Below are 230,686 nucleotides of genomic sequence, written 5' to 3'. Positions count from 1 at the left end.
TTGTTGCAGCAGTAACCGTTCGTATTCTGGTCACCAGAAGACCGGTAACGTCGGCAATGACTTGGCTGCTAATTATTTATATCCTGCCTTTAGTGGGAATTATCGCGTATGCCGCTTTTGGGGAGTTACACCTAGGACGACGTCGCATTGATAAAGCTCACCAAATGTGGCCTTCTGTCGCCACATGGCTCGAAAACTTGCGTCATTCCAAACATATTTTTGCCAATGATAATAGCCCCGTTGCCGAGCCATTATTCCAGCTATGTGAGAAACGCCAAGGAATTGCCGGAGTAAAAGGTAATCGTATCCAGCTATTGACCACCAGCGAAGATTCATTAAAAGCAATTGCTAATGATATCAATAATGCACAGAACTCCATCGAAATGGTGTTTTATATTTGGCAACCAGGCGGGTTAGTCGATGAAGTGACTGAAGCCTTATTGAATGCTGCTAAACGCGGAGTTAAATGCCGTATTATGGTTGACTCTGCTGGTAGCTGGCATTTTTTCCGCAGTGATTATCCAGACAAAATGCGGGCGGCAGGTATAGAGTTTGTTGAATCATTAAAAGTTAATCTGATGCGTTTTTTCTTACGCCGTATGGATTTACGTCAACACCGTAAAATTGTGATCATCGATAACTATATCTCTTATACCGGCAGTATGAACATGGTGGATCCTCGCTATTTTAAGCAAGACTCCGGTGTTGGAGAATGGATAGATATTTTAGTGAGAATGGAAGGTCCCGTCAGTACTACGCTGGGTATTGTGTATGCTTTTGACTGGGAAATGGAAACCGGAAAGCGTCTGCTCCCTCCTCCACCTGATTCCAATGTTATGCCATTTGAGCAGGACAACGGTCACACCACCCAAATGATTGCATCGGGTCCCGGTTTCCCAGATGATTTAATCCAACAATCATTAATGACCGCCATGTTTTCCGCGCGTAAGCAGCTGATCATGACTACCCCGTACTTTGTTCCTAGCGACGACTTGCTGCATGCTATCTGTACCGCAGCAATGCGAGGTGTTGATGTCAGTATAATTATGCCTCGCCACAATGATTCATTCCTCGTTCGCTGGGCAAGCCGCTCTTTCTACACCGAGTTACTGGAAGCTGGCGTTAAAATTTATCAATTTGAAGATGGTTTACTCCATACCAAGAGTGTATCCGTAGATGGTGAACTCAGTTTAGTCGGTTCAGTAAACCTTGATATGCGCAGCCTATGGCTAAATTTTGAAATTACAGTGGTCATCGATGATAAAAGTTTTGGTAGCGATCTGACGCTGGTTCAGTATGATTATATGGCGCGCTCTACCCGCTTAGAGATTGAAGAATGGGAACAACGTCCTTTCTGGAACCGTGTTGTTGAGCGCCTCTGTTACTTCTTTAGTCCATTATTGTAGTTTTGCTTTTTAGGGAAAAGTCATGAGCCACACACCCAATATCAATCTGATCGATGAAGATGAAATCATCGAAATTGCCTATGACCTTTTCCTTGAAGGCGCAATGGACAATCTTGAGCCCGCTGATCAAGTTATTTTTGCTTTACAATTTGAAGAATGTGGTGCAGCTGAAGTCGTGCCTTTCAGTCAAAACTGGCATATCCTTGCGACTCAAGGCTTACCTTTAGAGCAAATGAGTGAAATCATCATTGGACTAGCCAAAAGTCCTGAAGATGATATTGAAGATATTTTTGCACGTATTCTGATCAGCCGAAATCCTCAACATCCTTTCCAGCATATTGAATGGAAACAGTAAAAATCACCTTGCTGTTCTAAACGAGAAAAAGGACCTGCATAGGTCCTTTTTCCATTTCTACAGATTAAAAATTATAAAGGATCAATTTTTAAGCAAGAAACCCCATGCTTGAAGCTTCCCTCCAACAATGGCCGGGTTCTTCCACACTCTTCATCTGCAATTGGGCAACGAGTACGAAATACACAACCTGATGGTGGATTGATCGGTGAAGGTAATTCCCCTTCCAATAACTCAATTTGCTTATTTTTTTCTTTATCAGGATCGGGAACAGGAACAGCTGACATCAGTGCTCGTGTATAAGGATGTAGCGGATTGTTATACACCTCATCATAAGTACCTAACTCAACTGCATGCCCCAAATACATGACTAACACGCGGTCAGAGATATGCTTAACAACCGCAAGGTCATGGGCAATAAAAATCAGCGATAACTTCATTTCCCGCTGTAATTCTTGTAGTAAATTCACAACTTGCGCCTGAATTGATACATCCAAGGCTGAAACTGGCTCATCGCATATCACCAACTTAGGTTCCAAAATTAATGCACGAGCAATCCCAATTCGCTGACATTGTCCCCCCGAAAACTCATGAGGATAACGGTTGATCAAGTTTGGCAGTAATCCTACCTTCATCATCATGTTTTTCACTTTTTCAGTGATTTGTTTCTGGGGCATTTTGGGATGATAGGTTTTGAGTGGCTCGGCAATAATATCGCCAATCGTCATGCGTGGGTTTAACGATGCAAGCGGATCTTGAAATATCATCTGAATATCATTGCGTACATTGCGCCACTGCTTATCATTCATCGATAATAGATCTTGCCCCAACCAAGTCACCGTACCACCAGTGGCTTTGACTAATCCAATAATTGCTCTCGCAAACGTCGATTTACCGCACCCAGATTCCCCGACTACGCCCAAGGTTTCCCCTTCATATAAACGAAGCGTTACCCCGTCGACGGCTTTGAGGCTTTTATCTGGTTGCCAAAACCATTGTTTTTTATCTCGTATTGAAAAGTGAACTTTTAAATCATTCACTTCTAGCAGAACCTGCCTATTTTTTTGATCGGTCATACTAACTCCTCCACAGGCTTAAAGCAGGCACGCAAACGAGATTGAGCAAACGCAGATAATTGCGGCTCCTGATCCATACAAGTTTGATTGGCATATTGGCAACGAGGTGAGAATGGACAGCCTTTAGGTAATCTTAATAAATTAGGGGGATTACCTGGAATCGTCGCCAAGTTATCATCATCCCCATCCAACCGAGGCACAGCCGCAAGTAACCCTAATGAATACGGATGAGATGGCCGATAGAAAATATCTCGGGCACTCCCATATTCCATCGTTCGGCCGGCATACATCACCAACACCTTGTCACAAACACCCGCAACAACTCCCAAGTCATGGGTGATTAAGATAATTGCCGTATCAAATTCTCGTTTCAGTTCATTAAGTAACGTCATAATCTGCGCTTGAACCGTCACATCTAACGCGGTTGTTGGTTCATCGGCGATCAATAATTTAGGCTGGCATAATAACGCCATTGCAATCATAACTCTTTGGCGCATTCCTCCTGAAAATTCATGAGGGTACATATTCATCCGATTACGGGCTTCTGGCATTTTTACCGCATCAAGCATACGTACTGATTCATCAAAAGCCTGTTTTCTGCTCATCCCTTTGTGTAGCATTAACACTTCAGAAAGCTGAATACCAATTTTTAAGTATGGATTGAGCGACGTCATTGGATCCTGAAAAATCATGGCGATTTCTTCAGCACGCATCCGATTAAGGGCTTTTTCCTTTAAATTTAAAATTTCACGGCCATTAAAGACAGCGGAACCGCCGATCCGTCCATTTTTTGCCAATAATCCCATCAATGCAAAAGCAGTTTGTGATTTTCCTGAACCCGATTCCCCAACAATCCCCAAGGTTTCCCCAGCACTAAGTTCAAAATTGAGTTTATTTACTGCGGTTACATCACCATCTTGGGTCGTAAAACTGACATTTAAGTCTTTGACCGATAACAGAGGGCTACTGAATGTTGAATTTTGCATATTTCATCCCTCTAGCGGTCTTTCGGGTCGAGGGCATCACGTAAGCCATCGCCGATAAAGTTAAAACAAAACAGTGTCACCACTAAGAATCCTGCGGGTATTAACAGCAGCCATGGTGTCACTTCCATTGAGTTAGCACCATCGCTAAGTAATGCTCCCCAGCTACTCAGAGGCTCTTGAGTTCCTAGTCCCAAAAAGCTTAAGAATGATTCAAATAAGATCATGCTAGGCACTAATAACGATGCATAAACCACGACGACACCTAATACGTTGGGAACAATATGACGTAAAATAATATGTCGTGTACTTACACCACACACTAATGCCGCTTCAATAAATTCTTTACGCTTTAAACCTAGTGTCTGACCCCGAACGATACGCGCCATATCGAGCCATGACACCATCCCAATTGCGACGAAAATGAGTAGAATATTGGTTCCGAACAGTGTCACTAATAAAATGACAAAGAACATAAATGGGAAGGAATTTAAGATCTCCAGTAATCGCATCATAATGGAGTCAACTTTCCCGCCTACATAACCAGCCAGCGAGCCATATAATGTTCCTACCACGACCGCCACCAATGCTGCCGCCACACCGACCATCAATGAGATCCGTCCACCAATCGCAACACGGACTAGCAAATCTCGACCCGAGGCATCGGTACCAAAATAATGCCCCGTCGCCATATCTGGTGGCATGGACATCATTTCCCAATCCGTATCGTCATACAAAAATGGCGATAACATGGGAGCAAAAATAACGAATAATGTAATGCAAAATAGCAGGCATAAACTAAAAATTGCAGCTCGGTTATGGATAAACCGGCGTCTCGCATCTTGCCAGAGGCTACGTCCTTCAATATCCAATTGCTCAGAAAAGTTTTCCAGAGCTTCACTATTTTTTTTATTTAATAACATAGTGCTCCTCCGGTTTAATAACGAATTTTAGGATCAATAACGGCATACAACACATCCACAATCGCATTAAAAGCAATCGTCAGTACGCCCACTAAAATGGTTAAGCTCAATACTAATGAATAGTCACGATTAAGCGCACCATTGACAAAGAGCTGTCCAATACCCGGTAATCCAAAAATTGTTTCAATCACCATTGAACCAGTAATGATCCCGACAAATGCAGGTCCCATGTACGATAAAACAGGTAATAATGCAGGCTTCAAAGCATGGCGTAAAATGATAGTGCGTAGCGGTAAACCTTTCGCTCTCGCCGTACGGATAAAGTTAGAGTGCATAACTTCAATCATTGAACCACGCGTAATACGGGAGATACTGGCGATATAAGCGAGCGACAATGCCACCATCGGCAAAATCATATGCGTTAAATTACCGCCATCCCAACCTCCACCGGGGAGCCATTTCAAATGAATAGCAAAAATCAGCACCAATAACGGTGCAACAACAAAGCTTGGGATGACAACCCCCGTCATGGCAAATCCCATGACTGTAAAATCCCATTTCGTATTTTGATTTAATGCCGCAATCACCCCTGCAGAAACCCCAAAGAGCACAGCGACGACAAATGCTGTGGCACCAAGTTTTGCTGATACAGGGAAGGCTTTTGCAACTAACTCATTGACACTATAATCTTTATATTTAAAAGAGGGACCAAAATCCCCTTTAGAAAGCTGAACCAAATAGTTGAAATATTGCTTATACATTGGGTCATTCAGGTGATATTTCGCCTCAATGTTCGCCATGACTTCAGGAGGCAGTTTTCGTTCTCCTGTGAAAGGGCTTCCCGGTGCTAATCTCATCATAAAAAATGAGATAGTGATAAGAATCAACAGGGTCGGAATTGCCTCAAGCAAACGACGCACAATAAATTTAAACATTGCCCTTTCCTACTTCATACGCCAAGTTGGCAAATGGCGGGCTAGCATTCAGCCCGCCTGTTGTAATTAATGTTTGAAGATATACAGATCTTTTGTATGCAAGTTATCTAATGGATCTTTACCCGTGTATCCACCCACATATGGCTTCACTAAGCGGGTATTTACATAGTAATAAAGAGGAACGATACCGGAATCTTTATCTAAGATTTTTTCTGCTTGTTGATACAGTGCAGCACGTTCTTCATCCGTTTTGACCTGTAAGGTTTTTTTCATGGCGGCATCGAAGTCTTTATTTTTATAATGCACGGTATTATTACTGCTATAAGACAACAACATATTTAAGAATGAGGATGGTTCATTATAATCCGCACACCAGCCTGCTCGCGCAACATCATAAGCACCTTGGTGACGGCTATCTAAGAAAGTTTTCCATTCTTGGTTTTCCAATTTAACTTCAGCGCCAATATTTTTCTTCCACATGGAGGACGCCGCGATAGCAATGCGTTTATGCAAATCGGATGTATTATATAATAAGTTAAATTTCAATGGATTAGATTTGTTATAGCCCGCTTCTTCTAATAATTTCTTTGCCTTTTCGTTACGTTGTTCTTGGGTCATATTGGCATACCAATCCGGTTTTTCTGCTTTCATGCCGCTCGTAAATGGCGGAGTGAAACCATAAGCGGGAATATCTCCCTGCGCTTTAACTTTATAGGTAATGGTATCTCTATCCATAGAAAGCTTTAATGCTTCTCTGACTCTTGGGTCATTAAATGGCGGTTTTTCGTTATTAATTTCATAGTAGTACGTACATAAGTATGGGCTGACTTTCAGCTCTTTTGGCATGTTTTGTTGTAAGCTTTTAAACTGCTCAATCGGTAAATTACTATAAGTCATGTCAATTTCACCGCTACGATAACGGTTAACATCCGTCACCTCTGATGAAATTGGCAAGAATGTCACTTGTTCGATAATTGTATTTCCATTGTCCCAATATGTTGGGCTGCGCTCTAATACAATACGTTCATTCACCGTCCAATCTTTCAGCTTATATGCACCATTACCCACAAAATTTGCGGGCTGAGTCCATTTAGCGCCATGTTGCTCAATGGCTTTTTTATTGACTGGGGACATCGATGAGTGAGCTAATAATTTTGGAATGTAAGGGACGGCTTCACTCAATGTAATCACGAGCGTTTTGTCATCTAGCGCTTTTACACCTAATTCTTCAGGCTTCTTTTTGCCTGCAATAACGTCATCAACATTTTTAATATGAGCATATTGTAAATAGCTCGCATACGGAGATGCTGTATCTGGAGAAGCTAAGCGTTGCCAGCTATACACAAAATCTTGAGCAGTAACGGGATCACCATTAGACCATTTGGCACCATCGCGAATTTTAAATGTCCATTCCGTAAAATCTTTGTTATCCCAACTCACTGCGGATCCCGGTAAAATCTCCCCATTAGGTCCAATAATCGTAATCCCTTCCAAAAGATCTCTTGCGAGTGCAGATTCAGGAACCCCTTCAATTTTATGAGGATCAAGGGATTGAGGCTCAGAACCATTATTTCTTACTAGCATTTGTTTATTAGACAGTTCAACCCCAGCAGGAACAACCGCGGCATAACTGGTTGCCATCGTTGTCGCGAGCAATCCAGCGGCAACGCTTAAAGCAACAAAGGATTTATTCAATAATTTGCTCATTATTTTGGTTACTCCCATACTCTTGTTTTGGTTGTGTTGTGGATATTTCTGTTTACTTTGTAAGTAAACAGTTATTGTGTTTATTTAGATATTATTAATTAGTTGTGCTTATATATAACCGCTTAATATCCATATGATCAAGGGGGTCATTTCCTTTAAATCCTGCGATTGTGGGTTTGATCATTCTTGCACTCACTCGATAATAAACAGGCACTATCGCAGAGTCTTGATCTAATAAGGATTCAGCTTGTTGGTAAATTTTTTGGCGTTCAGCATCATTAGGCGCGGTTAAAGCTTCGAGTAGTAATTTATCGAAAGCTTTGTTTTGATAAAAACCGGTATTATTACTGTTTTCCGATAGCATCATATTTAAGAAGGAAGACGGTTCATTATAGTCTGCACACCATGTAGCTCTCGCCACTTGATAGTTTCCTTCATGACGATTTTGTAGCGTCGTTTTCCATTCTTGATTCTGTAGAGTGACCTCTGCGCCGATATTTTTTTTCCACATAGATGCGGCAACAATAGCTTGCTGTTTATTTTGATCAGAAGTGTTGTATAACAAATTAAATTTTAATGGATTCTGTGGTGTGTATCCTGCATCAGCGAGTAATTGTTTTGCACGCTGGTAACGTTGTTGCGCCGATAATTTTGTCCACTCGGGTAGAGCAAAATTACCATTATTAATAAAAGTAGGTGTAAAGCCATACGCGACTGTTTGTCCCTGATTGATGATTTTATGAGTAATTGTTTCACGGTCTAAACCCAATTTAATCGCTTCTCTAACTCGAGGATCGGTAAACGGCGCTTTTTGGTTATTAATTTCATAATAGAAAGTACAAAGATATGGGCGAACATAGAGCTCTTTCGGTTTCTCAGCGAGCATTTTTTGATATAAATTAGGCGGAATAGCAGAATTACTAATATCAATTTCACCACTACGATAACGGTTATTATCGCTGACTTCCGATGTTATCGCTAAAAAGGTCGCATGATCAATTTGAGTCTGTTGATTATTCCAATAGAGAGGATTGCGCTTTACAACGATTCTTTCATTCACAGTCCACTCATCCAATATATACGCGCCATTGCCAACAAAATTTCCGGGTTGAGTCCATTTATCGCCATATTTTTCAATGCATTTTCGATTAACTGGCTTCATCGATGTATGAGACAGCATATCGATAAAATAAGGTACCGGATGACTAAGAGTAACCTGTAACGTCTGATTATTTAGCGCTTTCACGCCTAAGGACTCTTTTGGTTTGTTACCTTTTAAAATCTCATCCGCGTTTTCAATATAAGCATTTTGTAGATAACTCGAGTACGGAGAGCCTGTTTTGGGGTCAGCTAACCTTTGCCAGCTATATACAAAATCCTCTGCAACGACCGGAGTTCCATCACTCCATTTCGCTCCATTTCTTAATTTAAATGTCCATACCGTATAATTTTGATGTTCCCAACTCGTTGCCATTCCCGCGACAGGCTGGCCATTTATATCGTCATATACCAGCCCCTCTAACAAATTTAAAATAATATTCCCTTCAGGAACACCTTCTACTTTATGGGGATCAAGAGAAGTTACTTCAGAGCCATTATTGATGGTGATGGACTGTAGCGTTTTATCAACTTTTAAAGTTTCGGCTGCGTGAGCTGAGGTGAGAAATGAAATGGCTAAATAAGAAAGTAGACTGAATTTTGTGGTTAACTTCATCGTAGCTCCTTTCTGGGATAAGGGGATAGCTGTCTCACTTTATTACAGGCGATGAAAAACTCATAAACAGAACTTCATGGTCAGAACATAGACAATTCAACGCCCCATTCCGCTATGAGCTCCCGTGAACAACCAATAAAAAACATACAATTTATTAACATTTTTTGATTTATTTGTTTATTTTTTAAAAGTAAATTGAGGTTAAAATTTATTTTTATTTTAATAAAACAATTGGATAGAGTTTTTATTATAAAATACAGATAATCAGCTCAATCTTCATAATCCAAACATATCATTAACAATCAGTGATGAGAATAGTGAATAAATTTACGCAGCTCACAATTCCTTACTTTTTTCGCCTAATTTTGTAAATTATGCGACATATAATCACAAAAAAAATTCATCCCAATAGTGAACTATTTGGGCTATGTACTTTGGTTTAATAGGTGGAAGATTTTATAACGTCGAGAAGAGGATGGTTTATTGAAGCAAAGAAGAAAAGCAGCCGCATAAAGATAGCGGCTTACTTCAATCGATTATAAAAGGCCTGGGAATATCGCTTTCACGCCAGTCACTGCAATTTCAATACCTAGGGACATTAATAGCAAGCCCATAATACGAGTAATAACGTTAATGCCTGTTTGCCCCAGATAACGCACCAACAGTGAGGCAGAACGGAACAATAACCAGCAACAAAAAGCGAATAAAATACTGGTTAATGCTAGTCCAAGAAAATTTTGCCAGCCAGTCCATCTAGAAGACCAAACAATACAGGAACTGATCGCACCAGGTCCAGCCATCAATGGGAGTGCTAATGGGACAACACCAATACTGTCTCTTATTGCTGTTTCTGTTTTTTCTTGTTTATTTTGTTTATCTTCCCCAATCTTACCGCTAATCATCGATAACGCGATGGTCACAATCAAGATTCCGCCCGCAATCCGGAATGAATCAATTGAAATACCAAAAAGTTGCAATATAGAGTCACCAACAAGTAGTGAAGTACATAAAATAATCGCCACTGAGGTATTAGCGATGGTATTGGTTCTATTGCGACTCGCATTCGTTTGATAGTTCGTCATACTAATAAACACAGGCAAGATGCCAACTGGGTTTACCAACGCAAATAGACCAATAAAAAATTTAATATAGCCTGATAAATCAAGTAATGTTGCGCTCACCCATTAATATCCTCATAAAATGCTTAAATACGACATGGTCATCCCTTCTTATTTTATCACTGAACCAATTAAATTCCTTAGAGAAAGAATCATTTTGTGCGTGTTACTGACATTATTTATTTCAACTGCACACAATCGATAAAAATTAGTTATTTCTTCACCATTTTTTATCGATAAATTAATCAATTTTTCATAAATCTCTCAATACAGAAAAATAGGCATGCTGAATGGTGTCAGCATGCAATATTTGTGATTTAGATCACTTTATAAAATTCCTTTTTTGCTAATCTACACTTAAGAAATCGATAAGTTAGTTTATCCGTGCTTTTACTTTTAGAGCTATTTAGTTGAGATTTATAAGCCAATCGGCAGTGAAGTAAGGACTTATTGCTAAGTTTATCTATACTTTTGTTTTGGGTGGTCTTATTACAATAGTTTTTTATAGATAATTTGCTCATTGGCTTAAAAATTTTAACTTTATCAGGAGTAATCTATGTCCGTAACTAATGTTACTGAACTCAATGAACTTGTTGCTCGAGTCAAAAAAGCACAACGTGAATTTGCCAACTTTTCTCAAGAGAAAGTGGATAGAATCTTCCGTGCCGCTGCACTAGCAGCTGCCGATGCGCGTATTCCATTAGCAAAACTGGCTGTTGAAGAGTCTGGAATGGGAATTGTGGAAGATAAAGTGATTAAAAACCACTTTGCTTCGGAATATATTTATAACGCTTATAAGGATGAAAAAACCTGCGGTATACTTTCTGAAGATCCAACTTTTGGTACAATTACCATCGCCGAACCTATCGGGATTATTTGTGGTATCGTGCCAACAACTAACCCAACCTCAACGGCTATCTTTAAGTCATTAATTAGCTTAAAAACACGTAACGCAATTATTTTCTCTCCGCATCCTCGTGCAAAAATTGCCACCAACCGTGCCGCTGAAATTGTCTTGAATGCCGCGATTGCCGCTGGTGCGCCAAAAGATATTATCGGCTGGATTGATTCCCCTTCAGTGGAGTTATCCAATGCCCTGATGCACCATCCTGACATTAATCTGATTTTAGCCACTGGTGGACCGGGTATGGTAAAAGCTGCCTACAGTTCAGGTAAACCGGCTATTGGCGTGGGTGCAGGTAATACCCCTGTTGTTATCGATGAAACTGCTGATATTAAACGTGCTGTTGCATCAATCTTAATGTCAAAAACTTTCGATAACGGTGTAATTTGCGCATCTGAACAATCAGTTGTCGTCGTTGATGCTGTTTATGACCAAGTTCGTGAACGTTTCTCTAACCACGGTGGCTATCTGCTACAAGGCAAAGAACTTAAAGCCGTACAAAATATCATCCTTAAAGATGGTAATTTAAATGCTGCTATTGTTGGCCAACCTGCATTTAAAATTGCAGAAATGGCAGGTGTTATCGTTCCCGAGACAACCAAAATCCTGATTGGTGAAGTCAAAGCCATCGATGAATCAGAACCTTTTGCTCATGAAAAACTGTCTCCATTGTTAGCAATGTACCGCGCAAAAAACTTTGAAGATGCAGTTGAAAAAGCTGAACAACTCGTTGAAATGGGTGGTATTGGTCATACGTCTTGCCTATATACCGACCAAGATAACCAACATGAACGCGTCAGCTATTTCGGCGAAAAAATGAAAACCGCCCGTATATTGATTAATACTCCAGCATCTCAAGGGGGTATCGGTGACCTCTATAACTTTAAACTGGCACCATCGTTAACCCTCGGTTGTGGTTCTTGGGGTGGTAACTCCATCTCTGAAAACGTAGGACCAAAACATTTAATCAATAAGAAAACGGTCGCGAAAAGAGCTGAAAATATGTTATGGCATAAACTTCCTAACTCAATCTATTTCCGCCGTGGATGCCTCCCTATTGCGTTAGAGGAAATTGCCACTGACGGAGCAAAACGAGTCTTTATCGTTACTGATAGCTATTTATTCAATAATGGTTATGTCGATGAAATTGTCGATGTTCTGAAAAAACATCACATTGAAACTGACGTATTCTTTGAAGTTGAAGCGGATCCAACATTATCGGTTGTCCGTAAAGGTGCAGCTCAGATGCAAGCTTTCCAACCTGATGTCATTATCGCATTAGGTGGTGGCTCTCCAATGGATGCAGCAAAAATCATGTGGGTTATGTATGAACATCCAGAAACCCACTTTGAAGAATTAGCGTTACGCTTTATGGATATTCGTAAACGTATTCATAAATTCCCGAAAATGGGCGTAAAAGCGAAGTTAGTTGCTGTCACCACGACATCGGGTACAGGTTCTGAAGTTACACCATTTGCGGTTGTAACCGATGATAAAACAGGCCAAAAATATCCATTAGCTGATTATGCATTAACGCCAAACATGGCAATTGTTGATGCTAACTTAGTCATGAATATGCCAAAATCTTTAACCGCCTTTGGTGGTTTGGATGCTGTCACCCATGCACTAGAATCTTATGTTTCTGTACTAGCAAATGAATTCTCTGATGGACAAGCGCTGAAGGCACTAAGTTTACTGAAAGACTTCCTGCCAGCTAGCTATCATGAAGGTGCTAAAAATCCAGTTGCCAGAGAGCGCGTGCATAATGCGGCAACCTTAGCAGGTATTGCGTTTGCGAACGCCTTCTTGGGTGTATGCCACTCGATGGCTCATAAATTAGGTTCTGAGTTCCACATTCCACACGGTTTAGCAAATGCGTTATTAATCTGTAACGTTATCCGCTTTAATGCGAATGATAACCCAACTAAGCAAACTGCATTTAGCCAATATGACCGCCCTCAAGCGCGCCGCCAATATGCTGAAATTGCAGATCATCTTGGTCTATCAAAAGCAGGCGACCGTACTGGTGCTAAAATTGAGCGTCTCTTGGAGTGGTTAGAAAGTATGAAAGCAGATTTAGGTATTCCTAAATCTATCCGTGAAGCGGGTGTTGCCGAAGCAGACTTCCTAGCACGTTTAGACAAGTTATCTGAAGATGCGTTCGATGACCAATGTACTGGTGCAAACCCTCGTTATCCACTGATTTCAGAAATTAAACAGCTGTTACTGGATTCTTACTACGGTCGCGAATTTTCTGAGCCAAGCGTTGCTTCAACAGCACCAAAAGCAGAAAAGAAAGTCACTAAAAAATAAACTGGTATTTCTTGGTGATTTAGCCAACTAACCCGTTATAAGGCTTCAATAGTGTTGGATCTTTTTCCAATGTCTATTGGAGCCTTTTTATTAATAATTAGCCACTAATCCTTATCTGATCCTCATTTATCAATAAGGATCAAATAGATAATTCAATTTATACTGATGTCAGGACTATCAAACTTTCTTTATCAATGAGAAGAGGTAGTATGAAAAAACTGACTCAACTTATCTTCACTATACCGCTCCTAGCTGCTAACTTTGCTGCCCATAGTGCGGGCTTACATTTAGAACAGACACGGTTAATCATTAATAACGCCAATCCTGATACAACTTTTACTGTCGTCAATGACGATAGCTTTCCCTATTTAATTCAAGCTACTGTAACGAATACTATTGAGGGTGAAAAATCCTCGCAGGTTGAAGTCAATCCACCTTTATTTGGGCTGGATGCAAACAGTAAATTTAGTCCTCAAGTATTATTAAAAGAAAAGAATAAACTACCTGCGGATACTGAATCACTATTTTTTCTCAGTACTCGTGCGATACCCGCTCATAAGCGCTCCAACGACCGTAGTAAGAATAACAAGCAGACAATTACCATGAATATCATTATTAAGGTAATCTACCGCCCAAGCCACTTAGCGGTTCCTAATAACCAAATATTCCAGAAAGTGACACTAAGTAAGAAAGATGCTCAGTGGCAATTCGATAACCCTACTCCCTATTATGTCACGTTGGTAAAAATTAAATTAAACCAGCATGACTACGGAAATAGTTTAATTTTGCCCCCTTTGAGTAGAATGCCCCTCTCAGAGGCTCCTCGTAATATCACCCATGCAAGTTGGCAAGTAGTCAATGACTATGGGGGGCTATCTAAAGTTTTGACATATCCGGTATCTGCTGGAAACAATCAATAAGATATAACCTAATCCTCATAGATTATTCTTTAATCTCACTAAAAAATGAATGAGTGAAATAAAACCGAATAGCTTCATATCACTATTATTTGTTAGAAAAACTCATGAACTAAAGATAAATACACCTTTATAAAGAAAAAGTAAGCGAACTCATAAAAAGAAAACCCCATGTTAAAGGCATGGGGTTTATCATAAATTGATGTCACCATTATTCTAGTATTTAACACTGTTCGACTATCTAGTGCGACAAATCAAGTTTTTAATTTAAATCATTAATTTACTTTTTCTGACAAAATCACCCATATTGCGTGATATTAGCATTAGTAAATTATTTGGTTTATTAATATTAATCAGCCATTAATTGAAATTGATGGGCTTTTTTTGAATAATGCCACTATTCATTAACTGTGCTTGTTTTATGGCATCAGAGTAATGTTTTCGGCAAACTGAAATATACTTTTCATTACCGCCGATATCGACCTGCGCTCCTTCATACATTGGGATCCCATCACTACCAATACGTAAAACTTTATTCGCCTTACGCCCACAATAGCAGACCGTTTTAAGCTCAACGAGCTTATCAGCCCATGCTAATAAATACTGACTTCCAGCAAATAGCTCTCCGGAAAAATCTGTACGTAGCCCATAACATAAGATAGGAATATCGACATTATCGACGACATCACATAACTGCTCCACCTGTAATTTGGTAAGAAATTGACACTCATCAATTAACACACAATTCACTTTTTGCGCGCTGTTTTCTTTTTTGATAATGTCAGCCATATCCGTTGTAGGCGAAAATAATAACGCATCTGCTGATAAGCCAATTCGAGAAGAGACTTTTCCATGACTAAAGCGATTGTCAATTTCTGCAGTAAAAATAAGTGTGCGCATACCACGTTCATGGTAGTTATATGAAGACTGCAATAATGCTGTTGACTTACCTGCGTTCATCGCAGAATAATAAAAATATAGCTGTGCCATCTGGCTATTCCCTAAAAATAATATTCGTAAATACTTTATCATAAAGGCATTTTAAGATTAACCCTAACTCTGCATTTACAGTCAATCATACAAAACTGTTCTCCACTACTATGTTAAATTAGACGATAAATTTAACGCAATCTATGAGTTAAATACAATAAATTCCTATTTGATATTATCCTCAGTAGGTATAATCCGTAGCACGTATTGCTAATTAACTGTATCAAAAAAAGAAAATTTAAGTTAAAGGTTTCTCTTTTATTCCTCTGCATCCAAAAGTGAAACTGTTTGTTATGTGTATTAATATAAAAGCTAGAGGGTGTTTCTAATTACCTTTTTCCATTAATTCTGTTATTGATAATAGAGCTATTTATAATAGTGAAAATTTTTATATTTCCCTTGTAAAAAAATTGCATTCGTTAAAGATAACTTTTAAACTAAGAAGGTAATTTAGCTATTGCAGAATTTAAAATAGCACTCTATTATTACTGTACACATGCCAACATATAAAATTGAGACCAGGAAAATGAGCGAATCATTAAAAGCATTAAATAACATCCGTACTCTTCGTGCTCAAGCTCGCGAAGTTACTTTAGAGTCATTGGAAGAAATGCTAGAAAAATTAACTGTCGTTGTTGAAGAACGCAGAGAAGAAGAAAGCCAAGCTCGTGCTGAAGTTGAAGAACGTAACCGTAAATTGGAAAAAGTTCGTGAAATGATTTTAGAGCAAGGTGTAGATTTAAATGACCTTCTGCAAACAATGGATTCAGTTAAAGGGACTAGCACCAGAGCTAAACGCGCTGCACGCCCTGCTAAATATAAATACGTTGATGAAAATGGCGAAACTAAAACTTGGACAGGCCAAGGCCGTACTCCAGCCGTCATCAAAGTAGCAATCGAAGAACAAGGTAAATCTTTAGATGATTTCTTAATCTAATAACCAAATTCTCCTTTATTAAAAACACCCTTTTCATAAGGGTGTTTTTTTATATATATCATAATAATCCTGACTGACTTCACATTCTTTTATTCAGTTATCCCTTTACTACCTCTTCAGTTAAAAAATAACTATATGAAATAAAATTTCAGTTAAAGTAAAGTTACGTATTTAATCTCGTCAAGACTCATTACTTATTTTTGCATTTAATTTACACGTCATGCATGTAATAGTATATATATGTACATCATCATTAATTGACGCTTAAAAAATGAGTATATGGTTTTATTTCTAGACATAAAAAAAGCTAACCTATTGGCTAGCTTTTAATAATTAACAACTAACTGGTTGGATTATTTCGTTGTTTCTGATGCTGCTAATTTAGCCGCAAACTCTTTAACCCATAACGAAAAATCTTTTCCTAAAGTATCATGTTGAATACCATATTCTACAAATGCTTTCATATAGCCTAATTTATTTCCACAGTCATGGCTTTTACCGCATAAATGGTAAGCTTCAACAGGTTCATCATTTTCCATCATAAGAGCAATAGCATCAGTTAATTGAATTTCATCACCAGCGCCTGGTGCAGTTCTTGCTAATGCATCCCAAATTTTTTCGGATAACACATAACGACCCACAATCGATAAATTGGAAGGAGCCTCTTCTTTAGTTGGTTTTTCGACCATCCGCGAAACAGGCTTACTGTCTCCAGGATTCAGCGTAATGCCATTGCAGTCAACAATACCGTAGTTAGAGACTTCTTCTTCTGGTACAGGCTCAACTAAAATTTGGCTAGCCCCAGTTTCCTCAAAGTGTTCGAGCATTTCTCTGAGATTAAACTTCGTTAAATCAGTACTGTAACGGTCTAAAATTACATCAGGGAGAATAACAGCAAAAGGCTCATTCCCCACTAATGGCTTAGCACATAAAATAGCGTGACCTAGCCCTTTTGCAATCCCTTGGCGCGTTTGCATAATAGTGACATGGCTTGGACAAATTGACTTTACTTCATCAAGGAGCTGACGTTTCACTCGCGCTTCTAAGATAGCTTCAAGCTCGAAGCTAGTATCAAAGTGGTTTTCAATGGAGTTCTTAGATGAGTGAGTCACTAAAACAATTTCATTAATACCTGCTGCAATACACTCATTAACCACATACTGAATCAGAGGTTTATCAACGATTGGTAGCATTTCTTTCGGGATCGCTTTTGTTGCTGGAAGCATACGCGTTCCTAGACCCGCTACTGGGATTACAGCTTTACGCACCTTGCGTTTAATCATTTTTATAACTCCAGAATTTTTCTAAGCACCCTTCACTATTATTCAATGATATACCATGGTGCATTTTTAGTGCGCGCAAGTATATCAGGAATCAAAACTGAATAAATAGTAATGAGTCTAATTGATGATATCTGAAGTTATTTTTAATAATCGATTTACAGCTCACTGTCAGGATTAAACATCAGCTTAATTCGCTGATCATTATTCCGAATAAGGCATTTCCATTGAGCGCCATGAAAATCTAAACGATTTGAATGGTAGGACTTCAAGGTACCTAAAGGAATATTACGATCTAAATGATAGTGATGGTTTTCAGTCGTTATTTCAGCTTCCAGCCCTGCACTCGCCAATATTACATTTTTCGTTTTGGTATTGAAGTAGCCGAGTAAAAGCGGAAACTGCCCTGAAAAACCAGACTCTTCAAGAAGATGATTTATTTGGTGAATAATACGATCGATGTTAGGTAATTTTTTATCTGGGTGACTCACTGCACTCTTTAATAAATCATTAAAAACGACTCTAATCAAAAAAGCAGCCATGATCCCTTCTTGTGGAGAGCGTTCTGTATCTATGCAATAAAAACCAACCTGCTCTTCAGATATCGCTGCAATATCCAGTAATAGTCCAAATCGATTTGCTTCATTTAATTGCCTATAGTTTATTCTATAGCCATTAATAATCTGACTAACCGGTGGTTGTAATTGCTTTAGAATAGCCAACATATCCAATTTATCACTATGAAGGATATTCGACATATTTTGGATCTCATGCTCCATAACACTTTCTGTATCGTACTTCTCAGGATACAAAGCTGAGTGAATAGTCATCTTTACTTCATCTAAATTTTTAATCGGTTTCAGTAGGGCATCTTTTGCCCCTAAACGGAACATCCTGTCTAACTGGGTAAAATCGGTAGTTGCTGAAATGACAATAACAGGAATATGAATATTCCGGCCCACCAGCTCGGCCATAAATGTTTCACCATTCATCACTGGCATATTTAAATCACACAAGATAACATCGGGTGTAAGGTATTTTTCTGTAATTAGATCCAATGCCAACGCGCCATTGTCTGCGATATAGACTTCAGTTTCCAAGCTTTCTAGGTACTCACGAAGAATAGTGCAAAAAATTTTTTCATCTTCAACTATGAGTATTTTTCTATTTTTCATATCATACCTACCACTACCATACTTAGTTTTATTAATAATTTGTTGTGCCAACAATAGTCATATTACAAAATCATTAGAGACTATATTTTTTAAGTATAGTTATTTTATCGAGAAAAGAATGAGCCAATCTTTAAAAAATAATTGTAGCTGCGGTAATCCTAAACCGTTTGACCATTGCTGCTCTCCCTTCATTCAAGAGCAAACTATCCCAGAAACAGCGGAACAATTAATGCGCTCCAGATATAGTGCTTACGTTCACAAGGATGCGGATTACTTGATTAAAACATGGCACCCAGATTGCCATGCTGACGAATGGCGTGACGAGATCATCAAAAGCTTTGAGCACACTCAATGGCAGGGATTGCGAGTCATTAGTTCTTCTCATGCCAAAAATCCTGATGAGGCTTATGTCGAATTTTCGGCTTGCTTTATTGATGAAAAAGTCGATCATAAACAACTTATTCATGAACGCTCCCGTTTTCTTCGCATTAATACGCGTTGGTATTATATCGATGGAATAACACCAAAAGTTGGGCGTAATGATGACTGTCCATGCGGCTCAGGTAAAAAATTTAAAAAGTGCTGCAATAGTTATTAATTCTATGAATATCAAATCGTGTCAATTGCACAATTATTCTTAGTCCAAATAGTTGGACTTTTGTTAGTTAAGGATTAGACAGTTCCATGCAACACAAAAATGTACAGAAAAAAATTCTCAGAACAATTTGTCCTGACGCTAAGGGATTAATCGCTAAAATCACCAATATTTGTTATAAGCATCAGCTCAATATTATCCAAAATAATGAGTTTGTTGATCACCGTACTGGTCGTTTTTTTATGAGAACGGAACTTGAAGGGATCTTTAATGATGAAACCCTCCTTGCAGACTTAGATGATGCACTTCCTGAAGGCTCTAAGCGCGAACTGAATTCTGCGGGTCGTCGACGCATTGTAATTTTAGTGACAAAAGAAGCTCACTGCTTAGGTGACTTACTCATGAAAAGTGCTTATGACGGCTTAGATGTTGAGATTGCAGCTGTCATTGGTAACCACGACACACTAAAACACCTCGTAGAGCAGTTTGGTATTCCGTTCCATCATATTAGTCATGAAGGCTTAACCCGCGAACAACATGATGAAAAACTCACGGCGCAAATTGACCAATACCAGCCTGATTACGTAGTTCTTGCTAAATACATGCGGGTACTTACCCCTGCATTTGTTCAGCATTATCCAAATCAAATTATCAATATCCACCACTCCTTCTTACCAGCATTTATTGGTGCACGTCCTTACCACCAAGCTTATGAACGCGGAGTGAAAATTATTGGGGCAACAGCTCACTTTGTGAATGATAATTTGGATGAAGGGCCAATCATTACTCAAAATGTTATTAATGTGGACCATACCTTCACTGCTGACGATATGATGCGAGCAGGTCGTGATGTTGAAAAAAATGTTCTAAGCCATGCATTATATTGGGTCTTAGCACAACGGGTATTTGTATACGGCAACCGTACAATTATTCTATAAGTATAGTAATTTGCTGATTTATCACGCATTAAGATTAAAAAAACCGCATTCGAACATTTTTTTAAAATTAATGCTTTACAGGGGCGCGTCATTTGATATGATGCCGCCCGCTGTGAACGATTACAGCAATTCAAAATCTGGTGGGATACCCAAGCGGCCAAAGGGAGCAGACTGTAAATCTGCCGTCACAGACTTCGAAGGTTCGAATCCTTCTCCCACCACCATCTAGATGTTTTCGACTCCTAGTTTGTCTACAACTCCCATAAATCGATTTAAAACACTAGAATGTGATTTAGATTTATAAATATAACAATCGCTTCTCTCTAAAAGCCCATTAAGCGATACATAGATCAGAGACTTATCCACCAATTCATCTTCTGGATAGTGGTCGATAATCCCAATAAAATCCCCATCCTGAATAAAACTCTGGCAACAACCAATATTGTCCATCTGTCGGATACTGGATTTACTGTTTATCGCTTCTACTTTCGTAAGCAAATCACTCATTAATGTACTTTTATAAAATGATGGGTCACATAACCATGTACTCTGTTGCAGTAATGTCTTCACATCATGATTAAATTTTTCATATAATTCTTTTCTACAATAAATACCCAATGGTGAGTTTTCGATTTTTTTTTGTAATGAAAATCTCTCACTGATGACTAATTCAGAACTTAAAATTAAAGTATTACCATCATAGTCAACAATTTCATCTACTTCATCATAGTTAAACCTTAATATATTAACTTGTACATTATTTTTATGTGCTGCTTGATATAAATTTATTAAATGATTTTCCTTACCCCAGTCATAATAAATATTCGCCTCATTAACAATATAACCAGAGAAATGTTTTTTCGTTATTTCTTTCTCCTGCAAGTAGAGATCCCTGAGATCATTATAAAGTTCCTGACCATCTTTAGTTAATGTCATTCCAAATTTTTCTCTCTTAAAAAGTCGCTTACCCAGACTAGTTTCAAAGTCTTTTATCGATTTTGCGATGGGAGGTGTCGTGCGGTTCATCACCCTTGCAGCCTTGCTTAACGAGCCATTCTCAACAACTGCCATAAACGCCTCTAATTTTCTTGAAAAGAACATATCTATGACCCCATTCTATTTATTGAAACGTAAACCATCATGATTATTTTTAAGTAATAACATGTTGATTGACCCATAATCTCTAACATCAAATAAAAATTAAATGCGTTTTTTTCATTTGATGAGTAACAATATTTCATAAAAGTATTTTTATAATTTCCTACATAGCAAAGCAATATATTATACTGTTTCATTTAATTATTTTTTATTGCTCTACCATTAAATCATATTAAAATATAAATAACCAATTGACTTTAAATTAAATTAAAGCATTACAATTATAATTTAAACAATTATTTTTTAATTAAGAACCATTAATTTATTAATTAGATAATTTAAAACAGACTAATAAATTATAATCAAAATATATTTAATAGTTACACTATAGGTAGCATCTGATAGAATCACTTCAGTTATGTCTAATCAATGGGTGATAAATAACCATGAAATTTATTTCGTTCAATATTAATGGACTGCGAGCTCGTCCTCATCAACTGGCAGCTATCATTGAAAAGCACCAACCTGAAGTCATTGGACTACAGGAAACTAAAGTGCACGATGATATGTTCCCGTACGATGAAGTGAGTAAATTAGGCTACCATGTTTTTTATCACGGACAGAAAGCTCACTATGGTGTGGCATTGTTACTTAAAAATGAACCTATTGCTGTTAGAAAAGGTTTTCCTAACGATGACGAAGATGCACAACGTCGAATCATTATGGCGGACATCCAAACCAACCAAGGGCTATTAACTGTCGTAAATGGCTACTTCCCTCAAGGAGAAAGCCGAGATCACCCAACAAAATTTCCTGCAAAACAAAAATTTTACCAAGATTTGCAAGACTATGTGACATCGACTCAAACTCCAGAGTCACAACTGCTAATTATGGGTGACATGAATATCAGCCCAACAGATCTGGATATTGGTATTGGTGAAGTCAACCGTAAGCGCTGGTTAAAAACAGGAAAATGTTCTTTCTTACCTGAAGAGCGTGAATGGCTAGCGAGATTACTTGATTGGGGTTTGGTCGATACATACCGTGAACAACATCCTGACACGACTGACAGCTATTCATGGTTTGACTATCGATCTAAAGGCTTTGATGACAATCGTGGTCTGCGTATTGACTTGTTACTCGCTTCTAAGAAATTAGCAAGCCGGTGCACGGCTACTGGAATCGATCTTGAAATTCGCGGGATGGAGAAACCCTCTGACCACGCCCCTGTTTGGGCTGAATTTGATTTAACAAAAGCCTAAATTATTCATTATTTATACTTAAATTGAGCAGGAGCTAATCATTAGCTCCTTTTTATATATTCAGGTCGCTGACTGGTTCGATTTTTTTGTTTTCCCTGCACTAACTGATTTTTTCGTCCCTTTTTTAGCGCCTTTAGCGTTTGGTGCTGGCGGTAGTTCTCTGAATGCACGCAAGTTAGTATACTGTCGAGCCTGATGGATTAGCTCCACTAAAGTTTGGCTTAATGGCTGCATAAAATCATCGTAGCGTGTCTGCTTTTCACTAATTTGAGTCAACCGAGATTCCCAGTGAGCGGTCATATCGGGTAATGTTGCCATATCAGGTAAAACGTGAATAAGTGCTCGCCCAGCGGGAGAAGCGTGAATATAACGCCCTTTCTTAAAGAGAAATTGTCGCTTAAATAAGAGATCGATAATCCCTGCTCTTGTCGCTTCAGTGCCTAATCCATCCGTTTCACGCAATACTTTTTTTAATGCTTTATCTTGGACAAATCTGGCAATTCCTGTCATCGCTGATAATAAGGTTGCATCTGTGAATGGACGCGGAGGTTGAGTTTGTCTTTCAATCACTTCCCCCTTTTCACATAACAGCTCATCCCCCTTTTTGACGACAGGTAGTGGCATACCGTCGTTTTCGGCATCACGTTCTTTGCCCCCTAAAACCACACGCCAACCAGCCTCTGCAAGGAATCGAGCCTTCGCATTAAACTTACCGTTCTCAATATCTAAATCAATAGTGCATTTACGATAAACAGCATCAGCCATAAATTGAATAATATATTGGCGAGCAACCAACTGATAAACGTTACTTTCATTCTCTGTAAGACGAACAGAGCTGGATTTAGCCGTGGGAATGATGGCATGGTGCGCATCCACCTTTTTATCATCCCAGCATCGATTTTTCTTATCTAATTCAGGTAACTCAAATTCAGTGAGCTCTGGTTGGTGAACTGCAATCGCATTTAATACTGCGTGACGACCGGCAAAGTGTTCATCAGGTAGATAGCGGCTATCCGAACGGGGATAGGTAATGAGCTTATGGGTTTCATAGAGTTTTTGGCAGATATCTAAAACTTCTTGAGCGCTCAAACCATATTTTTTGGCTGCCTCAATTTGAAGTGCGGATAATGAAAATGGCAATGGCGCCACTTCAGATTCACGTTTATCTTGGTATTGAGTGACTAATGCTGGTTTCCCAGTGATCCGGGAAACCACATGCTCAGCGAGAGGACGATGAATTAAGCGTCCTTCCTCATCTTGAAAATCTATACAGGATTCACTCGGCTGCCATGTTGCTACAAAGTGCTCATCTTGCGGAGTAACAATATGAGCTTTCACTTCAAAATAATCTTTCGCAACAAAGTGTTCTATCTCTTCATCGCGCCTAACCACCAACCCTAATACTGGCGTTTGTACTCGCCCTACAGAAAGAACCCCTTGGTAACCGCCTCGTTGCCCTAATAAAGTATAGGCGCGGGTCATATTAATACCATATAACCAATCAGCGCGAGCTCGTGCCAACGCCGAAACACAAAGCGGAATAAACTCACGATTCTCACGTAAGCGCTCGATCGCACGCTCAACGGCCTGCGGATTTAAATCGTTAATTAAACAACGCTTTACATTCTTACGTTTATCAGAAGGAAGATTAAAGTAATCCAAGACCTCATCCACCAGCAGCTGCCCTTCTCTATCGGGGTCTCCTGCGTGAACAACTTCAGAGGCTTGTTTTAGTAACGTATCAATCGTTTTCAATTGTTTGGTTACTGCGGAGCGCGGCTTTAGCTGCCATTTTTCGGGAATAATAGGCAAATCTTGCAGATTCCAACGCGCATAACGCGGATCATAAGCATCCGGTTCAGCTTGTTCTAATAGATGTCCAATGCACCAAGTCACCATTTGGTCATCACCACATTGAATAAAGCCATCCCCCCGACGATGAGGTTTTGGCAGTACATCCGCAATTGCCCGCGCGAGGCTGGGCTTTTCCGCAATAAACAAACGCATAGATTAATCTATCACTTCAATTAAAGGCACATTGTCCTGTGGAGGTAATAATTTACCGACAGACTGTAACAAAACACCTTGCTGCTGTGCAATGTCTTTAATTTTAGAGACTTCCGTTGGTTTTACGGCAATCAGTAGTCCACCTGAGGTTTGAGGATCACACAGTAACTTACGTTGCATATCTGTCATTGGTGCGATGAGATGCCCGTAGCTATCAAAATTACGTTGTGTCCCACCGGGTACACAACCTGCTTCAATATACTTTTCAACATCCGCAAGTTTAGGGATTTGACTGAAGGAAATCTCAGCGCGTACACCGGATCCTTCACAGATCTCACTTAAGTGACCTAAAAGACCAAATCCAGTCACATCAGTCATTGCTGTAACGCCATCAAGAGGGGCAACAACCGCACCCAACTTATTCATTTGGCACATGATTTCTGCGGCAAGATGTTGATGCTCAGGCAGTAAAAGGCCTTTTTTCTCCGCTGTTGTTAATACACCAATGCCCAGTGGTTTGGTTAAAAACAGTTCGCAGCCTGCGGTTGCAGCACTATTTTTCTTCACAAAATCGGTATTGACTACTCCGGTAACCGCCAGACCAAAAATAGGTTCTAGTGTATCGATGGAGTGTCCTCCTGCTAATGATATTCCTGCATCAGCACAGGCGGCTCGTCCACCCTCAATGACTTCACGTGCAACTTCAGGCGGCAATTTAGCAATTGGCCAGCCTAAAATAGCAATCGCCATAATCGGCTTTCCGCCCATAGCAAAAATATCGCTGATCGCATTAGTCGCGGCAATACGCCCAAATTCAAATGGGTCATCAACAATTGGCATAAAAAAATCAGTCGTACTGATGATACCAATACCATTACCAAGATCATAAACCGCGGCATCATCTTTGGTTTCATTTCCCACTAACAAGTGCGGGTCATGGAATTTAGCGAGTTCTGAATGCAGGATTTGCTCTAACACTTTTGGCGCGATTTTACATCCACAGCCGGCACCATGGCTGTATTGGGTCAATCTAATTTTTTCTGTCATGTTGTATCTCTTTAGAAATGCGTCACAAATCCATTCATGTCTGGTAACTGAACTTTAGATGGCGCTTTTAATTCAGGAGTTCCCAGATAAAGGAAGCCAACAATGTGGTCATTTTCTTCGCAGCCAAGCCCTTCACGAACCACGGCATCTTCAGTCCAAGAGCCTGAACGCCAGATACCACCAAATCCTTGAGCTACCGCGGCCATTTGCATAGCTTGTACTGTACAGCTTGCTGCGACAATTTGTTCCCATTGAGGAACTTTAGGATGGTCAGTAACTTTGGCGATAACGGTGATAATCAACGGGGCACGGAAAGGCGCATTACGTGCTTTTTCTTCAACTTCTTCACCAAGCTTACCTTCAATTGCCGCTTTCTCAAGTAATTGACTAAAACGCTTGATTCCTTCACCCTGCATGACGATAAAATGCCATGGTTTCAGAGCCCCATGGTCAGGTGCTCGCATCCCTGCCGCTAAAATATTATCTAATTGCTCACCTTGCGGTGCTGGGGTAGTCAGCCTTGAAGCTGAACGGCGGTTCAACAAAAGCGTTAAAGCATCCATATTGGTCTCCGATTAAGAGTAAGCTGATGTAGCAATCAGCAGAACAGAATTATTATCCATTTAAATGATTACTTTTGTTGATGATATGAAATCGAACTTAGCGTACTAATCATATTTATTAATCAACAGAGTATGGCTCATTAGTAGGATTAATTCATTGAATTATATCATTTCCAACGAGTGAAAAATATCATTCACCCATTGTACCTCGCTCATAACGGTTTTGTTATGAATAATCCTGTATTACATTAGTGAACAATTGTATAGGAATGAATCTATTGGTTAATTTAAGTATTAATCAGTAATTAATTAGATGATATTCTAAATTATTCGTGTGTCATACCGATGATGCAAACTATGATGAATATCCTTCAACTGGAGATAAAATGCGACAACTCTGGGACATCTTCGCCACTATATTTAAATTTAGCTGGCGAGCGATCAACTTTATTCGGGAACTGATTTTTAATGTCATTTTCTTTGTATTGGTATTTGTAGTTATTGGTTCCTACTCCCTACTTCAATCTGAGGATAAACCAGAAAAAAATTATTTTGGTGCTCTTGTTGTCGACCTTCAAGGAGTTGTGGTTGATCAGGTTTCCTCTCCAGATCCTTTTGGTCGCATGAGCCGTGAGCTACTTGGTACATCCAACAACCTCATGCAGGAGAATTCTCTATTTGATATTGTGGATACGATCCGTACCGCTGCAGATGATGACCGCATCACTGGCATGGTACTGCGCTTAGATAACCTTGCTGGCGCAGATCAGCCGTCAATTGCTTATATTGGAAAAGCAATTGAACAGTTTAAAGCCTCTGGTAAACCCGTCTATGCCGTCGGTGATAGTTATAGCCAATCACAATATTATCTTGCTAGTTTTGCTGATGATGTTTTCATTGCACCACACGGTAATGTCGGTGTGTATGGTTTCTCTACGAATACACTGTATTACAAATCCTTATTAGAAAAGTTAAAAGTCAGTAGCCATGTGTTCCGCGTGGGAACTTATAAATCAGCCGTAGAACCCATGATGCGCGATAATATGTCACCAGAAGCGCGTGAAGCCAACCTTCTTTGGCTAAATACTCTTTGGGATAATTATTTAAAAGCCCTTGCGGATAACCGCCAAACTAAGCCCGTCCAAATTTTCCCGGGTGCAGAACAGTTGATCACTCAGCTTCGTGCCGTTAAGGGAGACAGCGCACAATATGCTTTACAGCAGAAACTCGTGGATAAAATCTATACACGTGAACAGTCTGAAGATATTTTGTCTAAGCATTTTGGATGGAACAAAGAAGATAAAACGTTTAACAGCATCAGCATCTATGACTACTCAAGTAAAATTGCCGAAACCAGTAATGCTGCAGGAAATATTGCTGTCATCGTGGTTCAAGGGGCAATTATGGATGGCCCTCAAACTCCGGGAATTGCTGGGGGAGAAACCATCGCAGCTCAAATTCGTGATGCACGATTAAACGACGATATCAAAGCCATCGTATTGCGGGTCAATAGTCCTGGAGGAAGCGTTAGCGCTTCAGATCTGATCCGTAATGAACTGGCAGCCGCCAAAGCTTCAGGTAAGCCTGTGGTAGTTTCCATGGGCGGTATGGCGGCATCAGGTGGTTATTGGATCTCGACACCTGCAGACTACATCATTGCAAGTCCAAGCACGTTAACGGGTTCTATCGGCATCTTCGGAGTTATTAATACCTTTGAGAATTCACTAGAATCTATTGGTGTATATACGGATGGTGTTTCAACATCACCCTTAGCCGATATTTCTCTCACCAAAGGGATCAGTCCAGAATTCGCTGATATGATGCAAATTACCATCGAAAATGGTTATGAAACATTCATTGGCTTAGTTGCTAAGTCCCGCAATAAGACACCAGCAGAAATTGATAAAATTGCTCAAGGCCGTGTATGGACGGGTCAAGATGCATTAAACATTGGCTTAGTTGATAAACTTGGTGATTTTGACGATGCCGTAAATAAAGCCGCTGAACTGGCTAAAGTTGATTCCATTGAACTGGACTGGATGCAACCTGAGCTCTCATTTATGGACCAATTAATTCTTGAATTGTCCAATAATGTTCAAGTGATGATGCCGGATGTACTGCAAAGTTTCTTACCACCGGCTGTTGCGACTGACATTCGCCAGCAAGCACAATTTTTCTTAAAAATGAATGATCCTCAAAATCGTTACGCATTTTGCCTAAACTGCGCCGATATTAACTGATCACCGTTCCCCTCTAATCTCGAATTAGAGGGGAATTCCACTCATGTAAATCCCTCTTGCCACAACATCAATCTGCAAAATATTGTTTTAGCCATAGATTATCACCTTCAAATAGGCCAAAATCCTTATAATCCAAATTATTAATACACAGAACTTCATCTGTCATCATTAGGTAAAGCAATGCAGAAGAAATCGATTTATGTCGTCTATACTGGAGGCACCATTGGGATGCGCCACTCGCCACAAGGCTATATCCCCGTTTCTGGTCACTTACAGGCTCAATTGGCACAAATGCCAGAATTCCATCGCCCAGAAATGCCGACATTCACCATCCGTGAGCACCATCCCTTAATCGACTCTTCTGATATTACGCCTGAAGATTGGCAAAATATTGCCAATGATATCAGCGAAAATTACCATCAATATGATGGGTTTGTGATCTTACATGGTACCGATACCATGGCGTTTACTGCGTCAGCACTCTCTTTCATGTTTGAAAATCTGAAGAAACCCATCATTGTGACAGGGTCACAAATACCCTTAGAAGCTTTACGTTCCGATGGGCAAACCAATCTGCTGAATGCGCTCTATTTAGCTGCAAATTACCCGATTAATGAAGTTGGCTTATTTTTCAATAACAAACTGTACCGTGGCAATCGTACCGTTAAAGCTCATGCAGATGGTTTTGAAGCCTTCACTTCACCAAACTGCCCTCCACTCATGGAGGCTGGGATTCATATACGTACGTTCAACACCTGTCCTGCACCGATTGGCATCGGTGAGCTAATCACGCATCAAATTACACCTCAACCTATTGGGGTGGTCACGTTATATCCAGGCTTATCTATTGAGATCGTTAGAAATATCTTACAGCAACCCGTTAAGGCGCTAATTCTACGTTCTTATGGCGTCGGAAATGCTCCTCAGCAACCTGAATTATTACGTATCCTCCGCGAAGCCACTTCCCGAGGCATTATTGTTGTCAATCTAACCCAATGTATTTCTGGACGGGTTAATATGGAAGGCTATGCAACGGGTCATGCTTTAGCCGAAGCGGGTGTTATCAGTGGCTACGACATGACATTTGAAGCCGCTTTAAGTAAATTACATTATTTACTCAGCCAAGATTACACTTCTGAGCACATTCGTGAGTTAATGCAAAATAATCTTCGTGGTGAACTGAGCTATACAGATGAATAGCCAGATAAATAAATTGAGGAAATAATGAAATCCGCCTTACTATTAGTCGATTTACAGAATGATTTTTGTACTGGTGGCGCACTGGCTGTCAAACAGAGTGAACATGTGATTCACATTGCCAACCAAGTAATTGATATCTGTCAGCAAGAAGATATTGTCGTGATCGCCAGTCAAGATTGGCATCCAGTTGATCATTTAAGCTTTGCCAGTAATTCTGGTCAGCCCGTCGGAACCCTTGGGCAGCTAAATGGGCACCCTCAAGTCTGGTGGCCTGTCCACTGTGTTCAAGGTACCCATGGTGCAGATTTTCATGCTGAGCTCAATATCAATGCTATCCAAGCGGTATTCACCAAAGGGGAAAATCCGCAGGTCGATAGTTACAGTGCTTTTTTTGACAATGACCATGTGAGCCAAACTCAGCTACATGATTGGCTACAGCAACAACAGATTGACCATTTAATTATTCTTGGGATTGCAACGGACTATTGCGTTAAATTTACGGTGTTGGATGCATTAAAACTTGGCTATCGAGTAGATGTACTCGCTGAGGGTTGCCGCGGCGTCAATTTAGATGCTGAGGATAGCGATAATGCACTAGCTGAAATGCAAACTGCAGGTGCAAAGCTTATCAATATCAATGCACTATAAGATGGTTCATCCCCGCTAAATCAGCGGGGAAAATGGAGAACTTAATCATTTTCTTGTGGTTTGAGTGTTGCGAGTCTATCTCCCTGGAATAGGGATTTTAATTCTTGCTTGCTCTTCATGGTGATTTGACCATCAGTACCGACGGTCATATGCTCTGGATCATGGTTATGACGAGATTGCCATAACATCACCATCTGCAATGTGTTTTCTTTCTGTTCCGGAGTAAGTACCACTCCATCAGGCCATTTACCTAATTCCACTGCAGTGACTAAACGCTGATAAATTTCAGTGGTCATGACAGACAGTAAGTGCTCTATTTGTTGTTCATCCATTTCTACGCTCACGTTAACGCCTCACAAAATCAATTAAACAAAATAATGATCATTCTTTTTATTCTGAATAGATAAACCAATACCTTGGCTGAATCGTTTTTATAAACAGTATATTTTTATTCAGCAAACTTCAGCACCCTATCCATCAGTCTTCTCGCCAGTTTCATCATCGGTAAAGCTTAACGATGCTGAATTAATACAGTAACGCTGACCGGTTGGTTGTGGCCCATCGGGAAATACATGCCCTAAATGCGCATTACAGTGTTCACAACGGACTTCAATTCGATGCATTCCATGAGAAAAATCTTCGATAAATTTTATCGAGTTTTCTGTAATAGGTTCATAAAAACTTGGCCAGCCGCAACCCGCATCAAATTTAGTATCAGAGAGAAATAAGGGGGTACCACAACATAGGCATTCGTACACACCCTCTTTACGGTTATGCAATAATTGACCACTAAAAGGAGGTTCCGTACCGGCCTGCTGTGTAACATGCAGTTGGATTTGGTTAAGCTTTGACAAATCAATAGTTTGTTTATTTTTACTAGACATTGATTACCTATACTTTTTTGAACAAGATTCCTACTAAAGCCATAATACGCCAATTTCAAGCAACAAAAACTTAACAACACTTTGAGGAAAACTATTCTAGACTATTAAGGTTAGAACTTTACGTTTTGATTTGTGACATTCCTCACATATATCACTGATGGATGGTTTCATTATGCTGAACAATCCCGATAATACGTGCGACTAGATTTGCTGCTGAAGTGTCTGACAAATATGCAGATAGTGGTTTCAGAATTGATTTTTTTCAATAATTGACACGATTCCGCTTGACGGCTGGCAAGGTTTTGGTAACTTTAACTACAACTTAATTCACGAATAAATAGCTGGTGGAAATACTATGACTATCAAAGTAGGTATTAATGGTTTTGGTCGTATTGGCCGTATCGTTTTCCGTGCTGCACAAGAGCGTTCTGACATCGAAATCGTTGCTATCAACGACCTGCTCGACGCAGAATACATGGCTTACATGCTGAAATATGACTCAACTCACGGTCGTTTCAACGGTACTGTTGAAGTTAAAGATGGTCACTTGGTTGTTAACGGTAAAAAAATCCGTGTTACAGCAGAAAGAGATCCTGCAAACCTGAAGTGGAACGAAGTCGGTGTTGATGTTGTTGCTGAAGCAACAGGTATCTTCCTAACTGACGAAACTGCTCGTAAACACATCGAAGCAGGCGCGAAAAAAGTTGTATTAACTGGTCCTTCTAAAGATGACACCCCAATGTTCGTTATGGGTGTTAACCATAAAGCTTACGCAGGTCAAGAAATCGTTTCTAACGCATCTTGCACAACTAACTGCTTGGCTCCACTGGCTAAAGTTATCAACGACAAATTCGGTATTGTTGAAGGTCTGATGACAACAGTTCACGCAACGACAGCTACTCAAAAAACTGTTGATGGTCCTTCTCACAAAGACTGGCGTGGTGGTCGTGGTGCTTCTCAAAACATCATCCCATCTTCAACTGGTGCGGCTAAAGCAGTTGGTAAAGTTATCCCTGAGCTGAACGGTAAATTGACTGGTATGTCTTTCCGTGTTCCAACTCCAAACGTTTCTGTTGTTGACCTGACTGTACGTCTGGCTAAACCAGCAACTTACGCACAAATCTGTGATTCTATTAAAGAAGCAGCTGAAGGCGAACTGAAAGGCGTTCTGGGCTACACTGAAGATGATGTTGTATCTACCGATTTCAACGGCGAAAAACTGACTTCAGTATTCGATGCTAAAGCAGGTATCGCGCTGAACGACAACTTTGTTAAACTGGTTTCTTGGTATGACAACGAAACTGGTTATTCTAACAAAGTTCTTGACCTGATTGCTCACATCTCTAAATAAGAAATGTTAAGCTATTAGTGTGACTGAGCCGCCTTTTGGCGGCTCTTTTGTATCCATTGAAGTCTGACTCAACATACTCCAAGATGCGTGTAGAGCTTCAATTGTATGCAACTTGCAGTATCGTGAGTTTGTTATATTGTTATCTCTAGCCACTGAGCTATCGCCATGACTACAGACCAATTACTACAGGCGCAAGACTATGCATGATAAAATTTTTGCTTTACCTGTCATTAAGCAACTTTCTCCTTACATTACCCAACGCCAACTTGGGGAATTACCCCTTATTGTTATTTCTCATCCGAAAGTACGCGGCGCTGTCAGCTTGCAAGGAGCTCAATTAATTGATTGGCAACCTTCAGGTCAAAAACCGTGCCTTTGGCTAAGCCCAGAAAGTGCCTTTCAAGAAGGTATTGCAATTCGAGGCGGGATCCCAATTTGCTGGCCATGGTTTGGTCCTGTAAGTAGCCCTAGCCATGGCTTTGCTCGAATTTCACCTTGGCAGTTCACCGCTCATAATGAACATGACTGTGGCGTGATCCTCACCTTTACGCTATCTGATAGCGAGTCGACTCGTAAGCTGTGGCCTCATGCATTTACGTTAATTTTACGCATGAAGCTCGGGGAAACTTGTGAATTAGAGTTAGAAAGCCATGGTGACTTTGAAGCGACAGCAGCTTTACACAGTTATTTCAATATTAGTGATATTCAAAAAGCGACTGTGTATGGCTTAGGTGGGCACTATATTGATAAAGTTGCTGACAGAGAAATTTATGCTTCAGAGCCACTAAAATTCAATAAGCATGTAGACCGTATCTATACTGAACCTGAGGAATACAGCTTATTACGCGATGATGGCTGGGAAAGAACGATTGAACTCCACCATTATCATCATAGTGATGTCGTTTGCTGGAATCCATGGGCGGAACTCTCTTGCAGTATGCAAGATATGCCAAATAATGGCTATAAACAGATGGTATGCGTAGAAACTGCCCGCATCCACAATCCCATGAAATCAGAAGATCAAAATCCGGCACGTTTATCTTTAGTGATGGTTTGTCGCGAAAATAGACCCCAAGACTAAAAACAAAACCCCAAAATGAAAAATCATATTGGGGTTTATTTTAAGAAACGTTGTTAAACGTAACTTAGAAAGTGTAAGTCACACCACTCCACAAAATTGCAGAATATGATTTGTTAACCATTGGGCTATCTTTCACTTCGTTTGATAATTTATCAACACGCCCCATCGCAAATAATGTCCAATTATCAGCAAAACGGTAGTTACCTGATAACTCAACATATGGAGTCCAACTAGAGCCCGGCTGATAGCGTGCTAAACCGCTATTTCTCGATTCTTTAGAACTAACTCCGTATTCATAACGGTTTTGCTTTTCGCTATCCCATTTAATACCAATACCTGGGGTTAATGCCCAACCATTGCTTTTGAATGAATATAAATAAGCGGCTTCACCACGTAAACCTTTACTGACGCCAAGCATATCACCAGAACCAATAAATCTTAATGTACCCCAGTCCGCATTGTGCTTATAGGTAAATCCACCCATCACCGTATCACGACGGCGATCCAGTTTACGCATGGATTCGTTATCATTTTCTTTTGGTTTGAAGAATTGAGGGTAATAATAAGCATCGATAGAAATTTGATCGACTTTGTCGTTCCATAAATAGTATCCAACCGCTAAGGTACGAAAGTAAAAATCCTCACTTTCATAGTTAACCATCGGAACTGGCGTTAAATAATCGCTGGACTTAATTCCTTTATACGGCGTTGCTTGTGCTAATACAGATGCACCAACAGACCAAGTTCCTGCCATAGCAGCACTAGACATTGCACTCAGAACAAGAGCAAGTGTGGTTACTTTAATTGTTTTGGACATATTAAATTAAGCCTAAAAATTTTAGATGGTTTGACAAAAATTATGTGTTACGCGGAAAGCTTACCGCAAATTCGCTGTATACATCACATTTAAAGCTAAATTCAGTGAATTGTCTATCTTTCTCATTAATGATTACAAATTAATAACCCATCTATATAATAAATTATGATTAAAAATCAATGGGGACGCGCCTTGCAAGAGCGCATAATAATTCGTAACCGATTGTACCTGCTGCTTCAGCTACGTCATCTACAGGGATATTTTGTCCCCATAATTCAACGAGAGAGCCTAATTTAGCATCCGGGCAATCACTGATATCAATGGTTAACATATCCATAGAAACAGCCCCTAATAATGAACAACGCATTCCATTGCACCATACGGGTGTACCTGATGGGGCATGTCGTGGATAACCATCCGCATAACCACAGGCTACTGTTGCGATATGCATCGGTTTAGTCGTAGTAAACTTACTACCGTAGCCTATTGACTCACCAGCTTGAATTTCATGAATAGCAATAATTTCTGATTGCAAAGACATTGCAGCTTGTAAATTATACTTTTCAATATCCGACCATTTACCGCTAGGTGAAGCACCATACAGCACTATTCCAGCTCTGACCCAATCATAATGCGTATTTTTGTGCCATAAAACAGCACCTGAGTTAGCGATACACGTATTCAAATGCAAGCCATCAAATTGCATAATTTTCTGCAATGGTTGATCTATTCCAGAAGGTATATCTGAGTTAGCAAAGTGGCTCATTAACGTCACATTTTTGACATTCGCCATACTTTGTAATTTGGATACAACGCTCACATATTCTTCCGTAGTAAATCCTAAACGATTCATCCCACTATTTAGCTTAATATAAACGGATAATGGCTGATGGAGAGTCGCTTGCTCAATCGCAGTTAATTGCCAGTGACTATGAACGCTCGTTGTCAGCTGATACTGGTCAATAACCTGCAAATCTTCCTGTTGGAAAAAACCTTCCAGCAACAATATAGGACCTTCCCACCCTTCTTCACGTAATAAAATAGCTTCATGTAAATCGAGAACAGCAAATCCATCCGTATTTTTCAGCCCACGCCAAACCCGATGAATGCCATGCCCATAAGCATCTGCTTTAAGTACTGACCAAATCTTTGCTGCCCCAATATTCTGTCGAATCACGGATAGATTATGTTCTAAACTTTGTAAATGAATAACCGCACGAATTGGGCGAGGCATCGCTCTTCCTTACTATTTAATTATTTTCAACCGCTCAATTAACGCGCTGGCGATAAATGATTATTTGTTACCAATTGAGTATTAAAACCATCGATATATCTAAAAATAGATAGATCATCAGCAGCAATATCTGGGGTGTTTCCAGAGATTAAATCGGCAAGCAGTTTCCCTGAACCACACGCCATAGTCCACCCTAATGTCCCATGCCCTGTATTTAAATATAGATTGCTATAGGCAGTCGGGCCGACGATAGGTGTACCATCCGGCGTCATAGGGCGTAATCCTGTCCAAAACTGAGCCTGACTGATATCTCCGCCGCCATGATACAAATCTTGTACCACCATTTTTAAGGTATCACAGCGTTTTTTCAATATATCAAGATTAAAACCAACGACTTCAGCCATTCCACCAACACGGATACGATCGTCAAATCGCGTCACCGCTATTTTATAAGTTTCATCAAGAACGGTAGAAACTGGCGCATGTGCTTCGTCAACAATTGGCATGGTGAGTGAATAGCCTTTAAGGGGATAAACGGGGATTTTTACTAATGACTGTAGGATTGCGGTAGAGTATGAGCCCATCGCAACAACGTAGCGGTCTGCGACTAAGATTTCTCCATCGATTTGAATACCGCTGATACGTTTATTATCCGTTAAAATATTTTCCACATGACAGCCAAACCTAAATTTAACCCCCGCTAATTGCGCCATTTTAGCGAGTTTTTTCGTAAATTGCTGACAATCTCCGGTTTCATCATTAGGTAAACGCAATCCTCCTGTCAGTTTATGCTGTACAAACTTTAATGCAGGCTCTGCTGTCACTAATTGTTCCGCGGAGAGTAACTCATAAGGAACACCTTCTTGCTGAAGTATTGCGATATCATTTGCAGCATTATCAAACTGCTTGGTAGTTCTAAACAGTTGTAACGTTCCACCTTCCCGTCCTTCATAACTGATCCCAGTATCCGCCCTAAGATGCCTAATACAATCACGGCTATACTCAGCAATTCTCACCATTCGGCTCTTGTTCATGGTGTAATGCTGCATATCGCAATTTTTCAGCATTTGCCACATCCAACGAAGCTGAAATAGACTACCATCAGGCTTTATCGCTAGAGGAGCATGCTTTTCAAACATCCATTTGACTGCTTTTAACGGAATGCCTGGAGCCCCCCATGGAGTTGCATAGCCTGGAGATATTTGCCCTGCGTTACCCGCACTGGTTTCTTCCGCAACATCCATTTGTCTATCAACCACTAGCACTTCATGACCTTCTTGCGCTAAATACCATGCTGTCGTGACACCAATAACACCCGCACCTAAAATGAGAACTTTCATAGAGCCTCTCTAGAACCAAATGTATTTAATGATTAGAATAATATTCTAGTTTTTATTTTCCAATACAGTTGATTAACATTTTTAACAAAAAAGTTAAATAACCCACAAAAATTCCATTCTCATTCGTCTTTCGCTATTTTATTCCAATCAAAAAATAGCCTAATCTTTTCATGTGCCTTATATATCAATTGGTTACTTTTAATTTTCTTTTTATTGTTATACGTGTGATATAAATTAAACAGAGTTTTATATTTAAAATTCAATAGAATATCCTGAATAACTTTTTTATCGCCAAATATCGAAAGCCAACACAGTGAAGAATTAACATCCAAAAATAATTAAAATTACAATATTTAAAACCAAAAAATACCATATGGATGATTTAAGCCAATCATAATAATAAAAAAGCCAGTGCTTATTTAGCACTGGCTTACAAAAAGAACGGATAACTATTATTCGGTTTAGATATTTTTAGCTAGGTCTGATGGCATAGCACTTTGCATATTATGCCAAATTGCCCCACTATCCTTACCATAATTTCTAACGCAGTCCATAATGCGGTCATAAGCTTGCTCACGGCATAAATTGCTCAGCTGCTGGTAAAAGCTAAGGGCTAAACGACGGGCTTCTGGATTAGAAAAATAGTAACGCCCAACACGGGTATATAAGCCTCTCAGACCATTAATGATCAGCCCATAGATAGGGTTACCTGATGCAAATGCTAGACCACGGAAAATATTGTAATCTAAGTCACTAAACGCATCTGAATTATCTTCTACTTTATCCTTACCCGCTAACACTTCTAATGACTCTTCTGGGTTATTACGAAATGCAGTACGGATAAAAATCGCGGCAATATTGGTACGAACCGCCAGTAAATTATCAATTAATTGAGGTACTCTGTCATGGTCGAGTTTGGCAAGTGTTTCAAGAATATTTAATCCTGAAGTCTCCCAATAGTTATTCACTTTAGTCGGTTTACCATGCTGGATAGTTAGCCACCCATCACGAGCTAAACGCTGTAAAACTTCTCGCAACGTCGTTCGTGTAACACCGATTAGCTCAGATAGCTCGCGCTCAGCCGGTAAAATTGATCCTGGTGGAAAGCGGTTGTTCCAGATACTTTCAATAATATACTCTTCCGCGAAACCTGCCGGACTTTGAGCTTTAATAACCATATTTTTATTATTCCAAACATTTTTAGACGGGCTGTGAGAAATCATATCAGATTGTCACTATCTGAGATAGTTAGCTTTCCAATAAACCATTGGCTAATCGTAAAAACCTCATATAATTAATGCATTATCTATTAGCGAATAAGCTTAATTTATGTAAAAGATAAGAGTAGTATGTAACGTGTAGTCACACAACACCAGTAAAAGAGGTTCATAAATCATAATGGATTTTAGTCTAAAAAGAGCATTTTTGAAAAATTTCTTAGGAAACTCTCCTGATTGGTTCAAACTTGTTATCATATTGTTTTTAATAATAAACCCAATTGTATTTTATTTTATTAACCCATTTATTGCCGGTTGGTTGTTAGTCGTTGAATTCATATTCACATTAGCCATGGCTTTAAAATGCTATCCGCTTCAACCTGGTGGTTTATTAGCCATTGAAGCTGTACTGATTGGCATGACCACCCCAAAGCAAATTTCTCATGAAATTAGTAATAATCTTGAAGTTATCTTGCTATTGATCTTCATGGTGGCAGGTATCTATTTCATGAAACAGCTTTTGCTGTTTGTATTCACAAAACTACTGATAAACGTACGTTCTAAACGAATTCTCTCGCTATCATTTTGCTTAGCAAGTGCGTTTTTATCTGCATTTTTAGATGCATTAACGGTCATTGCAGTGGTAATTAGCGTTTCAATTGGTTTTTATTCCATCTATCATCAATATGCGTCTCGTCAGCACAGTAATACTGATTTGCAAAATGACAGCTTCATTGATACCGCTGAGAAAAAACAAACTTTAGAGCAATTTAGAGCCTTTTTACGTAGCCTCATGATGCATGCAGGGATCGGTACGGCTCTGGGTGGAGTCATGACCATGGTGGGAGAACCTCAAAACCTCATCATAGCTAAGCATGTAGATTGGGATTTTATTACTTTTTATCTGCGTATGGCTCCCGTCACTATCCCTGTCTTTTTCTGTGGCTTAATAGTCTGTTTCTTAGTCGAAAAATTTAAGCTGTTCGGTTATGGGGCTGAATTACCCGAAACCGTTCGCCAAGTACTCACTGAGCATGATAAAAAAATGAGTGCTAAGCGCACAAAAAAAGAGCAGGCTCAACTTATCATTCAAGGGATAATTGGTATCTGGCTTATTGTCGCTTTAGCATTCCATTTGGCGGATGTAGGCTTGATTGGTCTTTCTGTCATTATTATGGCTACCGCTTTTTGCGGGATCACCGAAGAACATGCTTTAGGTAAAGCATTTGAAGAAGCGCTACCATTTACCGCGCTACTTACTGTCTTTTTCAGCGTTGTCGCCGTGATCATTGATCAGCAGCTTTTCACGCCATTTATCCAGTTTGTACTTCAATCCTCAGAGTCATCACAGCTTTCATTATTTTATCTATTTAACGGATTATTATCCGCTGTATCTGATAACGTCTTCGTAGGAACGGTGTATATTACTGAAGCGATGAAAGCGGCTAATGAAGGCTTAGTCTCGATGGAGCAATATCAACATCTTGCGGTAGCAATCAATACAGGAACCAACTTACCTTCTGTAGCGACACCAAATGGTCAAGCGGCATTCTTGTTCCTATTAACTTCAGCATTAGCGCCATTGATTCGCTTATCTTATGGGCGGATGGTATGGATGGCTTTGCCATATACCATCGTGATGACCATTGCAGGTTTATTAGGTGTAGAACTTTGGTTAATTCCAGCTACTGACTGGATGGAAAGTATAGGGCTAATCACCATACCACGCTAATAGTACCTATCTACTCATCTATTTTAAGCCGCATGATAATGAAATGCCCCCCCATAGTTGGACAACCAATTACTGGGGGGCTCTTTATAATGCGGCTTTTTTGTAATAAAACGTAAAATTTAATCTATTATTATTTTATTCTCATTTTGTCGCTTTTTTTATCATTCAGATAAAGGCAAAATGGAGCATCACTGATTAAGGGATTTTATTTATGTTCAGATTTTTTAATTACTGTTCACAGGGACGATCTGCTTGGCTACTCATGGCATTTACTGCCTTTATGCTTGAGTGTGCAGCCCTGTATTTTCAGCATATTATGAAGTTACAACCTTGTGTTATGTGTATTTATGAACGCGTTGCATTGATGGGTATTATTGCGGCAGGCTTAATTGGTGCAATTGCACCTAAAAATACACTCGTTAAAGTGATTGCTATCGGTATATGGTTGTATGCTGCATGGAGAGGCTTAGAGCTTTCATGGGAACATACCATGCTACAGCTGTACCCATCACCATTTGCTTCTTGTGATTTTTTTGTCAACTTCCCTGATTGGCTACCTCTTCAAGAGTGGGTTCCATCGGTATTTGAAGCGACCGGTGATTGTGCTGTAAGACAATGGGCATTTTTAGGTTTAGATATGCCACAGTGGCTAATTGGTATTTTTGCAGCTTACTTACTCGTGGGTATTATTGTCACTATTAGTCTATTTTTCCCTACCAAAAAATAACACTTAATAAATAGTCCATCGTTTCATTAATTGATGGACTATTTATCACTGATTTATATGCAAGCTCCACTACGGATCGCCGTCACCGCACAACGTCGACCATTGGCAAATTGGCAGACTGGCGTTTTCTCACCATTCAACTCTAAGTTTAATGAAGGCAAACCACCCGCAGAAACACAAGCTTCTTGAGCTTCTGGTCCTAAATTTACGACTTGCTGCGCATAACGAGCACCTGAATTTTCAGCCCGTGTCATTTTTTGCGATTCTGAGTTACTACACGCGGTCAATAAAATCGCCATCATTGTAGTCGCTCCCACCGTAATCACCGTTTTTAACAGAGTGTGATTTTTCCTTTTCATTCTTTTCTCCAATAATATCAAACTCTGTTTTGCCTCATTAGTGAGTACCACTTTTTGAAAACAGATTGATGATTAAAACGCCGACGATAATTAATAGCATACCAATAATTGCTGGTAAATCGAGTTTTTGGTTATAAATATAGATCGCAGCCACAGAAACCAAGACAATCCCTAATCCTGACCAGATAGCATACGCAATCCCTAATGGCATCACTTTAACAACTTGTGATAATCCCCAAAACGAAATAGCGTAACCAATAACCACAATTAATGAGGGCCAGAATCGACTAAAACCGTCGGAGGCTTTTAATGTAGTAGTGGCAATCACTTCCGCAACAATAGACATTAATAAGAATCCTAGTCCTTTCATTATTCACCTTTATTTATTCATCAATCTAAAATTTTGCAGAAATTTAACACAATAAAAAGCACCCTACTAACGTTTAATTAATACAGTGCAAAATGAATTAAATAGACTTAATGATCGGTGACTAACACTTGTTTGCCACTAAATACCGTCCTATAACGGATATAGATAAACAAACACCAAGTGAGAGCCAAGATACTGATGACCGCCCCCACATAACCAATGTTAGTCATACCCATATGTGTAATAACTTGATTGCCTAATAACGCGCCCGCACCAATACCTATATTGAATAATCCAGAGAAAATAGACATAGCCACATCCGTCGCATCAGGCGCCAAATCAAGAACCTTGACTTGAATACCCAGACTAATGCACATAATGGCAATCCCCCAAAAAATAGAAATACCGACAATGGTCCAAACGTTGCCACTTAATGGCATAAATAGCGCTAAACAAATCGTGAGTAAGACAATCGATGCAGGTAAGAATGTGAGCGTAAAACGGCTACTGTAGCGACTAAATAACACACTACCAAAAATACCCGCGCCACCAAAAATCAATAATAGTAGAGTGGCAAAGTTTTGACTCTGTAAAGCGACATCACGAATAAAAGGCTCAATATAACTGTACGCCGTAAAATGTGCCGTAATAACTACTGTAATCAATACAAATACACCGATTAATGCAGGACGTTTAAAAATAATAGGTAAGCTTTTTAAGGAGCCAGAATGTTCGCTTGGCAAGCGTGGTAAAAAACGTAAGAGTACAATCATGGTAAATAAAGCAAGCACACCAATGCACAAGAATGTGACTCGCCATCCCATCCATTGCCCTATCACTCGGCCTAGAGGTAACCCCAATACCGTAGCAAGTGCCGTTCCCGTCGCTAATAAGCCCAATGCTTGAGCCTTCTTACCCGATGGTGCAACACGGATTGCTAATGAAGCGGTAATGGACCAAAAAATAGCATGTGATAATGCAATGCCAACACGAGCGATAATCAATACTTCAAAGCTCCATGCTATCCCGCACAGAATATGACTGAGGATAAATATAATAAATAGGATCCCCAATAACTTTCGCCTCTCAAACTTGCCCGTCAATAACATTAAAGGTAAGGACATAACGGCAACAACCCATGCATAGATGGTGATCATCAACCCTGTGTGGGCAACCGTCATGTGGAAGCTTTCTGCAATATCACTGAGTAATGCTACAGGAACAAATTCGGTAGTATTAAAGACAAAAGCAGCAACGGAAAGTGCTAATACACGTATCCACGCTGTGGTTATGGAAACCTGGGACATGGTTTACTACACCCTATTGATGATAATTAAGGCCAATAATAGCCTTTAGTTCATTTTTGTGAATAATATCACACTAGTCATTCATCTTTAAAGGATTGAAAATCCTCATAATCACTCAATGCCCACATAGCAGGATAATTCATTTACCTTCCTATATCCCCCTAGTTTGAAAAGCGACAGATTTGTTTCTTCTATGCTACAATCTGCAAATTACTTTTTATCCTTACAGGAATTCATAAATGAAAACCCATTTTCCAACAGAGCCAGACGTAAATACCTTAGCTGATGAAGTGACTTGTTTAAAAAATTTAGTAACTCACATGCTTAAAGCTATTGGTCAAGCCGATGCAGGTAAAATCCTGATCAAAATGCAACGTGAAGTGGCTTCAATGGAAGACGATAAGCAGGCAGAGACATACAAAAATATCTTAGAACAAATTAAAGCGGGTTATCGTCAATAAGATATTTAACGATAAATGCGATTTTGGATTATTGTAGGTAAAACGCATTTCAAACTGCACAAAAACCTAAGTATCAATATCTAAAATCCTTTATCTTTGATCTCGAATTAAACCATTCTTTATTCATTTAGCTCCCCCTTCAGATCCCTATGAAGGGGGCTTTTTTTTGCCTAAAATTCTATTCTTAGCTTGATACCCACAGATTAAAAAAGGGAAACACACTGTATTTCCCTTTCGTTGTATCTCAATTTTTATTAGCGCGGTGACTATTTCAGGTATTGACCTGAACGTAGTGCTTCAATACGTTTGTCTAATGGTGGGTGCGATAAAAATAATTCACTAAATGCTTTACCTCGGCCATTAATGCAAAATGCCATCAGACGCCCTTCTTCCTGTGGCTCATAACTGGTTTTTAAGCGCTGTAAGGCAGCAATCATTTTCTCTTTACCCACTAATTTCGCAGAACCAGCATCCGCATGGAACTCACGATGACGAGAGAACCACATGGTAATAATGCTCGCTAAGATACCAAATACAATCTCCAGCACCATGGATACGGCAAAGTAAACCATTGGATTACCATTGCTACTTTCACTTTCGTTGTCATTATTATTCGACATAAAACCAGCAGCGACTTGAGCCAGAATACGCGAAATAAAGATAACAAAGGTATTTACCACGCCTTGTAATAAGGTCATAGTCACCATGTCACCATTTGCGATATGGCTAACTTCATGAGCAATAACCGCCTCAGCTTCATCACGGCTCATGTTTTCCAATAATCCAGTGCTTACCGCAACCAAAGAAGCATCACGACGCGCACCCGTTGCAAATGCGTTAATATCTGGGGCATGGTAAATAGCAACTTGAGGCATCTGAATACCTACCTGTTGAGCTTGGCGGCTAACGGTATTCACCAACCACCGTTCCATCTCATTACGTGGTTGTTCGATAACTTCACCACCCACTGACTTTAATGCCATCCATTTAGACATCAGCAATGAGATAAATGCCCCACCGAAGCCAAATAATGCAGCCATAATCAGCAGACCTTGTGCGCTACTTCCACGTATCCCGGTTAAACTTAAAATAATCCCGAACACAAACATAACAGCTAAGTTTGTGAGCAAGAATAAAGCAATTCTCATCATTTTTTATAGTTCCCTTAGTAAAAACCAATACCACGACAAATTTACTTTATAAATAAGGTTTTTTCACACTATTTCAAGCCCATTAACAGGAAAAAACCATAAAACAACATATCTTTACACACACAAATAAAAAATGCCGTCTTAATAGACGGCATCTAGGTGATATACAACATTTTGCTCATACAACTCCCAGCAAAAATATCAAGTTAGTTTAGCTCGTTTTAGTCTTCGCTTTACCGGCTTTGTCTTTAGAGACTTTAGCTGTAGTTTTTGCTGAAGATTTAGCTTTGTCCGCTTTGGCTTTATCGGCTTTGGCTTTATCAGCTTTAGCTTTGTCTGCTTTAGCTTTGTCTGCTTTAGCTTTGTCTGCTTTGGCTTTATCGGCTTTGGCTTTGTCGGCTTTCGCTTTGTCGGCTTTCGCTTTATCCGCCTTATCCTTCACAGCTTTAGAGGTTTCTTTCTCTTTAGCCTTGGCTTTATCTGCTTTATCCTTAGTTACTTTGGAGGCTTCCTTCTCTTTAGCTTTAGCCTTATCAGCCGAGCCTTTTACTGCTTTAGAGGTTTCCTTCTCCGTATCTTTTGCTTTACTACTTGCCTTTGATGCCTTTTCTTTTGCAGTTTTACTCATGTTATCACCCGTCTCTTTGATAGAATCTACCGCAGATGGTTTGCTCGCCTGCTTTGCTACACCCGCCCCAATACCTGTACTAATGCCTGCACTTTTGTTAATTGAGTTTTTCAATTCAGTTGTACAAACTTGTTCTGAACGGCTAGTACTGCCGTCCTTACAAATAAATTGCCCATTATCACAATGGCTAATTCCACCTTTGGCTCCAGAGCAAGGATAATTTCTTGCACTTGCGGTACCAATAGATGAAATCAAACAAGCCACTACAGCGAATAAGCCAACCAGCGTTTTACTCATTGTTTTGCCTCATTAATAAGGAACATTCAACTGAAGTGTAGGATATATTTAAAAAAGAGAAAGAAAACCAACCACTTTTTTTGCATAAAAGCCAAGGTATCATCATTGGAAGAATATCTAATAAAAGCAATGCGTTATATATCAATAAATTAAAAAATAAGGCCAGCATATGCTGGCCTTATTTATTTCGAACTTATTTTTATTATTTTGTACCTGAAAGCATCTTAGTGTTTTGATTAGAAAGGTCTATTGCCATTTTAACTGTTTCATCTAAGTATGGATCTGGCCCTTCATAGTCTTTAGGTAAATCATCAATAGATTTTAATAACGGCTTACCTTGCTTCACATTACGTTCATTAATGCGCTTTAACTTGGTGGCTTCTATTTCATTATCTTCTTTCAAACGCTGAGCATAATTAAGAGAAATCAAGTTTTTAGTTTCTTTCAACGTTTTATAACGAGCAATGTCTTCATCAATATACTTAAATTCAGGGTCAACGTTAATACGCGCTAAATGTTTAGTTTTGATGGCTGACAAATCTGGCGCTATATCTCCAGCTTTCGTGTAATTTGCTGGAGGAATGCTATCCCAAGGTAATGCATTGTCTTCAAAGCTTTCCCCTGTTTCAGCAGGGTCTTGTCCTGTAGGCATCACAACATCAGGAGTAACACCTTCTCGCTGAGTACTACCACCATTAACACGATAGAATTTTTGGATGGTATATTGCACTGAACCTAAAGATGGCCATTCTGGCTTCAACATTTGGTCATAGACACGACTTATGCTTCTGTGTTGTTGAACGGTTCCTTTACCAAAGGTTGGCTCTCCCACAATTAATGCTCGACCGTAATCCTGCATGGCCGCAGCAAAAATTTCAGAAGCTGAAGCACTAAAGCGATCAACTAAAACGACTAATGGCCCTTTGTAGTAAATAACATCATCATCATCCGCATCTTGACGCACTTGACCATTGTTATCACGAACTTGAACAATAGGACCTTTATTAATAAATAAACCAGATAATGCCACTGCTTCCGTTAATGCTCCGCCACCATTGCCCCGCAAGTCAATAATTAGAGCCGAGACATTTTCTTTCGCCATTTTTTGGAGTTCAGCTTTTACATCATTCGTTAAACCGACGTAGAAACCTGGAATATCTAATACACCAACTTTCTCTTTGCCTTGCTGCTTGATTGTCAGTTTTACGGCTCTATCTTCGAGTCGAATCTGCTCCCTCACTATGGTGACTATGCGTGGCTTCGCCCCCTTAGTATCAGAAACAACCTCCAGACGAACTTGGCTACCTTTCGGTCCCTTAATTAATGCAACAACATCATCCAAACGCCAACCGACAACATCCACAATCGGTTTACCGACTTGACCAACACCAATAATTTTATCCCCTACTTTCAACTCTTTACTCTTAGCTGCTGGACCTCCTGCCACTAAGGAATTGATCGTAGTGTTATCATCATCCTGTTGTAAAACCGCACCAATACCCTCAAGAGATAAACTCATTTCTGAATTGAATTGTTCAGTACTGCGCGGAGATAAATAGCTTGTATGCGGGTCAATTTCTCTGGCAAACGCATTGATAATTAACTGGAATACATCTTCACTTTGCGCTTGTGTCAATCGTTTTAAAGCAAATTTATAGCGCTTAGTTAATTTTTCTTTAATTTCCTTGTCATCTTTACCTGACAACTTCAAGCTTAACCAGTCATAACGGACCTTTTGATCCCACAAACGGTCTAGCTCTTGCTTATCTTTAGGCCAAGGCGACTTAGAGCGATCAACTTCAATAGAATCGTGCGCATTTAGATCCATCGGTTGGTCTAAACGCGCAAGCGCATATTGAAAACGTTCAAATCGACGTTGCTGAGAAAGGTTATACAGGTCATAAAACTTATCTAACTTGCCATCTTCAAGCCATTCACCCACTTGCGCTTTATCTTTCGCATATTGGTCGATGTCAGATTGAAGTAAAACATTATGCCCGAAATCTAACATGTTCAGATAACGGTCAAATATTTTCCCAGAAAACTCCTTGTCTAAGTCGAATTGACGATAATGTGAGCGAGTGAAACGTGATGTTACCCTTTCGCTAACAGTACCATGCTGTGTATTCTGCTTTAAAACAGGCAACTGGGCAGCAGTGACCGGAGCCACTGCTTGAGTATTAGCTATTGCAGTGCCGAAAGTTGCGAGACTAACGACAAAAGCAATTTTAAGTAATTTGTTCATGACCTGAGTGACCTCCGTATCAGAACTTTAAATGTTCCGCGCGCACAATCATTGCCAAACCAGACGGCAATTGAACCCTAACACCATCTTTGGCAATTTCCAGTACAGAGGCATCCATCATGCTGGAACCAACTTTAACTTTTAGCGCCTGACCGACGTTAAGTGTGTTGATATCAGTCACTGACTTCAAATTCTGTTCAGCTTCATTGCTACGAGATTTTGTCGGAGCTGTATTTTGTGGGCGTTCTTTTTTGTCTGATGGACGGCGACGAGAAGAGTTCTCTTTATTCGCATCAGTATTGCGTGCAGCTTTATCACTCGGTTTTTTTGCAGCTGGACGCTTTTGCGTTTTTTGCTGCTCCGCGCGCTGAGCTTGAACTCTTGCTTTGGCTTCAGCTAACTGTTGACGAGCATGGGCAATGTGTTCTGCATCTAATTCACCGCAGTCATCTCCATTTAAGTCAACACGCTTTGCTCCCTCTTTAACACCGTAGAGATAACGCCAGCTAGATGTGTACATCCGTAACGCAGAACGTAATTGCGTTTTGCTAATACCATCTTCTTCGGTCAAACTTCCTACGATATCTTGAAAAATTCCGACTTTAAGCGGACGTGCTTCGCCTTCAGCGATAAAACAGCGTGGAAAACGCTCTGCCAAAAATGCGATAACTTCTTTACTACTATTCAACTTAGGTTGATTTTCCATGAAATTTCCTGATAACAACGATTTTGCCAACCTCACGGGCATGAACAAGCCGACATTATAATCGTGTTGCTGACAATTGCCACGTTCCTATTAATTTTACATACTAATATTTAGTAATATTTTGGCATAGAACACATAGCCAAGTGTTGGCACAACTGGTCTGTAAGGTATTGAAGCCCTTCTTCATCTTCTTGATTGAATTGACCAATATTTGGGCTATCTATATCTAAAACCCCTATAATTTGGTCATTTACCCTTAGAGGAAAAACGATTTCAGCGTTACTTGCTGCATCACACGCGATATGACCGGGGAATGCATGCACATCTTCCACTCGTTGAGTTTGGTTGTGGGTAAATGCCAATCCACAAACTCCCTTATCGAATGGAATGCGTACGCAGGCAACTTTTCCTTGGAATGGACCAAGAACCAATTCTTGTCCATTATTCAAGTAAAAGCCAACCCAGTTAACACCTGATAGGCGTTCAAATAATAATGCACTGGTATTTGCTAAACTGGCAATTAAATCATACTCTCCAGCAAGTAGTGCAGACAAACTATCTGAAAGTTCGAGATAATACTTCTTTTTATCCATATATTTTTTGTAATACGTAAATAAGTAAAAACATTAGTAAGCGTAGACCCAAGGTTAGCAAGTTGTCACTTTTGCGTAAATTTTTTTACACTAGATTACATGCAAGTTAATTAATACAATGAGCACATATGAACCACATTAATCATACTGCCATGATTTTGCAACGATGTTGCTATTGCAACCAAAAAATAATGACTCCCCCCTTTCAATCAAGACAAGTCATTGTTTGTCCTAAATGTTCTAGTCAATTAAACGATGGCCGTTCTTGGTCACTACGTCGACTATCACTATTATCTATTACTTTATTGATGCTCGCGCCTATTGCTTTTTGGCAACCGCTCATCTCAATTCATCTTTTTGGTACACAAATAAATGCCAATGTATTGGAAGGAATTAGGTTAATTAGCCAGCAAGGTGACCCTTTTACCGCCAGCATAGTCGCTTTTTGTGCTATCGCCGCCCCGCTATTATTGCCCATTTCTATCTTATACTTAGTATTAGCTCGCTACTTAGGCATGAATATGCGGCCTGTTTTATTAGTGATGAAACATTTAAAAGAGTGGGTGATGCTAGATGTATATCTCGTTGGATTAGGAATTGCTGCAATCAAAATGCAGGATTATGCCACTGTGGATATTGGCCATGGCCTTATAGCCTTCACTACAATGACCATATTGAGTTTACTTATCTTGATTCACATTAATCTTGATGAATTGTGGCGGCGACTTTATCCGATGAAAGAGCAGGCTAATGCGCCTCATGCATTAGTCTGTACCGCTTGTCACTTTACCGGATCTCCTAATAAAAAAGGGAAATGTCAGCGATGCCATCGACCACTTCACTATCGTGAACCATTAAGTTTACAAAAAACCTGGGCAGCGTTGATCGCCGCCATGGTGCTATTGTTTCCTGCTAATCTTCTGCCAATTTCAATTTTTTATTTGAATGGGCAACGGATGGAAGACACCATTTATTCTGGGGTTGTTTCGTTGATTGACTCTGGAAATTGGCCGATTGCAATGATTGTGTTTATTGCCAGTATTTTGGTGCCATTTGTAAAAATAATCATCATGATACTGTTACTATTTTCGATTCAATTAAACAGTCATACTGACCCTGTTTTACGCATGAAATTACTTAAATTTGTTTCATGGATTGGGCGTTGGTCAATGTTAGATTTATTTGTTATTGCACTCATGATGACACTCGTCAACCGCGATCTATTGATGTCATTTACAATGGGACCTGCGGCCTTATATTTTGGTACCGCTGTTATTTTAACTATCCTTGCCGTTGAGTGGTTAGACAGTCGATTAATTTGGGATTCTTATGGAAAATCAAAAGCAAAAAAGTGAACCTAATGAAGAGGTTCCAGAAGCTATCACGCGTAAAAGAGTGAGAATATCACCCTTTTGGCTTCTACCGATTATTGCCATTCTGATCGCGGGCTGGCTACTATTCCAACAATGGGTCGAACGTGGTACCGAAATCACCATTCAATTTTCATCGGCATCGGGAGTCGTTGCTGGCCGAACCCCTATTCGTTACCAGGGTGTTGAAGTCGGCATGGTGCAAACCGTGACTATCAGTGATGATATGAAAAGCATCATAGTCACTGCCAGAATTAATAAAGATATGCGTTCAGCACTGACAACTGGCACTCGCTTCTGGCTCATAACGCCAAAAGCATCGCTAGCTGGCGTATCTGGCTTAGATGCATTAGTTGGAGGCAACTATATTGGGATGCAGCCTGGCACAGGCTCCCCCAAAGAACGGTTTGTTGCTTTAGATGCTCAGCCCCAGCGCAATATTAATGAAGGTGAATTACTCATTTACCTGACCGCAAGTGACCTCGGCTCTATCAATGAAAATTCTGCAATTTATTATCGTAAGGTTCCTGTAGGCTATATTTCTGATTATTCACTTCTACCGGATAATGGAGGCGTATCAATCGCCGCTATTATCAAAAAACGCTATGTCAATTTGGTTCGCCAAGATAGCCAGTTTTGGAATGCCTCTGGTATTGAAGGTGGCTTTAATCTCAATTCTGGCGCTAATATTAAAATGGAAAGTCTCTCCGCGGTAATTAATGGCGCAATCTCTTTTGACTCTCCCGCAAATAGTCTTCCGGCTCAAGAGGGGCAGCATTATGTTTTGCAAAACAGTAAAGATGCCATTATTCCCTTAGACCAAAAGGGAAAAGAAGACTTGCAGCTTAAGCTTACCGCGTTAGATACATTTGGGGTTGATGTTGGACAACCCGTCATTTATCGTGGCATTAAAGTCGGCCAAGTGTTACAGCGTCACTTATCCAATGACAATGTCGAATTCCAAATTACCGTTTTTGATGAATTTAAGCACCTAGTTAAACATGATAGTAAATTTGTTGCGAATAGCCGAGTGGATGTACAGCTTGGTATGACTGGTGTGCAATTCCAAGGAGCTACCCCCCAGGAATGGCTTGATGGAGGGCTACATATCATCCCAGGTAAAGGTAAAGATGACCTACCCGTAGCCTTTCCTCTATACCGTACAGATGACAATGCTAAAGCGGGAATTTTAGGTGCAGCACCCCCTACTACTATTACTTTAAATACTTCAACATTACCCGATATTCAACAAGGTTCAGTTGTCCTTTATCGCCAATTTGAAGTTGGTAAAATTGTTTCGATTAAACCTAATAATGATGGGTTTGCCGTCAACATCTATATATCTGGTCAATATCGTCATTTACTCACGCCGCAGAGTGTATTTTGGGCTGAGGGTGGTGCAAAAGTACAATTAAATGCAAATGGGTTAACGGTACAAGCCTCACCATTGAGCCGAGCATTTAGTGGTGCAATTAGTTTTGATAATATCCAAGTCGGCACACCTGACTCTTCTCGTCAGCATACTCTTTATCCTTCAGAAACAGCTGCGAAAGCGATTGGTAGCGCAGTGATACTCACCACTTTCGATGCATCTAAATTATCTGAAGGAATGCCAATTCGTTACTTGGGTATCAATATTGGGCAAATCGAATCATTAAAACTGTCTGCCGATAATCGCGAAGTCCGAGCTAAGGCTATTTTATATCCTGAATATGTCGCAAACTTCACAAAAATAGGTACACGTTTCGCGATTGTGACGCCTGAGTTGTCACCATCAGGCTTCAATAACCTCGACACACTACTCCAACCTTATATCAGTGCCGAGCCAGGACGGAGTAATAAGAGTCGTTTCCAATTTGAGCTGCAAACTGCAAATATCACTGATTCTCGTTATTTAGATGGCTTAACTATCTTCCTTGATGCCTCTGAGGCGGGATCAATCCAAGTTGGGACACCAATTTTATTCAGAGGCTTAGAAATTGGTACAGTCACAGGGTTATATTTGGGAGAGCTTTCCGATCGTGTTTATGTTGCAACGCGTATTGGCAAAGAATACCAATACCTAATCCGTGATAATACTCAATTCTGGTTATCTTCTGGCTATAATCTCGCATTTGGCTTGACAGGCGGCGTGGTAAAAAGTGGTACCTTTAAACAGTTTGTCCGTGGTGGCATTTCATTGGCAACACCACCAACAGTACCTTTAGCGCCTCGCGCCAAAGCAGATCAGCATTTCATTCTGAAATTAGAACCTCCTGCTGATTGGTTAGACTGGGGAACCCCTATTCCTAAAAAATAATCGCTATCTGGCGTAATGTTTTCAGCATTACGCCATTCCCGCCCCAGCCCTCATAAAAAAATATTTTGGAAATAGATTCCATTTATACTATGCTTAATTCCGTTGGGCAGGTTTTTTATTGTAAAAATAACAAGTAAAGAGGAATTATTATGTGCATAGTTAAATTGAAAATATCTTCCTATGAAATCAATGATGCGGTTATGCCTGAAAAATATCATGATACCCTCAGTATCCCTTGCGATTCTGATTCCGAGTTTTGTATGCAATTAGATGGCTGGGATGAACATACCAGTATCCCTGCAACAATTGATGAAAAACCGGTACTCCTTTATCGTCAACGTTACGATAAAGAAAATCATCATTGGGTGATGAGAGTTGCCTAATGAAGCTGATGTTTACTCGTGTAATGCAGATGGTAAGCAACGTTGCTCTTGAAGAGATGATTCGATGGGAAATGATATGCAAAAAAAGAGGCCTGGTAGATTCCGATTACCGGGCCTTGGGAAATGGCTCTGGCAGAGCCGTGCGCTAAAATTGCCATTGAGACGTAACAAAGTACAATCTAATACTAGCTTCCAAAGCACGTTCTTACCACTTTAATTATCAATTTATTTACATATTTTTAACACAAATTATTGTTTGATTCTCTAAAGTTTAGCTCTTTGCATGATAAGTTAAACCGATCCGAACAATCACTAAAATTGTTCAAAAATCATTCCCTTGATATCACTGACGAAATGCTAGTAGCTTGAAATTATTTAAGTTACAGATTAATACCATCGATTAATCTAATTACAGATTAAAATTAAAAATATCAGATAAGTATTAAACTATTGTTTACTCACATAATTTTTGTGCTGCTTGTTTTAATGGTAAGATACGCTCTTCAGTGGTTTTTTTCGAATCTGATGGTGCAAGTAATACATCAATGGGTTGAGCTTGGATCTGTTTTTTTTCCATTAAGTCCTGTGCGATATCGTTCAAAGGGTACTGCATCAATGTTGATGGATTGATAACTATTAGTGCACCATTACTCCGACACTCCAGCATCACCTCCTCACGCTTTAATGGCCAGTCTGCACCAAACTGTTTTTTACTTACAGACGTTAATGGCGCAGCAAAAGCTGAACTAACTGTACAGCCGAGTAATAACGAACAAACGATTAATGTGTGTTTCATCAAAATAACCTTTGAATACAAGAAGAAATAGATATTAGCCTAGACTATATAGGCTGATAAGAGGCAAAAATAGCTACCGCTAAAATAGCCATAGTTCCTAGTAATAATTCGGCCCAACTATTCATAATTAAATAGTTTAAGCGGCCTTTACGTTGTAAGTTTGGTACAACTACATAGCGATTAATAAGTGCCAAAAGAACCATTAAGCCAACCAAACTGATTTTAAACCATAACCAAGTTTGATATTCCGATGTCATCTGCGTTAATGGCCAGTCAGGTACCAAAAGTACACTATTGACAATACCGGTCACTAAGACGCAAATAACAGCAAAATGCCCAACTTGTGAATATCGCTTCATCGTCACCGTAATTTGCTGCTCTAATCCTGATTTTAAGTGTTTTTTACTACGGATAAATTGGATACAAATCAAAAATGGCCATAATCCACCAAACCAATAAGCGCCACTGATAAGGTGTATAAACTGATTAACTCGATGGAAAACACCAACACTTCCCTCATACATAGCTGCATGCCCAATAAATGCATGAAGCCCTAATATGATAATAGAAAGGAAGAGGATTAAATGAAGTTTTACTTTAATTGAACGAATAAACAACACGCCGAATAAACCAACAGCACAGATCAATTCCCAACGCCATATATGACCAAAATTAGTCTCAAAAACGTCCTGCCAAATTTCGATATTTAACGCATCATCCCAGCCATCTCCCATCAAACCTGCTTGGGAAACCATCCAACAAAAAGTACTAATCGTGGTAATAATGGCACTAAATACAATGCCTTTTTTCAAATAGCCACGAAGTAGATCGCCAAATTGCCCACGGCTGAGCATCACCGCGAATATTGACATGCCACACATCAACATCGCAGCAATAAAATGGACAAAGCGGGTTAAGGTATAAAAGGCTTCCAGTGACATGTTACTTCACAGTAAAGCTATAGTTTCCTTTGGTTTTATGACCATCAACAGAAACAACACTCCATTGCACATCATACTTACCCGTGCTTAACTTAGTTTCTACTGGGATGATCACGCGCGTATTATTGCTTGGATCTAACGATGCTTTGCCTGTCTTAACCGCTTGGTTATTTGGGCCTATTACATTCACTTTAGTGAAGTTAACTTCAATGCCTTCAGAGAAATTTAAAGTGATCGATTCTGGTGCCTGTTCTATTGCCGCACCTTCTGCCGGAAGCTGATCTTTTAGATGGGCATGAGCAAAAGCTTGCTGAAGTGACATTCCTAAAAACAGAACCGCGACAGCGCTCAGTTTACGCCAAGAAGACTTTATATGTTTGATAGGCATAGTAACCCCTTAATTTTCAGGTGAATTTACTTTAAAGACCAATCATTATACGGAAAAATTTCTATTTATCCGCTGAAAAAAACGTTTAATTTCCTAGCTTGTGAGTTTTCACACAAAATGCGAATAAAACTCACTCTCAAAAAATAAAGCTCCATTCATTACTGATATGGAGCTTTATATTTAAAATCATCATTAAATTAAATATGAGAAGCTGTCGCCATTCCTTTCAGCTCTTTATCTAACAAGAATAAAGATTTACCTGATTCGCCGACCATTCCCAATTTATCCAGAACAGATTTAAACAGTTTTTCTTCTTCATGCTGTTCTGAAACATACCATTGCAGGAAGTTGAATGTTGAATAGTCTTGAGTCGTCATCGCTAAATGAGCAAGTTTGTTAATTTCAGAAGTAATTAATTGTTCATGTTCATAAGTTTGGCTAAAAACATCAGCAATAGATTTAAAATCTTCCGGTGGTGCAGAAATCTGGCCTAAACGAGGTAATGCACCAGTATCGCTAAGATAATTAAATAAACGCTGCATGTGTTCCATTTCTTCTTGTGAGTGTGCTTTCAAAAATGCTGCCGCACCTTCATAGCCTTTATCACTACACCATGCACTCATCTGTAAATATAAATTCGCAGAGAAAAACTCAAGATTCAATTGTTTATTTAACGCGTCAATCATGTCAGCTTTTAACATATTTTTACCTTATTAATGATTTATTCATGAGGTTATTTAAGCACAGTAACATAATAAATGACTTAGGAAAACATACCTGAAACAAAAATTAATTTATTGATAATCAATAATATTTTGTAAAAATAACGCGAATCACTCTTATTTATCTTTGATATAAAGATTCAAGATCAATTAAAGCCAATTAATCCCATTTCAGATTTTTTGATAAGAATATTTAAAGGTTAAATCCATCAAGATTTTTTTAGTCGCAGTTGCTACAATTCAACTTATTGATATTAACCGTTAGGATTTGAAATGAGTTACAATCTTGCCTCGCTACCTAAAGACGAGATGGACAAAATCAACATCGATTTGCTTGCTTCCGGCGTCGCATTCAAAGAACGTTATAATATTCCTATTATTCCAGAAGTGGTTGAACGGGAGCAACCTGAACATCTCAGGGAGTATTTTAGAGAACGATTAGTACACTATCGTAAACTATCTATGAACTTCGCTCGACTACCTTATGAGCCAAAAAGTCGCTAGCTAACTAATAGATTGATAACCTTATTTTATATTGATAGACGAAAAAGGAGAATTATCTTCTCCTTTTAAAATGCTATAAAACTTAAATGTTACTATTATTTACTGGTGTTATAAGTCACTGTATTATTTTTTACAATTTACTGCAACACGGTAATGGAGATCAGATTTTGAACCTCTGACAACCAGGGGGACAATATAGCCATCATCCGTTTTGGTCACTTCACTATCATTGACCCAAGCTACTGCTTTTTTACCGACCGCAGCCTTCTCTTCTGTCCAACGCGGTAAACGGTTATTCATAAAATCACTTTTTACTTGCGCGGCAACTTGCGGCTCAGTTAAATTTCCACAGCTAACAAATGGAGCCGCTTTACCTTCGTCCGTGTTAACACTGAATGCAAAAGAACTAAATACTAAAGCGCAACTTCCTAAAACTACTGCCATCTTTTTATTAACACTCATACCATCCTCCGGTGCCTATTCGATGTAGGCTAAATTTAGATCCGTTTTAGTTGCCATAACTGAAATATATCGATTAATACTGCAACTTTGAGTTTAGTTACAAAATAATACTTATCAGCAAAATGACTTAACTAATACTAAATTTATCAGAATTACATTTGAATGTTAATAGTATGTTTATATTTTATTAATTTTCGTCATCGAAACGCGCAATAATTTGCTCTTTACCTTGATGTTTTTCTCTAATTTCTTGTGCTACCAATGCGATTGCTTGTCCACTGCTCATACCTTCAGACATTAGCTGATGAATTTTCTCAACCGCTTCTTGTTGTTCTTCATGGGAAAGTGCTGGCATACCAGAAAACATAATTAACCTCTTTTAGTCATTGACTCATTTTTATACATTAAGATTTTTCGGTAAATTTTAACAGCTCTTACCTTAATAAGGTAAGATTATATGGTAATCTGGCATTATTCACTTGAAGAACTCTATTTTTACTTATTGATATGATTATTAATAAAATACAATTACCTTACTGCCCTGATGCAGCCTTAAACTATTTTGCCCCTCTTGCACACCAGCCATGGGCAATGTTGCTTCATTCTGGCAACGCTGAACATTCACATAACCGATACGATATAATTGTTGCAGACCCTATTGCAACGCTGTTAACTCGTGATCTAAACACTGTGATTCAAGAATTAGGCCAACAAGAGCAAGTATCGCAGCAAGATCCTTTTGCTTTACTACAACAACTTATAGATAAATACAAAACTACCGAATTAACCGATAATTCTCTGCCTTTTAATGGTGGGGCTATGGGAATTTGGAGTTATGATTTAGGTCGTCGAATTGAAAAACTTCCTGCGATAGCAACATCTGAACTGCAATTTCCTGATATGGCCGTTGGTATATATTTATGGGCATTAATTGTCGACCACCAAGCCCAAACCGTGACATTATTCAGCTATGATGATGTTGAACAACGTCTAGCGTGGCTACAATCACAAAAAATACCGCGGAAAAATCAATTTGAGCTAACGTCTTCGTGGAATTCCAACATGACTGAAGCCCTATATCATGAAAATATCGCCCATATTCATCAATATCTCCGTGATGGCGATTGTTATCAAATCAATCTAGCACAGCGGTTTAAAGCTAAATATAAAGGAAATGAGTGGAATGCCTTTTTAACGCTTAATCAAAGCAACCGTGCACCATTTTCCTCTTTTATTCGCTTACCCGAAAATACCATCATCAGTGTTTCTCCTGAACGCTTTATTTTATTGGATAAAGGTGAAATTCAGACTCGCCCAATTAAAGGAACCTTGCCACGTTTGGACGATCCTGAAGAAGATAAAATTCAAGCAGAAAAATTGGCCAATTCACCTAAAGATCGTGCCGAAAACTTGATGATTGTCGACTTATTACGTAACGATATTGGGCGCGTTGCAAAACCTGGCACAGTGAAAGTTCCTGAGCTATTTAAAGTTGAGCAATTCCCTGCTGTACATCATTTAGTCAGTACCATTACAGCAACATTAGCTGAACAATACTGTGCAACCGATTTGCTTCGTGCCTGTTTCCCAGGAGGCTCAATCACAGGAGCACCAAAAATACGCGCGATGCAAATCATTGAAGAGCTGGAGCCTCATCGCCGACATGGATATTGTGGTGCAATAGGCTATATTAGTTTCAATGGGAATATGGATACCAATATCACAATCCGCACCCTACTGACTTATAAAAAGCAGATTTATTGCTGGGCAGGCGGTGGAATTGTTGCAGATAGTCAAGCAGATAAAGAGTATCAAGAGACGTTTGATAAATTACGCCTGATTTTACCAAAACTAGGAAAAATGGATAACGATGACCGAACTGAATAGCTTTATTAGTCGTTTTCAGTTTACATTACCTCAGTCCCGTCAACCCGCTACTAAGGCGGGTAAAGCGGCGGCAGTCCTATTGCCAATAATTGATAAACCCAATCCAACCTTATTACTCACACAGCGTTCTCCGCTTTTACGTTCCCATGCAGGCCAAGTAGCATTTCCGGGAGGTTCTCGCGATCCAGAAGATAAAACATTAATTGCAACAGCATTGCGGGAAGCATACGAAGAAGTCGCCATTCCACCTGAAAAAGTGCAAGTATTAGGTCAACTCACGCCATTAAGCAGTATTGGGGGTTATCAAGTCACGCCAATTATTGGTTTAGTCCCCGATAATATTCATTACCATGCGAACCCCAGTGAGGTTTCATCAATTTTCGAGATCCCGCTATTTGATGCACTTGCTCTTCATAAACATAAATATGTTGATATCAAACGTACTGGTCGAGAAAATCGCGTTTTTTTCTATTGGTATAACAATTACTTAGTCTGGGGACTGACTGCATCTATTCTTCATCAACTAGCATTACAATTGGACTAATTTATGAAGATCCCCCATCGATAGTGTAATATTTTTAAAATACGTAATATTCAGTAGAATAAGCCAAGCAATTTTCCAATTATCGATTATCTTCAACAGAGAATAGTTCTTTTCTTAAATCACTTTGTGAGACTCTGAAATACAATTAGTGCTATTTCTGAGCAATACACCTTATGTAACTACCTTATTTTAAAAAATACTTTAAACTTACTGGTTAACACTACGAAATAACAGTAAAGTAGCGCCCTTTAAAATAAATCACTATATCTACATCTTTTCTTTAAGGAGTCCTGCGTGATAAGCGTTTTCGACATGTTTAAAGTGGGCATTGGCCCTTCAAGCTCTCATACAGTCGGACCAATGAAGGCTGGGAAAGAATTTGTCGATGATTTGGTCAATAAACAATTATTACCAACCGTCACTCGTGTTGCCGTTGACGTTTATGGCTCTTTATCCTTAACAGGTAAAGGTCACCATACCGATATCGCCATTATTATGGGGCTTGCGGGTAACCTGCCAGCCACTGTTGACATCGAATCTATTCCATCCTTTATCAAGAATGTGGAAGAAACCGAGAAGCTACCATTAGCAAATGGTACGCATATTGTTGACTTCCCTAAAGAGGGTGGCATGAATTTCCGTCAGGATAACCTACCGTTACATGAAAATGGTATGACTATCCATGCCTTCACAGGTGACAAGGAAATTTATACCAAAACTTACTACTCTATCGGCGGTGGTTTTATCGTTGATGAAGAGCATTTTGGTCAAACTGCAACAGATAGCAAACCAGTTTCTTATCCATTTAACTCTGCTGAAGAGTTATTACTAAAATGCAAAGAATCCGGCTTATCAATCTCAAGCCTCATGATGAAAAATGAGCTAGATCTGCACACTCGTGACGAAGTCTATGCTTACTTTGCTGACGTATGGCACACCATGCAAGCTTGTATTGAACGCGGTTTAAATACTGAAGGCGTGTTACCCGGTCCACTACGTGTACCTCGCCGTGCCCCAGCACTTAATCGCTTAGTCACATCATCCAGCAAACTCTCCAACGACCCAATGAACGTGATTGACTTGATCAATATGTATGCATTAGCGGTCAATGAAGAGAATGCCGCAGGTGGACGAGTTGTAACAGCACCAACAAACGGAGCTTGTGGTATCGTTCCTGCCGTATTGGCGTACTACAACCATTGTGTTGAACCTGTAACCCCTGAACTTTACCTGCGCTATTTCTTAGCATCTGGTGCAATTGGCATTTTATATAAAATGAATGCCTCGATTTCAGGTGCTGAAGTAGGTTGCCAAGGTGAAGTTGGTGTAGCTTGTTCAATGGCTGCGGCAGGTTTGACTGAGTTATTTGGTGGAAGCCCTGAGCAAGTCTGTATTGCCGCTGAAATCGGCATGGAACATAACTTAGGTCTTACCTGTGACCCTGTAGCTGGACAAGTCCAAGTTCCTTGTATTGAACGTAATGCTATTGCTTCTGTGAAAGCCATCAATGCGGCACGTATGGCGCTTCGTCGAACCAGTGAACCTCGTGTATCTCTTGATAAAGTTATTGAGACCATGTATGAGACAGGCAAAGACATGAATGCTAAATACCGTGAAACTTCTCGCGGTGGCTTAGCAATTAAAGTCCAATGTGATTAATTAGTTCTGAATATCTAGCCGTTCCCTTAGAGCCCTTTCACTTACCAATATGCGGTGTGAAAGGGTTTTATTTTTTTATCATAATGTTCTCTTTTCCCTCATACTTATTAAATTATTTAAAATAAGTTATTTATTGGCATATACGCTCTATTTTCGACGATTTACATTTAACAGCTTTGCTCGTTTCAGCTTTCGATTTTTATCGTTTATGGTCGTTTTATCAACGCTATCTTTATTGATTTTTCATATCTTTTTATTCTCTTTCTCTCACTATTTATTGCTATAAATTCTATTCCCTCCATCAAAAATCGCTTATTTTTCATCCCACACACTAATTTGAATATAAAACGCCCACCTTTTCTGTTACCGATAACAGAGCTTATATCCATTATTTTATTATTTTTTAGATTATAATTTTAATAATATCGCAAAGAAAAAAATTAAAGATTTATTTATCGGTAATATTTGGATCTATTTTTATTTTTCTGACGCGAAACAAGTTTTTTAGATTAATCCTAATGTTATGATCACTCAGTCAATCCGCTAATAATTGTACTTATTAAATTATTAGCTAACCACTTAGTTTGAATTTATTCAGCTACTATTATGGTGCAGGGAAACTAATACAGAGGAATCCAAGTTTTAAGCTTCAATACAATCCGCAAATTACGTTTCGATTTATCTGTTAAGAGGGAAAAATAGTGAGTATAGCTATTATGATTGGAACCCACGGAGTCGCTGCTGAACAGCTTCTCCGAACCACCGAGATGTTAATAGGCGAGCAAGAAAATGTTTCGTTTATTGATTTTGTCCCTGGTGAAAATGCTGACACCCTATTTGATAAATACACCCAAAAATTGACTGAGCTTGATACCTCAGCAGGTGTGTTGTTCCTAGTTGATACTTGGGGTGGTAGCCCATTCAATGCCGCTACACGCATTGTGAACGAGCATGACAACTATGAAATCATTACTGGCGTCAATGTTCCTATGCTTGTAGAGACCTTCATGTGCCGCGATGATAACCCATCTATGGATGAGTTAATTACAGTAGCACTAGAAACTGGTCGTGGCGGTATCCGTCCATTCAAATTTAAAGAGTCCGTTACAGAAACCCCAGCACCAGTAGTCAAGAATGAACCCGCTCCTCAAGCAGTTATTGCCGGTCCGGGTGAGCACATGGTTATTGCACTAGCTCGTATCGACGACCGTCTAATTCATGGGCAAGTTGCGACTCGCTGGACCAAAGAAATGCGTGTTAAGCGTATTATCGTGGTAAGTGATGAAGTAGCAAAAGATCATGTTCGTTCTACTCTACTAAAACAAGTGGCGCCACCTGGTGTAACTGCCCATGTTATTGACGTAGACAAATGTGTTCGAGTTTATAACAACCCGAAATATGCAGGTGAGCGTGTCATGCTACTGTTCACCAATCCAACTGATGTTCAGCGAATTGTTGAGCAAGGTGTTGAGATTGACTCAATCAACATTGGCGGCATGGCATATACCGAAGGTAAAACGATGGTAACCAATGCGGTTTCTATCAACCAAAAAGATATTGATGCATTTAATTATCTGAACGACAAAAAGATTGAGCTAGAAGTTCGTAAAGTCGCTTCAGACAGTAAAGTCCGCATGATGGATTTGATTAATAAACTTAAAAAATAATTATTTTAGAAATTCGTTCATATTGAACCGTTACTCAAAAACAGTCTTAGACACTTGTTGGTTACAGGAGATTAAACAATGGAACTTACCGTTGTTCAAATAGTAATGGTATTCATCGTGGCTTGTATCGCCGGTATGGGATCGATCCTTGATGAATTCCAATTCCACCGCCCTCTCGTTGCCTGTACGCTTATTGGTATCGTTCTGGGTGATATGAAAACCGGTATTATCATCGGTGGTACACTTGAGATGATAGCCTTAGGCTGGATGAACATTGGTGCGGCAGTTGCCCCTGATGCAGCATTGGCATCTATCATTTCAACCATCTTGGTTATCGCCGGTGGACAAAGCATCGGTGCTGGTATTGCGATTGCAATTCCGCTAGCCGCTGCAGGTCAAGTTCTGACTATTATTGTTCGTACCATTACCGTTGCATTCCAACATGCAGCAGACCGGGCCGCGCTTAAGGGTAACTTATCCGCCATTAGCTTGATTCACATTTCAGCTCTGCTACTTCAAGCTATGCGTATCGCAATTCCTGCTCTCGTTGTCGCTGTTTCGGTGGGTACATCAGAAGTCCAACAAATGCTTGATTCTATACCTCAAGTCGTGACTGATGGTCTGAATATTGCGGGTGGTATGATTGTTGTTGTTGGTTACGCAATGGTGATCAATATGATGCGTGCTGGCTACCTGATGCCGTTCTTCTATTTAGGTTTTGTCACTGCCGCATTTACCGACTTTAACCTTGTTGCACTTGGTGTCATTGGTACTGTGATGGCTATCCTATACATCCAGCTCAGTCCTAAATACAACAAATCACAAACTGTTGTAGTACAAAGCAGCAATAACAATCTCGACAACGAGCTAGACTAGGAGGAGCGTAATCATGGTAGACACAACAAAACCAACAGCGAAAAAGCTAACTCAAAGCGATATTCGCGGCGTATTTTTACGCTCTAACTTGTTGCAAGGCTCTTGGAACTTCGAGCGTATGCAAGCATTGGGTTTCTGCTACTCAATGGTTCCTGTGATTCGTCGTCTTTATCCAGACAATAATGACGACCGTAAACAAGCCATTAAGCGCCACCTTGAGTTCTTCAACACCCATCCATATGTCGCAGCACCAATTTTGGGTGTTACCATGGCGATGGAAGAGGAGCGCGCTAATGGTGCAGCCATTGATGATGGTGCGATTAACGGTATTAAAGTCGGTTTAATGGGACCGTTGGCTGGTGTAGGTGACCCAATATTCTGGGGTACTGTACGCCCTGTATTTGCCGCTCTCGGTGCGGGTATAGCGATGACCGGCAGCCTGCTTGGTCCATTGCTGTTCTTCGTTCTCTTTAACTTAGTTCGTTTACTCACTCTGTACTATGGTGTTTCCTACGGCTATAAAAAAGGGATTGATATCGTTCAAGATATTGGCGGCGGATTCCTTCAAAAGCTGACAGAAGGTGCGTCAATTTTAGGTCTATTTGTCATGGGGGCTTTGGTTAACAAATGGACCCACGTCAATATTCCTCTTGAGGTCTCACGGATTAAGAACCAAACAACAGGGGTAGAAGATATTACCACTGTTCAAATGATCCTTGACCAACTGATGCCGGGCTTAGTTCCTCTTCTGCTGACCTTTGCCTGTATGTGGCTGCTACGTCGTAAAGTTAACGCTTTATGGATCATTATCGGCTTCTTCGGCTTAGGTATTCTGGGTGCGTGGTTAAACTTCTTAGCACCATAGAAATCATTAAATAGTTAACAAGGGAGGTTGCAGCCTCCCTTTTTTAATTTTAAGCTCTACTGCTCGTTCACTTAGTCATGGGTACTCAAATGACCTTAAATGATTCAATCCTTGTCATTATCATTTTGATCATGCTTGTATACGCAATCTATGATGAATTCATTCAGGGGTTACTGAAAGGCAAAACTCTGCTAAAGGTAAATTTAAAACGCAAACACCGAGCAGATGCCATTATATTCATTGTTCTAATTTGTATTGTGATTTATACAAATATTGTTCGACATGGTAATTTATTAACCACTTATTTATTAATGATTACTATTTTCATGGCGATATATTTGGCATTCATTAGAACACCAAAAGTATTTTTTAAACAAAATGGTTTCTATTTCGCCAATGCTTTTATTTTATATAATAGAATTAAAACAATGAATTTATCAGAAAACGGTATTTTAATTGTTGGATTAGAAAAAAGTAAAATTCACATTCAAGTCAAGCATCTTGATGATTTACAAAAGATTTATGATTTTTTTATTAATCATAAATAACCACATTATATATTGGCATAAACATTAAGGTTAATTAACTGATTAATTAACCTTAATTTTATTAATATTGAAAATGACAATTATTCTCATATGGATATGGCATTATTAATAATTTAAATTTTGCCTTTATTAAAAATTGTGATATCTTTCATCCCACGTCATTGGGGAGTAGCCTGTTCTGGAAATATATTGATTCCAGAAAATCCGTATCAACATACTCGTTTGTTTTTAAACGTGGTGCGGATGCCATTAAGTTGGTTGGCAAGACCATAGACACATAAATACGCCTTTTGGTTGGGGGTAATTTATGTGTATATGGAAATACCCAACCGAGATTGTTTCTATGAGTCTTTACGCTACTATCATCCTAGCCCTCGCACTATCCATGGACGCATTTGCTGTCGCCATTTGCAAAGGTGCTGTTCTTCATAAACCGCGCTTTCGCGAAATCCTCCGCACTGGTTTTATCTTTGGCTTTATTGAAGCCATTACCCCAATTATTGGTTGGGGAATTGGTATTTTAGCTAGCCAATATGTTATTCGTTGGGATCATTGGATCGCTTTTGCCCTACTCTTTATTCTGGGTGGCCGTATGATTTGGCAAAGTGTCACAACCAAAGATGAAGAGTGCTGCTCCAAAGCATCAAGCCACAGCGCAGGGAATCTTGTTCTCGCAGCGATTGCCACCAGCCTTGATGCCATGGCAATCGGTTTAGGCCTAGCATTCCTGCAAGTTGATATAGTTCATACCGCAATGACTATCGGTGTAACTACCATGATTATGGCAACAATTGGTATGATGATTGGTCGCTATGTCGGACCATTATTAGGTAAAAAAGCGGAAATTCTTGGCGGTTTTGTGTTGATTGGAATTGGTTTTAATATCTTATTTGAGCATCTCGAATTATTTATGTACGCCCCATAATAGATTTTTTCCCCCTGAACTATTCAGGGGGAGCCATCACGTTTTATTCGCTATATTGATATACACGAATTAAAAAGTCAGCCGTATATTGCTTATTTTTAGATTGTTGAAGCTCAAGTTTCACCTCTTCTGAAGCCCGCCATGCAAACGGCGTCATTTCTAATAATGCAAAAGCTTCTGTACCCACTAAATCCATAGCGTATTTTAAACGTGTTTCATCCATCAATTTGAAGCCCGGTAGTTCTTCATCTTTCACTGGATGTAATTTCACTTCATCATAGATCAATGCTTTTAATTCTTGCAGATGTTCTGCTGCCGGCGTCACTGTAATTAAGATTCCTCCAGACGTTAATACGCGGCTAAGTTCTTCAGCCTTACAAGGCGCATAAATACGAATGATGGCGGAAATACTCGACTCGGAAAAAGGTAAACGATGGCTTGATGCCACGCAAAAATTCACCAATTTATAACGCTTAGCAGCAAAACGAATCGCCACTTTTGAAACATCTAACCCATACATTTTTATTGCTGAGGATTTAGCGATGAGCGTCTGTAAAAAATAATCGGTGTAATACCCTTCTCCACAGCCAATATCTAACACATTTTTCGAGTCTACTGGCAAATACTGCATCAATTTTTCTGCCACAGCATCGCGCATTGGTTGGTAATGCCCCGCATCCAAAAATTGGCGACGAGAGATCATCATCTCTGCACTATCCCCAGGATCTTTTGAACGTTTATGTTGAACGGGTAACAAATTAACGTAACCTTCTTTAGCGCAATCAAATTGATGATTAGCGTCACAACGATAACTGTTATTGGTTAAATTTAGGGGACTAAAACACAGGGGGCATTGATAATTCATATTGATACACTAATTTAAAAATAATGCGCAGTATACCATACAACCGGATCAGCAGCGCCATGGAATTATACCCCATGGCACCGTGACGTAATCTAGAGGGGTTTAGCGAAATTACTTACTGGCTTTAGCCGCTACAGGTGCTACTAATTCACCCGGTTTTTTAGCCTCACTTTTTTTAAATTCTTTCTTACCATGTTCCATCTTAGTCACTTGATGAGTTTTAGCTCCATGGTTGACATGCTCAACTTTTGCTGTGGTATTTGCAAATGCAGCACCAGAAACAGCTAATGACAATACTGTGGTAATTGCTAATAACTTTTTCATACTATGTACCTTAAAATTTATTAAGCAAGAATGTTCTTGCCACGCTAATAAATCACGACTGGAGGTCACCACACAAGAGGAGAATATTAAAGATTCTTAAGTTTTTTATAGGTTATTTTAGGAAGGGAATATTTGAATTTTGTTGATATTTTATTTAATTTTAAAAGTATATTCCCACTATCGAAAGTGAGAAATTCAAAAAAATTTATCTATAAATATCAATGAAATAAAAAATACACGTATTAATGTTAATTTTTTTATTTTAAATACTTACTTCATTCCAATTTATTTGAATTATAAATTTAATTTACTTGGCCTCTAAATTCACTCATCCGTTTAAGGTTCATTTAATTATAATATTGAAAATCATGTTTGACCATCTATTAAATAAAAAAGCCATTCATATTGAATGGCTAATTAACTACATTATGTATTTTTAAAAATCCATAAATTCTGGGATTGGCTTTCGCCCATGGGACTCTAAAAAGTCTAAAACACGACGAGGTGTCGTATTCAAAATTTGTGATTCTGGGAAATCGATAGATTCCAACATCTTAATCACCTCATCAAAACGCCCTAAATAACTGACATGGTGAGAATCTGAACCTAAAGAGACCCAACCGCCAGCTGCCTTAACAGCTTTTGCAATTTCAATACAATTCATCTTACTGCCTGCCCTTGAGTGCAAAAAGGAAGAATTATTCATTTCTAACGCGACATTACACTCTTTGGCAGCTTGAGCAACTGCTTTAATATCAATAGGATATTTTGGATTTCCTGGGTGAGTGATAATCTGAACTTTACCACTACGAATAGTCGCAATCATTGCCTCAGTGTTGTCTTCCAGACTTTGAGGCTCCAGCACTGGCTCATGAAATCCGGCTAGAATAATATCCAAATGGCGCGCAATCTTTTCATTACAGTCAGTCTCACCTAACTTATTCTTAATGTTCGCCTCAATTCCATACAGCAAACCAACACCATTAACCATACGTGGCAATATCGGCATATTACCAAAATGCCATTCATGGGGAGCATCTTGCATCTCTGGACCATGATCAGTAATGGCAAACAGCTTCATTCCCCGAGCAGCTGCTTCTGCAAAATATTCGTTAACGGTACTAAATGCGTGGGTGCTAGCGATGGTATGTGCATGTAAATCAACTTGATACATAAAAGACATCCCTCTAATTCTACTATTTATTGTCTGATATTATTCAGATTGAAAAGATAATCCCAAGCTAACATATTGACACAAAGGATTCGATAACAATTCGGTTAAACAGCACTTATCGGATATCGATATAAATGACAATTTATCTGACGCCATACACAACAAAAAACCCGCTACAAGAGCGGGCTAATATTCAACGTAAAATGGATTAGTCTACTAAAATCCGCTTATTAGTCGCACCCCATAAAATGGACATTTCGGTAAATAGCGCCCCACTGATATCTTCGACCTCTTCAGCAGTTATTTCACCAACACCTTGCTTTCCGAAAAAGACGACTTCATCTCCCGGCTGAACATTTTTAATATCAGTCACATCAATCACTACCGTGTTCATTGATGTTTTTCCTAAGACAGGCACTCGCTGCCCATTAATCAGCACATGCCCTGCATTACTAAATACACGACGATAGCCATCAGCATAACCTACCGGAATATTCGCTAATACAGAGTCTCGTTTTAATGTATAGGTTCTGTCATAACCTACTGTATTACCTTTTGGATAGTGATTAACTGCCGCTATATTTGATTTAAACGTCATTACTCGTTTGTAGTCTTTAGTTGCAACGGTATCTCCGTAAAATATCCCACCGACGCGAACCATATCCAGCCACGACTCAGGTACGGTTAAAGTTGCATAAGTATTCGCCACATGCAGTGTCACATCCTCACGCTTTAATCCCGTGATATCGAGTACTTGCTGAGATTGTTTTTTAAATTTCACCAAATCTTTTCGAATTTGAGCAGCATCTTCTTCAGGGTAGTGGGACATAATCCCAACTATTTTTAAGTTTGGAAGTTCTGAAATTAATTTAGCTTGTTGTAATCCTGTAGACGTTCCAACCTCTAACCCATTACGGGACATTCCCGCTGAATTCAAGGCTAAATGAATCGGTATAATTTTCCCCTGCTTCACAGCAATTGCATTCAAACGCTGCGCCATTTCAAGATTACCAATCAGCTCTTCTACATTAAACTCTGTTGCCTGAGCCATCTCTTTTTCTGTGGCGTTACGCACACGCATTAAACGACCATTGAAACCTAAATCACGAACTTGCTTCAATTCTGAATTACTTGTTAGCCCAATGCACTGAACGTTATTTTCGATCATTACAGGAGTCACTAGCGTCAGATCATGCCCATAAGCATCTCCTTTTAAAACGGCGCACATTCCCGTTTTATCGCCTAATAATGCTTGTACTTTCTTGATATTGTAATCCAATGCACTGTGCGAGATTTCTATCCACGAGTTATTAACTACCGCAGGTTGAATTTGTGCAGATGACGTTTCAATGATGTTGGTTTTAACTGGTTGTTGGCATGCTGTTGCGACCAGCAGAGGCAGAAAAGCAAGATATCTAAGACGAAATGACACGTTTTTATCCTTAGCCGTGGATCAGTGAGTTTCCCCTCACCTTTATTATTATGATTACGGGGAGTGAACATATACTTTCTATGTATATAGGCTATTGATAATAACAATCTGAATTAATTGAACAAGCAATAATTGGAATTTTTTTGAATAAAAAACCACATTTAATGAATTTATAACCAACCTTTATTCTAGGATTTCTTTTCTCATATATTATTTACCGCAATACAAGTACCTCTAAACTGTCCCAATAATGTTTTTACGAGGCTGCTCTCATAATCGTTTTTTCTGCTTTAAATTACCTTGTTCGGGGTATGTTTTTATTTTTTGGAAATTATTATTCTGGGTGCGTTTGTGCTGGAGTGCTTGCGGTTTAATCCCTTTGTTTTAGTAACAACGCCTTGTTAGCTATTTAACGATCACTGCTTTTAACAAAAAGTGAGGAAAACTATGAATTGGATAATTCAAAAGATAATGAATCCTCTTACAGGAGGAGTTGGTTCAGCCCTAGCACTCAATGGTGCTATATCGCTTATCGTTCCATCACTGATTTTAACGACCACTAATATTTATATTCTAGCGGCTATACTCAGCGTTATTTTTATCTATATCTCGATAAAATATGATTGAGTTTTTCCATCCACAAACAACACAAGCACTCAGCATATTTTACTTTACACTTATTCTTACTTATTTAGTGATTCACCTTATTTGGGAGCATTTTGATAAGTTTGCTGAGGATTTTCCGTTAATTCGTTTACCTCAAAAGGTGGCTGTTATCTACACCGCTGCCACCTTCGCGAGTAATTTATTTTTAATCGTTATTATGTTTAACCTAGATAATCCACTAAAAAATGATAGTGTCATGATTTTACCGTTAAGCCTCGCTGGGTTAACAGGACTATGTTATTCATTAGGGGCCATTGTTCCTAGAAAAAAGTTTTCCCATATTTAACGCCCATTAATATAGACTTTAAGCTATTAATCCATGTTTATATCCATCATAGGGGACATAAAGTACCTAACATTATCAGTCACTCCTAAAAACAAAAAGGCACCAGTAATTTACTGATGCCTTTAGGCTTATCGACAACTAAAAACTGTTATCAACAATAACTAGTTTATTCCCACTCGATGGTCGCTGGTGGCTTGCCGCTGATGTCATAGACTACGCGGGAAATACCACTAACTTCATTGATAATACGGTTAGAAACACGGCCTAAGAAGTCATATGGCAAATGCGCCCAATGAGCAGTCATAAAGTCGATAGTTTCAACGGCACGTAGGGAAACAACCCAGTCGTATTTACGACCATCGCCCATCACACCGACGGAACGAACTGGTAAGAATACGGTGAACGCTTGGCTCACTTTATTGTATAGGTCGGCTTTATGCAGTTCTTCGATAAAGATAGCATCAGCGCGACGTAACAAGTCACAGTACTCTTTCTTCACTTCACCCAGTACACGAACACCTAAACCTGGACCTGGGAATGGATGGCGATACAGCATGTCGTATGGCAGACCTAATTCCAGACCAATTTTACGGACTTCGTCTTTAAACAGCTCTTTTAATGGTTCAACTAGACCCAGCTTCATATCATCAGGTAAACCACCTACGTTATGGTGAGATTTGATGACGTGTGCTTTACCCGTTGCAGAAGCGGCTGATTCGATAATATCTGGGTAGATAGTCCCTTGAGCTAACCACTTAATATTAGGCAGCTTAGATGACTCTTCATCGAAGACTTCGATAAATACATGGCCGATTTTCTTGCGTTTCTCTTCTGGATCACTAATACCCGCTAATGCGTTCATAAAGCGGTCTTGCGCTTTAGCATGGATAATATTCAGGTCAAATTTACCTGCAAACATTTCCATTACTTGCTCTGCTTCATTCAAACGCAGTAAGCCGTTGTCGACAAACACACAAGTCAAACGTTTACCGATAGCACGGTGTAACAACAGAGCCGTTACAGAGGAGTCAACACCACCAGACAGCGCTAATAGAACATGGTCATCACCAATTTGTTCTTTTAAACGTGCAACGGTATCTTCGATAATCGCCGCTGAAGTCCACAGAGCTTCACACTGACAAATATCCAGAACAAAACGTTTTAAGATATTTAAGCCTTGATGGGTATGGGTCACTTCTGGGTGGAACTGAACACCGTAGAAACGTTTTTCTTCATTTGCCATGATGGCATATGGGCAGCTTGGGGTGCTTGCAATGGTTTTGAAGCTAGATGGGATCGCAGTGACTTTATCACCGTGGCTCATCCATACATCTAACACTGGTTTACCTTCAGCATTAATCGCATCTTGAATATCGCGGAACAGTTCGCACTGCTCAGTAATTTCGACATTCGCGTAGCCAAACTCACGCTCACCAGAAACTTCAACCGCACCACCTAATTGCATAGACATGGTTTGCATGCCATAGCAAATACCTAATACAGGAACGCCAGCATTGAATACATAGTCAGGTGCGCGTGGGCTGTCTGATTCAGTGGTACTTTCTGGACCACCAGAAAGGATAATTCCGTTAGGATTAAACTCTTTGATTTGCTCTTCGGTAACGTCCCATGCCCACAGTTCACAGTAAACGCCAATTTCGCGGACGCGACGGGCGATCAGCTGAGTATATTGCGAGCCGAAATCAAGAATAAGAATGCGATGTTTATGAATATTTGTAGTCATTTGAGGAGAATTCCAGAAATTCAAGTCAAAAAATAAAATGCGGTGACCCTATCCGCAGATAGAGCCACCCTGAAATCAGTCTGTTACTGTCCTAAACGGTAGTTAGGAGACTCTTTCGTGATAGTCACATCATGAACGTGACTTTCTTGGATGCCCGCACCACTGATACGCACAAATTCTGCTTTTGTTCTTAACGTATCGATTGTTGCACAGCCAGTCAGACCCATGCATGAACGTAAGCCACCCATTTGTTGGTGAATGATTTCTTTTAAGCGACCTTTGTAAGCAACACGACCTTCGATACCTTCAGGAACCAGCTTGTCTGCGGCATTATCAGATTGGAAATAACGGTCTGAAGACCCTTTGGACATCGCTCCTAAAGAACCCATTCCGCGATATGCTTTATAGGTACGACCTTGGAACAGAATAGTTTCACCCGGTGATTCTTCCGTTCCTGCAAACATGGAGCCGACCATCACACACGCAGCACCTGCAGCAATAGCTTTAGAAATATCCCCAGAGAAACGAATACCACCATCAGCGATAACAGGAATACCAGTACCTTCTAATGCTTCGGCCGCTTCAGCAATCGCTGTAATTTGAGGAACACCGACGCCAGTTACGATACGAGTTGTACAGATTGAACCTGGACCAATGCCGACTTTCACTGCGCTAACGCCAGCATCCGCTAACGCTTTCGCACCTTCAGCAGTAGCTACGTTACCACCAATGATTTGTAAATCAGGATATTTTTGGCGAGTTTCACGAATACGTTGTAATACGCCTTCGGAATGACCATGTGAAGAGTCAATCAGCAGAACATCAACACCCGCGGCAACTAATGCGTCAACACGCTCTTCATTACCAGGACCTGCTCCCACAGCCGCACCCACACGCAGACGACCTTGCTCATCTTTACACGCATTAGGTTTACGCTCTGCTTTTTGGAAATCTTTTACCGTGATCATTCCTAACAGGTGGAAGTTGTCATCGATCACTAAGGCTTTTTCGACACGATGCTCATGCATTTTCTGTAAAACGACTTCACGTGCTTCACCTTCTTTCACAGTAACAAGACGCTCTTTCGGTGTCATAACCGCAGTGACCGGTTGGTCAGGGTCTGTGACGAAACGAACGTCACGTCCAGTGATGATCCCTACTAAAGAATTATCTTTAGTAACCACAGGATAACCAGCAAAACCATTTCGCTGAGCCATCTCTTGAACTTCACGAATGGTCGTATCTGGCGTGACTGTCACAGGGTCAGTGACAACACCACTTTCATGTTTTTTCACACGGCGAACTTCTTCAGCTTGGCGCTCAATAGACATGTTTTTATGGATAAAACCAATACCACCTTCTTGAGCCAGTGCGATGGCCAGATCAGATTCGGTGACAGTGTCCATTGCTGCAGAGAGCATAGGAATATTCAGGCGGATTTTTGCGGTCAGTTGAGTTGACAGATCTGCCGTATTTGGCAGTACAGTTGAATGTGCAGGAACGAGTAAAACATCGTCGAAAGTTAGTGCTTCTTTTTTAATGCGTAACATAGGCAATATCCCACCAGGCAGCGTTATGAAAGGTATAAAATATTGCCGCGGCATTATACACACCGTAATCGGTTGCTTCCAGCATTTTTTTCAAAAAAAACTTGATAAGTCCGTCGGCTACGTTAGTATCAGTCAATTAAGTCATTGTTTTAGAATTTGATCTAGCTCACATGTCGACTCAACAAAATAGCGCAATTTACTCTGTCAGTAAGCTCAACCAAACGGTAAGAGAATTACTCGATACCCAAATGGGACGAATTTGGTTAACCGCCGAAATATCGAATTTTTCGCAACCGAGTTCTGGGCACTGGTACTTAACCCTTAAAGACGATCGAGCACAAGTTCGCGCGGCAATGTTTCGTGGGCAAAATACACGGGTTGCTTTTCGTCCCCAAAATGGGCAACAGGTATTAGTCCGTGCCACAGTCACTCTGTATGAGCCTAGGGGCGATTATCAGTTAATCATTGAGAGTATGCAGCCTGCCGGTGAAGGATTGCTACAGCAGCGTTTTGAGCTACTTAAACAGGCATTGAATGCTCAAGGGTTATTCGACGTCATTCATAAGCAAGCTTTACCCTCTCCGGCAAAATGTGTGGGTGTAATAACGTCAGCAACCGGCGCAGCTCTGCATGATATTTTAAATATCTTACGTCGACGAGATCCTTCACTCCCGGTGATTATTTATCCTACTGCCGTTCAAGGTGAATTAGCCCCTGCACAAATCACTCGCGCCATTGAGCTTGCTAATTTACGTAACGAATGTGATGTACTCATTGTCGGGCGTGGTGGCGGTTCATTAGAAGATTTATGGGCATTTAATGAGGAAATCGTCGCTAGAGCAATTTTTAATAGTCGATTACCAATTATTAGCGCCGTTGGGCATGAAACCGATGTCACTATTGCAGATTATGTCGCGGATGTTCGCGCTCCAACCCCCTCCGCAGCAGCAGAGTTAGTTAGCCGTAATCAGACTGAGATGTTACGCCAGCTCAAATCCAGCCAGCAGCATCTTGAAATGGCGCTGGATTATTACTTAGCGGGGCAGCAACAGCGTTTTGCTCGTTTACAGCATCGGTTACAACAGCAACACCCTCAATTGCGCCTTGCACGGCAACAGAATCAATTAAATGGCTTACAACAAAAATTGAATCTCGCCATAAACCGTCAATTGCAATCTGCCACATGGCGTTTTGAGAAAAATAAACAACGCTTAGTCCAAAATGACTTGCGCCCAAAATTACAGCACCAACAACGTCAATTGCAGCAGACTCAGTATCATTTACAAAATATGTTAACCCGTCTAGTGACTGACTATCGCCAGCGTTTCGCCGTTGCCTGTTCTAAAATGGAAGCAGTTAGCCCCCTAGCTACCTTAGCTCGTGGTTTTAGTATCAGTGAAACCTCACAAGGCGCCGTGTTGAAAAAAACCAGCCAAGTAAAACTGGGGCAACAACTGAAAACACGCCTGAATGATGGCTGGGTTGAAAGCCAAGTAACTAGCATTCAGAAGATTAAAGTAAAAAAAGTCACGAAGTGATTATTTATCTCACTTATCTAGCTGGATTTTGGCTAGATAAGTGAGAATTAATTTATTTATTGATTAAAAACGCACCTGCCCACCAAGCATATAACTGCGCCCTCTTCCTGTCTCATTATTTCGACCACGCTCCTCCATGATGGCACCTGAATTTGCACGATTTAAAACATCCGTATAATTTTCGTTTGTCAGGTTATTAATGGTCATCATTAACTTAAAGTTTTTATTAATTTCATAGTCTGCGTACAGATCGACAATAGTGGGTTGTTTCTCATATTTTTCCGTCATTGCATCCCCATTCATATCTCCATCAGGTATCGGGCTAATGCGCTTAGAAGGCCCCGTCCATGTAATTGCAGAACCTATTGTGAGCTTCTCATCAAATAAACGTACGCCAGTATCTAAAGTGACATAATATTCAGGAAGTTGAGTAAAATCGCCTGCACTAAACACCGAGGTACTATTGATAGAAACTGGTTGCTTTCCTGATTCCTGAGTATAGGAAACCATCGAATAAAATACCCCTGCATCATAGTTAGCTTGCAGCTCATAACCTCGTAAATTAACATCACGAGGATCGTTCACGTACATGTCTGCACGTTGAAAAATATCAGGATTTTCTTTATTCCAAACATCATCATTAATTAAACACCAATCAAATTCTTCCTGTGAAGTTGCACGACACAGCATAAATGATTTGCTGGTAATGTAATCCTTAATATGTGTATGGAACCATAGAGCTTTCAGATTAAATTGATCCCCTTCCACTATGAAATCAGGCTTAAAACTATTAAAACCAATTTGCCAAGTTTTCGATTTTTCCCCTTTTAGGAACGGATTCATACTCTGCCCTCCATTTTGTGAAAAAAAGACTTCTTGGGAATTAGGTGCACGCATCGAATGAGCATAACTCACGAAAGGCTGAAACTCCGGAATAATTTGAGCTGAAATCAATATCCCAGGATTAATACCACTTTCTCGTAGATCTAATGTACTTGCCTCTTGTGGGAAGCATTTTTCCGTTGCATCACAAGCTGGCTTATAACCTTTAACTCTGTAATTAAGGTAATTGAGGTCAAAAGTCGCCGTATAAATATCGTACTTCGCCTCAAATTGGGTATACAGACTCGCAATATCTTGTGTGCCACTAGGTGAAAAAGGGTTATAGATAATCGTATTTGGATCTTCAACTGGTTGTGTAATTTTTTGGTACTTGGTTTTCATGAGTTTCGAACCCAATTGCCATTTAAAATCTGCATCTCCATAAGAAAAATGGCTAGTATTGGAGAGATTAATACTGTCTGATTTATTTTCAGACTCTGCATTCTTTAGCGCTCCACCAATGGGATCACCTTGGAATTTTTGCGTGTTATATCCATGGCTCGCTAACAGCTCTACATCAATAAGTTCGTTTATTGGCGTATATTTGTATTTAAGATAATAATCTTCACTATTAATTTTTCGGCTAGTTAATTTATTCTGTAAAAAACGACCACTAAATTCTAATTCATGGCTGTCATTTGGCTTATATTTTAATTTTGCTAGTTGGGATTGAGGTTTCTGTTTAAATGTTGGATCGGTAGCAAACTCATCCGTATCAAAACCATCACCATTCTTATAGCTTCCAGGAATATTATGCCCACTAACAGCAATTAATCCGCCTAAATAACCATCATCTTCATTTAATAATGTTTTCCCTGCAACGGAAACCATCCCATTATAACCAAGACCATTATCTCCCCAGCTTCCTTTGCTCCGTAACCCCCAAAGATTATTTTTAAAAATAACATCATCAATGCCGATAGTTCTAAAATTTGAACTTCCTGCTAATGCGTTAATACTATTGCTACCATTTAATTGCCCCTTTTCAACTTCAACTTCAACAATAAAGTTAGGGTCAATTAATGATCCAAAATCATTACTTGGCTGCATTCCATGAGTATATTTACTGGGTGATATTCCGTAATAGCTCTGGGTAACGCCATCCACCATCATATTGACGCGCCCAAAACCACTAAGTCCACGAATATTGACGTTAATCGTGCCTTGGCTTGCATCCATTTGGGTATAGGTTCCCGGCATGGAACGAATAATTTTATCCATAGATTGGAGTTTATTTTCGGTTCCAACCGCACTAAACGCCCCCGGTTTTTCCAATGCCTTCACTAATGGAGTCTGTTTTTGTGCGCCAGACACTTTCAATTGACTAAAATTAACCACATCATCTTGCTGCTTATTTTGTGGCTGAGTATTTTCAGCCAAAGCGATACCGTGATAGCTAGTGGAAATAACACCCGCTACCATAATTATTATTTTATTGTTCATAAACCATTCCTGTAAACGTACTGATTAAACAGTCGCTCACACTGCCAACACAGAATAAATAAATTTCTGTGAAAAAGGCCAGCAACAATATGCGATAAATAATGTTACTGACCTTTAATTACCTTATGGGTAAATTATTATTTTAAATTTGGGAAATACTTTGGCTTATCTTCAAGCATAAGAATAAAACTGTACTCTCTTGCAATATCATCCAATGCATTAAAACGACCTGATTTTCCACCATGCCCTGCATTCATATTGGTTTCCAACAACAGTAATGAATTACCCTGTTTGACATCTCTTAATTTAGCTACCCATTTTGCGGGCTCCCAATATTGCACTTGGGAATCATGTAAACCGGTAGTCACTAATATATGAGGATATTGCTGAGCTTTAATATTGTCATACGGACTATAGGCCTTAATTCGCCAATAATCGGCTTCATTTTCAGGATTACCCCACTCATCATATTCCCCCGTGGTTAACGGAATTGATGGGTCTAACATTGTAGTCACCACATCTACAAATGGCACAGCAGAGACAACACCTTCATATAGCTCTGGGGCCATATTAACCACGGCACCCATTAATAAACCACCGGCACTTCCGCCCATCGCATAGACATGGCCTTGCTCACCATAACCTTGAGATAACAATGCCTTGGTTGCATCAATAAAATCAGTGAACGTGTTCATCTTATGAACTGTTTTGCCCTGTATATACCAGTTTTTGCCTAAATCGCCACCACCACGAATATGCGCGATAGCGTAAACAAATCCACGATCCAGTAAAGATAAACGAGAAGAGCTAAATGAGGGATCGATACCATAACCGTAAGCGCCATATCCATAGATTAATAATGGATTTTTACCTGCTTTAAACAAATCTTTACGATAAACCAGTGAAACTGGAACTTTTACTCCATCTTGAGCTTCCACCCAAATGCGTTCACTTTGATAATTGGCTTTATCAAAATTTTTCACTTCTTCTTGCTTTAAGAGAGTACGTTCTTGAGTCAGCATATTAATTTCATACACTGAAGACGGTGTTGTCATGGATGAATAACCATAACGTAATGTGTCAGTATCTGGCTCTGGATTGTTGCTAATCCATGCCATATACGTTGGGTCATCAAAAGTGACTGAGTTTTCTTTGTGGGTTAGCCAGCTAATTTGACGAATATTGACCAACCCATTTTGGCGTTCTTCGACAACTAACCAGTTATTAAATAATGAAAAATCTTCTAAATCCACTTCATCACGCGGGGCAATAAAGCTCACCCATGGTGCCGTTTCGCTATCAGCGATGTATAACCCGAATAATGGATGCTGGTGATTAGAACGAATATAAAACTTGCCATTAAAATGGTCTGGATAATATTCCACACCCACTTGACGTGTTTGTAAAATTTTAGCCTCAAGATTAGGTTTATTGGCATCAATTAAACGATATTCCGACGTTTCCGTACTGGTGATCCCAATCAGAATATAATCTTTTGACGTCGATTTAGCTAAGCTGACGTAAAAAGTATCATCTTTCTCTTCATACACGACAGTATCGTCAGATTGCTTAGTCTCATATTGGTGCTTAACAACTTGATAAGGCAGTAATGTCTGTTTGTCTTTATTCACATAAAACAGCGTACGATTATCATTCGCCCAAACAATATTGCCGGAAGTATTCACCAGCACATTTTCTTGCCATTGTGGGGCATCAATCTTACGGAAAGAAACGCCATAATCATTGCGTCCTTGTCGGTCCTCTGCAATGGCTAACGTTGTATTGTCTGGCGAAATAGCCAACGCCCCCATACGATAATATTCCACACCTTCTGCACGCTGGTTACCATCAACCAATACCGTCCATTCTTCTTGGCTGTCAATTGGACGCCGTTCATAAATTGGATAATTTTTACCCGACACCACTCTTGAACGGTAGGTATAACCATTAAAATTATAAGGAACCGATTCATCATCCTGCTTTACTCGAGAAAATAGCTCGTCATAAATTTCTTTTTTTAGTGGTTCACCTAATGCGAGTTGTTGCTCGGTATAGGCATTTTCTTGATTTAGATATTCAATAATCTCAGGGGACTCACGTTTATCATCCCTTAGCCAGTAATAATTATCGACACGAACATCCCCATGGGTTGTGATCGTGTAAGGCTGTTTTTTTGCTATTGGAGCTGGCATTCTATCCTCCGCAGCGCTCATGGCTGCATATAAACCCAAAAGTGTAATTACACAAAATTTTGCGATTTTGTTACGCATAGTTTATCCAATCTATTTTTCATTAAGAGTAAAATCAATAGGCATTCTGACCGTCACCCGACCATTTTTTAATATTTCTGACGGTGGAAGTGGTAATGGCGCCGCTCTTGATAAAACTTGCTGTGCTTCCCTATCTAAAGAACGTGTTCCTGAAGATGTCATTAACTCGCTATCGAGTAATATTCCTTGAGGATCGACCGTAAAAATAACCACGGGTTTACCCACTCGACTTCGACGTCCCGCATCTTCTGGGTAGCGCTTATATTTATTCAATTTTCCCAGCACCTGTGCTTCCCACTGTTTCCTTGCATCATCTTCAGATTGAGATTGGCTATTAAATTCCGCAGCAATTTGATGACTCTGTAAAGGCGCTGCTGCATCACTCGTTACAGGTGCATCATGAGCTTTCGAATCTGTCGTTTGTACCTTTTCTTCTGTCGGTTGCTGTTCACGCTTTTGTTTTTTAACCTCAGGTTTTGGTTTTTTATTGACCGTCTGCGTCACCAAAACTTCTGCTTGGTCATTCTTCGGTAATGCCGGGAGATCCACCTCTTCCGCTTGGGCTTGATGGGATTCACTCGCAACGGAAAGCTCCTGAACTTGCCCGATATTCACTTCGGTTAATTTTTCAGCCTGTGCTTCGATAGAGAGCTCCATTACCACCGATGGCGCAGGTAATGATTCGTCCCAGCGCACATTGTGAGTGTTCCAAATAAATAAGCCCACAATGGCAATGTGCAAAGCTATTGCCAATATGAGCCATATTCCCACTCTGGTGGCTCGATTCACATATCCACTTTCAAACGTTATTGTGCTCATGTTTATCTTACGTATATTCACAAAAATGCAAATGATAATTAATAACGAATGCGAATGGAAATTATTTATTAATAATTATGCCAATTACTTCACAAAATTAACCTTTTTAAAATCATTGAATTAATGAGGGACCTCAATTATTTAGGTGTGTACCACACATAATCAGCATGTAAATGGTCAATTTCCTCTCCTTCTTCAGAAATAATCAATACCTTCAAAGGCTCATTAGGTGCTAAATCTTGCACATGCAGAGGGACACCAATAGCCCTTGTGGCATGATATCCACCAGCAAATAAGAGCGCAGGTTCAGGTGCATTTAATAAACTTTGCGCCATGGCTCTATCACGTAATTGCTGGATCACTTTCATTTTATTAGCTTGGTCATCATCGACTTCTCCCCCATGGGAGCGCTTAATGGTGGCAAGGATCAGTTCTTGGACAATTGGCTGAGTTGAATGATTACCACTGAGTGTTGGTGGATTATTGTACGCTGTCTTAATTTCATCTGGGTTGAGGTTTGCCGCTAAGACAGGATAAGGCTGGGTGAGCAAATATTTAACTAACTCTCCGTATTGCTCCCATGGCCAACCACTATTCCAATGCAATACTTCTTGTAATTTTTCATCTCGAATATATGGGTTACCCTGCATCTGCTTTTGTACATTGCTCACTTTTGCTTGTTGATTTGGAGTGAACATCTCTAACAATACCGCACCTTGAGGGCGAACCTTGGGTAACTCTTGAGCAAGCCATTGTTCTATGTGGTGATGGTGAATATTGTCGTGTTTCTCACCAACCACGACCCGAGATGATTCGGCAAGTTGCTGTATCAGTTGCTGAGGTGTTATTGGCTGCCCTGATGCTAAATCAATAATTTTACCCGTCTGAGTCAGTTCCGGAGCCAATTGAAATGCAGATTTTGGTTTAGCCGCTGTACATCCTAGCTGTGTGAAACTGAAAAGAAGTAACATTCCCAAACCAAGAAATGAAGACTTTTTACTGAATAAATTCAAAGAACTTGCTGATATCATTATCTTTTCCATATTTTTAATTTTGAAGTCATTAAAAATACAGATAATGAGAATCATTTTCAAATAAAAAAGACTCCCATTACGAATAATGGAAGCCTTTATATTATGATTTGATTATTAATCAATCATTAAAGTGGATTTGTTTGCGCCTCAATTGCCGCTAACGCAACCATGTTAACTATACGACGAACAGAAGCGATTGGAGTCAGAATATGAACAGGTTTTGAAACACCCATAAGTACTGGACCAACCGTCACACCATCAGAGCTGGTGACTCGCAATAAGTTATAGCTAATACGTGCAGCTTCCATATTTGGCATGATCAACAAGTTTGCCGAACCTTTCAGTGGGCTATCAGGCATCACATCTTTACGGATTGATTCAATCAATGCCGCATCCGCATGCATTTCACCATCAATTTCTAGATTAGGCTCACGAGCCTTCACTAACGCTAAAGTATCACGCATTTTTTGTGCTGAGCTGCAATCGGAAGAGCCAAAGCTAGAACGAGATAGTAATGCGACTTTTGGTTCGATACCAAAACGACGAACAGTATCAGCAGCCATAATCGTGATTTCAGCTAACTCTTCTGGCGTTGGATCTTCATTCACATACGTATCGGCAATAAATGTATTTCCGGTTGGTAATAACAGCGCATTCATTGCCCCTGCCGCATGTACACCCTCGCGGAAACCGAACAAGTCTTTGACGATATTATAGTGCTCACTATAGCTGCCGACAGAGCCACAGATCATACCATCCGCTTCACCGCGCAGTACCATGATCCCACCGATAATGGTTGGATTACCAATGACGGCACGACGAGCCATTTCTTGAGATACGCCACGGCGCTTCATCACTTGGTAATACTCTTGCCAATACTCTTTGAAACGTGGGTCATTTTCGTTATTGACGACTTCAAAGTCTTTTCCTAACTCAATGTGTAAGCCCAGTTTCTGAATACGCATTTCGATAACGCTTGGACGACCAATCAAAATTGGGAATGCTAAACCGAGAGAAACTAATTCTTGAGTCGCATGCAGTACGCGCTCTTCTTCCCCTTCGGCTAATACAATGCGTTTCACTTCTTTTTTTGCTTGGGAGAAGATTGGCTTCATGAATAAGTTTGTTTTATGAACAAACTGGTTCAGTTTTTCTACATAAGCATCTAAATCTGCGATTGGGCGTGTTGCCACACCTGAATCCATTGCCGCTTTCGCAACAGCAGGGGCAATTTTAACAATTAGGCGAGGGTCAAACGGCTTAGGAATAATATATTCAGGACCAAAGAATAGGTCTTGGTTACCGTAAGCGGAAGCAACTTCTTCACTTTGCTCTGCAAGTGCTAAATCAGCGATCGCGTACACACACGCAAGCTTCATCTCCTCGTTAATCGTTGTTGCACCGACATCTAATGCACCGCGGAAAATGAACGGGAAGCACAGCACGTTATTCACTTGGTTTGGATAATCTGAACGACCGGTACAAATTATCGCGTCTGGACGCACTTCTTTTGCTAACGGCGGTAATATTTCTGGTTCTGGGTTCGCTAAAGCTAAAATTAATGGATCTTTCGCCATGGTTTTCACCATTTCTGGCGTTAAAAGGCGAGGTCCCGAGCAACCAAGGAAAATATCAGCATCAGGGATGGCATCCGCTAATGTACGTTGGCCATTATCGTCAATCGCATAAGCCGCTTTTGTCGCATCCATTTTTTCATCGCGACCTTTGTAAATAACCCCTTTGGAGTCACATACCGTGATATTTTCGCGTTTCAGACCTAATGCAACTAATAAATTCATGCAAGCAATTGAAGCTGCGCCTGCACCTGATACCACTAAGCGCACATCGCCAATATCTTTTTTAACAATACGCAATCCGTTAATTACTGCGGCGGTACAAATAATTGCAGTGCCATGTTGGTCATCATGGAAAACGGGAATATTCATCCGCTCACGCAATTTTTGCTCAATATAAAAACACTCGGGTGCTTTTATATCTTCTAAGTTAATCCCGCCAAACGTTGGCTCAAGTGAAGCAATAATATCAATTAATTTGTCAGGGTCAGTTTCATCAACTTCGATATCGAAAACATCAATGCCAGAGAACTTTTTAAACAATACCCCTTTTCCTTCCATGACCGGTTTACCAGCCAAGGCACCGATATTCCCTAAACCAAGAACAGCCGTTCCATTGGAGATAACCCCTACAAGGTTACCTTTCGCTGTATAACGGTATGCTTTCAGTGGATCTTCCGCTATTTCAAGGCAAGGCACAGCAACACCCGGTGAATAAGCGAGTGCGAGATCGCGCTGAGTGGTTAAAGGTTTAGTGGGGACTACAGTAATTTTCCCAGGATGTGGAAACTCATGAAAATCGAGAGCACTTTGTTTTAACTTATCATCCATCATCAAGTCCTTTCAAAATTGGTAAGGTAACAGCCATCACAGTATAAACACATCTTGTTAGCAAATCATGATCATGCCTATGATTTCCAGAAAAATCTCTCAATTACAATGAACTCTATACATTTTTCTTAAAAAATTTAAAGTAAAAACCCTATACGGATGCTGGAATGCTATTAATATTTATTAATAGCATTCCTAAAAGGCAATTTATTTTTCTCTATCTTAGTTATTATTCTTTCGAAATTAATGTATTATTAAAACGCTCTAAACATCCATTAATCATTAAAAATACTTGAACTTATAAAATCCATTCATTTATTTATGATAATACAAAAATAATTAACATCTGAATTAAGACTTTAGAAACTCATAGAATTTAAATTAATTGAATTTAAACTAGATTAACAATTGTTAATCTAAAAAATATCAAGACATAAAAAAGGAACCCTCTATGTCTAATCACACCGTTATGATCATTGATGAACACCCTATAATTAGGTTTGGACTATCCCAACTGATAAATACTGCAACTGATTTTCACGTCACTGATGAAGTCTGTAATTGTAAAGAAGCTTTAAATATAGCCACTACAAAACAGCCTAAAATGATTCTGATAGATACCATAATCCATGGTAATAAAACCTTTGAAACAATTAGGTTACTACGCAAGCATTGCACTAACAGTTACCTATTAGTCTTGTCTCTGTCTACAATGAAAACCGATATCTACTCCGCAATAGACGCCGGTGCTCAAGGCTATTTATTAAAAAATAGTGAACTCGACATGCTGATTAATAGTATGAAAAAAGCCATCGAAGGGCATCACGTCTTTAGTGAAAAAGTATATCAACATTTAATTACTCGACATCAATCAAAAGATCCACTCTCAACATTAACTCGAAGAGAATGTGAAATATTACACGAGATGGCTGCTGGATTAAAAAACAGAGAAATCTCTCAGCTACTTTTTATTTCAGAGGAAACAGTCAAAGTCCATATTCGAAATGTTTTAAAAAAATTACGTGTTCGTTCAAGGTTAGAGGCTAGCTTAATATACATGCGATCAAAATAATCATATTAAATAATATATTTTTTAATATAATCGCCATTAATAATATTTAATCATCCATATAGTATTATGAATATTAACGTCTCAATATTAATTATTATATCAATTAGTTTTTTAATTAATCTTTTCTATTCAAAGGGGTAGACCATATTTGTATTTTCCAGCATTATGTATGGCACACATTGTTAGCCATCAGAGGAAAATGACATGTCCAACACCCCTGTTTCTCCTTATGTTATGTACGGGATTAAAAACTGCGATACCATAAAAAAAGCCCGTCGCTATCTAGAAGATAACGGTATCCATTACCAATTTCATGACTATCGTGTTGATGGCATCAGTGATGAACTGCTTTCCACCTTTTTACAGCATATTGACTGGGATATATTAGTCAATAAAAGAGGCACTACGTGGCGTAAACTGAGTGATACTGAAAAAAATGCGGTTGTTGATGCAGCTAGCGCAAAAAAAGTGTTACTGGCAGAACCAGCGATGATCAAACGTCCAATCTTAATATCCGCAGATAACCGCTATTTAGTGGGATTTTCTGTCGATGATTATCAAAAATTCACACAATAGAAGGTGATAGAATGGATTGCCCTGTTATTCAACTTGCCAAAGAATTAATTTCTCGCCCATCTATCAGTCCTGATGATCAAGGTTGCCAAGACTTATTAATAGAACGCTTAAATAACGTCGGGTTTATTGTTGAAAAAATGCCATTTGGCGATACGCTTAATTTTTGGGCTTATCGTGGTCAAGATGGAAAAACATTAGCATTTGCAGGCCACACTGATGTCGTACCTGCCGGAGACCCCAACAAATGGAAGACAGAACCATTTACTCCGGTCATTATCAATCAACATCTTCATGGCCGTGGCGCAGCCGATATGAAAGGTTCAATTGCTGCCATGGTCGTTGCTGCTGAACGTTTTGTTGCAAAACATCCTAATCATACCGGGCGCCTTGCATTTTTAATTACATCAGATGAAGAAGCCAAAGCAACTCACGGTACAGTCAAAGTTGTGGAAGCCTTAATGGCACGTCATGAACCTGTCGATTACTGCTTAGTGGGTGAACCATCAAGTCAATCTGCACTTGGGGATATAGTTAAAAATGGACGCCGTGGTTCCATAACAGCCAATTTAACCATTATTGGAATACAGGGGCACGTTGCCTATCCACATCTTGCCGATAACCCTGTGCATAGAGCAACTCACTTTTTACAAGAATTAGTCACCACAACGTGGGATGAAGGTAACCAATATTTCCCAGCCACGAGCATGCAGATTGCAAATATTCAGGCAGGCACTGGGGCGAATAATGTGATCCCTGGTGAACTTAACGTTCAATTTAATTTTCGTTTCAGTACTGAACTTACAGATACCATCATTAAAGAACGCGTTACCGAAATGCTCGACCGTCATGGGTTGAATTACCATTTAGACTGGGTCTTATCTGGGCAGCCATTCTTAACCGGTGAAAGTAAATTGGTCAGTGCCACTGTACAAGCGATTCAAGAATTGACGGGGCGCACCACATCACTGTCCACCAGTGGTGGAACCTCCGATGGTCGCTTTATTGCCCAGATGGGAACGCACGTTATTGAACTAGGCCCACTAAATGCCACTATCCATAAAGTGGATGAGTGTGTCAGTGTTGATGACCTACAAAAATTAGCACTGGTTTATGAACGCATCATGGAGTTACTGATCTTATGATCACAATCGACATGCTAACAGGCCGTTGCACCGACCATTTAGTGACATTAGGTGGTAACCACATGTTACAATTTAATGCGACTAAAGCCTTTCTAGCCATGCAACAAGCGGCTGCAAGAGCGGGTTTTAAATTACAGTCAGCAAGCGCATTTCGAGATTTCTCCCGTCAACAGTTAATTTGGAATGAGAAATTCACAGGTAAGCGCCCTGTTCTTGATGCCCATAGTCAACCTTTAGATATTTCCACTCTGACTGAAGGTGAGCGCTGTGAAGCTATTTTACATTGGTCAGCTTTACCGGGAGCAAGCCGCCATCATTGGGGAACCGAAATTGATGTTTATGACCCTTTGCGTATTCCAGCAGGGCAAACACTGCAATTAGAGCCTTGGGAATACGAAGCTGGCGGTTATTTAGCAGAACTCAATGAGTGGCTGAGTGAAAATATGGCAACCTTTGATTTTTATCGCCCTTTTACCGCGAAAGATGGCGGAGTGGCTTACGAACCTTGGCATATTAGTTACTGGCCTTTATCGCATCAGGCAGAGCAGTTGTTAACACCTGAAGTAATTAGACAAGTGCTTATCGAAGAGGATATTTATGGAAAAAGCTGGTTATTAGCTAATTTAGACTCTGTTTTTAACCGCTATATAAAAATTCCTGAATAAACCTGTTTTCATTTCACTCAGCGTTATGCTGCTGAGTGAAATTTAATTCCGTCACGGTGCGGTTTTATCCTGATCTGACGAGGGAACATCAACCACTGGTAACCGGTACATAAAGATCAGTAACCAACACATTCCTATAAATAATCCAATCTTTAGCCACCAAAACCCGACGACCCAAATTGAAAATGTAAAAGTTATCGTGATCAATGCCATCGCTTTCGGTTTTACACCTTTAGGTAAAGCGCGATAGGTTTGCCAATGACGTAAATAACCACCAAACCATGAGCGATATAGTAGCCAATTATGAAATCGTGGTGAAGAACGCGAAAAGCACCATGCCGCTAACAATAAAAAACAGGTTGTTGGCATGACGGGTAAAATAACTCCCAAAAAAGCCAAACCGACAGCAAGCCATCCTACGGTAATGAATATGATTTTTTTTATATTCATCCCAGCTCTCCCGTAAAAACACAAAACATGGTTAAATGGCTCCACTAACATTATTGTAAACTCACCTTTCGGCTGTTCTACACAGTATTATGATTAATATAAGAAGGCAAATATGCAATGGCTCGCAGATTACTGGTGGATCATTTTACTTTTACTCGTCGGTATTATCTGGAATTCAGTAAAAGAAATGATGCGACTAGATCCTAAAAAATATTTAGAAGACAAACCTGAAATTCCACCTCACCAAGACAATAACCACTTGTGGGATGATGAGGATGAGGACTGGCCTAAAGACAAAAAGCGTTAACTTTCTGCTTAAGAGCTTGAAGCTGATCAGGTTGATATTCTGCCAGCCACTGCCCAACTTCTGCTCTTGCTTGCTTTAACCATTGCTTTTGCCCTGTCAGTTTTAATGTTTGAACAATCTGTTCAATTGATAAACCTTGTATAAAATGAAGACTCAGGACAGAAGTCGATAGTGCATGTTGCTGCCCCTGAAGCCATTTTAAATATCGCTGTATCGCCGCTGAACTCGCGGAAACAGAACGGTGATAGTCACTAAAACCTATCAATTCTAGCCAATCTTCCTCTATTAAGCGTTGGTCAGCGGATATTTTCAGACTAAATTCATTCAAATCAGTGCGCCAGAAATTATCTCTTTGCAATAAATACTGCCCTTTATTGCAAAGTTCACCAGCAACTGCGGATAAAGGCAGTACCGCCATTGCAGTAAAACAGCCACTACTAGCTTCAATATGGCTACCAATACGCACCAGATGGAAACCCGCAGATTGCCAAAATGCCAGTAATTCTGGCGTTAAACCAAAGCTAACCGACAAGAAATCTACCCCATCAGCATTTGCCTGCTCAATCTGTTGCTGAAGTAATTGGTACCCGATTTTCTTACGACGATATAAAGATGCTACTGCGATACGCATAACCCGCCGAGAAATTAGTTGTGGCGCAGTAGGAAAATAACTATGAGCCGCAAGTGATTGAGCGACTAAGTTACCTCGAGGTCGACGCTGCCCAGCCCAAATTTGCCAACTCAATGACGTATCTAATCCGCCCTCATCCACCATCCACAGTGCGCCTATATGAGCTTGCTGCTGCCCATTTTGCACACTCGCAATGGCAAAGTGTTGCTGTTGAGCATCCAATAAACGCCGTAGATCTAACGGGGATGTTCGGTAATGAGCTCCAGTCAGTAATCCGTAAAACCCTTGAAGCTGATTTAGATTATGAGTGAGTTGCTGTTGATTAATAGAATAGACTCTCACCGGAGCATCAACCCAAGGAATTGGCGTTGGCTCGCAAAGTAACAAACCTTGATTAATCACATTTTCTAGAGGGTCATGGGGTGCAAAGCGGATTGGTTCACTCAATTCTAGTGAGGTAAAATTATCTACGCTATCACAGAATTTCACCATAAAACCCCGCCCCGTACCTTCATAACCATCAACCGTGGTTGTCATTAACACTCGAGGAAAATAAGTAATGAGCTGGCGCAATATATGAGTTGGGATCGTAGCGGCTTCATCAATAATTAGCCAGTCTGCATCAATAGGCTGACCTGATTGGCAATATTTTAATAGTGCGTCAGGCGCCCAAAAATTTAAGGCTTTTTTAGCGAAAGATTCCAATGTGCCTATCGTCACTTTAGCTGGAGCACAGCACCAACACTCGCCTTGCCATTGATTTATCAGCATTCCAGCAACGGTCGATTTTCCTCTTCCTCGGGCAGCAATAATACCCCAAACGCCCTGTTGCGCAGATAATAATTGATGGAGTATTTGCTGTTGTTGAACTGTTGGTTCCCCCGTCGGAGGATGCCATTCTGGGCTATCAGGTAATGAACGATAGGAAAACCCAACATTTTGTTGGTAAAGCAGCACATCAGGGGACGATAACACTGTTCGTTGAAGATGGCGTACAAAATTCGGTGTTGGAATAATGCCTAATTGCTCATTCCAACGCAGGCTATCTGTATCATTTTTCTGAGCCCAATGCTGTTGAGCTGGCGTGCATAGCACCAATAAACTACCTGCTTTCAACGTTCCCGCAAGCATAGCAAGTGCTTCAGAATGTAACCCTGATCGGGCATCAAAAATGGCGTGAGTAAATTCTCGCCCCAACAGTAAATGTGCTTTTTCAGGTAAAATACTGTCAGGTAAATCCGCAGATACACACAACCAGTCACCACGTAATTGCTGTCTGAATTGTACCAGCTGTGATTCTACCCAATCACTTTCTCCTGACAGCACCAATAAACGGCGGTATCCGCTGCGTTGTAGTTGCTGAACAATTGCGTCTAATGGTATATCCATCGGTAATCTATGACTTACCAATCAAGAGAGAGAGTATCCCTGCTGCGATCAATGGCCCAACAGGAACCCCACGAAATAGTGCAACACCAATAACCGTTCCTACCAATAAACCAGCTACTGTTGAGGGTTGATGTCCCATTAATGCCACACCTCGGCTACCTAGCCAAGAAACCGCTATACCGATGACAATCGCCAATAACGACTTCCAGTTTAAAAAGGAGTTAAAGACATCGTGAGCTGATATTTTGCCACTCGCAATCGGAGCCATGACACCAATAGTTAAGATCAAAATCCCGATCGTTAGACCATATTTTTCAACCCATGGGAAAAAATGATTAAGCGGAGTGATCCGCACAACCAAGAGAAATAGCATTGCGAGTGTCACTGTCATGTTATGGCTGATAATGCCCAGCCCCGCAAGAACCAATAAAATGATCAGTGTTGGGTCAACTTGACTCATGGGTACCCCTGTAAAATTAGTGCTCAGCTTTCACTCAGTACAAATAATGTAGATAGGACAAATTTGCTGTGTATGTTATTGATCTGATTTTAAAGAAGCAAATTTTACCAACTTAAATAGCAATATTTGCAGTTTATCCTAAAACTAACTTATTTTTATGCTTTAAATCACCCTGCACATAGCAACTTAAGTTAAATAATTAGGATATAGAACACTCTAGATTCTATTCATAGTGACCTTAACCATTTTTTTAGTCGATATTTTTCAAGCTATAGCTATTTAAGCTAAAAAGACTCGAAAAAAAATTACTCTCCAGACAGCCTTAATGCAATTCGTATAATAGATTATGGAAACCTATAAACCTATTAGCTAGGATTGCAGCTATGTCACAACCTTTAGCGCACCATTCAAACGCCCGCTTTATTGCGCTTCGTTTGTGTCCCGGAGAGGACGTCGTTCTCACCTTGCGACAAAAAATTAAGCAACATCAACTTTATGCCGCATTTATTGCTGGCTGTGTCGGAAGCTTAACCGATGTCGCATTACGCTTTGCAGGACAAGAAAATACCCACTTCACCTCGGGTAAATATGAAATTGTTTCTTTAATTGGCACCCTAGATGCCGAAGGGGAACATCTTCATCTCGCTGTTTCCGATGAAAATGGACACATGAGTGGCGGTCATATGATGCCCGGCTGTACTGTCAGAACCACGCTTGAATTAGTTATCGGTGAATTAGAGAACGTTCAGTTTACCCGAGAGCATTGCCCACTTTCTGGGTATGAAGAGTTGGTGATTACTGAACGTTAATTTTCATTATTGGGTTTAATTTTTATTTCTAAGGGATCAATCTATCATGGCAAATTCGTCCATTATTTCTAGCCGTACCTTGGCTCTCATCGTATTTTCTATTGCAATCAATATGATTGCTGGGCAATTAAGCTCAATGCTAAAACTGCCTATTTTTCTTGATTCAATTGGTACGCTCATTTGTGCCTTACTTGCGGGCCCTTGGGTCGCTGTATTCAGTGGATTACTCACTAACTTGCTTTGGGGATTAATCAGCAGTCCGATCGCCGCCGCATTCGCACCCGTGGCGATGATGATTGGTCTTAGTGCAGGATTGTTGGCTCGTGCAGGAGGATTTCGAACTTTGCCCCGCGTGATCTTATCGGCAATTATTATTACCTTAGCACTCATGATTGTTGCCGTTCCTATCAGAACTTATCTATTTTCGGGTACCACTGGCAGCGGCGCTGACTTCTTTGTAGCCTATCTGTATGCCATCGGTGATGGTTTACTCGAATCCGTTGCTATTACCGTATTAGGTGCAAATATTGCTGACAAAATTATTTCTGCCATCATCGCGTGGCTGTTAGTGCGCCGCTTACCTGAACGCGTCCAACGCGGCTTCCCCAATATGGCCAAGGTTCGCTAGGGGTTCGTCATGCACCCTTTTACATCATTAACACTCTGGTTCTGGTTTAGTGCCAGCACACTCATGTTGCCCCTAGGCTGGGCACTCATCTTGATTGCTTTCGGTGCATTTGCCGCAGTGATTTTACGCTCAGCCTCGTTCTACCGCTGGAAATTTATTGCCTGGATTATGCTACCGATGGCTGCGGGACTATGGCTGATTCATGGGGGTTGGTTAAGTGAACTATTGACAGGTTCACCGCCGCCAATCACCCAGCAACAAAAAGCGATGGCACTATGGTTTCGTTTGTTAGCTATCATTAGTGCATCCCAATTGTGGCTACAATATGTTCCCACTGAACGCTTTATCCGTGCATTATTTGCCAGTCGACTTCCCGCTAGCTTCGCATACTTATTGGCGGGTCCTCTATTATTAGTGGAGCAATTGCGCCAGCAACTTTCCAGTATTCGTGAAGCTCAGTTAGCCCGTGGCGTTCCTCTAGATGGCAATTTTTGGCAAAGATTAACCTCATTGCCCACCCTTTTATTACCTTTGGCAAGTAATGCCTTATCTGAACTCACTGTTCGTAGTGCGGCTCTAGATATGCGAGCTTTCCGCTACACGAAAAATAGAACCACGTTAAATCCGCCAGTAGACAGCCTTTTTCAAAAAAGGCTTCGTATTGGAATGTTCTTCCTCCTTTTTATTGAAGGAGGTTTGGCGATATGGTTATAAATATTAAACAAATGACCTTTACACCTAAAGGCTCTGAAACACCTTTGCTTGGCCCCTTAGACCTACAATTAGCGCAAGGAGATTGGCTGTGTATTCTGGGTGGTAATGGGAGTGGAAAAAGTACCCTCGCTCAGCTATTAGCAGGCTGGTATCCTGACCAACTAAGCGGACTTTTATCTGGCACGTCGTTAGTACTTTCACAAGAAATTGGCCAAGGGACTCTCGTTAACTTAGCCGCAAACCGACAATGGGTCCAACAATCCCCTCAACTACAGTTGTCGGGTTGCACTTTTTCTGTTGAACAAGAAGTTGCATTTGGACCAGAAAACCTCGGGCTATCACCTGAAGAGATTCAGCAACGGGTCGAACATGCTTTAGAATTAACCTTCTGTGATTGTTTACGTACCCGCCATCCTGCAACGCTTTCTGGCGGTGAGGCTCAACGCGTTGTCTTAGCCTGTGCCATTGCCATGCGTCCTCAACTCCTTCTGTTAGATGAAGCATTTAGTCGCCTAACACCTGCGGCAACCGAGCGCCTGCTATCTCAACTAAAGCAATATTCTCAATTGACTGGCTGTTGTATCGTTCTATTTGAACGCCATTTACTTCCAGCTCTCCACTTTTGCAATAATTTCATGCTATTAGAGCAAGGAAAATCTGTCGCTATAGGCGATATTGAGCAGGTTTTTCTTCCTGCACAACGTACCATTAATATGCCTGATGCATGGCGAGTTATTGGCTATCTCATTCAAAGCGGGGTTTGGGATCAGGGAATTCCTCGTAATGAGCAACAACTATTACAAAGAATGAGAGCGTACTATGCTACAAATTAATGACCTTAGTTTTCGCTGGACGCCGAACGCAGAGGACGCAATCAGCCAATTATCATTGATGGTTAAATCGGGAGAATGGTTGGCTTTAGTTGGCGATAATGGTGCGGGAAAATCAACACTTTTGCGCTTAATCGCGGGATTGTTATCTCCCACAAAGGGAGACGTTAATTTCGAACATCAATCTGTCAGCCACTACCGCGCGGTAGAACGAGCCCAACAGATTGGCATCTTATTTCAAGAGGCCGAAAAACAGATATTTCACAGCAGCGTTAAAGAAGAAATCCGTTTTGGCTTACGCCGGTTAAAACTATCCCATACAGAAAGCCAACGGCGTCTTCAACAGGCCCTCGATATTTGTCATCTTACCGAGGTTTCTGATAAGCACCCTCTAGATTTACATTCAGCGCAGCGTCGTATGGTCGCTGTAGCCTGTTTAACAGCGGTAGCACCAAAGCTTCTACTTCTTGATGAACCCAGTCGCGATTTTGATGCTCATTGGCTAGGCTGTTTTGAAAATTGGCTACAGCTTCAACGTAAACAAGGCACTACAGTCATTGCCATCAGCCATGATTTGGATTTTGTGGCTAGGAATTTTCAGCGCGCAGTGCATTTATCTAAAGGTTGCTTAATTGCTGATGGCGCTGTTGCTGATGTTTTATACCATCCAGAGTTACAACCCGATTCACGACTTCCTGCCCCCACATTGCAGGCACTAAGCCGACACCTACAATTACCTATTGAGAATAATGCCAAGTCATGGAGTGACGCTTTTTTAGCTCGGCATCACATCTCATGACAAAAAAATAGCCTGCATAGCAGGCTATCTTGTCACTGTTTTCGTGAACTTAATCAAGTTTTACGCCAATGCGACGAGCAACTTCTTCATACGCTTCAATCAGCCCACCAAGGCTTTGACGGAAACGGTCTTTATCCATTTTATTTAGCGTTTCTTTGTCCCATAAACGGCTACCATCTGGAGAGAATTCATCGCCTAGAACTACCTCACCGTTGAATAGGCCAAACTCAAGTTTGAAATCGACTAAGATCAGACCTGCATCAGCAAAAATTTTGCTCAATACCTCGTTAGCTTTGTAGCTTAATTCACGCATTTTCGCTAAATTTTCTTTACTTACCCAACCGAAAGTTTCGCAATAAGATTCATTGACCATTGGGTCATGTTTAGCATCATCTTTTAGGAATAAATCAAATAAAGGTGGATTTAATACCATTCCTTCTTCAACGCCAAGACGCTTGACTAAGGAGCCTGCTGCACGGTTACGAATAACGCATTCTACGGGTACCATATCTAATTTTTTAACTAAAGCTTCAGTATCAGATAACAGCGCTTCCATCTGTGTTGGAATGCCTGCTTCTTCTAGCTTAGTCATAATGAAATGGTTAAATTTGTTATTGACCATTCCCTTGCGGTCAAATTGCTCGATACGCTCCCCATCGAGTGCTGATGTATCATTACGGAACTCCAAAATTAATAAATTCGGATCCTCTGTGGTATAGACAGTTTTTGCCTTGCCACGATACAACTCAGCTTTCTTTTGCATCTTACACACTCCAGAGATGTGATTAAACTAAATAGAAACCAACCTGCACAGCAGATTCAGATAAGTAACAGTAGAATTAAACCTGTAAAAAAACCGTCTTCATTGTTAATTTTCTGCTCTGATTCAGTCAGTTATCGATAAACTTACACCTTAAGCCTAACTTACTGATATTCAATATTTTATAATTAACTACCAATTATGATAATAAAATTTACGTGCGGACGCAAACGATTACTTAGCCGTGAATACTGATTTTTTGTCCATTGGTTTGTCGTGAGAATTTTTAGGTGATTAAAATGAAATAGTACGAAACTACAGTAATGGATGTTTACTAATTACCACCAACTTATGAGTATAAACGTCAATATCCGTGCCCCACAGCTGGTTTACCCATTGAGAGAAAAACTCTGCTTCGTTTTGAATTTGAGTTAATGGTCTGTCTTCAATGGTTCCATCTGAAGCATAAATATAATAGTCTTGATGGAATGCCCATGAAATCATAATTTCCCAAAAACGTTGCCCATCACGAGTGTGTTCTTCATCCGTAACCATAATGCTATGACTATCCAACAAATGGATGAAGAATATACGAGGCAAATCTCCAATATTAGTTTGATGTAGATGAGATACCGTACGCCAAACTTTAATTTGGGTACATGTCGTTTCCCCAAATATGATATCTGTGCGGAATCTCAATTCAAGTAAATAAACTGTTTCAGGGATCCCATCAGTTGATAACAATCTATATTGTTCTTTTTTAAGTGATTTAACTAGCCGATACCCTTTCGGAATAACATAACCTGGTAAATCAACATTCACGACACCATCCCGAATAAAACTTTCGGTATGAGCCTGATTATTCTGAGGATCCCTAAGTTTATAATTAAACTCAGCCCCTGATATTTGTCTTGGCATCGAACTATTATCTCTATCTGTCGTTAGTTTTGATGCGTTATTATCCACGACTCTATCCTCTTTGTTCACCCATATTGACTGAAGTATATCCGAAAAATAGCGTTGGATACATTAACCGTTAGAGTGATAATTAAACGATTTTATTACATTTAGCTCACTTTATTTGAGCGTTTGAGTAAAAAAAAACGCCACCCAATCGGATAGCGTTTCTTTATGAACCAATAAGCTAAATAAACTTATTTTTTAGTTGGAGCTTTACTAAAAGCGGCTTTCAGCGCAGCAACCATCTCATCATTTTGTTTCTGAGTTAATGGCACACCTTTAGTATTGATAAACTGTAAGCTACTACGGTTATTCAAGTCACCCACTTGGACTTTATAGTCATCTTCTGGCACCGAAGGATCATCAATTCCCAACGCTTGCCATTCAGAGCTACTCAGCCCTTTGTAAGTCACCATCACAGAACCCGCTGAGCGGCTACGATCACCCACTTTCATGCCAACACTTTCTAATGCATGTGGTAAACGCTCCCAAACTGCATCGTATGGTGCGCGTACGATAACAACTGGTAATCCCGTGTCATTACTGCCGGTCTGCACATCAATAATGCCATACGCGCTTTGTAGGCTATTTTTACTTGAGGTGTCACGTAAGGCATAAAGAGCATCAGTTAAATCGTTTAATAACAATTTATTATAGCGTTGAACTTCAACTGCATCAGTCACTGACTCATTACCTTGGCGTAGACCTAAATTGGTCACAGTTAAGGCAATCATGCCACCTTCCGGTTGAACAGTCACTTTATGTCGACTTTCTAATGGCACGTTTTCATCCGCACGATCCCACTTAATCCAGTCAGTTTCGATAAAACGAGAACCATCATTTTTACTGGATACTGGAATACCGCGTTGCTCTAAAATCATCGCAACTTGTGACCATAACGCACTATTTTCAGGTGTATTTTCTAGCAACAAACGACTTGCTTCAGCGCTATTCTCAGTACGAGAGCCGGATAATTGTGAAATCGTCAATACAGGAGGACGAATATCAAGTGCCTTACCTACTGCGCCAGTGGATGTAGTCTTAGGAAGATCATATTCACCATTCGCCGCAGGTAATGTAATTCCTTGAGGCACATTCAATGCTTTCAATGGCGCAGCACTAAGATATTCTTCATCACCACTGACCTGACGTTTATAGCGCTGATCGCTGGAACAGGCTGCCAGTAACACGACAAGTGACAGGCCAGCAACCTTCATAACCTTCGATTTTTGCAATAATGTTGCCATTAAAATTCCCTAAATTTTACAGTAAGCCAGCGAGCTTCATGGCATCCTCAACCTTTTGCTGCCCTGATACTGTTAGCGGTGTCATTGGTAACCGTAACGTATCATCAGCGATGAGGTTAAGACGATGGCATGCCCATTTCGCTGGTATTGGATTTGGCTCAACAAATAACTGATGATGAAGCCCCATCAGTCGTTTATTCAATTCACGGGCTTCAGTATATTTGCCCTCAAGCGCTAAGTCACACATTTTTACCATCAGCGCAGCAGCCACATTGGAAGTGACGGAAATTACCCCTTGACCACCAAGTTGCATAAAATCAAGTGCTGTTGCATCGTCACCAGATAGCAGGACAAAATTTTCATCAACCAGCTCTTTGATTTGGTGAACCCTTGCTAAGTTCCCTGTTGCTTCTTTAATTGCAACAATATTCGCCAATTTCGCCAAGCGCCCCACAGTTTCTGGTAATAAATCACAACCAGTACGTGATGGTACATTATAGAGAATTTGTGGCAAGCTGGTGTTTTCTGATATCGCTTTAAAGTGTTGGTATAAACCTTCTTGTGACGGTCTATTATAATAAGGAGTTACCGTCAGGCAAGCAACTACGCCACTGTGTTCAAACTCTTGAGTTAACGAAATTGCTTCTGCTGTTGCGTTGGCGCCAGTGCCCGCAATAATAGGAATGCGCCCATCTGCTAGCTCAAGGGTTGCTTTAACGACATCCACATGTTCTTTATGGTTAAGTGTTGCCGACTCCCCGGTAGTTCCTACAGAAACAATGGCTGTAGTTTTGTTTTCTACATGATAATCCACCAGCTTTTTCAAGCTTGCTCTATCAACGTTTCCAGCTGAGTCCATTGGTGTAATAACGGCAACAATACTTCCCGTTAAAAAATCTTTGTAGTGTGCGTTTTGATTTGCCATCACGATATCCCCTAAATAGATGAGTTCCCATGTTACTTTTTCATTTCAAAGAATAAAACCACCCAAACGCAAGATTTTAATGAATTTTGTTAATGCCAATGACATTAACTTAAATAGAAGTAATAATTCAGCAGTATTTGTCGCAAGAGTGAATCACTTTACTTGGCAGACTCACAATTTTATGGTTTCCTTAGCTTCATCTAGGGTCAACACCATTCTGACCATAATTTAGTCAAATAAGGAACAAACTTTGCCTAAGACTGAACCGCAATTTCTTGTTATTACTGCGCTGGGAACAGATCGTTCGGGCATCGTGAATACGATTACACGTCTTGTCAGCGAGTGTGATTGTAATATTGAGGATAGCCGACTCGCTATGTTTGGCGAGGAATTTACATTTATCATGATGTTATCAGGGAGTTGGAACGCTATCACATTGTTAGAAGCGATCTTACCCACCAAAGGTGCTGAGCTTGATCTGCTGATTGTGATGAAAAGAACGCACAGCGTGAAAAAAACCTACTATCCTTCAACTGTAACGATCAATGTTGTTGTAGATGATGCTCCTCGCATCGTCGAACAGTTCACAAATTTACTCACCACGCAACACTGTAATATTGCTGAACTAGTATCAAAAACACAGCCTGCTAATGAAAATATGCCCGCTCAATTAGAAATCCAAATTACAGCCCATGATCCTCTGGATGATAATGGCATAATTATAAAGAATAAATTTCAACAACTATGTACAATGCTAAGTGCCAAAGGCAACATCAGTATTGTTAACAATCCCAAAATGCAGAGTTAACGGAGATATATGCAATGAACCCATTGAAAGCCGGTGATAAGGCGCCTCAATTTAGCCTTCCTGACCAAGATGGTGAGATCATCAATCTTTCTGATTATCAGGGGCAACGCGTATTAGCTTATTTTTATCCTAAAGCAATGACCCCAGGTTGTACTGTTCAGGCTTGTGGCCTGCGTGATGAGATGGATACACTAAAATCAAAAGGTGTCGAGGTTTTAGGTATTAGTACAGATAAACCAGAAAAATTGGCTCGTTTCGCTGAAAAAGAGTTATTAAACTTCACTCTGTTATCCGATGAAGATCATCAAGTTTGTGAGCAATTCGGTGTTTGGGGTGAAAAACAATTTATGGGGAAAACCTACGATGGGATTCACCGTATTAGTTTTCTTATTGATGCAAACGGCACCATTGAACATGTTTTTGACGATTTTAAAACCAGTAATCACCATGAAATCGTTCTAGCGTATATCAACGCTCACGCCTAATTAAACAAAAAGGTTGCCGAATATTTTAGGCAACCTTTTTCTTTTCTGCTTACTTTTGACTTCTATGATAAGTTTTTATCTGGTGTTTCAACATCATTCACATCTTGAGGCCACGCGTTAATGACTGCTTTAATCAATGTCGCTAACGGAATAGCAAAGAACACGCCCCAAAAGCCCCATAATCCACCAAAAATCACCACGGATAAAATGATGACTAATGGATGCAAATTCACAGCTTCTGAATAGAGTAATGGCACCACAATATTACTGTCCAAGCCTTGAATAACCAGATAGACAATCAATAACGACCAAAATTCACTACCCACTCCCCACTGGAATAACGCCACGAGCACGACAGGAATTGTCGCCGCTACAGCACCGATATAAGGAATCAAGACAGAAACCCCAACCAACACAGATAAAAGTACTGAATAGCGCAAATCAAAATAAGCAAACCCAATATAGGTACAGACCCCAACAATAACCATTTCCGTGACTTTACCACGTAAATAATTGGTGATTTGTTGATTCATTTCTAGCCATACTTTGCTGACTAATAAACGATTTCGAGGTAATAGTTTTAGAAAGCTTTTCGAAATTCTTTCTTTATCTTTCAATAAGAAAAATATCATCAATGGAACCAGAACCAAATAAATTGCAAGAGTGAAAATACCAATCAATGAAGCAACTGACGCTTTAACCACTGAGTCCGCAACATTTGACAACCTGCTACGAATATTATCTGCCATCATATCGATGATCCCGGCATCAACGAGAGCGGGATATTGCTCCGGCAGTTTTTGTGCAAATTCACTAAAACGAGTGACCATGTTTGGTAAATCTGCAACCAAATTCATCCCTTGTTGCCATGCTGTAGGTGCAATAATTAGGATCACCATGGCACTAATTCCCGCAAATAAGGTCAAAATGATGCTAACCGATAAAACACGGGAAAGACCGATACGTTGAAGCAAATGAGTTGGCCATTCAAGTAAATACGCAAAGACAATTGCGACTAATAATGGAGCCAGTATACTGCTGAAGAAAAATATGACCAAAAAGCCAATGACTAGCAGACTAAACAATGCAACTGCTTGCGGGTCAGCAAAACGCCGACGGTACCATTGTAAAAACATCTCTAACATTTATTGGCTCCTGGGAAGGTCAAACAAGGACAGTTCCTAAATTGAAGAAAATTATACCGAATAACAGATTTTACGATAGCTTTTGCTATCATATCTCCTAATTAATTCGCGTTTTCTGTAGGTGATAAGTGAAGATATGCACCATGACTAAAAAATTGAAATATCCATTACTGGCTGTATTCATGTCTGCGCTGATCCATGGCGCTATATTACCTGCATATAGTTCCGTCGAAGATACCTTACCAGATATTGGTACCACAGCTGGCGGTACACTGAGCATCAACCAAGAAATCATAATGGGCGATGCAATTACTCGCCAAATTCGAGGCAGTACGCCTTTAATTTATGATCCGCTGCTTACCCAATATATTAACAAGCTTGGGCAACGTTTAGTGACCAATGCGGATTCAGTTAAAACTCCATTTAAGTTCTATTTAGTCAATAACCCAAATATTAACGCCTATGCCTATTTTGGTGGTAACGTCGTATTGCACTCCGCCCTATTCCGCTATAGCCAAAATGAAAGCCAGCTAGCATCTGTTATGGCGCATGAAATATCTCACGTGACTCAGCGCCATTTGGCGCGAATGATGGAAGACCAAAAAGCCACTACGCCACTGGCTATTGCAGGAACCATTGGCTCATTGCTACTCGTAATGGCAAACCCACAAGCTGGTTTTGCCGCCTTAACAGGGACCATGGCAGGTATGCAACAAGGGATGATCAGCTTCACTCAAGCGAATGAGCAAGAAGCCGACCGTATCGGTTTACAGACCTTACGCCGCTCTGGTTTTGACCCACATGCGATGGCTGATTTTATGCAAATAATGTCAGACCAAACGCGCTATATGTCAAAGCCACCTGAAATCCTACTTACTCACCCTTTGCCTGATAGCCGTTTAGCGGATGCACGCAACCGTTCTAACCAATATCCAAAAGTTAGCGCGCCATCCTCTCTCGATTTTATGTTGGCTCGAGTACGTATCTTGTCCATGTATAGCGCCGACCAAAAAATTGCACTAGACCAAATCTTGGATAATTACAGTAAAGGCAATGCCCAAGAACAACTGGCCGCCAAATATGGTCAAGCTTTACAATTATCACAAGATAAAAAATATGCCGAAGCAGGCGCTATCCTGTCAGAATTATTGGCCAAACAATCAGATAACCCATGGTTTATTGACTCAATGACAGATATAGACATTGAACAAAAGCAGGTTGGAAAAGCAGTAACCCGCCTACAAAACGCCCTGAAAAAATCACCAAAAAATACGGTATTTATTGTTAACTTAGCCAATGCGTACGTGAATAGCGGTCAATATCAAGATGCCAGCAAGCTATTAAATAAATATACGTTTGATTACCCAGATGACCCGATAGGATGGGATTTGTTGGCAGAAGCATCGGCTAAACAAGGGGATCGCAATGCGGAACTTGCCGCCTATGCAGAAGGTATGGCACTACGTGGTAACTATGACACTGCCATTAATTATTTGAGTGAAGCTAGCCGTAGAAGCCGTTTAGGTAGCTACGATCAGCTACGATTTGATGCGCGCATTGATGAGCTAACAAAGCTGAAAGAACGTGATAGTAATGCAAAACCGTAAGGACCAATAATCATGACAGATTCAATTAAAATTTATCATAACCCACGCTGCTCAAAGAGCCGTGAAACCTTGGGTTTATTGCAAGACAAAGGTATTACGCCGACGGTGGTTGAATATTTAACAACACCGCCCTCAGTTGCAGAAATTGAAAACCTATTGAAAATGCTAGGATTCAGTGATGCACGCCAACTAATGCGCACCAAAGAAGAGTTATATAAAGAGTTGAAATTAGCAGATACAACCTTAACTCAAGCGCAACTCATTAAAGCCATGCATGATAATCCAAAATTAATTGAGCGCCCTATTGTTGTTAAAGGCAAAAAAGCGAAATTAGGTCGCCCACCGGAGCAAGTACTAGAGATTTTATAAGTGAAATATTTGGCAGTCGATTGGCTGCCAAACTTTTATAACTTTAGGATATTTTTTACGAAGGGAATGGTCATCTTACGCTGCGCAACAATAGAAGCATGATCAAGCTTATTCAAAATATCAAATAGCGTCCCCATTTTTCTATCTAGCCGTTTTAAAACAAAACGACAGACATCTTCAGGTAATTCAAACCCACGAATACTAGCACGCAACTGTAATGCATGGATTTTATCTTCATCACTCAGCGGATGAAGTTTATAAATTTGCCCCCAATCTAAACGAGAGGCTAAATCAGGAAGTTTTAAATCAATTTGACGAGGAGGTCTATCCCCTGTAATCAGCAAACAGGTTCGCCCAATCTCTAATATGCGGTTATATAAATTGAAAATGGCCATTTCCCACTCTTCATCACCTGCAATGCACTGGATATTGTCAATGCAGACAAGGGATAAGTGTTCCATACCCTCTAAAACTTCAGGTACGAAATAGGCCCGTTTATCGAGAGGAACATAACCGACGGCAATACCTTGCTCTGAAAGTTCAGCACAAGCCGCATGTAGTAAATGGCTTTTACCGCCGCCTTCTCGAGACCAGTAATAAATATAACTGCCATGAGGTTGGTTAATCGCTGTTTTAAGCGCTGACAGCAACCCTTCATTCTCCCCCGCATAGAAACTTGCAAAGGTTTCATCATCCGGAAGATAGAGTGGTAGTGATAGCTGAGATGGTGTGTTCAGAAGCGCCTCTGATTGTACAATTCAATTAACGCCGATAAGTTTATCATAAATACCAAGGATAGATGAACACTCAGAACGTTAATTGCCGGAGCTTTAGCCACTCCGGCAATTTATTTTGTATTACCGCTTATTTATTTTTCTTTTCTTCCACAACATCCACTTCTGAAGTAATGAACTGTTTTTCTGGGCGTACGAAGGTAATAAAACGGAATAATAATGCCATCAAGATACCCACGATAGTCGCCAGTGCCATACCTTTCAGTTCAGCTTGACCAATATGGATCACTGCACCACTAACGCCGATGATTAGAATCACCGAAGTTAAAATCAGGTTTTGCGGTTTGTTATAATCCACTTTAGAGTCGATCAATACACGAATACCCGATGCACCAATAACCCCATACAGTAACAAGGAGACACCGCCCATGACTGGAACGGGTACTAACTGAATAGCCGCCGCAAGTTTACCGATACAGGACAGTAAGATAGCAATTATCGCCGCACCGCCAATAACCCAAGTGCTATAGACCTTAGTGATCGCCATGACCCCGATGTTTTCACCGTAAGTGGTATTTGGTGTTGAACCAAAGAAACCCGATAATACAGTAGAAATCCCATTAGCAAACATCGAACGGTGTAAACCTGGGTTTTTCATCAAATCACGTTCTACAATATTCGCAGTGACGACTAAATGTCCGACGTGTTCAGCAATAACCACTAATGCCGCAGGTAAAATAGTCAGGATAGCAAACCATTCAAAACGTGGCGTATAGAACGTTGGAATCGCAAACCAAGGTGCTTCAATCACCGGAGTGAAATCGACAATCCCCATAAAATACGACAGTGCATAACCAGAAAGGAAACCAATTAAAATTGGGATAATCGACAGGAAACCACGGAATACCACTGCACATAAAATCGTCACAGACAACGTGGTAAGTGAGATGATTAATGTCGATGAGTCAACGGGTGCGCCTTCTTTTGGCAATAATCCTGCCATTCCCGCTGCCGTTTGAGCCAATTCCAGACCAATAACTGCAACAATTGCCCCCATTGCCGCAGGAGGGAACATAACGTTGATCCAACCGCGACCGGCCACTTTGACAATGAGTGCCACAAGACAAAACAGCGCCCCACAGATAATAAACCCACCAAGAGCGAGCTCATAACCTAAAGGTAATAAAATTAAAACTGGTGAAATAAAGGCAAAACTAGAGCCCAAATACGCTGGGATTTTTCCTTTACAAATAAACAGGTATAACAGTGTACCAATCCCGTTAAACAGTAAGATAGTTGCAGGGTTAACCCCGAATAAAATAGGTACAATTACCGTCGCCCCAAACATGGCGAACAAATGTTGAAAGCTTAATGGGATGGTTTGTAATAAAGGTGGTCTTTCTTCAACACTTATCGTGCGGCGTGTCATCTCTCTTTATCCTCTTATCATGGTAGTGAGTATTATTTTTTTATCAAAAAAAAGCCGACTATCAAGTCGGCTTAATTATTTATTTAGTACCAAATATCTTATCGCCCGCGTCTCCGAGACCCGGAACGATGTAACCATCTTTATTTAAATATTGATCAATCGAAGCGGTATACAGTTCAACATCAGGGTGAGCAGCTTCTAATGCAGCAATACCTTCCGGAGCAGCAACAAGAACTAATATTTTAATTGAATTACAGCCGGATTTTTTCAATAGGTCGATAGTTGCAATCATCGAACCACCTGTTGCTAACATTGGGTCAACAACCAGAGCCATACGCTCATCGATGTTTGAAACTAATTTTTGGAAATATGGGACAGGTTGCAATGTTTCTTCATCACGGTAAACACCCACTACGCTGATACGTGCACTTGGAACACTTTCCAGAACGCCGTTCATCATGCCAATACCAGCACGTAAAATTGGGACTACCGTAATTTTCTTACCTTTAATTTGTTCAATTTCTACCGGACCACACCAACCATCAATGGTAACTTTTTCAGTTTCTAGGTCTGCGGTTGCTTCATAAGTTAGTAGGCTACCAACCTCTGAGGCCAGTTCACGAAAACGCTTAGTGCTTATATCGTGATCTCGCATCAGGCCGAGTTTATGTTTAACGAGAGGGTGTTTTACCTCAACGATCTTCATGGGTTTCTCCTACCTTTTTAAACGTCACCGGACAAAAAAATCGCCGGATTATACCTCTTTTTTTATTATATGCCACTAGGAACCTATTGATTTAGGTCAAAGTCTAATCAAACAAACTTTCTTTGTTCGAATAGTATACACCAAATATTTTTTGTTATAGGTTCTCCATAAATTAGTGGGCGATCTATCACTGGATATCCCTTTATTCTGACAAACATTTCACTCAGAAAGCTATCGCAAACGTTTGCGGAGCCTGATAGAATATCTGCAAATGATGTTATTTTTTCCAAAATGCAATTGCCTTGGGGGCCGTAGTGACTGATAAAACCTCTCTCAGCTATAAAGATGCCGGTGTCGATATTGATGCGGGTAACGCATTGGTTGAACGTATCAAAGGTGTGGTGAAAGAAACTCGCCGTCCAGAAGTTATGGGAGGACTGGGGGGATTTGGCGCATTATGTTCCCTTCCGCAGAAATATCGTGAACCTGTTTTAGTTTCAGGCACTGATGGCGTAGGCACTAAATTGCGTCTTGCTATGGATCTGAAACGCCATGACTCCATCGGTATCGACCTCGTCGCTATGTGTGTGAACGACTTAATCGTACAAGGTGCAGAGCCACTATTTTTCCTCGATTATTATGCTACGGGGAAATTAGATGTGGATACCGCAGCTAGCGTCATTACAGGCATAGCCGAAGGTTGTAAGCAATCAGGTTGCGCATTAGTTGGCGGCGAAACCGCTGAAATGCCAGGAATGTACCACGGTGAAGATTATGATGTTGCAGGCTTCTGTGTTGGTGTTGTTGAGCGTTCTGAAATCATCGATGGCTCAAAAGTCAGCGCTGGCGATGCATTAATTGCCTTAGGATCAAGTGGCCCACATTCTAACGGCTATTCATTAGTCCGAAAAATTTTGGAAGTGAGCAAAACCAATCCAGAAACTACCCAATTAGCAGGAAAATCTCTCGCTGATCATCTCCTTGAGCCAACCCGAATTTATGTGAAAAATGTACTGGAACTCATCGCCAAAAATGATATCCATGCCATTGCGCATATTACAGGTGGCGGTTTCTGGGAAAATATTCCTCGCGTATTACCGGATAATACCCAAGCAATTATTGATGGTAACAGTTGGCAGTGGCCTGCTGTATTTGAATGGTTACAACAGGCAGGCGATGTCACCACTCACGAAATGTACCGTACATTCAACTGTGGCGTCGGTATCATCATCGCCCTGCCACAAACTGAAGTTGAATCTGCCCTAAATTTACTGACCTCTTTAGGGGAAAATGCGTGGCAAATCGGTACTATTGGCGCATTGCCAGCCGGTGAAGAGCAGGTTGTTATTCGCTAATGAAAAACATCGTGGTATTGATTTCGGGCAGCGGCAGTAATTTACAATCAATGATTGATGCTTGCCAATGTGGTGAAATCAGCGGGCAAATCGTTGCTGTGATTAGCAACAAAAATGATGCTTACGGTTTACAGCGAGCACAAAAGGCGGGTATTCCCGCCATTTGTGTGGACTCCAAACAATTTGCCGATCGCCAAGCCTACGATACTGCATTGTTAGACACCATTGAACGGTACCAACCTGATTTAGTCATTTTGGCTGGATTTATGCGCATTCTCTCCCCCGAATTTGTTAAACATTTCACTGGGAAAATGCTCAATATCCACCCTTCTTTATTACCAAAATATCCGGGGCTACATACTCATCGAAGGGCCTTAGAAAATGGCGATAAAGAACACGGTACATCCGTGCATTTTGTCACGGAAGAACTCGATGGCGGTCCGATTATTTTGCAAGGTCGCATACCGGTTTATTCAACAGATACCGAGGATGATTTGGTCGAACGAGTCAAACTACAAGAGCACATTATTTATCCTCAAGTGGTCGAGTGGTTTATTGCTAATCGACTAGTCATGGGGGATGGTAAAGCCTTTTTAGATGGTAAAGCGATACCAATCACAGGGTTAATTGCCGAATAGCAGCCTAGAAAGTGCAATATTAAGGGTGGAGAAAAAATCTCCGCCCTTTTTATTTACATATGTTTATCAGAAAGAACTCATTGTTCGATATACAGAAGCGATTACGCTGTAATTAAGTGAACTAATATTCACCAATAAGAATAACACCCTGCTTTCTGTCATTATTTTATTGTAAATAAGTGGTATTCTAAATATAAGGATGGTCAATTGACTTAGTGATTGATGTTTTATCCTTAACGAGTTCTAAAATTAACAATAAACTGAGGTGTTTTATGACGACCGGGCAAGCTCATCTGTTCAGATTGCGCCCACTTGAGCGTGAAGATTTAGCATTTATCCATCAAATCGATAATAACGCCAATATCATGCGTTATTGGTTCGAAGAGCCATATGAAGCATTTGTGGAGTTAAGTGATCTTTACGATAAACATATTCATGACCAATCTGAACGACGCTTTATCGTAGAATGCGATAGTGAAAAAGTCGGTTTAGTCGAATTGGTTGAAATTGATTATGTTCACCGTCGTTCCGAATTTCAAATTATTATCGCACCGCGTTATCAAGGTAAAGGTTATGCGAGCCGAGCAGCAAAACTCGCAATGGACTACGCCTTTTCGGTGCTCAATTTATACAAGCTGTATCTGATAGTCGATAAAGAAAATATCAAAGCTATTCATATCTATAATAAGCTCGGTTTCCATACTGAAGGCGAGCTTATTGATGAGTTCTTTGTGAATGGTCGTTATCATACTGCAATCCGTATGTGCATATTTCAGCATCAATATTTTGCAATGAAGCAGCAAGCTACAAATGAGTAATATGCCACAGTCTTACGGCAAGTAAGTGACAGGTGATAATCAGTCTCTACACGCATTAACCTATATTATCAGTCGAATACGGAGCAACAATGTCCCAAGAACGCCTCTATCATGAAAAAGAGCTCAGCTGGCTCTCTTTTAACGAACGAGTTCTTCAAGAAGCCGCTGACAAGCGTAACCCTTTGATTGAACGAATGCGTTTTTTGGGCATTTATTCCAATAACTTAGACGAATTCTATAAAGTCCGTTTTGCCGACGTAAAACGCCGTATTTTAATTAATGAAGAGCGAGGCTCCGCTAGCGGGGCTCGCCATCTACTCAAGCGCATCCAATCCAAAGTCGCAAAACAAGAGCAAGAATTCGATATTTTATATAACGACTTGCTACTAGAAATGGCGCGTAATCAGATTTTTTTAATCAATGAACGTCAAATTTCTCCACGCCAACAGATTTGGTTGCGTCAATATTTTCGACAAAATCTGCGTCAGCACATTACCCCCATTTTAATTAACCGAGATACCAACTTAGTTGAGTTCTTAAAAGACGACTACACCTATCTTGCGGTTGAAATTATTAATGGTGCCAATGTGCAATATGCACTGCTAGAGATCCCATCGGATAAGGTTCCACGTTTTGTTAATCTGCCACCAGAAATGCCAAAACGTCGCAAATCTATGATTTTGATTGATAATATATTACGTTACACCCTTGATGAGATTTTTAAAGGCTTCTTCGATTATGACAAACTCAATGCCTATTCGATGAAGATGACCCGAGATGCGGAATATGACATTGCCACCGAAATGGAGTCCAGCTTGCTGGAAATAATGTCATCCACATTAAAACAGCGCCTCACCGCGGAGCCCGTACGTTTTGTATATCAACGAGATATGCCGGACGAGATGGTCGCCCTTTTACGAGAAAAATTGGGCTTATCCAGTGATGATTCAGTTATTGCAGGTGGACGCTACCATAACTTTAAAGATTTCATTAACTTCCCAAATGAAGGGAATAAAAATCTACTGAATAAACCTTTGCCGCGTTTACGTCACCGCTGGTTTGACAATTTCCGTAACGGCTTTGATGCCATTCGTGAACGTGATGTGTTGCTGTACTACCCTTATTACACTTTTGAACACACTTTAGAATTACTTCGTCAGGCTTCTTTTGACCCTAATGTTCTGTCGATTAAAATTAATATTTATCGTGTGGCTAAAGATTCCCGCATTATTGATTCCGTGATCCACGCCGCTCATAATGGCAAAAAAGTGACCGTCGTGGTGGAGTTACAAGCTCGTTTCGATGAAGCAGCCAATATCCACTGGGCAAAACGCCTGACTGAAGCCGGTGTTCACGTTATCTTCTCTGCACCGGGACTTAAAATTCACGCCAAGCTGTTTATTATTTCCCGCATGGAAGAGGGGCAAATTGTCCGCTATGCCCATATCGGAACTGGTAACTTTAACGAAAAAACAGCGCGCTTATATACCGACTATTCACTACTGACCTGTGACGAACAAATCACTAATGAAGTTCGCCGCGTCTTTAGCTTTATTGAAAACCCATATCGCCCAGTGACCTTTGATAACTTAATGGTATCGCCACAAAATACACGGACCAAAATTACGGAGCTAATCGATCAAGAAATTGCCAATGCCAATGCTGGGCTGCCTAGTGGTATCACACTGAAAATTAACAACTTAGTTGATAGAGAATTAACCGACAAACTGTATGATGCCTCAAATGCGGGTGTGAAAATTCGCTTATTAGTCCGAGGAATGTGCTCATTAGTTGCAGGGCAACAAGGCTATAGCGAAAATATTCACGTGACGAGTGTGGTCGATCGTTTCCTTGAACACGATCGGGTCTACGTATTCACCAATGCCGGGGATGAAAAAGTCTTTATCTCCTCCGCCGATTGGATGACTCGCAATATTGACTATCGCATTGAGGTGGCCGTTCGTTTGGTTGACCCGCGCTTGAAACAACTCGTTTTAGATATCCTCGAACTCCAATTCAGCGATACTGTCAAAGCACGTTTTGTTGATAAAGAACTGAGTAATAATTATGTCCCTCGCGGCAATAAGCGCAAAATACGCGCTCAATTAGCTGTTTATGAATTTTTAAAAGCGCTTGAAATGCCAGAAACTCGAGTTTGATATTATGCCAATAACCTCTTCATCTACCCCAAGACCGCAAGAAATTGCTGCGATTGACTTGGGTTCAAATAGTTTTCACATGGTCATTGCGCGTATCGTCAATGGGGCATTACAAGTACTTACCCGTTTAAAGAAACGGGTGCACCTTGCTGATGGTCTCAGTGATACCAATGAATTAAGCGAAGAAGCCATGGAGCGAGGGTTATCTTGTCTTGCTCTGTTTGCTGAGCGCTTACAGGGTTTTACCCCTGAAAATGTCTGTATTGTGGGCACCCACTCGTTACGGGTTGCGACAAACGTTGAAGAATTTTTACGTCGTGCTAAAGCCATCATCCCCTACCCAATCGAGATTATTTCAGGTCAAGAAGAAGCCCGTTTAATTTTCATGGGTGTCGAACATACCCAGCCAGAAAAAGGTCGCAAACTGGTTATTGATATTGGTGGTGGATCCACCGAATTAGTGATTGGTGAAAAATTTGAGCCATTGCTGATTGAAAGCCGTCGAATGGGGTGTGTCAGTTTTGCACGCAACTATTTTCCTAACGAAATCATTTCACCTGAAAATTTTAATCGCGCTTATCTTGCAGCTTGTTTAAAATTAGAAAGCACGGCTATTCAATTTAAAAAACAGCAGTGGGATGTGGCAATGGGGGCATCAGGAACCATCAAGGCAGCCCATGCCGTGATCGTTGAAATGGGTGATAGAGACGGCCTCATTACGCGAGAACGTTTGGAAGCAATTAAGCAATTAACGCTAAAATATAAGACCTTTAAATCGTTGGATCTTCCAGGATTATCTGCGGAACGCAAGTATGTATTTGCACCGGGGTTAGCAATCCTAATCGCCGTTTTTGATTCCTTAGAAATTAAAGAGCTACGGCTTTCTGATGGCGCCTTACGTGAAGGGGTATTATATGAAATGGAAGGCCGTTTCCGTCATCAAGATATTCGCCAACGTACAGCGTTAAGTCTTGCTGAACACTATAATATCGACCGTGAACAAGCCAAGCGGGTTCTAAAAACCATGGAGGAACTCTATTATCAATGGAGCCAACAGAACCCTAAGCAGGCCAATCCACAATTAGAATCTATTTTAATTTGGGCGGTAATGCTTCACGAAGTGGGATTAAGTATTAATCACAGCGGTATGCACCGTCACTCCGCTTATATCCTGCAAAATACTAATTTACCCGGATTTAGCCAAGAGCAACAGTTACTACTGGCTACCTTGGTACGAAATCATCGTCGTGGGATTAAATACGATGAGATACCAAAGTTTAACCTGTTTAAACGTAAACAATTTATGCCGTTGATTCAAATTTTGCGCTTATCCGTACTTTTAAATAACCAGCGCCAATCAACGACAACACCAACGTCATTGCGAATTGAAACAGACGAAGGTCATTGGACTCTCTTTTTACCTGCTCAATATCTCGCGCAGAATGCATTAATGCTGCTCGACCTTGAGAAAGAGAGTTCCTATTGGGAAGATGTTCCGGGCTGGAAATTAAGCATTTGCGCGGAAAATATGCAGTAGCATGAAACATGATTATTTGCGGTCAGTATCGCTTTGAGCTTCCTATTCGGAATATGAACAGATTTGATATTTCTGAGGGATCAGCGACAATACTGGGAAGAAGTTTCGTCCGCTCGCAGACGAATTAATTAAAAGCGCCATACGCGCCGAATGCTTTAAGGATTAAAATGTCACAAACTGCTTTTTCAACTGATGCGGCAACTACGGTCAATCCGCACTCACAGAAGTTGGCGTATATCCGCCAGCAAATCCTGACGCTTTTTATGGACGACGAGGAATTCGTCCATGCTCTCGTTGAAAATGATCAACACGTCGGTATTGATGACAAAGCATTTCGTGAAAAAATCAATGCTGTAAAAGAGTTATTAGTCGACCTCCACACCGCCGATATCGCGGATATACTTGAGATGCTCCCCTATGATGAACGTCTCGCATTATGGCGACTGATTGACAATAACGAACGCGGTGAAGTACTCGTTGAAGCATCTGTTTCAGTCTGGGATAGCCTGATTAAAGATATGTCTGACAGAGAATTGCTGCGCGCTGTCGCTGGGCTGCACGTTGATGAACAAGCCTACATCGCTGAGCACTTACCTCGCGATACAATGCGCCGATTACTCACCTATTTAGATCCCAGCTTAAGAAGTCGTATCCGCGAAGTCTTACAGTACGCAAAAGATAGCGTCGGTCAAATGATGGACTTTGAGTTCGTGACTGTGCGTTCTAATGTGACCCTGAAAACCGTTCAACGCTATCTACGCCAACGCGGGAAGATCCCTGAGGCGACAGATAAGATCTTTGTGGTTGATAAATACAACAACCTACAAGGTGAATTACCGCTAACCACCATATTAACCCAAGCTCCCGAAAAAATTGTCGCGGATGTTATGAAAACGGACACCGTCACCTTCTTACCTGATGAAAAAGGTGAAGATGCGGCAAGTGCGTTCGAACGTTATGACTTAATTTCTGCCGCAGTCGTCGATAACAATGGTTTATTGATGGGGCGTTTAACCGTTGAAGATATCGTTGATAATATCAGCGAAGAAAATGATAACAGCATCCGTCGTATGGGGGGGTTAAGCCCTGAAGAAGACGTATTTGCTCCTGTTGGACAGGCAGTGAAAACTCGTTGGACTTGGTTGGCACTTAACCTATGTACCGCATTTGTCGCTTCCCGTGTTATCGGTGTGTTTGAAGATACCATTTCCCAATTAGTCGCCTTAGCGACTCTAATGCCAATTGTTGCAGGTATCGGTGGGAATACCGGTAACCAAACCATTACGATGATTGTGCGTGCTCTTGCCCTGCACCAAATCCAAAATGGAAGCTTCTCCTTCCTCTTATTTAGAGAGCTAGGTGTCGCCTTCATTAACGGCGTCGTCTGGGGGGGGATTATGGGGGTTGTTACCTATTTACTCTATGGGGACATCGCCATGGGTGCCGTAATGACTTTAGCCATGATACTGAACTTGCTGATGGCTGCTATTATGGGTGTTTTAATCCCATTATTAATGATCAAACTGGGTAAAGATCCCGCTATCGGCTCTAGCGTTATGATTACAGCAATCACGGATACTGGTGGTTTCTTTATTTTCCTTGGCTTAGCTACCCTATTCTTAGTTTAATTTCTATCATCTGCATACTTAGCACGCTGTTAAGTATGCAGATTTATAAAACCCCGCTATTTATAAATAAACCTCCGAAACATTCCAAAGCAGATAGCGTAAACAGTTCAAATATACGAGTATTATTTATTTAAATAGCCATATTTACTGTTTATTTTAATTTACCCTTAGAAAATGCCCGTACTATTTTTTATTTTTCATCTATTTAATTATCGTCAAAATTAACTATTTCTTTTGAATTCACACCATATTTAGGCCATCTAAATATAGGATCTTCTGCAAAAGCTTTATTATTAACATCATATCATGGCATTCAACCATCAATCAGCGACTAAATCCAACTAAAAATAACTGATAGGAATATTATGCTTGTTTTAAAGGTGACGGTTTACAGAATATGAAACTTTCTGCTATAAATGAGGCAGCATTAAAGATACAGAGTGTTAACAAGGTTTATTCCTCCCATGTTTTATCTCTCATATTCTTTTCAAATTAATATTAACAACTGCATTATTTAAAGTACCTATTATTAATATTAAAAAAACTATCGCGCTAATAATTAAACGCTGTGTATTTTAGAAGGACAGTATTATGACATCGCAAACAACCAGTCAGCCCGCAGCCAGACCATTGGGTAAAGAAGATTATAAAACTTTGGGCTTATCCTCTTTGGGTGGCACGTTAGAATTTTATGATTTCGTGATTTTCGTCTTTTACGCGAAAATTATTTCCCAGCTATTCTTCCCAGGAAATAATGAATTTCTCGCATTAATGGCAACGCTAGGTTTGTTTGCTGCGGGTTACCTCGCACGCCCTCTAGGCGGAATTATTATGGCGCACTTTGGGGATAAAATTGGTCGTAAAAAGATGTTTACTTTAAGTATCTTTTTAATGGCATTTCCTACCCTGATCATCGGTTTCTTACCAACTTTTGAAACCATTGGTGCAGCAGCGCCACTGTTATTACTGTTGATGCGGATCATGCAAGGTGCGGCTATTGGTGGTGAAATGCCGGGAGCATGGGTATTTATTGCTGAACATACACCAAAACAACGTTATGGCTTAGGAATTGGCACATTAACTTCCGGTATTACTGGTGGAATTTTATTAGGCTCCATCGTCGCTATCTTAATTGAGCGCTCATATACCACTCAAGAAGTTCACGATTTTGCTTGGCGTATTCCGTTTATTTTAGGCGGGATCTTTGGTTTTATTTCTGTTTATCTGCGTCGCTTCTTACAAGAAACACCTATTTTCAAAGAAATGGCAGCCAAGAAAGCTTTAACCAAAGAATTACCGGTGAAGACCGTTATTAAGTCCCATAAACAAGCCTGTATGATCACTGCGGCTCTGACTTGGTCACTGTCTACCGCCATTGTTGTCACGATTTTGATGACGCCCGATGTAGTATTAAAAGGAATTTATGGCATTGACCGTAATATCGCATTACAAGCTAACTGTGCGGCAACATTAACACTGACTTTAGGTTGTATTTTCTGGGGTTGGTTAGGCGATAAAATGGGTACTCGTGCATCCATGACATTGTCATGGGGCGGATTAGCCGTCACTGCACTTTATTTCTACTCAAGTTTGTCAGCGGATATCTCAGCTAACACTCTGACGTTCAATTATGGGTTAATGGGCTTCTTTGTTGGCGCAATTGCAACCACCCCCATAGTCAGTACCCGAGCATTCCCACCAGAAATTCGCTTTTCAGGTCTATCATTCGCCTATAACTTAGCCTATGCCGTATTCGGTGGCTTAACACCAATATTGACGGGTGCTTGGTTACAACAATCCCATATGGGCCCTGCCTACTATGTGGCTGGGGTCTCTTTATTAGCCGTTGCAGTGGCATTTATCCCGCTGTCTTGGAAAGGTTGGACTGGCACATCTGAGCAAGCCTCAAATAATGCTGCCGTTCTGAAAACCAGCACAATTCAATAGTCATAATCAGCAACACACTGCTTATTTAAAACCTGTGGTCCCAAAATCACAGGTTTTTTATACTAAAATTGACAATACCTGACCTAAACCCAAAGATATCTTGCAATTTTTCATATTTCCTCCATTTTCTTTTGTTCCCCTCCAGCTAAACTATTAAGATACGCAACTGATTAATTTTTAATATATACCTAATTATATTCAGTTAATTTTTTGGTTTAATTTCTAACTGATATTTACTCAACTTTGAGTTAAGCGAATTGTCCACAATGATTAAACAAAAACGCCATAAAACATTGACTCGCTCAGCTATTCTTGTCGCTTTAATCGCAGCCGCAGGAGCAACTTGGTATGTCTACCATAAAAATAATCAAAGCGATGCACCAACCGCTAACGCAACAACCAATAGCTCACAACCGAGAAATTCAAATGGACGCCCACCTCGAACTTTAGCGCCTGTTCAATTTGCAACCGCACAGAAAAAAATCGTCCCTCGCTATCTTTCAGGTTTAGGTACGGTACAAGCCGCCAATGTGGTCACGGTAACAAGCCGAGTTGAAGGGCAATTGATGGGGATTTTCTTTACTGAGGGTCAATATGTCAAAGCAGGTGACTTACTGGCACAAATCGACCCTCGCCCATTTGAGGTTCAGCTTGCCCAAGCAGAAGGTCAACTCGCCAAAGATAAAGCAACTCTCGCTAATGCGCGTTTAGATTTAGCTCGTTACCAGAAATTAGCGGGTACAAAAGTCATTTCACAGCAAGAATTAGACAATCAACGAGCAACCGTTCTACAAGCAGAAGGTAGCATTAAAGTCGACCAAGCGACGGTGGATAATGCCAAACTGCAATTAACCTACAGTAAAATTACCGCCCCAATTTCTGGGCGTGTTGGTCTAAAACAGGTGGATGTTGGTAACTTTATCTCTTCGGGTACGTCAACACCGATTGTCGTGATCACCCAAACTCAACCCGCCGATGTCTTATTCGCATTACCTGAAGGAGATATTCCAGCAATTCAACAGGCTCAAGCGTCCGGTAATAACGTACTCATAGAAGCTTGGGATCGCAATAATATCGCCATGATTGCCCAAGGAAAATTACTCAGTACCGATAACCAAATTGACCCAGCAACAGGCACGTTAAAAATTAAAGCGCGTTTTACTAACGAAGACCAAAAACTATTTCCAAACCAATTTGTGAATGTGAAGATGCAAGTGGAAACCCTGCAAGATGCAGTAGTGATCCCAACGGCAGCTCTACAAATGGGTAATGAAGGACATTATGTCTGGGTACTCAGTGACGATAATCGTGTTTCTAAGCATCTCGTTACCGTCGGAATGCAAGATAGTCAGCAGGTTGTTATCGAAAGTGGTCTAAATGCAGACACTAAAGTGATCACCGATGGCGTGGATAAACTGACCGATGGAGCCCAAGTTGAAGTAGTTTCTAACTCTCCAACGACTAAAAATGCACCATCTGACAGCAAAAAAACGCGTAATAGCGCGGAGAAAGCGTAATGCAGCCGGAAAAATTCAAAGGCGGAGGTCCTTCCCGTCTGTTTATTTTACGTCCCGTCGCAACCACGCTATTTATGGTCGCCATTTTATTGGCAGGGATCATCGGCTACCGTTTTTTACCTGTTTCCGCCTTACCTGAAGTTGATTACCCAACCATTCAGGTCGTCACTTTGTACCCGGGAGCAAGTCCTGATGTGATGACCTCGGCTATCACGGCGCCATTGGAAACCCAATTTGGTCAAATGTCTGGGTTAAAACAGATGTCATCGCGCAGTTCTGGCGGTGCATCCGTGATCACGTTAATGTTCCAGCTCACATTGCCATTGGATGTTGCAGAACAAGAGGTGCAGGCAGCAATCAACTCAGCCACCAGCTTACTGCCTTCTGATTTACCTTATCCCCCTATTTATAATAAGGTCAATCCCGCAGATCCGCCGGTTCTCACTTTAGCGGTCACATCGAATGCGATGCCGTTAACCCAAGTACAAGATATTATTGAAACTCGGGTTGCCCAAAAAATTTCCCAAGTGAATGGCGTTGGGTTAGTCACTCTTGCGGGCGGTCAACGGCCTGCTGTGCGTGTAAACCTCAATCCACAAGCGATGGCCGCTAAAGGGTTAGATAGCGAAACAATTCGTAGTGCCATTAATAATGCGAACGTAAATTCCGCAAAAGGTAGCTTTGATGGGCCAACCCGCTCGGTTACGCTCTCAGCCAACGATCAAATGAAATCTCTCGAAGATTACCGGAAACTGATTGTGGCTTTCAAAGACGGAGCTCCTGTTCGCCTAGGGGATATTGCCAACATTGAGCAAGGTGCTGAAAATGCCTATTTAGGCGCATGGGCAAATAGCCAGCAGGCCATTGTCATTAATGTGCAACGTCAACCGGGTGCCAATGTTATCGACACCACCGATACTATTCGTGCCTTACTTCCTGAATTAATTGAAAGCTTACCTGCTTCAGTCGATGTTGAAATTTTGACCGACAGAACGAGCACTATTCGAGCTTCTGTCAATGATGTGCAATTTGAATTAGTGCTAGCCATCGCTCTTGTGGTAATGGTGATTTACCTATTCCTTCGCAACGGCATTGCTACATTAATTCCCGGCATTGCCGTACCGCTATCTTTAGTCGGTACATTTGCTGTTATGTATTTTTGTGGGTTTTCGGTCAATAACCTGACGTTAATGGCACTCACTATTGCCACCGGATTTGTGGTGGATGATGCTATTGTAGTGATTGAAAATATTTCCCGTTATCTCGAACAAGGTGATAAGCCTATGGTCGCTGCGCTCAAAGGCGCTGGCGAAATTGGCTTTACGATTATCTCCCTAACCTTCTCCCTCGTTGCCGTACTAATTCCATTACTATTTATGGGGGATATTGTCGGGCGACTATTTAGGGAATTTGCTATCACTTTAGCGGTGGCTATTTTAATTTCTGCCGTGGTTTCGTTGACTCTCACGCCAATGATGTGCGCTCGTTTATTAAAGCCAGAATCTCAGCATAAACATAACCGCTTTGAAATTGCCTGTGAACGCTTCTTTGAATGGATGATTGCCGGTTATGCCATCTGGTTAAAACGTATTCTGAATCATCAATGGCTCACGTTATGTGTCGCATTGGGTACTTTGGTATTGACCGTTTTACTGTATATGTGGATACCTAAAGGCTTTTTCCCTCTGCAAGACAGTGGCATTATTCAAGGTACTATCGAAAGCCGTCAATCTATCTCGTTCGCAGCAATGTCACAAAAACAGCAGCAAGTGGCGGGAATTATTTTGGCAGATCCTGCGGTAGAAAACGTCACCACGTATGTCGGTATCGATGGCAGTAATGCAACACTGAATAATGCGCGTATCCAGATTACGCTAAAACCTCTTGATGAGCGTGACGACCGAGTTCCAACAATTATTCCTCGCTTACAACAAGCTGCGGATAGCGTTGCAGGCGTAAATCTCTATTTGCAAGCTTCCCAAGATTTAACTATTGATACTCAGGTTTCACGAACGCCATATCAATTCACATTGCAGGCAACTACGCTCGATGAATTAAGTATTTGGGTACCCAAATTACTGACTGCGTTACAACAACAACCGGAACTCACCGATGTCAGTAGTGACTGGCAAGACAAAGGGCTGGTGGCTTATGTGAATGTCGATAGAGACACCGCGAGCCGCTTTGGTATTACCATGTCGAGCATCAATAACGCCTTATACAATGCTTTTGGGCAACGAATGGTCTCTACAATTTATACCCAAGCCAACCAATATCGCGTAATTTTAGAGCACGATACTCAGACCCGAGAAGGTATCGAGGCGCTGAACGATATTCGCTTACAAGGCACTGATGGGGCGATTGTGCCACTTAGTACTCTAGTGAACATCCAAGAGGGTTACGGGCCTCTGTCTATTAATCATTTAGATCAGTTCCCAGCGGTCACTTTCTCTTTCGATGTCGCGGACAACTCTTCCCTTGAGGCGGCTGTCAATGCTGTTAAACAGGCTGAGAAACAAATTACCATGCCGAAATCCATAACGACCCAATTCCAAGGATCAACACTGGCTTTTGAGTCTGCGCTGAGTAGTACGGTCTGGCTGATTTTTGCTGCGATTGTTGCCATGTATATTGTATTAGGCATTTTGTACGAAAGCTTTATTCATCCTATTACCATTCTCTCAACACTCCCTACTGCGGGTGTCGGTGCGCTACTCGCCTTAATTATGGCAGGTAATGAACTGGATGTGATTGCGATTATTGGGATTATCTTATTGATTGGTATCGTGAAAAAGAACGCTATCATGATGATCGATTTCGCACTCGCCGCAGAGCGTGAGCAAGGTATGTCTCCGTATGACGCTATCTATCAAGCATGCTTATTACGTTTCCGTCCTATTTTAATGACAACTATGGCGGCATTATTGGGCGCACTCCCATTAATGCTCAGTACGGGTGTTGGTGCTGAATTACGCCAACCATTAGGTGTTTGTATGGTGGGTGGCTTGATTATGAGTCAGATCCTCACACTGTTTACGACTCCCGTTATCTATCTGATGTTCGACCGCTTATCCCGTCGTATAAGCCGCCATCATCGAGCTGATAAGATTCAGGAGTCGTAATGAAACGCCTGTTTGCTTTATTTATCAGTCGACCCGTGGCAACCACACTTATTAGTGTGGCGATCACGCTGTGCGGTGCATTAAGCTTTTTGTACCTCCCTGTGGCCCCATTGCCACAGGTTGATTACCCTGTGATAAGAGTGACAGCGTCACTTCCTGGTGCATCGCCGGAAACGATGGCATCTTCTATTGCCACGCCACTGGAGCGCTCACTTGGCAGTATTGCTGGATTAAATGAAATGACCTCCAGCAGCTCGTTGGGGCGTACAACAATCACGCTTGAATTTGACCTCAGTAAAGATATCAATAATGCTGCACGAGAAGTTCAAGCTGCGCTCAATGCAGCACAAAACTTGTTACCCAGCGGTATGCCAAGCCGACCTCGTTACTACAAATCGAACCCATCCGATGCCCCGATCATGATTTTGACATTAACCTCAAAAACCATGAATACCGGAGAAATTTATGACATCGCCTCGACCCGTTTAGCTCAGCGTATTGCTCAAATTGAAGGGGTTAGTGAGGTTTCTGTAGGCGGTGGCTCACTGCCCGCTGTACGGGTAGAACTCAACCCAACCGCCCTATTTAATCAAGGGGTGTCCCTTGACACTGTGCGCTCAGCCATTAGTAGCGCCAACGTTCGTCAACCCCAAGGCTATATTAATGACGATGAAAATCGTTATCAGGTAAAAACCAATGACGAGCTAAAAAAAGCCGCTGATTATCGCCCAATTATTGTTCACTATAATAATGGGAACGCAGTGAAACTCAGCGATGTCGCCGTCGTTAAAGATTCAGTACAGGATGTTCGTGCTGCGGGCATGTCGAGCGGTGAACCCGCTATTTTGATCATTATTCGTCGCGAGGCTGGAGCAAATATCATCGAAACGGTAAAACGTATTCGAGAAGAGCTTCCTGAACTGACAGAGTTAATTCCCGCTGCAATTGATTTACAAGTTGCTCAGGATAGAACTCCCACTATCAAAGCCTCCTTAGTGGAAGTGGAACGTGCGCTATTGATCGCCGTTGCTTTAGTCATTTTGGTGGTTTTACTCTTTTTACGTTCAGGACGAGCCACTCTAATTCCAGCCATTGCGGTTCCGGTATCGCTAATCGGTACTTTTACCGCCATGTATTTGTGTGGATTTAGCCTCAATAACTTATCGTTGATGGCGCTTACCGTTGCCACCGGTTTTGTAGTAGATGATGCTATCGTGGTGCTCGAAAATATTTCGCGCCATATTGAAAATGGCAAAAAACCCTTTATCGCTGCCGTCAAAGGAGTCTCTGAAGTCGGTTTCACCGTTGTTTCCATGAGTATCTCTCTCGTGGCAGTATTCATTCCGCTGCTGTTAATGGACGGACTAGTGGGTCGTTTATTCCGAGAATTTGCGATTACCTTAGCCACTGCTATTGGTATTTCCTTAATAGTTTCTCTGACCTTAACACCCATGATGTGTGCCCACCTTTTGAAAAAACGCGCCACCGATATTCATGCGAAACATCGTGGTTTCGGTCGACTTTTAATTCGCCTGCAGGAAAGTTACGGCGTCACGTTAAATTGGGTGCTTTCCCATCGCCGTAGTGTACTCGCTGTATTGTTCGCCGCTATTGGGCTGAATGTTTACCTGTATATTTCTATCCCAAAAGCCTTCTTCCCAGAACAAGACACGGGGCGTTTATTAGGATTTGTACGTGCAGACCAAAGCATTTCATTCCAGTCTATGAAGCAAAAAATGACCCGCTTTATGCAGGAAGTAAAAGCGGATCCTGCCGTAGAGAGTGTTACTGGGTTTACAGGTGGAAGCCGCGTCAACAGTGGCTCTATGTTTATTTCATTAAAACCCCTCGATGAACGTCAAGAAAGTGCTAATAGTGTCATTAACCGTCTACGGATAAAACTTGCCAAAGAACCCGGTGCCAACTTATTTATGATGCCGGTGCAAGATATTCGAGTGGGTGGACGCCAATCTGAAGCCAGCTATCAATTCACGCTGCTCGCTGATGAACTTGATGCTTTACGGGCTTGGGAGCCGGCTATTCGCCGTGCGCTTGGTGAATTACCTCAAATCACCGATGTGAACTCGGATAAAGAAGATAAAGGGGCTGAAATGGCCCTGACCTATGACCGTGATTTGATGGCTCAGCTGGGTATTGATGTTCGAGATGCCAATAACCTGCTTAATAATGCCTTTGGGCAACGCCAAATTTCCACTATCTATGAAGCAATGAATCAGTACAAAGTCGTAATGGAAGTGGCGCCAGAATATACGCAGGATGTCAGCGCATTGGATAAGATGTTTGTAGTCAACAAGCAAGGCGACGCGATTCCACTCTCTTATTTTGCTCGTTGGCAACCGTCGAATGCACCGCTGAGTGTTAACCATCAAGGTTTATCCGCATCATCAACCATTTCGTTTAACGTTACAGAGGGATATACCCTTAATGATGCAATGGTCGAAATTGAGAAAACCATGACGGCTCTCGGCGTTCCTTCTACCGTACGTGGTACCTTTGCTGGTACGGCACAAGTCTTCCAAGATACTCTAAAATCTCAGCTATTTTTAATTTTAGCCGCGATTGTGACGGTCTATTTGGTTCTGGGGATATTGTATGAAAGTTATATTCATCCACTGACCATTTTGTCTACACTGCCTTCTGCTGGCGTTGGGGCGTTACTTGCTTTAGAGCTTTTCAATACCCCATTTAGCTTGATTGCACTCATTGGTATCATGCTATTAATCGGGATCGTAATGAAAAATGCCATTATTATGGTGGATTTTGCCTTGCAGGCTCAACGTAGCGGTCAGATCTCTGCTCGGGAAGCTATTTTACGTGCTAGTTTACTACGTTTTCGACCTATTTTAATGACGACGCTCGCTGCTATTTTTGGCGCCTTACCCCTGATGTTAGGCAGTGGAGATGGTGCTGAGCTTAGACAGCCTTTGGGGATTGCCATCGTTGGTGGTTTGGTCATGAGCCAATTGCTCACATTATTTACCACCCCAGTGGTGTATCTCAGTTTTGATAGCCTCAGACAGCGCTTTTCTCGTAAGAAAATATCGACGTCCCTGACTCAGGATAATCGCCATGAAACTTAAATTAACGCGTCTTAGTACTCGATTATTTCTAGCGATTTTTGCCACCTGCTTGCTGTTGGTCATCATGATGCATCAAGGTGTGCGTATGGGTTTTCAGCATGGCTTTATCGATTACATTAAAGAAAATGACCAACAACGAGCTGAATTACTCTCCACTGCACTTGCAGAGCAATATGAAGAATTTGGTAATTGGCGATTCTTATTAGATAACGAAAGAATATTTTTTCGCATCTTACGTAATGTCGATATGCAGCAACAAAAACGTCCACCCCATGGGCATAATCGGGGAAGAGGAATTTTCTGGGTCTATGACGCTCAAGATAGACTGATCTTTGGTCGAGATGTGCCATTACCTAATAACATTATTAAAGAGCCCGTTGTCACGGCTAATAATGAAACGGTTGGCTGGGTTATTGCTGCTTATGACGATGGCATTAGTAGCCAACTGGATAAACAGTTTGATAAACAGCAAATGATCACCAGCTTGATGATTGCCGGGTTATCTCTGTTTGTCGCCTTAATTGTGACACTACTGCTAGCTCGCGGCTTTTTAAAACCTATCAAGCGGTTACTTGAAGGTACCAACCAATTAGCCAAAGGAGATTTTGCAACCCGCGTACCAGAAATCGGTCAAGACGAGTTAGGGCAACTCGCAAGGGATTTTAATCATCTCGCATCTACCCTTGAAAAAAATGAACAAATGCGCCGTGATTATATGGCAGACATTTCCCATGAACTACGCACGCCATTATCCGTCTTACGTGGCGAATTAGAAGCAGTGCAGGATGGCGTTCGCCAAGCTACTCCTGAAACCATCAATTCATTACTTAATGAAACCCATACGCTGATTAAATTAGTTAACGACCTTCACCAGCTATCCTTATCTGATCGTGGCTCTTTGGTTTATCGTATGCAATCGGTAGATATTGTCCCTATTATTGAGATGACGCTTGGGCAAGCTAAGCGTCGTCTTGAAGACCGACAATTACACCTAGATACTCAATTTCTCTCCCATAGTTCCGTGTTTGCTGATCCTGACCGTATTGGGCAGTTATTCTATAATCTGATGGAAAATAGCCTACGCTATACTGACCCAAACGGTAAAATTGTGGTCAGAGTAACAGAACAACAGCAACAATTACTGATTCAATGGGAAGACAGCGCTCCCGGGTTAGATGTAGAACATTGCCAACGCCTATTTGAACGTTTTTATCGTGCTGAAGTCTCAAGAAACCGTGCCAGTGGGGGCTCCGGTTTAGGATTAGCAATTTGCTATAATATTGTAGAAGCGCACAATGGAAACATAAGCGCCGCCCCTTCCCCATTAGGTGGTGTACGAATTACAATCCAACTTCCGATATCTCATCAGGAGAATGCATAGTGGTAACCGCAGAATCAACCAGTTCGCATATTCTTATTGTCGAAGATGAGCCTAAATTAGGGCAACTTCTGTTTGATTATCTTCAAGCTGCGGGTTATGTCCCCGCATTGCTAATGCGCGGAGATGAGGTTATCCCTTATGTACAAAAACATTTTCCTGATCTGATTTTATTAGATTTGATGCTACCAGGAATGGATGGAATTTCCGTCTGCCGTGAGCTGCGTAAATTTAGCGATGTTCCAGTAATTATGGTGACCGCTAAAACAGAAGAGATCGACCGTTTATTAGGGTTAGAAATTGGTGCCGATGATTATGTCTGCAAGCCATTTAGTCCTCGTGAAGTGGTCGCTAGAGTAAAAACTATTTTACGTCGTTGTCAGAATACCCACACCCATAGTTTAGAGCAGCAACAGAAACAATTGGTTATCGATGAAAATGCGTTCCAAGTTCGTTATGGCGATAAACTATTGGAACTCACACCCGCCGAATTTCGTCTATTGAAATTCCTATCTGATAATGCCGGCACAGTTTTTTCTCGAGACCAGCTTCTTGATATCCTCTATGACGATCACCGCATCGTGACAGACCGAACCATCGATAGTCACGTCAAAAATTTACGTCGAAAATTGGAATTTTTAGACCCAGAAAAAACGTTTATCCGCTCAATCTATGGCTTAGGCTATCGTTGGGATGAGTGTTAAACATTTAGTCTAAATGCCGTAACAAAATTATAACCATGTTTTTTACAAGGGAAATTTGGCATTCCCGCCATTTAGCGTTAAAATCCCCACCCTCGAATTTTTAAGCTAAGCCATCCGGCTTAGTGCTGACCTGACATCAGACTGAGAACTAACATGTTTACACCAGAATTATTATCCCCAGCAGGTTCCTTGAAGAACATGCGTTATGCGTTTGCTTATGGTGCCGATGCTGTATATGCCGGTCAACCCCGCTATAGCCTGCGCGTGCGTAATAACGAATTCAACCATGAGAATCTCGCTAAAGGGATCCAAGAAGCCCATGAACTAGGCAAGAAATTCTATGTTGTGGTGAATATTGCCCCACACAATGCCAAGTTGAAAACTTTTATTCGCGACTTAACCCCTGTGATTGAAATGGGGCCTGATGCGCTGATCATGTCGGACCCCGGTTTAATTATGATGGTTCGTGAAGCTTTTCCTGAGATGGACATTCATTTATCAGTACAGGCGAATGCGGTTAACTGGGCTTCAGTGAAGTTCTGGAAACAAATGGGATTAACTCGCGTGATTTTATCTCGTGAGCTTTCGCTCGATGAGATTGCAGAGATCCGCCAACAGGTTCCTGATATGGAACTTGAAGTGTTTGTCCATGGTGCATTATGCATGGCATATTCTGGCCGTTGCTTACTTTCTGGCTACATTAATAAACGCGACCCAAACCAAGGGACTTGCACGAATGCATGCCGTTGGGAGTATAAAGTTGAAGAAGGTAAAGAAGATGAGGTCGGGAATATCGTGCATGTTCACGAGCCAATTCCGGTGAAAAATATTGCACCAACATTAGGTGAAGGCGAACCAACCGATAAAGTTTTCATGATTGAAGAAGCCAAACGTCCAGGCGAATATATGACCGCCTTTGAAGATGAGCATGGCACTTATATCATGAACTCTAAGGATTTACGTGCCATTGAACATGTGGAAACCTTGACCAAAATGGGTGTTCACTCTCTAAAAATCGAAGGACGTACAAAATCATTCTATTATTGTGCTCGCACCGCTCAAGTCTATCGCCGTGCTATCGACGATGCCGTTGCAGGTAAACCTTTTGACCCTACTCTGCTATCCACTCTTGAAGGATTAGCACACCGTGGTTATACCGAAGGATTCTTACGCCGCCACACCCACGATGCTTATCAAACCTATGAGTATGGATATTCTGTCTCGGATACCCAACAATTTGTCGGCGAATTTACGGGGAAACGTGTGAATGGCTTGGCTGAAGTCGATGTGAAAAATAAATTCAGTGTTGGTGACAGTTTAGAGTTGATGACGCCATCGGGTAATATCGTCTTCACATTAGAGTCCTTAGCGAACCGCAAAGGCGAAGCCATTGATGTGGCTCCAGGTAATGGGCATATTGTTTATTTACCTGTACCTGAAGATATCGATATCAGCTTTGGCTTGTTGATCCGCAACCTAGCAGGTACAACAACAAGAAACCCTAGCTGAGAATAGTTCTCGTTCTTGACAATGGCTTGAAAAAATGCAGTCAATATCCAAATTTATGCAACAGATCACATCAATTGGTTATTCGATATCGTATAGTCACTGTCGAAAACGAAGAACTAGAAAGTCATAAATTAAGACTAGGAACCACCTCCTTGGCTGGCTCAATCTCCCTTGAGCTAGCCATTTCTTTTATCTGTCCCCTGATAAATTCTTACCACCAACGATGAAAATGATGGACAGGGCCAAATCCTGAGCCTACCTCTAAACTATCCGCTTGTTCTAATGCGCCCTGTAAATAGGCTTTTGCTTCAATAACCGTTTGTTGCCAATCCGTGCAACGAGGTCTGAGTGCGGCTAATGCAGCAGAAAGTGTACAACCCGTGCCATGGGTGTTTTTGGTATTAATACGCAAAGATGTAAAACGCCATTCGCCTTGGGGTGTAATCAACCAATCAGGACTTTCAGCATCACTTAAATGCCCTCCTTTCATCAGAACGCCTTGGCAGCCTAAATCTAATAATCGCCGACCTTGATCAATCATTTGCTCTTCGGTTTTAGCCATTGCTTCATCAAGCAGTACTGCAGCTTCAGGTAAGTTGGGAGTGATAAGAGAAACTATCGGTAGTAATTCACATCTTAGAGAGTCTACCGCATTAGGTAGTAGTAATGGGTCACCACTTTTAGCGACCATCACGGTATCAAGCACAACATAGGGAATAGAATATTGTTTTAGTGCATCAGCAACTACGATGACATTATCTTGGTTCGACAGCATGCCAATTTTGGCACTATCAATACGTACATCACTCAATACCGATTCAAGTTGAGCAGCCACGAATTCTGGCGGCAAGTTATGAACAGATTGCACTCCACGGGTATTTTGAGCCACCAATGCGGTCATCACACTCGCGCCATAAGCTCCAAGTGCTGAAAACGCTTTAAGATCGGCTTGGATACCGGCACCACCCGATGGGTCAGTTCCTGCAATCGTTAATGCATTCACTCTCACTAATCACCTCTCTTTCTGATTAAATATCAATCTAATTTGCACATATTATGGTTAGACTCTATCTTGGCAAACTTGAATATTCATTAAAATAATCAATCAATAATATTATTTTGATTGTCTCATATGCGATATCAATTACCAGTGAAGATATTTTCTAATGTGATGAATATTAATTTTTCATTCTAATTTAGAATGATTTCAGCTTTTTTGGCGATTAAAGATACATTTTATCCTTACTTATCATCGTTAAATAGATAAAACCCAATAAAGATAATATATTGATTACTTACACTATATTACTGAATGATTAAGTCATTATCCTAAATTAACTAATTACTACTATCCTATTCCGCTTATCTTTATTAAAATAATTAAAATTATAACTATTCCAATAGCGATAATGCATTAATTATTATCATGTCAATTATTTGAAATTATCAAAAGATAACCAGAACTGGATCCGCAATGAGAGTAAATAAAAACATACAGTTGGTTGTAGGCGCATCGATCATTATGTCAGCCTCAATCTGCATGTCATCACCTGCCTTAGCTGAAGAAGAATCCGTCGGTTTATGGGATAAATTTACCAACAATGTCAGCGCTACTTGGGATTCTGATAAGTATGAATTATATGTTCCCTTCTTTACGTGGCATAACCGCTTTATGTACGATAAAGAAAAAACGGATACTTATAATGAAGAACCTTGGGGTTTTGGTATTGGTAAGTATCGTTACGATGAAGACAATGATTGGCATGCGTTATATGCGATGGCCTTTATGGATTCTCACAATAAAGTTGAACCGATTGTAGGTTACGGTTTCCAAAAAATGTGGATCCCTGGTGAAATTGATGGTTTCCGAATGGGAGCTGGTTTCACTTTGGGGATTACAGCCCGTGAAGAGTATAGCTATATCCCTATTCCCGTTCCATTACCGTTAGTTTCTATTGAATATGATAAGCTTTCTGTCCAAGCAACCTATATTCCGGGAACCTATAACAATGGTAACGTCTTGTTTGCATGGCTACGTTGGCAGTGGTAATCACCACTTAAAAACTAGTCTCAAAAGAAAAGCCGGTAGATAAAAAATCACCGGCTTTCTTTTTTAGTATTTCTACTCGAAAATATTACGCTATTTTATTTTCTACATTACGCTTTTTAGTTCCAGAGAACTGATAACCAATCCATAGGACTAAAATCCATAGTGGCATAATAAGTACCGAAATACGTAATCCATCCATCATTAAAATGATAACCAAGATCAGCAAAAGAAATGCCAAGCAGAGGTAGTTACCAAATGGGTACCAAATACTTTTGAATTTTGTTTCTATGCCCTGTTTATTCATTGCCGCTCTAAACTTCAGGTTCGAGATACAAATCATAATCCAGTTAAGAACCAACGTTGTCACCACAAGGGACATTAATAACTCAAACGCACGACCTTCCATGATGAAATTGATTAAGATCCCCCCTGACGTCGCGATACCTGAAATAATCAGCGCCATCACAGGTACTCCACCTTTATTGACTTTCGCCATAAATTTGGGTGCATTACCTTGCTGAGCTAAACCATACAACATACGGCTCGTACAATAAGCGCCACTGTTATACACAGATAACGCGGCAATTAGGATGACAACGTTTAATGCGTTAGCAACGAACAAATCACCCAACTCATGGAAAATTAATACAAATGGGCTGGTTTTGCCATCTAACTGCACCCATGGATACAAGGCTAACAGCACCGCTAAAGAACCGATATAGAAAATCAAAATACGGTATACAACTTGGTTAATCGCTTTTGGAATACTTTTATCTGGATCTTCTGCTTCAGCAGCCGTAATCCCAACCAGCTCCAAGCCGCCAAATGAGAACATAATAATTGCCAGTGCCATCAGCAACCCGCTAAAATCTTTCGCGAAAAACCCGCCATATTCCCATAGGTTGCTGACCTTAGCTTGTGGGCCGCCATGTCCACTAAACAGTAAATAACAACCAAATATAATCATTGCAACAACGGCAATGACTTTGATCAGTGCAAACCAGAATTCTGTTTCACCGTAGGAGCGAACATTGATTAAGTTAATTGCATTGACCGCAATAAAGAAAACAAGTGCAGAAACCCATATAGGCAGTTCAGGCCACCAGTGTTGCATATATTTGCCTGCGGCTGTCAATTCTGTCATCCCAACCAGAATAAACATGACCCAGTAGTTCCAGCCAGATAAGAACCCAGCAAAACCGCCCCAATATTTAAATGCAAAATGGCTAAAAGAACCCGCGACCGGTTCTTGAACAATCATTTCCCCAAGCTGGCGCATGATGAGGAAGGCGATAAACCCACAAAGAGCATACCCGAGCAATACTGAAGGCCCTGCCATCTGTATCGTTGTGGCTATTCCTAAAAACAGCCCAGTCCCGACAGCGCCTCCCAAAGCTATTAATTGAATGTGTCTATTTTTTAATCCGCGCTTGAGCGTCTGTTGCTCCATATCTTTACCCTTTCGTCCTCTTACTTTTTTATCTTCGTCCACAGTGGTGATAATCACTCAAGTTTATTTGAATTTTTCAATTAACACTACTGAAAAGCGGACTGTCTGCCTGTCTTGTCATTTTTTTAAAAAACGACGAACTAATATCAAGCATGACGTTGCAAAAAGCAAATTCAAAATGGTAACAAGCTGGTTACGCGGCATATTCCTAAGATAAAGTCATCTCCCCCTTGGTCACACAGGCTATCCATGGCAAGAAGATATAAAAAAACGCAGCTTAATATAATAGTGATAGCTAGCAGTATGTTACGCATGAAATAGGGATTCTCTAAAACGTTAACCTGATTCAATGCTAATTAATTTTTTTATCACTAACTTAGCAAAAATAGGCAATTCGCCCTTTTCAATAAAATAATTGTTTATTTTTACAGCTTATGTGAACTAACTGGCTCTGAGTGTGTGTTTTTTATACAAAAATCTCGTATACCGCACAACCAACCTTTGTCATGGTGAAATGAAGTTGTGTATACTTCAGTTACCGTAAAATAAAAATGAATTAGAGATGGCACAAGATAACCACTTAGCACTTGTAATTGCTTTAAGTAAATGGATTGAAGAGCATCTGGGGCGAGTCATCCACTTGGAAGAGCTGGCTGCTTATTCAGGCTATTCCCTTTGGCACATGCAAAAAATCTTTAAAGAAGTCACAGGGATTTCTTTAGGTAAATATATACGCCAACGTCGATTAGCGGGCGCTGTGAATTTATTGAGAAATAGTAATCAATCTATCTTTGATATTGCGCTTGATTTTGGCTTCGGCTCCCAATCGCATTTTACGTATATGTTCCGTAAAGAATATGGCATTACTCCGTTTGATTTCAGGCAAAATGACCAGATCCAGCTGGATGTAAAGCAACCACTACACTTAACCGAAGACTATGAGTGAATTTGTTTTACGTGCATTATCAATGAGTTCGTTCATTTTAATGCAATAAAACATGGGCATTCATAATCTATATCTTTTTTGATTGATACCCGCATCAGTCAGTTAGATAATTTACATTCTTAATAATCAGAGTAAGGTACTGACATAAAACTCTAATTTAGGAGGCGTTGATGTCTATTAAACTAGTCGCCATTGATTTAGATGGTACGTTACTCAATTCCCAACACCAAATATCCCCTAGCGTTAAAAATGCCATCGCTCATGCCCAGCAAAAAGGTATTCGCATTGTATTGGCTTCGGGTCGCCCCTATTCTGGCATTCAACCTTATTTACAAGAGCTTGGGTTAGATACTACAAACAATTATTGTATTAGTAATAATGGTAGCGTTATTCATCAAGCTAACGATGGAAGCCATGTATATGAAGATTTGTTAGATTTTGAGGATTATCAGTACTTCGCCGAGCTGGCTAATAATATTGGGGTTCATATGCATGCCTTAGCAGATAACACAATGTTTACTGCTAACCGACACATCAGTCGCTATACCATCCATGATGCCTATTTTACGAATACCCCTTTAGTTTACTGCCCAGTCAATGAGATGGATACCTCATTAAGTTTCACAAAAATCATGGTCATTGATTACCCTGAAAAATTAGAAATTGGTATCAGCTATATTCCAGAAAATACGTTCGAAAATTATTCTCTAATTCGTACTAGCCCCTACTTTTTAGAAATATCGAACAAAGATGCCAGTAAGGGTTCCGCATTACAGGTTTTATGTGAAAAGCTAGCTATAACCCCCGATAAGGTCATGAGCATCGGAGACCAAAATAATGACATTGCGATGCTAAAATACGCCAGTGTTTCTGTTGCAATGGGGAATGCGGAGCCACATATCCGTGAAATGGTGAAATTTGTGACATCGACCAACGATTGTGATGGTGTTGCCGTCGCAATAAATAAATTTATTGTCTAGATATTTTAGATTTTAAAGTTCAAATTCCTATAAATTTATTTTGCCGCTATTGGATATGCCTATTGTTTGCACATTTGGCATGTCCATCCTCTATCTTAGCTTACCAACTCTTTTATCCTTCCCCTTACTTACCTTACCAAATTTGATACTATCTGCAGCGTTCAAAAAAGTGACCATATGCTAACAAACACAATAAAAAATCAACATCACTAACAGGTAGTAAAATGTTTTCAACAAAAGATATGTTAATTCTTGGAATGATGGTTTTTGCCTTATTTTTAGGTGCAGGAAACATCATTTTTCCTCCAATGGCCGGATATCAATCAGGAACAGACTGGTTCAATACCTCCCTAGGGTTTCTGATTACTGGCGTATTATTGCCCTTTTTAACGCTAGTTACCGTCGCGGTAAAAGGTCGAGGTGAAAAACTCTCAGTCGATTTACCTAAATGGGTTGCCGTTATTTTTTGGGTCGCTCTTTATTTGATCGTCGGTTCAACCTTTGCCATGCCAAGAGTGACAAATACCGCTTTCGAAATGGGCTTTCTGCCATTAGGTCTGGTTGAGAAAAATACTTTCTCGCATCTGACTTTTGCACTCATTTTCAATTTTGGTTCTATGTTCTTCATGTTGAAGCAAGGTACGATGATCAGTGCCATTGGTAAATTTATGACGCCCGCACTGCTAATTCTGTTAGTGGTTGTCGGTATCGCTGTCGTGCTAGATCCACTATCGTCTATCAATCAGCCTGTAAATCAGTATGCAGAGTTTGCCTTCTTGGGGGGCGTAATTGATGGCTATCAAACCATGGATGTGTTATCTGCAATGGCATTCGGGGGGATTGTTGCTCGTGCATTAGCTTCTAAGCAAATTACCGAACCTCGCCAAGTTGCCATCATTACGATCAAAGCCGGCCTAATTTCTGTCAGTTTATTAGCTGCACTGTATATTTGCTTATTCTATTTAGGGGCGACGAGCGAGCAAGTTGCTAATACAGCAACGAATGGCGGACAAATTTTTTCTCGCTATGTGGATGTTTTATTTGGTTCGATTGGTACGTGGATTATGTGTGGGATCGTATTGCTAGCCAGTATGACCACCTTAGTAGGCGTTACCAGCGCATGTGCTGATTATTTCGCAACGTTCCATCATCGTTTAGGCTATCGGTTCTGGGTGGTATTTTTCACCTTATTAACGACCATCGTTTCAACTTTCGGTCTTGATACGTTGCTACGTGTGACAATTCCTGCACTACTGATGATTTATCCGTCCTCGGTAACTATCGTATTCTTGCAATTTGCTCGTCAATATATGGCGGCCCCACGAGTCACTTATGGTATTACCATTGCAGTGGTTGTTTTGATGAGCTTATTTGATACATTGAATAATATGAAATTATTAAGCGGTTCAGTGAAAGAAATACTGATGACACATTTGCCGCTATTTGAACAAGGTATGGGTTGGTTAATTCCGGGACTGATTGCTTTCATTATTTCGATGCTTATCGGTAAATTTACGGCAAAAATGGATCCTATTGTAAAGCGAAATTTGGTCTAATTAATCATATGAAGCCCGCAGTTTGCGGGCTAATACCGTATTTAGCGGCGTCTTGTCGCGATAAAACAAGTTATTGACCCGATGGTGACCATCACAACTCCCTGCCAAAATCCCCATGTTAATGCCGTACTCAATAGCATTGAAGAAAATGCGGTAGAGATCACAGGGGTAAAATAAGAAAGGGTTCCCAAAAATGCGACGTTACCCTTGATAATTGCAACAGTCCAAAGAGCGTTAGCGCCTCCCGTTGCAATTGCCGTGATCAGCAATAAACTCATACTGTTCAGATTAATATTAAATGGCGCTGGCTCAGAAAGTAAAAAGAGTCCCCATAGCCCAATAGATGTCATGATAAAGAATAAGACCATTCCATTGCATCCATTCGCCATACGCTTCGTAATATTGCTGTAAAACGCCCACAATATTGCTCCCACAAAGGCCAATCCATAGCTTATCGGGTTACTTTGAATATTCGATAAAATAGCATCTAGCGATAGAGGCTGGTCTCCAGAAATCACCCATAATAGCCCCGCAAATGCCAATATTAGTCCTAATATCAATAACAATGTAAATCGCTGTCGATTAAATAATACAGCGAGCGCGATTGTAAAACTCGGCCAAAGATAATTCACCATTCCCAGCTCAATCGCTTGTTGACGGTTATTGGCTAAACCCAGAGCCAATATGAAACAAATTTCATAGCTAACAAATAGAAAAGCACCCCAAAACAGATAGCGCTTAGGAAATAAATGGATTTTAGGTAGCCCCATCACCGCCACTAACACAAGACTACCAATAGAGTAGATTAAGGCTGCACCACCTATGGGACCAAAGTTTTCGCTTGTGCTACGAACTAAACCAACCATCGTGCTCCATAATAATATGGAAATTATGCCGTAGAATGTTGCTGCATGTTGCCCTAGTTTCATAGCCTGAATAACATCCTCGTAATCGGTAAAATATCCATGAGTATATTTCAAAAACATTACGCTCCAAGCACGAGAAAGCAAGTCTTTTTTATCAATTTCTATTTATAAAAAAAGCACTTAGACATTTATCTAAGTGCTTAACATTATTTAATACTACAGCATCATTGCTATGAGCGAACTTCCTTACTCACCCACTGCTCTACAGACTCTTTTTCCCAAATTCCATCTTCAATTTGTTTTTTTAACTCTGGATGGTCATTGATATCAAAAGTAGGCACCTTTCCATCACGACGTTGTTGGTTGTAATCATTGGCTAACTTAAATGCCACTCCAGACAATAGGAGAATCGCAATTAAATTGGTAATCGCCATCAAGCCCATTGATAAATCAGCGAGTTTCCAGATCAATGGCATTTCGGCTAAAGCACCAAACATCACCATCCCTAAAGCAGCTAAGCGGAAAATAAACAAACCTGCGGTATGGTTATTTTCGAGGAAAATCATGTTACTTTCTGCGTAAGCATAATTTGCAATGATTGAAGTAAAAGCAAAAAAGAAAATAGCAATAGCGATGAAAGTTGACCCCCAACTTCCGACAGAAGATGACAATGCGAGCTGAGTAAGTTCGATGCCATTAACTTGTTCAATTGGGCCATCTAACACACCAGATGCCAAGATAATAATTGCCGTAGCGCTACAAATAACGATTGTATCCATGAAGACACCCAACATCTGTACGTACCCTTGGGATGCAGGATGAGGGGGATAAGGAGATGCAGACGCAGCAGCATTCGGCGCAGAACCCATTCCAGCTTCATTAGAAAATAGTCCCCGCTGAATTCCTTGGGTCATAGCTTGTGCGACACCATAGCCCACAGCTCCCCCTGCAGCCTCTTGTAAGCCAAATGCATTACGAAAGATCAACATAAATACATCGGGTAAGCGTTCAATATGGTGCCCAACAACCCAAAAAGCGAGCAGTAGATATGCAATTGCCATGATAGGCACAACCAGCTCCGCGACTTTAGCAACTGATCTTAATCCACCAAAAATGATCACTCCACTTAAAATAACTAATACGATACCAACATAGAGAGGATTAAAATCAAATGCTACCGCAGTGGCTTGAGCAATAGAATTAGCTTGAACGGCATTAAAAACCAAACCAAAGGCAATGATTAAAAAGATTGAGAATAAAACTCCCATCCAACGTTGTTTTAAGCCTTTTTGCATATAATAAGAAGGCCCACCACGATAGTTACCTTGGTCATCTTTGGTTTTATATAACTGAGCGAGGGTACATTCTATAAATGATGTTGCCATACCCAATAGGGCTACAACCCACATCCAAAATATGGCTCCAGGCCCCCCTGCCGTGATAGCAATAGCCACCCCAGTTAAGTTTCCAGTGCCAACTCGGGCTGCTAAGCTGGTACATAATGCTTGAAATGACGAAATTCCTGATTTGTCTGCCTGAGTGCTGTTTTTAAGTATGCCAAACATATGGCCAAAGTGTCTAAACTGAATAAATTTAGACCGTAATGTAAAATAAAGACCGGCTCCGAGTAATAAATAAATTAGTAATGAGCCCCAAATAAAATTACTGATTGAGTTTATAAATTCTATCAAATTACTCTCCTTTTATTAGAACAACTAAATTAATATTTAGTTGATGATTAATTTCGCTCCATATTAGCCAATAATAGTTAAACACATAAAAACTATGAGCCATAAAGGTTCATAATTTAAATCAACGTAATTCAACACGACGCCTGAATTATATTTTTTTTGCTTTTCATGTAAATTATTTTCTGTTTTTTATACATGATGATGCTTGTTTTTTAACATGCCTTTGTTAAAAAAGCCTTGAGCCTCAATATTATAATACATTAAATATCATCACGATAAGATTGCATTGATTGTTTTTTATTCAAAATTAAACAATCGTTTGAATTTGGTTGTTTTTTAGACTGGTTTAATTGATTTCATTATCTAAATAGTTCATTTTACTTATATAAATAATTTAAATTTTTCGTAGGGATTTAAACTTAAAAAATTACAAATCTAACTTTTGACTATAATTAAATATAGAAAAATTATAATCTAAAAAGATCCATATAATAATAAAATCATATCCAAGCTAATAATAACTTTTGTCCTCGCTCATTAAATCTTTTTTGTATCATCCAAATAAGATTATTGCTTATGTTTTATGATAACAATACACTGATTAAAAATTAGCTTTTTACATCAAAGGGTAACATATGGATATCAATATTAAAGTTTCCGACGACGCAGTGGCAAAACTCTCTGAAAAATCCCATGAAGCATTCGTTGCCGAGCTGCATGCTCGCATATTGGAAGTTTATCCCGGTAGCAATCTGAAGATTACACATGATATGGGGCCAACAACATTTAATACCAGCGGATTTCATGATGACAAAGAAGCTCATATTGTCTTACATGAGCTCGTTGAAGATGTTTTGCATCATGGCCATTGGTTAAAAAACTAACCTAAACCACCTCCTTTACCAGCCTACCTAAGTATTTCAGGCTGGTATTCCTTGTCCTACATTATTTTCCATTCACCTTAAACTCTGATCAAAATCATCTTTGCTTTGAATACCAAATCCGACCCAAACAAAGTCCTTTATTTATTCTCGTTATATGATAATGTATATAACGAATTTTCATTTACATTGCTTTTGCTAATTTATAGCAGCCAGTATTTATACTGGCTCTTTTTTATGAATTGATGCTAAAAAACCCTCTGAGATTATGATTTACGTCCCAGTCTGCTATAGTCTCTACAGACCCACATTCATTACAAATCAGAGGTATGCCTATGAAACGTTTATTATTAGCACTATTTTTAAGCCCTGTTATTGCCTTAGCAGCCAACGAGCCTTTAAATATTAGTGAACTAGCTAAAGACTATTGTGATGCAACAGGGCAAGCACTGCATAACGCATACGGCACTAATAAAAGCAGTAGCGAGCTGACTAGCAATACCATCACAAAGCTCAAAAGTGAAAATGTGGATTTAAAACTATTGCAAACCACTGAAGCAGAATTACGTCAGAATTTAATGGCAGCCATTGATGGGGTACGAAAAAACAAATCTAAATTTGCATCTGATGCAGAATTTAATAAATCACTGAATGATTCAATAGCTGCGTGTAAAATCCAAACTGAGCTATTACTGAATAAATCATAATAACTTATAAATAGAATGTGCCCTGACGGACTATGGGCACATCAACAAAGTTACTCTTTCGACTTTTCACAAATGGTGGTAATTGCGGTACGTAACTCTGGCGTTTCGCTAACAATTAACTGATTATGCTCTGAAAAAACACCTTCCTGAACATTGATACTAGCAACAAATGGCAGCTTTTCATCTTGTTGTTTAACTTGATAAAAACCACAAACTCGATAGCTTTCTCCATCTTTAAATTCGCTTTTCAATACGATATTTACATCAGTAAAGATAATGGAGCTTCCTGTACCTAACTTGCTCTCAACAAGTTTTTCGGCACTTTTTTTAATATCCGAATCCCCAATACTTGTATAAAACTGGTAACCAAATGCGCCAACTGCCAGTAATATAATAATCAATAGCTTACTTTTTATTCGTTTCAAACTGCGATCCTTTTCAGGTTATAAAATCTAACAGATATAGCTATATTAACATTTTTGCTATTGTCTTTATAAGCTTTACCTAATTAGTGCAGCACAAAAAGTACGATCCATCTCCCATAGATAGAACATAATAAAAATTCATTTTTTATTTATTTATAAATAACTAGTTTAATTAACAAGAAATTAGCATTATGAAGAAATAATGAATGACTGTGAGTACAATAAGAATAATCTCTATAATTAAGTAAATTGAATTGCTTAAATATATTTAAATGGCAAATTAAATATAAAGACAAAGGAGATAAAATATGAAACTTTCAAAATCTATTATTATTGCTAGTAGTTTATTGGCCATTAGCTTTTCAACTTTTGCATATCATGGTAATGGTACTGGACATGGTTCTTGGCCTAATCATAACAACCATACTCAAGCTCAATATGAACGCCCATGCAGTAACTATGCAGATGGACGACACTCTGGTCGCCATCAAGCTGCTATGCAATACTCTACAACGATTCAAACAACTCAACCCGAAGAAACACTGAAAAAAATCAGCTCTGATCTACCAAAAGGTGAAAATGGTAAACAATACAGAGTACATGTTGCAGTTATAGATGCGGAGACTAATGCTCCAATTCAAAATCAATAAATATTATTTAAAGTGAGAAGAGATAATCTTCTCACTTTAAATTGTCCTTTCAAAAAGATTATCTTTTTAAAATAAATTTATTCTTAATAGCATCTTTAGTAAATGTTGATTTTCAATGTGGCGTTAACATACTTTCACTTATATTTGATAATTAATCGGTTATCCCCCTCTTAATCCACTTAGTTATTTGTATTTCTCTGAAATAGCCCATTTATCACCTCATCGGTAACTTTCTGAGAAATATTGTTGAAGAGATGAATATTTAACCAGTTAACACAACATGAAGACCATGCATTTCCAGCGATAAAAACAACAAGAGCGAATAAAAAATCACTTTATTAACATATTTATTTACATTGCAATTATTTTAAGTAATCTAGTAACACAACGTAAATATATTGCAGGAACACTTCATGGATCGTCGTTCATTCTTAAAAACAAGCTCACTTATCGCTGGTGGTTTAGCAATAAACTCCGTTTTAAATCAGGCAAATGCAAAGACAATCTCTGTTATCAAACCAAGTGCAGAGCATCCTTTACTGCTTAATTTCAACGAAAACTCTCTCGGTATGTCACCAAAAGCTCAAGCAGCGGTCGTGGAATCTCTACCAGGCTCTTTTCGTTACCCTGATGCTGCCAGATCAGAGTTGATTGAAAATTTAGGTGCTATGCATAACTTATCGGACAAGCATATTTCCATAGGTAATGGTTCATCGGAAACCATTCAAGCAGCGGTAGCCATGCTGGCAAATAAGGCGAGAAAACAAAATTTAAAAATTCAATTAGTTACTCCAGATCCAACGTTTAATTATGCAGAACTCTACTCTCTACCTTTAGATATTGAAATCAAAAAAGTTCCACTGAGTGCCGACCTCTCTTTTAACTTAGAAAAAATGGAAGAGATCGCAAATAATTTTGATGGACTCTCTATTATTTATATCTGCAATCCTAACAATCCAACCGCAATGATCACACCACATAGCCCATTAGATCGTTGGATGAAAAAAGTTACCGATAAGCAATTTTTTATTGTAGATGAGGCATATGCCGAATTCGTTGAAGATCCACAGTTTATTAGCGCTATAGAATTAGTAAAAAAAGGTCAAAATAATCTTATTGTGACCAGAACTTTTTCTAAAATATATGCCTTAGCAGGATTACGTGTGGGTTATGGTATTGCAACTCCAGATATTATCGCTGCAGTTGATGAATTTAATTCAATTGATAATACCAATACAGCTGGAGCCGCAGCAGCTATCGCATCATTAAAAGATAAGCAATTTATTGCGTATAGCTTGAAATCAAATAACCTTTCTCGCAAGATTGTCGAACAGGCATTAAATGACCTTGGATTAGAATATGCGCCATCTCAAGCTAATTTTATTTTCCACAAAGTTAAAGGTGATGTGAAAACGTATAAGCAACGAATGCAAGAAGCTAACATCATGGTAGGAAGAGAATTCCCACCTGTTGTAGGCTGGAATCGCCTCACTCTAGGAACTCCTGAAGAAATGGAACAGTTTGTTCTTGTATTAAAAGAGTTTCGTCAAAAAGGCTGGGTATAAATTGAAAACTCCTTCTACTAGATAGAAGGAGTTTTCCTTCAAAATGGCCCTTTAAAAATAAAGAAAGCACCTGCAAATATCAGTATAAAACCAATAATATGATTGATAGTGATGCTTTCTCCCAGATACAAAACGGAGAAACCTACAAAAACACATAAGGTGATAACCTCTTGCATCGTTTTTAACTCAGCAGCACTATAATATTGATGCCCTAAGCGATTTGCTGGCACGGCAAAACAATATTCAACAAATGCGATAAGCCAGCTAATAAAAATAACAATATAAAGGGGTTTGTTCGTAAACTTCAAATGTCCATACCAAGCAAACATCATGAAAACATTGGAAATAACCAATAAAATAATAGGATAAAATTTAGCTAACATATTAATCAGCTCTAAAAGCTAAAGGTTGCTGACATTATGCAAATAAGCAGCCTTTATTTCAATCATGTCATATTCTTTAAATTTACTTCAACTCATCAAAAATTAGTATTATGTAGTACAATTTAATTTACATTTATTCCATTTCAATTAGAATCCCCTCAATTAATGTATTAAAAGGTACACTTGATGACTAACATTATATCTGCAAACCAAAAAGCATGGGATAAACAAGCTGAATTACAGCAAGCATGGTCAACTCCTGTTGACTCAGCGACAATTGATGAAGCAAAGAAAGGAAATTGGCAAATCCATTTAACCCCAACAGCACTTAATAAACAGTGGTTGGGTGATATTCAAAATAAACATATCTTATGTTTAGCATCTGCTGGAGGCCAACAAGCACCCATACTTGCCGCTGCAGGAGGAATAGTGACAGTGTTTGACCTTTCAGAAAAACAATTAGAGCAAGACAGATTAGTCGCACTACGTGATGACTTATCCTTAAACATAATTCAAGGGGATATGCGTTCCTTACAAATATTCCCAGATAATAGCTTTGATATCATTTTTCATCCTATATCCAATTTATATATTCCAGATGTCAATCCAGTATGGCAAGAGTGCTATCGGGTATTGAAACCTCAAGGTAGGTTATTATCTAGCTTCTTTAATCCTATCGTCTTTGTCGATGACAGAGAAAAATTAACCGATGAGCACAATATTATAAGACCGTGTTATAGAATGCCATTTTCTGAATTAGAAAATTTATCACCAGAACAAATTGAGGTAAAACAAAAAAATCAGGAAGCTTTTGTTTTTGGCCATTCATTAACAGATTTAATTGGTGGGCAGATAAGAGTAGGATTTACCATTACAGGTTTTCAAGAGGATTGGCAACCTAACCCTCGATTTGTTATTGATAATTACTTGCCAACATTCCTAGCAACACTAGCAATAAAAAACTAAACTGGTGAATAACCTCCCACACTGATCCTTACAATTTACGATCCTCACAATAACGTTCCCAAATTGCAGTAAATTGCTCTGGTGGGATAATATCATCTATTTGTTCAATTAAAGGAATTGAAATTGAAGTATTACCTTCAACATTTTGATATACCCTAACAATAAACCGTCTATAGCTATTGGACAGTTCATCTTCAAAACCAAACACTTCCCCACAATAATAGCCTGTTTCATCTCCACGTGAATTTTTCGTAAGCATATGATACTCAAAATTTTTATAGGTCGCCGCTTCGGGATAATCTAAAAAATCTTTGACTACATTTTTTACTTTACTTTCAGTATTAACTTTTGCTGATGATGAAAGGTCAGTCATCAAACCGGCTATATATGCGCAGCCCGCAACTAACAATAATATCAATGATCTTAGCAACATGTTTCACAACGCGATTTATTAAGAAATATTTCGAATTATTATAATTGGTATGAAAATATTTGCGATGACATTATTCTTTAACGATGAACTTCCCTTCAGATCCGATATAAAAATTTGTTATATTGACGAATTTAGCATTAAACCCTAATCATTGTAGCTGAGTCCAAATATAAACTAAACATATCGCAGTAATTACCCAAATCAGTGTCGCTACACTTAAACAAACCCATGGACTCCATCGAGTAGCAAACAAATAGACAGTGAGCAAATACATTGCATAGGGAATTAAAGACCATAAGCCAAACAGCGCTGTTTTTCGTAAGGCTTCACCTCCTTGTTCTTGCACCACAATCACATGCGCAATTAATGCAAAAGTTGGGAATAATGGAACTAAGCCTGCAATATAATAGACCTTACTACGAGAAAAAAGAGCTATAACCAGAACAGCTAATGCGCCAAATAAGCATTTGATTAGAAGTGAAAACATAATGGACTCAAGTGTCATTCTACGATTTGGTTGATTATCTCTTAAAATGTATGGCATTAACGTGTTGTTAGTATCATAACAGCAATAAAGCCTAAGCCTTACTTATCATATGATTAAATAAATCATTGTATTACGAATTATATGTTTATACCTGGTTGAATATCTTTTACAGTTAATCTGATATAACGTTATTAACTAAATTTGAAAAAAAGAGCTAAAAATGACAATAAATATTTCTGTTCTCGTTGATAACAATACCCTAATAGATAGTTACTTTTGTGGTGAGCCTGGTGTTTGCTACTACATCGAGGCTGATGGAAAAAAAATATTATTTGATACTGGTTATTCTGATGTATTCATTGAGAATGCTAATATTCTTAATATCGATTTATCCTATATTACCGATCTAGTCTTATCCCATGGTCACAATGACCATACTTGGGGAATCAACCATTTAATCCAATATCTAGACCGACGTAACCTCGAATCCCAACAAACTAAAAAGCTTATTTGTCATCCTAATGCGTTGTTACCTAAAAACTATAAAACTAAGGTCATTGGCGCGAATACACCCAGAAATGTTCTCACAGCCTATTTTGATTTAGTTGAAACACAAAATACTTACTATATTTCTGATAATGTTATTTTTCTTGGTCAAATCCCGAGAAATAATGCATTTGAAGGAAAAGATCCAATTGGTAAAACCGTAGACCAAGAAAATAATTGTGTTGATGACTATGTACTTGATGATACCGCTCTAGCAATTACAACATCGGAAGGCTTAATTGTGATTACAGGATGTTCACATTCAGGTATTTGTAATATTGTTGAGTATGCAAAGCAAGTGACCAAAGTGGATAAAATTATCACCGTTATAGGTGGTTTTCATCTACAGCACGCCTCTGATAATTTACTAAACCAAACTAGTCATTATTTTAAACAGCAAAATTTATCACAAATCCATCCATGCCATTGCACCGATTTAGCTGCAAAAATACATTTAGCTACATATATTCCGGTTAAAGAAGTGGGGTCTGGGATGCAATTAACCTATCCTGCATAATGATGATATCAATCCATATGTAGTTAATATTTTTAGATTTAGTACTAACTACATATTCTATTTCTTAAAATTTTTATACCCGTGATCCTAAATCACTATCATGTTTTGAACCTGATAACATTCTCGTTAACTCTTCACAACGGATAATTTTTTCATTGCCCAATTGAAAGCTAGCAAATACCTCAAATTCACTGACTGAGCCATCATTTTTAATTGCACGCGCTATATGCTGTGTATGCACACAGTTATCGCCTTCAGCTATCGATTTGATTGTGACCGTGATACTTTTAGTCGCTTCTTTTAATACATTCAAGTGCTCATAAAACTCTTCAAAATCAATCTGTTTTCCATCAACAATTTGTATATAATCTGTGGAAAAATATTTTTTAACAATCGCCAAATTACCTATATCTTTCCCTAACACAGTGGTTAAAGCTTGTTTTACAAGCATCATCTTATTCATCGTATCCTCTTTTTTTATTTTCCCGCTTTGTTTACTTGTATATTCGGGCTTATTTAACGTTTTCAACCCCGCCAAGAAAAACAATAAAATTTATCTGCATAAGAACATCCAATTCATATCATCGAAATAAACTTATTGAATACTAAAAATAAAAGGTTTACAAAGAAGTAACCAGACTTTTATCAGGGATAATCATGAATTTATTAAAATCGATTTGGCGATTTTTTGGCATATATCAAAATAAGACGACCCGATTGCTACACTGCTTTATTTTTATACTTGTCATAACTCAAATTATTATCAGCAATTGGATGCAAGTAACAAAGGCAGGACTCATTCCAACAGACGGATACTCGTTCTATTTTACATGGATTCATATTGGGATAGGCTTTTGTCTGCTATTCCTAGCCGCCTTCCTAATACTCGTGTGTTTTTCTAATCGAGGATTTCGTTATTTTTTCCCTTATTTATGGGGAGATTTTACTCAAATAAAAAATGATATTACGTTATTATTTAAATTAAAATTACCAGAAAGTTCTCCAAGAGGTTTAGCCACAACGATACAAGGATTAGGTCTAGGAGCTTTAGCTATCGTCGTTTTATCTGGAGTAATTTGGTTTATTTTATGGCTACAAAATTCAGCATTAGCGCCAGAAGCTCGCAACATACATAAAACGCTCACAGGACTCATTGAAGCCTATATCATTGGTCATGGCTTGATGGGTTTACTGCATTTCATTCTATGGAAAAACAACAGCTCCAAATCTGAAAACCATTAATAATAATGTATAAATAGTCCCAACAAGGGGCTATTTTATCAATAAAAGATTACCTCTGTTGTGCTTCTTTTGTTTAATTTTATGGTTTTACCATTTGGCGTTAATGTAAGTACAAAATTACATTTATAGGATACTCCTCGCTTATCATATTCACATTTAGTATCTGCAATAAGTGCGGATTGATTCATCACTTTAACTTCGAGAAGTACATCATAAGGTTTAGCGGGATCTTTATCATACTCAACCACTGTCTCTGAAAATACTTTATTTTCACTGTAATAAGTGATTGCATACAGCCGATTATCTTTATCATAGTGATATTCATTTAACTTAATATTTGGACTTTTAATCATAGAGCCTTTGATAAAACCATCATCATTATATTCATACAATAACTTACCATTCGAATCTTTTTTAGATAAAACTAGGCAATCCTTGCCTATTTCCATTTCAACTGGTCCATTAATATCTTCTCCGATAAGTTTATCTTTAACTCTTTTTACGAATAACTCATTATGAATACTATTGATATACTCATCTTTTACTTGGCTCAAAGAAAATTCATCAATGCATCCATCACGCCCAATTTTTAAATTGGAAATATAATTTATTGAGTTATCCTCATTATAAATCGTTGATTTTACTTCTTTTACATTACCTTTGACGGGATTGAAATCATACATTTGTGCCATATTAAATACGACAGGGTTATATTTTTGTTCTGACATTGCTGTAGCTTTAAATGGTATCAATATTGCCACAGTACAGGCAACTACCGGTAATATTTCGATTTTCATATATATGAAAGCCCCTAGATTTATTTTTATGCTATCTCTATATTGAGATAGGCAATTTACTTCAAATATTCGCTGACATTTTAATCATACTTCATGGGAAATTACTTTTTATAACATCATTTATTTAAATTTAATTATTTACCATCAACCCGGAAATAAAAATAATTCGTATTTATATCATGTGATTTAGTTATTATCCTGATGTTAAATGGAATATTTTCTCAATAAAAAGTAGCTTCCGTTATACTGCTTTTTAACAAATTGATATTTTTACCATTTGCATTTATTGTCAATACAAAATCACATTTGTGAGCAATATTCTTCTCATTATACTCACATGTAGAAATAACAAATAGAATTGGTTGCCCTAGCGCTTTAATTTCCATGGTAAGATCAAATGGTTTATTAATATCTTTTCCATATGTGATTATGCTTTCAGAAAATACGATATTATCTTTATAGTAAATTATCGAATCCGGAAGTTTAAATTTATTGTAATGATTTTCACTATATTGTGTTCTAGGATTTGCGATCTGTGAACCAATGATAATCCCATCGTCATTGTATTGATAAATTAACTCACCATTCGTGTCCACTCTTGAGAGTATCAAACAATTTTTGCCAACAATCATTTCAACGGGACCATTGGCATCATTACCCACTAATTTATTGTTAATTTTTTTAAGTGAAAGATGGTTATGGACACTATTCAGGTATTCATCTTTTTTTTGGTCATAAGTAAAACTATCTACACAGCCATCTCGTCCAATTTTTAGAAATGATTGATAATTAATAGACTTATCTTCATTATAGACTACTGTTTTTAGCTCCTTGATATTTCCTCTAACCGGATTAAAATCATAGAGTTGAGCCATGTTAAATACTACAGGGTTATACTCTTTTTCTTGAAATGCTATTGCTCGAAAAGAGATAAAAAAGGTCATTAACTGTATAGCTAGTAATAAATATGTGTTATTCATTTTATACCTCTAAGACCACCAGAGCGCTGTGCTAAAAATGTATAATTATTTAATTTATACCACTATTTTTTATAAAATAGTTTCGGTCATTTTAACACCTTTGCAATGAACTTCCATAGAGCGACTCTTTTTATCACACATAACACTAAAAATAAGTATAAATGCCTACACATCGAATTTTATTTAAGTATTTATTAGTACATCTTTTTATAATCAGTCCAATAGTGATTGATTTGTTTAGATACAAAAAAAATAAAAAACCATCCATTTTTAGTGGATGGCTTGCACACAAAATTAGTTAAAGGTCGACTAGTGTTATTTAATGTCCATTTTTTTACTTATTGAGTCATACAGCCTTTCAAAAACTGTCGAAAGATCCAATTTATATTCTGCGGATGTATATACCCCAGGAACGGACGCAATATGCTGTTTCATAATTTCTCCTGAAATTTCTGCCGCTTTAGCTTTTGCTTCTATCACTGTCATTGCCATGCTATCCCCTTATGGATTCATCATTTTATCTTAATAAATATAGAGGAATATTCGATATACCGGTTGGGCTGAAGAGGTACAAAAAAAATCAGACATGTATCGCATAATATTGATAAGAGAGCTTATAGCGCATACTCTCGCTTGGTGCAGAATAAAAACAAACTCATTGACTAAATTTAAAACGGAAAATTCCATAATCAATTTTTTTGGATCTCATAATCCTTCCCATTTGATATAAAATTAGCCATCTCAATTACGATAACTTAACTTTAGATACTATCTAGCATATCCATATAAATTAATCTTACCCGATAAATATTCACCTAGGTAAATTTCACTGATTTTATTAAATCCTTGTTCCGCGACTTTTGCTTCCAACCACTCTCTATCTTTATTAATAATTTCAAGCAAGTCATCATTAGCTAATCCATCCACAATGATGGGATAACGAATATTTTCATCACCATTTTGAATAATCGTCAACTGTCCATTTTGTTCAAGGACTACGCGTTTTAACTGCTCAACTTCATAGATACCATTAGCTCTGAGTTTGAACATTAAGTCATTTGCAGAAACACCATTTCTTAAACATTCTTTAACATCAACGCTGCCATTATGTACTAAGGTAATAGGCTTTCCATCTATGATTTGTTTAATTAATCGATTGTTTTCTTTTGAGAATTTAAGAACAAATACAAGTAAAGTCCAGATAATCAACACTAGGACAAATTGCAGCACCGTAATTGACTCATTATAAATTACACCGCCAATGATCCCACCTAAAACGTAGTTTTGAACCTGATCCATTGCAGAGGATGGGGCAAGGTTCCCTTTTCCCATAAGATTTATCTGCACAATTAAACACAATATTCCCAGACCCAATTTTATAACTATAGGCATATATATAATCATTTACTTCCTCACTTTTTTATAATAATGGTGTCTGGGTTTGTTAATTTAGCTTCTACTAAGCTATATGTATTTTGATCCGGACTCAAACTCACACGATAATAAATATTATTGACTTTTATAATCACACCATCCGAGAGTTGTATTGAGCTTGAAAAAATAGAGTTTACATCTACATCTTTTTCTTTTGATAATAGTTTTACAAAATTAACCATTCGGGATGATTGTGAGTGTATATTTTGACTATTTGTATAATCTGAATACTGAACGCCGGAAATGAACAGCAGAAATAAGAAGGCCATAATAGTTAAATCCCGATATTTTGTCTGTAATCGGTGACGCATATATAGGCTAAAAACAACGATTAAAACAAACAATGTACTGAATATAATAATATATTTAAGATAGTCATTTAAATTAGACTGCTCTTGTAGATAATTTATCCCATAAAATATCATATAGACACCATTCCTGCTTATTTAAGATTTTCTGTTTCTTTAGTTATAATAAATCTATTCTTCGACATTGTTCTAGGCTTATTGTTGCTTTTTTAATTACGGTCGCGATATAGGCATAATTTTGATAAATTATTGCGATCTAGATAGCCTGTTTTTTGAACCGTTTTGGGGAAGAGTTTTGGGGGAGTTTTGGGGAAGAATTTAATTGAACAAAAAATAAACGGGAACTATTAAGCTCCCGTTATTAATTACACTACGTAATAAATTACATGTGTTTAATGATCGCGTCGCCGAATTCGCTACATTTCAGTAATTTAGCGCCTTCTAATTGGCGTTCGAAATCGTAAGTTACAGTTTTAGCCGCGATTGCGCCTTCCATACCTTTAACGATTAAGTCTGCCGCTTCAACCCAACCCATATGGCGCAGCATCATTTCTGCGGATAGAATGATTGAACCTGGGTTTACTTTATCTTGGCCTGCATACTTAGGCGCAGTACCATGAGTTGCTTCAAATAAAGCACACTCGGAACCAATGTTTGCACCTGGAGCAATACCGATACCGCCAACTTGTGCCGCTAATGCATCAGAAATATAATCACCGTTCAGGTTCATACATGCGATAACATCATATTCAGCTGGACGCAGCAGGATCTGTTGTAAGAAGGCATCTGCGATGACGTCTTTTACAATAATATCTTTGCCAGTTTTAGGGTTTTTAATCTTAACCCATGGACCGCCATCAATTAACTCACCGCCAAATTCTTCTTGTGCTAATTGGTAACCCCAATCTTTAAATGCACCTTCAGTGAATTTCATAATGTTGCCTTTATGAACTAAGGTCACTGAATCACGATTATTATCGATTGCGTACTCAATTGCTGCACGAACTAAACGCTTAGTTCCTTCTTCAGAACACGGCTTAATACCGATTCCGCAATCTTGTGGGAAACGGATCTTAGTTACGCCCATTTCGTCTTGCAGAAATTTGATGACTTTATCTGCTTCTTTACTACCTGCTTTCCACTCAATACCAGCATAAATATCTTCAGAGTTTTCACGGAAAATAATCATGTCCGTTAACTCAGGCTGTTTTACTGGGCTTGGTGTGCCTTTGTAGTAACGAACAGGACGTAGGCAGATATAGAGGTCGAGTTGCTGACGAAGTGCAACGTTCAGAGAGCGAATGCCGCCACCTACAGGGGTAGTCAGAGGACCTTTAATTGAAACGCGATAGTCACGGATTAAATCGAGGGTTTCTTGCGGTAACCAAACATCTTTGCCGTACAACTGAGTAGATTTTTCACCGGTGTAAATTTCCATCCACGAAATTTTGCGCTCACCGTTGTAGGCTTTTTTGACTGCAGCATCAACAACTTTTAACATTGCAGGAGTGACATCAACACCAATACCGTCACCTTCAATAAAAGGGATGATTGGGTTGTTCGGAACGTGTAATTTGCCTTTTGAATCAATGGTAATTTTAGCGCCTTCTGCCGGAACTACTACTTTGCTTTCCATTAACCTCTCCTTCACTTGCGTATTTTACTTGTTAATTTTTTGTAAGAGACATGTCAATACTACTTGAATCTACATCGATCGCCAAATAGAGTTTCACATTAACAAAATATTTGACATGAAAAATATATTGCGCTCACACTATTCGAATCAGTTAATTATTTATCCCATTATTTTAAAAGGGAAAATCCGTATAAAACGTTTATATGCTTTTAATGGTTTTAATTAATATCCCGCCCTATCAAGGATAAGAGTTAAAGGGTAACCAAAACTCCGCTACAATAACCAATAATTTATATTCAACCTATTTTATTATTATGTCCAAACCAACGAATCGAATATCATCATCTCCACGTCGAACTGAAAATGCGCCTAAAACCCGCTTAAAGAATAATCATCGACTAAATAAAAATACCACTATTACCGCCCCAAAGTCGTCAACACCTCGTAAGGTTATTATTTTTAATAAACCTTTTGATGTACTCCCTCAATTTACCGATGAACAAGGGCGAGAAACATTAAAAAATTATATTCCAATTAGCGATGTTTATGCAGCTGGGCGTCTCGACCGCGATAGCGAGGGATTATTGGTATTAACCAATGACGGGAAACTGCAAGCACGATTAACCCAGCCTCAGAAGAAAACGGGGAAAATATACTATGCTCAAGTAGAGGGTATTCCCGATGAAATTGCATTAGCTAATTTTCGCCGAGGACTTGTGCTTAATGATGGTCCAACCCTCCCCGCAGAAATCGAATTAGTTGAAGAACCGGATTGGTTATGGGAAAGAATTCCGCCTATTCGAGAGCGTAAAAACATTCCAACAAGTTGGCTAAAAATCACGCTTTTTGAAGGAAGAAATCGGCAAGTTCGCCGAATGACAGCTAATATTGGTTTTCCGACACTAAGATTGATCCGTTATTCCACGGGTGAATTTAGTTTGGATAACTTATCCCCTGGTGAATGGAAGGAGGTCACTGTTGTTTAAGCCTAATGTTACTGTTGCCACTATAGTTCACGCTCAAGATAAGTTTTTAGTGGTTGAGGAGTGGGTCAATAATAAACCAACATGGAATCAACCCGCTGGGCATTTGGAAGCCAATGAGTCTTTACTACAAGCCGCCCAGCGAGAACTCTTTGAAGAAACGGGTATCCAAGGTACACCACAAAAGCTCATTAAAGTTCATCAGTGGATTGCCCCCGATAGCACCCAGTTTATTCGATTTTTGTTTTCCCTTGAACTAGATGCACCATGCGAAACAAGTCCCCATGACAGTGATATTAGCGCCTGCCACTGGGTTACCGCAGAAGATATTTTATCTAGCCCCTGTCTACGATCTCCATTAGTTGCACAGAGCATCCGCTGTTTTCAAGAGGGAATATCTTATCCTTTAGATATTTTGACCGCATTCGGTCATCATTACGACTAACATAATTCGCCCTAACTCTGGTGCAACAAGGGTGCAACGTGCTAAAGTATGGGGCTTGATTTTTCCGTAGTGAGACTATTTTCATGTCAGATAACAGTACCAAATCAGATAACAGCCAAATTAAGGTCATCGTCGGTATGTCCGGTGGTGTTGATTCATCCGTTTCCGCCTATTTACTCCAGCAGCAAGGGTATCAGGTAGTTGGTCTGTTTATGAAGAACTGGGAAGAGGATGACGATGAAGAGTATTGCTCTGCGGCAACTGACCTTGCTGATGCCCAAGCTGTCTGTGACAAGCTGGGTATTGAGTTACGCACCATCAATTTCGCTGCCGAATATTGGGACAATGTCTTCGAACACTTTTTAGAAGAATACAAAGCGGGACGCACCCCAAACCCAGATATTTTGTGCAACAAAGAAATTAAATTTAAAGCTTTCTTAGAGTTTGCTGCGGAAGATCTCGGAGCAGACTATATCGCGACAGGCCACTATGTTCGCCGCCGTGACGTCAATGGTAAAAGCCAACTATTACGCGGCCTCGACAATAATAAAGACCAAAGTTACTTTCTCTATACCCTCAGCCATGAACAGATTGCCAAAAGCCTGTTCCCTGTGGGTGAACTAGAAAAGCCAGAGGTACGTCGTATTGCCGAAGAGATCGGCTTAGTGACTGCGAAGAAAAAAGATTCTACTGGTATCTGTTTCATTGGTGAGCGTAAATTCCGTGATTTCTTAGGGCGCTACCTCCCTGCTCAACCGGGTCCAATTGTCACTGTAGATGGCGAAACCATCGGCCAACATGAAGGATTGATGTACCATACGTTAGGTCAACGTAAAGGTCTGGGGATCGGTGGTACTAAAGAAGGTTCAGAAGAACCTTGGTACGTAGTAGACAAAGATGTTGAGAAAAATCAATTAATTGTCGCTCAAGGCCATGAACATCCTCGATTAATGTCTGTTGGCCTGATTGCTCAACAATTAGATTGGGTAGATAGACAAGTTCTCACTGAGCCATTACGCTGCGTAGTGAAAACCCGTTATCGTCAAGCGGATATACCTTGTACTATAACGCCATTAAGTGCCGATAAAATTCAAGTTACTTTTGATTACCCAGTTGCTGCTGTTACTCCAGGGCAATCTGCGGTATTTTATATTGATGAAGTCTGCCTCGGTGGCGGCGTTATTGAAGCCCGTATTCAGGAGTAAGTGTGGCGAAAAACTATTACGATATTACGCTAGCATTAGCGGGTATCTGTCAAGCTAGCCTAATGGTACAAAAACTTGCTCATGAAGGGACCTTTAATGAGCAAGATGGCAAAACCATGGTCGACAGTCTGACCAACATGAACCCATCCAGTACGCTGGATGTGTTCGGTAACGATGAAGCTAATTTGAAAACTGGCTTAAGTGCGTTACTTGGTATGCTAACAGGTGGAAATAGCGGAATTTCGGCTGAAATGACCCGTTATATGCTCAGTATCATGGCGCTAGAACGTCGTTTAAGTAAAGATGACAACGCAATGAACCAACTAGGTCAGCGTATTGAGCAATTTGAACGCCAAGCGAGCTATTTTGATCCCATGTCTGAAGGTGTTTTCAATGCCCTTGCCGGTATCTATGTAGATGTAGTGAGCCCAGCAGGTCCCCGCATTCAAGTCACGGGCTCCCCTGATATTCTGAAAAATACCCTTGCTCAGGCAAAAGTTAGATCCATGCTGCTTGCTGGTATTCGTTGTGCCGTGCTATGGCAACAAGTTGGTGGCAGCCGTCTCCAACTGATGTTTTCTCGAAGCCGTCTGTCTAATCAGGCGAAACAAATTTTGTCTCACCTATAAATCTGGAGTTGCTACCAATGGAATTATCCTCACTGACCGCTGTATCCCCGATTGACGGCCGTTACGGTGATAAAGTCAGCGCTTTACGCACTATTTTTAGTGAGTTTGGTTTACTGAAATTTCGTGTCCAAGTTGAAGTTCGCTGGCTACAAAAACTGGCTGCAACTGCACAAATTAAAGAAGTTCCTTCATTTGACGCTGACGCAATCGCTTACTTAGACGAAATTGTCGCTAATTTTAGTGAACAAGATGCGATGCGTATCAAAGAAATTGAGCGTACGACTAACCACGACGTAAAAGCAGTTGAGTATTTCCTGAAAGAAAAAGTGGCTCATATTCCTGCACTTCATGCAGTATCTGAATTTATTCACTTTGCTTGTACTTCTGAAGATATCAATAACCTGTCTCACGCATTAATGCTGAAAACAGCTCGTGAAGAGGTTTTACTGCCACAATGGCGCCAGATTATTGATAAAATTAAAGCCATGGCATACGAATACCGTTCACTGCCATTACTGTCCCGTACCCACGGTCAGCCAGCAACACCGTCTACGGTTGGTAAAGAATTTGCTAACGTCGCTTACCGTTTAGAGCGTCAATTCCGTCAACTGGAACAAGTTGAAATTCTTGGTAAAATTAATGGTGCCGTTGGTAACTATAACGCTCACATTGTTGCTTATCCTGAGGTTAATTGGCACGAATTCAGTGAGACATTCGTATCTTCTCTGGGCATCAAATGGAACCCGTTCACGACACAAATCGAACCACACGATTATATTGCCGAGCTGTTTGATTGTGTTGCACGCTTCAATACTATCGTTCTTGATTTTGATCGTGATGTCTGGGGTTACGTTGCATTAAATCACTTCAAGCAAAAAACCATTGCCGGTGAAATTGGTTCTTCAACCATGCCTCATAAAGTTAACCCAATCGACTTTGAAAACTCAGAAGGTAACTTGGGTCTAGCAAACGCCGTATTAGGTCATTTAGCGAGTAAACTACCGGTGTCTCGTTGGCAGCGTGACCTAACTGACTCTACAGTTCTTCGTAACTTAGGTGTTGGTTTAGGTTATTCACTGATTGCTTATCAATCCACAATGAAAGGATTGAATAAATTAGAAGTCAACGAACAACATTTACTGGAAGAGCTAGACCAAAATTGGGAAGTATTAGCAGAGCCAATTCAAACAGTTATGCGCCGCTATGGCATTGAAAAACCGTATGAAAAGCTGAAAGAGTTGACCCGTGGTAAACGCGTTACGGCGGAAGGAATGCAACAATTCATTGATAGCTTAGCGCTACCAGAAAATGAAAAAGTGCGTCTGAAAGCGATGACTCCAGCAAATTACATTGGTTATGCTGTAAATTTTATTGATGAAATTAAGTAATTAATATTCTTTGAATAGGTGGCCAGTAGGTCACCTATTTTTCTATCGAATGATTAGGCAATCACTTTTCGGAAAAGACTATTTTTCAGATTTGTTTTACTTATATTTAGTTAAGATCTTGTTCCTTATCCCATCTCTTTCTACCATGTCAATTATACTATAATCATTTGCATGCTTTCTTTCTATGAGGTTCTCAGATGCGCATTCTTATCGTTGAAGATAATGCCCTACTTCGCCACCACTTAACGGTTCAATTAAAAGACCTAAGCCATCAAGTGGATTCCGCTGAAGATGCTAAAGAAGCTGACTATTTTCTCAATGAAAGTCATCCTGACATTGCCGTCGTTGACTTAGGTTTACCTGATGAAGATGGTTTATCTATGATCAAACGCTGGCGCAGCAACCATGTCACTATTCCAATCTTAGTCTTAACTGCGCGTGAAAGTTGGCAAGAAAAAGTTCAAGCATTAAACAGTGGTGCTGATGACTACGTGACCAAACCGTTCCAACTTGAAGAGTTAGTTGCTCGGATGCAGGCATTAATGCGTAGAAATAGCGGATTAGCATCCCAAGTTCTTGAATTAGAAAATTTTGTTATTGATTTATCCCGTAAAGAATTCACTGTCAATGGTGAATCAGTAAAACTCACCGCCTTTGAATACACCATTATTGAAACACTGCTACGCAACAACGGTAAAGTCGTCAGCAAGGATTCATTAATGCGCCAACTGTATCCAGATGCTGAACTCAGAGAAAGTCACACTATTGACGTATTAATGGGGCGCCTACGTAAAAAAATTCAGCAATTCCATGAACAAGAAGTGATCGTGACGGTTCGTGGACAAGGCTACCGTTTCGATGTGAATAACTAATATGCGATTGAGTAAATTTAGGTTTAAGCCTCTGTCTCTACAGGCACGTTTCATTTGTGCAACGTCAGCCGTGATCCTTGCCCTCACCTTATCCTATGGCATCGTCGCAGTGGTTGGTTATTTAGTGAGTTTTGACCGAACCACATACACCGTAATGCGTAGCCAGAGCAACCTAATTTACAGCCTTGTTCAATGGCAAGATGGTAAAATTGATATTCGTGTTCCACCGAATGTCACATTAAATAACCCCTCGTTGATCATCATTTATGATAAAAATGGTCAGGCATTATGGCGCCAACGAGAAGTCCCAGGCGTTGAACGGTTAATCCAACTCGATTGGTTAAAAAAGAATGGGTTATATGAAATTGATACGGATATCGATGAGACACGTCAATTACTGAATAATAATCCCGACTACAGTAATCGACTTAATGATATTGATAATGTCGATGAACCGTTAACTCACTCAGTATCGGTTAACCAATATCTAGCGACGGAAAATCTTCCCCAATTAACCATCGTCGTCGTTGATACGCTTCCTCAAGACTTACAAAATACCGGTGTTGTCTGGGATTGGTTTGGTTATGTGCTACTCGCAAACTTAATTCTGGTATTGCCACTATTATGGCTTGCTGCTTATTGGAGTGTTCGCCCAATTAAGTCGCTCATTTCGCAAATTAGTAGTCTTGAAAAAGGTGAGCGAGAAACCCTTGATGAAAACCCACCAGCAGAATTGCGTGGATTAGTTCGTAACCTCAATATTTTGCTCAGTAATGAACGCAAGCGCTACAGTAAATATCGTACGACCTTATCTGATCTCACCCACAGTTTAAAAACGCCATTGGCGGTATTACAATCCACACTAAGATTGCTACGCTCCGGTAAACAAATGACGGTCGAGCAAGCAGAACCCATTATGTTAGAACAAATTGGCAGAATTTCTCAGCAGGTTGGTTACTATTTACACCGCGCATCCAACCAAGGGGACGACAATCTCATGTTACGTGAAATTGCGTCTGTCCCCTCAATTTTAGACAGTCTTTCTAGCGCGTTACATAAAGTGTATTTGCATAAGGGCGTGTCTATCACTGTGGATATTTCTCCTGAAACCACTTGGCTGGGACAGCCGAATGACTTTATGGAAGTAATGGGAAATATAATGGAAAATGCCTGTAAATATTGCCTTGAGTTTGTCGAAGTCACCGCCATTTCTGGGCATGATAGTCTGACTATTATTGTGGATGATGATGGTCCCGGAGTGCCTGAAAGTAAGCGAAGTTTAATTTTCGTTCGTGGTCAACGAGCTGATACTCTCCGTCCAGGTCAAGGCTTAGGACTATCAATCGCAGTCGATATTATCGATCAGTATGACGGCGAAATTACAATTTCGGATAGTCCATTAGGGGGCGCACGTGTCGCCGTCACGTTTAGACAACAAGTGGTAATTGAAGATAGTTAATCTGTGAAGTGGCGCCCTATAAACCCTGTCTTACAATCCATTTCCGGTATACTATTTAGGAAGACTTGTAATAACTAGGGAACAATAAGATGGATTATAAACTGAATCTTGACTGGCAGAGTTTTCTGGACAGTCATTGGCAGAAACGACCTCTGCTTATCAAACAGGGTTTTACGCGTTTTATTGATCCTATCTCGCCTGATGAACTCGCGGGATTAGCGATGGAAGATGAAGTTGACAGCCGTTTAGTCAGCCATAAAGATGGGAATTGGCAGGTTGCACACGGACCTTTCAAAAGCTATGACCACCTTGGTGACGAAAACTGGTCTATTTTAGTTCAAGCTGTTGACCACTGGCATCATCCAAGTGCACAGCTCATGAAACCTTTTAGAGTCCTTTCTGACTGGCGTATGGATGATTTAATGATCTCCTACTCTGTACCGGGAGGCGGTGTCGGTCCCCACTTAGACCAATACGACGTATTTATCATTCAGGGTGAAGGTCGCCGCCGTTGGCGAGTTGGGGAAAAAATCCCAATGAAGCAACACTGCCCTCATCCTGACTTACTACAAGTTCATCCGTTTGATGCCATTATCGATGAAGAGATGGAACCCGGCGATATCCTGTATATCCCACCTGGATTTCCTCACGAAGGCTATGCTATTGAGCCATCGTTGAACTTCTCTGTTGGCTTCCGAGCACCCAACACACGTGAATTGATCAGTAGCTTTGCTGACCATTTAATTTCTAATGATTTGGGCAGCTACCGTTATAGCGATCCTGATCTCTCTTTCCGCGATAATCCGGCAGAAATTCTGCAAGGTGAGCAAATCAAGCTGCGTGAAATGATGCAGTCATTGATCAATGATCCTGACCTGTTCCGCCAATGGCTAGGCGAGTTTATTTCACAATCCCGTCACGAGCTAGATTTGGCTCCACCAGAGCCTCCTTACGAGCAGGATGAGATTTATAACTTACTGAAAGAGCAACAAGAAACACTGTTCAAATTAAATGGTCTCAGAGCGTTACGTGTCGGTGATCAGTTCTTTGTGAATGGTGAGTCTTTGGATACTCAATGCTATGAAGCGGCGGACAGTTTATGTCGCTTTGACTCAGTCAATCACGAAAATCTAGGCGATGCCCTTGATGATGTAAACTTCATCGCACTGATTACCGCGCTGGTGAATAGTGGTTATTGGTATTTTGAAGATTAATCATTTAGCCAATCCTTAAATAGCAAAATGCCCCATTCAAATTGACTTTAAATGGGGCATTTCACTTCTTACCTACTACTACATTCAATCTATTTCAAGGTATTGCGCTTAGCATGAATAGCGGTTAATTCGGCAATACGCATGATGACACTCACCGCCTGCTCCATGCCTTCCTGAGTAATAAACTCATGTTTACTGTGGAAATTATATCCACCTGTAAAAATATTTGGGCAAGGTAAGCCGCGGAATGACAATTGAGCACCATCGGTTCCACCACGAATGGGTTGGATAATTGGCTCAATCTCACAATCAATCATTGCCTGTTTGGCTAATTCCACAACATGAGGATATTTCATCACCTCTTTATGCATGTTGTAATAGCTATCATCCAAAGTGAGTTCGATATAGCAATTTGGATGTAACCCTTCTCCCACTTTCTCTGCAATACGGATAATATTTTTCTTCCGTGCTTCAAAATTAGCAAAATCAAAATCACGGATAATATAATTCATTTCCGCTTTTTCCACGTTGCCTTTAATCGAGGTTAAGTGATAAAAGCCTTCATATCCTTCGGTTTTTTCAGGTGTTTCATCCACAGGTAGCATGGAGTGAATTCGGTTTGCTAAACCTAAAGCATTAACCATCACACCTTTTGCCTTACCCGGATGTGTATTATTTCCGACGATTTTAATTGAGACGTTAGCTGCGTTAAAGTTTTCAAACTCTAATTCCCCAACACCTCCACCATCAACGGTGTAGGCCCACTTTGCATCAAATTCTTTTAAATCGATATGTTGTGCTCCACGCCCAATTTCTTCATCAGGGGTGAAAGCGATGCAAATTTTCCCGTGAGGAACATTTTGACCTTGCAAGCGCACCAATGCCGTAATGATCTCAGCAATACCGGCTTTATCATCCGCACCTAATAAGGTTTTACCATCCGTCATGATCAATGTTTTGCCAATCATTTCATGTAATACAGGAAACATAACGGGTGATAAAACTTCATCACCAATACCGAGAGCTATATCTCCACCACGGTAGTTTTCTAGTACTTGAGGGCAAACATTTTTACCTGAAAAATCAGGAGCGGTATCCAAGTGGGAAATAAAACCGATTGCAGGAACATCCCAATCAACATTGGATGGCAAACACGCTGTTAAACACCCCTGATCCGTTAAAGTCACTTTGTCAAAACCAAGCTGAGTAAGCTCTTTTGCCAACGCACGGGCAAATTTTAGCTGACCAGTGCTACTGGGTACTGTTTTTGCATGTAGTTTTGACTGTGTATCAAAAGCTGTATATTCAAAAAACCGCTCCAAGAGCTTGTCCATACCTCATCCCCCTAAATATCAACAGGCATATTATGGGAAAGATCACAGAATCAATTATTGTTTCAAATCAGCTTTGCAGCTAAATAATGAAAATATCTAATAAAACAGTAGCAATCCGAATATTAACCATAGAATTAATATGGTTTATATTAGATGTTAATAATTGTAATCTAAAATTATTAACATCAAAAATACAGCATAAAAACAATGAATTACAAAAAAACAAAACCCTTTGAACAACTTAATTAAATAGTCGACTTTCGATTAATTAATATATAAGAAAAATAATAAATTAGCTTTACTATTAAGATTGACATGCACATTTTAATAACTGATTACGTTATAAATTATGTTATATATGCACCATCCCTATGATAAAAACAGCTTTAGCGATGGAAATAAATATGGCAAAAACATTTTTAATTTATGGTGTAAGTAAAGGTTTAGGTAAAGCATTAGTCGAAGGATTGCCCAGTACCTCTGACACAATTTATGGTGTTTCTCGTTCAGAGCCACCCTTTAACAACCCTCAATTTCACTGGATAGCCGCAGACCTAAGTGAGAGTCATTCCGCCTCAAAAATTAAGCAGCATATGGGTGGTCAACCTATTGATACATTAATTTATAATGTGGGAATCTGGGAGACACTGGCTTTTACACCTGACTACCATTTTGAATCTACCGATGACACAGAATTGCTGGCGATGATCCAGACAAATATCAGTGCCTGTCTCTTAAATCTGAAAGCCTTATTACCGAATTTACGCTTAGGCACAAACAGCAAAGTGATTTTAATCGGATCAACATGGGGATTAGATAATCATAAGGGCCAAGAAGTGGTATTTAGTGCCACAAAATATGCACTACGAGGGATTGTTCAATCTCTGAGGGAAACGTTGCGTCACGATAAAATTGGTATCTCTATTTTAAATTTAGGCTATCTTGCTACAGAATATCCGCTATCAATGCCCGTTAATGAAGTGATAGCTCAGAACAATGGCGAATCCATTCCTCTGCAAGATGTTGTTAGCGCTGTTCGCTTTATACTCAGCACCAGTAACGCCACCTGTGTTAAAGAGATAACCATGCCTGCGATGATGGACGAAAATGTCTGAATAGAATCCCGAGTTAGGAAAGATTCAGCGTCCTAACTCTTGCATTATTTCTCGCCATTTAACTCAGCCAATAAATTATCCACATATTCCACCACCACTTCACTCGCGAGTCCATAATGTCTTTCTTCAAATTCACTTTCTACTTGGCTAGGCTCTAAATTCAGTTCCACGGTATGTGCCCCTTGCAATCGTGCTTCATGGACAAATCCAGCGGCAGGATAGACATGCCCTGATGTCCCAATCGAGATAAAAATAGTCGCATCACCCAATGCCTGATAAATACGATCCATCTCAAATGGCATTTCACCAAACCAAACGATATGAGGTCGTAGAGGCTGTGGAAATTGACAGCAATGGCATCGCTCATCCACAGATAAATCCCCTGTCCACTCCAACACTTGGTTAGACCAATTACAACGTACTTTTAATAATTCGCCATGCATGTGAATGACACGCTGACTTCCTGCTCGCTCATGGAGATTATCAATATTTTGGGTAATTAGTAGGAAATTATCCCCTAAAGCCTGTTCTAATTTTGCCAAGGCATAATGTGCGGCATTTGGCTGGATATTATCTTGCTGCAACTGTTTTCGGCGCTCATTATAAAAACGTTGCACTAATGCTGGGTCACGTGCAAAACCTTCCGGTGTTGCCACATCTTCCACGCGATGCTCTTCCCATAAACCATCCGCTGAGCGAAAAGTTTGAATGCCAGATTCGGCAGAGATACCAGCTCCGGTTAAGACAACCACTTTAATTTTTTGCATAGTTGGCAATCGACTATCAATGTAAAAAGAACGGTTACGAATTCGTTGGCGGCGTTTACATTTGTTTTTGTTGATTTTTTTTAGTCTACGACTGAATCGCAACATCGGAAATATCCTTTATCCTTGCAGTAAGTGAGTATCAATATAAATGCTGTATATTATATTATTTATACATAATTCAGATAGTAACATACTTAAACTCATCATCTGTTGCAAAGCAAAACAAATATATCAATAACCTCGATTCGATAACTTTTTTATCATTAAAAGGACATTTTTTTTACTTTTAAACGACAAAAAACTTTATCCCCGTCACAGCAAACCGTTAGAATACTCCTTATCTGTTAATTTCGATTCTCATAATTTGAAGGGTTTACATGGAAAAGTTTTTTGAAAGAATGATGTATGCATCGCGCTGGCTTCTTGCCCCCGTTTATTTAGGTTTATCACTGGCACTGCTCGCGTTAACAATTAAATTTTTCCAAGAAATGTTTCATATTCTACCTAATATTTTATCTATTCCTGAGGCAGACCTGATTCTAACGCTATTATCATTGATCGATATGGCGCTTGTGGGCGGTCTGTTAGTCATGGTGATGTTTTCTGGATATGAAAATTTTGTCTCGCAACTCAACCTTTCTGATAAACAAGAAAAACTGAATTGGATAGGCACGATGGATGCCACCTCGCTAAAAAATAAAGTCGCTGCGTCTATTGTGGCAATTTCATCGATCCATTTATTGAAGATTTTCATGAACCTCAAAAATATCGAAAATGACAAATTACTGTGGTATGTGATCCTGCATCTGACATTTGTTTTATCTGCTTTTGTGATGGGTTATTTGGATAAAATGACTAAGAAGAATAAATATTAAGTAACAAAAATTACCCAATAAGAATAAGGGAAGCATTCCTAGCCTTCCCTTATTTAATATCAAATTATTGTTTCAAAAATGGCAATAAATAGCTCATTAACTGTTCTGGGCACTCTTCTGTCACAAAGTGACCACATTCACCAAGCATTGCACCTTGTAACTGATTTGCTCTTCCCTGTAGCGTCAGTTGTGGCGCATCCCGTGTTGCGTGGTCAGCGCCAATCGCCAATACTGGCATAGTGAGTTTTTTCTGCGCCCGTAACTTATTTTGCTGTATGGTCTGGGGGATTGCACGGTAATAAGCAAAACCCGCTCTTAATCCACCCGGTGAAGCATAAGCGTCAATATAGGTTTGTGCGGCAACACGATCACGTCGATACGCCCAGTTATCAAAAATAAAATTAAGATATTCACTCTCTTTGCCAGCGGTTAGCATTTCAGGTAAATCTCGTACCTGATTAAACATAAAATGCCACAAGAAAATATTTTCTTCCGGGCTAACAAATAGACTTGGCGCTGGTGCTAATCCTGGAATAACCGCTTCCATTAATGCTATTTTTTTCACTTCTTCTGGGTAATCACTCGCCAAGGCATACCCTACCCACATACCGATATCATGCCCGACAATAGAATACTGGGTATGGCCTAACTGCGTCATCATTTCATGCAATGTTGTCGCAGCAGCTCCCGTATCATAACCACTCTCTGGTTTGTCTGAATACCCTGTACCTAGTGGATCGACAGCAATTGCCATATACCCATTTGAAGCAAGTTCCGTCATGACATAACGCCACGTATACCATGTTTGTGGCCAACCAGGGATCAGTAATACGGGCTCACCTGTTCCAGCAGTAACATAGTGAAGGCGCAGCCCATTCACCATGACATAATGATGTTCAAAATTATCTTCATCCGCCTGAATCGTTGATGCTATGGCAGTTGCGGCTGGTTGCTTAATATTCTCCATCCCAAATGTGACGGTACTGTGTAAAGAAAAAAACATCAGAAAAACCAGTAATAGCTTGTCAAATATTGCGTTCATATCTATTCCATAAAATTGGTTGAGTATCACAAGCCATTTTTCAGGTGTGAGAATCTATTGGGACTATGTAAAAATCTATTCTTTATCGATCGACAATGAATAGATTAAATGGCCCCCGCATTATTTGTCAATCGATAAATAATTATTCTTTGTTAATCCACAAAGAAATGCTACGATGAATTCAGTTATCACTAAGAGGAAAATTATTTATGGCAGGAAGACCACGAGAGTTCGATCGGGCAGCAGCGTTAAATAAAGCAAAATTTGTATTCTGGCAACGGGGCTATGAAGGCACATCGATGTCTGATTTAGTGGCGGCACTAGGCATTGCCTCTGCCCGTATTTATGCTGCATTCGGTTCAAAAGAAAATCTTTTCCGTGAAGCTATTGCACTTTATCTTAGCCAAGAAGGTGCTTTTGCTGACGAGGCTCTACAAGAAGCCGATACTCGATTCGCAATTGAAAAGTTATTAACTCAAGCAGTTGAAACTTATACGCAGCAAGATAGGCCCCATGGTTGCATGGTCGTGCTATCACTGACCAACTATGCTCGTGAAAATGAAAGCATTATGTCTTGGCTAGCGAGCTATCGACAAGCACGGACGACATCCATTATTCAACGCATAAAAGAGGGAATGAATGTCGGTGATTTACCCAAAGATACCGATGCTCTGGCGCTTGGTAACTATATAGCAACCCTATTTCATGGCATCTCTATTCAGGCACGCGACGGCGTAAGTAAAGACAATCTACTTAGCATGGTGCATACCGCTATGAACGCGTTTAATACGCTAACCTCACCATCAAATATCCATTAATTTTAGGGAAATATACATCATGCCCGTTTTAGATTCATTTCCCCATAATCCGTGGGTTTGTACATGGCTTGCAACGTCACAACCCACATACGGTGAAGCTTTTCCACTTCCTGTAGGAATTCCCGCAACGCTGTGTAATCAAACCGTGCGTCAAACTTTACGGATTAGTTTAGGCGGGCAAAAGTTGCGTTTTAAGTTTTCTAATCGTTATGGGACACAACCCTTAACTTTGGGAGAAAGTCATTTTGTGTTGAAAGCCCCATCAGGGGAGCAGTGGATTATGCCCATTACATTTGATGGTCAATGCGAAATCGTAATTCCCACAGGACAAACCATCTATAGTGATGAAGTTATACAATCAGTTCCTGCATTATCCGAAATAGAGCTTCGAACCTATTTACCCAAGCCAGTCCATTTAAAAACATTCCACTGGGATGCGCGCCACTATTCCCAGTTGGAGTCAGGTAATCGAACTCGGGAAGAGGCAGATAAAAACAGTCTGTTGATAAGTTCCCGCCTGCTACTAGAAAGTGTCGACGTTCAGCCTAACGTTCCGAGCCAAACAGTGGTCGTCATTGGTGATTCGATGGTGGATGGCAATGGGGTTGAAATGGGGACTTATGCGCGCTGGATTGATTTTCTCGCTGAGCGGCTAATCTCAAAATCGGCAGCGGTAGTTAATGCTGGGCAATCCGGTTCTCGCTTACTAAAAGATGGTATTGGTATTAGCACATTATCCCGCTTTACACAGGATGTCATCGACCAACCCGCTATCTCCACGTGTATTGTACAAGTAGGTTTAAATGATCTAGGACTCGCTGAAACCGCTCTTGCGCCTACGGATATCATTCCATCCGCCAACATGTTGATTAATGGATATCAGCAATTACTTAAGATGGCGCATAAGAAAGGTCTTCATGTTGTCGGTGTGACCCTTGTTCCTCTACGATGTGAAGAGGAATATGGATTGGAAAACTTCTATTCATCTGAAAAGGAAGCTATTCGGCAAACGGTAAACCAATGGATACGATCTAGTGGGGAATTCGATGCGTTAATTGATAGTGACCAACTCGTCTGTGATGCGGAAAATTCTCAGCAACTGAAATCAATCTATAATTCCGGCGACCACCTTCACCTCAATAAAGCCGGGCATCGCCATATCGCGGAATCGATCTCCCTTGATTCGATTTTAAGATGCTAAAAAATGAGAGCCAGTAAAAACTGACTCTCATGGATATTATTGGCCGCTTAGAATGCGAGCTGGATCTAATTTACTGGCTCGTCTAGCTGGATACCAACTGGCTAACAAGCTTAGGATAATCGTAGTGATTAATACGTAAACCACATCCATCACATGCAACTCCGAAGGTAAAAAATCAATAAAATAGACATCGCCAGATAAGATAGGATGCCCAACCAGTATTTCTAATCCTTTGATCAGCGTCGTAAGGTTCAGAGAGACCAAGACGCCCAATACAACGCCTATCAAAGAGCCGACCAATCCACCCAACAACCCATACCATAAGAAAATGGCGCGGATCTGTTTATCTTTTGCGCCTAATGTCCTGAGCACCGCGATATCGCTACTTTTATCTTTTACCGCCATCACCAATGTCGAGACAATATTAAAACAGGCAACACCAATGACCAAAATCATGGCCAAATACATAATGCTGCGCACCATTTGAATATCGTTGTACATGTAGCCATAATCACCAATCCAGCTTTTGACTACCACGTGATGCATCGTTTTTAGCCCAGCATCGTACACAACTTTGTCAGCTTCAAATGGGTCGGTCGCTTTAATTTCAAAGCCACTGATACCATCCCCATAGCCCAAATATTCTTGTGCATCCGCCAGTGGGATCAATGCCAATTGGTGATCAAGTAAACCACTTAAGCGGAAAATCCCCGTCACCTGCACGCGAATACGTTTAGGTTGTTGGATTTTCATGCTGGCGTCAGTATTGGGGATCATAATCGTTACCCAATCCCCTTCCTTCACATTCAGGGAATTCGCAACGCCTTGCCCTAAAATAATCGATTGTTTACCCGCTTCAAAATGCTGCCATGCATCATTTAAAATAAATTGCGGCAATGCACTGACTTGGGATTCAGTTTCGCGAGAAACGCCCATGATTTGAATTGCTTTGAGGTTAACGCCGCGTTCTAATAACCCAGTAAAATTAACGTAAGGGCTAACCGCTTGAACTCCCGGTGTATTGCGGATAATTTTCTGTGCATATTCCCAATCATTATAAGGCGCTTCAACCGCATAAATTTGCCCATGAGGGACCACTGAAAGCACGCGATTGTTTAGCTCACGCTCAAAACCATTCATGGCACTAAGACCAATAATGAGTACCGCTACCCCAAGAACGATCCCCAGTGTAGATACGATAGAAACCAATGACACCATGCCAGTACGACGGCGTCCTCGGCTAAAACGCAATGCCGCTAATAGCGTCAGGGGCATTTTGATCATTACATCGCCCCCAACGTAATTTCCTGTTGCAAATGACCATCTCGCATTTCTAAGCGACGCGATAAGCGGCTTGCTAGTTTCATATCATGGGTGACCACTAAAAATGCCGTGCGTTGTTTACGATTTAATTCGCCTAACAACTCAAAAATAGCGTCTGCATTACGTAAATCCAAGTTACCCGTTGGTTCATCCGCCAGCACTAATGCAGGGTCATTGACCAACGCTCTAGCAATCGCTACTCTCTGTCGTTCACCACCTGATAATTCCGATGGGCGGTGATTCGCGCGATGATCTAATCCCACTGCTTTTAGCATTTCAGTGGCTTTTTCAAACGCGGGGGCTTTAGCCATACCACCAATTAATAGTGGCATCGCCACATTTTCAAGTGCCGTAAAATCTGGCAGTAAATGGTGAAATTGATAAATAAACCCCAAATCTTTATTACGAATAGCGGCACGTGCATCAGAAGACAACTGATTAATATGCTGACCACGGAAAATAACATTACCTTGAGATGGCGTATCTAAGCCACCGAGTAAATGCAGCAAAGTACTTTTACCTGAACCTGAGCTACCGACGATAGCCATGGTTTCCCCTTCGCTCATCGTAAAGCTGACATTCTTTAACACTTCTGTCGACAATGTCCCTTCTTGGTACACCTTACTTAAATTTTCACAGATCAGAAGTGGTTGATTATTCATATCGTAAAGCCTCAGCAGGTTGAACCGCAGCCGCACGCCAAGAAGGATAAAGCGTCGCTAGCAATGAAATCAGCATTGCGCAAAGCGCAATAATTAAAATACCCGAATAGTCGAGCACAATCGGTAATTCAACACCTTTTGGTAGTAGTCCAATTAGCGGCATCAGGACGTTCAATTGGCTGGAAAGGATCGTTCCTATAATTGTGCCAATTAACGTTCCAACAATTCCAGCCCCCGCTCCTTGGATCATAAAAATAGCCAATATTTTGCTACGTTTGAGTCCTAAGGTTTTCAGGATTGCCACTTCCCCTTGTTTTTCCATCACCAACAAAGATAAGGACGTAATAATGTTAAATGCTGCGACAGCAATAATTAGACTAAGTAATAATCCCATCATATTTTTTTCCATCCTAACGGCTTGGAAAAATTCGCCTTTACGTTCCCGCCAGTCGGTCCAAATTAATCCCTTTGGCAATATCTGTTCACTCAATACATCCACTTTCAGTGGTTCATCAAGATATAAACGCCAGCCTGTAATATTGCCCGCAGGATAACGAAGCATGCGGGCAGCATCAGCTTGAGCAACGATCAATTCGCTAGTATCGGCTTCACCATTAGTTTGGAAAATACCCGCAACCGTAAATAAACGTTGGCTAGGAATACGCCCCATTGGGGTTAATTGGCTAACACCTGGAATGATAAGGCGGATGTCTTCTCCGCGCTTAACGCCTAACGTTTCCGCAAGACGCTTACCTAGAAAGACGTTATAGCGCCCGTCAATCAGGTCATTACGGTCTCCACTAATTAATTTATCGAGTAATAGCGATGATTCATCGGAATTGATCCCAGCCATTACCCCAACACCAACATTGGTGCGACTTTGTAATACCACGTCCGATTGCACAATGGGTTCGATTTTCTTCACCCCCTGTAAATGCTGTAAATCGGTGATCGGGTATTGTTTTGGGTCGATATTTCCCGCACTTGATGTCAATATAGCCTGTGGCATATAAGCGAGTATGCTATCTTGTAATGAACGTTCAAAACCGTTCATTACAGAAGTTACAGTAATGAGTGCGGCAACCCCTAGAGTGATGCCTATTGCCGACAAGCTTGATACAAAACGACCAAACTTATCGACAGCCCGTCCACGCATATAACGTAGACCTATAAATAGTGAGACAGATTGGTGCATCAAAACGTAATGTCCCTGTTGCCAAAGCGAAGTGTTCAGGGATAATAAAGGGTACGATAGATGAATGGAACCACCCAACCACGCTTTTGTGGTTTTTTTTATTACTGATACAATTTGTTTAGATCACTTTCAGACTATTCAATGAATTCTGTGGGTTGTTTACTTGATTTTTAATTGCCTAACTAATCATTAATTAGCTAGTTAGATATGAGAAGCTGAATATTTCTATGTCGTCAAAATTTCGTTATGAACTCCCAAGCCGTGCTGGTGATGTCCGCCATTTAGGTTGTTTAGTTGGTGCCGCAGGTCCCCTCGAATGTGCGGAAATGATTGAACGCCACCAAGGACCGGTTGTTATTGTTACTCGCGATATGCAAAATGCACTACGCGTTCGTGATGAACTCCACCAGTTCACTCAACATCCTATTGAAGCCTTATCAGATTGGGAAACTCTCCCCTACGATAATTTTTCACCACATCAAGAAATTATTTCTCATCGCTTATCGACGTTGTATCGCTTGCCTACTATGCAAAAAGGGGCGCTGATCCTCCCTGTTAATACGCTGATGCAAAAAGTGTGTCCACCCGATTTTCTTACTGGGCATGCATTGGTGATGGCGAAAGGGGATAAACTGTCCCGAGACAATTTACGAGAAGAACTGGATAAGGCGGGCTATCGTCATGTTGAACAGGTTCTTGAACATGGTGAATATGCTATTCGTGGTGCACTCCTCGACCTCTTTCCCATGGGCAGTGACTTACCGTTCCGCATTGATTTTTTTGACGACGAAATCGATAGTTTACGTACCTTTGATGTAGATACCCAACGAACCTTAGAAGAAGTTCCTGACATTAATTTACTGCCGGCTCACGAATTCCCAACAGATAAAGACGCGATTGAGCGTTTTCGCAGTCAATGGCGGGAACGTTTTGAAGTACGCCGTGATCCTGAGCATATTTATCAGCAAGTGAGTAAACAGACTTTACCCAGTGGTATTGAGTATTGGCAGCCACTATTTTTTGCTGAGCCACTGCCTTCTTTGTTTGACTATTTACCTGCAAATACCTTGTTTGTTTCACAAAACCTACAAGAACCTGCCGAGCGTTTTCAGCAAGATGCCAAACAACGCTATGAGAGCCGTGGTGTTGACCCAATGCGCCCGCTACTTCCTCCTGAAGAACTGTGGTTAACCGTCGAACAACTGAATCAACATTTAAAAAACTGGCCACGGATTCAACTTTCCATTGATTCATTACCGAAGAAAGCGGCAAATACCAATTTAGATTACCAACCACTACCGGACATTAGTACCCAAGGTCAGAGTAAAACACCGCTAGAAAAATTACGCCAGTTTACGGAACAGTTCGATGGTACGATTGTTTTTTCTGTAGAAAGTGAAGGTCGCCGAGAAACGGTTAGCGAGCTGCTAGCGCGCTTAAAAATTCGTCCAGAGATTATTCCCCATTACACATCTCCGACAGAAAGCCGCTTTGCCATTACCATCGGGGCTGCTGAGCATGGATTTATTCAAACTGAAAGCCGTCGCGCCCTTATTTGTGAAAGTGATTTGCTGGGTGAACGTGTTGCCCGTCGCCGTAGTGACACCCGTCGAACAATTAACACCGATACCCTGATCCGCAACCTTGCAGAGTTACGCCCTGGCCAACCCGTGGTGCATATTGAGCATGGTGTCGGCCGCTATCAGGGTTTAACAACTCTAGAGGCTGGCGGTATCCAAGCCGAATATTTAATCCTTACCTATGCTGGGAATGACAAGCTGTATGTGCCTGTCTCTTCATTACATTTGATCAGCCGTTACGCAGGTGGCGCTGATGAGAATGCACCCTTGCATAAATTGGGTAGCGATAGCTGGGGACGCGCTCGCCAAAAAGCGGCGGAGCGAGTCCGTGATGTGGCTGCTGAACTATTGGATATTTACGCTCAGCGCGCTGCCAAAGCAGGCTTTGCATTTAAACACGATAAGCAGCAATATCAAGAATTTTGCCACGGGTTCCCGTTTGAAACCACTGCTGACCAAGAGATGGCAATCAATGCCGTCTTGAGTGACATGTGCCAACCTATTGCGATGGATCGTTTAGTGTGTGGTGATGTGGGCTTTGGTAAAACAGAAGTCGCCATGCGCGCAGCATTTTTAGCCATCAGTAATAATAAGCAAGTCGCCGTACTGGTGCCAACGACCCTATTAGCTCAGCAACATTTTGATAATTTCCGTGACCGATTTGCAAATTGGCCCGTACGAATTGAAATGTTATCCCGCTTTAGAACCGCGAAAGAGCAGCAGCAAATTATTAGTGATACCGCAGAAGGTAAAGTGGATATTCTGATTGGTACCCATAAATTATTGCAAAATGATATCCACTGGAAAGACCTTGGGCTACTGGTCGTTGATGAAGAGCATCGATTTGGTGTGCGCCATAAAGAGCGCATTAAAGCCATGCGCGCCGATGTGGATATTTTAACATTGACCGCAACGCCTATCCCTCGAACCTTAAATATGGCCATGAGTGGAATGCGCGATCTCTCGATTATAGCAACTCCACCCGCTCGCCGATTAGCCGTAAAAACCTTTGTTCGCCAATATGATGATTTGATCGTTCGCGAAGCAATCCTGCGGGAAACTTTACGCGGTGGTCAGGTTTATTATCTATATAACGACGTCGAAAATATTGAAAAAGCCAAAGCTCGACTTGAAGCCTTGGTTCCTGAAGCGCGCTTTGTGGTTGGTCACGGTCAGATGCGTGAACGAGAATTAGAACGCGTTATGACCGATTTTCACCATCAGCGTTTTAATGTATTAATTTGCACCACAATTATTGAAACCGGTATCGATATTCCAACGGCCAATACCATCATTATTGAACGTGCTGATCATTTTGGTTTAGCCCAGTTACACCAACTGCGTGGACGCGTAGGTCGTTCTCATCATCAAGCTTATGCGTATTTGTTAACTCCACATCCAAAAGCCATGACGACGGACGCTCAAAAACGATTGGAAGCTATTTCATCCCTTGAGGATTTAGGCGCTGGCTTTGCTCTTGCGACCCATGATCTTGAGATCCGCGGGGCTGGCGAGCTACTCGGTGATGATCAAAGCGGTCAAATGACCACGATTGGTTTTACGCTATATATGGAACTGCTCGAAAGTGCGGTTGATGCGTTGAAAGAAGGTCGAGAGCCTTCTCTTGAAGATCTCACCAGCCAGCAAACTGAAATTGAATTACGTATGCCGGTTCTTTTACCGGATGACTATATTCATGATGTTAATATTCGACTTTCTTTCTATAAGCGTATTGCTAGCGCTAAAGACCAACAGGAACTGGATGAACTTCGCATTGAGTTGATTGACCGCTTTGGCATGTTACCTGATGCTGGTAAATTTTTATTAGCCACTGCGGGGATCCGATTACAAGCCCAAAAACTGGGAGTCAAACGTATCGAAGCTCATGAAAAAGGCGGGTTTGTCGAATTTGGTGAGAAAAATAAGGTCGACCCAAGTTTCTTGATTAGCTTACTGCAAAATCAGCCAAAAACCTTCCGGCTAGACGGCCCCGTTAGACTGAAATTTTTCCATGATCTGGCAGATAGAGCTGGGCGCTTAGAATTTATTAAGCAGCTAATCTCTGATTTCGAAGAGCATCAATTACCATCATAAATATCTAAGCCGGTGCGAAAAAGGCTATCACATTAAATTGATAGCCTTTTCTATTCTAGAATTACTGAAATATCCCAAAAGTATTTTGGCTTTTTTGTACTTCAAGAACATCATTCTGCTGGGTCGATAAAGGTAATTCATCTGGATGTAAGCAGTAAAATGGCATTAAATCTTTGCTTCCACTACGAACACTTTCACACACAGCTCGACTCGCCATACTTAAATCTAAACGCCCATCCTCATTTAATGGAATAAACATATTTGGTTTGTATGGCATTCTCACTTTACCGACTGAATTCCCTATTTGATAAACCACGTCATAACTCACAATAACTTGCTCAATACTATTTGTTATTACGCAGGTTTTTTGCTGGTTTTCCATCCTTAAAGGTAATGTTTTACTCTGTAAAGACTGGATAATTAAAATGGTTCTACATTCTCGTTGCGCTGGATGATAACGAGATAAAGATTCTTGACTAAACGAACCTAGGATCCCTGTCACTGAGCAATTTTCATGCTCAATAAGGCGGCTAGATTTTATCGGCTCTGTCGATAATACAGTGGCAAGTTTGGGGTCATTGGCGTGATAAAAAAAAGAAAAATAAATAAGCGTAGTCAGGCAAACAATAAGAAATGTGGCTAATAACAACTTTATTTTTAGCTTCATAGCTTGCCCTTAACATTTAAATGAACGAATAAAATCATTGTAACCTATCGCTAAGGTTCTACGATATTTACCTATTGAAAATAGTTTTTTTTAGACTTTTCTTAGTCCTCGGTAAATATATTTTTAAACTCTTACATCGCTTCATATTTAATACCGTAAATAATAACTATTTATTTTTTAATCTATTATAAAAAATATATATTTTACATCAGGTTATATAACACAAAACACTAACCATACTCACTAGTGAGTATATCTATGTATTAGAAATGATTATTTATAGGTAATTTTAAATATTAAAACATACTTAACCAAAATCAATGGCGACAATTAGACTGTTTTATCACCTCTATTTAATTAATCAATGTCACTAATCTATTTAATTCATTGTTATTAATTGGGCCAATAATATGAATAACCCTCTATTATCGAATAAATAATAGAGGGTTTATTTATCATCGATAACGATGAACAATAATCGTTGTGGATTAATGTAGCTTAAGTTTCGGACGAATAATACGGTTAATACTTCCTACCAACATCATCAGCCCTGTTTTCACATAGCCATGTAGAGCTATCTGATGCATTCGGTAGAGTGAAATATAGACAAAACGAGCAATACGTCCTTCCACCATCATATTTCCACGTACTAAGTTCCCCATTAAGCTACCGACAGTACTAAAACGAGAAAGAGAAACTAATGAACCGTGATCTTTATAAATATAATTTTTAAGCGGCTTATCTTTCATTAATGCAATGATATTGTCATAACATAAACTCGCCATTTGATGAGCGGATTGCGCTCTTGGTGGCACAAAACCCCCTTCTGGTTTTGCACAAGAGGCACAGTCACCAATTGCAAAAATCGTGTCATCAAGGCTCGTTTGTAGTGTCGGCTTAACGACTAGTTGGTTGATACGGTTAGTCTCTAGCCCAGCAATATCTTTCATAAAATCAGGTGCTTTAATACCGGCCGCCCATACCATTAGATCCGCATAGATTTTGCCATCGTCCTTGGTATTTAATCCATCAGCATCGGCACTCGTGACCATAGTTTTCGTTAATACTTTAACACCTAACTTATTCAGTTCTTGGTGTGCAGCACCTGAAATTCGTGGCGGTAATGCAGGTAGAATACGCTCCCCGGCTTCCACTAATGTCACGTTAAGTGCGTCTGTATCTAAGCCTTTAAATCCATAACTTGTCAGCTGTTCAACCGCATTATATAGCTCTGCAGATAATTCAACACCCGTTGCACCACCGCCTACAATAGCAATGTTCACTTTCTCTTCGGCGTTATCACGTACAGAATAACGCAGGAATAGATTCAACATTTCATCATGAAAACGGTGTGCTTGTGTTGGGCTATCTAAAAAGATGCAATGTTCTTTAACACCTGGGGTACCAAAATCATTTGACGTACTTCCCAATGCCATCACTAAAATGTCGTAATCAATCTCACGCAGAGGCACTAGCAGTTCGCCATTTTTATCGCGCAACTCCCCCAAAATAACTTTTTTATTTTCTCGGTCTATATTAGTTAGAGAACCTAACTGAAAATTAAATGCGTTATGGCGAGCATGTGCCAAATAACTTATTGCATCGACACCATCATCCAGTGATCCGGTGGCAACTTCGTGGAGTAAGGGTTTCCACAGATGGCTTGGATTGCGGTCAATAAGGGTGATTTCAGCACGTTTTTTACGTCCCAGCTTGCGCCCTAAGCGCGTTGCCAGTTCTAAACCGCCAGCACCACCACCAACAACAACGATTTTAGGTTGAGTTAAGGTCATAAGCCCCTCGAGTCAAAATATATTAATGTTATTTAAGATTTCTAATAACAAAAAACTTAAATAACACTGATTACCAATCATTTATATTAAAACTGGCAGAAGAATATCATGCATGGTCATTTGGTCATACCAAATATTGATGCAAGTCAATTTAGTTGATTATTATGACAACGATCACAATCGTCAAATCATTTTTTGAAAAAAAAGAATCGAGTCAGCCTTATTTGGCTTAAAAACAAAAAAGCCTGAAAATATAACTATTTTCAGGCTTGAAACCGAGCAATATTTTAAAGCAGTTAATTCACTTTCTTGATACGTATATCCGTCGGTAATTTAACGGGAGAGTTATCTTTAAAGTAAGCCATCAATGCTTCATTATCAGGTAAGCTATAGACGCGATCTTTTCCTTGTTTAAAGGCAGAAAAACGACTGCCCCCTGTCGCAAGAAACTCATTTGCCGCGACGCGGTAAGCTTTATTCATATCTACCGGCTGACCATTAAATTTCATAGAACCAGGTATAACTTTGTCACCTACTGTACGACTATCATCCCACTCATAATAAAAGCCTTTGGATACGGGCATAATTTGAGGACGCGCTCTGTCCCACTGTTGTTCTAATGCCTGCTTAATTTGTGCGCCCGTCAAAGTTTGCGTAACAACAACGTTGGAAAATGGTTGAACCGTAAAAATATCACCATAAGTTAGTTCACCCGCTTTTAAATCAGCGCGGATCCCACCACTGTTCATAAACGCGATTTGCGCGCCACCCGCCTCTTTACTTGACGCGACATATAGTTGAGCATCTGCAATAATTTTACCTAATACGGAATCACCCGCATCACTCAATTTTTTATCCGCAGGTGCATTCAATGTTCCCATAACCTGCTCAGCAATAGGTTTTGAAATGCGTTCATAATTTTGAATAAAACTTGTCAGTTTAGGATCTTTCGCATAAACCTTGGTTTCAACTGGGATATTCTTGGCTTTAATGCTCACAATATCTTTAGTCTTCTTATTGACCTCGATATTTAATTGAGAAAGTAATGTCCCGTTAGATTGAGCCGAAATCACAGTTTTACCATTAATGCTGCAATTATAAGCTTGATGAGTGTGCCCACTGACCACAAAATCAACATCTGCATCTAACTGTTTTACAATATCTACAATCGGGCCTTGGATATTGTCACAACGATTAATATCCTTAACTTTCGTGTCGACTTGTTGGGTTGCCCCTTCATGGATTAAAACCCCAATACTATGAATACCTTGTGCTTTTAATAGCTTAACTTGCTGGTTAATAGTTTCAGCTTCATTTTTGAATGCTAAGCCTGCGGTGCCACTTGGTGTCACAATCGCGGGAGTTCCCTCAAGCGTCAACCCAATAAATGCGATTGGAACACCGTCGAATTGCTTCACATAATATGGCGGGAATAATGTTTCACCCGTTTCTTCAACAATCACGTTTGCTGCTAAGTAGTTAAAATCAGCGCCAGAGAATGATTCTTTACCAACACATCCCGCCGTTGGATGGCAACCACCATTTTGCTTTCTCAGTAGCTCGGTTTTACCTTTATCAAACTCATGGTTACCCACAGCACTGGTTTCTAATCCAATAGCACTGAGAGCTTCGATCGTCGGTTCGTCATAAAACATAGAGGAAAGTAACGGGCTAGCCCCCACTAAATCGCCAGCACCGACGACAATTGTGTTGTTATTTTCAGATTTTAATTGCTTAACCAGTGTAGCAATAGACTCAATACCACCTAATTTACCATCTCCTGGCGCTTGTAATGCACCATGGAAATCGTTAATACCGATAACTTGAATACTGACTGTTTCATTTTGCTTTGATGTACAACCTGCTAATAAAGCCCCTGAAACCAACAGCGTAATTAAACTTATATTATGTTTCATTTATCGTTACCCTTGATTACATTTTAAAGCGGTAAGTTGTCGTCATAGAGCCAGACAATGAGTGTGCGCGACGTGATTCACCGTCATACAGTTTTGGTGTTGAGTTATCAGACTCTTGCTGATGGTGCCACCCCATGCCGCCACTCAATGAAACAGATAGATTTTCGGTCGGTTTCCAGTAGCTAAATAAGCCAACCTGACCCTGTCTCAATCTTTCACCAGAATAAGAGAATTCACTGTAATTGCTGTTTGCACCGACTGAGAGCGCTGAATTTACCCTGTATTCTGCTTTTAGCTCCAACATCGTTTCACCATCACGAACGTAGTCGATATCTGCATAAGCAGGGGAATTAAAGCGTCCACGCGTATTGCCGATTGGGTTACGAGCAAATTGCCCAACACCATTCGTTTTATGTGCGGTTGTATGCGTGAGGCCCGTTGTTAGCGTCCACGGTGTTTCGGGAACTTTCCATTGCACTTCACCGGCATAGTGCCATGCACGTTTATCAAAGTTCTGTTTACCTCGTTTAGTGCTGTTTGAAGTACGCTTACCATCACTACCGTATTCATGACCATAAATTTGGGAGGATAATGTAATATCTGAGTTTAGTTTATATTTAACTTCTAAGCCTTGTTGCCGGAAAACATCATCTGCTTGACCAATAAAATAGGCGACTTTTAACGGTTTGGTGTCGTAGTTAATTCCTCCAGTAACAACATGATTAATATCGTGAGTCACTCCATTTCCATCACGGAAATACATTCTATCGATATTTGGGCTATCACGACGCATCACTTTACCGTCGAGATACAGTAAATCTAAATTCCAATCACTCAGTGCGGTATTCGTGTAATAACCGTTATAGGCGTTCAACGATAAACGCTGTGAGTTGGTAAAAATACCCGTATTTTTCAGGGTAAACCAGCCAGCTTTACCCTTCACATTCACAGGTTCAAAATCAAATTTAAATTTGGCATAGCGCTGCCCGATTTTGTTATATCCTTTTGCTTCGCCATCATCGTTATATAAGATTGCGCGGGAAGCAAAGTCTTTACTCGCCGCTAATTTAATTGCACCATAATAGGAAGCATCAAAACCAATAAAGTCTGCAAAATAGCCAGATTGGTAATCTAACTGAATATTTTGACCCCATGCTTGTGCAACTTGTTTTCTATAACGTTGTTCATTGGCATCGAAACGATTCTCTGACTTTAAGTATTTCCACATATTTCGAGTAGAAAGCTCTAACTCAGAGTCAGCAACGAATGAATTTTCTTTGAAAATATTTTCCCAATTGTTTGCATGAGCACCAAAAGTGAAAAGGCAAGACGGAAGTAATATTAAAGCAATATTTTTTACTTTCATTGAATTAAACCTAACTGTGATTATTAGAATAAAAAACACCCATACCCTGTATTTAATGGGCGATAAAACACCTTGCGATCTTTTTAAGAACAATTGAATTTAGCTTTAATAGAAATACTATTTTTTATTTATTATCTTATTTAATAAAACGCTCTCTATTCGTTATTTCTCATTGAAAAAACACACTAAAACACGAAACCTTATTTAATTCGCACATCAAAATAAATAAACACTCTAAACTAAATGAAAATTAAATCTTGATAGTGGGTTAATTATATTTGAACAATATTTAACCGCACTCCAATAGAGCGTAACTCACTATTTTTGATGATAAAACGCATGCTAACGTAATTTTACGTCAATTAATACGATCAATGTCACAACAAGCCATATCTATTGCAAACTACGATTCATTCAATGTGACATTAATCACCATGAAGGCTTTTATATTAAAGTAAGGAGTGACTCTACTTTAACTACCATTTTGCTATTTTATTCAGTCTAGAAAACTTAATCAGTACAAGATTAAAGTTAAATAAAATCAGCAATTGAATTAATATTGCTAACCCATTAGGTCATTTAATTTCTTTAACTTAAATGTATTTACATATAGATATCCCTAAATTAAATACTGGTCTAATCACCTATGTTTTAATAAATTTTAGCTCTAGCACATGATTTTATATTGCATCTAAAAAGACAATCTAGGAAATATTCCTAGATAAAGGTATTTCATTTAGCATTAGGATAATAAAATCACCAACTATTTAATGAAAAAATTAAGTCTTTTTAATCTAATAGATAAAATAATTGTGGGCCCAAATTTATTTAATCATTCAGTCGTTACCCGTAACTTATTCATCTTAATTTTAGTAAAAAAATAGCCAGTAAGGATAATATCTTACTGGCTATCTATAACGTTGACTTTAACTATCCGTTACGCTGTTGTTGCCATTTTTCATGCAAATTTACTAATTCTTGGTGACTCTGTTTCCAACGATCAACAGATTGTAGCTCTTTCAGACTGTATTGACGTCCACTATGGTATAACTGAGAAGCTCGGCTATCATTCTGTTTCGGTAGATTATCGAGAACACTGATAGCTCCTTCACGATTATTACAGACCAAAATCATATCACAACCGGCATTTAGAGATGCTTTAGCGCGCTCTGGATAACTGCCCATAATAGCAGCCCCTTCCATAGACAAGTCATCAGAGAAAATGACACCATTGAAGCCTAATTGCTCACGTAATACAGATTTTAGCCAGAATGGCGAGCCGCTTGCTGGGCGCTCATCTGCTTGGCTATAAATGACGTGAGCTGGCATGATAGCGTCCAATAACTCACGTTGGATAAAGTCTTTAAAAATAGACATATCCTTGCCACGAATTTGTTCTAGTGATCGGTCGTCGCGAGGTGTTTCCTTGTGAGAATCGGCTTTTACTGCACCGTGCCCCGGAAAATGTTTACCTGTCGTTTTCATCCCTGCGCTGTGCATACCGCGAATAAAGCGCTCTGCCATCACCATGGCAATTTCAGGATCAGCATGGAATGAACGTTCACCAATTGCGATACTTTCATGTCCCAAATCCAATACGGGTGCAAAGCTGATATCGATATCCATCGCAATCATTTCTGATGCCATTAACCAACCCGCTTCCTGGGCCAATTTTGCACCATCCATTTGATTGTTCAAAGCAGCAAAGGCTTGTGCTGACGGCAATGCCGTAAAACCATCACGAAAACGTTGAACGCGCCCACCCTCCTGATCGACTGCAACTAATAAACGATGTCTCGATGCATCACGAATTTGACGCACTAATTCCCTTAACTGCTGCGCATCATGGAAGTTACGGGTAAATAAAATTAACCCGCCCACGAGTGGATGAGCCAAAATTTCGCGCTCTTCGTTATCCAGTTCATAGCCCTGGACATCCAGCATTATCGGACCCATTACATGCCTCACTTAATTAGCTATATATAAATTTGATTTTGCTAAATGATATTTTCACCTCAGCCTACAGACTAAAATAGTGCCGTAATGGTGAGGAGTCGATTAAAAACTGTGGTTCCTGTCGCTGCTTCCATTGCACTTCATACCACATTAATGTCATATATTTTACCCATGGTTCCCATTGTTTACAGTGATTAGCGAGCTTTATTTTATCCCTGTATGCCCCATGAATATCGCAATACTGCGTCAGGAAAAAATCTTTTTGTCCATCAGTAAGACTATTAAATTGAAAATAGGTTTCTAGTGAAAACGCAATATCCGTATTTGCCGCATATTCCCAATCAAGTAGCTTCGCTATGTGACCTTGCTGGCACAGTATATTACCGCGATGAATATCCATATGCGCTGGGGCTAATTTCAGTATTCTCGGTAATGGTACAGTTGAGAAATAGTGATGTAGTTTTTTCCAACGCGGAGATAATCTTTTATTATCAATTAAATAACCATAATGAAGGATCTCATTACGTAATGGTAGCCGATAACCCAGTAAAGAATGACTGTGTAACTGAGCAAGAATATAAGCCAGCTGACACTGTAAGCGAGGAGAGAGAAATGATTCGGTATCAGGATGTTCTCCCTCACACCATTCAAGTAATAGCCAGTGGTGATTTAGTCCAATTACACCAGGAGAATATGTAAAATCATGCAATTGATGCAATATGCGAGCTTCTTTACGGCGGTTAACATATAAAGCAGACTGAGTTACCCCATCAGCACGGGCAATCAATTTTAGTGGATAATTTATCTGTGAACTTCTCACTAAGTAGCTTCCACCAGATAATCCTTCCAGTGAAGACACTTCCCAAGTATTCGATGAAATATCTGGGAAGTGTTGACGCAATAACGAGTGCAGTGATGAACTACTGTTCAATACCGTGTTTTCCAGACCACACAATTTCACCGCTTTGTACTTCCATTAATTGCATTTCAATACTACGGTCTTTAGTTGAGCCGGAAATCACACTGTAAATCACATATTCGGCTTGAACATAACGACCTAAGCCAATGGCTTTACTACGAGTCACCAGACTATCATCTTGAGATAAGCCTAATGTTCTTCGCGCAGCATTCACCACGTTAGGCGAAACCACTTTAAATTTATTGGTATTACTCACTACCTTAGTCAATTCTGTAGTTATCGCTTGGGTTGGCAAATTTCCGTTAGTGTTATTTTTGACGGAATCCACCAGTAATACTTTACCGCTAACAACACCATCATCTGCAACCATCTGGTTGACTAATGGTTGTAACGAGCTACTCCAATCCACCGTTTGCTGTTTTGGTGGCATCGGAACGGTATCTGTCGGTGGCGGTGTCACGACCGGTAGTTCATCGGGATGTTGGGTATCTGGTTGAACCGGAACAATAGGTGGTTTCGTTGTTGGTCCCTGAGGAACAGAAGGACAGCCCGCTAAGACGAATGCTGCCGCAGCGACCAATAAGATCCTTTTCATTGTAATTCTCCAGCCTTTGAAGGTAAGAAAACATAAATACGTGCGTTACGAGCCTGAGGTGATGTACTCACTTCTTTCACCATCACCGACGAATTTGCCGGTATAACCTGTGGCTCACTTTTTGATGAATCAACCCTAAGTCCTTGCTCATCATACCAATAGATACGGTATAACACCGTCACAGGTTTAGAATCAATATTGCTCATATTAATCGTCGCAGTTGCCGTGACATTACCCACTTTAATAACTGGATTTTCGACTATCACACCAGCTGCAAGTAATGATGGTTCCGTGACAATACGCTGCTTTTCATTAAAAGCCAGCCCCGTATTTTTATTCCACGCACAACCACTGAGCAGTATCATTAGTAAGCCCAGAGTAGCAATATATTGTAGAGTTCCCTCAGCACGCTTCATTTTTATATTATTTCGCCAGTAAAGGACCTAAATGATGCCCGCCGACTAAATGCATATGGATGTGAAATACTTCTTGTCCAGAATGCGCATTACAATTCATGATCAAACGGTAACCGTCTTCAGCAATCCCTTCTTGCTTAGCAATTTTTGCTGCCGCGGTAATCAATCGACCCAAAACAAGTTCATCTTCAACTGTCACATCATTCACCGTTGGAATGAGTTTGTTCGGGATAATCAAAATATGTGTCGGTGCTTGAGGAGCTATATCACGAAAAGCGGTAACGAGTTCGTCCTGATAAACGATATCCGCAGGAATTTCACGTCGAATAATTTTGCTAAAAATAGTTTCTTCTGCCATTAAAAATTCCTTAATAATTCAATAGTTATTTATTTTATTGACCTGTATGCAGGTGGAATAATTGGTTAAAATTCTGCGTGGTTATTTCAGCCATCTGTTCCACACTAATACCTTTAAGAACCGCCATATACTCAACAACGTCACGAACATAAGCAGGTTGATTCTCTTTTCCACGGTGAGGAACGGGAGCTAAATAAGGTGAATCTGTCTCGACAAGAATCCGGTCTAATGGAACAATTTTAGCAGCTTCACGGATCTGTTCTGCATTTCGAAACGTCACAATGCCGGAAAATGAGATATACATTCCTAAGTCTAGCAACTCAGTAGCAGTCTGCTTATCTTCAGTAAAACAATGCAAAACGCCGCCACATTCACTGACTTTTTCTTCACGTAAAATCGCTAACGTATCTTCACGAGCCGAGCGAGTATGCACAATCACAGGCTTATTCACTTGACGTCCAATGCGAATATGTTGACGAAAAGATTCTTGCTGCAATAAGGCATTTTCTTGCTGATAGTAGTAATCCAAACCGGTTTCACCGAGAGCGACAACTTCGTTTCCTGCTGCAAGCTGAGCAAGTTTGTCAAAATCGTAACCTTCATCCAGATTAAGTGGATGAATACCACAAGAAAACGCGACATTGTCCCGTTTTCCAATAAGTTGTTTCATGGCTTCAAAACCGGGCAATGTGGTTGCCACAGCCAACATAAAACCAACATCCCGTGCAGATGCCTTAGCGATAACATCATCGACGCTAGTGTGTAATTTTTCATAATCTAAACAGTCGAGATGGCAGTGTGAATCAACAACAAACATAGTTTACTCTTTTTATCTTGAAGGCGAAGCGAATAGCGCTTCCCACTGTAATAACTGATTACTCAGGATCAGCTCCTGATTGAGTGCGGGTACAGTCAGTAATTGATGACGACAATCTTGCCACTTACCATATAAATCAAGTAACTGAGAACTGCTCATCGTCGTTGCTAACAAAGTGACTCGCCCAATTTGGTCTTGGTTAACACAAAATTGACTCGCTTTTTGCTGAATTTTGATGCTATCCGATAACAAGCCTAACAGCCAACTAATGCATTCTGGCGCATTATCTGTGTTCAGTGCGGGTAACAGGCGCAAAAAATCTTTGGTGCGCAGACTTTGTTCCAATTCGTTGCACAATAACGTGCGTTTTTGCCAATGTTGCGGTTCAAGAAGCTGTAATGCCGCAATTGGCGCATCTTGGCTTAACCTTAGTGCTGTCACAGCATCATCAACATTGACTTCTGGCATCTGTTTTTGTAGCCAGTATAACGCGATTTCTGGTGCTGGTGCGGATAAGAAATAAGTTAAACAGCGACTTCTTAAGGTAGCCAACAGATTCTCTGGCTTTTCACAACCCAGTAAAAAATATGTTTGTTTTGATGGCTCTTCCAATGTCTTTAACAATGCATTCGCCGCCGCATCAGTCAGTGCTTGCCCATTAGGTATAGCGACGACTTTAGCGCCATTTTGCTGAGCATGACCACTTAAGGTTTCAGTTAACTTACGTACCGCATCAATACTGATTGTTGACTTACCTTTTTCCACATCTAATACATGGTAGTCAGGATGCGTTCCAGCAAGCATCAAACGACAGCTGTGACACTCGCCGCAGCTTTTCAGCCCATCTTTATTCTGACAAATCAGCCAACGACTCATACCATAACTGAGTGCATCGGCTCCATTTCCCGCAATTGAGTGTATGAGTAATGCATGGTGTCCGCGTCCAGCTTGGTATGCACCAATTAATTGACGATATGCATCATTCAGCCATGGGTACCAATTCATGTTAGTAGCCTTATTTCCCCAACCATTCCAGCAAAGTACGGCGAATATCAGTTTGTACTTGCTCGATATCTTGGCTAGCATCGATGGTTAAAATAGTATCGTCAGCGGCAGCTAGTTCCAGATAACGATGACGAGTACGCTCAAAGAATGCTAACGATTCCTTCTCAATACGGTCTAATTCGCCACGAGAACGGGCACGCTGTAAGCCTAATTCTGGCGGTAAATCCAGATATAATGTTAGTGATGGCTTAAAATCACCCAATACCAAATTTCGTAAAGATGCCATTAAATGACGATCTATTTCACGGCCGCCACCTTGATAGGCTTGAGAGGACAAGTCATGTCTATCACCAATCACCCATTTCCCTGCGGCTAAAGCAGGTTTGATCACTGTATCAACGAGCTGTACTCGTGCTGCATACAGCATCAATAACTCAGCTTTGTCGGTGACTTTGTCCCCTTCAATGCCTTGCTTAATCAGCTCACGGAGCTTTTCTGCTAACGGAGTTCCGCCTGGTTCACGAGTAAAGACCATCTCGTTAATGCCCGCAAGTTTCAGTGTTTCAACAACGGTATTTATCGCTGTTGTCTTTCCTGCCCCTTCTAACCCTTCAATGACAATAAATTGGTTTTTCATTTCGCTTATCAATTTTGTTGTTCAATTTGTCGGTAAACCTTAACAGCCCGATTGTGGTCATTAAGATTGCGACTAAATGTATGTCCACCAGTACCATCGGCGACAAAATATAAGTAATCTGTTTTTGCCGGATGAGCGGCAGCTTTGATTGATGCTAATCCCGGCATGGCTATCGGTGTTGGCGGTAACCCATCAATTTTATATGTATTGTATGGGGTATGGTTATCCAAATCACTACGATAAATTTTACCACGATACTTATCCCCTAACCCATAGATGACTGTCGGGTCAGTTTGTAAGCGCATATTTTTCTTTAAACGATTCACGAATACAGAGGCAACTTGTGACCTTTCGTTTTCTACGCCCGTTTCTTTCTCAATAATTGATGCCATAATTAGCATTTCATAGGCATTTTTATACGGTAAATCTTTATCACGACCTTTCCACTCTTCATCTAACGTGGTTTTCATACGTTTATAGGCGCGTTTTAAAATCTCTACATCGCTGGTTCCGGCTGTATACAAATAGGTATCTGGATATAACCAGCCTTCTAAATTATCCCCTTCTTTAAAATCCAGCATGCTATATAGCTCGGTTGGCGTAGCATCCTGCGTTTTATGTTCCATGTAAGGGGCATCACGTAAAATGTTGCTCCAATCAGAGAGTCTATTGCCCTCGATAAAGCGGATACTAAATTGAGCTTCTTTGCCGCTCGCTATCAATAATAATAACTCTTCAATCGTCATATTCGGCTGTAAGCGATACGTTCCCGCTTTAAATTGAGCTAATTCAGGACGCAACTTTAGAAGTAATTGAAAATTATGATTTTCATCAATTAATTGCTCTTTAACCAATAAGTTTTCTAACGCCACTCTACCCGTACCCGCAGGAACTGTAAAAATTTTATCCTGAACTAAATTAGTAGGATGTTTTGCATAATCAAGAACTTGACGGTATTGCATATAAAAAACGATGGCACCAATTACCACAAGAACAAAAACAATAAGCGCTATTTTTTTGGTTAATTTCATTTATTGGTCACTTAAACGTACTGTTCGTTCATAAAACGATGTGGATTAAATAATTACTACGCTAAACCGATTTTAGCCTAAAGGTGATTTTTCACCAACTTTCAAGCCCCTTAATGAGGCTAATGTGGACAACGTAGTAGTAGATATTCAAACAGCTCTCTAGACTGGTAATTTACTGTTTTTTCAGGATCAAACTGAATACTTTTTACGGGTAATATCGGCATCAGTGCATTGCAAATTAACACTTCATCACACTGGTACAATATTGCAGGAAAACGCTCAACTTCCCGTAAATGGTACTGACTACTCGCTAGCTGGGCTATTATCTTTTGTCTCATAATTCCATTTACCCCAGCTTGACTAAGTAACGGGGTATATACCTCATTTCCTATACGCCAAAATATATTGGCGCTACAACATTCAACTATCACCCCATTAGTATCTAACACTACTGCCTCATCCATTTGAGCCTCATCCACTTCTTGTCGAATAAGAACTTGTTCTAAACGATTGAGATGCTTCATACCTGCTAATAATGGATTACGACTTAAGGGAGTCTGGCTTAATAGTAAACTAGCACCTTGACATTGCAACGTAGCGTAGTGTTTTGGAAATGGAGAAACCATCACCATAACTGTCGCCTGATGAAAACCTTGAGAACTATATCCCCGTCCCCCCACACCTCGGCTGACGATGACTTTGATTACAAACTCATCGTCTGTTTGTTGGCGACAAACTTGAATAATATGTTCACTCAGTTGATGCCAATCAATTTCAGGGAGCTTGAGACGTACGCTATCCCTCTGTAAGCGAAGAATATGTTTATCAAGCATCTTTGCTTGCTGATTGATTCCAAGGATCGTCGTAAAACAACCATCCCCAAAGGAAACGGCACGATCTGTAATATCGATTTGTTGGTGAGGAACACCATTAACCCAATAAGACATGGATGCTTCTTATGATAAATGCTGATAAATCAGACAGTAACAAGGTGTTCTAATCATAAACTAAAGCGAGGAGCTCTGCAAAAGGAAGGCAAAAATAAAGCCCCAGTATCAAAGACACTGAGGCTTAGCATTAGAACGAATGATTGATTATTCAGCGTGATAGCGGCGGAAAATCAATGAACCGTTAGTACCACCAAAGCCAAACGAGTTGCACAGAGCGTACTCCATGTTTTCAATTTTACGCGCTTTACCTGGTACAAAATCAAGAGTACAACCTTCATCAGGATTGTCCAAATTGATTGTCGGTGGAATGATTTGGTCACACAGAGATAAGATCGTAAAGATAGATTCAACGGCACCCGCAGCACCTAATAAGTGACCTGTCATGGATTTTGTTGAACTAACTAAGACTTTTGTATCTTCACCAAATACAGACTTGACGGCTTGTGTTTCAGCTAAGTCGCCTGCTGGCGTTGATGTTCCGTGTGCATTAATATAACCAATATCACTGGCTTTAATGCCTGCATCTTTTAACGCATTTTCCATCGCTAACGCTGCACCAGCACCATTTTCTGGTGGTGATGTCATATGGTAAGCATCGCTGCTCATACCAAAGCCAGCAATTTCTGCGTAAATTTTCGCGCCACGTGCTTTTGCATGCTCATATTCTTCAAGAACAAGGATACCTGCACCATCACCAAGAACAAAACCGTCACGGTCTTTATCCCAAGGACGACTTGCTGCTTGTGGGTCATCATTGCGGGTAGATAATGCTCGGGCAGCACCAAAGCCTGCAACACCTAATGGTGTCGTTGCTTTTTCTGTACCACCGGCTAACATCACATCCGCATCACCATAGGCAATCATACGGGCAGCATGTCCAATGTTATGAACACCTGACGTACACGCTGTCGCGATGGAAATACTCGGACCACGGAAGCCATACATGATGCTTAAGTGACCAGCAGCCATGTTGATGATTGTCGAAGGTACGAAGAATGGGCTAACTTTACGAGGGCCACCGGCCATCATAGATTCACAGTTATCCTGAATTAACCCTAACCCGCCAATACCAGAACCAATCGCTAAACCGATACGAGTAGCATTGGCTTCTGTTACTTCCAATCCAGCATCTTTGAAAGCTTGATAGCCCGCTGCGATACCATATTGAATAAATGGGTCCATCTTCTTCGCATCTTTGCGAGAGATGTCAAAATCTTCGTAATTGAAATCTTTTACTAAGCCAGCAAATTTAGTTGCGTGGTTAGTAGTATCAAAATGATCGATTAGGCTGATACCACTCTGTCCGCCACAAACAGCTTTCCATGATGAATCAACTGTATTGCCGACAGGAGATAACATGCCCAGTCCGGTTACGACTACACGACGCTTAGACACGTATGTCCTCCAAGGAGGGAATTAGTTACAAAAGAAACATAGGCGATCGAGTGATCGCCTAGATAAGTTTTACAGCTATTACTCGGATGCTTTGACGTAGTCAATTGCAGCCTGTACAGTTGTGATCTTTTCAGCTTCTTCGTCAGGGATTTCGCAATCGAACTCTTCTTCCAGAGCCATAACCAGTTCTACTGTGTCAAGAGAATCAGCGCCCAAGTCATCAACAAATGAAGCTGTATTTACAACTTCTTCCTCTTTAACACCCAGTTGTTCAACGATGATTTTCTTAACGCGTTCTTCGATAGTGCTCATACTATTAAAATTCCTATCAAAACTCGCTTTCGCGATGGTTTTCGTAGTTTATGAAATACAGGAAAAGATACAACCCAATCCCGGCTGTAGAAACCATAACTTCACATTCTTTCGCGTTATGTAACACAAAAAAATGTAAATGGTTCCCTCATTTCTTTAGATCATGTACATGCCGCCATTGACATGTAATGTTTCACCTGTGATGTAAGCAGCTTCGTCAGAAGCTAAAAATGCTACAGCACTGGCAATTTCTTGTGCATCACCCAGTCTATCCGCAGGAACCTGAGATAAAATGCCTGCACGTTGTTCTTCTGTCAATGCTTTGGTCATATCGGTTTCGATAAAACCGGGAGCAACAACGTTGACAGTGATACCACGAGAAGCGACTTCACGAGCTAATGATTTACTAAAACCAATTAACCCTGCTTTCGCTGCCGCGTAGTTTGTTTGTCCCGCATTTCCCATCACACCCACAACAGATGCAATTGAAATAATACGCCCACAACGTTTTTTCATCATGGCACGCAAAACGGATTTAGACAAACGGTAAACGGATGAAAGATTCGTGTCAATAATATCTTGCCACTCATTATCCTTCATGCGCATCAATAAGTTATCGCGTGTGATACCTGCATTATTGACTAAAATATCAATTTCGCCAAATTCCGCACGGATCTGGGTCAATGTTTCTTCAATTGATGCTGGATCTGTCACATTTAACGCTAAGCCTTTACCTTTGCCATCTAAATAGGCAGTAATCGCTTCAGCGCCTTTTTCGCTTGTTGCAGTACCAATAACCGTGGCACCACGCGCAGTCAGAGTTAAAGCGATCGCTTTACCAATACCGCGGCTAGCACCAGTTACTAGTGCAATTTTTCCTTCAAAGCTCATTGTCGTCCTCAGATAGTTTCTAAAGCCGAGTCTAATGATACAGGATCATTGACTGCAACGGCAGTTAAATTAGAGACAATTCGCTTGGTTAGACCAGTCAGGACTTTACCTGGACCCATTTCAACCAATTGCTCAATGCCTTGATTTGCCATCAATTCTACTGTTTCTGTCCAGCGTACCGGATTATACAGTTGACGCACTAAAGCATCACGAATATTTTGCGCCGATTTTTCAATTTTAACATCAACATTGTTAATAACTGGGTATGCTGGCTCACAAAATTCAATTTTTTCTAATGCTTCGGCTAATTTATCCGCAGCTGGCTTCATTAATGCACAGTGAGAAGGCACGCTAACAGATAAAGGCAAAGCACGTTTTGCACCCGCTTCTTTACAAGCTGCACCCGCACGTTCAACAGCGGCTTTTTCTCCAGCAATAACCACTTGACCTGGCGAGTTGAAATTCACTGGAGATACCACTTGCCCTTGAGCGGCTTCTTGGCATGCTTTTTCGATAGATTCATTATCTAGACCGATAATCGCATACATTGCACCTGTGCCCGCAGGAACGGCTTCTTGCATTAATTTACCACGCAATTCTACCAATTTAATGGCTTGCTTGAAATCGATAACACCCGCACAAACTAATGCTGAGTACTCTCCGAGACTATGCCCCGCCATGATAGCCGGCATTTTGCCATTTTTTTCTTGCCAAACACGGAAGATAGCCACAGACGCTGCGAGTAATGCAGGCTGAGTCTGCCATGTTTTGTTTAGCTCTTCTTCTGGTCCATTTTGTACTAATGCCCAAAGATCGTAACCCAATGCATCTGATGCTTCAGCAAATGTTTGCTCAATCAGCTGATTTTGTTCAGCTAAAGCGGCTAACATTCCTAAAGTCTGAGAACCCTGTCCGGGAAATACCATCGCAAATTGTGTCATGTTTGTTTTCTCAGTAAATTAAAAACGAACCAATGCAGAGCCCCAAGTGAATCCGCCACCAAATGCTTCTAATAGAACCAATTGACCGCGTTGGATACGCCCATCGCGTACCGCTTCATCCAATGCTGTTGGGACTGATGCTGCAGAAGTATTTCCGTGACGATCTAAGGTCACAACCACTTTATCCATGGTCATATCCAATTTTTTCGCTGTCGCAGAAATAATTCTTAAATTAGCTTGATGAGGAACTAGCCAATCGAGTTCCTCTTTGGCAATGCCGCTTTGTGCGAGAGTTTCATCAACAATATGCGCTAATTCACGCACTGCCACTTTAAAGACTTCATTTCCGGTCATTGACAGATAAGCTTGGTCATCTGAACAACGGCTGCGATTTGGTAATGACAATAATTCGCCATAACGTCCATCCGCATGCAAGTGTGTTGAAATAATACCCGGCTCTTCTGATACACCAATAACTGCGGCACCCGCAGCATCTCCGAATAAAATAATCGTGCCACGGTCATTCGGATCAATAGTTTTAGATAATGCATCTGCACCAATAACCAGAGCTTTTTTTGTCATCCCAGTTTTAACAAACTGATCAGCAATACTAATGGCGTAGGTGAAACCGGCACAAGCTGCAGCAACATCAAATGCAGCGCAGTCATTTATTCCCAACATTTGTTGGATTTGACATGCAGCACTTGGAAATGCATGGGTTGCAGACGTTGTAGCAACAATAATGAGACCAATTTCACTGCTGTCGACTTGTGCCATTTCTAGCGCATTTTTTGCTGCTTGAAAGCCCATCGTAGACACGTTTTCATCGTCAGCTGAAATTCGTCTCTCATGAATACCTGTACGCGTCACAATCCACTCATCAGAAGTATCAACCATTTTTTCCAGATCAGCATTGGTACGAACTTGCGATGGCAAATAGCTGCCTGTTCCTAATATTTTACTGTACATAGGTTATTGATCACTCCTGGGTAAAACAATATTAAGTCGAGCTGTTATTCTTTCAGGTACTTGCCGCTCAACAGCTTGTACAGCACGGTCAATCGCAGCTTTAAATGCACGTTCATTTGCTGCACCATGACTTTTGATGACAATACCTTTTAATCCTAACAGAGTCGCACCGTTATACTGGTCAGGGTTCATATCCCCAAAACGCTTCATTAGACGTTTCTTCAACCATTTTTTCGCAAGCTGCATAAACCAGCTGCTTTTTTTGTTTTCTTCACCGGCAGATTTCAATAATGAAAGGATGACACGAATAACTCCTTCCATTGTTTTTAGTGAAACATTACCTGCGAAGCCGTCACACACTAATACATCCGTTTTTCCTGTTAGCAATTCATTGCCTTCAACATAACCGATGTAATTAATGGACGCCGTTTCTTTCAAGATTGCGGCGGCTTCGCGGATATTGTCCAGCCCTTTACTTTCTTCTTCACCAATATTAAGTAAAGCAACTTTGGGCTGATTGATATTGGCAACTTCCTCTGCCATCACAGACCCCATCACAGCAAACTGCACAAGCATTTCACTACTGCAATTGACGTTAGCGCCTAAATCGAGAACGACAGTCTGACCTTTCTTCTGATTTGGAAGGATAGTCATTAATGCAGGACGCTCAATACCTTCAATTGATTTTAGCATCAACTTTGCCAGACCCATCAATGCGCCTGTATTACCAGCACTCACACAAGCTTGTGCCTGCCCTGTCTTGACTAACTCCAATGCCACCCGCATCGACGTCCCTTTACTTTGCCTAATCGCATGAGATGGTTTTGCATCATTAGCGATCACGCCTTCGGCAGGTATAATTTCGATACGAGAAAGTTGCTCCGCACTTTGTTGTGCAAGCAAAGGATGAATGGCTTCGGGTTGACCGACAAGCAGTAAATTTAATGCTGGATTAGATGCCAGTGCCTGCAAAGCAGCAGGCACCGTGACGCGGGGACCGATATCCCCGCCCATGGCATCTAACGCGATGGTTAGACTAGCCAAAGTATCAACAATTACTTGTTGATAACCTTACGGCCACGGTAGTAACCATCTGCAGTCACATGGTGACGCAGGTGAGTTTCACCGGAGGTTTTATCTACAGAAACTAGGGTAGCAGTCAGTGCATCATGTGAACGACGCATACCGCGTTTTGAACGAGTTGGTTTATTCTGTTGTACGGCCATTGACCTTACTCCTTAAGTACTTTTCTTTAAACTGGCTAATGCGGCAAATGGATTTGGCTTTTCTACCTCAGGAGGTAGTTGGCCATATACCATGTCCGCCTCGGACACTTCACAGTGTTCAGAATCATGAACCGGAACCACTGGTAAGGATAGAATTATTTCATCTTCTAACATTCCCAGCAAATTTATTTCACCAAATTCATTCACATAAACTGGTTCATATTCTTCCGGTAATGCTTCGGCCTTTTCGTCACTGACGACAGGACTAAAACAATACGATACGTAGACATGATGTTTAAAATCTTTTCTGCAACGTTGGCATTGTAGAGTGACATCCAATTCAGAATGCCCTTCTATTACCGTCAAACGTCGCTTATCAATTTTAAATGATAATTCGGATTCAACATCACTATCTACACTGACTACTGATTCGGCAATTCGTGTTACTTGCTCAGGTGTATAACTCCCGACATAGTCGAGGTTTTTCTGAGCGGCACGCTGCGCATCGATAGTCAGGGGTAATTTTACCTTTTGCATAAGGCGCGCATATTAACTTTGTAATGAACTATAGTCAAAGAAAAAGGCGGGGTAAACTCGCCTTTTCACCAAAAAATCGCCGGTTAAGCGGTATATAGTTTAAAATGAGTTATCCCTTTTGGCTATGAGTTTCGAGAAAAATCATGAAATCTATTATTTTGGCGTCAACTTCTGAATATCGACAAGCGCTCCTAAAGAAGCTTGGACTTCCTTTTTTAGCCGTAGCACCTAATATTGATGAAACCCCTATTTTACAGGAATCAGCTCAAGCTCTCGTGATGCGATTATCCCATGAAAAAGCGAACGCACTCACCAAACAGTACCCTCAACATCTGATTATCGGCTCAGATCAAGTCTGTGTTATTGATAATAACATCGTGGGAAAACCACATACTTTTGAAAATGCCTTTAAACAACTCAAGGCCGCATCAGGTCAAAAGGTGACTTTTTATACTGGGCTTTGCTTAATTGATAGTGCAACAAATCAGTTTAATGTTCAGTGTGAACCTTTTGATGTTTATTTTAGACCATTAACAGATGAAGAGATCGCCAATTATCTGAATAAAGATGAACCTTACCAATGTGCAGGTAGTTTTAAATCGGAAGGGCTAGGAGTCAGCCTATTTGATAAATTATCAGGGCGTGACCCTAATACGCTCATTGGCTTACCAACGATTTTACTGCTAGAAATGCTCCGCCAACACGGTGTAAACCCATTATTGGATTAGTTTTTCACGTTAGCTGGTAATCCATACCAGCTAACGACCCAAACCAATTACTGTGATTTTTTAGCCCTAAGAATTTTTAAGCACTTATTTAAATCTTCATGCAATGGGGCAACAACTCGCATCTCTTCCCCAGTTTTAGGGTGAGTAAATGTTAATGCGTTGGCGTGAAGGAATAGGCGCTTTAAACCTGTCCCCGCAAGTTGACTATCAAATTGCTTATCACCATAGCGGTCATCAAAAGCGATTGGATGACCCGCATGCAATGTATGGACACGAATTTGATGAGTTCTCCCTGTAACTGGGCTAGCTTTTACCAGCGTTGCGTTATCAAAGCGTTCCTCCACCTTAAACCGCGTCTCTGATGGTTTGCCTTCGCTATTCACTCTGACAATTCGCTCGCCACTTTGTAAAATATTTTTCAGCAACGGTGCTTGAACCACTTTCATATGTGATTGCCAATTACCACGCACCAATGCCAAATAATCTTTTTGCATCTGTTTTAAACGTAATTGTTCATGCAATGCGCGCAAAGCTGAACGTTTTTTAGCAACGAGTAATATTCCTGACGTATCTCGGTCTAATCGATGTACTAATTCCAAGAAACGCGCTTCAGGACGCAAAGCACGTAACCCTTCAATAACACCAAAACTCAAGCCACTCCCCCCGTGTACCGCAGTACCCGATGGTTTATTTATCACTAAAATGGATTCATCTTCATATAGAATACAGTCCGCAAGTGCCGCGACTTTATCCAATTTAGCTGAAATAGGGGCATTTTCACGCTCAGCGACACGTACCGGAGGAACCCTGACTTGGTCATTGGCTTGTAATTTGTACTCAGGTTTAATGCGACCTTTATTAACGCGGACTTCTCCCTTGCGGATGATTCGATAAATCATACTTTTAGGAACGCCTTTCAGCTTGCCCAATAGGAAGTTGTCAATACGTTGCCCTGCTTCATCATCACTAATATCAATAAATTGAACTTGGTTTTCTGTTTTCATTCGGGAATGCGCTAACTCTGATTGATTAATATACGGTCTCTCTTATGTTATCTATCATACCGATTTCGCGATTTTTTTTATCATTTTTTTTAAATTGGTCAATTTCTGCATAATCAACCCAATTTCTTGATAAAATTTCCATATAACTTACGTTACACTTGCTATAATGCACTTGGCAATGGAATAATAAGCAACGCCAAGATGTTTAAAAAACGAAAATTGGCACTGTTATCATAGTCGTAGTGATTTATTCACTTTCAGCTATAGTTATTTCTAGCTAGCAGAATACAAAGTTAGTCATAATGCAGTAGAAATTTGTTATTTGATGGCGGACTGATGCAGCAATGGCGTAAGACATCTAACAAAATCAGATAATTTAGCGAGCAACGAATTTTGGCTTATTGGGTTAGGACCTTCCGTTTTATACGATAATTACGGCATCCTGATTAAGAACGCTGAATTTTTAATCTAAAAATCAGGTTCACCGAATATTGCGCGTCTCTATACGAACGACTGCCGAGAGGCAGACGGTTTTGTAAAAATCATGAGGCCATCGGTTTACAGTAGCTCTTTCTTTCGCTGCTCTTTATATTTAAAAATAATGAGTAAGTAATAACATGAAAAGAATGCTAATAAACGCAACTCAACAGGAAGAGTTGCGTGTTGCCCTAGTCGATGGGCAACGACTCTATGATTTGGATATCGAAAGCCCAGGTCATGAGCAAAAAAAGGCGAATATTTATAAAGGTAAAATTACCCGTATTGAGCCAAGTCTAGAAGCTGCATTTGTTGATTATGGCGCTGAAAGACATGGTTTCCTTCCTATCAAAGAAATCGCTCGCGAATACTTCCCTAGTAACTATCACTCTCAAGGCCGTCCCAACATCAAAGATGTGTTGAAAGAAGGCCAAGAAGTTATCGTTCAGGTTGATAAAGAAGAACGTGGTAATAAAGGTGCTGCATTAACGACCTTTATTAGTTTGGCTGGTAGCTACTTAGTATTAATGCCAAACAACCCTCGTGCCGGCGGTATTTCTCGTCGTATTGAAGGTGAAGATCGTACTGAATTAAAAGAAGCTTTATCCTGTTTAGAAATTCCAGACGGTATGGGCTTAATTGTTCGTACTGCTGGGGTTGGTAAATCGGCTGAATCTCTGCAACAAGATTTGCTGTATCGCTTACGCCACTGGGAAGCGATTCAAAAAGCGGCTGAAAACCGCCCTGCGCCTTTCTTAATCCACCAAGAAAGTAACGTTATCGTTCGTGCATTCCGCGACTATCTGCGTCCAGATATTGGTGAAATCCTCATCGATAACCCAAAAGTAGTGGAAATGGCTCGTAATCATATTGAATCCATTGGTCGTGGCGATTTTGCTAGCAAAATTAAACACTACAGTGGTGATGTGCCTTTATTCAGCCATTACCAGATTGAATCTCAAATTGAATCAGCGTTCCAACGTGAAGTCCGTTTACCTTCAGGTGGTGCGTTAGTTATCGATACAACTGAAGCATTAACTGCTATCGATATTAACTCCTCTCGTTCAACACGTGGCGGAGATATCGAAGAAACGGCATTTAATACTAACCTAGAAGCGGCTGATGAGATTGCTCGTCAATTACGTCTGCGTGACCTAGGCGGTCTAATTGTTATCGACTTTATCGATATGACCCCTGTTCGTCACCAACGAGAAGTCGAAAACCGCTTACGTGAAGCTGTGCGTCAAGACCGTGCGCGTATCCAAATCGCTCGCATCTCACGATTTGGTCTGTTGGAAATGTCCCGTCAGCGTTTGAGCCCTTCTCTGGGTGAGTCAAGCCATCACGTTTGCCCGCGTTGTACCGGTACTGGAACTATTCGTGATAATGAGTCACTGTCTCTTTCTGTTCTACGTTTAATCGAAGAAGAAGCACTGAAAGAGAATACCCATGAAGTCCATGCGATTGTACCTGTACAAATTGCGTCATACCTTCTGAACGAAAAGCGTCAAGCAGTGACTGATATTGAACAGCGTCAGCGTAATGTCCGCGTCGTTATTGTTCCTAATGATCAGATGCAAACACCGCATTTCCATGTGATCCGTATTCGTAAAGGTGAAGAGATCAGTACTCTGAGCTATAACTTAGCCCAGTATCATGAAACTGAAACCTTAGCACATGCCGATGAACCATCATCTTCAGAACGCAAAGCACCTGAGCAACCGGCTATTTCTGCATTTGCATTACAAGAACCTGTTGAGATGCCAGCACTGAAACCGAAGGAAGCTCCAGCTAAAGCACCAACGAGTGCTAAAGTTGATGCCCTGCCAAAAGTCGGGTTATTTAGTAAAATTGCAGCTTTCTTTAAAGGTTTATTTGCTGAAGAAGAAAAAGTTGTTGAGCAACCAGCTCAAAAAAGCCGTCAAAATAACGACCGTCGCCGCAATAACGATCGTAATGGCAATGATCGCCGTAACAATAATCGTCGCAATAATAACCGCCGTGACCGTGATGATAATTATGAAAATCGTGATAACCGCGATAATCGTAATAATCGTAATAACCGCAATGCGCAATCCGATGATGCTGCAAACCGCAATAAGGATCGCAATAATAAAAATGCAAATCCTGTTGAAGAGCAAGCAACTGATAGCTCAACACGTGAAGCTCCACAGCGTCGTGACCAACGCGCAGACCGCCGTCGTCGCCAAGATGAGAAACGTCAGCAACAAGTAGCGAAGACTCAAGAAGATACTCAGCAAAATAATCTTGATGCAACTGTAGCAAAAGATAAGGATGAAGAAGAGCAACGTCCAGTCGCTCCTCGTCGCCAACGTCGTCAATTAACACAGAAAATCCGTGTTACTGATAATGATCAACAAGCAAGTACTCCAGTTGTTGAAGATAAATCTGCAGCTCCAGTCGCCGCATTACCTGTAGCAACAGTTAATGTAGAGAAAAATCAAGATTTCGTTGAGTTGAATGACAATGAAAACCTGACGACTCCTCATGAGCAATTAACTGATGATGAGAAGCAGGATACGATTATCCCTCGTCGTTCACGTCGTTCGCCGCGCCACTTACGTGTAAGCGGTCAACGCCGTCGTCGCTACCGTGATGAGCGTCATCTGACCAAGTCACCAATGCCATTATTTGCAGCGGTTGCTTCACCTGAATTAGCATCAGGTAAAGTCTTCATTCGTTATCCTGTGATTCTTCCTCAGCAAGAAAATATGCAGATCATGACAAATGAAGAAATGCTTGAGCAGCAAAATAATAGCCAAAATCAATTAGCTATTGTTCAGTCAGTTACTGAAGTTGTTAAACAAGAGCCAATACAAATTATTGAATCTCATGTTGAGCAAGTTCAACAAACTAATGTTGATGCTGTAACAACCGATATTGAAGCACCTCAATCTGTGGTTGAAACTACCGTTGAAGAAATCAATGTAGCTGTAGAAACTGTGGTTGAAGCGCCTGTTGAGGTTGTAATCGAAGCACCAGCAACAATCGAAAGTATTAGTACTGATGTTGAGCCTGTCGTCGTAGAAACTACCGTTACAGAAACTGTAGCGGAAGACAATGTTGTAACAGAAACTGTAATTTCTGACACCGTAGTTGACGCTCCAATTATGGCTGCGGAGGAAGAAGCAACAAGTAAAGCCGCAAGCTTACATAAATGTCATGCATACTCACCAATGACTAAAGCACCAGCTCCAGCTGTAGTTGCTTCAGATTTTGAAATTAAAGAGTATCAACGTGAGCCATCCACTTTTGAATCTAAAGGTGCAGGTGGTCATGTAGCTGCCAATGTTGCAACATCAGAAATGGCAAAACCAGCCAACGTCTAATGCTTAGATAACTGGTAAATGAAAGCCTTGATGGGAAACCATCAAGGCTTTTTACGATTAAAGTTAATATTTGAAAAATTTAAAACCAAGGTGCCTGTATCATAACGCTTCCATAAAATAGAGCCCTTCCCGCTAATTCACCACTAGATATAAGTAGCATCACCAATGCTATAACAATCGCTGAGGGCTGTTTCTCCTTATATCCTTTCATAACCACGATACAAGGCAATAACATACTCACCACCACCTGCCACCAAAGCAAATAACTTCCTCCTTGGCTTGCCGGTAATTGTAAGCGGATGATTTGTGCCCCCAATACCAATGCAACTCCTATCAGTACACCAATTTTGATAACTGATGGAACGGGTTTTCCTTGTCCAATAATGAATAAAGTAACGAGACTAAAACCCAGTACTATTGCACTACCAATGAACGCGATTTGTGTCGCTGAGGTATGCCATAACGGATGAGCAATCATTTGATAATAAACTTGTGCTGTCACAAAAATAGCAGCAATGCCACCAATAGCACTTAACCAGCCGAGTAACTGATTACGTACAGTGACTTGAGGAGATAGCCAACATGATAGCGCCCAAAGAGTCACTACGCCGTTTAATAATACAAATGTCACCGCTTCACGGCTCAACCAAGAGTGACCTAATCCAAGAACTGAGCGATATGCCTCTAACGGAACCCCTAAATGCCCCATTGACATCGATGAGCCAATCACTTCAATCAACCAAATCAATAATACGACACGGCGTAGTACAGAACCTGATAATAAGTTCTCTTTACTTGCTTTCATTTGGTAAATAGTTAATGCGAAAACAGCACCGATCCCCCACTGACTCATCACTGTAAAAAACACCAGCGGGAGTTCCATATGTTTAATATCCATGATTAGTCCTCCATGCCAATGATGACAATATTCGGGTTGCTTATCGTGTGGTCAGGCATGTTGTAACTCTGTTCCAATACGCTCCAGTTAGTGGTGTGCTTCTTGCGTAATTCATTGATATCACCAAATTCGATGGCACCTGTAGGGCAAGACTCTACACACCTTGGCAATAACCCCTCATCAAGCCGTTCTGCGCACATATTACACTTGCTGGTTTTGCCTTCAGCAGGGTCAAATACGGGTGCATGATATGGGCATGCCATGATACACATTTGGCATCCAATACACTTTTCATGGTCTTGAACAACGATGCCATCAGCACGCTTCGAGTAAGTATTCGCAGGACAGACTTTTAAGCATTGAGGGTCATCACAGTGATTACATGACATCGTGATAAATGCCTGTGTATTGGGTGAGTCACCGTTAAATTCTCGAACTCGACGCCACAATACTCCCGGAGGGGTTACATTTTCTGATTTACATGCCATGGAGCAAGTTCGGCAGCCATAACAATCCTTCGTATTAATTAAAAAACCATATTGCTTTACCATAACTATGCCTCCCTTCTCACATCAACCAAGGTACTGTTACAACAATGCCCAGTACCTAAATGCTCAACTTGGTCATTAGTCACGTGGCTGCTGCTTCCTCCTTGCTGTTCCCACCAACCATTATCTAGAGAAATAACTCCCTTTTTGATATGCGTGGTCACAACTGCAATCGCTCGATGTTCACCGCGGTTATTGAACGCAATAGCCCATTCCCCATCTCTGATACCTCGCTCTCCCGCATCTTCTGGATGGATCAAGACATTAGGTTGGTTACGATGTATTTCTAGAATCCATTCATTCATGCCATGGCTAGAGTGGACGCTACGAGCCAACTTTCGTTGCACGGCCATTAATGGGTATTTTTTAGCAAGCTCAGGGGAACCTTGCACTGATTCAGTCACCTGATAGTAAGAAACGACGGGAGAAAACTTTTTCTTTTGCCACTCTTCAATAAAAAAGTGGGCTTTTTTTGTGGATGTCCTAAATACGCCATCTTTGAATGGGATCCAGTCACCCTCTACTGGGCGAACGGGACCTTTAGCTAACATTTCGCGAGTAATACCCGAGCCTTCTAAACAGGTATCAATATAGTGTTCAATGGGTTTATTAAATACATCGCCAAAGCCAAAACGCTCTGCTAATTGTGCGAAAATCCAATAATCTGGTTTTGCTTCGCCTACGGGTTCGACAGCTTTCTCCATCAACTGTACATATTGGCTACGTACCCCCGCCATCAAGCTAGTATCTTCAAAGATTGTCGTTACGGGTAAGACTAGGTCTGCATACAATGCCGTTGAGCTCATTAAATTATCGGCAACAACAACAAACGGAACTTTTTTGAGAGCCTCACGGACTTTGTTCGTATTCGGTAATTGCGTCATCACCCCCATTGTCATAATCCACCAAAAATTAATTGGATGTGGCTGATCATTAACAATGTACTCGCCGACCTTAGATACAGGGATCGGTGGAATATTTTTAGCATTTGGAGCTGGAGGGACAATGGCATTAAATTTTGCCATCTGACGAGCACCACCAGCATCACAGACACCCGCTCCACGTTTACCTATATTTCCTGTCAACAGTGCGAGGTAAAACTGGCTAGCAGCGACATAAGTGCCATATTCTGTACGCTGAGCGCCAGACATATTTTGTACAATCATCGATGGGGTTAACGATGAATAGTCCCGAGCAAGGCGTACAATAGTTTCAACCGGAACGTCCGTTTCCTTAGATACTCGCTGAGTATCCCATCCTTTCGCTTGCTGATAAATTTGTTCAAAAACAGTTGTGAATCCGGCATTTTCAGGCAATTCACTTTGATGTAGTGCGGGTTGAATACCCGCAAGATCATGGCGGGCTGGCTTTTGACTTATCATATCAAAGACCCAATAACTGTCCTTATCGCTATCATCCTCTCTAATTTGATGTTGATCCTTATCGACAAGATAGACAGCTCCGGTATGCGCCCGTAAAAAACTCTCATCAATTCGATTCTCTTCAATAATGATTTTTATCATGCCTAACGCGAGTGCGGTATCCGTTCCTGGAATGATAGGTACCCATTCATCTGCTTTTGCCGCAGTTTCATTAAATCGTGGGTCGATAACAACCAGTCGTGCGCCATTTTTACGCGCCTGATTATAATTTTTAAAATAGGCTTGCATCGTCACTGCGGGGTTATTTCCCCAACAGAGAATATAACGACTATCTGCAATCGTATCTCGCGTATCCGCATAACGCAGTCCCAACATGGGGATCATGGCGGCGGTAACCGCCGAACAGCACAGTGAACCTGCCTGTTTTGTAGCACCTCCGAGGTAATCAAAAAATGCCTTACCCATATCATTTTTAATCGAGTCCATATTTCCTGCATGGGTCGAAATAAATAAGCCTTCATTACCATATTTATCAATAGTTTCTCGGATATTTTTCTCAATCAAATCCAATGCTTCATCCCATGAAATTGGTTTGAACTCAGCTTTACCTTTCTCACCAACTCTGAGTAATGGTGTCGTCACCCGTTCTGTATGGTATACCCATTTAGTTCTGCTCATTCCTCGTAAGCAACACTTCACGTTAAAACCTTCAGTCGCTTGTATTTTCATCAGCTTACCTTGATAGGTATAGGCGGTAAGGTTGCAATGTAAACACTCCATAGCACAAGTTGAACGAAACGTTTTATAGTCCGATAGCTTTAATCGCACTTTGGGTAAAGGCTGATTATTATTGGCTTGTACAAATGAGCTCGGTGCTATCGTCGCCAAGCCGACAACACCCATTCCTTTGAGTAAAGTTCGGCGATTTAATCGTAATTCATCGTAAATTTTCATTATGGTAAACCTCAACATTGCCTTAAATTTAGTTCACCATATGTATACTCCATTCATAATAAGTGAACTTGCTTCATGTCAAAGTTACTCTTGTTTGATCTAAAATTTACCCATGAGTGTGATCGTGCTTTGCCACTATATCGGTTATTAGTTCCTACTCTTAACTCATGGTAAAATCAGCGGTCTAGATAAAACGAGGTTATGTATGACTACACTGCAAGGTGTTAATTCTGTTGATATTGCTGTAAGTATTCTTAATTTCATCGCACAAAATGGTGGTATTGCGCGTGCGGCTGATATCTCCAAAGGCTGCGAAATATCGAAAAGCCGCTTACATAAATATTTAGTTTCGTTATGTCGGACTCAAATGCTTTATCAAGATGTACAAACCAGCCGCTATGGTTTAGGTCCAAATTTGTCATTCTTAGCCAGTTTTGTTGCAACAGAAGGGTCAATTGTTGAAGTGATAAACCAAAGTTTGATCCATTTTCGTGACACACAGAATGTTTCCACGGGACTCGCTATTCGTATTGGTAAAACATTGTCCTTGGTAAAATACAATCGTAGCTTTAAAAATGTAGAAATTGATTTTCTCCCCAATACACCTTTACCCATTGATAAAAGCGCAGCAGGATTAATTTATTGTGCATTTGATAAACAATTTACCACTCATCCATTTTCTGATGACGAACTAAATCATATTATTCAGCAAGGTTACGCGATTCGTTATTTACCCACAGAAGGGATCCCTGGAGCACAATCTATTGCTTGCCCGATATTCAATCAACAAGGTGAATTGGTTGCGGCAGCTATCACGATGGGGTTTATTGAGAACGAAGAGATGGAGAGGTTGGCAAGTGCATTAATTAAGCAAGTGAAGACGCTTATTTTATAATTTTGACAGGTTTCTTTCTCTAAAAAAGAAGCTGAAATTTTATCAGCTTCTTTAAAATTAAATTAAAACGAATATTACTTCGATTCAGGTCGAGCTAGTTCACCCATCTCTTTCAATTTTTTAGAGATTTCTCGACGTTCTTTCGATAACTCTGCATTTTTAATGATGTAATCGTCGATACGGTCATCATAGTCACTGCGCATATTCGCGATAATGCCTTGAATATCATCAATGGACATACCAGGTTTAATATATTCACCTAGGTTATCTAGAAGTAAAACACGTTTTTGGTTATCACGGATTTTCTTCTCGTTATCCGTTATTTCACGGCGAATTTTATTTTTACGGCGAAACATACGCACAAATTCCAGTACATTTTGGAAAGTTGGTTTATTGGCGTTGTCCATGTTTAACATCCTCTATTCAATATTAAAAATGTATTGTCTCCTAACACAATACCTTCTTCTATGGTCACCTTACAAGATGCATTCGCTATTTTATTGATTTAATGTTACTCATAACATCTTGGTATTGATTCAATACACGGATCACTGTTTTGGAGTATGTGGAGGGAATAAAAAAGACAGTGTGATTTTCAACGGGCAACGAGAATATATTTCGCCCTAATTCTCGTCGTTGTACACCAATATCATGGTGAGCTAACAACTCAAAACTGTTAGTGAGCCGAATGAGATACTCTTCAGCCTTTTTAATACCAAAATGCTTCTGGCTATACCTCCAAATGGCTTCTAAATCCTCATTCGCTTTTGGGGTCAGATTTATCGTTTTCATTTTTAACCTTATCTTTCATCCGTTGAAGGAATTTGGTTTGATCCCAAGCAATTGGCGACCCACTGCTCAGCCCTTCAGCAAGAAGATCTTTTAATTCTTGCACATGCGATTGCGCTTGCTTTTCCTTGAGTAAACGCAAGGCATCGCGTAAGACTTCACTCTGTGTTCTGTAATCCCCTGAATTCACTAATGAATCGATAAAATCACGAAGTTCGTCGCCGAGGTCGACTGTCATTGTTCTTGCCATAAGCGTTCTCATGTAAGATATATTCTTACAGCTAGTATAGATTCATCTATTTTTTTGATCCAGATTATTTTTTATACTCAATTTCTCTAGACTACTTTTGAGGTTAATATGGATAAGACACGCCTTCACAGTGATGTAATCGCAGAGCTTCTACGAAATGAACCGAACCTTATTAAATATTATTTACAGCAAGCTTTGCTTGAAGCTAATGAAGATGGCGGCCAAGAATCACTTATTCAGTGTCTATCCCATATAATGCAATCTCTAACTCCCACATAAGTTTAGATTTTTCACTAGATGGTTTACCATAGCGTCAAACCGTAATGCGTTTGCACCAATCACCTAAATCGACGATGGACCTCATTTTGAAAAATAAGCATAATCAGCCGACCTTCTTTATTCATGACTATGAAACATTTGGTAAGCATCCGGCTTTGGATCGCCCTGCACAGTTTGCGGGTGTGCGGACAGACTTAGATTTCAATATCATCGATGAACCTGAAGTATTTTACTGCAAACCTACTGATGACTACCTGCCTCAACCAGAAGCCGTCATGATCACCGGAATAACCCCACAAATTGCCCAAGCTAATGGGGTAAATGAAGCCGAGTTTGCTAAACGTATCCATCAGTCATTTAGTACACCCAACACCTGTATTATGGGTTACAACAATATTCGCTTTGATGATGAAGTCACACGAAATATTTTTTATCGTAATTTTTATGACCCATACGCCTACAGCTGGCAGCAAGGAAACTCTCGTTGGGATCTACTCGATGCTCTACGCGCTTGTTTTGCACTGCGCCCTGAAGGAATTAACTGGCCAGAAAATGATGACGGGCTACCTAGCCTACGCCTTGAACATTTAACCAAAGCTAATGGCGTCGCCCATGAAAATGCCCATGATGCTATGTCTGATGTATTAGCTACTATCAATATGGCTAAATTACTCAAACAAGCCCAACCGCGCATGTTTGATTATTTTTATCAGTTGCGAAATAAAAATAAAGTCAGTCAACTCATCGATATTGTGGAGATGACACCTCTGGTGCATGTTTCAGGTATGTTTGGTGCACTGCGCTCTTATGTTAGCTTAGTTGCACCATTAGCTTGGCATCCAGATAATAAAAATGCAGTGATTATGTGTGACCTGTCTGCCGACATGTCGCCGCTTCTCACGTTAAATGCGGATGAACTGCGTGAGCGCTTATACACACCGAAAGCTGAATTAGGTGATGCCCTTCCGGTACCAATTAAGTTAGTTCATATTAATAAATGTCCAATTCTTGCTCCGGAAAAAACTTTACGTACCGTCGATGCAGAACGTACAGGAATTGATCGCGATTTATGTCTGCGTAATTTAGAAATATTGCGTAAAAATCCAGATGTTCGTAATAAATTGATTGAGATTTTTAGTGTTGACCAGCAATTTGAAGAATCGAATGATGTTGACAGGCAAATCTATAGTGGTTTCTTTTCACCCTCCGATCGTTCCACCATGGATATCATTCGTGAAACTGCACCCCAAAATCTACCAGGGTTAGATTTAAGCTTTGAAGATAAGCGCATGAAAGAGTTATTTTTCCGCTATAAAGCGCGTAACTACCCTGCAACCCTATCTTATGATGAGCAACAACGTTGGCTGCAACATCGTCGTGACTATTTTACTGAAGCTCGTTTAACTGAATATATGCAGCAAATTCAGCTCTTAATGGATATTCATCATGAAGATGAGAAGCGTTGTCAGCAGCTAAAAGCGCTCGTCAGTTATGCCGCAGATCTCGCCAGTTAGTTTTTAGATTAAAAATGGGCAGAATTTCTGCCCATCAATCTATACTCACCTATTCATGATCACAACCGCAATCACCATCCCAATGTTTCCGTTTCGTGGTTTTACCCAGTCCCGGATTCATCGTATTGGTTGGGTCTGTTTCTTTATAGAATGTTTTTAATTGCATCGGAGCCTTATATAAATGCCCGACATTATGTTCAGCTGGATACTGAGCACCTCTTTCATCTAAAAGAGCCAACATTTTCTCTTTCAGTTCTTTAGGATTTACCCCTTTTTTCAACACATAATCCTGATGCATTACATGACACATAAAATGTCCGCAATATAATTTATGGACGATGAGATCTTCAATTTCAGGCGGTAATTTTTCAAACCAATCTCGGTCATTCCGTCTTAGCGCAATATCTAACGGTAATACATCCTCAACATCTTTATTATGTACCGCATGGTAACGAACTGCGGATCCCGCGGCCGCAAAACGATGTAAGAAGGCTTTAGCACCCTCTTCCGGTGTGCATTCAAAATAACCGCCATCGGCAGTTGCAAAGAATGATTTCAGCCAAACTTTTGCCTCATCAATACCGTCCCCTGCCATTTTAAGCATTAAATGGTGCTCATATTTATCACGGAACTGTTTCATGCGTGGCGGTAAATGGGATGGCCATAGTTTACTTAATAGCTGCATAGTGCGGTCGATTAAGTTGGATGGAAGCAATGGAACTTTATTCAGTACTGCATCCATTCGCCCTTTAATGGTAAAAAAGGTTGGCATTTTATCTGTACCAAACTTATCTATCATTAAAAAGGTGTCTTTACCGTAGATTTCTGCAATATCAAAACAACCACGGTGCATATACTCGCCTGCAACTGGGAGATTTTCAAACTCACTCAGGATATGGCGGCGAATATCTTCCAAGACGTCTGGATTATTCGATCCAATGTAAAAAACTTGGGTTGCTTTATCGGCAGGGAACGTATCTAAACGCACAGCAAAAACAGCTAACTTACCTGCACACCCAGACGCTTCAAATAATCGACGCTCATCCGCATTAAATCGTGATGGCGTATCTGCATTAACATCACGTACACGCTGGGCATATTCATGATCAGATGCCAGTTTGTTACTCAGCTGTACATCGTCGCTACTATAGTGACGATTCTGCAAATTAGTTAGGATCTCTTCTGGAGTTTCACCCAATGCAATCCCTAAGTGGTTAACTAGCTCAACGGTGCCTTCTTCATTCACTCGTCCATATAGCGCCAGCTCGGTATAAGCTGGACCTCTGCGTACCAATGAACCACCAGAGCTATTACAAATACCGCCCACGACTGAAGCTCCAATACAGGAGGAGCCAATAAGGGAATGGGGTTCACGACCCAGTGGTTTTAGAATTTTTTCGAGGTCATATAATGTGCTTCCTGGCATTGCAACCACTTGGTTCAACTCAGGTAAGACTTGAATTTGGTTAAGGCGTAAAGTGCTAATAATCACGATATCACGATCATAATCATAGCCGCTTGGTGTAGAGCCTTCGGTGAGACCAGTGTTTGCGGCTTGCATGATGACAATTTTGTCAGCTTCAACACAGGCTTTAAATACATACCATTGTTCTAATAACGTTGTGGGAAATACAACGGCAATAGCATCTCCCACGCCGGAACGAAAACCTTTCCGATAGCGTTCTGTTTTATGGGGTTCGGTGAGGATATTTTTTTTGCCAACAATGTTCCTGAGTGTGAGTAATAGTCGTTGGTTCTCAGGATTTTTCACATCATTCATTACATGCCTTCCTGTCAGGGTCTTGTCATTAAACCCATCCACAATATCACATAAGATTAATATGTTAAGAAATTATTAATACCCTACTGAAAACAAAAACAGCGCCCAAAGGCGCTGTTTTATCAGTCATCAATTTACAGTTGCAGTTTGCAGTTCAATTATCCTGATGCTGACATCTATTCAAAATAATTCGTGTTGTAGCTAGGCGGCAAGCAAGCTAGACCCTAGGAGCATACATAAAGTATGTGACTAGGGCTAGCGCGTGCAGCCAACAACGCTACGGCGCGAAATATGAAGAATATATCTAGACGTCGCTCATCTGCGGCATCGGCCTACGAAACATCCGTGTAAGAATAGCCATATACACCAATCCTACAACCGTCCAAATCAGCCCATACACCATTGAGTCTTCTTCAATATTCAACCACAGCACACAAACCGTCAGTGTTCCGATAATCGGTAATATCAGATAGTTGACGATATTCTTAAAGCCTTGCATACGGCGCTCACGAATAAAGAACTGACTAATGACGGAAATATTCACAAAGGTGAAGGCTATCAATGCACCAAAGTTAATTAATGCCGTTGCAAAGTCCATCTCAAACCAAATAGCGCCTAACGCTAAGAAGCCGACTAACAGTACATTATAAGCTGGAGTACGCCATTTTGGACTGACATAACCAAAGACTTTTTCAGGGAATACGCCATCACGCCCCATAACATACATCAGTCGTGCACTACCCGCGTGAGCTGCCATGCCAGAGGCCAATACAGTCACACATGAGAAAACAAGAATGATTGCTTGGAAGAACGATCCCGCAACAAATCTCATGATATCTGGCTGAGTCTCATTAATATTCGCAAAACGTGAGACGTCTGGGAAAAATTGCTGCAAGAAGAACGAAACGGTAATAAAGATAACCCCGCCAATCAGTGCTGTTAGGAAAATAGCACGCGGAATAACTTTACCCGCATTTGGCGTTTCTTCAGACAATGAACTCAATCCGTCAAAACCTAAGAATGAGAAGCAAAGAATTGTTGCCCCTGCAATTAAAGGGACCAATTCTGTTTTTTCGTTTGCAAATGGATTAAAAGACCAGATCTCCCCCGAGCCTTCACCATTTGAAACACCGTGAATAACTAATCCTGTAAAGACCGCCATTACCCCAATTTGAATAATTGCGATAACGGTACTTAAGTTAGCAATAACGTTGATACCGCGTAGGTTTGCAGCAGTCATTAAGATCACTAAACCAACAACAAAAATCGCAGGTTCAACATTTGGAAAAATGTCTTGTAAATAAATCTTTGCCAATAAGATATTGATCATTGGCATGAAAATATAGGACAGCAAAGATGTCCAACCCACAAGGAAACCAATATGCGGACTCATTGATTTTTGGGCATAAGTATACGCTGAACCGGCAGATGGGAAGCGTTTCACCAGCTTACCGTAGCTCAGAGCAGTAAACAGTATTGCAGCGAGTGCAATAATGTATGAAGTCGGGACGTGACCACCCGTTTTATCCGATACCATTCCGAATGTATCGAAAATAGTCATTGGCTGGATATACGCAATACCGATCATCACCACTTGTACAAGGGTTAATGTCTTCGCAAGTTGGACTCGGTTATTCGCACCAGTTTGGTTGTGGCCGATATCTAAAGGTACAGAATTATTTTGCATGGCAATGCCCTCCCATAACTTTAGATTGAGCCCGACTTCGACTTAATCTACAGTTACTGGGAAGACTTTGCATCTGTCTATAAGCAGAGAAAAAGGATGAGAGGAAGAAAGTCGGGTGTGCAAAGCTGCTTGCCCCGTAGTCATCGATGCGGCAGCGACGACCGCTTGGTCCTGCTGCGAGAGCAAAAAAGTAAGCCATAAAAGCATTCCTCAAATCGGTAGCATTCTGTGTTAGCTACACGTAAATATTTATCTATCCGGCCTAATATCCGGCCCCATTAAAATGAATGAACCCTAAAAAGCAAAAAAACCGATGCCGTTTTTATCGAGCATCAGTCAATTTTTTGTCCGCGCATTTTGCACGTCACGTCTAGAAATAGCAAGCTAATTTGTTAATTAAACACCCTATTTCCTATGAGAGTTTTTGATGAATTTACCCTTTTTGTCCGCATTACTAATAAAGTTACTATTTCCTATAAATTCATATCAAAAACCCTTTAATTTAATACAAATAAGTTTCAAACAGGGCGATCTAATTTATTGGCGGATTTTTCAAGTAACATATCCAAACTCGAATGTAGAAGCTTACTTTTCACCGATTTGCTTTCTGGTAATAATTTCGAGCCAACTTTGTTATCCATGGTATAAATAGTGACCTTACCTTCCTCATGTTTATAAATCAAAAGACCATCAACGCCGAAATCATATTGGTCTTTAAAATCACGAAGGACCGTTTGCATTTTATTTCTCGAAATATCGTCACCATTAACTGCTTTGCGTAATTCATCGACAGATAACCCTACAGGGATTGAGTAAAGATATAAAACCTCCACCTCTGACTCTCCATCATCAATACCATTGCATATAAAGCAACCGTCTTGTACCGATGATAGTCGCTCTAACTTACGCAATTCGATAAGTAGTTTTTGTCCATCCTGATACGGTGACTCTGAGATGTCCAAAAAGACTAATCGATAAGGCCCAGGATCTCCTGCCATTGTTGAAGGGATGCTGCCGATAAAAATGAGTAATCCAATACACCAAACTCGTAGGTAGCTTCTAAATTTAGACATTTCCTTTCCTATCAGAGAAATCAGAGACAAGTAGATTGCGGCTTTTTGATCTTTCTTTCTATGAGTAGATATCTGAATAATCGTTTGATGTCTAAATCATAGTACAAAAAAACCCTTTGGCTATTCACCAAAGGGCTCAATTAACAAAAATCGCTAATTAGTATTAGAAGTTATAGTTGATGCCTACGTTATAACGGCGACCTTCTAATTCTGCACCGTAAGTTTCATTATCTATTCGGCGATCTAAAAGGTTATATACTCCACCAACAATATTTGCATTTTTGCTTAGCTTATAGCTCGCACCTAAGTCAAATAATGCATAGGATGGTGTTCCTTTTGCCATTTGCTGACCACGACCTTGATAATCCGACGTTTCACTACGGAAATTCATACGAGTCCAGGTTTGTAAATCTTCTGTCGTATCCCAAGTCAACGTTGAGTTAACCATATGCTTTGGCTGTTTGCTTAAAGGCTTACCTTTATTCACACCACTTTTCTGTTCTGTGTGTGTATATGTATAGTTTGTCGCAAACTCTAGGTTATCAAGGATCCCCCAATTGAAGGTCACTTCAACACCTTGCATTCTCGCTTTATCAACGTTGGCTTTATCGCTGACGAAACGATATGGTTTATTAGGAATATTCCCCTCACCATCCGCTAAAGTACAATCTCTAATGGTATCAATGCTGTTATCACAACGTCTGATTTCTGTAATTTTATCTTTGAAATCAGTATTGTATATAGTAACGCCAGCAGTTAAATTATCTTGATTATTCCAGATAACGCCAATCTCTTCGGTGACACTTTTTTCTGGTTTCAGATCTGGGTTACCGTAAATGATTGCATTTCCTTTGGCGCCCCCCGTAGCTTGTCCCCAGTTTGCAGATGATTCACGCAGGCTTGGTGCTTTATAACCTGTAGATACCCCACCTTTAATCGTCCATTGTTCATCAGCATGCCAAACGCCATACATACGAGGAGTCCAATGAGTACCATAGTTTTCATCATTATCCATGCGTAAGCCGCCAGTTAATGCAAAATCATTGGTAATTAACCATTCATCTTCTGCAAATAATGCCCAGCTATATCTATCTAACTCACTATTTCCAGGGATTTTATTACTCTGGTCTTTGAGTTTTTCTTTACGATACTGTCCACCGAGACTTAAACTGTGGTCACCCAGTAAAAAAACACTTTGATTACGGAAGATTAAATCTTCTGACGTCATTTTGCGGCCCGGGTTTTTTGCTTCATCATATTGAAGATATGTATCAGTGGACGCAATATCATAAATACCAGTATGTGTTAGGGCTGCGTGAGTCATATCATACTTGTTAAATTCGCTACCATCACCACGTTCAGCCGTGTAACCCTCTCTATAATCACGATGCTGGTTATCTTTTTTGAAATCTAAATCAAATGCATTCTGCTCATTTGGCGTGAATGATAGAGTTCCTCCACCACTCGTCATTATCTGGCGACCAAAGCCATCAATAATTTTATCTTCACTACGATGTGAATATTGACCTTGTAGCTTCATACCCAGTAATCCATCCACTAATGGTCCCGAGGTATAAAAGCTCCCTTGCCCTGTATTACCTGAATTCTTACGCTCCGTGATTGTGGTATCCGCACGTAGGCTGGTCGTCCATTCTTGTTGAACACGACGGGTAATAATGTTGATAACCCCACCCATGGCATCAGAACCATACAGAGACGACATAGGGCCACGAACGACTTCAATACGCTCAATAGCAGGTAGTGGCGGTAACCATCCTTGTTCAATACCTGAGCCATCACTGTTAGGACGAATACTACGGGTATCAACACGTTTACCATCGATAAGGATCATAGTGTATTTAGCATCCATGCCTCGGATACTAATATCTGAGCTGCTACCACCGCCAGTCACTAAAACACCTGGAACATCTTTCAACGCATCAGTAACATCACGGTAAGCTTTATTTTCTAGTTGCTCACGGGTCACTACAGAAATTGATGCGGGAGCATCTTCAATTTTTTGCTGATATCCAGCTGCTGTTGTAACATAAATTTTATCTTTGCTGTCATCAGCAAATGCAGGTGCCACGCTAATAGCCGCAATAATACTGACCGCTATTTTTCTTTTAGTAAAAACAACCATTCCCGATTCTCCATGAGATTTTTTCTTTTAACTATGAATTTTCTATGCTCAGCATCAGGTTCAACGAACCATAGAGGTCTGTAGTTTTTATTATGTAAATCATTAAACTTATTGTGGATTTATAGCTTGAGAGCTATTCCAAAACCCAATAAGTAACTGACTCTCATTTGCAGGCGCTAACAATAAAGTAAATAAGAATACTTATCAATAGCATTATTGATCAATTCATTTCTTTTGATAACGTATTTATGGGATGCGCATCTAATTTCTTATGTTTTAGGCAGGATATTCGGGGTATAAAAAAAGCGCCTATATAAGGCGCTTTATACATTTCAGTTTAGCGAGAATTCTTTACTTCTCTAGATTTTCTCGATAAGAAGGGAAACTCATATCTTTATAGCGAACAACTGATGTTTTTCTTACAATTTTATAGCCAAACCAAATCGCTAAAAATAGTGGAATACCAATATAGGTGGCAGTTACGCCTACCCAATCAATCTTATCTTCTAAGAATGCTTGATAGTTTTGGCCTAATGTAATAATTAAACACAAAACAAAAGCAAAGATAGGTCCAACAGGGAAGAAGCCTGAACGGTAAGGTAAATCATTTAAATCTTTACCTTGAGCAATATAGCCTCTTCTGAATCGATAATGACTAATCGCAATCCCTAACCAAGCAATGAAACCCGTCATACCTGATGTGTTTAAAAGCCACAAGTAGACTGTTTGATTACCAAACATTGAGCTTAAGAAACATAACCCTGCGACAACTGTTGTTGCGAGTAAAGCATAGCGAGGCACGCCACCTTTAGATAAGCGAGCAAATATTTTCGGCGCTTTACCTTCACGAGCTAAGGTATATAACATACGCGTAGAGGCGTACATTCCCGAGTTCCCCGCAGACAGTACTGCCGTCAAAATAACCGCATTCATCACCGCCGCTGCTGATAATAAGCCCGCATTTTGGAATACTAAAGTAAATGGACTAACACTGATATCTTTAACATCATTACGTAACAAGCTTGGATCCGTATAAGGAATAATCAAGCTAATAATCAGAATCGCTAAGATGTAAAATAACAGAATACGCCAGAATACTTTACGCACTGCTTTAGGGATATTTTTGGCAGGATCTTGTGATTCACCCGCAGCAATACCAATTAACTCAGTACCTTGGAAAGAGAATCCGACAATCATGGCGACACCGATCATCGCAGAGAAGCCACCAGCAAATGGTGCATCACCAATTTCCCAATTATGCCAACCTGCATTTTCAGCACCATTCATGATGCCAAAAATCATCATGACACCCACAATAATAAACACAATAACTGTGGTTACTTTGATTAAAGAGAACCAATATTCTGCTTCACCAAAACCTTTCACAGAAATGTAATTCAATAAGAAAATGATGGCGAGGAAAATGGCACTCCAGATCCAGCCTGGGGTATCAGGAAACCAATAGGTCATAACTAACTGTGCAGCAACAAGGTCAACCGCGATAGTGACTGCCCAGTTGTACCAGTAGTTCCAGCCTAATGCGAAACCAAAACCTTCATCAACATACTTAGCACCATATGTTGCGAATGAACCTGAAACCGGCATATAGGCAGCTAATTCACCTAAACTGGTCATCAGGAAATAAACCATTAAACCAATAATGGCATAAGAAAGAAGTGCTCCACCTGGTCCTGCTTGAGCCACTGTTGCACCGGATGCAACAAATAATCCAGTCCCGATGGAGCCGCCAATTGCAATCATGGCAAGGTGACGGGCTTTTAGTTCACGACGTAATCTCGGCGCGCCACCCATGGATGTATTGGTATGTTGTTCAGCCATCTGTTCCCTGTTTTTATTTTCAGTCAATAACGCGAGGGATTCTAACAAACTCAAACGGCAGAAATAAGCAACTCTTTGCTGTTATAAGATACCTTCATAATTCAGCTATAATTATTAGCAAAACACGTTATGGCCTATTATGTTCAGTTGCAATAATCTAATAAATTAGTGATTGCATTAGAAAGATGCTTCTGACGGTGATAAATCAGATATAACGTTCGCTCTAGTTGTAACTCATCTACGGCTAATTCTACTAGTGAGCCATTATCTAACTGCTCCGCAATAACCCTTCTAGATAAACAGCTAATTCCCATACCAAAACGTACAGCATGTTTAATCGCTTCAGAGTTCCCTAGTTCCATTAAAATATGAAACCCGGGAAGGTGGGCAAATAATAACTGATCAAGAACATCTCGAGTTCCGGAACCTCTTTCACGCAAAATCCAAGGTGCATTTTTCAATTCTGTCAGAGAGGGATTCTTACTGGCTAATGGGTTATTAGGTGCTGCAAATATCACTAATTCATCTTTCAGCCACGGTTTCGAGATCAACTCTGGACTATGACAAACGCCTTCAATTAGTCCTACATCGGCGCGAAATTCCATAACACCTTTGATCACCTCTTCGGTATTACCAATAAATAATTCCAATGGAATTTCAGGGTGATCATAACGATAGCCCGCTAAAATTTCAGGTAAGATGTAGTTACCAATCGTCGTACTCGCAGCAAGGCGAACTGCGCCCATTTCTTTCTTGAATAGTTGTTCAACTTCTAACGCCTGCTCCAATAAAGACAATGCTTTAGGGTAAAGGAGTCGTCCATGTTCATTAGTGACGAGTCGTTTACCCACACGGTCAAATAATTGGACACCTAATTGCCCTTCTAAATCAGTCAATGATGCACTGACAGCAGATTGAGATAGCGCGAGTAATTGCGATGCCTGAGTTGTGGAGCCACTCTTTAATACTTCCGTAAAAACCTCAAGTTGCCTCAGTGTTATGCGCATACAGAAAGCTCCAGCATGATGATGTATTTGTAATAATATTGTTAATATTAATCATTTATTAGCAATATACCAATAGAATCTTTTAATCAGTTTTATAGATAGATAATATAAAAACAATCAATTTATATTATTATTGATTTTGTTATATGCTTATTCCAACTTAATCTAAGTCATCATAAGAGTGTCGTCATGGATAAAACTGGAACCAAAGCAATGATGCAAAATAATTCACTCCCTATTCTAAAACTCATTCCGGGTATCATTTTAGCTGGGATTTTAACCGCTATTGCGATTTACCTTGGAGAGCAGTCATGGTTTATGGATGTTGGGCTGGGAGCGTTAACCCTCGCCATTTTACTCGGTATCTGCGTTGGAAACACCGTCTATCCGGCTATTAGCTCGACATCTGATGCAGGCATTAAATTTGCCAAACACTATTTCCTACGCGCTGGTATCATTTTGTATGGGTTTCGTTTAACTTTTCAACAAATTACCGATGTTGGCGCGACAGGATTAATTATTGATGCCCTAACCTTAACGACAACCTTTTTATTAGCGTACTGGTTGGGTAAAAAAGTGTTCAAGCTAGATGACGAAACAACCATGTTAATTGGTGCAGGAAGTAGTATTTGTGGGGCTGCAGCAGTAATGGCAACTGAGCCTGTGGTTAAAGCATCAGCAAGTAAAGTCGCTGTTGCTGTCTCCACTGTCGTTATTTTCGGGACTATCAGTATTTTTGTTTACCCATGGTTATACCAGCTAAATGCACATTTTGGTTGGATCCCAATGACTCAAGAAACATTTGGTATTTATATTGGATCAACCGTGCATGAAGTTGCTCAAGTGGTTGCTGCGGGACATACTATTGGTCCAGATGCAGAAAATGCATCTGTTATCGCAAAAATGTTACGCGTAATGATGTTAGCGCCATTTTTAATCATCTTATCTGCGTTCATTAGCCGTAAAACTGCTGCAAATACTCAAGATGGTGCTCAAAAAAGTAAAATCACGATCCCTTGGTTTGCGGTGATTTTCATTTTAGTGGCGGCGTTTAATTCATTTAATTTATTACCTGTGGAAATTGTTAAACAAGTCATTGTTTTAGACACCATATTGTTAGCAATGGCAATGGTCGCGTTAGGTCTAACAACCCACGTTAGTGCGATCAGGCAAGCAGGTATTAAACCACTGTTGATGGCACTGATTTTGTTTGTCTGGCTGATTTTAGGTGGTTTTTTTATCAATATGGTCATCCAGTCAATTTTTTAAATTTATTTTGTTACACCTCCGGTAGCCGCTTTTTATAAGCGGCTTTTTTTTGGTTTCATTTCTTTAGTTATTAATGGCATACTCCCCCAGAAAAGGAGTCGATCATGAAATATATTGGAGCACATGTCAGCGCCTCTGGCGGCGTCGACCAAGCGGTTATTCGCGCCCATGAAATCAACGCAACAGCATTCGCGTTATTTACTAAAAACCAACGTCAATGGAAAGCAGCCCCGCTTACAGAAGAGATAATTAAGAAATTCAAGCATAACTGCGCTAAATATGGTTATGGTAAACATCAAATTTTACCCCATGACAGTTACTTAATTAATTTGGGCCATCCTGAATTCGAGGCATTGGAAAAATCTCGAGTGGCTTTTATTGATGAGATGCAACGTTGCGAACAACTGGGTATTGATCTTCTCAATTTCCATCCTGGTAGCCATTTAAAGCAGATTGAAATTGATGATTGTTTAGCGCGTATAGCCGAATCCATTAATATTGCCCTCGCCGAAACAGAGGGTGTCATTGCCGTCATTGAGAATACAGCAGGTCAAGGAACTAACTTAGGATTTGATTTTGTCCATTTAGCCAAAATCATTGAGAGAGTCAAAGATCAAAGTCGTGTAGGTGTTTGTATTGATACTTGCCATGCATTTGCTGCTGGCTATGACTTACGTACAGAAGAAGAGTGTGAAAAAACTTTTCAACAATTTTCAAGTATTGTTGGCTTTGAGTTCCTAAAAGGCATGCACTTGAATGATGCTAAAAGTGAATTTGCCAGTCGTGTTGACCGCCACCATAGCCTCGGTGAAGGGAATATTGGCTATGCACCATTTCGTTATATTATGAAAGACGCCCGTTTTGATGGTATTCCATTGATTTTAGAAACCATTAATCCTGATATTTGGCCACAAGAAATTGCATGGCTAAAAGCTCAACAATACGATTAATACAAAAATGGCTACGATTAAGTAGCCATTTTTTATCTCTGAATTCATGTGTTATTAGAGCAATTTCATCTCAATTTTCGACATCATATCCGCGAGCTTATTACGGTTTTTTAAACCAACATCAGGCTGCGAAACTGATAATGCGGAAATAGCAGTCGCCATACGTAATGTATGCTCACTGGATTCCCCATTCAACAGCCCATAAGCTAATCCAGCAACCATTGAGTCCCCTGCCCCTACCGTGCTGACGACTTCACAATGAGGTGGCTTAGCCAGCCATGAGCCCGATGCATTAACCCATAATGCCCCTTCTTCGCCCAATGAAATCACAACGTGGGAAATCCCTTTATCGCGTAATTCATGAGCTGCTGCTATGACATCATTTAATTCAGGAAGCTTTCTACCCACCCATGTCTCTAATTCTTGGCGATTAGGTTTTACCAACCATGGGGATGCTTTCAACCCCGCTTTGAGGGCTTCTCGGCTACTATCAAAAATGATGCACGGGCATAATTGGCGCAAACGTGTCATCCAACGGGTGAACTCTTCAGGATCAATGCCGTTCGGCAAACTACCACTGACCACCACCATATCAAAATGACCGAGCCAATTGAGGGATTCTGTCGCAAAACGGTTCCAATCTTCTTTGCTGACGTCAAAACCGGAGAAATTAAAGTCTGTCGATTTACCATTATTTTCAGTAAGTTTCACATTAATACGGGTTCGACCGGCCACCATTGTAAAACGGTTTGCCATACCATTTTCACTGAAAAAATGTTGGAATTCTTCTTGGTTATCCTTACCCATGAAACCGCTAACGGTGATATCAATGCCAAGGTCACGTAAAACTTTACCTACGTTGACCCCTTTGCCTCCAGCATTCAGGCTAGCAGTCTTGACTAGATTGACCTCACCGGCTTCGATTGAGGGGCATAGCCCAACTAAATCATAAGCAGGATTTAATGTAATTGTAGCAACCCGGCGAGTCATAACTACTAATCTCCCTTAATCATTATATTGTCGTATCACAAATTTTTCTGCGCATAGTTATAACACTAATGCGGGTTGTTTTCAGTGATATTTGTATTTTTTCCTGATTGTAATTTACAAGTAACATGGCAAGATCTCTATGTTTAAAAAGACATTAAGAAGGAAATTCCATGTCCAATCATCAAAATGTTGTGGTAGGTGTTGGCGTTATTATTACCAATTCACAAGGTCAAATTTTGCTGGGTAAACGCAGCAGTAAACATGCTCCCTATTGGTCTATTTTCGGTGGGCATGTAGATCCAGGCGAATCATTTGAAGCTTGTGCAATACGTGAAATTAAAGAAGAAGTTGGCATAGACATTCATTCCCCCACCGTTTTTGGTATCAGTAATAATTTACAGACGTATCAACAGGAAGGAAAACATACCGTTTCGATTTGTATGCATGCTGAATACAATGGAAATATTGCGCCACAAATCATGGAAGAAGACAAATGTGAAGATTTACTCTGGGTTTATCCCCATGATGCTCTTCCTGAACCCCATTTTGAAGCCAGTCGCAACGCGATTGAGCTTTGGCTAGCGCAACGTTTCTACTTTCAAAAAACCTAAATAGCTGTCAACTTTGTACAAATTTTCATGGGTTTGTACATATATTATCCATATCAAACTATTTTCAGATTTTATTATCTTTTATATATTTACATTACCAAATGCCTATTGTATCGTTCAGCTAGTACAGTGAAGCAATCATTCAGGAGTCATCATGGAAGTTGATGTTAAAAAATCGCCAAAGCGCCCATCTATATTAGGTGGTTCAATGATCATAGCGGGCACCGCTGTCGGTGCTGGAATGTTCTCTATTCCAATGGTGACTTCAGGCGTATGGTTCTCAGGCTCCGTCGTCTTACTGATTTATACTTTTATCTGTATGTTGCTTTCCGGATTAATGATCCTAGAAGCCAATATGAATTACCCAGCCGGTGCCAGTTTTCATACCATGGTTAAGGATTTATTAGGCTCAGGATGGAACACCATCAATACGTTATCTATTACCTTCGTGTTATATATTCTAACCTATGCTTATATTTCGGCAGGCAGTTCAATTATTACTGGCAATATTTCGCAATATGTACAGGTGCCTCAAGCCGTCTCAGGGTTGATATTTGCATTAATTATTGCATTCTTTGTTTGGTTATCAACTAAAGCAGTAGACAGATTAAGCACCATTTTAATTGGTGGAATGGTCATCACCTTTATCATGTCCATTGGCGGGATGGTAACTACAGCCTCTCCCCTTGTACTATTTAATCAATTTGAAAGTCCTGACAATCAGTATTTGCCCTATGCATTGGCTGCCCTTCCTTATCTATTGACGTCCTTTGGCTATCATGGAAATGTACCGGGATTGGTAAAATACTATAACAAAGATAGTCGTAGCGTTGTATTAAGCTTGGTTTATGGCTCTATTATTACAGTGACCATCTATATCCTGTGGCAGTATGCTATCCAAGGTAATATCCCTCGCTCTGCCTTTATTGAAATCAGAGAGAATGGCAATAATATTGATGCTTTGCTAAAACAAATGAATATTTCGGCTCAAAGCAGTTTTATCTCTCAATTTTTGAACCTGTTTTCATATATGGCGTTGGCAAGTTCTTTCTTGGGGGTATCTCTTGGGCTATTTGATTTTATTGCTGACTTTTTTAAATTAAATGACAGTCATCAAGGACGCTTTAAATCGGTTATCCTCACGTTTTTACCGCCAACTATACTTGGCGTAGTATTCCCGAACGGTTTTATCTACGCTATTGGTTTTGCAGGATTAGCAGCAACGATTTGGGCAGTAATAATCCCAGCGATGATGGCAAGAGAAAGCCGTAAACGCTTCCCAAATAATAGCTACAAAGCACCGGGTGGTCGTTTCATTATTTGGTTTGTGATCCTGTTTGGTTTAATTAATGCCATTGCTCATATATTGTCACTATTTGGTCTCTTACCTATTTATTGATAGCCCCTAGCTTATAAATCAATCCCTAGTGTAAAAACTAGGGATTTTTTTGACTTCAGCATCTTGCCTATTCCCTGATCTACGAGTAATTTTGTCGAACTCTTTTTGACAATAGCAAAGAAGGTTATTTATGGCCAAGGCCAACGAGATCAAACGTGGTTTAGCAATTAACTACAACGGAAAATTACTGCTGGTTAAAGATATTGATATCCAAGCACCAAGTGCTCGTGGAGCAAGTACTCTATATAAAATGCGCTTTACTGATATCAGGACAGGTCAAAAGGTTGAAGAGCGTTTCAAAGGAGATGACATTTTAGAGACAATCTCGTTGACTCGTCGTACTGTCAGCTTTTCTTACATTGATGGTGATGAATATGTGTTTATGGACAATGAAGACTATACGCCTTACATATTTAAAAAATCTGATATTGAAGAAGAGTTATTGTTTATTCCTGAAGAAGGTTTACCAGGAATGCAGGTACTAACAATGGATGGCCAAGTACTCGCTTTAGAGTTACCGCAAACTGTAGATATGGTTATTGTTGAAACAACACCCGGTATCAAGGGCGCTTCCGCTAGTGCTAGAACCAAACCCGCAACAATGGCAACCGGGCTAACCGTACAAGTGCCAGAATATCTAACTACGGGTGAAAAAATTCGCATTCATATTCCCGAACGTCGCTATATGGGACGCTGTGACTAATATTTAGCAATCCACCTATGGGCTTGCTGCCCATAGGCATGGCATTCAATCATAATCATTAAATATCCCTAATCTTATTTCCTTTTATTCACTAATATATGATTTTTTACTATGCTAAATATAGTTAGTCATATATTACAGTATAGATACCTGTTTTATTTTCTTTATTAATCCATTTGAAATATTGTACACCCTGTTGATTTGGTAATTGTGTTTTTTTCTCTGAAATTTTCTTAATATCCATCGAACTAGTTTTTACTTTACCCTCTTCATTCCAGCACTTAGTATCAATGCTTTGTTCAATTTTCGTGATGATACAAGGAGCGGCTACAATAGCTCCAGTGAAAGTAATTGTTCCCGATGCAAGCTGTTTTACACCGCTATCTTTAGAAGCATATGACGTAAAACTAGAAATTAAGGCTATAAAAGAAAACGCCGTTACAACTATTTTTTTTACTGAGCAGTCCACAAGAATTTCTCCGCTAAAGATTAGAATATCGTCAGTTATTGAAATTTACTTACATCTAAATGATGTATTTATTAGATAAATTTCAGCTGCGAGCTTAATTTTTAGAGGTGAACATATATTTCACTTATGGACGTTATTTTTTATTTTTCATTTAATTTTAAAAAAATATTTTAAATGAAAGTTCTATAAAATTAATGCTATGGCAATTAGTCTTTTTTTTATTAAATATGGGCAAATTCATAGAAGATTACACTTTTAGATTTAGCATTTTTTACTTGTAAAGTACCCAATAACATTGTGGTACTTTCAATATTAATGACTGACTAAATGCAACATTCAACAAAATAGCATGTCTATCTTGCTGAGTAAGCATCCAGATTACCGTAATTGATTGCATGAAAAATGAACGGTCCATTGCGTTAATCAGAACTATAAAGACTAAAAAATGACGTTAATGAATGGATTAAGACTGACAATTTATTTAAATTTAAACTTCTTTACAATTAAACCTAATAATTAAAATATTTTGAGTAAATACATAAAGAATTCTTAGTGAAAACGTGATTATGATCATGTTTTTAGGGAAAGGCAGCACCATAGGCAATACAAAAACATCGTATTATTCATAAATTGAAGGCAAGTTAATGACGCATATCCCGTTTTATATAATGTTTTGTAAATTATGCCCCTATAAACTCGCCATTTCAGCTTTGTTTATGTATATTCTTACTGTTTGGTTTAAGAAATAAATATTCCAATGCCAAATAAGAGTAATACGTTAATTTTTAGCAGCCTTTGATTATTCATCCTTAATCAACCTGTGTTAGAGCACATTTAAGCTGCTAATTTAGAGCAAGTTTTGTTCGGTGCATAAACCCTTTCTGCGAAAAATACACTGTTGTTGTTCTAATGCGTTTTTCACAGGGAGCAGTTTACGTGTGGTATGTAGCTTTCATATCACAATAAATAAAATGGCAAGGGATATACTAAATAATGTTAATTTCTGAAAAATTTAAGCGCTATGTATGGCGCCTTGTTCCGGCAGTGGCAATTGCCGTAACGCTTTCAGCATGTACTGCACCGAAAACGACAAAAAACAGTCAAACTACAGCAAGATCATCTGATGCTCGCATGTTAAATGCAACATCGAATGATTCCCTCGCAATGGCATCGCAAGATGAATTCGAAGATTTAGTCAGAAGTGTTGATACCAAATCAAAGATTATGGATCAATATGCTAGCTGGAAAGGTGTAAGTTACCGCCTCGGTGGAACCACAAAAAGTGGTATCGATTGTTCTAGCTTTGTACAACGCACATTCTTCGAGCAGTTTGGTGTTCAATTACCGCGTACTACCTCTGAACAAGAATCTTCAGGTAAAAGTGTAAAACGCAATAGTTTAAAAGCCGGTGACTTAGTTCTATTTAAAACAGGTCGCAGGATGAAACATGTAGGGATCTATATTGGTGATAACAAGTTTGTTCACGCCTCTACAAGTAATGGAGTTATTGTTTCAGAAATGAGTAATGATTATTGGAGTAAGCGTTATTACGCTAGCCGTCGAGTCATTAATGGTTCATAATTTTTATTAACATTATTATCTTTGCCAATAAAAAAAGCTTCCAGGCTCTAAACCGGAAGCTTTTTTTATTGTTAACACCATTTCATCATACTCGCACAGCGATAGCTAAATTATGTCATGGCAGATTCTGTTCTTCTACTAGCCCCTGTCAGGAATACACTACCGTTAAGCGCAATAGAAACCTGAGGCTAATTCTGCAATGGCAACACCAGATGCCTTCAATCGGCACATTGCAGTAAGTTCATCGCTAGCACGAATAAATAGACACATTTCTTTCTGCCATTCTAGTATAGCGTTGTCTATTTGCATTTCAGACAATGACTCAGACAACTGTTTCATTGCTATACAGTCTGTCTCACAATCATGACTTAATAATTTTAGTCCTACAAGTTTATCGCTATTGGCATCATTCATGGGAACAACTTCAACATCAGTCCCTATTTTTCCGGATAACCAGCGGTAACTTTGCGGCAACCTGTGGACTACCGAAAGACCTAATTTTTCCACAAAAATTTCCTATTAAAACACGCCGTCATTTTGACAAGTAAGCAGAGCTCACCATTTTGGCGACTTAACTTACATTTCACTAAATGAGTATCGATTCTTTTAGATACTGAAACTCCCCAAGAGACAATGTCTCTCTTCTTTGTACCCCACTCTCAATTAAAGAGTGAATAGAGATGCATATGTCTTAAAGAAATCCTCGTTCAAACCGAACTTTTAACAAATACAAAAAGTAACACAATTGTTAAATTCAAGAACTTAAATATAACACTAAAAAAGTAGCATGTCGTTAAATTTTTGTGACACACATCATTGCATGAAGATTTTACCAACAAAAAAACAAAAAATTAAACATTTTTTTAATTACAAATCCAACACAATCCATAATTAAACCGTTTATTTTTACATAATCACTAAGATATATTAATAATTATGTGTTTTTTGAGGGGACCCTCTCCAGTATTATCATTTTTAATGATAGTAATCATCCGCCAATCATAATACATAAATTTAACAACTATTCTTATTTAATGACTTGATGTAGATCATTTTTAGATAAATAGAATAATTACATATCGTTACTAATCGCTTTTTTCGATCTATTGAACAGGTTAACATATAGTTATAGTGAATAATATATTAGAGATATAAATCAAGATGATAAAAATACTGGCGGGAAATTAATGGAGTTGTTCAGCTTCATCCTTGAAACTGATACATAGTGAACCTACTTGGCTCTTTTCGCTAAAAGAACAAATAGCATGGATAGAGCAACACAGCCCACCATCGAACCAACCATAGGCCAAGCACTCTTTGCAGGGATCATGGAGAGTAAAGTACCAATCAATGCCCCTATAGAGAAACGGATAGTGCCAGCAAGAGATGAAACCGTGCCCGCAATGTGTGGATAATTATCTAAAATGACGGCCATTGAATTGGATGTGATCATAGCAATCCCACTAACATAAATCGCAACACCGATCACCAAAGTCCAAAAATCCATATTTAAGGCTGTCGTCGTTAATAACCATATTCCCATGACAAATTGGATAATAATACCAAAATACAGCATTCGCTCTGCACCAAATTGGCGAACGAAACGGCTATTAATTGTCGTCATAATAAATAAGAAAATGATGTTGATACCAAAGTAATAGCCAAAATGTTGAGGTGAAACGCCGTTCAAATCAATATAGACAAATGATCCTGCATTTAAGAACGAAAACATTCCCGCAAAAGAAAATGAACTCGCTAAAATGTAAAATAATACCTGTCGAGCACGAAATAAGGTGGCAAACTGTCTAAGTGTGGTTCCTATATGGAAAGTTTGCCTTTTCTCTGCAGGCAATGTTTCACGAATAAAGCAACTCACCAAAACTACTGCAATTACAGCTGCAATCGCAATACTCCAAAAAATGGCGTGCCATGAAAACCAACGCATCATTTCCCCACCCAAGATAGGGGCGAGTAATGGTGCAATGGTCATCACCAGTACAACGAAAGACATGCTGCGAGAAAACTCATCACGGGTAAACATATCCCTCATCAATGCGTTGATCACCACACTTGCGGCAGCGGCAGCAAAACCATGTAAGAATCGTAACCAAATAAAAACATCGATGGACTCAGCAACCGCACAAGCCGCTGAAGCAAATGCAAAAACAATCACTCCACCTAATATAACTGGTTTACGTCCCAAGCTATCCGCCATCGGTCCATAAAATAACTGACCAATTGCAAAACCAAAAATGTAGCTATTTAGGGTCATTTGAATATGCCCTTCATCTACATTAAAGTATCCTGTCATTGCCGGAAAACTAGGCAAATACATATCAATAGCTAATGGCATTAGCATTGATAGCAAACCTAATATTAAAATCAGCCCCAAATAGGATGAACGCTGTTGCTGCACGCTTTAAACTCCTGCTATCTCACTATTAACGGGGAACAGTGATACTGTTAATTTCATCTTCAGTTAGAGGTCGATATTCTCCCGGTTCTAACTGTTCGTCTAGCCTGATTTCTCCGACTCGCTCACGATGCAGACCACAAACATGGTTGCCTACTGCTGCAAACATTCGTTTCACTTGGTGATAACGACCCTCACTGATAGTTAATAACACTTCACGAGGAGAGATAATTTCCAATTGAGCTGGCTTAGTGGGGCTTTTTTCACCATTTAGCATGACACCGATCTCAAACTTTTGAATAACATCATCCGTAATATCTTCACTTAACTGAACTCGGTAAGTCTTTTCGCAATGATGTTTAGGAGAGGTAATACGATGAGACCATTGTCCGTCATCAGTAAGTAATACCAATCCCGTGGTGTCTATATCTAAACGGCCAGCTGCATGCAATTTTTGAGTGACTGGCTCATCAATAAAATAAAGAATTGTGGGGTGCGTTGGGTCGTCAGTTGAACATACATACCCTTCAGGCTTATGCAGCATAAAATAACGAGGGCCAGTTATCTGTATGAGCACATTACCGTCATAAGATACTTCATTATCAGCACTAATTTGCATGGAACCTGATTTTACTACTTTATCGTCAACCGTGATATTACCAGCACGAAGCTCACGTGCTACCAAATTCCGGCTTATCCCTAATTGCTGGGACAAAAATTTATCCAATCGCATAGATTCTCTTAACTTGATGGAATGTCAGCGAGAGGTACAATAGCACCGTGCTGCCATAATATAGAACGAAAGATTACTGTGATTATTATCACATAATCAATTATATCAACAAGACGTAACAAGTGATAGCAAAGCAAAATTAACTCGAAAATTTAGACCTAGCCATGGCGCTAACTAAAATCTAACATTAATCATCCGCCTTTTTTAAAAAAACTGAATAATATGCCTGTAACTTTATCACCTAGTTTTACTCTGCGTCCTTATCAGCAAGAAGCGGTTGATGCAACAATTCACTATTTTCGCCGACATACTGAGCCAGCAGTCATTGTGCTGCCTACAGGAGCTGGAAAAAGTTTGGTGATCGCCGAGTTGGCTCGACTCGCTCGAGGAAGAGTCTTAGTTTTAGCTCATGTCAAAGAATTAGTAGAACAAAACCATGCAAAATACCTCACTTATGGTTTAAATGCTGATATTTTTGCTGCAGGACTCAATCGCAAAGAGTCGCAAAGTAAAGTTGTATTTGGTAGCGTTCAATCTGTTGCTCGTAATCTTACTGATTTTAATGATAAATTTTCATTAGTTATTATCGATGAATGCCATCGAATTAGCTTAAATGATAAAAGCCAATACCAGCAAATCATTCAAGCCTTACAAAATCATAACCCCACATTGCGTATTCTGGGATTAACCGCAACACCTTATCGTTTGGGTCATGGTTGGATTTATCAATATCATTATCATGGCATGATCCGCGGTGATGAAAAGTGTTTTTTTCGAGACTGTATTTATGAGTTACCACTGCACTATATGATTAAAAATAAGTATCTCGTTCCACCAGAAAGACTTGATATGCCCGTTTTGCAATATGACTTCAGTCAGATATCGATTAACCAGTCAGGTATTTTTAACGAACAAGAGCTTAATTTATCCATTAAAAAACAACAGCGTATAACCCCTAAAATTGTTGCTCAAATCGTAGAGTATGCTGCTCCATTACAGGGTTGTATGATTTTTGCTGCCACCGTTGAACATGCCAAAGAAATTCTATGTTATTTACCAAAGAATTGCGCAGCTTTAGTTACAGCAGAAACCCCTGCAAGTGATCGCGCCAATATTATTAATCAATTCAAAGATAAAAAATTACACTACTTAGTTAATGTCTCCGTTTTGACAACTGGCTTTGATGCCCCTCACGTGGATTTAATTGCCATATTACGCCCAACTGAATCTGTCAGTTTATACCAACAAATTGTAGGTCGAGGTTTACGATTAGATAAAGGAAAAACACAATGCTTAATCTTAGATTATGCGGGTAACCCCCATGACCTTTATCGCCCTGAAGTCGGTACGACTAAACCTAATTCAAGCAGTGTGCCAGTACAAGTCTTCTGTCCTTTATGTCAATTTGCCAATATATTTTGGGGGAAATGTACCTCAGATGGTCAAATTGTCGAGCACTATGGACGTCGCTGCCAAGGTTGGGAGGAAGATGAGCAAGGCAAAAAACAGCAATGCGAATTTCGTTTTCGATTCAAACAATGCCCACACTGTGGATCTGAGAATGATATAGCAGCCCGACGCTGCCATAAATGCCAAGAAGTTCTTAGTGATCCTGATGACATGCTCAAAGCCGCATTAAAACTCAAAGATGCGTTAATTTTACGTTGTGGAGGCATGGAGCTAATGCCAGGCAGCGATGCTAAGGGTGAATGGCTAAAAATCAATTATTACGATGAAGATGGTACCTCCATCTCCGAACGCTTTCGTCTGTCGACTCCAGCCCAGAAACGGGCTTTTGAGTACCGATTCTTACGTGAACATCATCGCGCTCCCGGAATTCCATTTAACTGGAATAATGCCAATGATATTATCTTGCAGCGATCATTATTACGTTACCCACAATTTATTGTGGCACGGAAAAAAGAGAATTACTGGGAGATTCGTGAAAAAATCTTTGATTATCAAGGTCGATTTAGAACTTCAACCCCACTAGCCTGACAACTAATTTTAATATAAATTAACTTTCTACTTGGCGGATAGTGATCTTAATGATTGCCCGTTGGGCATTTTTTCGTTAAACTGCGCCCGCCTTCGTATATCTCGCCTAGCGAAATAATTTTACAGGGCCAAATATCGAACCTGCTGCTGGGTCGCCTGTAGCAGGATTTTATTTTTTCTTTTATAGAGAAATTGTAATGTTAACTATCAATGCAATTGAACGTAAAGAGCAGGGTAAGGGTGCGAGCCGCCGCCTGCGCAGAGCTAACCAACTGCCAGCTGTCGTTTACGGTGGCAACCAAGAAGCTATCTCTGTTACTCTGAACCACGATGAAATTATCAACCAAGAAAGCAAAGCAGGATTTTACGATATTCTGAACTTGGTTATCGATGGTAAAGAAACTAAAGTAAAAGTTCAGGCTGTTCAACGTCACCCATTTAAGCCAAAAGTGACGCACATTGACTTCCTGCGCGCTTAATTAAAGCCCATAGCCGAGCTTTAGAGTTTTTCGGGACGCCGAGTAAATAACGCCGCAATTGCGGCGTTATTTATTTCTAGGACACTATTCTAGTCGTCAACGCTTATTTATTACCACGACGTTGTAATTGATCACGTAAATTAGGTGGTGTTCCTCTAATCGTTAATGTATCGGTGATAGGATCCCAAAAAATACGCTCCCCCATCAACATCGCATCAAAATTAATCGTTATTCCACCACCACTACCTGAAAATTTAGTGAGTTGCTTTAGCGTTCCTCTATCTGCGGGAAAGCTTTCTTCGAGTTGATAATCATTCTGACGAGTAAAGTCCTCAAAACTTTGATCCTCCAGTGTCGGTAACTCTTTTGATAATTCACTTAACTCTATTTCTTCACCAGATTGAAGCTGCTCAGTACAGTAGCTATGTACTTGCTGTCTATAAGCTTGGCGAGTATTTTTATCCATCTGAGCACTATCACAAAAATCATCTAATGCCTGAACAAGTCCCTTATTCTGTACTTTCGCATTTAATCCTTCAGATGCGGATAAAAAATCCATAAAGAAATCAGAAATTTTACGTCCAACTCGTCCTTTAAGAAAAGTTAAATAGCGCTTAGACTCTGGATTAGTTTCCCATTCAGTTAAATCAATACGTGCAACAATATCTGCATGAGGGATATCTAGATAATGAGTAGTATCTAAGTCCAGCGACTCAGTCACAAACATGCTATCGCAACTATTGAGTACCGCGATCAAAAGGTATTCCACCGCTAAATAACGGTATTGGCAAAATAGAACGATACCACCTTCTGCAAAGGGATATTTTGCCAACTCATCTTTTAATCGCACCGTCATTGCACGACTAAAACCTAAAAACTCTTCTTCGCCCTTGCGTAATAAAGATAAGGCCTCCGCAAGTTCACTATCTTCATTAAACTCACCA

General features: G+C 40.2%; 213 protein-coding genes, 1 tRNA gene, 1 pseudogene and 1 riboswitch (2 of these 216 only partly in view). Of the genes and pseudogenes, 95 read left to right on the top strand and 120 right to left on the bottom strand.

Annotation, left to right across the window (positions count from 1 at the left end; all coding sequences use genetic code 11):
* Together cls and PR761_RS02900 are read left to right on the top strand one after the other, a co-directional pair.
* Nucleotides 1–1,406: the 3' portion of a cardiolipin synthase gene (gene cls, locus PR761_RS02905; RefSeq protein WP_006812899.1), read on the top strand. It extends 55 nt beyond the left edge of the window; 1,406 of the gene's 1,461 nt are visible here — the last part of the coding sequence; its start codon lies beyond the left edge, outside the window; it ends in the stop codon at nucleotides 1,404–1,406.
* 22 nt (nucleotides 1,407–1,428) lie between these two features.
* On the top strand, nucleotides 1,429–1,761 hold the full coding sequence (locus tag PR761_RS02900) for an HI1450 family dsDNA-mimic protein (RefSeq protein ID WP_006812898.1): 333 nt from the start codon (nucleotides 1,429–1,431) through the stop codon (nucleotides 1,759–1,761).
* Nucleotides 1,762–1,832: 71 nt separating this feature from the next.
* Here PR761_RS02900 and oppF read toward each other — a convergent pair whose 3' ends face one another.
* The 7 genes from oppF to PR761_RS02865 all read right to left on the bottom strand — a co-directional run bounded on the left by oppF (nucleotide 1,833) and on the right by PR761_RS02865 (nucleotide 10,277).
* Nucleotides 1,833–2,834 carry a murein tripeptide/oligopeptide ABC transporter ATP binding protein OppF gene (oppF, locus tag PR761_RS02895; RefSeq protein ID WP_006812897.1) on the bottom strand — a complete coding sequence of 334 codons (1,002 nt, stop codon included), beginning with the start codon at nucleotides 2,832–2,834 and terminating at the stop codon, nucleotides 1,833–1,835.
* Nucleotides 2,831–3,820 (bottom strand): ABC transporter ATP-binding protein, encoded by a 990-nt coding sequence (locus tag PR761_RS02890; protein ID WP_006812896.1) that lies wholly within the window; start codon nucleotides 3,818–3,820, stop codon nucleotides 2,831–2,833. Before PR761_RS02890 ends, oppF begins: the two co-directional genes overlap by 4 nt.
* A gap of 11 nt (nucleotides 3,821–3,831) precedes the next feature.
* Entirely contained in the window at nucleotides 3,832–4,740 is a 909-nt protein-coding gene (gene oppC / locus PR761_RS02885; RefSeq protein WP_006812895.1) for an oligopeptide ABC transporter permease OppC, read from the bottom strand.
* A 14-nt stretch (nucleotides 4,741–4,754) separates the two neighbouring features.
* Nucleotides 4,755–5,675, bottom strand: a complete 921-nt coding sequence (oppB, locus tag PR761_RS02880) for an oligopeptide ABC transporter permease OppB (RefSeq protein WP_006812894.1) — start codon at nucleotides 5,673–5,675, stop codon at nucleotides 4,755–4,757.
* Nucleotides 5,676–5,741: 66 nt separating this feature from the next.
* Nucleotides 5,742–7,382 carry an oligopeptide ABC transporter substrate-binding protein OppA gene (gene oppA / locus PR761_RS02875; RefSeq protein WP_154611135.1) on the bottom strand — a complete coding sequence of 547 codons (1,641 nt, stop codon included), beginning with the start codon at nucleotides 7,380–7,382 and terminating at the stop codon, nucleotides 5,742–5,744.
* Nucleotides 7,383–7,476: 94 nt separating this feature from the next.
* Nucleotides 7,477–9,096 (bottom strand): ABC transporter substrate-binding protein, encoded by a 1,620-nt coding sequence (locus PR761_RS02870; RefSeq protein WP_154611136.1) that lies wholly within the window; start codon nucleotides 9,094–9,096, stop codon nucleotides 7,477–7,479.
* Nucleotides 9,097–9,632: 536 nt separating this feature from the next.
* Nucleotides 9,633–10,277, bottom strand: a complete 645-nt coding sequence (locus PR761_RS02865; protein WP_006812891.1) for a YchE family NAAT transporter — start codon at nucleotides 10,275–10,277, stop codon at nucleotides 9,633–9,635.
* A 493-nt stretch (nucleotides 10,278–10,770) separates the two neighbouring features.
* Here PR761_RS02865 and adhE point away from each other — a divergent pair, with 493 nt between their 5' ends.
* Nucleotides 10,771–13,431, top strand: coding sequence for a bifunctional acetaldehyde-CoA/alcohol dehydrogenase (gene adhE / locus PR761_RS02860; protein WP_006812889.1), 2,661 nt, complete (start codon nucleotides 10,771–10,773; stop codon nucleotides 13,429–13,431).
* A 209-nt stretch (nucleotides 13,432–13,640) separates the two neighbouring features.
* Nucleotides 13,641–14,351, top strand: a complete 711-nt coding sequence (locus PR761_RS02855) for a fimbrial biogenesis chaperone (RefSeq protein ID WP_164717573.1) — start codon at nucleotides 13,641–13,643, stop codon at nucleotides 14,349–14,351.
* 357 nt (nucleotides 14,352–14,708) lie between these two features.
* On the opposite strand, the gene PR761_RS02850 is transcribed toward PR761_RS02855, so the two are convergent.
* The gene (locus PR761_RS02850; protein ID WP_039854027.1) at nucleotides 14,709–15,338 is read right to left on the bottom strand and encodes a thymidine kinase; all 630 of its coding nucleotides are present in this window, start codon (nucleotides 15,336–15,338) and stop codon (nucleotides 14,709–14,711) included.
* A gap of 526 nt (nucleotides 15,339–15,864) precedes the next feature.
* Between PR761_RS02850 and hns the strand changes: the two genes are divergently transcribed.
* Nucleotides 15,865–16,275, top strand: a complete 411-nt coding sequence (hns, locus tag PR761_RS02845; protein ID WP_039854026.1) for a histone-like nucleoid-structuring protein H-NS — start codon at nucleotides 15,865–15,867, stop codon at nucleotides 16,273–16,275.
* Nucleotides 16,276–16,628: 353 nt separating this feature from the next.
* Here the strand turns inward: hns and galU are convergent, their stop codons facing one another.
* On the bottom strand, nucleotides 16,629–17,558 hold the full coding sequence (gene galU / locus PR761_RS02840) for a UTP--glucose-1-phosphate uridylyltransferase GalU (RefSeq protein WP_006812885.1): 930 nt from the start codon (nucleotides 17,556–17,558) through the stop codon (nucleotides 16,629–16,631).
* Between the two features lie 155 nt (nucleotides 17,559–17,713).
* Nucleotides 17,714–18,730, bottom strand: a complete 1,017-nt coding sequence (gene rssB / locus PR761_RS02835; RefSeq protein ID WP_126437463.1) for a two-component system response regulator RssB — start codon at nucleotides 18,728–18,730, stop codon at nucleotides 17,714–17,716.
* 118 nt (nucleotides 18,731–18,848) lie between these two features.
* On the opposite strand from rssB, the gene PR761_RS02830 reads away from it, so the two are divergent.
* From PR761_RS02830 to PR761_RS02820, 3 genes are all read left to right on the top strand, one after another.
* Nucleotides 18,849–19,328, top strand: a complete 480-nt coding sequence (locus PR761_RS02830; protein WP_154611137.1) for a YchJ family protein — start codon at nucleotides 18,849–18,851, stop codon at nucleotides 19,326–19,328.
* Between the two features lie 86 nt (nucleotides 19,329–19,414).
* Entirely contained in the window at nucleotides 19,415–20,263 is an 849-nt protein-coding gene (purU, locus tag PR761_RS02825; RefSeq protein WP_006812882.1) for a formyltetrahydrofolate deformylase, read from the top strand.
* A 139-nt stretch (nucleotides 20,264–20,402) separates the two neighbouring features.
* Nucleotides 20,403–20,487, top strand: a tRNA-Tyr gene (locus tag PR761_RS02820).
* Nucleotide 20,488: 1 nt separating this feature from the next.
* Here the strand turns inward: PR761_RS02820 and PR761_RS02815 are convergent.
* Nucleotides 20,489–21,364 (bottom strand): LysR family transcriptional regulator, encoded by an 876-nt coding sequence (locus PR761_RS02815; RefSeq protein ID WP_006812881.1) that lies wholly within the window; start codon nucleotides 21,362–21,364, stop codon nucleotides 20,489–20,491.
* A 443-nt stretch (nucleotides 21,365–21,807) separates the two neighbouring features.
* Here PR761_RS02815 and xthA point away from each other — a divergent pair, with 443 nt between their 5' ends.
* The gene (gene xthA, locus PR761_RS02810) at nucleotides 21,808–22,623 is read left to right on the top strand and encodes an exodeoxyribonuclease III (RefSeq protein WP_006812879.1); all 816 of its coding nucleotides are present in this window, start codon (nucleotides 21,808–21,810) and stop codon (nucleotides 22,621–22,623) included.
* Nucleotides 22,624–22,683: 60 nt separating this feature from the next.
* Here xthA and PR761_RS02805 read toward each other — a convergent pair whose 3' ends face one another.
* Genes PR761_RS02805 through PR761_RS02795 form a run of 3 tightly spaced genes read right to left on the bottom strand, consistent with a single transcriptional unit; the run spans nucleotide 22,684 to nucleotide 26,240 of the window.
* Nucleotides 22,684–24,630 carry a DNA topoisomerase III gene (locus PR761_RS02805; protein ID WP_006812878.1) on the bottom strand — a complete coding sequence of 649 codons (1,947 nt, stop codon included), beginning with the start codon at nucleotides 24,628–24,630 and terminating at the stop codon, nucleotides 22,684–22,686.
* A gap of 3 nt (nucleotides 24,631–24,633) precedes the next feature.
* A complete protein-coding gene (gene selD / locus PR761_RS02800; protein ID WP_006812877.1) occupies nucleotides 24,634–25,677 on the bottom strand; it encodes a selenide, water dikinase SelD in 1,044 nt (347 codons plus the stop codon).
* Nucleotides 25,678–25,688: 11 nt separating this feature from the next.
* Nucleotides 25,689–26,240 carry an NAD(P)H nitroreductase gene (locus PR761_RS02795; protein ID WP_006812876.1) on the bottom strand — a complete coding sequence of 184 codons (552 nt, stop codon included), beginning with the start codon at nucleotides 26,238–26,240 and terminating at the stop codon, nucleotides 25,689–25,691.
* Between the two features lie 386 nt (nucleotides 26,241–26,626).
* Here PR761_RS02795 and sppA point away from each other — a divergent pair, with 386 nt between their 5' ends.
* The 3 genes from sppA (at nucleotide 26,627) to pncA (ending at nucleotide 30,328) form a co-directional block, all read left to right on the top strand.
* The gene (sppA, locus tag PR761_RS02790) at nucleotides 26,627–28,480 is read left to right on the top strand and encodes a signal peptide peptidase SppA (RefSeq protein WP_039854024.1); all 1,854 of its coding nucleotides are present in this window, start codon (nucleotides 26,627–26,629) and stop codon (nucleotides 28,478–28,480) included.
* Nucleotides 28,481–28,660: 180 nt separating this feature from the next.
* Entirely contained in the window at nucleotides 28,661–29,680 is a 1,020-nt protein-coding gene (ansA, locus tag PR761_RS02785) for an asparaginase (protein WP_115164350.1), read from the top strand.
* Nucleotides 29,681–29,704: 24 nt separating this feature from the next.
* Nucleotides 29,705–30,328: a bifunctional nicotinamidase/pyrazinamidase gene (pncA, locus tag PR761_RS02780; RefSeq protein ID WP_154611138.1), complete on the top strand. Its 624-nt coding sequence runs from the start codon at nucleotides 29,705–29,707 to the stop codon at nucleotides 30,326–30,328.
* A 41-nt stretch (nucleotides 30,329–30,369) separates the two neighbouring features.
* Here pncA and PR761_RS02775 read toward each other — a convergent pair whose 3' ends face one another.
* Together PR761_RS02775 and msrB are read right to left on the bottom strand one after the other, a co-directional pair.
* Nucleotides 30,370–30,660, bottom strand: coding sequence for a YeaC family protein (locus PR761_RS02775; protein WP_154611196.1), 291 nt, complete (start codon nucleotides 30,658–30,660; stop codon nucleotides 30,370–30,372).
* 138 nt (nucleotides 30,661–30,798) lie between these two features.
* Nucleotides 30,799–31,212 carry a peptide-methionine (R)-S-oxide reductase MsrB gene (gene msrB, locus PR761_RS02770; RefSeq protein ID WP_115164351.1) on the bottom strand — a complete coding sequence of 138 codons (414 nt, stop codon included), beginning with the start codon at nucleotides 31,210–31,212 and terminating at the stop codon, nucleotides 30,799–30,801.
* Nucleotides 31,213–31,567: 355 nt separating this feature from the next.
* Between msrB and gapA the strand changes: the two genes are divergently transcribed.
* Together gapA and PR761_RS02760 are read left to right on the top strand one after the other, a co-directional pair.
* On the top strand, nucleotides 31,568–32,563 hold the full coding sequence (gene gapA, locus PR761_RS02765; RefSeq protein ID WP_006812870.1) for a glyceraldehyde-3-phosphate dehydrogenase: 996 nt from the start codon (nucleotides 31,568–31,570) through the stop codon (nucleotides 32,561–32,563).
* 199 nt (nucleotides 32,564–32,762) lie between these two features.
* Nucleotides 32,763–33,644, top strand: coding sequence for a D-hexose-6-phosphate mutarotase (locus tag PR761_RS02760; RefSeq protein ID WP_006812869.1), 882 nt, complete (start codon nucleotides 32,763–32,765; stop codon nucleotides 33,642–33,644).
* A 64-nt stretch (nucleotides 33,645–33,708) separates the two neighbouring features.
* Here the strand turns inward: PR761_RS02760 and PR761_RS02755 are convergent, their stop codons facing one another.
* From PR761_RS02755 to fadR, 4 genes are all read right to left on the bottom strand, one after another.
* Nucleotides 33,709–34,461 (bottom strand): MipA/OmpV family protein, encoded by a 753-nt coding sequence (locus PR761_RS02755; RefSeq protein WP_006812868.1) that lies wholly within the window; start codon nucleotides 34,459–34,461, stop codon nucleotides 33,709–33,711.
* A 169-nt stretch (nucleotides 34,462–34,630) separates the two neighbouring features.
* Nucleotides 34,631–35,695, bottom strand: a complete 1,065-nt coding sequence (alr, locus tag PR761_RS02750) for an alanine racemase (protein WP_006812867.1) — start codon at nucleotides 35,693–35,695, stop codon at nucleotides 34,631–34,633.
* 38 nt (nucleotides 35,696–35,733) lie between these two features.
* A complete protein-coding gene (locus tag PR761_RS02745) occupies nucleotides 35,734–37,035 on the bottom strand; it encodes a D-amino acid dehydrogenase (protein WP_154611139.1) in 1,302 nt (433 codons plus the stop codon).
* A 461-nt stretch (nucleotides 37,036–37,496) separates the two neighbouring features.
* Nucleotides 37,497–38,213 carry a fatty acid metabolism transcriptional regulator FadR gene (gene fadR / locus PR761_RS02740; protein ID WP_039854370.1) on the bottom strand — a complete coding sequence of 239 codons (717 nt, stop codon included), beginning with the start codon at nucleotides 38,211–38,213 and terminating at the stop codon, nucleotides 37,497–37,499.
* Between the two features lie 220 nt (nucleotides 38,214–38,433).
* Here fadR and nhaB point away from each other — a divergent pair, with 220 nt between their 5' ends.
* Both nhaB and dsbB read left to right on the top strand, forming a co-directional pair.
* Nucleotides 38,434–39,984, top strand: a complete 1,551-nt coding sequence (nhaB, locus tag PR761_RS02735) for a sodium/proton antiporter NhaB (RefSeq protein WP_006812863.1) — start codon at nucleotides 38,434–38,436, stop codon at nucleotides 39,982–39,984.
* Between the two features lie 211 nt (nucleotides 39,985–40,195).
* On the top strand, nucleotides 40,196–40,711 hold the full coding sequence (dsbB, locus tag PR761_RS02730; RefSeq protein WP_039854022.1) for a disulfide bond formation protein DsbB: 516 nt from the start codon (nucleotides 40,196–40,198) through the stop codon (nucleotides 40,709–40,711).
* A gap of 53 nt (nucleotides 40,712–40,764) precedes the next feature.
* On the opposite strand, the gene PR761_RS02725 is transcribed toward dsbB, so the two are convergent.
* The 3 genes from PR761_RS02725 to PR761_RS02715 all read right to left on the bottom strand — a co-directional run bounded on the left by PR761_RS02725 (nucleotide 40,765) and on the right by PR761_RS02715 (nucleotide 42,747).
* Nucleotides 40,765–41,070: a DUF333 domain-containing protein gene (locus PR761_RS02725; RefSeq protein ID WP_039854021.1), complete on the bottom strand. Its 306-nt coding sequence runs from the start codon at nucleotides 41,068–41,070 to the stop codon at nucleotides 40,765–40,767.
* 37 nt (nucleotides 41,071–41,107) lie between these two features.
* Entirely contained in the window at nucleotides 41,108–41,440 is a 333-nt protein-coding gene (locus PR761_RS02720) for a DMT family transporter (RefSeq protein WP_006812860.1), read from the bottom strand.
* A gap of 107 nt (nucleotides 41,441–41,547) precedes the next feature.
* Nucleotides 41,548–42,747 carry a sugar transporter gene (locus PR761_RS02715; RefSeq protein ID WP_112836857.1) on the bottom strand — a complete coding sequence of 400 codons (1,200 nt, stop codon included), beginning with the start codon at nucleotides 42,745–42,747 and terminating at the stop codon, nucleotides 41,548–41,550.
* Between the two features lie 239 nt (nucleotides 42,748–42,986).
* Between PR761_RS02715 and PR761_RS02710 the strand changes: the two genes are divergently transcribed.
* Complete coding sequence (locus PR761_RS02710) at nucleotides 42,987–43,208, top strand: DUF2594 family protein (protein WP_006812858.1); 222 nt, start codon at nucleotides 42,987–42,989, stop codon at nucleotides 43,206–43,208.
* 266 nt (nucleotides 43,209–43,474) lie between these two features.
* On the opposite strand, the gene htpX is transcribed toward PR761_RS02710, so the two are convergent.
* The 5 genes from htpX to PR761_RS02685 all read right to left on the bottom strand — a co-directional run bounded on the left by htpX (nucleotide 43,475) and on the right by PR761_RS02685 (nucleotide 48,828).
* A complete protein-coding gene (htpX, locus tag PR761_RS02705) occupies nucleotides 43,475–44,359 on the bottom strand; it encodes a protease HtpX (RefSeq protein ID WP_006815280.1) in 885 nt (294 codons plus the stop codon).
* A 211-nt stretch (nucleotides 44,360–44,570) separates the two neighbouring features.
* The gene (locus PR761_RS02700; RefSeq protein WP_112836861.1) at nucleotides 44,571–45,284 is read right to left on the bottom strand and encodes a cell envelope biogenesis protein TolA; all 714 of its coding nucleotides are present in this window, start codon (nucleotides 45,282–45,284) and stop codon (nucleotides 44,571–44,573) included.
* A 202-nt stretch (nucleotides 45,285–45,486) separates the two neighbouring features.
* Entirely contained in the window at nucleotides 45,487–47,529 is a 2,043-nt protein-coding gene (gene prc, locus PR761_RS02695; RefSeq protein ID WP_006815282.1) for a carboxy terminal-processing peptidase, read from the bottom strand.
* A 19-nt stretch (nucleotides 47,530–47,548) separates the two neighbouring features.
* The gene (gene proQ / locus PR761_RS02690) at nucleotides 47,549–48,235 is read right to left on the bottom strand and encodes an RNA chaperone ProQ (RefSeq protein ID WP_039855225.1); all 687 of its coding nucleotides are present in this window, start codon (nucleotides 48,233–48,235) and stop codon (nucleotides 47,549–47,551) included.
* A gap of 110 nt (nucleotides 48,236–48,345) precedes the next feature.
* Nucleotides 48,346–48,828, bottom strand: a complete 483-nt coding sequence (locus tag PR761_RS02685) for a GAF domain-containing protein (RefSeq protein WP_006815284.1) — start codon at nucleotides 48,826–48,828, stop codon at nucleotides 48,346–48,348.
* A gap of 128 nt (nucleotides 48,829–48,956) precedes the next feature.
* Between PR761_RS02685 and yebS the strand changes: the two genes are divergently transcribed.
* The 3 genes from yebS to PR761_RS02670 all read left to right on the top strand — a co-directional run bounded on the left by yebS (nucleotide 48,957) and on the right by PR761_RS02670 (nucleotide 52,880).
* Nucleotides 48,957–50,183 (top strand): membrane integrity lipid transport subunit YebS, encoded by a 1,227-nt coding sequence (gene yebS, locus PR761_RS02680; RefSeq protein WP_039855227.1) that lies wholly within the window; start codon nucleotides 48,957–48,959, stop codon nucleotides 50,181–50,183.
* Nucleotides 50,158–52,497, top strand: a complete 2,340-nt coding sequence (locus tag PR761_RS02675) for a PqiB family protein (RefSeq protein ID WP_006815286.1) — start codon at nucleotides 50,158–50,160, stop codon at nucleotides 52,495–52,497. Before yebS ends, PR761_RS02675 begins: the two co-directional genes overlap by 26 nt.
* Nucleotides 52,498–52,646: 149 nt before the next feature.
* The gene (locus tag PR761_RS02670; RefSeq protein WP_006815287.1) at nucleotides 52,647–52,880 is read left to right on the top strand and encodes a DUF1480 family protein; all 234 of its coding nucleotides are present in this window, start codon (nucleotides 52,647–52,649) and stop codon (nucleotides 52,878–52,880) included.
* A 454-nt stretch (nucleotides 52,881–53,334) separates the two neighbouring features.
* Here the strand turns inward: PR761_RS02670 and PR761_RS02665 are convergent, their stop codons facing one another.
* From PR761_RS02665 to ftnA, 4 genes are all read right to left on the bottom strand, one after another.
* A complete protein-coding gene (locus PR761_RS02665; RefSeq protein ID WP_006815289.1) occupies nucleotides 53,335–53,676 on the bottom strand; it encodes a DUF2511 domain-containing protein in 342 nt (113 codons plus the stop codon).
* A gap of 44 nt (nucleotides 53,677–53,720) precedes the next feature.
* A complete protein-coding gene (gene copD / locus PR761_RS02660; RefSeq protein WP_006815290.1) occupies nucleotides 53,721–54,617 on the bottom strand; it encodes a copper homeostasis membrane protein CopD in 897 nt (298 codons plus the stop codon).
* Nucleotide 54,618: 1 nt separating this feature from the next.
* Nucleotides 54,619–55,005: a copper homeostasis periplasmic binding protein CopC gene (gene copC / locus PR761_RS02655; RefSeq protein ID WP_006815291.1), complete on the bottom strand. Its 387-nt coding sequence runs from the start codon at nucleotides 55,003–55,005 to the stop codon at nucleotides 54,619–54,621.
* Nucleotides 55,006–55,202: 197 nt separating this feature from the next.
* Nucleotides 55,203–55,706, bottom strand: a complete 504-nt coding sequence (ftnA, locus tag PR761_RS02650) for a non-heme ferritin (RefSeq protein WP_006815292.1) — start codon at nucleotides 55,704–55,706, stop codon at nucleotides 55,203–55,205.
* A gap of 294 nt (nucleotides 55,707–56,000) precedes the next feature.
* On the opposite strand from ftnA, the gene PR761_RS02645 reads away from it, so the two are divergent.
* Nucleotides 56,001–56,231: a DNA polymerase III subunit theta gene (locus PR761_RS02645; protein ID WP_006815293.1), complete on the top strand. Its 231-nt coding sequence runs from the start codon at nucleotides 56,001–56,003 to the stop codon at nucleotides 56,229–56,231.
* 123 nt (nucleotides 56,232–56,354) lie between these two features.
* Here PR761_RS02645 and yebF read toward each other — a convergent pair whose 3' ends face one another.
* Both yebF and PR761_RS02635 read right to left on the bottom strand, forming a co-directional pair.
* The gene (yebF, locus tag PR761_RS02640; RefSeq protein WP_230083599.1) at nucleotides 56,355–56,693 is read right to left on the bottom strand and encodes a protein YebF; all 339 of its coding nucleotides are present in this window, start codon (nucleotides 56,691–56,693) and stop codon (nucleotides 56,355–56,357) included.
* 187 nt (nucleotides 56,694–56,880) lie between these two features.
* Nucleotides 56,881–57,060, bottom strand: coding sequence for a YoaH family protein (locus PR761_RS02635; protein WP_006815295.1), 180 nt, complete (start codon nucleotides 57,058–57,060; stop codon nucleotides 56,881–56,883).
* A gap of 140 nt (nucleotides 57,061–57,200) precedes the next feature.
* Between PR761_RS02635 and pabB the strand changes: the two genes are divergently transcribed.
* From pabB to mntP, 8 genes are all read left to right on the top strand, one after another.
* A complete protein-coding gene (gene pabB / locus PR761_RS02630; protein ID WP_006815296.1) occupies nucleotides 57,201–58,580 on the top strand; it encodes an aminodeoxychorismate synthase component 1 in 1,380 nt (459 codons plus the stop codon).
* Nucleotides 58,564–59,124 (top strand): CoA pyrophosphatase, encoded by a 561-nt coding sequence (locus PR761_RS02625; RefSeq protein ID WP_006815297.1) that lies wholly within the window; start codon nucleotides 58,564–58,566, stop codon nucleotides 59,122–59,124. Before pabB ends, PR761_RS02625 begins: the two co-directional genes overlap by 17 nt.
* A 294-nt stretch (nucleotides 59,125–59,418) precedes the next feature.
* Nucleotides 59,419–60,783 carry an L-serine ammonia-lyase gene (locus tag PR761_RS02620; RefSeq protein ID WP_112836870.1) on the top strand — a complete coding sequence of 455 codons (1,365 nt, stop codon included), beginning with the start codon at nucleotides 59,419–59,421 and terminating at the stop codon, nucleotides 60,781–60,783.
* Between the two features lie 701 nt (nucleotides 60,784–61,484).
* Nucleotides 61,485–62,450 carry a PTS mannose transporter subunit IIAB gene (gene manX, locus PR761_RS02615; RefSeq protein WP_218018304.1) on the top strand — a complete coding sequence of 322 codons (966 nt, stop codon included), beginning with the start codon at nucleotides 61,485–61,487 and terminating at the stop codon, nucleotides 62,448–62,450.
* Between the two features lie 78 nt (nucleotides 62,451–62,528).
* Complete coding sequence (locus tag PR761_RS02610) at nucleotides 62,529–63,326, top strand: PTS mannose/fructose/sorbose transporter subunit IIC (RefSeq protein ID WP_006815301.1); 798 nt, start codon at nucleotides 62,529–62,531, stop codon at nucleotides 63,324–63,326.
* A gap of 13 nt (nucleotides 63,327–63,339) precedes the next feature.
* A complete protein-coding gene (locus PR761_RS02605) occupies nucleotides 63,340–64,191 on the top strand; it encodes a PTS mannose transporter subunit IID (protein WP_006815302.1) in 852 nt (283 codons plus the stop codon).
* Nucleotides 64,192–64,280: 89 nt separating this feature from the next.
* Entirely contained in the window at nucleotides 64,281–64,739 is a 459-nt protein-coding gene (locus tag PR761_RS02600; protein WP_039855231.1) for a DUF986 family protein, read from the top strand.
* 151 nt (nucleotides 64,740–64,890) lie between these two features.
* Nucleotides 64,891–65,079: riboswitch (yybP-ykoY riboswitch) on the top strand.
* A 3-nt stretch (nucleotides 65,080–65,082) separates the two neighbouring features.
* On the top strand, nucleotides 65,083–65,664 hold the full coding sequence (mntP, locus tag PR761_RS02595) for a manganese efflux pump MntP (RefSeq protein WP_126436906.1): 582 nt from the start codon (nucleotides 65,083–65,085) through the stop codon (nucleotides 65,662–65,664).
* Nucleotides 65,665–65,707: 43 nt separating this feature from the next.
* On the opposite strand, the gene rlmA is transcribed toward mntP, so the two are convergent.
* The 4 genes from rlmA to alr (PR761_RS02575) form a co-directional block, all read right to left on the bottom strand.
* Complete coding sequence (gene rlmA, locus PR761_RS02590) at nucleotides 65,708–66,529, bottom strand: 23S rRNA (guanine(745)-N(1))-methyltransferase (RefSeq protein ID WP_112836872.1); 822 nt, start codon at nucleotides 66,527–66,529, stop codon at nucleotides 65,708–65,710.
* A gap of 111 nt (nucleotides 66,530–66,640) precedes the next feature.
* The gene (locus PR761_RS02585) at nucleotides 66,641–66,853 is read right to left on the bottom strand and encodes an acid-shock protein (RefSeq protein WP_112836874.1); all 213 of its coding nucleotides are present in this window, start codon (nucleotides 66,851–66,853) and stop codon (nucleotides 66,641–66,643) included.
* 436 nt (nucleotides 66,854–67,289) lie between these two features.
* The gene (locus PR761_RS02580; protein ID WP_112836876.1) at nucleotides 67,290–68,027 is read right to left on the bottom strand and encodes a phosphatase; all 738 of its coding nucleotides are present in this window, start codon (nucleotides 68,025–68,027) and stop codon (nucleotides 67,290–67,292) included.
* Nucleotides 68,028–68,235: 208 nt separating this feature from the next.
* Nucleotides 68,236–69,459 (bottom strand): alanine racemase, encoded by a 1,224-nt coding sequence (alr, locus tag PR761_RS02575; RefSeq protein WP_006815309.1) that lies wholly within the window; start codon nucleotides 69,457–69,459, stop codon nucleotides 68,236–68,238.
* A 619-nt stretch (nucleotides 69,460–70,078) separates the two neighbouring features.
* On the opposite strand from alr (PR761_RS02575), the gene PR761_RS02570 reads away from it, so the two are divergent.
* Nucleotides 70,079–70,411 carry a hypothetical protein gene (locus PR761_RS02570; protein ID WP_154611140.1) on the top strand — a complete coding sequence of 111 codons (333 nt, stop codon included), beginning with the start codon at nucleotides 70,079–70,081 and terminating at the stop codon, nucleotides 70,409–70,411.
* Between the two features lie 166 nt (nucleotides 70,412–70,577).
* Here PR761_RS02570 and guaA read toward each other — a convergent pair whose 3' ends face one another.
* On the bottom strand, nucleotides 70,578–72,155 hold the full coding sequence (gene guaA / locus PR761_RS02565) for a glutamine-hydrolyzing GMP synthase (protein ID WP_006815312.1): 1,578 nt from the start codon (nucleotides 72,153–72,155) through the stop codon (nucleotides 70,578–70,580).
* An 83-nt stretch (nucleotides 72,156–72,238) separates the two neighbouring features.
* Nucleotides 72,239–73,705, bottom strand: a complete 1,467-nt coding sequence (gene guaB / locus PR761_RS02560; protein WP_006815313.1) for an IMP dehydrogenase — start codon at nucleotides 73,703–73,705, stop codon at nucleotides 72,239–72,241.
* A gap of 170 nt (nucleotides 73,706–73,875) precedes the next feature.
* On the opposite strand from guaB, the gene xseA reads away from it, so the two are divergent.
* Nucleotides 73,876–75,243: an exodeoxyribonuclease VII large subunit gene (xseA, locus tag PR761_RS02555; protein ID WP_006815315.1), complete on the top strand. Its 1,368-nt coding sequence runs from the start codon at nucleotides 73,876–73,878 to the stop codon at nucleotides 75,241–75,243.
* Between the two features lie 63 nt (nucleotides 75,244–75,306).
* On the opposite strand, the gene PR761_RS02550 is transcribed toward xseA, so the two are convergent.
* The 5 genes from PR761_RS02550 to maeB form a co-directional block, all read right to left on the bottom strand.
* A complete protein-coding gene (locus tag PR761_RS02550) occupies nucleotides 75,307–77,568 on the bottom strand; it encodes a TonB-dependent receptor domain-containing protein (RefSeq protein WP_006815316.1) in 2,262 nt (753 codons plus the stop codon).
* A gap of 137 nt (nucleotides 77,569–77,705) precedes the next feature.
* Nucleotides 77,706–79,838: a S9 family peptidase gene (locus PR761_RS02545; protein ID WP_154611141.1), complete on the bottom strand. Its 2,133-nt coding sequence runs from the start codon at nucleotides 79,836–79,838 to the stop codon at nucleotides 77,706–77,708.
* 12 nt (nucleotides 79,839–79,850) lie between these two features.
* Complete coding sequence (locus PR761_RS02540) at nucleotides 79,851–80,657, bottom strand: energy transducer TonB family protein (RefSeq protein WP_154611142.1); 807 nt, start codon at nucleotides 80,655–80,657, stop codon at nucleotides 79,851–79,853.
* Nucleotides 80,658–80,794: 137 nt separating this feature from the next.
* Complete coding sequence (locus PR761_RS02535) at nucleotides 80,795–81,688, bottom strand: ChaN family lipoprotein (RefSeq protein ID WP_050767636.1); 894 nt, start codon at nucleotides 81,686–81,688, stop codon at nucleotides 80,795–80,797.
* Between the two features lie 128 nt (nucleotides 81,689–81,816).
* Nucleotides 81,817–84,096 (bottom strand): NADP-dependent oxaloacetate-decarboxylating malate dehydrogenase, encoded by a 2,280-nt coding sequence (maeB, locus tag PR761_RS02530; RefSeq protein WP_039855236.1) that lies wholly within the window; start codon nucleotides 84,094–84,096, stop codon nucleotides 81,817–81,819.
* Nucleotides 84,097–84,547: 451 nt separating this feature from the next.
* On the opposite strand from maeB, the gene PR761_RS02525 reads away from it, so the two are divergent.
* The 4 genes from PR761_RS02525 (at nucleotide 84,548) to PR761_RS02510 (ending at nucleotide 87,551) form a co-directional block, all read left to right on the top strand.
* Nucleotides 84,548–85,168: a LuxR C-terminal-related transcriptional regulator gene (locus PR761_RS02525; RefSeq protein WP_154611143.1), complete on the top strand. Its 621-nt coding sequence runs from the start codon at nucleotides 84,548–84,550 to the stop codon at nucleotides 85,166–85,168.
* 204 nt (nucleotides 85,169–85,372) lie between these two features.
* Nucleotides 85,373–85,744 carry an ArsC family reductase gene (locus PR761_RS02520; RefSeq protein WP_039855238.1) on the top strand — a complete coding sequence of 124 codons (372 nt, stop codon included), beginning with the start codon at nucleotides 85,373–85,375 and terminating at the stop codon, nucleotides 85,742–85,744.
* An 11-nt stretch (nucleotides 85,745–85,755) separates the two neighbouring features.
* Entirely contained in the window at nucleotides 85,756–86,886 is a 1,131-nt protein-coding gene (dapE, locus tag PR761_RS02515; RefSeq protein WP_154611144.1) for a succinyl-diaminopimelate desuccinylase, read from the top strand.
* Nucleotides 86,883–87,551 (top strand): M15 family metallopeptidase, encoded by a 669-nt coding sequence (locus PR761_RS02510; RefSeq protein ID WP_154611145.1) that lies wholly within the window; start codon nucleotides 86,883–86,885, stop codon nucleotides 87,549–87,551. Before dapE ends, PR761_RS02510 begins: the two co-directional genes overlap by 4 nt.
* Nucleotides 87,552–87,602: 51 nt before the next feature.
* On the opposite strand, the gene PR761_RS02505 is transcribed toward PR761_RS02510, so the two are convergent.
* Nucleotides 87,603–87,995, bottom strand: coding sequence for a DUF454 family protein (locus PR761_RS02505; RefSeq protein ID WP_039855470.1), 393 nt, complete (start codon nucleotides 87,993–87,995; stop codon nucleotides 87,603–87,605).
* 118 nt (nucleotides 87,996–88,113) lie between these two features.
* On the opposite strand from PR761_RS02505, the gene PR761_RS02500 reads away from it, so the two are divergent.
* Entirely contained in the window at nucleotides 88,114–88,308 is a 195-nt protein-coding gene (locus PR761_RS02500) for a YpfN family protein (RefSeq protein WP_006815327.1), read from the top strand.
* Here the strand turns inward: PR761_RS02500 and PR761_RS02495 are convergent.
* Together PR761_RS02495 and PR761_RS02490 are read right to left on the bottom strand one after the other, a co-directional pair.
* Complete coding sequence (locus PR761_RS02495) at nucleotides 88,289–90,328, bottom strand: tRNA(Met) cytidine acetyltransferase TmcA (RefSeq protein ID WP_006815328.1); 2,040 nt, start codon at nucleotides 90,326–90,328, stop codon at nucleotides 88,289–88,291. The two genes, PR761_RS02500 and PR761_RS02495, sit on opposite strands and share 20 nt — an antisense overlap.
* 7 nt (nucleotides 90,329–90,335) lie before the next feature.
* Nucleotides 90,336–90,788: a DUF441 domain-containing protein gene (locus PR761_RS02490; RefSeq protein WP_006815329.1), complete on the bottom strand. Its 453-nt coding sequence runs from the start codon at nucleotides 90,786–90,788 to the stop codon at nucleotides 90,336–90,338.
* Nucleotides 90,789–91,171: 383 nt separating this feature from the next.
* Here PR761_RS02490 and PR761_RS02485 point away from each other — a divergent pair, with 383 nt between their 5' ends.
* The 5 genes from PR761_RS02485 to PR761_RS02465 are packed head-to-tail and all read left to right on the top strand — an operon-like array spanning nucleotide 91,172 to nucleotide 94,568.
* Nucleotides 91,172–91,597, top strand: a complete 426-nt coding sequence (locus PR761_RS02485; protein WP_006815330.1) for a PPC domain-containing DNA-binding protein — start codon at nucleotides 91,172–91,174, stop codon at nucleotides 91,595–91,597.
* Between the two features lie 46 nt (nucleotides 91,598–91,643).
* Complete coding sequence (locus PR761_RS02480; RefSeq protein WP_039855240.1) at nucleotides 91,644–92,225, top strand: membrane protein; 582 nt, start codon at nucleotides 91,644–91,646, stop codon at nucleotides 92,223–92,225.
* A gap of 9 nt (nucleotides 92,226–92,234) precedes the next feature.
* Nucleotides 92,235–92,939 carry an energy-coupling factor transporter transmembrane component T gene (locus PR761_RS02475; protein WP_039855242.1) on the top strand — a complete coding sequence of 235 codons (705 nt, stop codon included), beginning with the start codon at nucleotides 92,235–92,237 and terminating at the stop codon, nucleotides 92,937–92,939.
* Nucleotides 92,930–93,772: an energy-coupling factor ABC transporter ATP-binding protein gene (locus tag PR761_RS02470; protein ID WP_006815334.1), complete on the top strand. Its 843-nt coding sequence runs from the start codon at nucleotides 92,930–92,932 to the stop codon at nucleotides 93,770–93,772. Before PR761_RS02475 ends, PR761_RS02470 begins: the two co-directional genes overlap by 10 nt.
* Nucleotides 93,759–94,568, top strand: coding sequence for an energy-coupling factor ABC transporter ATP-binding protein (locus tag PR761_RS02465; protein WP_006815335.1), 810 nt, complete (start codon nucleotides 93,759–93,761; stop codon nucleotides 94,566–94,568). The genes PR761_RS02470 and PR761_RS02465 overlap by 14 nt, the downstream gene beginning before the upstream one ends.
* Before the next feature lie 49 nt (nucleotides 94,569–94,617).
* Here the strand turns inward: PR761_RS02465 and purC are convergent, their stop codons facing one another.
* The 4 genes from purC to dapA form a co-directional block, all read right to left on the bottom strand.
* Entirely contained in the window at nucleotides 94,618–95,331 is a 714-nt protein-coding gene (gene purC, locus PR761_RS02460; protein ID WP_006815336.1) for a phosphoribosylaminoimidazolesuccinocarboxamide synthase, read from the bottom strand.
* Between the two features lie 312 nt (nucleotides 95,332–95,643).
* A complete protein-coding gene (locus tag PR761_RS02455; RefSeq protein WP_409277561.1) occupies nucleotides 95,644–96,315 on the bottom strand; it encodes a hypothetical protein in 672 nt (223 codons plus the stop codon).
* Nucleotides 96,316–96,482: 167 nt separating this feature from the next.
* Nucleotides 96,483–97,535: an outer membrane protein assembly factor BamC gene (gene bamC / locus PR761_RS02450; protein WP_006815338.1), complete on the bottom strand. Its 1,053-nt coding sequence runs from the start codon at nucleotides 97,533–97,535 to the stop codon at nucleotides 96,483–96,485.
* 16 nt (nucleotides 97,536–97,551) lie between these two features.
* Complete coding sequence (gene dapA, locus PR761_RS02445) at nucleotides 97,552–98,460, bottom strand: 4-hydroxy-tetrahydrodipicolinate synthase (RefSeq protein ID WP_154611146.1); 909 nt, start codon at nucleotides 98,458–98,460, stop codon at nucleotides 97,552–97,554.
* Between the two features lie 250 nt (nucleotides 98,461–98,710).
* Here dapA and PR761_RS02440 point away from each other — a divergent pair, with 250 nt between their 5' ends.
* Nucleotides 98,711–99,268, top strand: coding sequence for a glycine cleavage system transcriptional repressor (locus tag PR761_RS02440; RefSeq protein WP_115164372.1), 558 nt, complete (start codon nucleotides 98,711–98,713; stop codon nucleotides 99,266–99,268).
* Nucleotides 99,269–99,282: 14 nt separating this feature from the next.
* Nucleotides 99,283–99,753, top strand: a complete 471-nt coding sequence (bcp, locus tag PR761_RS02435) for a thioredoxin-dependent thiol peroxidase (RefSeq protein WP_115164373.1) — start codon at nucleotides 99,283–99,285, stop codon at nucleotides 99,751–99,753.
* 62 nt (nucleotides 99,754–99,815) lie between these two features.
* Here the strand turns inward: bcp and PR761_RS02430 are convergent, their stop codons facing one another.
* Nucleotides 99,816–100,898 (bottom strand): AI-2E family transporter, encoded by a 1,083-nt coding sequence (locus tag PR761_RS02430; protein WP_112836891.1) that lies wholly within the window; start codon nucleotides 100,896–100,898, stop codon nucleotides 99,816–99,818.
* Nucleotides 100,899–101,041: 143 nt separating this feature from the next.
* On the opposite strand from PR761_RS02430, the gene PR761_RS02425 reads away from it, so the two are divergent.
* Nucleotides 101,042–102,505, top strand: coding sequence for a beta-barrel assembly-enhancing protease (locus PR761_RS02425; RefSeq protein ID WP_154611147.1), 1,464 nt, complete (start codon nucleotides 101,042–101,044; stop codon nucleotides 102,503–102,505).
* 12 nt (nucleotides 102,506–102,517) lie between these two features.
* Nucleotides 102,518–102,874: an arsenate reductase (glutaredoxin) gene (gene arsC / locus PR761_RS02420; RefSeq protein WP_006815344.1), complete on the top strand. Its 357-nt coding sequence runs from the start codon at nucleotides 102,518–102,520 to the stop codon at nucleotides 102,872–102,874.
* 35 nt (nucleotides 102,875–102,909) lie between these two features.
* Here arsC and hda read toward each other — a convergent pair whose 3' ends face one another.
* The 3 genes from hda to upp form a co-directional block, all read right to left on the bottom strand.
* The gene (hda, locus tag PR761_RS02415) at nucleotides 102,910–103,632 is read right to left on the bottom strand and encodes a DnaA inactivator Hda (protein WP_272519331.1); all 723 of its coding nucleotides are present in this window, start codon (nucleotides 103,630–103,632) and stop codon (nucleotides 102,910–102,912) included.
* Between the two features lie 106 nt (nucleotides 103,633–103,738).
* Nucleotides 103,739–105,037 carry a uracil permease gene (uraA, locus tag PR761_RS02410; protein WP_039855249.1) on the bottom strand — a complete coding sequence of 433 codons (1,299 nt, stop codon included), beginning with the start codon at nucleotides 105,035–105,037 and terminating at the stop codon, nucleotides 103,739–103,741.
* Between the two features lie 79 nt (nucleotides 105,038–105,116).
* A complete protein-coding gene (gene upp / locus PR761_RS02405; RefSeq protein WP_006815347.1) occupies nucleotides 105,117–105,743 on the bottom strand; it encodes a uracil phosphoribosyltransferase in 627 nt (208 codons plus the stop codon).
* A gap of 314 nt (nucleotides 105,744–106,057) precedes the next feature.
* On the opposite strand from upp, the gene purM reads away from it, so the two are divergent.
* The 13 genes and pseudogenes from purM to trhP all read left to right on the top strand — a co-directional run bounded on the left by purM (nucleotide 106,058) and on the right by trhP (nucleotide 127,156).
* Nucleotides 106,058–107,098, top strand: a complete 1,041-nt coding sequence (gene purM, locus PR761_RS02400; RefSeq protein ID WP_039855252.1) for a phosphoribosylformylglycinamidine cyclo-ligase — start codon at nucleotides 106,058–106,060, stop codon at nucleotides 107,096–107,098.
* Entirely contained in the window at nucleotides 107,098–107,736 is a 639-nt protein-coding gene (gene purN, locus PR761_RS02395; RefSeq protein WP_006815349.1) for a phosphoribosylglycinamide formyltransferase, read from the top strand. Before purM ends, purN begins: the two co-directional genes overlap by 1 nt.
* Nucleotides 107,737–108,008: 272 nt before the next feature.
* Entirely contained in the window at nucleotides 108,009–108,554 is a 546-nt protein-coding gene (gene speG, locus PR761_RS02390) for a spermidine N1-acetyltransferase (RefSeq protein WP_006815350.1), read from the top strand.
* Between the two features lie 89 nt (nucleotides 108,555–108,643).
* Nucleotides 108,644–110,713 carry a polyphosphate kinase 1 gene (gene ppk1, locus PR761_RS02385; protein ID WP_006815351.1) on the top strand — a complete coding sequence of 690 codons (2,070 nt, stop codon included), beginning with the start codon at nucleotides 108,644–108,646 and terminating at the stop codon, nucleotides 110,711–110,713.
* 4 nt (nucleotides 110,714–110,717) lie between these two features.
* Nucleotides 110,718–112,250, top strand: a complete 1,533-nt coding sequence (gene ppx, locus PR761_RS02380; protein ID WP_154611149.1) for an exopolyphosphatase — start codon at nucleotides 110,718–110,720, stop codon at nucleotides 112,248–112,250.
* Between the two features lie 347 nt (nucleotides 112,251–112,597).
* Nucleotides 112,598–113,878, top strand: a pseudogene (mgtE, locus tag PR761_RS02375) (magnesium transporter); the annotation flags it as partial.
* A 591-nt stretch (nucleotides 113,879–114,469) separates the two neighbouring features.
* Nucleotides 114,470–115,825, top strand: a complete 1,356-nt coding sequence (locus PR761_RS02370; protein WP_006815354.1) for an MFS transporter — start codon at nucleotides 114,470–114,472, stop codon at nucleotides 115,823–115,825.
* A gap of 266 nt (nucleotides 115,826–116,091) precedes the next feature.
* The gene (locus PR761_RS02365; RefSeq protein ID WP_154611150.1) at nucleotides 116,092–117,342 is read left to right on the top strand and encodes an MdtA/MuxA family multidrug efflux RND transporter periplasmic adaptor subunit; all 1,251 of its coding nucleotides are present in this window, start codon (nucleotides 116,092–116,094) and stop codon (nucleotides 117,340–117,342) included.
* Nucleotides 117,342–120,464 (top strand): MdtB/MuxB family multidrug efflux RND transporter permease subunit, encoded by a 3,123-nt coding sequence (locus tag PR761_RS02360; protein ID WP_126436916.1) that lies wholly within the window; start codon nucleotides 117,342–117,344, stop codon nucleotides 120,462–120,464. The genes PR761_RS02365 and PR761_RS02360 overlap by 1 nt, the downstream gene beginning before the upstream one ends.
* The gene (gene mdtC, locus PR761_RS02355) at nucleotides 120,464–123,565 is read left to right on the top strand and encodes a multidrug efflux RND transporter permease subunit MdtC (protein ID WP_154611151.1); all 3,102 of its coding nucleotides are present in this window, start codon (nucleotides 120,464–120,466) and stop codon (nucleotides 123,563–123,565) included. Before PR761_RS02360 ends, mdtC begins: the two co-directional genes overlap by 1 nt.
* On the top strand, nucleotides 123,555–124,946 hold the full coding sequence (gene baeS, locus PR761_RS02350) for a two-component system sensor histidine kinase BaeS (RefSeq protein WP_006815359.1): 1,392 nt from the start codon (nucleotides 123,555–123,557) through the stop codon (nucleotides 124,944–124,946). Before mdtC ends, baeS begins: the two co-directional genes overlap by 11 nt.
* Complete coding sequence (baeR, locus tag PR761_RS02345) at nucleotides 124,946–125,647, top strand: two-component system response regulator BaeR (RefSeq protein WP_006815360.1); 702 nt, start codon at nucleotides 124,946–124,948, stop codon at nucleotides 125,645–125,647. Before baeS ends, baeR begins: the two co-directional genes overlap by 1 nt.
* 153 nt (nucleotides 125,648–125,800) lie before the next feature.
* Complete coding sequence (trhP, locus tag PR761_RS02340) at nucleotides 125,801–127,156, top strand: prephenate-dependent tRNA uridine(34) hydroxylase TrhP (protein WP_006815361.1); 1,356 nt, start codon at nucleotides 125,801–125,803, stop codon at nucleotides 127,154–127,156.
* Between the two features lie 211 nt (nucleotides 127,157–127,367).
* On the opposite strand, the gene thiD is transcribed toward trhP, so the two are convergent.
* The gene (thiD, locus tag PR761_RS02335; protein ID WP_039855256.1) at nucleotides 127,368–128,165 is read right to left on the bottom strand and encodes a bifunctional hydroxymethylpyrimidine kinase/phosphomethylpyrimidine kinase; all 798 of its coding nucleotides are present in this window, start codon (nucleotides 128,163–128,165) and stop codon (nucleotides 127,368–127,370) included.
* 465 nt (nucleotides 128,166–128,630) lie between these two features.
* Here thiD and pagP point away from each other — a divergent pair, with 465 nt between their 5' ends.
* Complete coding sequence (gene pagP, locus PR761_RS02330; protein WP_006815363.1) at nucleotides 128,631–129,206, top strand: lipid IV(A) palmitoyltransferase PagP; 576 nt, start codon at nucleotides 128,631–128,633, stop codon at nucleotides 129,204–129,206.
* Between the two features lie 85 nt (nucleotides 129,207–129,291).
* Here the strand turns inward: pagP and PR761_RS02325 are convergent, their stop codons facing one another.
* Entirely contained in the window at nucleotides 129,292–130,656 is a 1,365-nt protein-coding gene (locus PR761_RS02325) for an amino acid permease (protein WP_039855259.1), read from the bottom strand.
* 173 nt (nucleotides 130,657–130,829) lie between these two features.
* Nucleotides 130,830–130,970, bottom strand: a complete 141-nt coding sequence (gene mgrB, locus PR761_RS02320; RefSeq protein ID WP_071599555.1) for a PhoP/PhoQ regulator MgrB — start codon at nucleotides 130,968–130,970, stop codon at nucleotides 130,830–130,832.
* 248 nt (nucleotides 130,971–131,218) lie between these two features.
* Between mgrB and PR761_RS02315 the strand changes: the two genes are divergently transcribed.
* From PR761_RS02315 to brnQ, 3 genes are all read left to right on the top strand, one after another.
* Nucleotides 131,219–131,602: a helix-turn-helix domain-containing protein gene (locus PR761_RS02315; protein ID WP_006815365.1), complete on the top strand. Its 384-nt coding sequence runs from the start codon at nucleotides 131,219–131,221 to the stop codon at nucleotides 131,600–131,602.
* Nucleotides 131,603–131,772: 170 nt separating this feature from the next.
* On the top strand, nucleotides 131,773–132,582 hold the full coding sequence (gene yidA / locus PR761_RS02310) for a sugar-phosphatase (protein WP_154611152.1): 810 nt from the start codon (nucleotides 131,773–131,775) through the stop codon (nucleotides 132,580–132,582).
* Nucleotides 132,583–132,806: 224 nt separating this feature from the next.
* On the top strand, nucleotides 132,807–134,138 hold the full coding sequence (gene brnQ / locus PR761_RS02305; protein ID WP_006815367.1) for a branched-chain amino acid transport system II carrier protein: 1,332 nt from the start codon (nucleotides 132,807–132,809) through the stop codon (nucleotides 134,136–134,138).
* Between the two features lie 41 nt (nucleotides 134,139–134,179).
* On the opposite strand, the gene yddG is transcribed toward brnQ, so the two are convergent.
* Both yddG and PR761_RS02295 read right to left on the bottom strand, forming a co-directional pair.
* A complete protein-coding gene (yddG, locus tag PR761_RS02300; RefSeq protein ID WP_112837551.1) occupies nucleotides 134,180–135,067 on the bottom strand; it encodes an aromatic amino acid DMT transporter YddG in 888 nt (295 codons plus the stop codon).
* Between the two features lie 167 nt (nucleotides 135,068–135,234).
* The gene (locus tag PR761_RS02295) at nucleotides 135,235–136,695 is read right to left on the bottom strand and encodes an alanine/glycine:cation symporter family protein (protein WP_126460689.1); all 1,461 of its coding nucleotides are present in this window, start codon (nucleotides 136,693–136,695) and stop codon (nucleotides 135,235–135,237) included.
* A 635-nt stretch (nucleotides 136,696–137,330) separates the two neighbouring features.
* Between PR761_RS02295 and PR761_RS02290 the strand changes: the two genes are divergently transcribed.
* Together PR761_RS02290 and PR761_RS02285 are read left to right on the top strand one after the other, a co-directional pair.
* A complete protein-coding gene (locus PR761_RS02290) occupies nucleotides 137,331–137,579 on the top strand; it encodes a DinI-like family protein (RefSeq protein WP_006815370.1) in 249 nt (82 codons plus the stop codon).
* Nucleotides 137,580–137,911: 332 nt separating this feature from the next.
* Entirely contained in the window at nucleotides 137,912–138,283 is a 372-nt protein-coding gene (locus PR761_RS02285) for a hypothetical protein (RefSeq protein ID WP_039855263.1), read from the top strand.
* 50 nt (nucleotides 138,284–138,333) lie between these two features.
* Here PR761_RS02285 and PR761_RS02280 read toward each other — a convergent pair whose 3' ends face one another.
* Complete coding sequence (locus tag PR761_RS02280; protein WP_006815372.1) at nucleotides 138,334–138,708, bottom strand: hypothetical protein; 375 nt, start codon at nucleotides 138,706–138,708, stop codon at nucleotides 138,334–138,336.
* 308 nt (nucleotides 138,709–139,016) lie between these two features.
* Here PR761_RS02280 and PR761_RS02275 point away from each other — a divergent pair, with 308 nt between their 5' ends.
* Both PR761_RS02275 and PR761_RS02270 read left to right on the top strand, forming a co-directional pair.
* Nucleotides 139,017–139,358 (top strand): hypothetical protein, encoded by a 342-nt coding sequence (locus tag PR761_RS02275; protein ID WP_006815373.1) that lies wholly within the window; start codon nucleotides 139,017–139,019, stop codon nucleotides 139,356–139,358.
* Between the two features lie 413 nt (nucleotides 139,359–139,771).
* Nucleotides 139,772–140,923 carry a pyridoxal phosphate-dependent aminotransferase gene (locus PR761_RS02270; protein WP_006815374.1) on the top strand — a complete coding sequence of 384 codons (1,152 nt, stop codon included), beginning with the start codon at nucleotides 139,772–139,774 and terminating at the stop codon, nucleotides 140,921–140,923.
* A gap of 38 nt (nucleotides 140,924–140,961) precedes the next feature.
* Here the strand turns inward: PR761_RS02270 and PR761_RS02265 are convergent, their stop codons facing one another.
* Nucleotides 140,962–141,306: a DMT family protein gene (locus PR761_RS02265; RefSeq protein ID WP_006815375.1), complete on the bottom strand. Its 345-nt coding sequence runs from the start codon at nucleotides 141,304–141,306 to the stop codon at nucleotides 140,962–140,964.
* A gap of 186 nt (nucleotides 141,307–141,492) precedes the next feature.
* Here PR761_RS02265 and PR761_RS02260 point away from each other — a divergent pair, with 186 nt between their 5' ends.
* On the top strand, nucleotides 141,493–142,272 hold the full coding sequence (locus PR761_RS02260; RefSeq protein WP_112836897.1) for a class I SAM-dependent methyltransferase: 780 nt from the start codon (nucleotides 141,493–141,495) through the stop codon (nucleotides 142,270–142,272).
* A 28-nt stretch (nucleotides 142,273–142,300) separates the two neighbouring features.
* Here the strand turns inward: PR761_RS02260 and PR761_RS02255 are convergent, their stop codons facing one another.
* Both PR761_RS02255 and PR761_RS02250 read right to left on the bottom strand, forming a co-directional pair.
* The gene (locus PR761_RS02255; protein ID WP_223844679.1) at nucleotides 142,301–142,645 is read right to left on the bottom strand and encodes a hypothetical protein; all 345 of its coding nucleotides are present in this window, start codon (nucleotides 142,643–142,645) and stop codon (nucleotides 142,301–142,303) included.
* A 208-nt stretch (nucleotides 142,646–142,853) separates the two neighbouring features.
* Nucleotides 142,854–143,192 carry a GlpM family protein gene (locus tag PR761_RS02250; RefSeq protein ID WP_039855268.1) on the bottom strand — a complete coding sequence of 113 codons (339 nt, stop codon included), beginning with the start codon at nucleotides 143,190–143,192 and terminating at the stop codon, nucleotides 142,854–142,856.
* A 220-nt stretch (nucleotides 143,193–143,412) separates the two neighbouring features.
* Between PR761_RS02250 and PR761_RS02245 the strand changes: the two genes are divergently transcribed.
* The gene (locus PR761_RS02245) at nucleotides 143,413–144,255 is read left to right on the top strand and encodes an MBL fold metallo-hydrolase (RefSeq protein WP_006815379.1); all 843 of its coding nucleotides are present in this window, start codon (nucleotides 143,413–143,415) and stop codon (nucleotides 144,253–144,255) included.
* A gap of 73 nt (nucleotides 144,256–144,328) precedes the next feature.
* Here PR761_RS02245 and PR761_RS02240 read toward each other — a convergent pair whose 3' ends face one another.
* On the bottom strand, nucleotides 144,329–144,718 hold the full coding sequence (locus PR761_RS02240; protein ID WP_039855271.1) for a hypothetical protein: 390 nt from the start codon (nucleotides 144,716–144,718) through the stop codon (nucleotides 144,329–144,331).
* 194 nt (nucleotides 144,719–144,912) lie between these two features.
* On the opposite strand from PR761_RS02240, the gene PR761_RS02235 reads away from it, so the two are divergent.
* Nucleotides 144,913–145,497, top strand: a complete 585-nt coding sequence (locus PR761_RS02235; RefSeq protein WP_112836899.1) for a cytochrome b/b6 domain-containing protein — start codon at nucleotides 144,913–144,915, stop codon at nucleotides 145,495–145,497.
* A 38-nt stretch (nucleotides 145,498–145,535) separates the two neighbouring features.
* Here PR761_RS02235 and PR761_RS02230 read toward each other — a convergent pair whose 3' ends face one another.
* The 6 genes from PR761_RS02230 to icd form a co-directional block, all read right to left on the bottom strand.
* Nucleotides 145,536–146,294, bottom strand: coding sequence for a YnfC family lipoprotein (locus PR761_RS02230; protein ID WP_112836901.1), 759 nt, complete (start codon nucleotides 146,292–146,294; stop codon nucleotides 145,536–145,538).
* Nucleotides 146,295–146,515: 221 nt separating this feature from the next.
* Nucleotides 146,516–147,274, bottom strand: a complete 759-nt coding sequence (locus PR761_RS02225; protein WP_006815383.1) for a YnfC family lipoprotein — start codon at nucleotides 147,272–147,274, stop codon at nucleotides 146,516–146,518.
* Between the two features lie 315 nt (nucleotides 147,275–147,589).
* Nucleotides 147,590–147,766, bottom strand: a complete 177-nt coding sequence (locus PR761_RS02220) for a hypothetical protein (RefSeq protein WP_006815384.1) — start codon at nucleotides 147,764–147,766, stop codon at nucleotides 147,590–147,592.
* Nucleotides 147,767–148,042: 276 nt separating this feature from the next.
* The gene (locus PR761_RS02215) at nucleotides 148,043–148,678 is read right to left on the bottom strand and encodes a DUF421 domain-containing protein (RefSeq protein WP_006815385.1); all 636 of its coding nucleotides are present in this window, start codon (nucleotides 148,676–148,678) and stop codon (nucleotides 148,043–148,045) included.
* Between the two features lie 8 nt (nucleotides 148,679–148,686).
* Entirely contained in the window at nucleotides 148,687–149,133 is a 447-nt protein-coding gene (locus PR761_RS02210) for a DUF3290 domain-containing protein (RefSeq protein ID WP_006815386.1), read from the bottom strand.
* Nucleotides 149,134–149,398: 265 nt separating this feature from the next.
* The gene (icd, locus tag PR761_RS02205; protein ID WP_006815387.1) at nucleotides 149,399–150,652 is read right to left on the bottom strand and encodes an NADP-dependent isocitrate dehydrogenase; all 1,254 of its coding nucleotides are present in this window, start codon (nucleotides 150,650–150,652) and stop codon (nucleotides 149,399–149,401) included.
* Between the two features lie 314 nt (nucleotides 150,653–150,966).
* Between icd and rluE the strand changes: the two genes are divergently transcribed.
* The 8 genes from rluE (at nucleotide 150,967) to PR761_RS02165 (ending at nucleotide 158,847) form a co-directional block, all read left to right on the top strand.
* Nucleotides 150,967–151,638 (top strand): 23S rRNA pseudouridine(2457) synthase RluE, encoded by a 672-nt coding sequence (gene rluE / locus PR761_RS02200; RefSeq protein ID WP_154611153.1) that lies wholly within the window; start codon nucleotides 150,967–150,969, stop codon nucleotides 151,636–151,638.
* On the top strand, nucleotides 151,631–152,080 hold the full coding sequence (locus PR761_RS02195) for an NUDIX domain-containing protein (protein ID WP_006815389.1): 450 nt from the start codon (nucleotides 151,631–151,633) through the stop codon (nucleotides 152,078–152,080). Before rluE ends, PR761_RS02195 begins: the two co-directional genes overlap by 8 nt.
* A gap of 83 nt (nucleotides 152,081–152,163) precedes the next feature.
* Nucleotides 152,164–153,285 carry a tRNA 2-thiouridine(34) synthase MnmA gene (gene mnmA, locus PR761_RS02190; protein ID WP_006815390.1) on the top strand — a complete coding sequence of 374 codons (1,122 nt, stop codon included), beginning with the start codon at nucleotides 152,164–152,166 and terminating at the stop codon, nucleotides 153,283–153,285.
* 2 nt (nucleotides 153,286–153,287) lie between these two features.
* Nucleotides 153,288–153,914, top strand: coding sequence for a high frequency lysogenization protein HflD (gene hflD / locus PR761_RS02185; protein WP_006815391.1), 627 nt, complete (start codon nucleotides 153,288–153,290; stop codon nucleotides 153,912–153,914).
* 17 nt (nucleotides 153,915–153,931) lie between these two features.
* A complete protein-coding gene (purB, locus tag PR761_RS02180; RefSeq protein WP_126436926.1) occupies nucleotides 153,932–155,302 on the top strand; it encodes an adenylosuccinate lyase in 1,371 nt (456 codons plus the stop codon).
* A gap of 197 nt (nucleotides 155,303–155,499) precedes the next feature.
* Nucleotides 155,500–156,174, top strand: a complete 675-nt coding sequence (phoP, locus tag PR761_RS02175; protein WP_006815393.1) for a two-component system response regulator PhoP — start codon at nucleotides 155,500–155,502, stop codon at nucleotides 156,172–156,174.
* A gap of 1 nt (nucleotide 156,175) precedes the next feature.
* Nucleotides 156,176–157,633: a two-component system sensor histidine kinase PhoQ gene (gene phoQ, locus PR761_RS02170; RefSeq protein ID WP_006815394.1), complete on the top strand. Its 1,458-nt coding sequence runs from the start codon at nucleotides 156,176–156,178 to the stop codon at nucleotides 157,631–157,633.
* A gap of 89 nt (nucleotides 157,634–157,722) precedes the next feature.
* Nucleotides 157,723–158,847 (top strand): ribosomal protein uL16 3-hydroxylase, encoded by a 1,125-nt coding sequence (locus PR761_RS02165; protein ID WP_006815395.1) that lies wholly within the window; start codon nucleotides 157,723–157,725, stop codon nucleotides 158,845–158,847.
* An 89-nt stretch (nucleotides 158,848–158,936) separates the two neighbouring features.
* Here the strand turns inward: PR761_RS02165 and pepT are convergent, their stop codons facing one another.
* Nucleotides 158,937–160,181, bottom strand: coding sequence for a peptidase T (gene pepT / locus PR761_RS02160; protein ID WP_115164427.1), 1,245 nt, complete (start codon nucleotides 160,179–160,181; stop codon nucleotides 158,937–158,939).
* 404 nt (nucleotides 160,182–160,585) lie between these two features.
* On the opposite strand from pepT, the gene PR761_RS02155 reads away from it, so the two are divergent.
* A complete protein-coding gene (locus PR761_RS02155; protein ID WP_039855279.1) occupies nucleotides 160,586–161,296 on the top strand; it encodes an SDR family NAD(P)-dependent oxidoreductase in 711 nt (236 codons plus the stop codon).
* 44 nt (nucleotides 161,297–161,340) lie between these two features.
* On the opposite strand, the gene cobB is transcribed toward PR761_RS02155, so the two are convergent.
* Complete coding sequence (gene cobB, locus PR761_RS02150) at nucleotides 161,341–162,168, bottom strand: Sir2 family NAD+-dependent deacetylase (protein ID WP_115164428.1); 828 nt, start codon at nucleotides 162,166–162,168, stop codon at nucleotides 161,341–161,343.
* 272 nt (nucleotides 162,169–162,440) lie between these two features.
* On the opposite strand from cobB, the gene PR761_RS02145 reads away from it, so the two are divergent.
* Entirely contained in the window at nucleotides 162,441–162,938 is a 498-nt protein-coding gene (locus PR761_RS02145; protein ID WP_006815399.1) for a TIGR00645 family protein, read from the top strand.
* 64 nt (nucleotides 162,939–163,002) lie between these two features.
* On the opposite strand, the gene PR761_RS02140 is transcribed toward PR761_RS02145, so the two are convergent.
* Nucleotides 163,003–163,980, bottom strand: a complete 978-nt coding sequence (locus PR761_RS02140; protein WP_126436932.1) for an alpha/beta fold hydrolase — start codon at nucleotides 163,978–163,980, stop codon at nucleotides 163,003–163,005.
* 209 nt (nucleotides 163,981–164,189) lie between these two features.
* Here PR761_RS02140 and PR761_RS02135 point away from each other — a divergent pair, with 209 nt between their 5' ends.
* On the top strand, nucleotides 164,190–164,798 hold the full coding sequence (locus PR761_RS02135; protein WP_154611154.1) for a TetR/AcrR family transcriptional regulator: 609 nt from the start codon (nucleotides 164,190–164,192) through the stop codon (nucleotides 164,796–164,798).
* A gap of 19 nt (nucleotides 164,799–164,817) precedes the next feature.
* A complete protein-coding gene (locus tag PR761_RS02130) occupies nucleotides 164,818–165,999 on the top strand; it encodes an SGNH/GDSL hydrolase family protein (protein WP_154611155.1) in 1,182 nt (393 codons plus the stop codon).
* A 36-nt stretch (nucleotides 166,000–166,035) separates the two neighbouring features.
* Here the strand turns inward: PR761_RS02130 and lolE are convergent, their stop codons facing one another.
* From lolE to lolC, 3 genes are read right to left on the bottom strand one after another with little or no spacing between them, the layout of a single operon-like run.
* Entirely contained in the window at nucleotides 166,036–167,280 is a 1,245-nt protein-coding gene (gene lolE, locus PR761_RS02125) for a lipoprotein-releasing ABC transporter permease subunit LolE (RefSeq protein ID WP_211207515.1), read from the bottom strand.
* Between the two features lie 2 nt (nucleotides 167,281–167,282).
* The gene (gene lolD, locus PR761_RS02120) at nucleotides 167,283–167,984 is read right to left on the bottom strand and encodes a lipoprotein-releasing ABC transporter ATP-binding protein LolD (protein ID WP_006815404.1); all 702 of its coding nucleotides are present in this window, start codon (nucleotides 167,982–167,984) and stop codon (nucleotides 167,283–167,285) included.
* Nucleotides 167,977–169,179, bottom strand: coding sequence for a lipoprotein-releasing ABC transporter permease subunit LolC (lolC, locus tag PR761_RS02115; RefSeq protein WP_039855287.1), 1,203 nt, complete (start codon nucleotides 169,177–169,179; stop codon nucleotides 167,977–167,979). Before lolC ends, lolD begins: the two co-directional genes overlap by 8 nt.
* A 227-nt stretch (nucleotides 169,180–169,406) precedes the next feature.
* Here lolC and mfd point away from each other — a divergent pair, with 227 nt between their 5' ends.
* A complete protein-coding gene (gene mfd / locus PR761_RS02110; protein WP_154611156.1) occupies nucleotides 169,407–172,853 on the top strand; it encodes a transcription-repair coupling factor in 3,447 nt (1,148 codons plus the stop codon).
* Nucleotides 172,854–172,914: 61 nt separating this feature from the next.
* Here the strand turns inward: mfd and umoD are convergent, their stop codons facing one another.
* From umoD to yceD, 22 genes are all read right to left on the bottom strand, one after another.
* On the bottom strand, nucleotides 172,915–173,520 hold the full coding sequence (gene umoD / locus PR761_RS02105; RefSeq protein WP_006815408.1) for a UmoD family flagellar biogenesis regulator: 606 nt from the start codon (nucleotides 173,518–173,520) through the stop codon (nucleotides 172,915–172,917).
* Between the two features lie 488 nt (nucleotides 173,521–174,008).
* Nucleotides 174,009–175,313, bottom strand: coding sequence for an NAD(P)/FAD-dependent oxidoreductase (locus tag PR761_RS02100; RefSeq protein WP_006815409.1), 1,305 nt, complete (start codon nucleotides 175,311–175,313; stop codon nucleotides 174,009–174,011).
* A gap of 296 nt (nucleotides 175,314–175,609) precedes the next feature.
* Nucleotides 175,610–177,229, bottom strand: a complete 1,620-nt coding sequence (locus PR761_RS02095; protein ID WP_006815410.1) for a bifunctional metallophosphatase/5'-nucleotidase — start codon at nucleotides 177,227–177,229, stop codon at nucleotides 175,610–175,612.
* Between the two features lie 16 nt (nucleotides 177,230–177,245).
* Complete coding sequence (locus PR761_RS02090; RefSeq protein ID WP_112836915.1) at nucleotides 177,246–178,595, bottom strand: OprD family outer membrane porin; 1,350 nt, start codon at nucleotides 178,593–178,595, stop codon at nucleotides 177,246–177,248.
* Nucleotides 178,596–179,525: 930 nt separating this feature from the next.
* A complete protein-coding gene (gene nagZ / locus PR761_RS02085) occupies nucleotides 179,526–180,551 on the bottom strand; it encodes a beta-N-acetylhexosaminidase (RefSeq protein ID WP_006815412.1) in 1,026 nt (341 codons plus the stop codon).
* A gap of 64 nt (nucleotides 180,552–180,615) precedes the next feature.
* A complete protein-coding gene (locus PR761_RS02080; RefSeq protein WP_272519329.1) occupies nucleotides 180,616–181,512 on the bottom strand; it encodes a phosphotransferase in 897 nt (298 codons plus the stop codon).
* Nucleotides 181,472–182,065 carry a penicillin-binding protein activator LpoB gene (gene lpoB / locus PR761_RS02075; RefSeq protein ID WP_006815415.1) on the bottom strand — a complete coding sequence of 198 codons (594 nt, stop codon included), beginning with the start codon at nucleotides 182,063–182,065 and terminating at the stop codon, nucleotides 181,472–181,474. Before lpoB ends, PR761_RS02080 begins: the two co-directional genes overlap by 41 nt.
* A complete protein-coding gene (locus tag PR761_RS02070; protein ID WP_230083600.1) occupies nucleotides 182,062–182,430 on the bottom strand; it encodes a YcfL family protein in 369 nt (122 codons plus the stop codon). Before PR761_RS02070 ends, lpoB begins: the two co-directional genes overlap by 4 nt.
* A gap of 58 nt (nucleotides 182,431–182,488) precedes the next feature.
* Nucleotides 182,489–182,839: a purine nucleoside phosphoramidase gene (hinT, locus tag PR761_RS02065; RefSeq protein WP_006815417.1), complete on the bottom strand. Its 351-nt coding sequence runs from the start codon at nucleotides 182,837–182,839 to the stop codon at nucleotides 182,489–182,491.
* Between the two features lie 34 nt (nucleotides 182,840–182,873).
* The gene (locus PR761_RS02060; RefSeq protein ID WP_006815418.1) at nucleotides 182,874–183,656 is read right to left on the bottom strand and encodes a metal-dependent hydrolase; all 783 of its coding nucleotides are present in this window, start codon (nucleotides 183,654–183,656) and stop codon (nucleotides 182,874–182,876) included.
* Between the two features lie 12 nt (nucleotides 183,657–183,668).
* Complete coding sequence (gene holB / locus PR761_RS02055; RefSeq protein ID WP_006815419.1) at nucleotides 183,669–184,661, bottom strand: DNA polymerase III subunit delta'; 993 nt, start codon at nucleotides 184,659–184,661, stop codon at nucleotides 183,669–183,671.
* Nucleotides 184,662–184,671: 10 nt separating this feature from the next.
* Nucleotides 184,672–185,298, bottom strand: coding sequence for a dTMP kinase (gene tmk / locus PR761_RS02050; RefSeq protein ID WP_006815420.1), 627 nt, complete (start codon nucleotides 185,296–185,298; stop codon nucleotides 184,672–184,674).
* Nucleotides 185,299–185,306: 8 nt separating this feature from the next.
* Nucleotides 185,307–186,329 carry an endolytic transglycosylase MltG gene (gene mltG, locus PR761_RS02045; RefSeq protein WP_115164436.1) on the bottom strand — a complete coding sequence of 341 codons (1,023 nt, stop codon included), beginning with the start codon at nucleotides 186,327–186,329 and terminating at the stop codon, nucleotides 185,307–185,309.
* Nucleotides 186,330–186,448: 119 nt separating this feature from the next.
* On the bottom strand, nucleotides 186,449–187,276 hold the full coding sequence (gene pabC / locus PR761_RS02040; RefSeq protein ID WP_154611158.1) for an aminodeoxychorismate lyase: 828 nt from the start codon (nucleotides 187,274–187,276) through the stop codon (nucleotides 186,449–186,451).
* 147 nt (nucleotides 187,277–187,423) lie between these two features.
* Nucleotides 187,424–188,674 carry a beta-ketoacyl-ACP synthase II gene (fabF, locus tag PR761_RS02035; RefSeq protein ID WP_039855293.1) on the bottom strand — a complete coding sequence of 417 codons (1,251 nt, stop codon included), beginning with the start codon at nucleotides 188,672–188,674 and terminating at the stop codon, nucleotides 187,424–187,426.
* A gap of 78 nt (nucleotides 188,675–188,752) precedes the next feature.
* Entirely contained in the window at nucleotides 188,753–188,986 is a 234-nt protein-coding gene (acpP, locus tag PR761_RS02030) for an acyl carrier protein (RefSeq protein ID WP_006660807.1), read from the bottom strand.
* Between the two features lie 156 nt (nucleotides 188,987–189,142).
* On the bottom strand, nucleotides 189,143–189,877 hold the full coding sequence (gene fabG / locus PR761_RS02025) for a 3-oxoacyl-ACP reductase FabG (RefSeq protein WP_006815424.1): 735 nt from the start codon (nucleotides 189,875–189,877) through the stop codon (nucleotides 189,143–189,145).
* Between the two features lie 8 nt (nucleotides 189,878–189,885).
* A complete protein-coding gene (fabD, locus tag PR761_RS02020) occupies nucleotides 189,886–190,818 on the bottom strand; it encodes an ACP S-malonyltransferase (RefSeq protein WP_006815425.1) in 933 nt (310 codons plus the stop codon).
* A gap of 18 nt (nucleotides 190,819–190,836) precedes the next feature.
* Nucleotides 190,837–191,787, bottom strand: a complete 951-nt coding sequence (locus PR761_RS02015) for a beta-ketoacyl-ACP synthase III (RefSeq protein WP_006815426.1) — start codon at nucleotides 191,785–191,787, stop codon at nucleotides 190,837–190,839.
* A 3-nt stretch (nucleotides 191,788–191,790) separates the two neighbouring features.
* The gene (gene plsX, locus PR761_RS02010; protein ID WP_071599556.1) at nucleotides 191,791–192,831 is read right to left on the bottom strand and encodes a phosphate acyltransferase PlsX; all 1,041 of its coding nucleotides are present in this window, start codon (nucleotides 192,829–192,831) and stop codon (nucleotides 191,791–191,793) included.
* 11 nt (nucleotides 192,832–192,842) lie between these two features.
* The gene (gene rpmF / locus PR761_RS02005; protein WP_004253223.1) at nucleotides 192,843–193,013 is read right to left on the bottom strand and encodes a 50S ribosomal protein L32; all 171 of its coding nucleotides are present in this window, start codon (nucleotides 193,011–193,013) and stop codon (nucleotides 192,843–192,845) included.
* Between the two features lie 12 nt (nucleotides 193,014–193,025).
* Complete coding sequence (gene yceD, locus PR761_RS02000; protein ID WP_006815428.1) at nucleotides 193,026–193,550, bottom strand: 23S rRNA accumulation protein YceD; 525 nt, start codon at nucleotides 193,548–193,550, stop codon at nucleotides 193,026–193,028.
* Nucleotides 193,551–193,693: 143 nt separating this feature from the next.
* On the opposite strand from yceD, the gene PR761_RS01995 reads away from it, so the two are divergent.
* Nucleotides 193,694–194,278, top strand: a complete 585-nt coding sequence (locus PR761_RS01995; RefSeq protein ID WP_115164438.1) for a Maf family protein — start codon at nucleotides 193,694–193,696, stop codon at nucleotides 194,276–194,278.
* Nucleotides 194,279–194,325: 47 nt separating this feature from the next.
* Here PR761_RS01995 and rluC read toward each other — a convergent pair whose 3' ends face one another.
* Nucleotides 194,326–195,282: a 23S rRNA pseudouridine(955/2504/2580) synthase RluC gene (gene rluC / locus PR761_RS01990; RefSeq protein ID WP_126460782.1), complete on the bottom strand. Its 957-nt coding sequence runs from the start codon at nucleotides 195,280–195,282 to the stop codon at nucleotides 194,326–194,328.
* A gap of 617 nt (nucleotides 195,283–195,899) precedes the next feature.
* Between rluC and rne the strand changes: the two genes are divergently transcribed.
* A complete protein-coding gene (gene rne / locus PR761_RS01985; RefSeq protein ID WP_006815431.1) occupies nucleotides 195,900–199,109 on the top strand; it encodes a ribonuclease E in 3,210 nt (1,069 codons plus the stop codon).
* 79 nt (nucleotides 199,110–199,188) lie between these two features.
* Here the strand turns inward: rne and PR761_RS01980 are convergent, their stop codons facing one another.
* The 3 genes from PR761_RS01980 to PR761_RS01970 are packed head-to-tail and all read right to left on the bottom strand — an operon-like array spanning nucleotide 199,189 to nucleotide 202,891.
* Nucleotides 199,189–200,007 (bottom strand): dimethyl sulfoxide reductase anchor subunit family protein, encoded by an 819-nt coding sequence (locus tag PR761_RS01980; RefSeq protein ID WP_006815432.1) that lies wholly within the window; start codon nucleotides 200,005–200,007, stop codon nucleotides 199,189–199,191.
* Between the two features lie 2 nt (nucleotides 200,008–200,009).
* The gene (locus tag PR761_RS01975; RefSeq protein ID WP_164717574.1) at nucleotides 200,010–200,558 is read right to left on the bottom strand and encodes a 4Fe-4S dicluster domain-containing protein; all 549 of its coding nucleotides are present in this window, start codon (nucleotides 200,556–200,558) and stop codon (nucleotides 200,010–200,012) included.
* A gap of 2 nt (nucleotides 200,559–200,560) precedes the next feature.
* Nucleotides 200,561–202,891, bottom strand: coding sequence for a molybdopterin-containing oxidoreductase family protein (locus PR761_RS01970; protein WP_154611159.1), 2,331 nt, complete (start codon nucleotides 202,889–202,891; stop codon nucleotides 200,561–200,563).
* Between the two features lie 205 nt (nucleotides 202,892–203,096).
* On the opposite strand from PR761_RS01970, the gene PR761_RS01965 reads away from it, so the two are divergent.
* Complete coding sequence (locus tag PR761_RS01965) at nucleotides 203,097–203,786, top strand: helix-turn-helix domain-containing protein (protein WP_006815435.1); 690 nt, start codon at nucleotides 203,097–203,099, stop codon at nucleotides 203,784–203,786.
* Nucleotides 203,787–203,860: 74 nt separating this feature from the next.
* Here the strand turns inward: PR761_RS01965 and tmaR are convergent, their stop codons facing one another.
* The 3 genes from tmaR to PR761_RS01950 form a co-directional block, all read right to left on the bottom strand.
* Nucleotides 203,861–204,193, bottom strand: coding sequence for a PTS system regulator TmaR (gene tmaR / locus PR761_RS01960; protein ID WP_039855311.1), 333 nt, complete (start codon nucleotides 204,191–204,193; stop codon nucleotides 203,861–203,863).
* 85 nt (nucleotides 204,194–204,278) lie between these two features.
* Nucleotides 204,279–204,578 (bottom strand): type II toxin-antitoxin system RelE/ParE family toxin, encoded by a 300-nt coding sequence (locus tag PR761_RS01955; RefSeq protein ID WP_006815437.1) that lies wholly within the window; start codon nucleotides 204,576–204,578, stop codon nucleotides 204,279–204,281.
* Nucleotides 204,544–204,825: a type II toxin-antitoxin system ParD family antitoxin gene (locus PR761_RS01950; protein ID WP_039855315.1), complete on the bottom strand. Its 282-nt coding sequence runs from the start codon at nucleotides 204,823–204,825 to the stop codon at nucleotides 204,544–204,546. Before PR761_RS01950 ends, PR761_RS01955 begins: the two co-directional genes overlap by 35 nt.
* Before the next feature lie 108 nt (nucleotides 204,826–204,933).
* Between PR761_RS01950 and PR761_RS01945 the strand changes: the two genes are divergently transcribed.
* Together PR761_RS01945 and sbcB are read left to right on the top strand one after the other, a co-directional pair.
* Nucleotides 204,934–205,104, top strand: a complete 171-nt coding sequence (locus PR761_RS01945; RefSeq protein ID WP_006815439.1) for a hypothetical protein — start codon at nucleotides 204,934–204,936, stop codon at nucleotides 205,102–205,104.
* Nucleotides 205,105–205,178: 74 nt separating this feature from the next.
* Complete coding sequence (gene sbcB, locus PR761_RS01940) at nucleotides 205,179–206,618, top strand: exodeoxyribonuclease I (RefSeq protein ID WP_006815440.1); 1,440 nt, start codon at nucleotides 205,179–205,181, stop codon at nucleotides 206,616–206,618.
* A 49-nt stretch (nucleotides 206,619–206,667) separates the two neighbouring features.
* Here sbcB and dld read toward each other — a convergent pair whose 3' ends face one another.
* From dld to yieE, 7 genes are all read right to left on the bottom strand, one after another.
* Nucleotides 206,668–208,398 (bottom strand): D-lactate dehydrogenase, encoded by a 1,731-nt coding sequence (gene dld, locus PR761_RS01935; protein WP_112836923.1) that lies wholly within the window; start codon nucleotides 208,396–208,398, stop codon nucleotides 206,668–206,670.
* Between the two features lie 304 nt (nucleotides 208,399–208,702).
* Nucleotides 208,703–210,085, bottom strand: coding sequence for an APC family permease (locus PR761_RS01930; RefSeq protein ID WP_006815442.1), 1,383 nt, complete (start codon nucleotides 210,083–210,085; stop codon nucleotides 208,703–208,705).
* Nucleotides 210,075–210,284: a hypothetical protein gene (locus tag PR761_RS01925; protein ID WP_071599557.1), complete on the bottom strand. Its 210-nt coding sequence runs from the start codon at nucleotides 210,282–210,284 to the stop codon at nucleotides 210,075–210,077. Before PR761_RS01925 ends, PR761_RS01930 begins: the two co-directional genes overlap by 11 nt.
* A 319-nt stretch (nucleotides 210,285–210,603) precedes the next feature.
* On the bottom strand, nucleotides 210,604–211,158 hold the full coding sequence (locus PR761_RS01920; protein WP_039855321.1) for a hypothetical protein: 555 nt from the start codon (nucleotides 211,156–211,158) through the stop codon (nucleotides 210,604–210,606).
* A gap of 163 nt (nucleotides 211,159–211,321) precedes the next feature.
* Nucleotides 211,322–213,301 (bottom strand): ligand-gated channel protein, encoded by a 1,980-nt coding sequence (locus PR761_RS01915; RefSeq protein WP_006815445.1) that lies wholly within the window; start codon nucleotides 213,299–213,301, stop codon nucleotides 211,322–211,324.
* A 351-nt stretch (nucleotides 213,302–213,652) separates the two neighbouring features.
* On the bottom strand, nucleotides 213,653–215,140 hold the full coding sequence (locus PR761_RS01910) for an amino acid permease (protein WP_006815446.1): 1,488 nt from the start codon (nucleotides 215,138–215,140) through the stop codon (nucleotides 213,653–213,655).
* A gap of 143 nt (nucleotides 215,141–215,283) precedes the next feature.
* On the bottom strand, nucleotides 215,284–216,147 hold the full coding sequence (yieE, locus tag PR761_RS01905) for a DNA-binding transcriptional regulator YeiE (RefSeq protein ID WP_006815447.1): 864 nt from the start codon (nucleotides 216,145–216,147) through the stop codon (nucleotides 215,284–215,286).
* 189 nt (nucleotides 216,148–216,336) lie between these two features.
* Here yieE and PR761_RS01900 point away from each other — a divergent pair, with 189 nt between their 5' ends.
* Both PR761_RS01900 and nfo read left to right on the top strand, forming a co-directional pair.
* Nucleotides 216,337–217,416, top strand: coding sequence for a YeiH family protein (locus tag PR761_RS01900; protein WP_006815448.1), 1,080 nt, complete (start codon nucleotides 216,337–216,339; stop codon nucleotides 217,414–217,416).
* A 104-nt stretch (nucleotides 217,417–217,520) separates the two neighbouring features.
* Nucleotides 217,521–218,366 carry a deoxyribonuclease IV gene (gene nfo / locus PR761_RS01895; RefSeq protein ID WP_006815449.1) on the top strand — a complete coding sequence of 282 codons (846 nt, stop codon included), beginning with the start codon at nucleotides 217,521–217,523 and terminating at the stop codon, nucleotides 218,364–218,366.
* 54 nt (nucleotides 218,367–218,420) lie between these two features.
* On the opposite strand, the gene fruK is transcribed toward nfo, so the two are convergent.
* On the bottom strand, nucleotides 218,421–219,356 hold the full coding sequence (gene fruK / locus PR761_RS01890) for a 1-phosphofructokinase (RefSeq protein WP_006815450.1): 936 nt from the start codon (nucleotides 219,354–219,356) through the stop codon (nucleotides 218,421–218,423).
* Nucleotides 219,357–219,526: 170 nt separating this feature from the next.
* On the opposite strand from fruK, the gene PR761_RS01885 reads away from it, so the two are divergent.
* The 3 genes from PR761_RS01885 to yeiP all read left to right on the top strand — a co-directional run bounded on the left by PR761_RS01885 (nucleotide 219,527) and on the right by yeiP (nucleotide 222,069).
* Nucleotides 219,527–219,967: a nucleotide triphosphate diphosphatase NUDT15 gene (locus PR761_RS01885; protein ID WP_006815451.1), complete on the top strand. Its 441-nt coding sequence runs from the start codon at nucleotides 219,527–219,529 to the stop codon at nucleotides 219,965–219,967.
* Nucleotides 219,968–220,121: 154 nt separating this feature from the next.
* Nucleotides 220,122–221,366, top strand: a complete 1,245-nt coding sequence (mtr, locus tag PR761_RS01880; RefSeq protein ID WP_006815452.1) for a tryptophan permease — start codon at nucleotides 220,122–220,124, stop codon at nucleotides 221,364–221,366.
* A gap of 130 nt (nucleotides 221,367–221,496) precedes the next feature.
* Nucleotides 221,497–222,069: an elongation factor P-like protein YeiP gene (gene yeiP, locus PR761_RS01875; protein ID WP_006815453.1), complete on the top strand. Its 573-nt coding sequence runs from the start codon at nucleotides 221,497–221,499 to the stop codon at nucleotides 222,067–222,069.
* Nucleotides 222,070–222,193: 124 nt separating this feature from the next.
* Here yeiP and PR761_RS01870 read toward each other — a convergent pair whose 3' ends face one another.
* Nucleotides 222,194–222,538 carry a hypothetical protein gene (locus PR761_RS01870; RefSeq protein ID WP_006815454.1) on the bottom strand — a complete coding sequence of 115 codons (345 nt, stop codon included), beginning with the start codon at nucleotides 222,536–222,538 and terminating at the stop codon, nucleotides 222,194–222,196.
* A 993-nt stretch (nucleotides 222,539–223,531) separates the two neighbouring features.
* Here PR761_RS01870 and mepS point away from each other — a divergent pair.
* The gene (gene mepS, locus PR761_RS01865; protein WP_006815456.1) at nucleotides 223,532–224,119 is read left to right on the top strand and encodes a bifunctional murein DD-endopeptidase/murein LD-carboxypeptidase; all 588 of its coding nucleotides are present in this window, start codon (nucleotides 223,532–223,534) and stop codon (nucleotides 224,117–224,119) included.
* Nucleotides 224,120–224,284: 165 nt separating this feature from the next.
* Here the strand turns inward: mepS and PR761_RS01860 are convergent, their stop codons facing one another.
* The 3 genes from PR761_RS01860 to rsuA all read right to left on the bottom strand — a co-directional run bounded on the left by PR761_RS01860 (nucleotide 224,285) and on the right by rsuA (nucleotide 227,265).
* Nucleotides 224,285–224,626: a hypothetical protein gene (locus PR761_RS01860; protein ID WP_006815457.1), complete on the bottom strand. Its 342-nt coding sequence runs from the start codon at nucleotides 224,624–224,626 to the stop codon at nucleotides 224,285–224,287.
* A gap of 724 nt (nucleotides 224,627–225,350) precedes the next feature.
* Entirely contained in the window at nucleotides 225,351–226,535 is a 1,185-nt protein-coding gene (locus PR761_RS01855) for a Bcr/CflA family multidrug efflux MFS transporter (RefSeq protein ID WP_039855326.1), read from the bottom strand.
* A 25-nt stretch (nucleotides 226,536–226,560) separates the two neighbouring features.
* On the bottom strand, nucleotides 226,561–227,265 hold the full coding sequence (gene rsuA / locus PR761_RS01850) for a 16S rRNA pseudouridine(516) synthase RsuA (protein WP_006815460.1): 705 nt from the start codon (nucleotides 227,263–227,265) through the stop codon (nucleotides 226,561–226,563).
* A 222-nt stretch (nucleotides 227,266–227,487) separates the two neighbouring features.
* Between rsuA and PR761_RS01845 the strand changes: the two genes are divergently transcribed.
* Nucleotides 227,488–229,263: a DEAD/DEAH box helicase gene (locus PR761_RS01845; RefSeq protein ID WP_154611160.1), complete on the top strand. Its 1,776-nt coding sequence runs from the start codon at nucleotides 227,488–227,490 to the stop codon at nucleotides 229,261–229,263.
* A gap of 197 nt (nucleotides 229,264–229,460) precedes the next feature.
* Nucleotides 229,461–229,742, top strand: a complete 282-nt coding sequence (gene rplY, locus PR761_RS01840) for a 50S ribosomal protein L25 (protein ID WP_006815462.1) — start codon at nucleotides 229,461–229,463, stop codon at nucleotides 229,740–229,742.
* Between the two features lie 103 nt (nucleotides 229,743–229,845).
* On the opposite strand, the gene yejK is transcribed toward rplY, so the two are convergent.
* On the bottom strand, nucleotides 229,846–230,686 hold the 3' portion of the coding sequence (gene yejK / locus PR761_RS01835; protein WP_154611161.1) for a nucleoid-associated protein YejK. It continues 161 nt past the right edge of the window; only the last 841 of its 1,002 coding nucleotides appear in the window; the start codon falls outside the window, past its right edge — the gene reads right to left on this strand; it ends in the stop codon at nucleotides 229,846–229,848.

Origin of the sequence: Providencia sp. PROV210 (assembly GCF_028479445.1) — a bacterium.
GTDB lineage: Bacteria > Pseudomonadota > Gammaproteobacteria > Enterobacterales > Enterobacteriaceae > Providencia > Providencia rustigianii.
Note: the sequence above shows the minus strand (reverse complement) of the source record. Positions and strands in the feature narration are given on the sequence as shown.

What these genes read in the sequence shown, in the direction of transcription:
- PR761_RS02900 (WP_006812898.1), top strand. Translation starts at nt 1,429, where the DNA reads ATGAGCCACACACCCAATATCAATCTGATCGATGAAGATGAAATCATC.
- oppF (WP_006812897.1), bottom strand. Translation starts at nt 2,834, where the DNA reads ATGACCGATCAAAAAAATAGGCAGGTTCTGCTAGAAGTGAATGATTTA.
- PR761_RS02890 (WP_006812896.1), bottom strand. Translation starts at nt 3,820, where the DNA reads ATGCAAAATTCAACATTCAGTAGCCCTCTGTTATCGGTCAAAGACTTA.
- oppC (WP_006812895.1), bottom strand. Translation starts at nt 4,740, where the DNA reads ATGTTATTAAATAAAAAAAATAGTGAAGCTCTGGAAAACTTTTCTGAG.
- oppB (WP_006812894.1), bottom strand. Translation starts at nt 5,675, where the DNA reads ATGTTTAAATTTATTGTGCGTCGTTTGCTTGAGGCAATTCCGACCCTG.
- oppA (WP_154611135.1), bottom strand. Translation starts at nt 7,382, where the DNA reads ATGAGCAAATTATTGAATAAATCCTTTGTTGCTTTAAGCGTTGCCGCT.
- PR761_RS02870 (WP_154611136.1), bottom strand. Translation starts at nt 9,096, where the DNA reads ATGAAGTTAACCACAAAATTCAGTCTACTTTCTTATTTAGCCATTTCA.
- adhE (WP_006812889.1), top strand. Translation starts at nt 10,771, where the DNA reads ATGTCCGTAACTAATGTTACTGAACTCAATGAACTTGTTGCTCGAGTC.
- PR761_RS02855 (WP_164717573.1), top strand. Translation starts at nt 13,641, where the DNA reads ATGAAAAAACTGACTCAACTTATCTTCACTATACCGCTCCTAGCTGCT.
- PR761_RS02850 (WP_039854027.1), bottom strand. Translation starts at nt 15,338, where the DNA reads ATGGCACAGCTATATTTTTATTATTCTGCGATGAACGCAGGTAAGTCA.
- hns (WP_039854026.1), top strand. Translation starts at nt 15,865, where the DNA reads ATGAGCGAATCATTAAAAGCATTAAATAACATCCGTACTCTTCGTGCT.
- galU (WP_006812885.1), bottom strand. Translation starts at nt 17,558, where the DNA reads ATGATTAAACGCAAGGTGCGTAAAGCTGTAATCCCAGTAGCGGGTCTA.
- rssB (WP_126437463.1), bottom strand. Translation starts at nt 18,730, where the DNA reads ATGAAAAATAGAAAAATACTCATAGTTGAAGATGAAAAAATTTTTTGC.
- PR761_RS02830 (WP_154611137.1), top strand. Translation starts at nt 18,849, where the DNA reads ATGAGCCAATCTTTAAAAAATAATTGTAGCTGCGGTAATCCTAAACCG.
- purU (WP_006812882.1), top strand. Translation starts at nt 19,415, where the DNA reads ATGCAACACAAAAATGTACAGAAAAAAATTCTCAGAACAATTTGTCCT.
- PR761_RS02815 (WP_006812881.1), bottom strand. Translation starts at nt 21,364, where the DNA reads ATGTTCTTTTCAAGAAAATTAGAGGCGTTTATGGCAGTTGTTGAGAAT.
- xthA (WP_006812879.1), top strand. Translation starts at nt 21,808, where the DNA reads ATGAAATTTATTTCGTTCAATATTAATGGACTGCGAGCTCGTCCTCAT.
- PR761_RS02805 (WP_006812878.1), bottom strand. Translation starts at nt 24,630, where the DNA reads ATGCGTTTGTTTATTGCGGAAAAGCCCAGCCTCGCGCGGGCAATTGCG.
- selD (WP_006812877.1), bottom strand. Translation starts at nt 25,677, where the DNA reads ATGACAGAAAAAATTAGATTGACCCAATACAGCCATGGTGCCGGCTGT.
- PR761_RS02795 (WP_006812876.1), bottom strand. Translation starts at nt 26,240, where the DNA reads ATGGATGCTTTAACGCTTTTGTTGAACCGCCGTTCAGCTTCAAGGCTG.
- sppA (WP_039854024.1), top strand. Translation starts at nt 26,627, where the DNA reads ATGCGACAACTCTGGGACATCTTCGCCACTATATTTAAATTTAGCTGG.
- ansA (WP_115164350.1), top strand. Translation starts at nt 28,661, where the DNA reads ATGCAGAAGAAATCGATTTATGTCGTCTATACTGGAGGCACCATTGGG.
- pncA (WP_154611138.1), top strand. Translation starts at nt 29,705, where the DNA reads ATGAAATCCGCCTTACTATTAGTCGATTTACAGAATGATTTTTGTACT.
- PR761_RS02775 (WP_154611196.1), bottom strand. Translation starts at nt 30,660, where the DNA reads ATGGATGAACAACAAATAGAGCACTTACTGTCTGTCATGACCACTGAA.
- msrB (WP_115164351.1), bottom strand. Translation starts at nt 31,212, where the DNA reads ATGTCTAGTAAAAATAAACAAACTATTGATTTGTCAAAGCTTAACCAA.
- gapA (WP_006812870.1), top strand. Translation starts at nt 31,568, where the DNA reads ATGACTATCAAAGTAGGTATTAATGGTTTTGGTCGTATTGGCCGTATC.
- PR761_RS02760 (WP_006812869.1), top strand. Translation starts at nt 32,763, where the DNA reads ATGCATGATAAAATTTTTGCTTTACCTGTCATTAAGCAACTTTCTCCT.
- PR761_RS02755 (WP_006812868.1), bottom strand. Translation starts at nt 34,461, where the DNA reads ATGTCCAAAACAATTAAAGTAACCACACTTGCTCTTGTTCTGAGTGCA.
- alr (WP_006812867.1), bottom strand. Translation starts at nt 35,695, where the DNA reads ATGCCTCGCCCAATTCGTGCGGTTATTCATTTACAAAGTTTAGAACAT.
- PR761_RS02745 (WP_154611139.1), bottom strand. Translation starts at nt 37,035, where the DNA reads ATGAAAGTTCTCATTTTAGGTGCGGGTGTTATTGGTGTCACGACAGCA.
- fadR (WP_039854370.1), bottom strand. Translation starts at nt 38,213, where the DNA reads ATGGTTATTAAAGCTCAAAGTCCGGCAGGTTTCGCGGAAGAGTATATT.
- nhaB (WP_006812863.1), top strand. Translation starts at nt 38,434, where the DNA reads ATGGATTTTAGTCTAAAAAGAGCATTTTTGAAAAATTTCTTAGGAAAC.
- dsbB (WP_039854022.1), top strand. Translation starts at nt 40,196, where the DNA reads ATGTTCAGATTTTTTAATTACTGTTCACAGGGACGATCTGCTTGGCTA.
- PR761_RS02725 (WP_039854021.1), bottom strand. Translation starts at nt 41,070, where the DNA reads ATGAAAAGGAAAAATCACACTCTGTTAAAAACGGTGATTACGGTGGGA.
- PR761_RS02720 (WP_006812860.1), bottom strand. Translation starts at nt 41,440, where the DNA reads ATGAAAGGACTAGGATTCTTATTAATGTCTATTGTTGCGGAAGTGATT.
- PR761_RS02715 (WP_112836857.1), bottom strand. Translation starts at nt 42,747, where the DNA reads ATGTCCCAGGTTTCCATAACCACAGCGTGGATACGTGTATTAGCACTT.
- PR761_RS02710 (WP_006812858.1), top strand. Translation starts at nt 42,987, where the DNA reads ATGAAAACCCATTTTCCAACAGAGCCAGACGTAAATACCTTAGCTGAT.
- htpX (WP_006815280.1), bottom strand. Translation starts at nt 44,359, where the DNA reads ATGATGAGAATTGCTTTATTCTTGCTCACAAACTTAGCTGTTATGTTT.
- PR761_RS02700 (WP_112836861.1), bottom strand. Translation starts at nt 45,284, where the DNA reads ATGAGTAAAACGCTGGTTGGCTTATTCGCTGTAGTGGCTTGTTTGATT.
- prc (WP_006815282.1), bottom strand. Translation starts at nt 47,529, where the DNA reads ATGAACAAATTACTTAAAATTGCTTTTGTCGTTAGTCTCGCAACTTTC.
- proQ (WP_039855225.1), bottom strand. Translation starts at nt 48,235, where the DNA reads ATGGAAAATCAACCTAAGTTGAATAGTAGTAAAGAAGTTATCGCATTT.
- PR761_RS02685 (WP_006815284.1), bottom strand. Translation starts at nt 48,828, where the DNA reads ATGGATAAAAAGAAGTATTATCTCGAACTTTCAGATAGTTTGTCTGCA.
- yebS (WP_039855227.1), top strand. Translation starts at nt 48,957, where the DNA reads ATGAACCACATTAATCATACTGCCATGATTTTGCAACGATGTTGCTAT.
- PR761_RS02675 (WP_006815286.1), top strand. Translation starts at nt 50,158, where the DNA reads ATGGAAAATCAAAAGCAAAAAAGTGAACCTAATGAAGAGGTTCCAGAA.
- PR761_RS02670 (WP_006815287.1), top strand. Translation starts at nt 52,647, where the DNA reads ATGTGCATAGTTAAATTGAAAATATCTTCCTATGAAATCAATGATGCG.
- PR761_RS02665 (WP_006815289.1), bottom strand. Translation starts at nt 53,676, where the DNA reads ATGAAACACACATTAATCGTTTGTTCGTTATTACTCGGCTGTACAGTT.
- copD (WP_006815290.1), bottom strand. Translation starts at nt 54,617, where the DNA reads ATGTCACTGGAAGCCTTTTATACCTTAACCCGCTTTGTCCATTTTATT.
- copC (WP_006815291.1), bottom strand. Translation starts at nt 55,005, where the DNA reads ATGCCTATCAAACATATAAAGTCTTCTTGGCGTAAACTGAGCGCTGTC.
- ftnA (WP_006815292.1), bottom strand. Translation starts at nt 55,706, where the DNA reads ATGTTAAAAGCTGACATGATTGACGCGTTAAATAAACAATTGAATCTT.
- PR761_RS02645 (WP_006815293.1), top strand. Translation starts at nt 56,001, where the DNA reads ATGAGTTACAATCTTGCCTCGCTACCTAAAGACGAGATGGACAAAATC.
- yebF (WP_230083599.1), bottom strand. Translation starts at nt 56,693, where the DNA reads ATGAGTGTTAATAAAAAGATGGCAGTAGTTTTAGGAAGTTGCGCTTTA.
- PR761_RS02635 (WP_006815295.1), bottom strand. Translation starts at nt 57,060, where the DNA reads ATGTTTTCTGGTATGCCAGCACTTTCCCATGAAGAACAACAAGAAGCG.
- pabB (WP_006815296.1), top strand. Translation starts at nt 57,201, where the DNA reads ATGATTATTAATAAAATACAATTACCTTACTGCCCTGATGCAGCCTTA.
- PR761_RS02625 (WP_006815297.1), top strand. Translation starts at nt 58,564, where the DNA reads ATGACCGAACTGAATAGCTTTATTAGTCGTTTTCAGTTTACATTACCT.
- PR761_RS02610 (WP_006815301.1), top strand. Translation starts at nt 62,529, where the DNA reads ATGGAACTTACCGTTGTTCAAATAGTAATGGTATTCATCGTGGCTTGT.
- PR761_RS02605 (WP_006815302.1), top strand. Translation starts at nt 63,340, where the DNA reads ATGGTAGACACAACAAAACCAACAGCGAAAAAGCTAACTCAAAGCGAT.
- PR761_RS02600 (WP_039855231.1), top strand. Translation starts at nt 64,281, where the DNA reads ATGACCTTAAATGATTCAATCCTTGTCATTATCATTTTGATCATGCTT.
- mntP (WP_126436906.1), top strand. Translation starts at nt 65,083, where the DNA reads ATGAGTCTTTACGCTACTATCATCCTAGCCCTCGCACTATCCATGGAC.
- rlmA (WP_112836872.1), bottom strand. Translation starts at nt 66,529, where the DNA reads ATGAATTATCAATGCCCCCTGTGTTTTAGTCCCCTAAATTTAACCAAT.
- PR761_RS02585 (WP_112836874.1), bottom strand. Translation starts at nt 66,853, where the DNA reads ATGAAAAAGTTATTAGCAATTACCACAGTATTGTCATTAGCTGTTTCT.
- PR761_RS02580 (WP_112836876.1), bottom strand. Translation starts at nt 68,027, where the DNA reads ATGTATCAAGTTGATTTACATGCACATACCATCGCTAGCACCCACGCA.
- PR761_RS02570 (WP_154611140.1), top strand. Translation starts at nt 70,079, where the DNA reads ATGATTGAGTTTTTCCATCCACAAACAACACAAGCACTCAGCATATTT.
- guaA (WP_006815312.1), bottom strand. Translation starts at nt 72,155, where the DNA reads ATGACTACAAATATTCATAAACATCGCATTCTTATTCTTGATTTCGGC.
- guaB (WP_006815313.1), bottom strand. Translation starts at nt 73,705, where the DNA reads ATGTTACGCATTAAAAAAGAAGCACTAACTTTCGACGATGTTTTACTC.
- xseA (WP_006815315.1), top strand. Translation starts at nt 73,876, where the DNA reads ATGTCGACTCAACAAAATAGCGCAATTTACTCTGTCAGTAAGCTCAAC.
- PR761_RS02550 (WP_006815316.1), bottom strand. Translation starts at nt 77,568, where the DNA reads ATGAACAATAAAATAATAATTATGGTAGCGGGTGTTATTTCCACTAGC.
- PR761_RS02545 (WP_154611141.1), bottom strand. Translation starts at nt 79,838, where the DNA reads ATGCGTAACAAAATCGCAAAATTTTGTGTAATTACACTTTTGGGTTTA.
- PR761_RS02540 (WP_154611142.1), bottom strand. Translation starts at nt 80,657, where the DNA reads ATGAGCACAATAACGTTTGAAAGTGGATATGTGAATCGAGCCACCAGA.
- PR761_RS02535 (WP_050767636.1), bottom strand. Translation starts at nt 81,688, where the DNA reads ATGATATCAGCAAGTTCTTTGAATTTATTCAGTAAAAAGTCTTCATTT.
- maeB (WP_039855236.1), bottom strand. Translation starts at nt 84,096, where the DNA reads ATGGATGATAAGTTAAAACAAAGTGCTCTCGATTTTCATGAGTTTCCA.
- PR761_RS02525 (WP_154611143.1), top strand. Translation starts at nt 84,548, where the DNA reads ATGTCTAATCACACCGTTATGATCATTGATGAACACCCTATAATTAGG.
- PR761_RS02520 (WP_039855238.1), top strand. Translation starts at nt 85,373, where the DNA reads ATGTCCAACACCCCTGTTTCTCCTTATGTTATGTACGGGATTAAAAAC.
- dapE (WP_154611144.1), top strand. Translation starts at nt 85,756, where the DNA reads ATGGATTGCCCTGTTATTCAACTTGCCAAAGAATTAATTTCTCGCCCA.
- PR761_RS02510 (WP_154611145.1), top strand. Translation starts at nt 86,883, where the DNA reads ATGATCACAATCGACATGCTAACAGGCCGTTGCACCGACCATTTAGTG.
- PR761_RS02500 (WP_006815327.1), top strand. Translation starts at nt 88,114, where the DNA reads ATGCAATGGCTCGCAGATTACTGGTGGATCATTTTACTTTTACTCGTC.
- PR761_RS02495 (WP_006815328.1), bottom strand. Translation starts at nt 90,328, where the DNA reads ATGGATATACCATTAGACGCAATTGTTCAGCAACTACAACGCAGCGGA.
- PR761_RS02490 (WP_006815329.1), bottom strand. Translation starts at nt 90,788, where the DNA reads ATGAGTCAAGTTGACCCAACACTGATCATTTTATTGGTTCTTGCGGGG.
- PR761_RS02485 (WP_006815330.1), top strand. Translation starts at nt 91,172, where the DNA reads ATGTCACAACCTTTAGCGCACCATTCAAACGCCCGCTTTATTGCGCTT.
- PR761_RS02480 (WP_039855240.1), top strand. Translation starts at nt 91,644, where the DNA reads ATGGCAAATTCGTCCATTATTTCTAGCCGTACCTTGGCTCTCATCGTA.
- PR761_RS02475 (WP_039855242.1), top strand. Translation starts at nt 92,235, where the DNA reads ATGCACCCTTTTACATCATTAACACTCTGGTTCTGGTTTAGTGCCAGC.
- PR761_RS02470 (WP_006815334.1), top strand. Translation starts at nt 92,930, where the DNA reads ATGGTTATAAATATTAAACAAATGACCTTTACACCTAAAGGCTCTGAA.
- PR761_RS02465 (WP_006815335.1), top strand. Translation starts at nt 93,759, where the DNA reads ATGCTACAAATTAATGACCTTAGTTTTCGCTGGACGCCGAACGCAGAG.
- purC (WP_006815336.1), bottom strand. Translation starts at nt 95,331, where the DNA reads ATGCAAAAGAAAGCTGAGTTGTATCGTGGCAAGGCAAAAACTGTCTAT.
- bamC (WP_006815338.1), bottom strand. Translation starts at nt 97,535, where the DNA reads ATGGCAACATTATTGCAAAAATCGAAGGTTATGAAGGTTGCTGGCCTG.
- dapA (WP_154611146.1), bottom strand. Translation starts at nt 98,460, where the DNA reads ATGGCAAATCAAAACGCACACTACAAAGATTTTTTAACGGGAAGTATT.
- bcp (WP_115164373.1), top strand. Translation starts at nt 99,283, where the DNA reads ATGAACCCATTGAAAGCCGGTGATAAGGCGCCTCAATTTAGCCTTCCT.
- PR761_RS02430 (WP_112836891.1), bottom strand. Translation starts at nt 100,898, where the DNA reads ATGTTAGAGATGTTTTTACAATGGTACCGTCGGCGTTTTGCTGACCCG.
- PR761_RS02425 (WP_154611147.1), top strand. Translation starts at nt 101,042, where the DNA reads ATGACTAAAAAATTGAAATATCCATTACTGGCTGTATTCATGTCTGCG.
- arsC (WP_006815344.1), top strand. Translation starts at nt 102,518, where the DNA reads ATGACAGATTCAATTAAAATTTATCATAACCCACGCTGCTCAAAGAGC.
- uraA (WP_039855249.1), bottom strand. Translation starts at nt 105,037, where the DNA reads ATGACACGCCGCACGATAAGTGTTGAAGAAAGACCACCTTTATTACAA.
- upp (WP_006815347.1), bottom strand. Translation starts at nt 105,743, where the DNA reads ATGAAGATCGTTGAGGTAAAACACCCTCTCGTTAAACATAAACTCGGC.
- purN (WP_006815349.1), top strand. Translation starts at nt 107,098, where the DNA reads ATGAAAAACATCGTGGTATTGATTTCGGGCAGCGGCAGTAATTTACAA.
- speG (WP_006815350.1), top strand. Translation starts at nt 108,009, where the DNA reads ATGACGACCGGGCAAGCTCATCTGTTCAGATTGCGCCCACTTGAGCGT.
- ppk1 (WP_006815351.1), top strand. Translation starts at nt 108,644, where the DNA reads ATGTCCCAAGAACGCCTCTATCATGAAAAAGAGCTCAGCTGGCTCTCT.
- ppx (WP_154611149.1), top strand. Translation starts at nt 110,718, where the DNA reads ATGCCAATAACCTCTTCATCTACCCCAAGACCGCAAGAAATTGCTGCG.
- PR761_RS02370 (WP_006815354.1), top strand. Translation starts at nt 114,470, where the DNA reads ATGACATCGCAAACAACCAGTCAGCCCGCAGCCAGACCATTGGGTAAA.
- PR761_RS02365 (WP_154611150.1), top strand. Translation starts at nt 116,092, where the DNA reads ATGATTAAACAAAAACGCCATAAAACATTGACTCGCTCAGCTATTCTT.
- PR761_RS02360 (WP_126436916.1), top strand. Translation starts at nt 117,342, where the DNA reads ATGCAGCCGGAAAAATTCAAAGGCGGAGGTCCTTCCCGTCTGTTTATT.
- mdtC (WP_154611151.1), top strand. Translation starts at nt 120,464, where the DNA reads ATGAAACGCCTGTTTGCTTTATTTATCAGTCGACCCGTGGCAACCACA.
- baeS (WP_006815359.1), top strand. Translation starts at nt 123,555, where the DNA reads ATGAAACTTAAATTAACGCGTCTTAGTACTCGATTATTTCTAGCGATT.
- trhP (WP_006815361.1), top strand. Translation starts at nt 125,801, where the DNA reads ATGTTTACACCAGAATTATTATCCCCAGCAGGTTCCTTGAAGAACATG.
- pagP (WP_006815363.1), top strand. Translation starts at nt 128,631, where the DNA reads ATGAGAGTAAATAAAAACATACAGTTGGTTGTAGGCGCATCGATCATT.
- PR761_RS02325 (WP_039855259.1), bottom strand. Translation starts at nt 130,656, where the DNA reads ATGGAGCAACAGACGCTCAAGCGCGGATTAAAAAATAGACACATTCAA.
- mgrB (WP_071599555.1), bottom strand. Translation starts at nt 130,970, where the DNA reads ATGCGTAACATACTGCTAGCTATCACTATTATATTAAGCTGCGTTTTT.
- PR761_RS02315 (WP_006815365.1), top strand. Translation starts at nt 131,219, where the DNA reads ATGGCACAAGATAACCACTTAGCACTTGTAATTGCTTTAAGTAAATGG.
- yidA (WP_154611152.1), top strand. Translation starts at nt 131,773, where the DNA reads ATGTCTATTAAACTAGTCGCCATTGATTTAGATGGTACGTTACTCAAT.
- brnQ (WP_006815367.1), top strand. Translation starts at nt 132,807, where the DNA reads ATGTTTTCAACAAAAGATATGTTAATTCTTGGAATGATGGTTTTTGCC.
- yddG (WP_112837551.1), bottom strand. Translation starts at nt 135,067, where the DNA reads ATGAAACTAGGGCAACATGCAGCAACATTCTACGGCATAATTTCCATA.
- PR761_RS02290 (WP_006815370.1), top strand. Translation starts at nt 137,331, where the DNA reads ATGGATATCAATATTAAAGTTTCCGACGACGCAGTGGCAAAACTCTCT.
- PR761_RS02285 (WP_039855263.1), top strand. Translation starts at nt 137,912, where the DNA reads ATGAAACGTTTATTATTAGCACTATTTTTAAGCCCTGTTATTGCCTTA.
- PR761_RS02275 (WP_006815373.1), top strand. Translation starts at nt 139,017, where the DNA reads ATGAAACTTTCAAAATCTATTATTATTGCTAGTAGTTTATTGGCCATT.
- PR761_RS02270 (WP_006815374.1), top strand. Translation starts at nt 139,772, where the DNA reads ATGGATCGTCGTTCATTCTTAAAAACAAGCTCACTTATCGCTGGTGGT.
- PR761_RS02265 (WP_006815375.1), bottom strand. Translation starts at nt 141,306, where the DNA reads ATGTTAGCTAAATTTTATCCTATTATTTTATTGGTTATTTCCAATGTT.
- PR761_RS02260 (WP_112836897.1), top strand. Translation starts at nt 141,493, where the DNA reads ATGACTAACATTATATCTGCAAACCAAAAAGCATGGGATAAACAAGCT.
- PR761_RS02255 (WP_223844679.1), bottom strand. Translation starts at nt 142,645, where the DNA reads ATGACTGACCTTTCATCATCAGCAAAAGTTAATACTGAAAGTAAAGTA.
- PR761_RS02250 (WP_039855268.1), bottom strand. Translation starts at nt 143,192, where the DNA reads ATGTTTTCACTTCTAATCAAATGCTTATTTGGCGCATTAGCTGTTCTG.
- PR761_RS02245 (WP_006815379.1), top strand. Translation starts at nt 143,413, where the DNA reads ATGACAATAAATATTTCTGTTCTCGTTGATAACAATACCCTAATAGAT.
- PR761_RS02240 (WP_039855271.1), bottom strand. Translation starts at nt 144,718, where the DNA reads ATGAATAAGATGATGCTTGTAAAACAAGCTTTAACCACTGTGTTAGGG.
- PR761_RS02235 (WP_112836899.1), top strand. Translation starts at nt 144,913, where the DNA reads ATGAATTTATTAAAATCGATTTGGCGATTTTTTGGCATATATCAAAAT.
- PR761_RS02230 (WP_112836901.1), bottom strand. Translation starts at nt 146,294, where the DNA reads ATGAAAATCGAAATATTACCGGTAGTTGCCTGTACTGTGGCAATATTG.
- PR761_RS02225 (WP_006815383.1), bottom strand. Translation starts at nt 147,274, where the DNA reads ATGAATAACACATATTTATTACTAGCTATACAGTTAATGACCTTTTTT.
- PR761_RS02220 (WP_006815384.1), bottom strand. Translation starts at nt 147,766, where the DNA reads ATGGCAATGACAGTGATAGAAGCAAAAGCTAAAGCGGCAGAAATTTCA.
- PR761_RS02215 (WP_006815385.1), bottom strand. Translation starts at nt 148,678, where the DNA reads ATGATTATATATATGCCTATAGTTATAAAATTGGGTCTGGGAATATTG.
- PR761_RS02210 (WP_006815386.1), bottom strand. Translation starts at nt 149,133, where the DNA reads ATGATATTTTATGGGATAAATTATCTACAAGAGCAGTCTAATTTAAAT.
- icd (WP_006815387.1), bottom strand. Translation starts at nt 150,652, where the DNA reads ATGGAAAGCAAAGTAGTAGTTCCGGCAGAAGGCGCTAAAATTACCATT.
- rluE (WP_154611153.1), top strand. Translation starts at nt 150,967, where the DNA reads ATGTCCAAACCAACGAATCGAATATCATCATCTCCACGTCGAACTGAA.
- mnmA (WP_006815390.1), top strand. Translation starts at nt 152,164, where the DNA reads ATGTCAGATAACAGTACCAAATCAGATAACAGCCAAATTAAGGTCATC.
- purB (WP_126436926.1), top strand. Translation starts at nt 153,932, where the DNA reads ATGGAATTATCCTCACTGACCGCTGTATCCCCGATTGACGGCCGTTAC.
- phoP (WP_006815393.1), top strand. Translation starts at nt 155,500, where the DNA reads ATGCGCATTCTTATCGTTGAAGATAATGCCCTACTTCGCCACCACTTA.
- phoQ (WP_006815394.1), top strand. Translation starts at nt 156,176, where the DNA reads ATGCGATTGAGTAAATTTAGGTTTAAGCCTCTGTCTCTACAGGCACGT.
- PR761_RS02165 (WP_006815395.1), top strand. Translation starts at nt 157,723, where the DNA reads ATGGATTATAAACTGAATCTTGACTGGCAGAGTTTTCTGGACAGTCAT.
- pepT (WP_115164427.1), bottom strand. Translation starts at nt 160,181, where the DNA reads ATGGACAAGCTCTTGGAGCGGTTTTTTGAATATACAGCTTTTGATACA.
- PR761_RS02155 (WP_039855279.1), top strand. Translation starts at nt 160,586, where the DNA reads ATGGCAAAAACATTTTTAATTTATGGTGTAAGTAAAGGTTTAGGTAAA.
- cobB (WP_115164428.1), bottom strand. Translation starts at nt 162,168, where the DNA reads ATGTTGCGATTCAGTCGTAGACTAAAAAAAATCAACAAAAACAAATGT.
- PR761_RS02145 (WP_006815399.1), top strand. Translation starts at nt 162,441, where the DNA reads ATGGAAAAGTTTTTTGAAAGAATGATGTATGCATCGCGCTGGCTTCTT.
- PR761_RS02140 (WP_126436932.1), bottom strand. Translation starts at nt 163,980, where the DNA reads ATGAACGCAATATTTGACAAGCTATTACTGGTTTTTCTGATGTTTTTT.
- PR761_RS02135 (WP_154611154.1), top strand. Translation starts at nt 164,190, where the DNA reads ATGGCAGGAAGACCACGAGAGTTCGATCGGGCAGCAGCGTTAAATAAA.
- PR761_RS02130 (WP_154611155.1), top strand. Translation starts at nt 164,818, where the DNA reads ATGCCCGTTTTAGATTCATTTCCCCATAATCCGTGGGTTTGTACATGG.
- lolD (WP_006815404.1), bottom strand. Translation starts at nt 167,984, where the DNA reads ATGAATAATCAACCACTTCTGATCTGTGAAAATTTAAGTAAGGTGTAC.
- lolC (WP_039855287.1), bottom strand. Translation starts at nt 169,179, where the DNA reads ATGCACCAATCTGTCTCACTATTTATAGGTCTACGTTATATGCGTGGA.
- mfd (WP_154611156.1), top strand. Translation starts at nt 169,407, where the DNA reads ATGTCGTCAAAATTTCGTTATGAACTCCCAAGCCGTGCTGGTGATGTC.
- umoD (WP_006815408.1), bottom strand. Translation starts at nt 173,520, where the DNA reads ATGAAGCTAAAAATAAAGTTGTTATTAGCCACATTTCTTATTGTTTGC.
- PR761_RS02100 (WP_006815409.1), bottom strand. Translation starts at nt 175,313, where the DNA reads ATGACCTTAACTCAACCTAAAATCGTTGTTGTTGGTGGTGGTGCTGGC.
- PR761_RS02095 (WP_006815410.1), bottom strand. Translation starts at nt 177,229, where the DNA reads ATGAAACATAATATAAGTTTAATTACGCTGTTGGTTTCAGGGGCTTTA.
- PR761_RS02090 (WP_112836915.1), bottom strand. Translation starts at nt 178,595, where the DNA reads ATGAAAGTAAAAAATATTGCTTTAATATTACTTCCGTCTTGCCTTTTC.
- nagZ (WP_006815412.1), bottom strand. Translation starts at nt 180,551, where the DNA reads ATGGGTCCGATAATGCTGGATGTCCAGGGCTATGAACTGGATAACGAA.
- lpoB (WP_006815415.1), bottom strand. Translation starts at nt 182,065, where the DNA reads ATGAAAAGGATCTTATTGGTCGCTGCGGCAGCATTCGTCTTAGCGGGC.
- PR761_RS02070 (WP_230083600.1), bottom strand. Translation starts at nt 182,430, where the DNA reads ATGATACTGCTCAGTGGTTGTGCGTGGAATAAAAATACGGGGCTGGCT.
- hinT (WP_006815417.1), bottom strand. Translation starts at nt 182,839, where the DNA reads ATGGCAGAAGAAACTATTTTTAGCAAAATTATTCGACGTGAAATTCCT.
- PR761_RS02060 (WP_006815418.1), bottom strand. Translation starts at nt 183,656, where the DNA reads ATGTTTGTTGTTGATTCACACTGCCATCTCGACTGTTTAGATTATGAA.
- holB (WP_006815419.1), bottom strand. Translation starts at nt 184,661, where the DNA reads ATGAATTGGTACCCATGGCTGAATGATGCATATCGTCAATTAATTGGT.
- tmk (WP_006815420.1), bottom strand. Translation starts at nt 185,298, where the DNA reads ATGAAAAACCAATTTATTGTCATTGAAGGGTTAGAAGGGGCAGGAAAG.
- mltG (WP_115164436.1), bottom strand. Translation starts at nt 186,329, where the DNA reads ATGAAATTAACCAAAAAAATAGCGCTTATTGTTTTTGTTCTTGTGGTA.
- pabC (WP_154611158.1), bottom strand. Translation starts at nt 187,276, where the DNA reads ATGTCTTATTGGGTTAATGGTGTTCCTCACCAACAAATCGATATTACA.
- acpP (WP_006660807.1), bottom strand. Translation starts at nt 188,986, where the DNA reads ATGAGCACTATCGAAGAACGCGTTAAGAAAATCATCGTTGAACAACTG.
- fabG (WP_006815424.1), bottom strand. Translation starts at nt 189,877, where the DNA reads ATGAGCTTTGAAGGAAAAATTGCACTAGTAACTGGTGCTAGCCGCGGT.
- fabD (WP_006815425.1), bottom strand. Translation starts at nt 190,818, where the DNA reads ATGACACAATTTGCGATGGTATTTCCCGGACAGGGTTCTCAGACTTTA.
- PR761_RS02015 (WP_006815426.1), bottom strand. Translation starts at nt 191,787, where the DNA reads ATGTACAGTAAAATATTAGGAACAGGCAGCTATTTGCCATCGCAAGTT.
- rpmF (WP_004253223.1), bottom strand. Translation starts at nt 193,013, where the DNA reads ATGGCCGTACAACAGAATAAACCAACTCGTTCAAAACGCGGTATGCGT.
- yceD (WP_006815428.1), bottom strand. Translation starts at nt 193,550, where the DNA reads ATGCAAAAGGTAAAATTACCCCTGACTATCGATGCGCAGCGTGCCGCT.
- PR761_RS01995 (WP_115164438.1), top strand. Translation starts at nt 193,694, where the DNA reads ATGAAATCTATTATTTTGGCGTCAACTTCTGAATATCGACAAGCGCTC.
- rluC (WP_126460782.1), bottom strand. Translation starts at nt 195,282, where the DNA reads ATGAAAACAGAAAACCAAGTTCAATTTATTGATATTAGTGATGATGAA.
- rne (WP_006815431.1), top strand. Translation starts at nt 195,900, where the DNA reads ATGAAAAGAATGCTAATAAACGCAACTCAACAGGAAGAGTTGCGTGTT.
- PR761_RS01980 (WP_006815432.1), bottom strand. Translation starts at nt 200,007, where the DNA reads ATGGATATTAAACATATGGAACTCCCGCTGGTGTTTTTTACAGTGATG.
- PR761_RS01975 (WP_164717574.1), bottom strand. Translation starts at nt 200,558, where the DNA reads ATGGTAAAGCAATATGGTTTTTTAATTAATACGAAGGATTGTTATGGC.
- PR761_RS01970 (WP_154611159.1), bottom strand. Translation starts at nt 202,891, where the DNA reads ATGAAAATTTACGATGAATTACGATTAAATCGCCGAACTTTACTCAAA.
- PR761_RS01965 (WP_006815435.1), top strand. Translation starts at nt 203,097, where the DNA reads ATGACTACACTGCAAGGTGTTAATTCTGTTGATATTGCTGTAAGTATT.
- tmaR (WP_039855311.1), bottom strand. Translation starts at nt 204,193, where the DNA reads ATGGACAACGCCAATAAACCAACTTTCCAAAATGTACTGGAATTTGTG.
- PR761_RS01955 (WP_006815437.1), bottom strand. Translation starts at nt 204,578, where the DNA reads ATGAAAACGATAAATCTGACCCCAAAAGCGAATGAGGATTTAGAAGCC.
- PR761_RS01950 (WP_039855315.1), bottom strand. Translation starts at nt 204,825, where the DNA reads ATGGCAAGAACAATGACAGTCGACCTCGGCGACGAACTTCGTGATTTT.
- PR761_RS01945 (WP_006815439.1), top strand. Translation starts at nt 204,934, where the DNA reads ATGGATAAGACACGCCTTCACAGTGATGTAATCGCAGAGCTTCTACGA.
- sbcB (WP_006815440.1), top strand. Translation starts at nt 205,179, where the DNA reads ATGGACCTCATTTTGAAAAATAAGCATAATCAGCCGACCTTCTTTATT.
- dld (WP_112836923.1), bottom strand. Translation starts at nt 208,398, where the DNA reads ATGAATGATGTGAAAAATCCTGAGAACCAACGACTATTACTCACACTC.
- PR761_RS01930 (WP_006815442.1), bottom strand. Translation starts at nt 210,085, where the DNA reads ATGCAAAATAATTCTGTACCTTTAGATATCGGCCACAACCAAACTGGT.
- PR761_RS01925 (WP_071599557.1), bottom strand. Translation starts at nt 210,284, where the DNA reads ATGGCTTACTTTTTTGCTCTCGCAGCAGGACCAAGCGGTCGTCGCTGC.
- PR761_RS01920 (WP_039855321.1), bottom strand. Translation starts at nt 211,158, where the DNA reads ATGTCTAAATTTAGAAGCTACCTACGAGTTTGGTGTATTGGATTACTC.
- PR761_RS01915 (WP_006815445.1), bottom strand. Translation starts at nt 213,301, where the DNA reads ATGGTTGTTTTTACTAAAAGAAAAATAGCGGTCAGTATTATTGCGGCT.
- PR761_RS01910 (WP_006815446.1), bottom strand. Translation starts at nt 215,140, where the DNA reads ATGGCTGAACAACATACCAATACATCCATGGGTGGCGCGCCGAGATTA.
- yieE (WP_006815447.1), bottom strand. Translation starts at nt 216,147, where the DNA reads ATGCGCATAACACTGAGGCAACTTGAGGTTTTTACGGAAGTATTAAAG.
- PR761_RS01900 (WP_006815448.1), top strand. Translation starts at nt 216,337, where the DNA reads ATGGATAAAACTGGAACCAAAGCAATGATGCAAAATAATTCACTCCCT.
- nfo (WP_006815449.1), top strand. Translation starts at nt 217,521, where the DNA reads ATGAAATATATTGGAGCACATGTCAGCGCCTCTGGCGGCGTCGACCAA.
- fruK (WP_006815450.1), bottom strand. Translation starts at nt 219,356, where the DNA reads ATGACTCGCCGGGTTGCTACAATTACATTAAATCCTGCTTATGATTTA.
- PR761_RS01885 (WP_006815451.1), top strand. Translation starts at nt 219,527, where the DNA reads ATGTCCAATCATCAAAATGTTGTGGTAGGTGTTGGCGTTATTATTACC.
- mtr (WP_006815452.1), top strand. Translation starts at nt 220,122, where the DNA reads ATGGAAGTTGATGTTAAAAAATCGCCAAAGCGCCCATCTATATTAGGT.
- yeiP (WP_006815453.1), top strand. Translation starts at nt 221,497, where the DNA reads ATGGCCAAGGCCAACGAGATCAAACGTGGTTTAGCAATTAACTACAAC.
- mepS (WP_006815456.1), top strand. Translation starts at nt 223,532, where the DNA reads ATGTTAATTTCTGAAAAATTTAAGCGCTATGTATGGCGCCTTGTTCCG.
- rsuA (WP_006815460.1), bottom strand. Translation starts at nt 227,265, where the DNA reads ATGCGATTGGATAAATTTTTGTCCCAGCAATTAGGGATAAGCCGGAAT.
- PR761_RS01845 (WP_154611160.1), top strand. Translation starts at nt 227,488, where the DNA reads ATGCCTGTAACTTTATCACCTAGTTTTACTCTGCGTCCTTATCAGCAA.
- rplY (WP_006815462.1), top strand. Translation starts at nt 229,461, where the DNA reads ATGTTAACTATCAATGCAATTGAACGTAAAGAGCAGGGTAAGGGTGCG.